This window comes from Glaciimonas sp. GNP009 (assembly GCF_054343755.1).
In genome coordinates this window covers 3,286,802-3,517,487 of the sequence record NZ_JBTGUV010000004.1, presented here as the reverse complement: position 1 = coordinate 3,517,487, position 230,686 = coordinate 3,286,802, and the positions used below count along the sequence as shown (strand labels likewise).

179 protein-coding genes and 1 pseudogene (2 of these 180 cut by a window edge) are annotated in these 230,686 nt (G+C 49.0%); 76 read left to right on the top strand and 104 right to left on the bottom strand.

The features are described from left to right. From ACXX82_RS16295 to cobA, 6 genes are all read left to right on the top strand, one after another. Positions 1-13, top strand: the 3' end of a protein-coding gene (locus tag ACXX82_RS16295) for a nitrite/sulfite reductase (protein WP_322236596.1). 1,682 nt of this gene lie to the left of the window's left edge; 13 of the gene's 1,695 nt are visible here — the last part of the coding sequence; its start codon lies off the left edge, out of view; the stop codon is at positions 11-13. Further along, positions 6-542, top strand: coding sequence for a DUF934 domain-containing protein (locus ACXX82_RS16290; RefSeq protein ID WP_322236594.1), 537 nt, complete (start codon positions 6-8; stop codon positions 540-542). Before ACXX82_RS16295 ends, ACXX82_RS16290 begins: the two co-directional genes overlap by 8 nt. A gap of 5 nt (positions 543-547) precedes the next feature. Further along, the gene (locus tag ACXX82_RS16285; RefSeq protein WP_323506977.1) at positions 548-1,279 is read left to right on the top strand and encodes a phosphoadenylyl-sulfate reductase; all 732 of its coding nucleotides are present in this window, start codon (positions 548-550) and stop codon (positions 1,277-1,279) included. Between the two features lie 85 nt (positions 1,280-1,364). Further along, the gene (gene cysD, locus ACXX82_RS16280) at positions 1,365-2,300 is read left to right on the top strand and encodes a sulfate adenylyltransferase subunit CysD (RefSeq protein WP_322236590.1); all 936 of its coding nucleotides are present in this window, start codon (positions 1,365-1,367) and stop codon (positions 2,298-2,300) included. Continuing rightward, entirely contained in the window at positions 2,300-3,631 is a 1,332-nt protein-coding gene (locus tag ACXX82_RS16275; RefSeq protein ID WP_458563268.1) for a sulfate adenylyltransferase subunit 1, read from the top strand. The genes cysD and ACXX82_RS16275 overlap by 1 nt, the downstream gene beginning before the upstream one ends. A gap of 26 nt (positions 3,632-3,657) precedes the next feature. Then, complete coding sequence (cobA, locus tag ACXX82_RS16270; RefSeq protein ID WP_322236586.1) at positions 3,658-4,464, top strand: uroporphyrinogen-III C-methyltransferase; 807 nt, start codon at positions 3,658-3,660, stop codon at positions 4,462-4,464. A gap of 132 nt (positions 4,465-4,596) precedes the next feature. Here the strand turns inward: cobA and ACXX82_RS16265 are convergent, their stop codons facing one another. From ACXX82_RS16265 to lptF, 3 genes are all read right to left on the bottom strand, one after another. After that, the gene (locus tag ACXX82_RS16265; RefSeq protein ID WP_322236584.1) at positions 4,597-4,965 is read right to left on the bottom strand and encodes a sirohydrochlorin chelatase; all 369 of its coding nucleotides are present in this window, start codon (positions 4,963-4,965) and stop codon (positions 4,597-4,599) included. A 141-nt stretch (positions 4,966-5,106) separates the two neighbouring features. Then, positions 5,107-6,246: an LPS export ABC transporter permease LptG gene (lptG, locus tag ACXX82_RS16260; RefSeq protein ID WP_322236582.1), complete on the bottom strand. Its 1,140-nt coding sequence runs from the start codon at positions 6,244-6,246 to the stop codon at positions 5,107-5,109. Then, complete coding sequence (gene lptF / locus ACXX82_RS16255; RefSeq protein WP_458564008.1) at positions 6,243-7,376, bottom strand: LPS export ABC transporter permease LptF; 1,134 nt, start codon at positions 7,374-7,376, stop codon at positions 6,243-6,245. Before lptF ends, lptG begins: the two co-directional genes overlap by 4 nt. Positions 7,377-7,413: 37 nt before the next feature. On the opposite strand from lptF, the gene ACXX82_RS16250 reads away from it, so the two are divergent. Together ACXX82_RS16250 and ACXX82_RS16245 are read left to right on the top strand one after the other, a co-directional pair. Further along, positions 7,414-8,925, top strand: coding sequence for a leucyl aminopeptidase (locus ACXX82_RS16250; protein ID WP_322236580.1), 1,512 nt, complete (start codon positions 7,414-7,416; stop codon positions 8,923-8,925). Between the two features lie 835 nt (positions 8,926-9,760). After that, a complete protein-coding gene (locus ACXX82_RS16245) occupies positions 9,761-18,607 on the top strand; it encodes a glycoside hydrolase family 94 protein (RefSeq protein WP_458564007.1) in 8,847 nt (2,948 codons plus the stop codon). Between the two features lie 117 nt (positions 18,608-18,724). Here ACXX82_RS16245 and ACXX82_RS16240 read toward each other — a convergent pair whose 3' ends face one another. Together ACXX82_RS16240 and ACXX82_RS16235 are read right to left on the bottom strand one after the other, a co-directional pair. Next, positions 18,725-19,507: an SDR family oxidoreductase gene (locus ACXX82_RS16240; protein WP_458563267.1), complete on the bottom strand. Its 783-nt coding sequence runs from the start codon at positions 19,505-19,507 to the stop codon at positions 18,725-18,727. Between the two features lie 221 nt (positions 19,508-19,728). Continuing rightward, positions 19,729-20,166, bottom strand: a complete 438-nt coding sequence (locus tag ACXX82_RS16235) for a carboxymuconolactone decarboxylase family protein (protein WP_458563266.1) — start codon at positions 20,164-20,166, stop codon at positions 19,729-19,731. 241 nt (positions 20,167-20,407) lie between these two features. Here ACXX82_RS16235 and pdxR point away from each other — a divergent pair, with 241 nt between their 5' ends. Next, the gene (pdxR, locus tag ACXX82_RS16230) at positions 20,408-21,847 is read left to right on the top strand and encodes a MocR-like pyridoxine biosynthesis transcription factor PdxR (protein ID WP_458563265.1); all 1,440 of its coding nucleotides are present in this window, start codon (positions 20,408-20,410) and stop codon (positions 21,845-21,847) included. Positions 21,848-21,954: 107 nt separating this feature from the next. Here the strand turns inward: pdxR and ACXX82_RS16225 are convergent, their stop codons facing one another. The 3 genes from ACXX82_RS16225 to ACXX82_RS16215 form a co-directional block, all read right to left on the bottom strand. Further along, on the bottom strand, positions 21,955-22,584 hold the full coding sequence (locus ACXX82_RS16225) for an FMN-dependent NADH-azoreductase (protein WP_458564006.1): 630 nt from the start codon (positions 22,582-22,584) through the stop codon (positions 21,955-21,957). Further along, positions 22,584-23,036 (bottom strand): GNAT family N-acetyltransferase, encoded by a 453-nt coding sequence (locus tag ACXX82_RS16220; protein ID WP_458563264.1) that lies wholly within the window; start codon positions 23,034-23,036, stop codon positions 22,584-22,586. The genes ACXX82_RS16225 and ACXX82_RS16220 overlap by 1 nt, the downstream gene beginning before the upstream one ends. Positions 23,037-23,165: 129 nt before the next feature. Further along, positions 23,166-24,401 (bottom strand): MFS transporter, encoded by a 1,236-nt coding sequence (locus ACXX82_RS16215; RefSeq protein WP_458563263.1) that lies wholly within the window; start codon positions 24,399-24,401, stop codon positions 23,166-23,168. 123 nt (positions 24,402-24,524) lie between these two features. Between ACXX82_RS16215 and ACXX82_RS16210 the strand changes: the two genes are divergently transcribed. The 13 genes from ACXX82_RS16210 to ACXX82_RS16150 all read left to right on the top strand — a co-directional run bounded on the left by ACXX82_RS16210 (position 24,525) and on the right by ACXX82_RS16150 (position 37,326). Then, a complete protein-coding gene (locus tag ACXX82_RS16210) occupies positions 24,525-25,433 on the top strand; it encodes a LysR family transcriptional regulator (RefSeq protein WP_322236567.1) in 909 nt (302 codons plus the stop codon). 259 nt (positions 25,434-25,692) lie between these two features. Next, on the top strand, positions 25,693-26,025 hold the full coding sequence (locus ACXX82_RS16205) for an ArsR/SmtB family transcription factor (protein WP_458563262.1): 333 nt from the start codon (positions 25,693-25,695) through the stop codon (positions 26,023-26,025). A 120-nt stretch (positions 26,026-26,145) separates the two neighbouring features. Then, positions 26,146-27,213 (top strand): ACR3 family arsenite efflux transporter, encoded by a 1,068-nt coding sequence (arsB, locus tag ACXX82_RS16200; RefSeq protein WP_458563261.1) that lies wholly within the window; start codon positions 26,146-26,148, stop codon positions 27,211-27,213. A gap of 79 nt (positions 27,214-27,292) precedes the next feature. Beyond that, a complete protein-coding gene (gene arsC / locus ACXX82_RS16195) occupies positions 27,293-27,718 on the top strand; it encodes an arsenate reductase (glutaredoxin) (protein ID WP_458563260.1) in 426 nt (141 codons plus the stop codon). A 13-nt stretch (positions 27,719-27,731) separates the two neighbouring features. After that, on the top strand, positions 27,732-28,463 hold the full coding sequence (arsH, locus tag ACXX82_RS16190; protein WP_416348551.1) for an arsenical resistance protein ArsH: 732 nt from the start codon (positions 27,732-27,734) through the stop codon (positions 28,461-28,463). Positions 28,464-28,713: 250 nt separating this feature from the next. After that, positions 28,714-30,114 (top strand): MATE family efflux transporter, encoded by a 1,401-nt coding sequence (locus ACXX82_RS16185; RefSeq protein ID WP_458563259.1) that lies wholly within the window; start codon positions 28,714-28,716, stop codon positions 30,112-30,114. 64 nt (positions 30,115-30,178) lie between these two features. Then, positions 30,179-30,334, top strand: coding sequence for a hypothetical protein (locus ACXX82_RS16180; RefSeq protein ID WP_322236557.1), 156 nt, complete (start codon positions 30,179-30,181; stop codon positions 30,332-30,334). A 263-nt stretch (positions 30,335-30,597) separates the two neighbouring features. Beyond that, positions 30,598-31,125, top strand: a complete 528-nt coding sequence (locus ACXX82_RS16175; RefSeq protein WP_322236555.1) for a GspH/FimT family pseudopilin — start codon at positions 30,598-30,600, stop codon at positions 31,123-31,125. Between the two features lie 16 nt (positions 31,126-31,141). Beyond that, positions 31,142-31,723, top strand: coding sequence for a type IV pilus modification protein PilV (gene pilV, locus ACXX82_RS16170; protein WP_322236553.1), 582 nt, complete (start codon positions 31,142-31,144; stop codon positions 31,721-31,723). Beyond that, positions 31,720-32,619, top strand: a complete 900-nt coding sequence (locus ACXX82_RS16165; protein WP_323506965.1) for a PilW family protein — start codon at positions 31,720-31,722, stop codon at positions 32,617-32,619. Before pilV ends, ACXX82_RS16165 begins: the two co-directional genes overlap by 4 nt. After that, positions 32,620-33,258: a pilus assembly PilX family protein gene (locus ACXX82_RS16160; RefSeq protein WP_458563258.1), complete on the top strand. Its 639-nt coding sequence runs from the start codon at positions 32,620-32,622 to the stop codon at positions 33,256-33,258. After that, positions 33,255-36,761 (top strand): pilus assembly protein, encoded by a 3,507-nt coding sequence (locus ACXX82_RS16155; protein ID WP_458563257.1) that lies wholly within the window; start codon positions 33,255-33,257, stop codon positions 36,759-36,761. Before ACXX82_RS16160 ends, ACXX82_RS16155 begins: the two co-directional genes overlap by 4 nt. A 43-nt stretch (positions 36,762-36,804) precedes the next feature. Next, positions 36,805-37,326 (top strand): type IV pilin protein, encoded by a 522-nt coding sequence (locus tag ACXX82_RS16150; RefSeq protein WP_322236545.1) that lies wholly within the window; start codon positions 36,805-36,807, stop codon positions 37,324-37,326. Positions 37,327-37,614: 288 nt separating this feature from the next. Here the strand turns inward: ACXX82_RS16150 and ACXX82_RS16145 are convergent, their stop codons facing one another. Further along, complete coding sequence (locus ACXX82_RS16145) at positions 37,615-38,913, bottom strand: solute carrier family 23 protein (protein ID WP_323506963.1); 1,299 nt, start codon at positions 38,911-38,913, stop codon at positions 37,615-37,617. A gap of 534 nt (positions 38,914-39,447) precedes the next feature. On the opposite strand from ACXX82_RS16145, the gene ACXX82_RS16140 reads away from it, so the two are divergent. After that, positions 39,448-39,669, top strand: coding sequence for a catalase (locus tag ACXX82_RS16140; RefSeq protein ID WP_323506992.1), 222 nt, complete (start codon positions 39,448-39,450; stop codon positions 39,667-39,669). Between the two features lie 121 nt (positions 39,670-39,790). On the opposite strand, the gene ACXX82_RS16135 is transcribed toward ACXX82_RS16140, so the two are convergent. The 16 genes from ACXX82_RS16135 to epsL all read right to left on the bottom strand — a co-directional run bounded on the left by ACXX82_RS16135 (position 39,791) and on the right by epsL (position 58,662). After that, the gene (locus ACXX82_RS16135; RefSeq protein WP_416348550.1) at positions 39,791-40,912 is read right to left on the bottom strand and encodes a GumK N-terminal domain-containing glycosyltransferase; all 1,122 of its coding nucleotides are present in this window, start codon (positions 40,910-40,912) and stop codon (positions 39,791-39,793) included. Positions 40,913-41,040: 128 nt separating this feature from the next. Next, positions 41,041-42,009, bottom strand: a complete 969-nt coding sequence (locus ACXX82_RS16130) for a DUF535 family protein (RefSeq protein ID WP_322236539.1) — start codon at positions 42,007-42,009, stop codon at positions 41,041-41,043. Positions 42,010-42,133: 124 nt separating this feature from the next. Then, on the bottom strand, positions 42,134-43,552 hold the full coding sequence (locus ACXX82_RS16125) for a mannose-1-phosphate guanylyltransferase/mannose-6-phosphate isomerase (protein WP_458563256.1): 1,419 nt from the start codon (positions 43,550-43,552) through the stop codon (positions 42,134-42,136). Next, entirely contained in the window at positions 43,549-44,763 is a 1,215-nt protein-coding gene (locus ACXX82_RS16120) for a nucleotidyltransferase family protein (RefSeq protein ID WP_323507560.1), read from the bottom strand. The genes ACXX82_RS16125 and ACXX82_RS16120 overlap by 4 nt, the downstream gene beginning before the upstream one ends. A 76-nt stretch (positions 44,764-44,839) precedes the next feature. After that, positions 44,840-45,577 carry a WecB/TagA/CpsF family glycosyltransferase gene (locus ACXX82_RS16115; RefSeq protein ID WP_322236533.1) on the bottom strand — a complete coding sequence of 246 codons (738 nt, stop codon included), beginning with the start codon at positions 45,575-45,577 and terminating at the stop codon, positions 44,840-44,842. A gap of 106 nt (positions 45,578-45,683) precedes the next feature. Continuing rightward, entirely contained in the window at positions 45,684-47,165 is a 1,482-nt protein-coding gene (locus tag ACXX82_RS16110) for a lipopolysaccharide biosynthesis protein (RefSeq protein WP_458563255.1), read from the bottom strand. A 113-nt stretch (positions 47,166-47,278) separates the two neighbouring features. Beyond that, the gene (locus ACXX82_RS16105; RefSeq protein WP_458563254.1) at positions 47,279-48,370 is read right to left on the bottom strand and encodes a glycoside hydrolase family 5 protein; all 1,092 of its coding nucleotides are present in this window, start codon (positions 48,368-48,370) and stop codon (positions 47,279-47,281) included. Between the two features lie 50 nt (positions 48,371-48,420). Continuing rightward, positions 48,421-49,578, bottom strand: a complete 1,158-nt coding sequence (locus ACXX82_RS16100) for a glycosyltransferase family 4 protein (RefSeq protein ID WP_458563253.1) — start codon at positions 49,576-49,578, stop codon at positions 48,421-48,423. Then, positions 49,568-50,902: a polysaccharide polymerase gene (locus ACXX82_RS16095; protein ID WP_323507556.1), complete on the bottom strand. Its 1,335-nt coding sequence runs from the start codon at positions 50,900-50,902 to the stop codon at positions 49,568-49,570. The genes ACXX82_RS16100 and ACXX82_RS16095 overlap by 11 nt, the downstream gene beginning before the upstream one ends. Positions 50,903-51,067: 165 nt before the next feature. Beyond that, entirely contained in the window at positions 51,068-51,943 is an 876-nt protein-coding gene (epsG, locus tag ACXX82_RS16090; protein WP_322236523.1) for a chain length determinant protein tyrosine kinase EpsG, read from the bottom strand. Positions 51,944-51,948: 5 nt separating this feature from the next. Beyond that, positions 51,949-53,364, bottom strand: coding sequence for a chain length determinant protein EpsF (gene epsF, locus ACXX82_RS16085; RefSeq protein ID WP_458563252.1), 1,416 nt, complete (start codon positions 53,362-53,364; stop codon positions 51,949-51,951). Positions 53,365-53,488: 124 nt separating this feature from the next. Further along, positions 53,489-54,277, bottom strand: a complete 789-nt coding sequence (epsE, locus tag ACXX82_RS16080; protein ID WP_322236519.1) for a polysaccharide export protein EpsE — start codon at positions 54,275-54,277, stop codon at positions 53,489-53,491. 72 nt (positions 54,278-54,349) lie between these two features. Further along, positions 54,350-55,258, bottom strand: coding sequence for an EpsD family peptidyl-prolyl cis-trans isomerase (locus tag ACXX82_RS16075; protein ID WP_458563251.1), 909 nt, complete (start codon positions 55,256-55,258; stop codon positions 54,350-54,352). Between the two features lie 41 nt (positions 55,259-55,299). Beyond that, positions 55,300-55,845, bottom strand: coding sequence for a hypothetical protein (locus tag ACXX82_RS16070; protein ID WP_458563250.1), 546 nt, complete (start codon positions 55,843-55,845; stop codon positions 55,300-55,302). A 135-nt stretch (positions 55,846-55,980) separates the two neighbouring features. Beyond that, entirely contained in the window at positions 55,981-57,363 is a 1,383-nt protein-coding gene (locus ACXX82_RS16065; protein ID WP_458563249.1) for an undecaprenyl-phosphate glucose phosphotransferase, read from the bottom strand. A 12-nt stretch (positions 57,364-57,375) separates the two neighbouring features. Then, on the bottom strand, positions 57,376-58,662 hold the full coding sequence (gene epsL, locus ACXX82_RS16060; protein WP_458563248.1) for an XrtB/PEP-CTERM-associated polysaccharide biosynthesis outer membrane protein EpsL: 1,287 nt from the start codon (positions 58,660-58,662) through the stop codon (positions 57,376-57,378). 1,282 nt (positions 58,663-59,944) lie between these two features. Between epsL and ACXX82_RS16055 the strand changes: the two genes are divergently transcribed. Continuing rightward, positions 59,945-60,655: a phosphatase PAP2 family protein gene (locus ACXX82_RS16055; protein ID WP_323506117.1), complete on the top strand. Its 711-nt coding sequence runs from the start codon at positions 59,945-59,947 to the stop codon at positions 60,653-60,655. Between the two features lie 270 nt (positions 60,656-60,925). Here the strand turns inward: ACXX82_RS16055 and ACXX82_RS16050 are convergent, their stop codons facing one another. Together ACXX82_RS16050 and ACXX82_RS16045 are read right to left on the bottom strand one after the other, a co-directional pair. Beyond that, positions 60,926-61,444: a DUF1269 domain-containing protein gene (locus tag ACXX82_RS16050; protein ID WP_458563247.1), complete on the bottom strand. Its 519-nt coding sequence runs from the start codon at positions 61,442-61,444 to the stop codon at positions 60,926-60,928. 154 nt (positions 61,445-61,598) lie between these two features. After that, positions 61,599-62,240, bottom strand: a complete 642-nt coding sequence (locus ACXX82_RS16045; RefSeq protein ID WP_458563246.1) for an FMN-binding negative transcriptional regulator — start codon at positions 62,238-62,240, stop codon at positions 61,599-61,601. A 177-nt stretch (positions 62,241-62,417) separates the two neighbouring features. On the opposite strand from ACXX82_RS16045, the gene ACXX82_RS16040 reads away from it, so the two are divergent. After that, the gene (locus tag ACXX82_RS16040) at positions 62,418-63,122 is read left to right on the top strand and encodes a glutathione S-transferase N-terminal domain-containing protein (RefSeq protein ID WP_322236504.1); all 705 of its coding nucleotides are present in this window, start codon (positions 62,418-62,420) and stop codon (positions 63,120-63,122) included. 196 nt (positions 63,123-63,318) lie between these two features. Here ACXX82_RS16040 and ACXX82_RS16035 read toward each other — a convergent pair whose 3' ends face one another. Then, on the bottom strand, positions 63,319-64,116 hold the full coding sequence (locus tag ACXX82_RS16035; RefSeq protein ID WP_322236501.1) for a transporter substrate-binding domain-containing protein: 798 nt from the start codon (positions 64,114-64,116) through the stop codon (positions 63,319-63,321). A gap of 317 nt (positions 64,117-64,433) precedes the next feature. On the opposite strand from ACXX82_RS16035, the gene ACXX82_RS16030 reads away from it, so the two are divergent. Next, entirely contained in the window at positions 64,434-64,736 is a 303-nt protein-coding gene (locus ACXX82_RS16030; RefSeq protein WP_322236500.1) for an antibiotic biosynthesis monooxygenase family protein, read from the top strand. Between the two features lie 246 nt (positions 64,737-64,982). Here ACXX82_RS16030 and ACXX82_RS16025 read toward each other — a convergent pair whose 3' ends face one another. Then, positions 64,983-65,207, bottom strand: coding sequence for a DUF3563 family protein (locus ACXX82_RS16025; protein ID WP_322236498.1), 225 nt, complete (start codon positions 65,205-65,207; stop codon positions 64,983-64,985). A gap of 270 nt (positions 65,208-65,477) precedes the next feature. Between ACXX82_RS16025 and sbcB the strand changes: the two genes are divergently transcribed. Further along, positions 65,478-66,911, top strand: coding sequence for an exodeoxyribonuclease I (gene sbcB, locus ACXX82_RS16020; protein WP_458563245.1), 1,434 nt, complete (start codon positions 65,478-65,480; stop codon positions 66,909-66,911). 173 nt (positions 66,912-67,084) lie between these two features. On the opposite strand, the gene speG is transcribed toward sbcB, so the two are convergent. After that, positions 67,085-67,621, bottom strand: a complete 537-nt coding sequence (gene speG / locus ACXX82_RS16015) for a spermidine N1-acetyltransferase (RefSeq protein WP_322236495.1) — start codon at positions 67,619-67,621, stop codon at positions 67,085-67,087. A gap of 191 nt (positions 67,622-67,812) precedes the next feature. After that, on the bottom strand, positions 67,813-70,332 hold the full coding sequence (locus tag ACXX82_RS16010) for an acyl-CoA dehydrogenase (protein ID WP_458563244.1): 2,520 nt from the start codon (positions 70,330-70,332) through the stop codon (positions 67,813-67,815). A gap of 1,048 nt (positions 70,333-71,380) precedes the next feature. Between ACXX82_RS16010 and ACXX82_RS16005 the strand changes: the two genes are divergently transcribed. From ACXX82_RS16005 to ACXX82_RS15990, 4 genes are all read left to right on the top strand, one after another. After that, positions 71,381-72,091: a hypothetical protein gene (locus tag ACXX82_RS16005; RefSeq protein WP_322236491.1), complete on the top strand. Its 711-nt coding sequence runs from the start codon at positions 71,381-71,383 to the stop codon at positions 72,089-72,091. Between the two features lie 113 nt (positions 72,092-72,204). Continuing rightward, positions 72,205-73,077, top strand: coding sequence for a KPN_02809 family neutral zinc metallopeptidase (gene ypfJ, locus ACXX82_RS16000; RefSeq protein ID WP_322236488.1), 873 nt, complete (start codon positions 72,205-72,207; stop codon positions 73,075-73,077). 85 nt (positions 73,078-73,162) lie between these two features. After that, a complete protein-coding gene (locus ACXX82_RS15995; protein WP_322236487.1) occupies positions 73,163-73,555 on the top strand; it encodes an MAPEG family protein in 393 nt (130 codons plus the stop codon). Between the two features lie 118 nt (positions 73,556-73,673). After that, complete coding sequence (locus ACXX82_RS15990) at positions 73,674-73,907, top strand: RNA-binding S4 domain-containing protein (RefSeq protein ID WP_322236485.1); 234 nt, start codon at positions 73,674-73,676, stop codon at positions 73,905-73,907. 108 nt (positions 73,908-74,015) lie between these two features. Here the strand turns inward: ACXX82_RS15990 and ACXX82_RS15985 are convergent, their stop codons facing one another. Next, positions 74,016-76,367 (bottom strand): heavy metal translocating P-type ATPase, encoded by a 2,352-nt coding sequence (locus ACXX82_RS15985; protein ID WP_458563243.1) that lies wholly within the window; start codon positions 76,365-76,367, stop codon positions 74,016-74,018. 149 nt (positions 76,368-76,516) lie between these two features. Between ACXX82_RS15985 and cadR the strand changes: the two genes are divergently transcribed. Next, positions 76,517-76,972 (top strand): Cd(II)/Pb(II)-responsive transcriptional regulator, encoded by a 456-nt coding sequence (cadR, locus tag ACXX82_RS15980; RefSeq protein ID WP_322236482.1) that lies wholly within the window; start codon positions 76,517-76,519, stop codon positions 76,970-76,972. Between the two features lie 226 nt (positions 76,973-77,198). Here cadR and pmbA read toward each other — a convergent pair whose 3' ends face one another. Beyond that, positions 77,199-78,563 carry a metalloprotease PmbA gene (gene pmbA / locus ACXX82_RS15975; protein ID WP_322236480.1) on the bottom strand — a complete coding sequence of 455 codons (1,365 nt, stop codon included), beginning with the start codon at positions 78,561-78,563 and terminating at the stop codon, positions 77,199-77,201. Between the two features lie 373 nt (positions 78,564-78,936). On the opposite strand from pmbA, the gene ACXX82_RS15970 reads away from it, so the two are divergent. The 4 genes from ACXX82_RS15970 to ACXX82_RS15955 all read left to right on the top strand — a co-directional run bounded on the left by ACXX82_RS15970 (position 78,937) and on the right by ACXX82_RS15955 (position 84,397). Beyond that, the gene (locus ACXX82_RS15970; protein WP_323506110.1) at positions 78,937-79,905 is read left to right on the top strand and encodes a Bug family tripartite tricarboxylate transporter substrate binding protein; all 969 of its coding nucleotides are present in this window, start codon (positions 78,937-78,939) and stop codon (positions 79,903-79,905) included. A gap of 59 nt (positions 79,906-79,964) precedes the next feature. After that, on the top strand, positions 79,965-81,167 hold the full coding sequence (locus ACXX82_RS15965; RefSeq protein ID WP_322236476.1) for a CaiB/BaiF CoA transferase family protein: 1,203 nt from the start codon (positions 79,965-79,967) through the stop codon (positions 81,165-81,167). 95 nt (positions 81,168-81,262) lie between these two features. Then, positions 81,263-83,092 carry an acyl-CoA dehydrogenase family protein gene (locus tag ACXX82_RS15960; protein ID WP_458563242.1) on the top strand — a complete coding sequence of 610 codons (1,830 nt, stop codon included), beginning with the start codon at positions 81,263-81,265 and terminating at the stop codon, positions 83,090-83,092. A gap of 360 nt (positions 83,093-83,452) precedes the next feature. Then, on the top strand, positions 83,453-84,397 hold the full coding sequence (locus ACXX82_RS15955; RefSeq protein WP_322236471.1) for a LysR family transcriptional regulator: 945 nt from the start codon (positions 83,453-83,455) through the stop codon (positions 84,395-84,397). A gap of 90 nt (positions 84,398-84,487) precedes the next feature. On the opposite strand, the gene ACXX82_RS15950 is transcribed toward ACXX82_RS15955, so the two are convergent. The 6 genes from ACXX82_RS15950 to ACXX82_RS15925 all read right to left on the bottom strand — a co-directional run bounded on the left by ACXX82_RS15950 (position 84,488) and on the right by ACXX82_RS15925 (position 90,603). After that, a complete protein-coding gene (locus tag ACXX82_RS15950; RefSeq protein ID WP_322236469.1) occupies positions 84,488-85,411 on the bottom strand; it encodes an enoyl-CoA hydratase/isomerase family protein in 924 nt (307 codons plus the stop codon). Then, positions 85,303-86,457, bottom strand: a complete 1,155-nt coding sequence (locus tag ACXX82_RS15945) for a thiolase family protein (RefSeq protein ID WP_458563241.1) — start codon at positions 86,455-86,457, stop codon at positions 85,303-85,305. The genes ACXX82_RS15950 and ACXX82_RS15945 overlap by 109 nt, the downstream gene beginning before the upstream one ends. Beyond that, entirely contained in the window at positions 86,454-86,846 is a 393-nt protein-coding gene (locus tag ACXX82_RS15940) for a Zn-ribbon domain-containing OB-fold protein (protein WP_458563240.1), read from the bottom strand. The genes ACXX82_RS15945 and ACXX82_RS15940 overlap by 4 nt, the downstream gene beginning before the upstream one ends. Before the next feature lie 32 nt (positions 86,847-86,878). After that, positions 86,879-88,015, bottom strand: coding sequence for an acyl-CoA dehydrogenase family protein (locus ACXX82_RS15935; RefSeq protein WP_323506109.1), 1,137 nt, complete (start codon positions 88,013-88,015; stop codon positions 86,879-86,881). After that, positions 88,012-89,211, bottom strand: a complete 1,200-nt coding sequence (locus ACXX82_RS15930; protein ID WP_323506108.1) for an acyl-CoA dehydrogenase family protein — start codon at positions 89,209-89,211, stop codon at positions 88,012-88,014. The genes ACXX82_RS15935 and ACXX82_RS15930 overlap by 4 nt, the downstream gene beginning before the upstream one ends. A gap of 201 nt (positions 89,212-89,412) precedes the next feature. Next, positions 89,413-90,603: a CaiB/BaiF CoA transferase family protein gene (locus tag ACXX82_RS15925; RefSeq protein WP_322236459.1), complete on the bottom strand. Its 1,191-nt coding sequence runs from the start codon at positions 90,601-90,603 to the stop codon at positions 89,413-89,415. A gap of 614 nt (positions 90,604-91,217) precedes the next feature. Between ACXX82_RS15925 and yjgA the strand changes: the two genes are divergently transcribed. The 3 genes from yjgA (at position 91,218) to ACXX82_RS15910 (ending at position 93,231) form a co-directional block, all read left to right on the top strand. Continuing rightward, complete coding sequence (gene yjgA / locus ACXX82_RS15920; RefSeq protein ID WP_322236456.1) at positions 91,218-91,817, top strand: ribosome biogenesis factor YjgA; 600 nt, start codon at positions 91,218-91,220, stop codon at positions 91,815-91,817. Further along, entirely contained in the window at positions 91,759-92,496 is a 738-nt protein-coding gene (gene mog, locus ACXX82_RS15915; protein ID WP_322236454.1) for a molybdopterin adenylyltransferase, read from the top strand. The genes yjgA and mog overlap by 59 nt, the downstream gene beginning before the upstream one ends. A 66-nt stretch (positions 92,497-92,562) precedes the next feature. Next, a complete protein-coding gene (locus ACXX82_RS15910; protein ID WP_322236452.1) occupies positions 92,563-93,231 on the top strand; it encodes an alpha/beta hydrolase in 669 nt (222 codons plus the stop codon). Positions 93,232-93,313: 82 nt separating this feature from the next. Here ACXX82_RS15910 and ACXX82_RS15905 read toward each other — a convergent pair whose 3' ends face one another. Next, positions 93,314-93,517, bottom strand: a complete 204-nt coding sequence (locus ACXX82_RS15905; protein ID WP_322236450.1) for a heavy-metal-associated domain-containing protein — start codon at positions 93,515-93,517, stop codon at positions 93,314-93,316. Between the two features lie 155 nt (positions 93,518-93,672). Between ACXX82_RS15905 and ACXX82_RS15900 the strand changes: the two genes are divergently transcribed. From ACXX82_RS15900 to ACXX82_RS15880, 5 genes are all read left to right on the top strand, one after another. Then, positions 93,673-96,192, top strand: coding sequence for a heavy metal translocating P-type ATPase (locus tag ACXX82_RS15900; protein ID WP_458563239.1), 2,520 nt, complete (start codon positions 93,673-93,675; stop codon positions 96,190-96,192). 4 nt (positions 96,193-96,196) lie between these two features. Next, positions 96,197-96,604 carry a Cu(I)-responsive transcriptional regulator gene (gene cueR / locus ACXX82_RS15895; protein WP_322240498.1) on the top strand — a complete coding sequence of 136 codons (408 nt, stop codon included), beginning with the start codon at positions 96,197-96,199 and terminating at the stop codon, positions 96,602-96,604. Positions 96,605-96,650: 46 nt separating this feature from the next. Continuing rightward, complete coding sequence (locus tag ACXX82_RS15890; RefSeq protein WP_323506106.1) at positions 96,651-97,142, top strand: cupredoxin domain-containing protein; 492 nt, start codon at positions 96,651-96,653, stop codon at positions 97,140-97,142. Positions 97,143-97,186: 44 nt separating this feature from the next. Continuing rightward, positions 97,187-97,642 carry a DUF411 domain-containing protein gene (locus ACXX82_RS15885; RefSeq protein ID WP_323506105.1) on the top strand — a complete coding sequence of 152 codons (456 nt, stop codon included), beginning with the start codon at positions 97,187-97,189 and terminating at the stop codon, positions 97,640-97,642. A 202-nt stretch (positions 97,643-97,844) separates the two neighbouring features. Next, positions 97,845-98,291: a copper-binding protein gene (locus tag ACXX82_RS15880; RefSeq protein ID WP_323506104.1), complete on the top strand. Its 447-nt coding sequence runs from the start codon at positions 97,845-97,847 to the stop codon at positions 98,289-98,291. A 174-nt stretch (positions 98,292-98,465) separates the two neighbouring features. Here the strand turns inward: ACXX82_RS15880 and purU are convergent, their stop codons facing one another. Further along, positions 98,466-99,335 carry a formyltetrahydrofolate deformylase gene (gene purU / locus ACXX82_RS15875; protein WP_322240496.1) on the bottom strand — a complete coding sequence of 290 codons (870 nt, stop codon included), beginning with the start codon at positions 99,333-99,335 and terminating at the stop codon, positions 98,466-98,468. A gap of 266 nt (positions 99,336-99,601) precedes the next feature. Beyond that, a complete protein-coding gene (locus ACXX82_RS15870) occupies positions 99,602-100,150 on the bottom strand; it encodes a bactofilin family protein (RefSeq protein WP_323506103.1) in 549 nt (182 codons plus the stop codon). 588 nt (positions 100,151-100,738) lie between these two features. Between ACXX82_RS15870 and ACXX82_RS15865 the strand changes: the two genes are divergently transcribed. After that, the gene (locus ACXX82_RS15865; RefSeq protein WP_322236436.1) at positions 100,739-101,713 is read left to right on the top strand and encodes a thymidylate synthase; all 975 of its coding nucleotides are present in this window, start codon (positions 100,739-100,741) and stop codon (positions 101,711-101,713) included. 239 nt (positions 101,714-101,952) lie between these two features. On the opposite strand, the gene ACXX82_RS15860 is transcribed toward ACXX82_RS15865, so the two are convergent. The 4 genes from ACXX82_RS15860 to ACXX82_RS15845 all read right to left on the bottom strand — a co-directional run bounded on the left by ACXX82_RS15860 (position 101,953) and on the right by ACXX82_RS15845 (position 109,608). Further along, entirely contained in the window at positions 101,953-103,419 is a 1,467-nt protein-coding gene (locus ACXX82_RS15860; protein WP_322236434.1) for an efflux transporter outer membrane subunit, read from the bottom strand. Positions 103,420-103,430: 11 nt separating this feature from the next. Continuing rightward, entirely contained in the window at positions 103,431-104,849 is a 1,419-nt protein-coding gene (locus ACXX82_RS15855; RefSeq protein WP_322236432.1) for an efflux RND transporter periplasmic adaptor subunit, read from the bottom strand. Between the two features lie 521 nt (positions 104,850-105,370). Beyond that, on the bottom strand, positions 105,371-108,076 hold the full coding sequence (gene mdoH / locus ACXX82_RS15850; RefSeq protein ID WP_322236430.1) for a glucans biosynthesis glucosyltransferase MdoH: 2,706 nt from the start codon (positions 108,074-108,076) through the stop codon (positions 105,371-105,373). Further along, positions 108,049-109,608: a glucan biosynthesis protein G gene (locus tag ACXX82_RS15845; RefSeq protein ID WP_416186814.1), complete on the bottom strand. Its 1,560-nt coding sequence runs from the start codon at positions 109,606-109,608 to the stop codon at positions 108,049-108,051. Before ACXX82_RS15845 ends, mdoH begins: the two co-directional genes overlap by 28 nt. Positions 109,609-110,149: 541 nt before the next feature. Between ACXX82_RS15845 and ACXX82_RS15840 the strand changes: the two genes are divergently transcribed. Continuing rightward, on the top strand, positions 110,150-110,674 hold the full coding sequence (locus tag ACXX82_RS15840; RefSeq protein WP_458563238.1) for a dihydrofolate reductase: 525 nt from the start codon (positions 110,150-110,152) through the stop codon (positions 110,672-110,674). 338 nt (positions 110,675-111,012) lie between these two features. Continuing rightward, entirely contained in the window at positions 111,013-113,292 is a 2,280-nt protein-coding gene (locus ACXX82_RS15835) for an Orn/Lys/Arg family decarboxylase (RefSeq protein ID WP_322236426.1), read from the top strand. A 142-nt stretch (positions 113,293-113,434) separates the two neighbouring features. Here the strand turns inward: ACXX82_RS15835 and dcd are convergent, their stop codons facing one another. The 4 genes from dcd to ACXX82_RS15815 form a co-directional block, all read right to left on the bottom strand. Next, the gene (dcd, locus tag ACXX82_RS15830) at positions 113,435-114,001 is read right to left on the bottom strand and encodes a dCTP deaminase (RefSeq protein WP_322236424.1); all 567 of its coding nucleotides are present in this window, start codon (positions 113,999-114,001) and stop codon (positions 113,435-113,437) included. A gap of 222 nt (positions 114,002-114,223) precedes the next feature. Then, positions 114,224-114,373, bottom strand: coding sequence for a hypothetical protein (locus ACXX82_RS15825; protein WP_458563237.1), 150 nt, complete (start codon positions 114,371-114,373; stop codon positions 114,224-114,226). Continuing rightward, the gene (gene hrpA, locus ACXX82_RS15820) at positions 114,352-118,524 is read right to left on the bottom strand and encodes an ATP-dependent RNA helicase HrpA (RefSeq protein ID WP_458563236.1); all 4,173 of its coding nucleotides are present in this window, start codon (positions 118,522-118,524) and stop codon (positions 114,352-114,354) included. The genes ACXX82_RS15825 and hrpA overlap by 22 nt, the downstream gene beginning before the upstream one ends. A 101-nt stretch (positions 118,525-118,625) precedes the next feature. Further along, the gene (locus ACXX82_RS15815; RefSeq protein ID WP_322236418.1) at positions 118,626-119,669 is read right to left on the bottom strand and encodes an XdhC family protein; all 1,044 of its coding nucleotides are present in this window, start codon (positions 119,667-119,669) and stop codon (positions 118,626-118,628) included. Positions 119,670-120,055: 386 nt separating this feature from the next. On the opposite strand from ACXX82_RS15815, the gene argA reads away from it, so the two are divergent. The 3 genes from argA (at position 120,056) to ACXX82_RS15800 (ending at position 124,862) form a co-directional block, all read left to right on the top strand. After that, positions 120,056-121,366 carry an amino-acid N-acetyltransferase gene (gene argA, locus ACXX82_RS15810; RefSeq protein ID WP_322236416.1) on the top strand — a complete coding sequence of 437 codons (1,311 nt, stop codon included), beginning with the start codon at positions 120,056-120,058 and terminating at the stop codon, positions 121,364-121,366. A gap of 98 nt (positions 121,367-121,464) precedes the next feature. Next, on the top strand, positions 121,465-121,737 hold the full coding sequence (locus ACXX82_RS15805) for an oxidative damage protection protein (protein ID WP_322236415.1): 273 nt from the start codon (positions 121,465-121,467) through the stop codon (positions 121,735-121,737). A gap of 407 nt (positions 121,738-122,144) precedes the next feature. After that, on the top strand, positions 122,145-124,862 hold the full coding sequence (locus tag ACXX82_RS15800; protein ID WP_458564005.1) for a M16 family metallopeptidase: 2,718 nt from the start codon (positions 122,145-122,147) through the stop codon (positions 124,860-124,862). Between the two features lie 155 nt (positions 124,863-125,017). Here the strand turns inward: ACXX82_RS15800 and rpiA are convergent, their stop codons facing one another. The 8 genes from rpiA to kdpF all read right to left on the bottom strand — a co-directional run bounded on the left by rpiA (position 125,018) and on the right by kdpF (position 135,292). After that, positions 125,018-125,689: a ribose-5-phosphate isomerase RpiA gene (rpiA, locus tag ACXX82_RS15795; protein WP_322240492.1), complete on the bottom strand. Its 672-nt coding sequence runs from the start codon at positions 125,687-125,689 to the stop codon at positions 125,018-125,020. A 203-nt stretch (positions 125,690-125,892) separates the two neighbouring features. Beyond that, positions 125,893-126,591 (bottom strand): two-component system response regulator KdpE, encoded by a 699-nt coding sequence (gene kdpE / locus ACXX82_RS15790; protein WP_322236411.1) that lies wholly within the window; start codon positions 126,589-126,591, stop codon positions 125,893-125,895. A gap of 10 nt (positions 126,592-126,601) precedes the next feature. Next, entirely contained in the window at positions 126,602-129,418 is a 2,817-nt protein-coding gene (locus tag ACXX82_RS15785; RefSeq protein ID WP_323506100.1) for a DUF4118 domain-containing protein, read from the bottom strand. Positions 129,419-129,570: 152 nt separating this feature from the next. After that, on the bottom strand, positions 129,571-130,305 hold the full coding sequence (locus ACXX82_RS15780; RefSeq protein ID WP_322236407.1) for a TorF family putative porin: 735 nt from the start codon (positions 130,303-130,305) through the stop codon (positions 129,571-129,573). Positions 130,306-130,649: 344 nt separating this feature from the next. After that, positions 130,650-131,255: a potassium-transporting ATPase subunit KdpC gene (gene kdpC / locus ACXX82_RS15775; protein WP_322236405.1), complete on the bottom strand. Its 606-nt coding sequence runs from the start codon at positions 131,253-131,255 to the stop codon at positions 130,650-130,652. A gap of 10 nt (positions 131,256-131,265) precedes the next feature. Continuing rightward, positions 131,266-133,356, bottom strand: a complete 2,091-nt coding sequence (kdpB, locus tag ACXX82_RS15770) for a potassium-transporting ATPase subunit KdpB (RefSeq protein WP_322236403.1) — start codon at positions 133,354-133,356, stop codon at positions 131,266-131,268. Positions 133,357-133,382: 26 nt separating this feature from the next. Beyond that, positions 133,383-135,203: a potassium-transporting ATPase subunit KdpA gene (kdpA, locus tag ACXX82_RS15765; RefSeq protein WP_458563235.1), complete on the bottom strand. Its 1,821-nt coding sequence runs from the start codon at positions 135,201-135,203 to the stop codon at positions 133,383-133,385. Next, entirely contained in the window at positions 135,203-135,292 is a 90-nt protein-coding gene (gene kdpF / locus ACXX82_RS15760; RefSeq protein WP_322236400.1) for a K(+)-transporting ATPase subunit F, read from the bottom strand. The genes kdpA and kdpF overlap by 1 nt, the downstream gene beginning before the upstream one ends. 493 nt (positions 135,293-135,785) lie before the next feature. Here kdpF and ACXX82_RS15755 point away from each other — a divergent pair, with 493 nt between their 5' ends. After that, complete coding sequence (locus tag ACXX82_RS15755) at positions 135,786-137,951, top strand: FUSC family membrane protein (protein ID WP_458563234.1); 2,166 nt, start codon at positions 135,786-135,788, stop codon at positions 137,949-137,951. Between the two features lie 185 nt (positions 137,952-138,136). Here the strand turns inward: ACXX82_RS15755 and ACXX82_RS15750 are convergent, their stop codons facing one another. The 3 genes from ACXX82_RS15750 to ACXX82_RS15740 all read right to left on the bottom strand — a co-directional run bounded on the left by ACXX82_RS15750 (position 138,137) and on the right by ACXX82_RS15740 (position 141,650). After that, positions 138,137-139,222 (bottom strand): hypothetical protein, encoded by a 1,086-nt coding sequence (locus tag ACXX82_RS15750; protein ID WP_458563233.1) that lies wholly within the window; start codon positions 139,220-139,222, stop codon positions 138,137-138,139. Between the two features lie 683 nt (positions 139,223-139,905). Continuing rightward, positions 139,906-140,823 (bottom strand): SMP-30/gluconolactonase/LRE family protein, encoded by a 918-nt coding sequence (locus ACXX82_RS15745; protein ID WP_458563232.1) that lies wholly within the window; start codon positions 140,821-140,823, stop codon positions 139,906-139,908. A 41-nt stretch (positions 140,824-140,864) separates the two neighbouring features. After that, entirely contained in the window at positions 140,865-141,650 is a 786-nt protein-coding gene (locus tag ACXX82_RS15740; protein WP_458563231.1) for an SDR family NAD(P)-dependent oxidoreductase, read from the bottom strand. A 424-nt stretch (positions 141,651-142,074) separates the two neighbouring features. On the opposite strand from ACXX82_RS15740, the gene ACXX82_RS15735 reads away from it, so the two are divergent. Both ACXX82_RS15735 and ACXX82_RS15730 read left to right on the top strand, forming a co-directional pair. Then, complete coding sequence (locus ACXX82_RS15735) at positions 142,075-143,016, top strand: LysR family transcriptional regulator (protein ID WP_322236392.1); 942 nt, start codon at positions 142,075-142,077, stop codon at positions 143,014-143,016. Between the two features lie 437 nt (positions 143,017-143,453). Continuing rightward, positions 143,454-144,818: an MgtC/SapB family protein gene (locus tag ACXX82_RS15730; protein ID WP_323506094.1), complete on the top strand. Its 1,365-nt coding sequence runs from the start codon at positions 143,454-143,456 to the stop codon at positions 144,816-144,818. A 111-nt stretch (positions 144,819-144,929) separates the two neighbouring features. Here the strand turns inward: ACXX82_RS15730 and pabB are convergent, their stop codons facing one another. Then, positions 144,930-146,891: an aminodeoxychorismate synthase component I gene (pabB, locus tag ACXX82_RS15725; protein ID WP_458563230.1), complete on the bottom strand. Its 1,962-nt coding sequence runs from the start codon at positions 146,889-146,891 to the stop codon at positions 144,930-144,932. Between the two features lie 328 nt (positions 146,892-147,219). Here pabB and ACXX82_RS15720 point away from each other — a divergent pair, with 328 nt between their 5' ends. After that, positions 147,220-148,617, top strand: a complete 1,398-nt coding sequence (locus ACXX82_RS15720; protein WP_322236387.1) for an MFS transporter — start codon at positions 147,220-147,222, stop codon at positions 148,615-148,617. 38 nt (positions 148,618-148,655) lie between these two features. Here the strand turns inward: ACXX82_RS15720 and ACXX82_RS15715 are convergent, their stop codons facing one another. From ACXX82_RS15715 to rpsP, 13 genes are all read right to left on the bottom strand, one after another. Continuing rightward, the gene (locus ACXX82_RS15715; RefSeq protein ID WP_322236386.1) at positions 148,656-149,258 is read right to left on the bottom strand and encodes a DUF938 domain-containing protein; all 603 of its coding nucleotides are present in this window, start codon (positions 149,256-149,258) and stop codon (positions 148,656-148,658) included. Between the two features lie 190 nt (positions 149,259-149,448). Further along, positions 149,449-150,009, bottom strand: a complete 561-nt coding sequence (locus ACXX82_RS15710; RefSeq protein WP_322236384.1) for a TVP38/TMEM64 family protein — start codon at positions 150,007-150,009, stop codon at positions 149,449-149,451. 154 nt (positions 150,010-150,163) lie between these two features. After that, on the bottom strand, positions 150,164-150,688 hold the full coding sequence (locus ACXX82_RS15705) for a YgjP-like metallopeptidase domain-containing protein (RefSeq protein ID WP_322236382.1): 525 nt from the start codon (positions 150,686-150,688) through the stop codon (positions 150,164-150,166). Positions 150,689-150,773: 85 nt separating this feature from the next. Beyond that, on the bottom strand, positions 150,774-154,913 hold the full coding sequence (locus ACXX82_RS15700) for a translocation/assembly module TamB domain-containing protein (RefSeq protein WP_458563229.1): 4,140 nt from the start codon (positions 154,911-154,913) through the stop codon (positions 150,774-150,776). A gap of 197 nt (positions 154,914-155,110) precedes the next feature. Further along, positions 155,111-156,901 carry an autotransporter assembly complex protein TamA gene (locus ACXX82_RS15695; protein ID WP_323506091.1) on the bottom strand — a complete coding sequence of 597 codons (1,791 nt, stop codon included), beginning with the start codon at positions 156,899-156,901 and terminating at the stop codon, positions 155,111-155,113. A gap of 366 nt (positions 156,902-157,267) precedes the next feature. After that, a complete protein-coding gene (gene fumC, locus ACXX82_RS15690) occupies positions 157,268-158,659 on the bottom strand; it encodes a class II fumarate hydratase (RefSeq protein WP_458563228.1) in 1,392 nt (463 codons plus the stop codon). Positions 158,660-159,395: 736 nt separating this feature from the next. Beyond that, entirely contained in the window at positions 159,396-159,758 is a 363-nt protein-coding gene (locus ACXX82_RS15685; protein WP_322236373.1) for a DUF3579 domain-containing protein, read from the bottom strand. Between the two features lie 244 nt (positions 159,759-160,002). Then, positions 160,003-160,959 (bottom strand): CobD/CbiB family protein, encoded by a 957-nt coding sequence (locus tag ACXX82_RS15680; protein WP_323506088.1) that lies wholly within the window; start codon positions 160,957-160,959, stop codon positions 160,003-160,005. Between the two features lie 431 nt (positions 160,960-161,390). Continuing rightward, entirely contained in the window at positions 161,391-162,062 is a 672-nt protein-coding gene (locus ACXX82_RS15675; RefSeq protein ID WP_416186813.1) for a CoA pyrophosphatase, read from the bottom strand. 233 nt (positions 162,063-162,295) lie between these two features. Next, a complete protein-coding gene (gene rplS / locus ACXX82_RS15670) occupies positions 162,296-162,679 on the bottom strand; it encodes a 50S ribosomal protein L19 (RefSeq protein WP_108439945.1) in 384 nt (127 codons plus the stop codon). A 195-nt stretch (positions 162,680-162,874) separates the two neighbouring features. After that, complete coding sequence (trmD, locus tag ACXX82_RS15665; protein WP_322236367.1) at positions 162,875-163,630, bottom strand: tRNA (guanosine(37)-N1)-methyltransferase TrmD; 756 nt, start codon at positions 163,628-163,630, stop codon at positions 162,875-162,877. 125 nt (positions 163,631-163,755) lie between these two features. Continuing rightward, positions 163,756-164,304, bottom strand: a complete 549-nt coding sequence (rimM, locus tag ACXX82_RS15660; protein WP_322240490.1) for a ribosome maturation factor RimM — start codon at positions 164,302-164,304, stop codon at positions 163,756-163,758. 101 nt (positions 164,305-164,405) lie between these two features. Further along, positions 164,406-164,660 (bottom strand): 30S ribosomal protein S16, encoded by a 255-nt coding sequence (gene rpsP / locus ACXX82_RS15655; RefSeq protein WP_108439946.1) that lies wholly within the window; start codon positions 164,658-164,660, stop codon positions 164,406-164,408. A gap of 440 nt (positions 164,661-165,100) precedes the next feature. On the opposite strand from rpsP, the gene ACXX82_RS15650 reads away from it, so the two are divergent. Next, entirely contained in the window at positions 165,101-165,517 is a 417-nt protein-coding gene (locus ACXX82_RS15650; RefSeq protein ID WP_322236364.1) for a hypothetical protein, read from the top strand. A 107-nt stretch (positions 165,518-165,624) separates the two neighbouring features. Here the strand turns inward: ACXX82_RS15650 and ACXX82_RS15645 are convergent, their stop codons facing one another. The 9 genes from ACXX82_RS15645 to ACXX82_RS15605 all read right to left on the bottom strand — a co-directional run bounded on the left by ACXX82_RS15645 (position 165,625) and on the right by ACXX82_RS15605 (position 176,510). Beyond that, the gene (locus ACXX82_RS15645; RefSeq protein ID WP_458563227.1) at positions 165,625-167,415 is read right to left on the bottom strand and encodes an acyl-CoA dehydrogenase; all 1,791 of its coding nucleotides are present in this window, start codon (positions 167,413-167,415) and stop codon (positions 165,625-165,627) included. A 210-nt stretch (positions 167,416-167,625) separates the two neighbouring features. Further along, positions 167,626-168,555, bottom strand: coding sequence for an electron transfer flavoprotein subunit alpha/FixB family protein (locus ACXX82_RS15640; RefSeq protein ID WP_322236362.1), 930 nt, complete (start codon positions 168,553-168,555; stop codon positions 167,626-167,628). Positions 168,556-168,774: 219 nt separating this feature from the next. Next, positions 168,775-169,524, bottom strand: a complete 750-nt coding sequence (locus ACXX82_RS15635) for an electron transfer flavoprotein subunit beta/FixA family protein (protein ID WP_322236360.1) — start codon at positions 169,522-169,524, stop codon at positions 168,775-168,777. Positions 169,525-169,838: 314 nt separating this feature from the next. After that, entirely contained in the window at positions 169,839-170,072 is a 234-nt protein-coding gene (locus tag ACXX82_RS15630; protein ID WP_108439951.1) for a sulfurtransferase TusA family protein, read from the bottom strand. A 373-nt stretch (positions 170,073-170,445) separates the two neighbouring features. Continuing rightward, positions 170,446-170,973: an NUDIX domain-containing protein gene (locus tag ACXX82_RS15625; protein ID WP_322236358.1), complete on the bottom strand. Its 528-nt coding sequence runs from the start codon at positions 170,971-170,973 to the stop codon at positions 170,446-170,448. Between the two features lie 159 nt (positions 170,974-171,132). Next, the gene (alaS, locus tag ACXX82_RS15620) at positions 171,133-173,757 is read right to left on the bottom strand and encodes an alanine--tRNA ligase (RefSeq protein ID WP_322236356.1); all 2,625 of its coding nucleotides are present in this window, start codon (positions 173,755-173,757) and stop codon (positions 171,133-171,135) included. 310 nt (positions 173,758-174,067) lie between these two features. Next, positions 174,068-174,292, bottom strand: coding sequence for a hypothetical protein (locus ACXX82_RS15615; RefSeq protein ID WP_322240485.1), 225 nt, complete (start codon positions 174,290-174,292; stop codon positions 174,068-174,070). Positions 174,293-174,573: 281 nt separating this feature from the next. Further along, entirely contained in the window at positions 174,574-175,374 is an 801-nt protein-coding gene (gene ugpQ / locus ACXX82_RS15610; RefSeq protein ID WP_322236354.1) for a glycerophosphodiester phosphodiesterase, read from the bottom strand. A gap of 74 nt (positions 175,375-175,448) precedes the next feature. Next, positions 175,449-176,510 carry an alpha/beta hydrolase family protein gene (locus tag ACXX82_RS15605; RefSeq protein WP_458563226.1) on the bottom strand — a complete coding sequence of 354 codons (1,062 nt, stop codon included), beginning with the start codon at positions 176,508-176,510 and terminating at the stop codon, positions 175,449-175,451. 195 nt (positions 176,511-176,705) lie between these two features. Here ACXX82_RS15605 and ACXX82_RS15600 point away from each other — a divergent pair, with 195 nt between their 5' ends. The 3 genes from ACXX82_RS15600 (at position 176,706) to ACXX82_RS15590 (ending at position 183,229) form a co-directional block, all read left to right on the top strand. Next, positions 176,706-178,493 carry a glutamine--tRNA ligase/YqeY domain fusion protein gene (locus tag ACXX82_RS15600; protein WP_322236350.1) on the top strand — a complete coding sequence of 596 codons (1,788 nt, stop codon included), beginning with the start codon at positions 176,706-176,708 and terminating at the stop codon, positions 178,491-178,493. 441 nt (positions 178,494-178,934) lie between these two features. Beyond that, entirely contained in the window at positions 178,935-179,444 is a 510-nt protein-coding gene (locus tag ACXX82_RS15595) for a DUF1993 domain-containing protein (RefSeq protein WP_322236348.1), read from the top strand. A 413-nt stretch (positions 179,445-179,857) separates the two neighbouring features. Then, entirely contained in the window at positions 179,858-183,229 is a 3,372-nt protein-coding gene (locus ACXX82_RS15590) for a sensor domain-containing protein (RefSeq protein ID WP_458563225.1), read from the top strand. 52 nt (positions 183,230-183,281) lie between these two features. Here the strand turns inward: ACXX82_RS15590 and ACXX82_RS15585 are convergent, their stop codons facing one another. Then, positions 183,282-183,971, bottom strand: a complete 690-nt coding sequence (locus ACXX82_RS15585) for a haloacid dehalogenase type II (protein ID WP_323506086.1) — start codon at positions 183,969-183,971, stop codon at positions 183,282-183,284. 380 nt (positions 183,972-184,351) lie between these two features. Here ACXX82_RS15585 and ACXX82_RS15580 point away from each other — a divergent pair, with 380 nt between their 5' ends. The 5 genes from ACXX82_RS15580 (at position 184,352) to ahpF (ending at position 188,891) form a co-directional block, all read left to right on the top strand. Further along, positions 184,352-184,975, top strand: a complete 624-nt coding sequence (locus ACXX82_RS15580; RefSeq protein WP_322236342.1) for a flavin reductase family protein — start codon at positions 184,352-184,354, stop codon at positions 184,973-184,975. 164 nt (positions 184,976-185,139) lie between these two features. Next, positions 185,140-185,826, top strand: a complete 687-nt coding sequence (locus ACXX82_RS15575; RefSeq protein ID WP_322236340.1) for a glutathione S-transferase family protein — start codon at positions 185,140-185,142, stop codon at positions 185,824-185,826. A gap of 66 nt (positions 185,827-185,892) precedes the next feature. Continuing rightward, positions 185,893-186,369, top strand: coding sequence for a nuclear transport factor 2 family protein (locus tag ACXX82_RS15570; RefSeq protein ID WP_458563224.1), 477 nt, complete (start codon positions 185,893-185,895; stop codon positions 186,367-186,369). A gap of 270 nt (positions 186,370-186,639) precedes the next feature. Then, positions 186,640-187,203, top strand: coding sequence for an alkyl hydroperoxide reductase subunit C (gene ahpC / locus ACXX82_RS15565; protein ID WP_322236336.1), 564 nt, complete (start codon positions 186,640-186,642; stop codon positions 187,201-187,203). An 89-nt stretch (positions 187,204-187,292) separates the two neighbouring features. Beyond that, a complete protein-coding gene (gene ahpF / locus ACXX82_RS15560) occupies positions 187,293-188,891 on the top strand; it encodes an alkyl hydroperoxide reductase subunit F (protein ID WP_322236334.1) in 1,599 nt (532 codons plus the stop codon). 216 nt (positions 188,892-189,107) lie between these two features. Here ahpF and acuI read toward each other — a convergent pair whose 3' ends face one another. Further along, positions 189,108-190,097, bottom strand: a complete 990-nt coding sequence (gene acuI / locus ACXX82_RS15555; protein ID WP_322236332.1) for an acrylyl-CoA reductase (NADPH) — start codon at positions 190,095-190,097, stop codon at positions 189,108-189,110. A gap of 376 nt (positions 190,098-190,473) precedes the next feature. Between acuI and ACXX82_RS15550 the strand changes: the two genes are divergently transcribed. After that, positions 190,474-191,148, top strand: a complete 675-nt coding sequence (locus ACXX82_RS15550; protein ID WP_458563223.1) for a DUF2076 domain-containing protein — start codon at positions 190,474-190,476, stop codon at positions 191,146-191,148. Positions 191,149-191,283: 135 nt separating this feature from the next. Here the strand turns inward: ACXX82_RS15550 and ACXX82_RS15545 are convergent, their stop codons facing one another. From ACXX82_RS15545 to prpR, 9 genes are all read right to left on the bottom strand, one after another. Then, positions 191,284-193,425, bottom strand: coding sequence for a diguanylate cyclase domain-containing protein (locus ACXX82_RS15545; protein ID WP_458563222.1), 2,142 nt, complete (start codon positions 193,423-193,425; stop codon positions 191,284-191,286). Between the two features lie 65 nt (positions 193,426-193,490). Next, on the bottom strand, positions 193,491-194,363 hold the full coding sequence (locus tag ACXX82_RS15540; RefSeq protein WP_322236326.1) for a phosphate ABC transporter substrate-binding protein: 873 nt from the start codon (positions 194,361-194,363) through the stop codon (positions 193,491-193,493). Between the two features lie 12 nt (positions 194,364-194,375). After that, positions 194,376-196,883, bottom strand: a complete 2,508-nt coding sequence (locus ACXX82_RS15535; RefSeq protein WP_458563221.1) for an EAL domain-containing protein — start codon at positions 196,881-196,883, stop codon at positions 194,376-194,378. A 290-nt stretch (positions 196,884-197,173) separates the two neighbouring features. Then, on the bottom strand, positions 197,174-197,656 hold the full coding sequence (locus ACXX82_RS15530) for a hypothetical protein (RefSeq protein ID WP_323506081.1): 483 nt from the start codon (positions 197,654-197,656) through the stop codon (positions 197,174-197,176). A 1-nt stretch (position 197,657) separates the two neighbouring features. Further along, positions 197,658-198,398 carry an acetoacetyl-CoA reductase gene (phbB, locus tag ACXX82_RS15525; protein WP_322236318.1) on the bottom strand — a complete coding sequence of 247 codons (741 nt, stop codon included), beginning with the start codon at positions 198,396-198,398 and terminating at the stop codon, positions 197,658-197,660. A 117-nt stretch (positions 198,399-198,515) separates the two neighbouring features. Beyond that, positions 198,516-199,244 (bottom strand): phasin family protein, encoded by a 729-nt coding sequence (locus ACXX82_RS15520; RefSeq protein ID WP_458563220.1) that lies wholly within the window; start codon positions 199,242-199,244, stop codon positions 198,516-198,518. Between the two features lie 22 nt (positions 199,245-199,266). Next, positions 199,267-199,908, bottom strand: coding sequence for a response regulator (locus ACXX82_RS15515; RefSeq protein WP_458563219.1), 642 nt, complete (start codon positions 199,906-199,908; stop codon positions 199,267-199,269). Next, entirely contained in the window at positions 199,898-201,667 is a 1,770-nt protein-coding gene (locus tag ACXX82_RS15510) for a sensor histidine kinase (RefSeq protein ID WP_458563218.1), read from the bottom strand. Before ACXX82_RS15510 ends, ACXX82_RS15515 begins: the two co-directional genes overlap by 11 nt. Before the next feature lie 400 nt (positions 201,668-202,067). After that, positions 202,068-204,215, bottom strand: coding sequence for a propionate catabolism operon regulatory protein PrpR (gene prpR / locus ACXX82_RS15505; protein ID WP_458563217.1), 2,148 nt, complete (start codon positions 204,213-204,215; stop codon positions 202,068-202,070). A gap of 400 nt (positions 204,216-204,615) precedes the next feature. Here prpR and ACXX82_RS15500 point away from each other — a divergent pair, with 400 nt between their 5' ends. The 6 genes from ACXX82_RS15500 to ACXX82_RS15475 all read left to right on the top strand — a co-directional run bounded on the left by ACXX82_RS15500 (position 204,616) and on the right by ACXX82_RS15475 (position 210,433). Then, positions 204,616-205,680, top strand: a complete 1,065-nt coding sequence (locus ACXX82_RS15500; RefSeq protein WP_458563216.1) for a phosphotransferase family protein — start codon at positions 204,616-204,618, stop codon at positions 205,678-205,680. Next, positions 205,673-206,074: a DUF6285 domain-containing protein gene (locus ACXX82_RS15495; protein WP_458563215.1), complete on the top strand. Its 402-nt coding sequence runs from the start codon at positions 205,673-205,675 to the stop codon at positions 206,072-206,074. The genes ACXX82_RS15500 and ACXX82_RS15495 overlap by 8 nt, the downstream gene beginning before the upstream one ends. A gap of 49 nt (positions 206,075-206,123) precedes the next feature. Then, positions 206,124-206,819, top strand: coding sequence for a histidine phosphatase family protein (locus tag ACXX82_RS15490; protein WP_323506075.1), 696 nt, complete (start codon positions 206,124-206,126; stop codon positions 206,817-206,819). Positions 206,820-206,894: 75 nt separating this feature from the next. Then, entirely contained in the window at positions 206,895-208,061 is a 1,167-nt protein-coding gene (locus ACXX82_RS15485) for an acyl-CoA dehydrogenase family protein (RefSeq protein ID WP_322236304.1), read from the top strand. Next, complete coding sequence (locus ACXX82_RS15480) at positions 208,062-208,850, top strand: SDR family NAD(P)-dependent oxidoreductase (RefSeq protein ID WP_458563214.1); 789 nt, start codon at positions 208,062-208,064, stop codon at positions 208,848-208,850. Between the two features lie 380 nt (positions 208,851-209,230). Next, entirely contained in the window at positions 209,231-210,433 is a 1,203-nt protein-coding gene (locus tag ACXX82_RS15475; protein WP_322240482.1) for an ABC transporter substrate-binding protein, read from the top strand. A gap of 211 nt (positions 210,434-210,644) precedes the next feature. Here ACXX82_RS15475 and ACXX82_RS15470 read toward each other — a convergent pair whose 3' ends face one another. Both ACXX82_RS15470 and ACXX82_RS15465 read right to left on the bottom strand, forming a co-directional pair. Next, complete coding sequence (locus ACXX82_RS15470) at positions 210,645-211,820, bottom strand: iron-containing alcohol dehydrogenase (protein ID WP_322236300.1); 1,176 nt, start codon at positions 211,818-211,820, stop codon at positions 210,645-210,647. 194 nt (positions 211,821-212,014) lie between these two features. Further along, positions 212,015-213,319, bottom strand: coding sequence for an MFS transporter (locus tag ACXX82_RS15465; protein ID WP_322236297.1), 1,305 nt, complete (start codon positions 213,317-213,319; stop codon positions 212,015-212,017). Between the two features lie 1,025 nt (positions 213,320-214,344). Here ACXX82_RS15465 and pdeR point away from each other — a divergent pair. Then, a complete protein-coding gene (pdeR, locus tag ACXX82_RS15460) occupies positions 214,345-216,369 on the top strand; it encodes a cyclic di-GMP phosphodiesterase (RefSeq protein WP_458563213.1) in 2,025 nt (674 codons plus the stop codon). A gap of 315 nt (positions 216,370-216,684) precedes the next feature. Here pdeR and ACXX82_RS15455 read toward each other — a convergent pair. After that, positions 216,685-217,524: pseudogene (locus tag ACXX82_RS15455) on the bottom strand (crotonase/enoyl-CoA hydratase family protein); the annotation flags it as partial. Positions 217,525-218,299: 775 nt separating this feature from the next. Here ACXX82_RS15455 and ACXX82_RS15450 point away from each other — a divergent pair. Then, positions 218,300-219,205 carry a LysR family transcriptional regulator gene (locus ACXX82_RS15450; RefSeq protein ID WP_322236293.1) on the top strand — a complete coding sequence of 302 codons (906 nt, stop codon included), beginning with the start codon at positions 218,300-218,302 and terminating at the stop codon, positions 219,203-219,205. A 694-nt stretch (positions 219,206-219,899) separates the two neighbouring features. Here the strand turns inward: ACXX82_RS15450 and betA are convergent. From betA to xth, 4 genes are all read right to left on the bottom strand, one after another. Then, complete coding sequence (gene betA, locus ACXX82_RS15445; protein WP_458563212.1) at positions 219,900-221,576, bottom strand: choline dehydrogenase; 1,677 nt, start codon at positions 221,574-221,576, stop codon at positions 219,900-219,902. Positions 221,577-221,737: 161 nt separating this feature from the next. After that, positions 221,738-223,207 carry a betaine-aldehyde dehydrogenase gene (betB, locus tag ACXX82_RS15440; RefSeq protein WP_458563211.1) on the bottom strand — a complete coding sequence of 490 codons (1,470 nt, stop codon included), beginning with the start codon at positions 223,205-223,207 and terminating at the stop codon, positions 221,738-221,740. Positions 223,208-223,233: 26 nt separating this feature from the next. Beyond that, entirely contained in the window at positions 223,234-223,815 is a 582-nt protein-coding gene (gene betI, locus ACXX82_RS15435; RefSeq protein WP_322236286.1) for a transcriptional regulator BetI, read from the bottom strand. Positions 223,816-224,153: 338 nt separating this feature from the next. Further along, a complete protein-coding gene (gene xth, locus ACXX82_RS15430) occupies positions 224,154-224,921 on the bottom strand; it encodes an exodeoxyribonuclease III (RefSeq protein ID WP_458564004.1) in 768 nt (255 codons plus the stop codon). A gap of 679 nt (positions 224,922-225,600) precedes the next feature. On the opposite strand from xth, the gene ACXX82_RS15425 reads away from it, so the two are divergent. From ACXX82_RS15425 to ACXX82_RS15410, 4 genes are all read left to right on the top strand, one after another. After that, positions 225,601-226,407 (top strand): quinoprotein dehydrogenase-associated SoxYZ-like carrier, encoded by an 807-nt coding sequence (locus ACXX82_RS15425; RefSeq protein WP_458563210.1) that lies wholly within the window; start codon positions 225,601-225,603, stop codon positions 226,405-226,407. 4 nt (positions 226,408-226,411) lie between these two features. Continuing rightward, a complete protein-coding gene (locus ACXX82_RS15420) occupies positions 226,412-227,353 on the top strand; it encodes a quinoprotein relay system zinc metallohydrolase 2 (RefSeq protein WP_322236283.1) in 942 nt (313 codons plus the stop codon). A 141-nt stretch (positions 227,354-227,494) separates the two neighbouring features. After that, the gene (locus tag ACXX82_RS15415; RefSeq protein ID WP_322236281.1) at positions 227,495-227,878 is read left to right on the top strand and encodes a c-type cytochrome; all 384 of its coding nucleotides are present in this window, start codon (positions 227,495-227,497) and stop codon (positions 227,876-227,878) included. Position 227,879: 1 nt separating this feature from the next. After that, the gene (locus ACXX82_RS15410) at positions 227,880-229,139 is read left to right on the top strand and encodes an FAD-dependent oxidoreductase (protein ID WP_322236279.1); all 1,260 of its coding nucleotides are present in this window, start codon (positions 227,880-227,882) and stop codon (positions 229,137-229,139) included. 159 nt (positions 229,140-229,298) lie between these two features. Here the strand turns inward: ACXX82_RS15410 and ACXX82_RS15405 are convergent, their stop codons facing one another. Beyond that, the gene (locus tag ACXX82_RS15405) at positions 229,299-229,766 is read right to left on the bottom strand and encodes a group I truncated hemoglobin (protein ID WP_322236277.1); all 468 of its coding nucleotides are present in this window, start codon (positions 229,764-229,766) and stop codon (positions 229,299-229,301) included. 16 nt (positions 229,767-229,782) lie between these two features. Then, a protein-coding gene (locus tag ACXX82_RS15400; protein ID WP_322236275.1) for a DUF3034 family protein crosses the window boundary here: on the bottom strand, positions 229,783-230,686 show its 3' portion. It continues 23 nt past the right edge of the window; the window shows 904 of its 927 coding nt (coding positions 24-927); its start codon lies off the right edge, out of view; the stop codon is at positions 229,783-229,785.

The window sequence follows — 230,686 nt, the reverse complement described above, 5'->3', positions numbered from 1 at the left end:
CGCTTGTGTCTGAGTCTGCTATCAACATTATTAAGAACCGTAGCGTCGTCGCCGATGACTGGACCGTCCTCCGTTTAGCGGTCGACGATACTGCAGAGACGGTTGAAATACCATCTGGCAAAGTCATCGTTCCTTTGACTGTATGGCAAGCACAACGTGCAACGCTGGAAGGCCGCTCGCAATTAGGCGTCTGGCTTAGCAGCAATGCGCGTCCTGAAGCATTGAAAGACGACCTCGCACATTTTGAATTGATCGCCGTTGACTTCCCAATCTTTACAGATGGTCGCGGTTACTCAATCGCCTTCAATCTGCGTACCCGTTATGGTTACGAAGGTGAGCTACGCGCTATCGGTGACGTCTTGCGTGACCAACTATTTTATATGTCACGCGTTGGCTTCGATGCATATGCAGTGCGGCCCGACAAGAACATCAATGATGCGCTAAAAGGCCTGACCGATTTTTCGGAAAAATATCAAGCCTCGTGGGACGAAAAAACCCCTTTGTTCCGTCGTGTAAAACGCCAGCCAGTGGTGCAAGGATAACCATCATGCCGACTACCGCACCAACTATCTCTTTGCCTGATCTGATTGCCGCTACTAAAGCGACGTTGGAAAAAATCGCCAGCGAATATACGCCGGCAGTATTTGCCTCGAGCCTCGCAGCGGAAGACATGGTGCTGACCGATCTGATCTTGCGCAGCAAACTGGACATCGGCATTTTTACGCTTGAAACAGGACGACTACATGCCGAAACTTTAGGCATGCTGGACCGGATCAAGGAAACCTACGACTACACAGTCACGCCGTTTCGTCCACAAACTGAAGTGGTTGCCGCCTACGTTGAACAAAACGGTTTGAATGCGTTTTATGATAGCGTAGACATGCGTAAGGAATGCTGCCGCATACGCAAGATTGAACCGTTGAATCGGGCACTGTCGGGCAATAAATCCTGGGTGACCGGACAACGTCGCGCACAGTCACAAACCCGCGCCGAACTGCACGTCCAAGAGCAGGACGACGCCCATGCGATGACCAAGTTCAATCCGTTGGCAGACTGGTCCGAGGAAGATGTCTGGGAATATATTCGCAGCAACAATGTGCCGTATAACCCGCTGCACGACAAGGGTTACCCGTCGATTGGCTGTGAGCCATGTACACGCGCCATCCAGCCCGGTGAAGATGTTCGCGCCGGTCGTTGGTGGTGGGAAAATCCAGACTCCAAAGAATGTGGTTTGCATGTAGTCGATGGAAAGCTGATCCGGATTAAATCCATAGCTTAAGTCCAAAGAACTTGCAAAGACCTTATTTAAGCCTCAGTTAATACCCAAGCTAATACCTAAGTTAATACCTAAGAGATAACACACCATGAACACTGCAGTAGAAAAACTTTTTCTCGATAACGCCAGTGACCGCCATCTCGACTGGCTGGAATCTGAAGCGATTCACATCATGCGCGAAGTGGCGGCGGAGTGCAGTAATCCGGCGCTGCTTTTTTCTGGTGGCAAAGACTCAGTAGTCATGTTGCGGATCGCCGAGAAAGCCTTCCGTCCAGGCAAATTTCCGTTCCCTTTGGTGCATATCGACACCGGCCATAACTTTGCAGAAGTTATCACTTTCCGCGATAAAAAAGTTGCGGAACTGGGTGAGCGCCTGATCGTTGGTTCGGTCGAAGATTCGATTCAACGTGGCACCGTACGTCTGCGTAATCCACTCACTGACTCACGTAATGCTGCCCAAGCAGTGACTTTGCTCGAAACGATTGCCAAATATAAGTTCGATGCTTGTATCGGTGGTGCGCGCCGCGATGAAGAAAAAGCGCGCGCCAAGGAACGTATCTTTTCGTTCCGTGATGAATTCGGTCAATGGAATCCAAAAGCGCAGCGTCCTGAACTGTGGGATCTGTATAACACCCGCGTGCATCCAGGTGAAAACATGCGCGTGTTCCCTATTTCCAACTGGACCGAACTCGATGTCTGGCAATACATTGCGCGCGAAAAGCTTGAATTGCCGCCGATTTATTTCGCGCATCAACGTCAGGTCATTCCACGCAACGGCCTGTTAGTGCCGTTGACCGATCTGACACCGGCTAAAGAAGGCGAAGTAGTCGAAATGCGCGAAGTGCGATTCCGCACGGTGGGTGACATTTCATGCACCTGCCCGGTTGCCTCCGACGCGACCACGGTTGAGGCCATCATTGCCGAAACCGCGATCACACAAATTACTGAACGTGGCGCTACGCGCATGGACGATCAGACATCGGAAGCATCGATGGAAAAACGCAAAAAAGAAGGATATTTCTAATGAACGCCGCAGTGTCTGAAAAAAATCTAGTGACTACACAACGTCCACAGCAAGAACGCGGTCTGCTGCGCTTTATTACCGCAGGATCTGTCGATGATGGCAAAAGCACGTTAATTGGCCGACTATTGTTCGACAGCAAAGGCATTTTTGCCGATCAGCTGGATGCCATGTCACGCGCCAAACACAAGCGCACAGTTGGCGACACCATTGATCTGTCCTTATTGACGGACGGACTGGAAGCCGAACGGGAACAAGGGATCACAATTGATGTTGCGTACCGCTACTTCGCCACACCAAAACGCAAGTTCATCATTGCCGACACACCTGGACACGAGCAATACACTCGCAACATGGTTACCGGCGCATCGACGGCTGACGCAGTGATCATTCTGGTAGACGTCTCAAAAGTAAAACTTGGCGATGATGGCAGCGTTGAATTGCTGACGCAAACCAAACGCCACTCGACCATTGCGCATCTGCTACAGATCGAACACGTGATTGTCGCCGTGAATAAAATGGATTTGGTCAACTACGATCAAGCCGTGTATGACCGCATCGTTGCTGCGTATATGGACTTTGCCAAACAGCTTGGCTTGAAAGATATCCATGCAATCCCACTGTCGGCACTGGCTGGCGATAACGTGGTGGTGGCTGGCGACAAGATGCCGTGGAACAAAGGGCCGACTTTGATTACCTTGTTGGAGTCGCTGAGCGTCTACGACGAATGTCACGATGAGCCGTTTCGTTTCCCTGTGCAACTGGTGGCACGTCACAACGGCCACGAAGCCAATGACTTCCGCGGTTACATGGGTCGAATCGAAGCTGGTAAAGTCAGCAAGGGCGACAAACTGACCATCCAGCCAAGCGGACAAAGCGCGACGGTTAAAGATATTCTGGTATTTGAAGGATCGCTGGAGTCAGCTGCAGTCGGTCAGTCAGTGACGCTATTACTAGAAGAACATCTGGACATATCACGTGGTGACATGCTGGCCTCCGTTGACCGCGCACCGGCATTGCTGAAAACACTCAGCGCCGATCTGTGCTGGTTGTCAGAGGACGCACTCGACCTGCGCCGTAAATACTGGATTAAGCATACGACCAAGCAAACTGGTGCACGCATCACTAAAATTGATACGCTGCTGGATATCAATACGCAAGAACGTCGTACAGCCGACACACTGAAGCTGAACGATATTGCGCGGGTTTCTTTGACAGTACAGCAACCGATTGCAGCGGACTCATACGATGCAGTAAGAGCGACTGGTGCGTTTATTTTGATTGACGAAGTGACGCATCAAACCGTCGCGGCTGGCATGATTCGTTTCGACTGACGTAGACCACAGACGCAAACTTGATCATGCAATTCACTTCTACCTCCACTACGAATGCCTCCAATGTTGAATCTGCCGCAAGCAGCTTCGGCAAGGTGGTGTTAATCGGTGCCGGACCCGGCGCTGCTGACCTCATCACCGTGCGTGGCGCCCGTGTTCTGGCGCAAGCAGACGTGGTATTGCATGATGCTTTGGTCACGCATGACATGCTGGCGTTATGTCCACAAGCAATCAAAATTCTGGTCGGTAAACGTTGCGGCCAGCTATCAACGGCGCAGCAGTTCATCAACAAGCAATTGGTTGATAACGCTAAAAAATATTCACTGGTTGTACGCTTAAAGGGTGGCGACCCGATGTTATTTGGTCGCGCAGACGAAGAGTTGCGGGCATTGGAAGCGCATGGAATTGAAGTGGAAGTCGTGCCGGGAATTACCGCAGCTTTGGCTGCTGCGGCGTCTGCACAACAGCCATTAACCAAGCGTGGCGTATCTCGTAGCGTTGCCTTTTTTACATCGAGCACGGCACCAGATGAGGCTGATCAAACCACCATTCCGAATTGCGATACGTTAGTGCAATACATGGGTGGCCGTGAAGCCACCGCTACCGCGCAACGTTTGCTGGCGCAGGGACGCCCTCCATCAACACCTGTCGTTGTCGTTGAAAATTGTAGCAGGGATAACGAGCGTATTTTTAGGTTGGAACTGAGCCAGTTAGAAGTTGGATTGACGCAGTGTGAAGGACCTGTTTTGGTAATGATTGGCGAGGCTTTGGCGGAGCGGGTTGGAAAGGTAATCCCGACTGACGATGCGCTCTGCAATCAAAACGTGGCTTAGTTTTTTGAATCCTCTTTGGTGCGGCATCCGGTCAAAATAAAATAAAATCTCACACCAGATGATTCTGTACAAAGTTATTTGGACTTTTACTTAGCACCGTAAAGTAGCTTCCAACAAACTCATCCTAAAAATCTACAAGCTCCCCACACAATAGCGCGCAATCGCATCCAACACTTCTGGCTGCTCACCAACGGCTTCCGCCACCGTGATCATCGTCCCCGGATATTGGGCCTGAGCCTCAACAACCAACAACGGCAAGTCACGCTTTACATGGCCGCCCTGCCCCAAAAACACCGGCACAATACTAATTTCAGTTATGCCATCCGCAGCACATTCTGCCAATACCTCGGGCAAGCGTGGTGTCATCAACTCCAGAAAAGCCAACACGACTCTTACATCCGGTAATTGTTGCTGCGTGATTTTTTGCAGACGTTCAAACGGCTCCACCCAACTTGCCGCGCGCGCGCCGTGCGCGAACAAAATTAATGCTTGTTTTTTCATATATATGTCGCCTCCCGGCCAATATTTGTGTGACTAGTGTTGCGAAAGAATGTTATGAATACTTGCCAATAAGGCAAATATTTAAGTTCAAAAAACAGCCAAATAACTAAAATAATTGATTAAGGCAATCAATTCATAAAGCTAATGTCGCTCAACCCGCGACAAGGCCCCTATCGCCGCCATCAAGAACAATATGCTTGGCACGGCCGCGGTAATCAACGGCGGCCAGGTATTGAGCAAACCCAGATGCGAGAACAGACTGTTCACCAGCTGGAAGCTGAGACCAATCATAATACCGGTAAAAATCTTCAGACTAACGCCACCCGCACGGAAATGCAGATAAGCAAACGGCAACGCGAGCGCCATCATGACAAATATCGATAACGGATAGATGACCTTCTTCCAGAATGCAATTTCATAGCGCTCAGTATGCTGATTGTTTTCAGCCAGATGCTTGATATAGGCATGCAAATCAAAAGCAGACATCCGGTCCGGGTCGGCAAAGAGCACCGCCAGAATTTCGGGAGTGATTTCGGATATCATTTCTTTCGATGCGACTTTCTTCGTCGCAATCGCTGTGTTGATCGTATCGGCCAATGTCCCTGCACCGTTCGCAAAATCGGTCTGCACAACATCACTCAACCGCCATAGGTGCGAACCGGCGTACACGCTATGATCCGCCAGGATAATCGAAGTGAGGTGGAAATTATGGTCAAATTCATAGACTTTAACGCCTCGTAGCTCACCATTTGGCAGGATGTCGTGAATATTAATAAAACGCGATCCGATAATCTCACCGGTGAGTCCGCCTGACTTAATCACGTCCTTACTCCACAACCCCGACTTAAACTCTTGCGAAACCGATGCGCCTTTGGCGCCTAGCTTCAGCTTTTCGGCAAATTCAGCACTTTTCGGCGCAACGAACTCACCAATCAATACCGTTGCGACCACAAACAGAATGCCAATTTTAAATAACATCCACGCGGTCATCTTGGTCGACATGCTGGAAACCCGCATGATCGTGAATTCAGAATGAGCGGCGAATTGCGAAAGTGTATAAATCGTGCCGATCAAAACAGCAATCGGCATTAATTCGTAGGCGTAGCTCGGCAATCCCAGCAAAACAAAACCGAACGCGTGTTGTAACTTATATCCACCGCGACCGACAGATTGCAGTTCACCCATCAAATCGAAAAAGGCAAACAGCGCCAGAAACGCGGCCAGTGCAAACAATACCGAGCGCACAATCTCTGTGGTGAAATAGCGTTGTAAGACTTTCATGACGCCGCCGATTTCTTAAGGATACGAGCGTGCTTGATCGCCGACCAGACAACTAAAGGATGGTAGCGACTATTCACCTTGAGGCGCCACGAGAACAGGAACAAAATCAGCCCTAAAACCACCACATGCACCGGCCATAAGGCCGTCAGGAACGATAATCGCCCTTGTACTACGGTGGCCTGGAAAAAACTTACCATATTGCTGTACGTTACAAATAGTAAGAGTGCGATGATCAGGCTGGCAGAACGGCCGACGCGGGGATTCACAAAACTCAATGGAATCGCTAGTAACATCAAGCACAAAGCCATCATCGGCAACGACATCCGCCAAAGCAATTCACCCATATTAAAATTATTCGGGGTTTTCAGTAGCGCTATGGTCGGCAAAGCGCGTGACGACTTATCACCACTTAATGCCTGCGATTCACTGGCGACCAGCGTCCCGTAGCGCTCAAACTCCATAATACGGAAATCGCTCTGCGTACTGATGCTGTCATACCGACGACCCTGAGACAAAATCAGAAATTTATCGCCCTTTTTATCTTGCTCAATCGTGCCCTCTTTAGCAATGACGATACTGTTCTTGCCCTCAGTCTGGGTGTTAATAAAAACGTTTTTAACTTTATTACTATCTCCGGAAAATCCCTCAACGAAGAAAATACGATTGCCGGTCGATGACTCCTGAAACTTGCCGGGAGAGACTTTCGATAAGTCCTCGCGTTTCTCGAAGCGCTCCCGATACTCTGCGCTTTGCGTGTTAGCCCACGGTGTCGCGACGAAACTGAGAAGAGCCGTCAAGACGACAATCGGCAAGCCAAACAGCAATACCGGCTTAATCCAGCGCGTTAAACTGAGGCCAGATGCAAACCAGACCACCATTTCTGAGTCCTGATAACTGCGGGTAACCACGAGAAGCACAGAAATATAGCCAGTTAAAATCAATATGATCGGCAAATAATTTAGCGCCTGAAAGCCGATCAGAGCAATGACATCTGCGGATGCGATTTGGCCACCAGCCGCTTGTCCAAGAATCTTGATCAACATGACGGTGATGGTTATTGTGAAGAGCGTGGTGAACACGGCGCCTGCCGTACTCAACAATTCGCGTCGAAGAGCGCGCTGAAAAATCATGGGGGGACTATAATTGAGGATCGATAAGGAGTAACTGATGGACTTTAGCATAAAAACACACGACGCAAAAACCTCAATTGCCACACTCAAATCCGGCTGTATCGTAGTCGGGGTCTTCGAAAACAAAAAACTAACACCACAAGCACAAGCACTTGACAAAAGTGGAGAAATTACTGCTGCGCTAAAGTCTGGCGATATTTCCGGCAAACCCGGCTCAACGTTACTTTTACGTAAAATCAATGGCACCGCTACCGAGCGCGTTTTACTCATCGGATTAGGACCTGAAGGCGATATCTCCGACAAAGTTATTTCCATGGCTGCGCTATGCGTTGCACGGGTAGCATCAACTCTCGGTGCGAACGATGCGGTCATTGCGTTGCCTTACACAAGTATTAAAGAGCGTAATCAAGCGTGGGGTATTCGCACCACGGTTCAAGCGCTACGCGACAACGACTATCGTTGTGACGGATTGAAAAGTAAGAAAGAGTCCACCCCAACGGGCGTGAAGAAATTCGCGTTTCTTGCGACCGCTGTCCAACTAACAGCCGCTAAAGAGGCGCTAGCCCAAGCTGTCGCGCTTGCTAACGGCACTGATCTGACCAAAGACCTGGGCAACCTGCCCGGCAACTTTTGCACACCGACCTATCTCGCTAACACTGCCAAGAAATTGGCAAAAGAGTTCAAGCTTGAAGTCGAAGTACTCGACCGTAAACAGCTGGAAGCCCTCAAAATGGGTAGTTTTCTGTCAGTCGCACGCGGGAGTGATCAGCCACCCAAGTTCATTGTGCTGAAACATCTCGGCGGCAAGGTTAAAGATGCACCAGTCGTTTTGGTTGGTAAAGGCGTGACATTTGACTCTGGCGGGATTTCACTCAAAGCTGGTTTGAGCATGGATGAAATGAAATACGACATGTGCGGTGCAGCCACGGTATTGGGCACATTGCGCGCCATTTCTGAGATGAAGCTCAAATTAAACGTGATCGGGGTCATTGCCGCGACCGAAAACATGCCTTCTGGCAGTGCGACCAAACCGGGCGACGTCGTCACGTCAATGTCCGGCCAAACCATCGAAGTACTCAATACCGATGCTGAAGGCCGTCTGGTCTTATGCGATGCGTTGACCTACGTCGAACGTTTCAAACCAGCCGCGGTAGTCGATATTGCCACCTTGACAGGCGCTTGCGTGACTGCACTTGGTCATCATAACTCCGGCTTGTTCACGCGCCACGACGATGCACATGACATATTGGCAAATGAATTGTTAAGCGCAGGTAAAGCGACCGGCGACACGGCGTGGCGTATGCCGATTGAAGACAGTTACCAAGAGCAATTAAAGTCGAACTTTGCCGATATGGCAAATATCGGCGGCTCAGCTGGTGGCAGTATCACGGCGGCTTGCTTTTTGGAGCGCTATACCAAAAAGTACACTTGGGCGCATTTGGATATCGCTGGAACTGCATGGAAAGGTGGCGCTGCTAAGGGCGCAACCGGCCGTCCGGTGCCTCTGCTGACCAACTTCCTGATAAATCGGGCAGCGTTAGCCAAATAAAGTTAATTACCGAAAGGAATTAATTCAGGCAACATTGAAAAATGTTGCCAAGAAAAAATAGGCGCTCAACATCAGGTTGAGCGCCTATTTTCATATTACACTGCCACTAAAGCCTCATCGGGCATTGGTCGTGGATCGTCGGTAATTCAGGCAATCCTTCAAAACATTTCCGCACGAGGCAACTAGCGTATCAGCGTTGACCAGTCACTCAACGTGTTATATCCCGAACTTCTCGCGTCAAGTCTAGCCATTCTTCATCCTGTTGAGCAAAATTGTCATCTTGCTTTACTTTTTAATACCTGTAGGATTATGGTCATTAAGACCACTTTTAAAGGTCTTTTTGTAACCACAATAAGCCGACAATTTTGATCGTGCATCTCATCATGTCCCGAGTTCTTGGGATTGTTTGCTATATACGCAATATATTATTCGCCATAGTTATTAGTGCAATTTAAGCAATTACTTTCATTAACTGCTAAAAAAATCACATTACTGGCATCTACTACTTCAGACAACAAAATCCGTTAAACCACGTACAAGATCAGGCAACAGCGATGATAAAATTCCTTCATTTTAGTTGCTTTTAAAATAACAAAGTACCATAACTACTCTGCACAATCTAGCGCTGTGGCCGCAACAGCAGAGGCAAAAGAGTCCCTTGTAGCATCCAGAATATTCAGAAAGGATCACTGAATTGAAAGCATATTTCAACAACTTGCTAGATAGACTGGAGCAGCATGTCCGTCATTTTACGGATCGCTTCGGCACCAACGCCACCCTATCCAAAACCGCCGACGAACGACCTTTACGTGCGGAATTATTCAGTGCGTTACAAATGGAACAGCATGGCAAACTACTCGCCACTGATCATCAGATCAATCTTCAGATGACTCCCGATCAACTGCTGCCGCGTCTGGCCGACAACGAGCGCGTTTTAATGTACGCCTGCAATCTGCTGATTGAATCCGTTAAGAGCAAACGCCAGATCACGCCAGCAGCAGAATGGCTACTGGATAATTTTTATTTAATCGAAGAACAAATACGCACCGCCAAACGCCATCTCCCCAAAAACTACAGTATGGAATTGCCGCGCCTGTTAAAAGGATCATCGGCAGGATTTCCGCGCGTCTATGATATTGCCTTAGAAACAATTTCTCACGGTGATGCCCGCGTCGATCCTGAAAATTTAAGTCGCTTTGTCGCCGCCTATCAAAAAATCATGCCGCTTAAAATGGGCGAATTGTGGGCGATTCCCATCATGCTTCGATTGGCGCTCATTGATAATCTGCGGCGCGTCGCGGCGCGCCTCGCCATCGGAAGCCAGCACCGTAATCTGGCTGATTCGTGGGCCGACCAAATGACAGAAGTAGTCGAGACCGATCCTAGTAGCCTGATTCTGGTGATCGCCGACATGGCCCGCTCAGATCCCCCGATGGTGGGATCGTTCGTGGCGGAACTAGCGCGCCGCCTGCAAGGTCAGGGACCGGCGCTGGCATTGCCGCTAACGTGGATAGAACAACGTCTTTTGCAATCCGGCGATACCGTCGAACAACTGGTGCTAACCGAAATACAGCAACAAGCCGCCGATCAGGTATCGATTAGTAACAGCATCGGCAGCCTACGCTTTCTGGCTACGATGAACTGGCGTGAATTTTTCGAGACCATGAGTATCGTGGAACAGACCCTGCAAACTGATCCACTAGAAGTGTATGGAAAAATGGATTTCGGCACCCGGGATCAATACCGCCATAGCGTTGAACATATTGCCAAACACTCACATCTGACCGAGTTCGAAGTGGCGCAACAAGCGGTGGCACTGGCTCAGGAAGCGGCCGCCCGCTTGTCCAGTAGCGAAGATAGTCCAGAAAGCTCAAATCGAACAGAGAATAACAATTACGTTGGTAATATCGACCCACGTAAAGCGCACATCGGCTATTACCTGATTGATGAAGGTCTGCTGCAAATCGAAAAAATCGCTGCCGTCCGCCGCCATGGCCTTGATCGCTTTCGTAAATCGGCCAGTCGCATGCCGTTGCGCATGTATCTTGGCGGAATTGCCATCCTCACGACGCTCCTGACCGCCGGTTTGTTGTACCACGTCTATATTTATGCTTACCCGCTTCACGCCAGAAAGTGGGAGCTGCCAATCATCGCCGTACTGGCGCTCATCGCCACCAGCCATCTTGCGTTGGCTTTAGTGAACTGGCTGGCGACCTTACTCGCCAAGCCACAAAGGCTTCCTCGCATGGATTTTTCGGAGGGAATTCCGGGAGAAGCCAGAACCTTAGTCGCCGTGCCCAGCATGTTAATGCATGCTGAGGGTGTCGACGATTTATGTGAAGCATTAGAAGTACGTTTTTTGGCAAATCGTGATCCACATTTGCATTTTTGCCTGCTGACTGATTTCCGTGATGCATCTACTGAAAGCCAGCCAGAAGATACGTTACTGCTGCAAATTGCCGAACAACGCATCAATGAACTCAACGAGAAATATAACCCGCAAACCCACAATACTTTCTTCCTCTTTCATCGTCCAAGGCGTTGGAATCCACAAGAAAATATCTGGATGGGCTACGAACGCAAGCGCGGCAAGCTGGCGCAGTTAAACGCTTATCTGCGCGGCGCTGAACGCTCTTCCTTTATGCGCATTGTCGGCAAGCCCGAAGTACTATCCAACATCAAATACGTCATCACGCTGGATACCGATACACTGTTACCGCGTGATGTTGCATGGCAACTTTCCGGCGCAATGGCGCATCCGCTCAACACGCCGTTTTATGATCCGGCGCTGCATCGGGTTACCGCGGGATATGCTATTTTACAACCGCGTATCGCCAATAGTTTACCTGGCAGCAATACCTCTTATTACGCGCGTTTGTACGGAGGCGAATCCGGCATCGATCCTTATACCCGCGCCGTCTCCGATGTGTACCAGGATTTATTTAAAGAAGGATCGTTCATCGGCAAAGGCATTTACGATGTCGATGCGTTTGAACATGCGCTGACTGACCGCCTTCCCGAGAATCAGATTCTTAGTCATGACTTGCTGGAAGGCTGTTATGCGCGCTCGGGCTTACTGTCGGATATTCAACTATATGAGGAATATCCCAACCGCTATGGCACCGACGTTAGCCGTCGCCATCGATGGATCCGTGGCGATTGGCAAATTGCTGGCTGGTTACGGCCACGCGTGCCAGCGTCGGACAAGTCGACACCACGCCAACCCAACTTTTTATCGACTTTGTCGCACTGGAAAATATTCGATAATCTGCGCCGCAGCCTAATTCCGAGTGCACTATTTCTGTTGCTTATTTTAGGTTGGACGATCTTCAATGCGCCACTTTTCTGGACTGTCACGGTCATCGGGATTATCGTTTTACCGTACATCATTGGTTCGATTCTCGATCTCTTGCGCAAACCCAAAGACGTATTATTACGGCAACACTTAAAAGCTGTCTTTGATAGCGTGGTGAATTACCTGATTCAGGCCTTACTGACACTTGCATTTCTTCCCTATGAAGCGTGCTATAGCATTGATGCCATTCTCCGCACTATTTGGCGCATGCTGATATCGCACCGCCGCATGCTGGAATGGAATCCTTCCAGCGAAATCAGCCGCCACAGCGCCAACGACATCTTCAGTAGTTTCAGGGCTATGTGGATGGCACCGCTGCTGGCCGTGGCGATTGCGGTCATCGTGATCGTGACCTATCCGCGCGCATTATTTACCGCAGCGCCTTTGCTGGTGCTGTGGATCATCGGACCGGCAATCGCGTGGCGCATCAGCCTGCCGCAACAACCTACAAAATCACAACTGACGAGAGAGCAATACCGGTTTTTGCGTAACCTGACGCGCAAAACATGGGCTTTTTTTGAAACCTATGTCGGCCCTGAGGACAACTGGCTTCCGCCCGACAACGTTCAGGAGCAGCCGGTGGCAGTGGTTGCGCACAGAACCTCGCCGACCAATATCGGGATGGCATTACTGGCTAATCTTGCGGCCCATGATTTTGGCTACATTCTGATCGCGCAATTGCTGGAACGCACCGATAACACCGTGCGCACACTTCTCACATTAGAACGCTATCGGGGCCATTTCTATAACTGGTATGACACACAATATCTCAAACCACTTCAACCGATGTATGTCTCCACGGTCGATAGCGGCAATCTGGCTGGCCATCTACTGACATTGCAAGCCGGGCTGAATGCATTGAACGATCAACCGATCATCGGCCATCAATGGCTGCTGGGACTGTGGGATACGCTCTCTATTTTGGGCGAAGCAATCGATGCTGCGGAAGATTCAAAAGACAAAGCAGCGAACGAACGCATTGCGTTTCATCTGGAGTTAGCGAGCGCATGCGCATCGCCACCGATCAGCCTCAATTCATTACAGCGCATGCTTGAACGATTAACTGATGGGGCATTGGCAATCGAGAGTGCACTCCACGCTGGCCAAAGTTCCGAAATCAGTTGGTGGTCACGGACGCTGGTGCATCATTGCCGCGAAGCCAGCGCAACGCTGGCATGGCTAACGCCGTGGATGATGTTGCCGCAACATGCACACAGGATGACTGAGTTGCCGCACCTCAATCACATTCCAACTCTGCGCGATCTGCTATCCCTTGAAACCCGATTACAGGAAGCCGAGCATAAAGTATCTGCTGCACTGACTGAAAACGACGATGTTTTAATGACCTTAACCAACGCATCAGGGATACGTACTGCAGAGAAAAATGCGCAGTTAACGGATATTTATGCCAGCGTAGCGGTCGCTGCACAACGTGCCTCCAAGTACATTAAAACGATTGAACGGCTGACGCTCGAACTGCGGGAAATGGCCCAGATGGAATACGAGTTTCTATACGATCGCGCCAGTCACTTACTCGCAATTGGTTACAACGTCAGTGAACGTCGCCGCGATGCAAGCTATTATGATTTGCTGGCGTCGGAGGCGCGTCTTTGCAGTTTTGTCGCTATTGCGCAGGGTCAGCTTCCACAGGAAAACTGGTTCTCGCTAGGGCGCCAACTCACGACCGCTGGCGGCGCACCGATCCTGCTGTCATGGAGCGGCTCAATGTTCGAATATTTGATGCCACTGTTAGTAATGCCGACGTTTGCCAACACGCTACTCGACCAAACTTATCGCTCTGCCGTTAAACGCCAGATCGACTATGGCGCACAGATTGGCATGCCTTGGGGAATTTCGGAATCCGGTTACAACGCTTTCGACGCCAACCTGAACTACCAATACCGTGCGTTTGGTGTGCCCGGATTAGGCCTTAAACGTGGATTAGCGGACGATCAGGTTATTGCCCCTTACGCATCCGTATTGGCATTGATGGTCGCACCTGAACAGGCTTGCGTGAACCTGCAACGACTGACAGCGGACGGCTTCCAGGGAAAATATGGCATGTACGAAGCCGTCGACTATACACGCTCACGACTTCCCCGCGGTCAGTCGCATGCACTGATTCGGTCGTTCATGGCGCATCACCAAGGGATGAGTTTACTGGCCCTAACCTATCTGTTGCTGGATCAGCCCATGCAGCAGCGCTTTGGTTCAGACCCGTTATTTCAAGCCACCATGTTATTGCTGCACGAGCGCGTACCAAAGGCCAGTGCGTTCTACTCAAACAGTCATGAATTAGCGGAAATTCGCACTGTTGCGGCTAGCACGCAAGAGATGCCGGTTCGTATACTCGGCAGTGCGAATACACTGATTCCAGAAGTCCAGTTGCTATCAAATGGTCGATATCACGTGATGGTCAGTAATGCCGGTGGCGGCGCCAGCCGTTGGCGCGATCTAGCCGTTTCACGCTGGCATGAAGATACTACCTGCGACAATTGGGGAACCTTCTGTTATGTCCGTGACCTGATAAGTGGTACTTATTGGTCTAGCACTTTCCAACCAACCCGCAAACTGGCACAGGATTATGAAGTCATCTTCTCCGAAGGTCGTGCTGAATTCCGTCGTCGCGATTCGGGCGAGGGCTATGATATCGAGATGCATACCGAAATCGTGGTTTCTCCGGAAGACGATATAGAACTCCGGCGCACCCGCATCACCAATCGCTCGCGTAATCGCCGCTCAATCGATATCACCAGCTATTCTGAAGTCGTATTAGCACCAGCCGCCGCCGACAGCGCCCATCCGGCCTTTAGCAATCTGTTCGTCCAGACCGAAATTCTGCCTGATCAGCGTGCCATTCTATGCACCCGGCGGCCCCGTTCCATTGATGAAAAAATGCCATGGATGTTTCATCTAATGGCAGCGCACGGTGCCAAAATCGATATCATTTCCTACGAAACAGATCGTATGCAATTTATCGGTCGCGGCCGTTCCATTAATGCCCCTCAAGCCATGCTCAACCAGGATCCGCTGTCAGGCAGTCAAGGTTCAGTACTCGATCCTGTGGTGGCGATCCGCTATCGGATTACGCTGGCGGCAGAACAAACCGTCACCATCGATATGGTCACCGGTGCCAGTGAAACAAGAGACGTTTGTCTCACGCTGATCGATAAATATCAGGACCGACATCTGGCCGACCGGGTGTTTGATTTGTCATGGACCCACAGCCAAGTCATATTACGCCAGATTAATGCAACAGAAACAGATGCCCAGCTTTATGGCCGATTGGCAAACTCAATTATCTATGCCAATAGCGCGCTGCGCGCTGATGCCAGCATATTGATCAAAAATACGCGTGGTCAGTCAGGACTGTGGAGTTATGCCATTTCCGGGGATTTACCGATCGTCCTGCTACAAATTAAAGATGTCGCCAACATCGAACTGGTAAGACAACTGGTACAAGCCCACTCTTACTGGCGACTGAAAGGGCTAGCGGTCGATCTGGTGATCTGGAATGAAGACCACGCTGGTTATCGACAATTGCTACAAGACCAAATTATGGGCTTGATTGCCGCCGGTATCGAAGGCCATGTGATAGATCGGCCTGGCGGTATTTTTGTCCGGCCCGGCGATCAAATTGCTAATGAAGATCGCATCTTGCTGCATTCAGTGGCGCGTATTGTGCTGACCGATAGCGGCGGTACGCTAGCCGAACAGATCAACCGTCGCAGCGTTATAGAAAGCCGGGTTCCGCGCTTGACTGCGAGCAGAAGTCCAGCTGCACAATCAGTTAGTCGAAGCGACAACACCAATCAATCAGTCAGTCCGCTGATTCAACGTAGCGATCTTATTTTGACCAATCCGTATGGTGGCTTCACGCCGGATGGCCGGGAATATATGATCACCACCGGCGAAAAACAACAAACCCCAGCGCCATGGGTTAACGTGCTGGCGAATGCTGAATTCGGTACCATCGTTTCCGAAAATGGGGTCGCTTATACATGGGGCGAGAACGCCCACGAATTCCGCCTGACGCCGTGGCATAACGATCCCGTCAGCGCATCAAGCGGTGAAGCATTTTTTCTTCGGGATGAGGAGACAACCGAATATTGGTCGCCGACGCCGCTCCTATCAACTAATTCATCCTCGCATGGTGCAGCCAACCAACTTTCTACACCTTACGTGACCCGCCACGGTTTTGGATATAGCGTATTTGAGCACATAGAAAACGGCATCGCATCCGCGCTCTGGGTGTACGTTGCAACAGACGATTCGGTCAAATTTTCGGTCCTCAAATTACGTAACGATTCCGGTCGCACGCGTAAATTATCGGCAACCGGTTACGTTGAATGGGTGTTAGGTGATTTGCGTGAAAAGTCGATGATGCATGTCGTCACCGAAGTAGACCCTAACAGTGGCGCTATTTTTGCACAGAATGCCTACAACACTGAGTTCAACCAGCGTGTCGCCTTCTTCGATGTCGATGATCCTAATCGCACACTCACTGGTGATCGGACTGAGTTCTTAGGACGCAACGGTTCTCTACAACAACCACAGGCGCTGGAACGGACGCATTTATCGGGAAAAGTAGGCGCGGGACTGGATCCGTGTGCTGCCTTACAAGTGCCCTTTACGCTCGCCGATGGCGAGAACCGGCAACTGGTCTTCATGCTTGGATTATCCAAAAACGGCAGCGCCGACGCCAGCGCTCTGGTGCGCAAACTGCGCGGAACAGCGGCGGCCCAAAGCGTTCTGGATGCCGTGCATCGTTATTGGGATCAAACGTTGGGTGCGGTACAAATTGACACACCAGATCCTGCACTCAATGTACTGACTAACGGCTGGCTCATATATCAAACCATCGCCTGCCGACTCTGGGCACGCAGCGGCTACTATCAGTCCGGTGGCGCTTTTGGGTTCCGCGACCAATTACAGGACGTTATGGCATTGGTCCATACGCAGCCACATTTATTACGTGCCCATCTATTACTTTGCGCAGCCCATCAATTTGTCGAAGGCGACGTTTTACACTGGTGGCATCCACCGTCTGATCGCGGCGTACGCACCAAATGCTCCGATGACTTTTTATGGCTGCCGCTCGCAACGTGTCGCTACATCATTGCGACCGGCGATACCAATATTCTGGACGAAGTAGTACCTTTTATCGAAGGCCGTCTGGTCGGCGACAACGAGGATTCGTATTACGATCTTCCTACGCGCTCTTCCAAGTCAGCCAGTTTGTACCAGCATTGCACGCGCGCGATCACCCACGGTTTGCGCTTTGGTAGCCACGGACTGCCTTTGATCGGATCATGCGACTGGAACGATGGAATGGACAAAGTGGGCGAACATGGGCGCGGCGAAAGCGTTTGGCTAGGATGGTTTCTATACGACGTATTAACTGTTTTTTCCGGCATCGCCATGCAACATGGTGACACAGCTTTTTCTGATCTCTGTACATCGGAAGCCCAAAAACTGCAAACCAATATTGAAACCAACGCCTGGGATGGCAACTGGTATCGCCGCGCTTATTTCGATGATGGCACGCCGCTCGGCTCCGTCAGCAATCCCGAATGTCAAATCGATGCCATCTCCCAAAGCTGGGCCGTGATATCCGCCGCGGGCAATCCTGAACGTTCCCAAAAAGCCATGGACGCGGTCGATCAGCGTTTGGTGCGGCGCGATGCCGGCCTCATTCAGTTGCTTGATCCTCCATTCGACAAATCACCACTCAATCCAGGCTACATTCGCGGATATGCTCCTGGCGTACGTGAAAACGGCGGCCAATACACACACGCTGCGATCTGGACCGTCATGGCCTTTGCTACGCTCGGCGACCACCGCCGTGCATGGGAACTGCTCGCCCTGATCAATCCAATTAACCACGGACAGAGTGCAGAAAAAATCGCGATTTATAAAGTCGAACCGTATGTTATTTCCGCCGATGTATATGGCGTGGCACCGCATATCGGGCGCGGTGGATGGAGTTGGTACACAGGTTCGTCAGGCTGGATGTATCGCCTCATCACGGAGTCGCTACTCGGCCTGAAATTAGAAAAGAATCAACTCTCATTCAATCCATGCATGCCCGCAGAATGGTCAACCTTTTCGATGCGTTATCGTTACGGCAGCACGCCTTACCAAATCAGTATTACCCAACACCAAGATGGAGAAGCCGCTGTCAGCATTGACGGCATGCTGCATCAGGGCTCCGCGTTTACGTTAGCCGACGATCAGAAAGAGCATGTGGTCGACATCAGGATTGTCAGAGCTGCTGCGGCTCTCAGCAACAACGATGGCAATACTACGGATGATGTCGCCACCTAGTAACGTAGACATAACGCTACGTTGCGCATCTCAAAGATGGCAAGGAAAAGCTGTCGCTTTAAAATAAGATTAAGCGACAAGCTTCCTGAAGATTGAGGTTTGAGGACTATTGCTCTTTTAATAGACACCCGACGTGCCGCCACCATCTACCGCGATAGCCGTTCCCTGAATGTGGCGCGCACGCTCGGAACATAAAAACAACGCAAGTCCTGCGACGTCTTCAGGCTGCCCGATTCTGACGATGCCGTCCTTGGCGATCTGTGCTGCGCGCACTTCTTCTACCGATAAGCCGCTTGCTGCTGCCCGCTGACTAAACAGTTGTTCGACACGAGGGGTTTCTATCAAACCCGGCAGGATTGCGTTGACGTTAACGCCGTCAATTTTACCCAAGCCAGAAAGTCCCTTGGTAAAGTTGTGCATGGCGGCATTGACTGAACCACCGACCAAAAATCCGAAATCTGGCGTACGCGCAGCACCGCCGATAATATTGACCACGTGTCCATTCGCTGCTTTTAGCAAAGGCCAGAATAAGCGGCAAAGGTTGACGCAACCAAAGAACTTGAGCGCGAACCCATCCTGCCAGTCTTCCGAGGACTGCGAAAGAAAAGCACCAGCGCGCGTGGCGCCAGCTGCATTGACCAAAATATCGCAACGCCCATAACGCTGGGAGACAAAATCAAACACCGACTTGCATCCCTCCTCTTGGCGCAGGTCAGCAACATAAACGTCGGGACGCAACGCAACGTCGCCCACGCCAAGGTCTGACGCCGCCGCCTGATTTGCGTGCGCGGTGAGAACCGTTTGCGCGCCCTCGGCTGCGAACGCGGCGGCAATTGCGCGCCCAATCCCACCACTGCCACCGGCGACAACGACAATTTTTCCTGAAAATTCGTTTTCCATAATGCGTGTATTCCTCGCTGCGTTGCGTTAATTTACATTGAGTTCAGTTCGGGGTTGATTTCCCTTCATCGCTCTTTCTCGCTTACAGGTTAATAATACAATCATTACACAGTGTGCCACAGCCGCCGTCGAATGTTCGGTAGCGGGCTATGGGCAACTATTAGCTAAAAATGGCCGATCATCTGCTTTCGACTGCCCCGATCCTTATGCCAGAATTACGCTCAAACCGGCATTTTTCGGAACGCGACCGCAAAGCGGTTCCAACTATTAATAGATGTCACCAACAAGGTTAAATCCATCAACTCGGCATCATCAAAGAACGGCCTGACTGCATGCCACACCGCATCCGGCACGTGATCGTGTGATACCAGTGTCAGCGCCTCCGTCCATTCCAGTGCCGCGCGTTCGCGGGCGGTAAAAAATAGCGACTCGCGCCATGCCACAACAGTCGCCATCCGGCGCTCGGTTTCGCCTGCCTTACGCGCTTCCGTGACGTGCATATCGACGCAAAAAGCGCAGCCGTTGATTTGCGAAGCGCGCAGACGCACTAACTCTTTTAGGGTGATATCCAGCGTTCCTTTGCTGACCTGATTTTCAACCGCCATTAAGGCTTTGATGACGTCGGGATTGGTTTTGTAAAAGTCGAGGCGGGATTCCATTTTGATGTCTTTGCTAAGTTGAGTGATAAGGGATAAAAAATATTTTAGGTAATTCAATACATTTAGTATTAGGACTCACGCAAAACCGTCCCAACAGGGCTTGCCGAAGACAGTGCCTGAGTATCGGGCCTCGTAGCCGACTAGGAGAGCACAACGCAGTTGGGGCGATTTGCGTCAGTCCTCAGTATGCGAATATCATGGCAGTATCGAAAGAGCCAAGAAACATCAAAATGACTAGTCCATGAAAAAACTTCATCCTGTCCCGCTCACACTTGAACTGCAAGTTGATCGCACGCTGCAACTGCCTATCTATTTGCAAATTTGCCAACGCTTCAAGACAGCCATTGCACAAGCCCACTTACGCGCAGGTGATCGTGTACCCGCCGTGCGGGCGCTCGCGACCGCGCTCAATTTAGCCAGAGGGACGGTGGAAATGGCCTACCGGATTTTGACGGATGAGGGGTATTTACAAGTCCGGGGCGCAGCCGGCACTGTGGTATCACCCTCACTGCCCGTTCCAGTGGCACACAAGCCACTGAGCCTTGCGGCTGGACCATTGGCACCGGCAATGACCGATTACGATGGACTGGTACCTAAGCCGATGCAACTTGGTCTGCCTGCACTTGACGCTTTTCCTCGCAAGGTCTGGAATCGTCTTGCCGCGCATCGCCTGCGAGATTCTGAATCGATTGGATTAGCGTATCCTGATCCCTTAGGCTATCGCCCGTTGCGCGAACGCATTGCGACTTATCTGGGGCTGTCGCGCGGTGTTAGTTGCATGCCTGAGCAGATCTTCGTCACCGCGGGTTACCGCGCTACGTTAGAACTCGTTTTGCGCAGTCTCGCCGCACCTGGTGATGCCTTCTGGTTTGAGGATCCCGGCTATATATTGGCGCAACTGTTTCTGCGCAACGCTGCCGCCACGTTGGTTCCTATCCCTGTAGATGAGCATGGCTTAATGGTTGAGGAAGGATTGCGCCTGCGTCCGGACGCGCGGTTTGCCGTGGTGACGCCTTCGCATCAAAGTCCGCTGGGCGTCACGCTGTCGCTGGAACGCCGAATGGCCTTGCTCGAATGGGCCAGTTCGGCGCATAGCTGGATCATCGAAGACGATTACGATAGTGAGTTCCGCTATCAGGGACGCCCTCTACCCGCACTAAAAAGCCTTGATCGCGACGACCGGGTCATTTACAGCGGCACCTTCAGTAAAGTAATGTTTCCCGGTCTGCGCCTATCTTATGTGGTGGCACCACTTAGCGCCACCGCACGATTTCAGACTGTGTGCGCCGATCTGAATGCAGGCTGTCCGTCTCTATTTCAGGCCAGTGTGGCCGACTTCATCGCTGATGGTCATTTCTCACGTCATCTCAAAAAGATGCGCCTGTTGTATGCCGAACGGCGCATGATCACCGCACAAGCGTTCCAGCAAGTGTTCGGAAACTGGTTACGTATTGATCTCCAACCGGGCGGTCTACACATCGTGGCAAAGTTGCCAGAAGGTACGGATGACGTCGTGTTAGTCGAACGCGCCCGCACCGCTGGCTTTGGATTGCACGCGCTGTCGCGTTGGTACATTGACGCCCGGCCACAACCCGGGCTGGTCATCGGTTTTGCAAATATCCCCGATTCAGATACCGCCATCAGTCTTGCTTTAAGACTAAAACAAGCACTGAATGCCTAACAAAATGCCACTACAAATATAACGATTTTTTTAAATGTATTCCAAATGACGTAAGCGGCAAGCATGCTGTCACCCATTGTCGTTTATAACCTGAATTTTCTACGGCACTATGTGACTACTTGCAACGCACAGAACGGCATGTCGACCATCATCTCGCGCCGCGCCGCAGCAACCGCCTCTTCCACCGCCGCATCACCAAATACCAAACCTTCCAGAAGGATGAACTTGACGTTTTTAATCCCAATAGAGCCCAGCGCATAGCGCATATAAGGCGTCAAAAAATCTGGTTGACGCGCCCGCTCACCCGCATGGAAGCCGCCTGAACCAACGATCACGAACGTTGGACGATCTTGCATCAATCCAATCTTTCCTTCTGGCGTGGGACTAAAAGTACGGTGAATCCGCAGCACATGATCAATCCACAGCTTGAGTGAAGCCGGGACAGTAAAATTATGCATCGGCGTAGTGATCACTAGCATATCGGTTTGCTCAATCTCGCCGATCAAGCGCTCTGACCAATCGAATGCATCTGCTATTGGCGTTTTTGATGTGATTGCGGCAGCATATTTCTGATCGATTATCGGCAAAGGTTCTGCTACCAAATCGCGCTCAATGAGCTTTACATCTTGCATGTTCGCTTCGGGTGATTGCTTGAGGGCGGCGAACATCTCTTTGGCTAAACGATAGCCGTGACTCGCTGTGCCATGGGGGCTACAGTTCAACAGGAGTGCACGCATCATGCTACCCCTCTTGGCATCAAAGCTTCGACAAAATGCATTCCTCTTGCCAACAGACCATGGCGGAAATAAAACCGCTGAGCCAGTGCCATATGCAGCGCGGTATCCAATACAAAATGCGCGCACCCTGATCCTATCGCCTCTTGCCGAACCGCCTCTAACAACTCGCCACCCACGCCAGAGCGTTGCAAGCGAGCGGTCACTACCAAGTCATCAATATAGATAAACTCGCCATAAATCAGATTTTCTTGAAGGCGATATCCCGCTAAGCCGAGTATTTCATTGTGCTTGTATGCGGCAAGCAGACGATAGCCTTGCGTACGCTGTCGTTCTATCTGCGCCGTGAATAACTGCGCATCCTGCAAATGCGGGCGCAGCTCTTGCATGATTGGGAAGGCAGTCAGGATAGTTGCCGGATCGTCCAACTGCCTGAATTCGGTGGGTCTGTTCATGAGATTCCTCTTCGCTTGAGCCTCTACTATAGCGTCGCAATGGCACATCTTATAGTGCCAAGAAATAGTAAGCCGACTAGGACATCAAGCAAAACATATCAAGATTCTAACGCTGCAATCCATCCTTATTTATGCAATTTGTTGCGCGTTTCCCCCCTTTTTTTGCATCATTAGTCCCATCACAATCGCCACAACCGCGATGCCGCTTGCGACATAACCGATACTTCCGATCCCAAAGCGTTCAATACCAAAGCCGCCAATCATTGCACCAACGCCGATGCCCGCATTTGCTGCCGACACGTTGATCGTACCGGCCAGGGCTTGTGCGTTGGATGCCGCTTTCATGACACGTACCTGACATATCGGAAATAAAGCCGTATAAGCAATCCCCCATATCAACAGGTCCAATCCCAGCCAGCCATACGACCCTGCCAATGGCACGCTACCCGCCATCCCAATCGCCAGCAAAAGTGTAAATACAAGCGTCGCGCCGAGGGGACTGCGATCAACAACATAACCACCGATCCAATTACCCATCATGCCCATTGCACCAAACCCCATTAACCACCATCCGACTTGCGAAGTTGGGACGCCCGCGACACGTTCGAGCGTATCGGCCAGATAAGTATAGGAAGTGAACATCGCTGTAAACACCACAATGGATAAAGCAACGTTAGCAAGAAAGTGGGGATCCTTCAGAATCTGCGTCTGCTCGGCAATTTTGACGCGCTGCGGACGCGCGACGGTCGGCATAAACATGACCAACAACCCCGCCATCAACAAACACAATACCGCCAAACCCCAAAACGTCCCACGCCAGCCAACGGCATCCGCCGCCAGCGTTCCCAAGGGAATACCGAACAGCAGCGCCGCAGATATCCCAAAGTAGACTTGCGACACGGCGCGGCCCGCGCGTTCAGGCCCGACAATTTGTCCGGCAGTTTCACTCGCCGTGCCCCAGAAAACCGGCAATGCCAATGCAGCAATAAAGCGTGCCAATGCAAGTATCCATATATTCGTCCCCAAAGCGGCTAATGCATTTGATACGGCAAAAACCAGCATGATGACGATGAACAGGCGCTTGCGTTCAAAATGCGACAAAAAAACGGTCAGCACGGGGCCGAATAGCATGACAGTGAACGCAAAAAGTGTGACCAACAGACCGGCATTAGAAATCGATATACCGAGGTCACGCGCCAAAGCGGGCAACAAACCGACGATCAGGAATTCGGTGGTAACGATGACAAATGCCGCAAACGCGAGAATCGCAATGGACAGACCTTGTTGACCTGGGTGCGAGGCGATGTCAATGGCTGGAGATAAAATTGGCGGCGAGGCTGGTGATGCGGGGACAGCGGACGACATAATAAGAAAACTTTCTTAATTGAAATGTATGGCAAGGATATGCGAGAATGGAAGTCTCATATAAGGTGATTTTTCTCAACTTCGAAGAATTAAATTCCTTAATGACCTATTCAATGGCTAAATATGCATCCGACCGAACAGTTTAAGGGTATCGAAACCTTTGTTTATACGGCAGACGCAGGAAGCTTTGCCGCGGCGGCCATTCGCTTGAATCTGACCAGTTCCGCCGTCAGCAAAAGCGTGGCAAGACTTGAGTCCCGGCTTGGCGTGCGCCTGTTCGAACGTACTACGCGGCGCTTGAGGTTAACCGATGCTGGTCAGACCTATTACCGCACTTGCACTGCCGTACTGGAAGAACTCAAGGCGGCAGAAACTATTCTGGCCGCCCAAACCATCGCACCATCTGGGCGACTGCGGGTCGATTTACCTTCATCGTATGGTCGCTCCCAAGTCATGCCGGTGCTGCTGGCGTTTGCCCAGCTCCATACCAAAGTACGTCTGCACGTCTCTTTTACCGACCGCTTCGTCGACCTTATCGAAGAAGGAATTGATGTCGGTGTGCGTATTGGCGGCCCCGATAGTTGGCCGGCATCATTGGGCCACCGCTACCTCGGCAGCGAACGGTTGATTTTCTGTGCAGCGCCTTCCTATATCAAGCGACGCGGAATGCCAAAGACTGAAGCAGATATGGACGCCCACGATGCCGTCCTCTACCACAAGGCAGATGGCACCAGCAGTCCCTGGAGGATCAGTCACGGCAACGGACATATCGAGCACCGGGCGATAGAAGGTGGAATCGTGCTCGGCTTGGGTGAAGCCCAAGTCAGCGCGGTATGCGCGGGGGCCGGGATCGCACAATTAGCAACCTGGCTTATCAAAGACGAATTGGCGAGCACAAAGCTGGTTGAAATACTGCCGCAGTTAGCAACAGAAGGACTTCCGCTGTCGCTGGTATGGCCACGCAGTCGACAGTTACTACCAAAGGTCAGTGCCCTCCTTGATCAGTTGACAGTATCTTTATCCGTTAGCTAAATTGCACGGAACCTAGCTGACGAGGACAATGTAAGTGCGCGTCGCGCACGCCGTTCTCATTGATGAGAAACAATCAGGCATTTACATTGCCCAAGATAAACCACAACCGATGAAGACCCATTTCACCTAGACGAACAATCAGGCTTGCCAATCATATTGGCATAAATAAGGCCATCTAAGAATGGCAATGTACGTTATCCTTGCAACTATTCTACAATTCCAATATTATAGAAATATAGAATTAACTCGGACTACAATAATGAATACTCAAACTGCTATCGCCGCCCTAGCCGCACTGGCACAAGATTCACGCCTTGCCGTGTATCGCTTATTAGTGCAAACCGGACCATCCGGCATGCCGCCCAGCAAAATTGGTGAGCAGCTTGGCATTCCACCATCGTCGCTATCATTCCACCTAAAAGAACTGACCCATGCGAATCTGGTCACCTCAAAACAAGAGGGACGCTTCGTTATTTATGCAGCCAATTTCACCACGATGAATGGCCTGATCGGATTCCTTACTGAAAATTGTTGCGGCGGCAATCCATGCATATCCAACACTACCTGTAACGCAGAAACCATCCAAACTTAAACCCGACAATGCATCGACACAAAAATAAATACAACTAAAACCCAACCAACCATCATCCGGATTACGCAACGACAAGTAAGACCGCCTACTTGAATTACCTCCGTCTTATCGAGAAATACTATGACGATCCAATGCGAAACTCGCGCAGAATCAAGCACTGCTGCGCCCATGAATTTATTTGAACGTTACCTCACGGTTTGGGTGGGGTTATGTATCATTATCGGGATTGTTCTGGGCAAGGGATTTCCCCATGCAGTACAGACTATCGGCGCACTGGAAGTCGCTAACGTTAACCTGCCGGTTGGCTTGTTGATCTGGGTGATGATTATTCCCATGCTGCTGAAGATCGACTTTTCTGCGTGGAATCAGGTTAAAGGACATGTACGCGGTATCGGCGTTACCTTATTTATTAACTGGGCAGTCAAACCTTTCTCGATGGCCTTACTCGCCTGGATATTTATCCGCCATTGGTTTGCACCGTATTTGCCGGCTGACCAGTTGGATTCTTACGTGGCAGGATTGATCCTGCTGGCCGCCGCCCCTTGCACCGCGATGGTATTTGTCTGGAGCCGTCTGACCGGCGGCGATCCGTACTTTACGCTGTCACAAGTTGCCATGAACGACTTGATCATGGTGTTTGCGTTTGCGCCCTTGGTCGCCCTGCTTCTTGGCGTATCGAGTATCACCGTCCCTTGGGCGACATTACTGACCTCAGTGGGTTTGTACATCGTTGTGCCGGTGATCATCGCCCAGCTATGGCGCAAATTGTTGCTGCGACGCGGGCAATCCAGCTTCGATAAAGTAATGGATCGGATCCAACCTTGGTCGATTTCGGCGTTATTACTCACGCTGGTATTGCTCTTCGCATTTCAAGGCAATGCGATCATTGAACAACCGTTGGTCATAGCATTGCTGGCTATTCCGATCCTGATACAAGTCTTTTTTAATTCCGCAATGGCTTATTGGCTTAACAAAATTATTGGCGAAAAGCATTCGATTGCCTGTCCATCCGCATTAATCGGGGCGTCCAACTTCTTTGAATTGGCGGTTGCAGCCGCGATCAGCCTGTTTGGCTTTAAATCCGGCGCGGCGCTTGCAACGGTGGTCGGTGTGCTCATTGAAGTACCGGCCATGTTAGTCGTTGTCAGCGTCGTTAATCGGACGCAAGGCTGGTACGAAAGACGTTGAGTTGGGCTGGGCAATGGGCCAGATTACCAGTCCCCTTTCTATAAACAGAAAATTTACACGCTTTTAAGAAAGTTATTCCATGAGTATCACAATTTATCATAATCCTGCTTGCGGAACATCCCGCAACACATTGGCTTTAATACGCAATGCCGGAATTGAACCCGAAGTGATCGAATACCTGAAGCAGCCGCCGTCACTTGCAACACTGACAAAGATGATCTCCGATGCTGGCCTGACGGTACGGGAGGCTATCCGACAGAAAGAAAAGTTGTATTCGGAGCTCAGCCTGGACAATAACAAGTTAACAAATACACAATTACTTGAAGCCATGATAACGCATCCGATTCTGATCAACCGGCCATTTGTGATCACGCCAAATGGCACGCGCTTGTGCCGTCCGTCCGAGTTGCTACTCGACATTCTACCTATCCCACAACGGGCATCGTTCAGTAAAGAGGACGGTGAAGTTGTCATCAATGCGGAGGGGCAACGTGTCTCAAAATAAAACTGAGCGCATGATGGAAAGCCTTCTACCATGCGATCCTGCAATGCCGAACATTCAAGCCGACCTGTTTCACACGCCATTGATATCGGATTTTACTGGCATCGCACGTTCGTCCCACGCGCCCCGTTTCCTGTTGTTGTATGGATCATTACGTGAGAAATCTTATAGCCGCCTTCTTACCGAAGAAGCTGCCAGACTTCTCAATGCAATGGGTGGTGAAGTCAAAATATTTGATCCGCGTGACTTACCGTTGCCTGATGGCGAGCCCGATAGTCATCCAAAAGTGCAAGAGCTGCGCGCACTTGCCCAGTGGGCCGAAGGTATGGTCTGGTGTTCACCGGAGCGCCACGGCGCGATGACAGGCATCATGAAGGCGCAGATCGACTGGATTCCGTTATCGATCGGTGCGGTGCGTCCAACACAAGGGAAAACCTTGGCGGTGATGGAGGTATCCGGTGGATCACAGTCATTCAACGCGCTCAATCAGATGCGTATTCTGGGGCGCTGGATGCGGATGATCACCATTCCGAATCAATCTTCCGTTGCAAAAGCCTTTATGGAGTTCGACGACGCAGGCCGCATGAAACCTTCCGCCTACTACGACCGCGTTGTCGACGTTATGGAAGAGCTGTTTAAATTCACCTTGCTCACCCGTGATGTTTCCGACTTTCTGGTGGACCGTTATAGCGAACGCAAAGAAAGTGCCGAAGAATTAAGCAAGCGGGTGAATCAAGCCACGATCTGATGGTTATTTTTATTAAAAAAAAATTCTGCGATCCGATCCCTGTGCATTTTTTTGCTCCGGGATCATCAAGGGCAACGTCGGCGGAGAAAGCGAAAGATACTTTTGAGCAAAGATAATCCCTAACGTTACCGCTATCAAAAAATACCGCAACACCTTCAGCTTAAAGCCAATTCAAACCATGCTTTAATCTACACAAATCAACGGAATACTTGGTAAGCTAGTGCGATATTTTACGCATAATCGACCTCCAATGAAGCCAGCCTCCTCTCACTCGCACGCCGCCCTAATTGAAGGCCCGATAGCAAAAACCTTGTTCTTTTTTACATTACCGATTTTATTCGGCAACGTATTGCAATCGTTAAACGGATCGGTCAATGCGGTATGGGTGGGCCATTATCTGGGCGAATCTGCATTGACCGCGACCGCCAATTCAAACGCTATTCTATTTTTTCTCATCACCAGCGTTTTAGGACTTGGGATGGCGGCCACGATACTGGTCGGGCAAAGCCTTGGTGCAAGAAATACCGATCAGGCCAAACGCGTAGTCGGCACCAGCATCACCTTTTTTCTCTGCTTGTCTTTGCTAGTTGCCATGTGCGGATTTCTATTCTCCCGACGGTTGATGGAGTGGATGCATACGCCGCATGATGCCCTGCCCTTGGCTGTTGCTTATTTGCGCATCATCTTCCTGGCGTTGCCGTTTCAGTTTTCAACCATCTTCATCACGATGATTTTGCGCGGCGCTGGCGATACCAAGACGCCGTTAAAATTTCAGATGCTATCGGTCGGACTCGATATTGCGTTAAATCCATTATTTATTTTCGGTTGGGGTCTCATTCCACCACTTGGTATCGCGGGCTCGGCGGTCGCCACGCTAGTCGCACAAAGTATCAGCCTGACCGCCCTCGTTAGCTTCTTATATTATAAAAAACACTTCCTTTGCCTGCATGCTGGCGAAGGACATTATCTGCGCCCCGACCGCGCGATTTTGAAAGCCATGATCCTTAAAGGCATTCCAATGGGATTGCAAATGGTGGTGATCTCTCTATCCATGATCATGATGATTTCGCTAGTTAATCATTTTGGAACTCAAACCTCCGCTGCCTATGGCGCCTGCCTGCAACTTTGGAATTATGTACAAATGCCAGCGCTCGCCGTCGGCATGGCCGTATCTTCCATGGCAGCGCAAAATATTGGTGCACGCCGACTGGACCGGGTCCAGCGCATTGCGATGGTCGGGATTATGTTTAACTTTCTCATGACGGGTGGTCTGGTCACCCTGATTTACCTTTTTAACCAGACGGCGCTTTCGCTCTTTTTGCCGGCGCATGTAGATGCCCTACCTATCGCACAACACATCAACGCCATGGTCGCATGGTCTTTCGTGGCCTTAGGCGTGACCTTTGTATTATCGAGTGTGATGCGTGCTTCGGGTGCCGTAGTGGCACCGCTGGTGATTCTATTCCTGGCGTTATGGTGCATACGTCTACCATTTGCCAGCGTGCTGATGGAAAGTTGGGGAGCAGACGCACTCTGGTGGAGTTTTGGCGTTGGCTCGTTATCGGCGATGCTGATGTCTATCGGCTATTACCGTTTTGGTCCATGGCGCAATGCGCATATGCTTCCTGTTTCTCCTGCAAGCGCTACTTAAAAAAAATCAGGACAGAATAAAATTCTCCACGCATCACCTCCATCTATCAAAGTGGAGGCGATGCATGTCTATTTTTCGCACGGATAATACAACCCCAAACCACAAAGCACCTGGTGCACGGTCAAGTCCGACCAACAATTCTCCTCCTCCCGCCACCGCCTCCGCCGCCATGCCGACCTTACGCTACAAACGAGACTTCAGCTCCATCTTCTTCATATAGTGGCGAATAGAAAAATCCGTTCATTCACACAGATTACTCTGCCATCAAAGACTTTTATTTATAGACCAATCTCGTAAATTTTCAGATTTTTCTCGACGCTATTTAGTTGAAAATGGTCCTTCGCTTTTTAAATAATAGTCCAATGTTTATTTGGGAAAAACGTTAGCGCGTCTTTCGCTGCATTTCGCATTGCGCCCTTTTATGGCTCTCGTACGGATTTGCCTTCATCTTTGTCTTCTTACACTTGTAAAGAACCCGACATCATGGCTGCTGCAAACAAAGGTTTTACGTTGGTTGAGCTAATGATGACCATCGTTGTATTCGGCATTCTGGTGGCAATTGCTTTGCCATCAATGCGTGACTTTGTAGATGAACAACGCGTCTCTACCAGCGTAAAAGAGTTTATTGCCGCCAATCGCCTAGCCAGATCCGAAGCGGTCAAGCGCGGTAAGCGTGTCACCGTTTGCAGTAGCGTCAACGGAGATATCGGATCGAATGTCTGCGCTTTGAAGACCAATTGGTCCAGTGGCTGGTTGACGATGACCAATGACAGCGGTGGAAGCGGCGGAGAAATAACCGCCCGGCGCGGCGCGTACCCTAAACAATTGCTGGTTGAGGCGACCGTGACTGCATTGCACTATCAGGATACTGGAAGAATCGAAACAAAAACCGGGGTAAGTCCATTTTTCTTATTTAGTGTCGATCATAAATTTGTTCACAAAGTATGTATCTCAATCAACGGACATGTGCAAATACATCGACAAAATGGCGAGTTTATTCCGGCTTGTTGAACATAAGAGATATCCTATGATGAGCTTCATCAACAATCAGAAATGGCAAAAAAAGAAACGCCTGAAAATTGCGGCCCAGCGGTCCCGACAAAGCGGAGTCGGCATGATTGAGGTTTTGGTCGCACTCCTGATTTCGGCGTTCGCTTTACTCGGTCTGGCAGGATTACAGGTCATCTCATTAAAATATCAAAAGGTGGCACAATTTCGTTCATTGGCTAGCCAGACCAGTGCAGATATGGCCGACCGCATACGAGCCAATGCCAGGTCCTCCGCAGCGGGCGACTACGTGACGCACGACGACTATCTCACCAACAGAACTCCCTCAAGCCATTGTAAATTCACTTCGTGCACACCCCGACAAATCGCGGCAGTGGATCTTTTCAACTGGCGCACCGATTTGAGGCGATCAATCGCCGGCGGCTGGGGAAACGTTACTGGCGACGCGACCAACGGCCTTACTCTGACTGTATATTTTTCTGAACCCAATAGAGCCAAAGCTGCTAATGGCGACAAGCCCGATCCGAATTGTGCCGCCAACTTTCCTAGCGGTACGGATATCAACACAATCCGGTGTTTTAAAACGGTATTTGTGCCATGACGACCATCCTGCTAGCGATTCCTAAAAAGAAGCATCGTGGATTCTCCCTGATTGAATTGATGATCTCATTAGCGATTGGTTTAGTGCTGATGGTATTCGTTACCAGTCTTTTTTTTAGTAGCCACTTTAGCGCTCGCTTAAACGACGACAACGCGCGCATTCAGGAAGATGGCTACATTGCCATGAACATGATAGGCCGCAATTTGATGCAAGCCGGATACGGCAATATGCGCACAACCACCGCCACAGACTTTAGCGGGATCGGATTCAAAGCCTGTCAGCGAGGTTTTAAGTTACCGTTGACCGATGACTTTCAATGTAATACGACGGCCAAACAGCCCGAATTCATTGTGAGTTATATGGTAAATACGGAGATAGGCCGTTGGAATTCCTCAAACTATTGGGATCAAACTAGCGCTGATTGTAACGGCGCACTACCGGGCTATACCGATCTTCCTGAGCCTACGTCAGTCGCGGTGATCAATCGCTATTTTACAAAAACGGTACATGGCGAGACTTCGTTATTTTGCGAGGGTAACGGAAAAATTGTTAACGCTCAAGAACCGGCTCAGTCAATGTTAAGTAATGTCGACAAAATGATATTGACCTATGGCGTGGATACCAAAGGTGTCTATTCTCCCTCGACTTTTTTCAGCAATGCCGATGACGTAGAAGCCCTTCCTATTTCAGGGTCCAACAAGACTAATTGGGATCAGGTCATCAGTGTAAAGGTGTGCATTGCGCTGCATAGCGACAACGAGGTGACTTCGACCCCGCAATCTTATCGCGATTGCGATAACACGACCAGAATTGCACCTAATAAAAAATTGCATACTACGTTAACACGCACTTTTGCCTTACGTAATCACGTACAACCTACGTTGCTGGATCAATAAATGCACGCAAAATATTCTATATATTCAGATAGTCGTCATGACCCAGCGAACGTTTCCCACCACGCACCACGAAGCAGTGATCGGTGTGTCCAATCGGATCATCACTTTTTCCACCATTCATTAGATGAAAACGCAAGTTTTTCCAAGATTAAGCCGGCTAGAAAACTAAAAATAAATCTGCGGAATAAGACGATATCAAAGACGATAACAAGGCAAGCCGGGATTGCCTTGCCTTTGGTACTCATTTTTTTTGTCGTCATGACGCTACTGGGAGTGACCGAAATTCGCAATGCTACCTCGGGCGAAAGCTTGGCGGGCAATGCGCGTAATCAGCAAATGGCGTTTCAAGCCGCGGAGCAGGCACTCCGTCATTGTGAAATCGATCTGCAAAAAAGTATAAGAAACGGCGCAAGAAGCGACTACGAGGGTCTCACATTAAAATCGATTTATCCCAAGCCTTACGGCGTAAAAAGCCCACCAAAATGTCGGGCCACCGACATTTCAGACACTTTGCAATTAGGTCCAACGGAAGTCAGCAGAGATGAAAGCATCTTCGTCTACCAGATCACAGCGCGCGGCACTGGTCCCTCCGACAATGCGGTTGTAATGCTGCAGAGCTCTTTAAGGTTTAAAAAATGAGAGATACGCAAATCATGTTACCAACAACACTATTCGTCAGATTAGCCTCATCCCGATTATTCGTGCGCAGAATACATGGTCGCGGACTCAAGTTAATACGCGATACAGCAGTCAGCATCACTGGCTTAACCATGATGGGATTATGCAGCAGCGCGTTGGCTGAAATTGCGCAGTCTCCCTTATTTTTGGCGGAGCCACCACCGCCCAATCTCATGTTTATCTACGATAATTCGGGCAGCATGAACTTCGAGACTCTAACGGGGGACGATGTAACCAATGCGTATACATCCCCCCAATATAATCATGACAAATACGGATGGATTTGCAAGAATTTTTGCTTTCAGCAACCAGACAAAAATCAGGCCGCTTTTTTCTCAAGCGATTGGAATCCAATTTATTACAACCCAGCACTCACCTATACCCCGGGACTGTTGGCTAGCGGTCGATCTATGGCGAACGCAAATGCCACCTCGACATTATTGGATGGGTACGCTAAGACCGGTCAAAAAATTCCCCTCACGGCAATTTGCCACGTCACTAAAACATTTAAACTTCCCCTCTTCCACCCACAGACATTTGCTACAAATAAAACTTGTACGAAGTCCGGCCCCATTATCAAGGCGCAATATGCGTACTATTACACATGGCACGGTCAAGGAAAAACAAATGGATCGCAGTACCAAGATCAATTCTACGTACGAACAGACATTCTGCCCTCCACCGCTTTTTATCCACGCGCATCGACGCGTAGCGATTGCACAAAAAATGCCACCAAATGTACATATAACGAAGAAATTCAAAATTTTGCCAACTGGTTTTCCTATCATCGCTCCCGCCATCTGGCGATGAAAACTATGCTTGGTATCGCCTTCTCGGGGTTGAGCGATCGCTTCCGCATTGGCTTTTCAACGATTAATCAAAATAAGACACGGTTTGTTCCAATTGCCAGTTTTACTAGCGCACAAAAATCACTATGGTACGAAAAGTTATACACCAGCGAGTCGAATGGAGGCACGCCGCTTGCGATAGCACTTGATAATGTCGGAAAGTACTACCAAGGACTTGGCATGCCTGGCATCTCACCCGCACCGCCTGATCCGATTCAATTAAAATGTCAGTCAAACTACGCCATTTTATCGACCGATGGCTTTTGGAATCTGTCGAATTCAAAAGTTGATAATTTCGATAAAAGCGTGCCGTACGATTTACCTGCTCCGGTGCCGCTTGACCCGGTGTCCGGAAAGCCTTTCATCCCAGGCCAACCTTTTCCTCCACCTTTCTATGAAGGTGCTACCCCGACATCCGGCACCCTGGCCGATACGGCGATGAAGTATTGGTTGACGGATATAGGATCCCGACCAGGACAAGGTGGAACAGTCGGACATATCACTGCCAATAACAAAGATCCGGCAACCTGGCAACATATGGTGACGTATACCGTCAGCCTCGGTGCAAGTGGCGTATTAAAATATCAGCCGGATTACCAAACCTCACTATCAGGTGATTACGCCGGAATTAAAGGCGGCTATCGAAGCTGGCCAGTGCCCGTAAGTGATAAATCAAATACCATCGACGACCTTTGGCATGCTGCGGTAAACGGTCGTGGTAGTTATCTCAATGCACAAAATCCCACGATCTTAAAAAATGGTTTGATTGAGATGCTGAAATCCCTCAGCGACATACAGGGTGCGGGGTCGAGTATTGCCTATGCCGGCGCTACGGTCGGTGCGGCTGGATTCTCTTATGCTCCAAGCTTTCAATCCACAAAATGGACTGGACATTTAAAGGCTTACAGCATAAAAAATGGGGTACAAAAAGAGCTGCAATGGGACGCCGCAACACTATTTCCGCCCTGGGACTCGCGAAATATTGTGACCTGGAATACAGGCACAGGCGGAATAAAATTTTCATGGAGTAACTTAGACCCCTTTCAAAAAATTGATCTGGGATCGGAATCGATATCGGAATATTTGCGCGGTAATAAAGCATCCGAGCAGACGGTAAACAGTAGCGGTGGCACTTTTCGATATCGTGAAAACTTGCTCGGCGACATCATCAACTCATCACCGTTACATGTCGGAAAGGCCAATTTCGGTTATGCAACATCAGCCTCTGATGGAAACGGCGGCGAAACGTATGCCGCGTTTCTCAAGAAAAAAGAAAGCAATCGCGCCGCGATGGTTTATGTCGGTGCGAACGATGGAATGCTACATGGTTTCGACGCTCAAACCGGGATTGAAAAATTCGCATTTATACCGAATTCCGTTTATCCCCATTTGAAATCATTGAGCGATCCGGCTTATAAACATCATTATTTCGTCGATGGACAATTGGCACAAGGAGATGCCTATCTTGGTGGGCAATGGAAAAATATTTTATTAGGCAGTACTGGTGCGGGTTCACACGGCGTATTTGCGATTGATGTTACTAGTCCCGCGAGCCTCGGCGCACGCAGTATTTTATGGGAACTTGGCGCCAGCGGTGACTTTAAAGATCTGGGCAATGTATTAGGAACGCTGGCGGCCGTACGTTTGACAAATGGAAGGTGGGCGGCGATCTTCGGAAACGGATATAACAGTGCGAGCGGTAGAGCGATTTTATATGTAGTCGATCTTGCCAGCGGTAAGCTGATTCATCAAATAGACACAAGGATTGGCGATACATTGACGCCAAACGGATTATCCACACCGGGCTTGCTGTTCAATCATAAGCGTGAATTGATCGCTGCGTACGCGGGTGATTTAAAAGGAAATTTGTGGAAATTCGATATGTCATCCACCTCTCCTTATAATTGGGTATCAAAAAAAATGTTCACGGCCACCACCGCCAATGGAAGCATTGCGCCGATTGTTCAACAACCGCTATTGACACCGCACCCAACGGCCGGCTTTATGGTGACCTTTGGCACCGGAAAATATTATGAAACGGCCGACAAAACCAATACGGATAAGCAAGCCTTATATGGCGTATGGGATAAACCTGGGCTATTCACAACAAAAGACCGCGGAGATTTACAACAACAAGGACTCACGCCAATGGTGCAAAACGGCGTGACGGTAGGACGTATATTAACCAATAGAGCTGTCGACTGGTCCTCTAAGCGAGGGTGGTATATCGATATGCTAGATCCCGGCGAACGATTTGTTGGGCGCCTACAAGTCATAGAAAATGTTGTGCTGCTGTCGACAACGCTTGGCCCCACCGTAAATCCCTGTGACGGGGGCGGTACATCGTACACGATGGCAACCGATATCCTGAACGGGAGCGTCGCTAAAGATTTTGTTTTTGTCGATAAGGATGGCAAACCAATACAGGATGCCCAAGGTAACAACGCTAGCGCAATTGGAACTGGCGGCACTTCTTCCGAAGGCGTAAGTATTCCCGGTACATCAAACGACTGCATTACCATCAATCAACTGGATGGCAAAACTACATGCATACCTTATGTCACGTCGTCGGAGGTCATACGGCGATGGCGCCAGATAGTTGTGTCAGACCAATAAAGAAATCTAAGCGGCGCTGATTGGGATACGCCATGAAGCGTTAATGCCTATTATTTGTACGCTGCGTGAAGAGAAACACATGTTGAAGAGTGACTCAATAAACAGCGATGACACCATTCAGGAAGCCACAGTGAGCAGAAAAAAAATACAAAAACAAGTCGGATTTACTTTGATGGAGCTGATGATCGTGGTCGCGATCGTTGGGATTTTAGCTGCTATTTCCGTACCTAGTTATGCCGAATATATAAGGCGCAGTGACAGGACACAAGCGATGACGGCATTGCTACGAGCCAGCAACTGGCTTGAGCAACAATTTACGGTGAATAACACCTACCTGGTCAATGGAACACGTCCGATTTTGCCGCCGGAATTGGCCCGCTCACCAGAATCAGGAAATATCAGATACAGTTTAAAGGTTACTGCGAGTTCTGACAGTGCGTTTACGCTTCAGGCTGCTCCTAGATTAGGGGATAGATGCGGTACGTATGTTCTGGATCAATCGGGGCAGCGAGGTCTGATTGGTGCCAACGTCAATCTGGTGGCGACATGTTGGGGCGGTGGCTAATTCGCTCTTCGCTCTGTATTACATTCGCTAGTTAGTTATTTGCATCGTTAGTTTTTACGTTGGCTGGTTATTGCATCGGCCGACCAATGTTAGTTCGGCCAGCTACTTTATCGCCCATCTGACTTTTAATAAATCGGTCATACGCAACGTTTACACACATTGTTTTTTCAGGACGTTTACTGTCGCAGAGACTGAAGCGACATCATGGGGCCTCAAGAAAGAAACTATTCCTAAGGCCCATTGAAAGTATCTGCGCAATCAACACATTGCCGCTTTAATGTCTTTACTTTACGTCTTCTTCAAACCCAGCAACGCGTATAAAATAATTGCACCAAAAGTCGCGGTACCAATTCCACCGAGCGAAAATTGACCCAACTTCAACGTAAAATCACCAGCGCCCAATACCAGCGTCACTGCAGCGACGATAAGGTTACGGTTATTAGAAAAATCGACTTTATTCTCAACCCAGATACGCGCACCAGAAACCGCAATCAATCCAAAGACGACGATTGATACACCACCCAATACCGCCGCCGGAATAGTCTGAATCACGGCCCCGAACTTCGGTGAAAAACCTAATACCAGCGCAATTAGCGCGGCAACCACAAATACCAACGTAGAGTAAATTTTTGTCACGGCCATCACGCCGATATTTTCAGCGTAGGTTGTAACGCCCGTTCCCCCAACACTACCGGAGAGTATGGTTGCCAAACCATCACCTACGAATGCACGTCCCATATATTTATCGAGATTTTGTCCGGTCATGGCACTTACTGCCTTAATGTGACCGAGATTTTCAGCGACCAGAATCACCGCAATCGGAGCGAGCAACGCCATCGCATTGAGCTGGAATACGGGCGCGGAAAAATGGGGAATACCAAACCAGGCCGCATGAGCGACGATTGAGAAATCGATTGCTTTTCCCATTCCTGCACCGTTGGTCAGCACCGCATAAATCACATAAGCGAGCATCAATCCGACCAAAATCAGCAAACGCTGCAACATACCGCGTGCGAACACCGCAACCCCGCCGACGCAAAGTACCGTGCCAAGCGCCATCCAGGCATCGAAATTGTTACCGATCACCCCTTTAACGGCAATGGGTGCCAAATTCAAACCGATCACAGCGACCACCGCGCCGGTCACTACGGGCGGCATCAGCTTTTCGATCCAGCGCGTGCCGACCAGCATCACCACGAAACCGATCACCGTATAGACCACGCCGCAAGCGATAATGCCACCGAGCGCGACCCCAAGATTGGCATTGACACCGCTGCCGCTATAACCGCTGACGGCAATCACTAGCCCGATGAACGAAAAGCTGGAACCCAAATAACTTGGAATACGCCCACCTACCAAGACGAAAAACAATAGCGTTCCTATGCCGGACATAAAAATCGCCAAATTTGGATCGAATCCCATCAGCAATGGCGCTAAAACCGTCGAACCAAACATCGCGACCACGTGCTGCACACCCATTGCAAAAGTCTGTGGCCAAGGCAGGCGCTCATCGGTTGAGATGATTTGTGCCTGCCCGCCTGCCACAGCGGCGCGCAAGCGCCACTTCGGAAAATAAGAACTCGCCATAGTTTTCTTCCTGAAAGCCCGACTGGCGATTGCTGTTTTTAGTCTATCGACGCAAAACAACCACCGCCAGTCGGATGATTTATTTGAATTTTGATTGGGGAGTAGTGTACGAAGACCAAGCCAAAATGACAATCGACATTCAGCAATTGCACGGAGAAATACCTGTTTAAGGTGTTTGTGTGACGATGACGGCGAAGTTATATATTTGATACTTTTTCAGTGCATGGTTAAAGCGCTAAAGGTCATGATGGAACTCAAGGGACTACATAAATATTATCAATTTCATCATTATCGGACTTAACTTGGCATCATTTCGTACTCGAAACCACAATAAATAAGCACGCAGACCAGTTAATCAAACAATGACAATTCATTGCCTTAATTACCACTAACACGCATCATTTCCGGAGATTTTTTGAAACAATTCACTGTCCGTCCTCTCGCAATCTCATTCGTTCTGCATAATCTGTTCAGCGCAATTGTTTTGACACTCGCTTCGCAAGCCATGGCCGCGGACCAAGCGCCCCACCCCGTATCAACGATGGCACGGTGGTCTGGCCGAATGATCGGCCTCAAATCGCGTTAGGTATTTTGTCGCTGACCACGATGGCCCCTGATAGCGCCGCAATCGAAAAAACGCTGACGTTCAATTCATTACTGTTGGTAGATGGCATTGCGCCTTCGGCAGATCTAATCCTGTTGGCGCGCCAGATCGCTTATAGTTTTAGCGTGAGACGGCGCTTTTCGGGACAATAAAACGATAGACTTCACCCTGCTCTGCTAAGTAGAACGATAATCCCGTGTGCGAGACGTTAAAATCTCGCACCCTTTCGACCCACATTACGGGCTTCCCGCTTTCCATTCTCCAACGCAGGGATCACACGGTGAAGTCGGTCAATTTCGTGTCTGCAAACGTATCGGGCGCCAGTAACCGCTCCATCACTTCAGACCAACGCAAAGGCGTTCTTTTCGGCGCTATACGCGGTGCCACCAGTGCTGCACGAATAGCCTGCCCGATCGAGTCGGCATCGCTCGGAATATACCCAAAGCGCGATGGATAGTCACCAGCAATCCCCACCGGGCATACCGCTGGCAACCGAAAAAAATCATATTGCATTAGCTTCATGGACGTATCGGAAAGATAGCGTGGCACCTCGCTCGAACGATAAGGTGCGATGCCCATCGTCGCGTGCTTGATATAGGGTAACGTAGCCTGATGTGGCATTTCTTCATGGACCACTACATTCTTTCCGTACCCCGGCTCGGCTCCCGTGCCCGACCCAATAATATGAAATGTGACTTCCGGGAACATTGCCGATGCGATGACAAAAAAACTGGGATCGAATAGCATAGACCCAACCGATACCGCATGCAGACCCGGCCCATACGGCGAGGGATCGGCATGATCTTCCACCGAATAATCGAAACCGTGCGGGATCACATAACAGTTTTCCAGACTTGGCATCCGATCAGCCAGCATGCGCGACGTTAGGCAAAGCGCATCCATTTTCGGCCCGACTCGGGCGAACGTATCTTTTACATAAGATGCGACGTTAATGGTATCGAGATCATCCGAGGCGAGATAAATAGTTTTTGCCTGCGGATTGAGGCGTCGCACTAAATCAAAGAAAATTGGTGCTATGCCACTTTCAAATACCACTACATCGGCATTTTGTATCCACTCCACCAGCACCGGACTGGGATGGTCGATGTAACGTTTAAATAGAAATTTTTCGATAGGATAAAAAGCACCCTTGCGCAAGTTGATTGGATGGATAATTGTTTTCCAAAGGTAGCAATTAACACCTTCGTACATCTCCACTTTATTGGCGAGACTATCCAAAGAACTCCGAGGATCCGATTTTAATTGGGAAAGAAAACTGTATTGGCATGAAAAAAAACTGGTCGGGCCATATTTCGCCAATTCTGCAGCGATGAAATGCATGTTCACCTTCCGCCGCGATCTGTAATCATGTGCGGTAATCACTAATGATCTCATCGTGTTAGCTCCTGTTGAGGCACACCTGCAAAACAGAGATTCGATTTACTATTGAAAACGTACGTCTGATCGTAGGGTCGTAAAAAAATGTAAGACACAAAATTGTTATATTGAACGAAAGCGATGTTTTACGACGTCACGACATCTTTTCTGGAGTCAATACTCCTCCTGACTTCTTGTGCTTCTTTCACAAAAAAATGTTCCATTGCGCGTGCCACGTGATCGCTAATTTCATTTTTGAAAGCGCGCTTTTTTTGCGTCCGTTTCCGATGTTTCATTTCAATCAGTTCAAGGGGTTTTTCGACGAATGGAACAGGAATTTCATAAAAATTTGTGTCTGACACCAGAGCACCATATTTTTCAAAAAAATTGTTATATGAAAAATAAAATTTCTTACCTTGCGATATCTGATTTTTATTGCCAATCCCTACCAACGTCTTAAAACCAAGTGCAGTCGTTACGCCGCTCATCGCCGCCATCAATAATTGCGCGGGTTGAATATCATGACAAAGTTTAGTCGCCAACTTCACATTTTCAAAATCATGCATTCCCTGAACACTAGAAATAAATAACACATTTTTGTCTCCAAGTCCAAAGGGAGCTCCATCGGAGATGACAAAAATTATGCGATAAATACTTACTTTATCTATTTTGAAAATTAAACATAGATCGCCCTCATAATCGATCGTGTGAGGAAATCCAATCACGATCTCACATACAATATCATCGATCTGTTTTGCCCATAGCCGTGCTGGCACATTATAAATAACCTCCAAAAAATTGGTTTTAAAATGTTTTTGCAAGTATAAATAATGTCCTGTCAATATCGCAAGGCTATTCTTCTTTGAGATATCAAAAGAGATGTAGTTCCGCAAGTACTTATATGATATTTCAGGTATATCAAGAATTAATTTGGCCGCCTGAGGATGGCTAAGCGTATTGACAAGCTTTATATGACGCCTGATATTAAGTAACAGGAATAACCCCCTTTGCCAAGTTTGCAAGGTTAAAATAGATCTCCTTTTTACGATATTCCGTGTAATGACGGAAGTAGTAAAAAATAGATATTTAAACGATATTTTTGAATTGATTGACATGATTTTATCTCCCAATAAAACATTAACAATTAACTTCAACTACCAACTTCTCTACAATTTAAATCGAAAAAATCGTATAAGAAATACGCATATGAAGAATGCGAATGATCAATTATCAATTTTCTCAACTCCGTTTATACATATCCTCAAACCGCACAATGTCATCCTCGCCTAGATATCCGCCTGACTGGACTTCGATCAAATGCAGCGGCATTTTTCCTGGATTTTCTAAACGGTGCTTGACGCCGATTGGAATATAAGTGGATTCATTTTCTGATAGAAGTTTTTCCTCGCTGCCGCAGGTAATCAGCGCGGTACCGCTAACGACCACCCAGTGTTCAGCACGGTGATGGTGCATTTGAAGCGATAGTTTTCCGCCTGGTTTGACGGTAATCCGCTTTACCTGATAACGCTCACCGATATCAATGCCTTCATAGCTTCCCCAAGGCCTGTATACATGGGCATGGCTCATATGCTCGGTTCGACCTTTTTTCTTAAGCGATTCCACGATATGTTTGACCCCTTGCACCTGATCTTTGTGGACTACCAGGACGGCGTCCTTGGTTTCGACGACGACCAGATTTTCCACACCGATGACAGCAACGAAACGGCTCTCTGCGCGCACCATCGCATTGCGAACGTTGTCGGCATAGACATCACCGCGCAGTACGTTGCCGTCGATATCGGACTCCAGAACGTCGCACAGCGCGGCCCAAGAGCCAACGTCGTTCCAACCAAATTGCGCTGGTACCACCACCGCATGCCGGGTATGTTCCATAACGGCATAGTCGATTGACTCCGAAGGACAGGCCGCAAAGGCGGCTTCGCCAAGGCGGCAAAAATCCAGATCGTGGTACGCATCATGAAATGCCAACTCACAGCTATCAGCAATCGCTGGCCGATAGGTGCTTAATTCGGCGAGATAGCGTGCGGCCTGAAATAGAAACATTCCGCTATTCCAACTGTAGGCAGGATCGGCAACAAATATCTCAGCGGTCTCGCGAACCGGTTTTTCGACAAAGCGCTCAACCGCAAAACAACCGTCGGCAGCCTCAACAGGCTTGCCCTGACGGATATAACCATAGCCCGTCTCTGGCCCAGACGGCACAATTCCGAAGGTCGCTAATGCGCCACGCACAACTGGTTCTAACGCCCGCTGCACAGCGGCATGGAACTCCGCCACATCAGTAATCACATGGTCGGCAGGTAGCACCAGCATGATGGCTTGCGCATCCCGTTTCAACAGAAAATGCGCTGCCGCCGCGACCGACGGGGCAGTATTCCTTCCTACTGGTTCCAACAATATTCCGCAAGGAGTAATGCCAATGGCACGTAATTGTTCTGCCACCAAAAACCGATGATCGTTGCCGCAAGCCACCAGTGGCGGCATCAATTCGGGCCACTCCGCTATACGCATTAACGTCTCTTGCAGCATCGTGAGGTCAGAACACAACGGCAACAGCTGTTTGGGTAACGCTTCGCGCGACAATGGCCACAAGCGCGTACCGGCACCGCCGGCTAAGATCACAGGATAGATTTTCATACCCTGCTCACCGAGTCGTCTATCAAATTCGCGTCAGAAATCGTATCGTCACCATTCTGTGAATTTGTTGATGCAGCCTTATTTTTAGGCAAGAATATTGTTTTATGTAGCTGATGGCGTGCATCACACCATGAGCGCTTGCCGGTCGTTGACGATAACGACATTTCCCCACCACGGGTAACGCCATATTCCTTTACGATCACCATTTCTTCCAACGAAGCCTCGGGGAATATCCGCGTGTACTCAAACAAGACGCTGCGCACCAGTGTGGAACCAGAACATATGTGGCAGCCATGTCCAATCCAGGTCGGGCCAATGATAGTGCAACCAGATTCAATCAGACAACCGGCACCAATATAAACCGGACCTTGAATCGTCGTTCCATTCCAGTCAATGCTGGTGTTAAGACCAATCCACACGCCGTCGGCAATCAGTGTTCCGGGAACTTCCATTTGCGCGACCTCACCTAATAAAACACTTTGCAGCACGCTCCAATAGTCGGTCACAGTGCCTATGTCGATCCAGTTGAAGAATCGCTGTTGCGCATAAAATGGCAAGCCTTTTTCAACTAACAAGGGGAACAGGTCGGAACCGATGTCAAACGATGTCCCAACCGGTATGAGATCAATGACTTCGGGCTCAAAGATATAAATCCCCGTGCTAGCAAAGTTGGATAATGCATTTTCCTGTTTTGGCTTCTCCTGAAACGACTTGATCCGTCCATCGAGATCGGTTACTACCACACCGTAACTATCGACCTTCTCCCACGGTACTTTCTTAGTGACAACACTCACCATTGCACCTTTCTGTTTGTGCTCAAACAGCGCGGAAGTCAGATCCAGATCGATTAACGCGTCGCCACAAATCACAATGGTCGTGTCATCAAAAAAGTGAGCAAATTCCTGAATCTTCTTAATGCCGCCCGCCGAACCCAACGGTTCTGGGATTAACTCGCCGTTATCGTTTATATAGCCTTCAAACGAATAACCAATCTGTACCCCGAACTGGCTTCCGTTACCGAAATACTCTTCAATTTTGTGGTGTAAATAGCTAACATTTACCATAATGTCGCGTACGCCATAACTGGCAAGAAACTCGATCAGATAAGCCATCACTGGTTTGCCCAAAATTGGTATCATCGGTTTGGGAAGGTCATAAGTCAGAGGACGAACTCGCGTGCCGCTACCTGCAGCTAATATCATCGCTTTCATTTTTATACTCCCTACAAAAGGTAATCGAAAATGATACAGATGCTTTAACAGTGAATCGCACTTGCCTCTAATCCCTTCAAATATCCCAGCGATGCTTACGACACAACAACAAAAATCGCAAGATGTCGACCGTGTAGCGAAACAACAATCGTCGTGGTTCCAGACAGAGCCGATAAAGCCATTCGAGCCTGGTCCGTTGCACAAAAAGAGGTGCACGCTGTTTGTCACCACTCCAGAAATCGAATAAAGCACCGACGCCAATCACCAGGTTTGCATTTAGCATGTCGCGATTCGCGAGGATCCACTCCTCCTGAATCGGATTGCCTAGCGCCACCAAAAGTACCTCGGCCTCGGTAAAGTTAATGGCTTCGATCAAACTGCCAGAATTCTCCTTAAACCCACCATATCCGTCGCAGGCACCCACCACGGTCTGACCCAACACGTCGCGCAGATGATGAGCTGCTTTAGTCAGCGTTTCAGGTTTGCTACCGAGCATAAAAACGCGCATTGACTGCGCCGATTCGGAAAAAAAATAAGGAATAAAATCAGTGCCATTAAGATTTTCATCAAACTTTTGACTGGAAAATAAGAATGCTGCAATATCCATTCCTACGCCGTCGTTCACAATCAGCACTGAATCGGATCTCATCCTGTCCAGCAGATAACGACACTGAACGATAAAATTCGTATTAGCAAAAAATAGCGTCGTTTTTTTATTTCTTCTGAGGGTGCGACGCAACGCACCTGCCAATACCCGGGAAGTTGTTTTACGCACCGGATAACCAGCGATTGGATTCATTTTCTCTAAGCTCATGGATAACTCCCACAAAACCGCAAAATACTGCGACCGCAAAAGAAGGAAGAAAAAAAAATTCTCTAGCAATCTTTTGCCTCTGAAAGATAAAACAAAATTTCCACCATCAACGCGTAAAAAATCGGCGTATCCGGAGTGTTAGTAACAGCACTTCTTGCCACGAACCATTCACGTCTCTGACACGCCACCCAGTAATAGCAACCATACCTGGATACAACAAACTCGCAAGCAGAGTGCCCCCCACGATTAACGTCACATCGTTAAAGCGATTGGACATTGCTAGTACATAGCAGGCTAATCCGACCCATAAAATAATACTTCCCACTACCGGCGGCGCCAGCGCATATAAAGTTATGCGTGTATTTAGGCCAATTGCTCGGCTAATCAACGTTTGCGATAGCGGAAACAAAATAAGATGAGCGGCGCAAAACGACAGGCTCATACCAAGCAAACCAAATCGATAAAAAAAAGCTGAAAGGCCGCCGGCGAGAGTCAATTTTGCGATTCCGAGAACTACCGGAACACGATTTTTTCCAATCGCAAAAAACAAGTAATCATTTAAATCGAGAATCGATGCGATCAAATAGAGAATTGCCAAAGCACCGACGGTGGGTGCTGCTGGCAACCACTTCTGCCCGAATACAACCGCGATCAAAGGCCGCGCCAACTCAGCTTGGAAGCACAGTAACGGTGCCGCACAAAACAAGGTAATGCCGAGAATCTTTAAGTAACCGAGTTGTAAGGCCACTGCATTCGACTGTGAATTTGAAAATACAGGCAAAGCTACTTTGTGCATTGAACTGGATATCAACAGATAGACCGAGGAAGTCATCCGTTTTGCCATATTGTAAAGACCAGTCGCATAGGGCCCCAAACAAACGCTGACCAATAATGCGTCGCCGTTGGTACTGACAAAGTCTAAAAATCCCGCAATCGATACCTGCCGCGAATCTATCCAAAATCGCTGAGTTAATGCACGATCAAAAACGATGCGTGGTAACCAACGGCTCTGTAACATCACAAGCAACAACGCCAAACCCGAAGCCGTTACCTGCTGCCCCACTAACGACATCCCACCGACACCACTAACCGCTAGCGATATCCCAACGATACCGCCTAGCGTGACTGAAAAAATCGATCTGATCGCCAGCTGACGAAACATCATGTTACGCACTAGCCGGGCCTCAAACGCACGCACCACACCAAAAAATAGAATCGAGATACTCATACCCTGCCAAACCGACTTAAGCTCGGGTGCGCCAAATAATATTGAAACGACGCCAGCAGAACAAAACATTAAACAAGCCAACAAAAAACCAATAACCGTGCAATAGGTAAATACCCAAGAATAAAGTTTGTCGTCGGGATCCGCGGCTCGCACCACGGGCATGGCAATCGCGTCAAATACCACTAATCGAGTGAACAAAATAAAGAGATGTGCCACCGTTAATAAGCCGAATGCATCAGGTTCCAGAAAGCGCGCCAGGACCGCGAAAATAGCGAACGAGAGTACCTGTTGTGCAAGGTTGTCCATGATCGACCAGGTTGATCCGGATATGACGTTGCCGTGGCTATTAATCTGGTCCATAGTTTTATTTTCCTAGTTCAATTGCGCGTAAAGGACGGTAAAGATCAACAAATTTCGTCGTGCGCATACACCCCTAGCCCCTTTAAATCTCACTGGCATTGCACGTTACTAACTCACATACCGTTTTTTAAAATTGCGATTTGCGGTTTGTCTCCATTACTGTCGGGATGGATGCTCAATGGATATGACCCAAGCCATTTACCAGCCGACCAGTAAGTCCATCCGCCCCACACCAGACTACCTTTCATTTTTTCTACCATCGCCGTCAATGCATCGAGACATTGCGCGTTGGCCGATACGCCGAACTCACCCAGAAACAAACGCTGCCCGGTCAAAACACCCCATTGGGTCAAATCGACCATGATCTTTGTCAGACGCTCTGGTTCAATACAATTTGTATGTGTGCCGGAGAAATTTGAATCTGCATATTGATGCGCCTCGATCATGTAATTATTGGCAGGATCATGAAAGGTTTTAAAACCTTCGGCGTTTGAAATGCCGCCCTCTTTCGAGAACCACGAGTGCGCGCCGCTCCACCCTCCGCCTGCAACTAGAATCATATTTTTTGCACCACTTCGACGCAGGGCATTAATTGTTTCCTGTGCCGTGATTACCCAACTGCCAATCGAAATTTTGCTGGGTTCGTTCATCAGGTCAAACGCGACATTCGTTGGATCTTTGAACGACGGTAACAAGCGCACCCATAAATCGCTCAATGCGGCCCGCGGCACCTGAACCGAACCGATAGGCTGCCCACGATATTCGCCATAATTATGCACGTCGAGTATTACGCACGCGCCAATTGACCGACCTGCCGAAACGGTATCCACTATTCTTTGTAACTCTGCTTGATCCAGTGCTCCGAATAACTGGGGTTGTATCCGCTCCCACAGAAATGGCAGGCGAAAGGTGTTCATCCCCAACGTTTTAAAATAGCGCATATCTGCGAGATCAGGATAGACATAGTCCTTAAAAAGGGTGCCCGGTAATTTTTCTGAAGCAAATTCGGCACCGCTTAAATTGACTCCTGCCATCTGCTTTCCATCAATGCAATTAGCGGACGTGATGGGCGAAACCAGCACACATCCGGCCACCACGGCTATCGTTAGCACGATTTTTAAAATACGCCACCACCGATCTTTAATCGATATGGGGATGGTTGATCGCGCCAATGCTGCCGTCGCATTCACTCTTGTTGTTCTCATGGTTTGCACCGTAAATTTAATGTAGTTAGAAAATTTTCCGTTGTTCCAAACTACTTATTCATTCCAATGTGGACCTTAGGAGAAGTCCTTGCTGCCAACTGCGTATATATATCTGCATATCGATCTGCAATATGTCGCCAGTTGTAGCGCTCGGCGAAATACTGAGCCTGCATGCGTCTTCGAGCATGATCGGGGTGACCTGTTGAATGTAATTTCAACAGCGCTTCGACACTATCGTAAATGTTTTCTGCAGACAAAATAATGCCCATTTTTGACTGCATGACCAGATGGCGAAACGGGGGAATATCGCTTAACAACGGCGTCAATCCGGCGCTCATTGCTTCAATCGGAGCAATGCCAAAACCTTCATGTCGCGACAAACAAATGAAATAACTTGCTTGTCCAATTAAATCCGCTAACTCAGACTCAGATGGGTTCGGTACTATTTGCACCAAATCGGTTAGATTGTGTTGCATCACCCAATGCTGCAACTCCGCGGCGGTGTGATCATATTCTCGTCCTGCAATGATGAGCTTCCATCCGGCCTGGCCATCCGACAACTCCTTAAATAATGCAAGTGTTTCAAGCAAGCCTTTATTGGCCGACCACCTTCCAAAATAGATCATCGTCTGGGTTGGTGTGGCAGAAGACAGGTTGCTGTATTTTTCAACATTGACCCCATTTTCGATGACCGTCAAAGTGGACGGCTTTACGATTTTTTTGAAAATTTGACCATCATTCTCGCTCGTAGCAATGATCTGGTCATAATTCAAAGACGACGCGCGCGTGACTGAGTTGAAGTAAATTTTTTTTAGTGTTGATGCAAACGTCGTGTGAAAAAATCCGCCATGGGTCGACGCAACAAGTGGTCGGTGGTGAAATGGCTTCGTGAGCGCCATATAGTCGAAAAAGAAATCGATACCGTGCACATGAATCACGTCGGCATCGGTCACCTGCCGCAACACTTGCGGACAAAATGGATATCTACTTGTACCGTGAAACGGCAACCGGACCACGTCCACGCCATTCACTTCTGCTTCGCGGGCCAGCAGTTCCGTAGAATTTTTGAACAAGCGATTCAACGTAACAATTTTAGGTCGCTGGTCGTGGTGTTCACGCTGCTGTCTTGCAATGTTTTGCACTACGTCTTCCATCCCGCCGACAGAAGGGGAATACTGACGCACGATGTGCACAACGTTAATAGGCATTTTGCGTCCCCTTACGTGCTTCAGCGAGTGCCGATGGCGCAGCGTGCAAGTTTGTATGTAACGCGGATGGCGCGTACTCTACAGGCCGCATCGAGGTTTCTTTTTTGCGTCCCACGCAACAGCCAACCAAAAACCATAAAATACCAGCGGTTTTCAGAGCAAACAATGAAGTACCGCTTACACATAAAATGAGTGACATGTAAAGCGTGATGTAGGCCCTGAAACGGTTTCCCCTCTCATTCTCCATCTTCAGCATCCAGAACGTGATCCATAAAAAGAGACATAGGACCACACCTAACCGCGTCAATAATGCGGAATAACCCATGTCGCCAAAACCGATATTGAATCCTTCGATTCCGAATATCATTCCCACATCAAACGTCAACAACATCTGTCCACTGACATACAGCCGTCCGAGAATATTATCGCCATAATGTCCATCAAAAAATAATCCGATAACCACTAACAGGACGACACTCAGCAATGGCAAAGACATCATCCACGCATTAGTCCGACCAAACGGTAAACAGCGCATCAGTATTAACGCCCCTACAGTAATCATGCCGTAGCGCGAGTCACTTAACGCAATCATCACGGCCGACGCTACAAGGAAAAAAACCATATCTTTAGCCTCCTCACGTCGTTTGGATAAACCCCACGCAGCAATGATGACGGCGAAATTTCCTAGCGATACCGGCTCTAAAAATAATGATGAAACACGGTGATTACCCAACAAAGACGGCAAGATAGTCCGACCGATTCCCTCCGGGCGCATACCGTTCAAACCTAATACGCTGTCTTTAGCCCAGTTGGTCCCCGCCGTCAATCCACCCTGACTAACGTAATAGGAGAAGATATTGAACACGCGAGAAAAGGCTTCCAAAAACCACAATTCAAAAAATCCAAATACCAACACCAGAACGGCCATCACTTTCAGGACACGATCAGCATAATGAACGTCCCCAATATGTCTGCCCAATCCGTAAAAAAGGATAGGAATCATGACATCACGAAATCCCTTTGGATCTAACTGATTTCGAAAAATGGCGATCAGAAACAGGTATGCTGCCACGAGCAATGCCACAGCAAAAAATTCCAATCGGATGTGTTTTATCAAGACTACCAGGCAGGCAAAGTAGACGACTGCTTCGGTCAAAGCAACACCCAGCATCGAAATGGGATGCACACTGGTATGCATCGCACATAGCAACGCCTGATACGTCAGGGCAACGATCAAAATCCAGAAGACCAGACTCTGCCCTGCCGGTGAATCGATAACACGCGGAGGAAAAAAATAGTTTCTGATTCGGAGAAGAGAGCGCATACAGTAACTAGCCTATAGTCTTTAATCAGGTAATAAAACGGTGCTATATCCGCTCAGATGATGCAGGTATTCCCGCGAGTCAAGATAAAAGCCGCGTAGCTGCAACATTTTTTTGCGGAATACAAAACCTATATCGGCGCCATGCCGATGACGTCGTTCAATCCATCAAAAACTCACCATCACGGACCCCACGATTTCAGTACCGCTGCGCCGTAATTGATCGCTGAAAGCAGTGATATCGGCCACTCGTGTATGGTTTTTTCGGACCACCAACAGCACGCCGCCAGCACGTGATGCGATGGTTAGACAGTCTGCTGCGCTCGTAAATGCTGGTGTGTCATATAAAATGATGTCGTAAAGATCGCATAATTTTTCATTCATTACACCAAAAGCTGAACGATTAATCAGCTCTTGCGGATTAGGCACACTTGAGCCAGCAGGCAGAATAGAGAGATCCAAAAATGTCTCTGCTCTGACCAGCATTTCGAGGCCCATTTTCCCCGCTAAAAGATCAGATAAACCATGGCCACGATTGAGACTAAATATTTCGTGCTGACGCGGACGCCGCAGATTGGCATCGACCAACAGCGTGGGATTGCCCAATTGCGAGAACACCACGCTCAGATTGGCTGCAAACAAACTGTTACCATCGCCCGGATTGACACTGGCAATTGCCAGCTTCTTATTGCCGGCAGCGAACCATTGCAACATCAATTGGCTACGTACATTTCGAAGCATTTCGACTTCTGCACTAAACGGTTGATACGCAGCCGTTAGCGATTCTGAAAAAATACCCGTACCGACCGTTTGATAGGGATAAACAATTTGGTGTTCGCGAATTTTCTGTATGTCTGACTCGCAGACTAGTCCAAGGCGTATTGCCGCATCGCCGAAGCGCAGACCTTCCTCTTCTTGCAAACGGTTCACGCATTCAGCTTGCTCAAGGGTGATTTTTCCTTGCTCCACAAGCATGCGCCCGATACTTGCATCCTTGGTAATCGCCATTGAGGGATTGACGATCGAAGTAACCGGATTGTTCATTGTGATTAACCCTTCCAACTGAGAAGTAAGCGCTGAGAGAAGCCGATGCTTTTAACGTCATAGCTACGCCTAGGTTTCTCCGCAATTATCGTTCCGAGCATTGGTGCATTAAGCAAGTTGGATAACTCATCCGCAGTTCTAATACGGCGATTGGACATTTCTGCCAACACCGCCAGCGCCAACCCCAGCATGGTGCCCATTAGTACCGACAGCACCGTGTTAAGTACTATATTTGGACTGACAGGCAGCACCGGGACTGCCGCTGGATTAAGGACGGTGACGTCAGACTGGTTCGATTTGCCTTCAAGTTCAGTTTGTGTCAATCGTAGATTAGCTGCGTCGTAGGCGCGCTGTGCATTGTCGGAATCCTTCACCAGGACCATCATCTCGTCGCGAGTACGGTTAAGTTGCAGCACTTTAGCAGTTTGTGCTTTCATCGCAGCACGGACTTCCGCTTCTCGCTGACGTAAAATCCGACCGTTATTGGCAGTCCCATTGTTCGTTGCGCTGATATTACTATTGAGCTCAGCCCGAAGTCGGTCTACCTCCGCTTTGGCTGCCTGATATTGAGGATGATTGCGATCAAGATTTTGCGATAACAGCGCAAATTTTCCTTCCGCCTGGGCCACCGACGCTTTCAGATTTTGAATCAGTGAATTGCCGATCACATCAGGAGAATCTCTTCCAGCGCTACCCATTGCCTGATTGCCGCGCGACGAGGCCTCAATCGCTTGCGCCTGCGCCAACACTAATTGGGTAGACAGTTCATTCAAGCGGTTCGATTCCACATCAAGATGGTTGTCGGTACTTACCAGGCCATGCTGTTGTTGGTATTGAGAAAGTTTATTACGTGACACTTCCAGTCCGGTTCGCAAGTTTTTTACCTGTATCTCGAAATATTTCGATGCCTGTTGCAAAGGTGTAATTTTTATCTGAAGATTGAGTTGCTGATAGGCAGCGGCAAAGCCATTGGCGACGGACGCCGCCAAAATCGGATCGCTGCCTTTACCAATAATTTCCAGCATGCTGCTTTCTCGTGTTGGCGCTACCTCGACCATTTTCAGGAGATAATCCGCCAGATATTCGCGGATCGAGCCTTCGCCTTTATTGACTTTTTTGAAGCGCTGCAAGACAACTGGATTGTTGGCCAGCCTCATGTTGTCGGCAACTTTCAGTGCCACGCTTCTGCTAGTGATCAGATCGACCTGCGTTGCCATATAACCGGACGCCAACTGTGTTGGCAGCACCTGGCCTGACACCGGATCGGTTCCTTTGAAATTCAGCAGCAAAGTGGTCGACGTTTTATACGTCTTAGGTAACACCAAGCTGACCGCAACGGTCAGCGCCACCGTAATGAACAAGGTCAATAAAATGATCTTGTAACGGGCGCGCAGAATAATTAAAAGCTGAGGAAAAGTCATAAAAATCTCTCTCGCATCCAAACATGAGACTTCACGGCAACCTAGCGTATGTCGTTGCGACGATCGCCAGCGTTGCCACCTACAAATTAAGCACCAAACGCCGTAGAAGCATTAAAGGCGGCAATCAAAACAGGCTCTCTTTCACATATACGACGTCATCTGGAAGGAGTTCCACGCCACCTTTAACGTCAATCATCTGTACAGAACCGCTTGTATCGCGCCGTTTGATCCGCAAGCCACGCTCAGTTCCGCGAGGAGTTAGACCGCCACCAATGGACAAAGCCTGTGTAATGGTCATATTGCGTTCCAGCCGATAGCCTCCGGGATGCTGTACTTCACCATAAATATAAAATTTGGGAGCGCGGTCGACGTACACCATGTCGCCATTGATCAGTTCCAGATTGCTATGCATGTCGGATGACTGGATCATTTCAACCAGATTGATGACTTGCTTATTTGTTTTCCCATCGCGGGTGCGCACCACGGTGGCGGTATCCCCGCCTTCCGGCCCGACACCACCTGCCACTGCCAACATGTCCGTGACGCTACGCGTTCCATTAATCGGATATCGTCCGGGACGGAGCACTTGCCCAAGTATCGAGACCTGCTGGCTCTGTAATTCCGTGACCATAATATTTACTTCTGCCTTGCGCAGAAACCCACCGCTTGTCAACAACCCAGAGATTTTTTTCTCAGCTTCTGCTGTCGACAGACCGCTTATACTGACATCGCCGATCAACGGAAATGTAATGTTACCGGCTTCGCTGACTTTGGTATCCAGGCTTAAGTCAGGGTTGCCAAACACGGAGATCTTCAGCGCATCACCCGCGCCCAAAGGGACATCGGCCGCCATGGCTGATAAGGTGAAAATTGCTAACAATAGTGCCAGCATGCTTGCGTAGAATCGGTTCATTATTATCCTCATCCAGTTAGTTTTTTCTTGATAAAAAATCTTCCCAAAAACTGTTACTCTAAATATGGTGTCTTATTGTGCTGAATCGGAGGCGTAATCAATTTTTGATGACGACCGTAATTTTGCAATTTGAATCGCCGCTACCTTCCGCATCTTTTCAATAAATAAATGGTATTCAATCTGTGGTGCGGCATCTTGAATCGTCAACGGACTGTCCCGTATGGCACTCAACGCGCAAAGCAATGCCTGAGTTCCATTTTCCAAGATAAATAAATGGTTACTACCCATCTCGATGAGATTCTTGATAGTCTCCGTGGGCATGTCGCCACTGGTGTACGAATGGGTAGATTTTATGTACGCAATTTTTTGCGTATCCAGCAAAAGCGCTATCTTACTTAGCGAACTCTCGTTGTCCATCATCTGCTTGATCGACACAGAATAATCTTGCGCAGCGATACTTAATTGCTGAATCTCAAGGATCTTCCTGTGCGCAAATAATTCCGGATGCAACTTAAAATAAGTATCGATTTCTGAGTTAGAAGGTTTGGCCGCTTTGACTCCTATAAAATCTAGATAAGTCTGCACAATTACTTGTGTTTTCAAGCGTTCAATAAAATCAATGACCTCCGGATTGCGATCAGTTTTTTGCCGCAACGCCTCTGTTAGTAATAACTTACGATTGATTAATATTTCCAAAGCCTGATTACGCACAATCGGATTTTGGAACCGCACCTCGGCGTCTAGTTGTCGCGCCGTAATCGCATCGCCATTAACTGTTACCAATGTCTTGCTCATCATCTCTTTACGGTCATTACAAGCGGCCAGGTTCATTACAGACATAGTAACCAACAGCGCCAGCCATCTCGCGGTTCGCAATGAAAGCGGCGCTATCACGAGCTGAAAATAGTTGCCGCGTAAAAAGTTGACCAGGTTAGCGAAGTTCACGTCCTGCTCCCGCAAGGTGTCACTATTGTTTCTCATGTTTGCAGTTTTTCGCTACGCGAAAATTAGCTGCAATGTCTTTAAATACTGTGCGCTTGTCCGCCTTTAGATTCTGAATGTAGACGGAGGTATGTGCGCGCTGGCCTGCGACGGCCCCAATATAGAACGAAAAACAGCATAATCAAAAGCACGGACCAGCTCTTCGATTTTTGATCTGATCGCATCCTCAAATCTTTCAGGAATATATAGAGCGATCCACTCCAGTATCTTTTGTTGGTGAAAATATTTTTTAGGGCATGCTCGCCATTGGAACTGCGCATAAAATTCACGTTGTGAAAACTTTCAGTGCGATCAGATAAAACGGCCTCTTCCATCACGGCGAAATCAACTAATTTTTCAGGCGGCCCAAAAACGCGAGCAGCGGCAGTGTCGGCCAACACATCACCATCTATCTGAATCGCGTTATCGACGTCTTCAGCGACATTAATCATCACATCGCTATCCAACTCCATAAGCCGCGGCAGCCTGACTGGGATAGGCGTCAGTTGAAAAGTAGGTGTCGCTGCAAGCAAGCAACCGCTATATGCTAAGAGCGCTAGAATCACCACCAATAACAGTTTTTGCATGATCTTGCTCCTAAGAAGATCCACATCACACCGCCACTTTGAGGCTACAACGAAAGAGACATAACTATTTCAAAAAAAATTTAAACCTTTTTCTGCAAATATTATGCAAATTTCACTAACGTAAATTTTTCCCACCTAATAGGCGCTATCTTTTTTCAATACTTCCTTTACGGTCCGCAGGATGATCATCAGATCGAGTGCAAAAGACCAGTTCTGCAAATACTCCAGATCAAACTTAATGCGCGAACGCATTTTTTCGACTGTATCGGTCTCCCCGCGAAATCCATTGACCTGAGCCCATCCTGTGATGCCAGGCTTTACCTTGTGTCGCAACATGTAGCCTTTAATCAACTTGCGATACATTTCATTGTGTGCGACTGCATGTGGACGCGGGCCTACGATACTCATTCGCCCTTGCAATACATTAATGAACTGCGGCAATTCATCTAGCGAAGTTCGACGTAAAAACGCACCAAATCGCGTGATCCGGACATCATTTTTTTTAGCCTGCGCGACCACGGGGCCATCTTCGCAAACTGTCATAGAACGAAATTTATAAACGATAATCTCTTCACCGTTCAACCCATAGCGGCGCTGGGAAAAAATGACCGGTCCGGGTGATGATAATTTGATGCCTATGGCAATCATTAGCATCAGCGGCAGCAAAATAATCTGGATAATTAGCGCGAGAATAATATCGCTACCGCGTTTGACCACACTACTGAAACCCATAAATGGCGTCTCGCAAACACCGATGACCGGTATTCCACCGACATGATCCAAACGCGCCTGCATCAAATCAAAAGTATAAATATCAGGAATAAAGTACACCGATGCCGTGCTATCGCGAATCACATCGAGTAACGTCAAAGTGCGAGGGGTCGCCGACATCGGCAAACAAATAAAGATTGTCTTGATCTTGTGCGAGCTGAGATATGGACCCACCTCTCCAAACGCTCCCAAATAGGCGCAATCGAGTCCAGCGGGGCGAACTGATTGATCACGGTCGTCAAAAAATCCAAGCATCTCCACAGCGGGATTTCGATGAGATTGTATTCGTTGGAGCAAAGCACCACCCGGGTCATTCGAACCGATGATGACAGCTGACCGTATTACATCAGCTTTTCGGGTATTGAATACCAAGCCATAAGCGGTAATGCGACTGAGTAACAGCGCGAGCGGCGCAAGAGTAGCCCAAAGTAATATGACACGATCAGAAAATTCATACCGCAGTCCGCTAGCCTGCCCAATCAACATCAAAATAACGACGATAATTGCCCAACCAAACAAAATATCTCCGACATAAGCAAGGCGATTTCCTGCGTACTGCGTGCGGTAAAGTTCAATCTGGTCATAGACGTAAGAGGAGATAAAGAAAGTGAGAATCATCAGGAGCAGATAACTCCCGGTGAATAACTCACCTTCATACACAATGATCAAATACAACAAACCAAGAATAATCATCGGATCAAGCATCCGCTTGAAGAATGTGACTAGTGGGATGTCGTTCTCAGTCATTTTGTCGCCCCTCTAAAAGATATAACGCGTATTGAGTACTACTGCATTGCTTGAATAACCGCCGTTAAAATTTGATACAGTCTGCGTACTGCGGGTGGCTGATAACTGAATCTCCCAACGTAGCGTCGGCTTATACACCAAAGTCAGCGCCAGATTGCGCAATGCGTCATTGGGGTCCACACCGAGTGCACCCGAGTTAGTCGATTGGCTGAAGTCTCTTTTTTCGTATTTGTACTGCGCTACGAGTCGGATTTTTTGGGAATAATGCCAACTGGCAGCGGCGCTTGCGCCACGATTCAGAGAGTAGACAGAGGTAAGATCATCTACGGCCCCGATCTCTCGCCAGGCAGAAACAGTAACATCGACTTTTGAGGTCGGCGACCAGTCGACAGAAAGCCGGGAATTAATTCCGCTGAAATTCCGGACCGAAAATGCGTCCTGCTTACGGCTCACCCATCCCCCTAAAAAATGCACGCGGGTGATGCCCGTAGCCAGCCAATCGATCTTCGCTTTGACCTCATTTTGATCGTAGCTGTTGTTAATGAAAAAATTTCCATCCTGCTGCGGATTCGGAAAATTGGCGCGCGTATGACGCAATTGAAGTCCGAAGGTGCTGCCGCTGGCGGCCAGATAATCAAGCCCGATAAGCTCTTGATTCTGCTTGTTGTTCAGCGCGTTCTGCGATGCAAGGTCATAGGATAAGTCGGTATGCACGAGACCGGCGTTGACCCGCCAACTTGGGTGGAATAGCCAAGCTGCATCCGCATACTCATTTACCTGCGTCCGGATATTCTGTGCCAGTTGATGAAAATCGACAAAAGGGGTAAGTCCCTGTGAGTAGCTTGCCCCAACATTTCCTTCAACGTGATTACCTACATGCCAGTTCAAGTTGCCGGATGCATTCTTGTCGAGGTGATCAAGTTCGGTAAAGCGGTTGTAATTGACTTTTGCGATATCTGCATTTGCAGTTACATGTTGCTGCCCGATTTTTTCATCAAGACCAACGCCAACTTCAGCCCGGCGCGTCACGTCCGACAGACCGCTTCCGATCCCGAGCGCCTGTCCCGCTGCCGCATTTGGCAAGCGCAATACATTGTTATCGTAAGTCACCCCAACCCCGGCATATGGAGTAATAGTGTCAGGCGGCAATATCATAATTTCGGGCAGTGGTATGACGTCGGTTGGAACCAGATCGTTAGTGGCGGCAGAAGCCGTCATGCAGGAATATACCGGCATCAGGAAAATGACTTTCCATGACAAGCGTTTAGCACGTGGGAGTTGCTTAAAACATCTGTTCATTTTCTTACCCTTGTAAACCGACCGGTTGCATCAAGAAAAACGAAAATAAATACAAAATTAGCGCTTTGGAATTGTTAAATAAGCACCTCTCCTACCTAAAATAGGTGGCAAAAGAAACCATTGAGATTTATGCGTAATTGTTGGAACGTTGAGGCGGTGCGAACTACTCGAAATTAAGAAAATTGCAAATTGAAGCGAATTACTTTAAATGAAGAATGCTGGATATGTTCAATTGCCCAGTGAGGGATGATAGCAATTAGTTACCCTGCCATCGCTTAAATTTTTATACAAAATACATGACTACACTGCCATGATTGCAGCATAAAAATTGTTGTTTGCTAAACCATCAAATTCTTTTGTCATTTTTGCTACTATTTTTTAAAAGCGCATGATCGAAAGGTCAGCATCATAAAATTCTGCTATGGTGCGAGGCCGCAAAATAATCCTTCTTGAGGCATTTCTTCTACTAAAAACAAGATTGAATATTAATTTTTAATTATCAATTAAGCATCTAATGAATGTAGGATATATTCAAAATAGTAAAAAAACAAGAATTTTTATTTTTATGTAAAAACAATCAAAATAATATTCGCGAATAAGTGGAGTAATAGAGCCTGGATCCTTAGGTGCAATCAATTAGCCCTTGTATTATTAATTTTAGGCAATTATGTCGCAGTCAAAAAAACAAAAAAGTAGATTTTGATGAAATAAAATAGTTGCTGGTTCGATTTCTTTGGCGTTCAATTGGGCTTGAAAACTCGTTATATTAAATACTACGACAATGAAATTCTCGTGGGCTGGTCCGATGCGCCGGTCATAACTCCAGCTCTCATTTTATTAAATGTTTCTTTGTTGCAATGCAATATTTTTTTGAAAATTTCCCGCTATCGGCGTATCCTTATTTTCAGCAATTGAAGTAAAGAAAACGCATTGGCGCTAGCCTCTGCAAGGGCCTGCATTGCAAATGAGTAATAAAATATTCTGTATAGAAACCTTTCTGCGAGGCTATCGAAATAATTTCGTTACCTTATTTTTATTTGCATAAGAGGGCGCGCACCATGGCTTAACAAAATAGGTCTGCCGCTTGATGCTTTACGAATAATTGTTACCGTTATAGCAAGCTAGAATGCTGTAAAAACCACAATGTACAAAAGCGCTGTTCACCGTTTAAGAAAAAATACGGGCTGCAGGGAGCTTGCATCCAGTATCTTGCCCAAAAAAATAAAAATTGGTAAATTTAACCTGATCGTTTAACTAAATTGTTAAGGGAAGGAAGGGGAAAATGTGGAACAATTCTTTAAATCTGGCGGTGTTCAACTGGCTAGGACAATACACAACCGCTTCAGCAGCCTTCAACCAAATCCTTCACTACATGGCTGGTTCGGACCTGGTGAAAGGCTTTCCTTTTATGGGAGTGATTTGGTTTTTTTGGTTAAGAGAAAATGACTCAAAATTAAATACTCGCAGAATTATTATTGCAACGCTTATAGGCTGCATCATCGCTGCTGGCATTGCTCGAGGCGTCAACAATCTCGGCCAATTTCAACCGCGTCCGATCGCAAACCTGCTACTCACTCATTACGATTATGTTGGGTTGCCACCGCCGGAAAGTCAGGATTTGTATATTTGGAACTCTTTCCCTAGCGATCATGCGGCGCTATTTTTTGGCTTCGCCACAGGCATATTTTTGATTTCAAGAATATTTGGAATCTACACTTACATTTATGTTCTGCTTTTTATAGCCCTACCCCGGATTTATCTGGGTTTGCACTACACGACCGACATTATTGCTGGCGCAATTCTGGGAACGGGTCTTGTATTATTGTGCAACCGAGCGCGCTTCATTCGTCTTTACGACAATCAATTTAACGCATTGTCGCGGCGCTATCCGGCAGCCATTCAAGCAATTATTTTTGTAAGTTGCACCGAAATTTGTTTGCTGTTTTATGACGTACGGCTGCTTTTTCATGGACTATCGAAGTACCTCCATTGAATTGCAAGCGCCGTGCATCACGGCGCTGATTCGACATGTCCACAAAAGTAAGCAACATTGCTTGCGTTTTGTCATTGACGAGGTTAAGTCGCCGCCAGCGAACCAAATGCGTAGATTCACCCTTGCTAGTCTCTTGAATAAAAAATTTTCAGGCTCTCATTGCGTAAGTCTTGAGAGAAACAAAGATTGATCGCTTAAGACAAAAAAATTGGAAAAAAAACCCCGAACAAACCATTCGAGGTTTTTAGTTCCCTCTGCCACTTCTATGCTTTAAGGAAATACTGGAATATGCGATTCGACACCACCAAATTTTGCTTCCGGATGCCTTTTTTGGATTAAATCCTCGATAGCGTGTACTTTTTTGAACGGAACATCCACTAGCAACAATACCTTACCGCTAGCGATATCACTCTGAAAATTTTCTAACCGCGAATTGGGTAACGCCGCTGCCGCCATTCCTGACATCCAACCGCCGAGTATGATACCGGCAATTGTTGAGACGACTATCGCGAGCATGTTGAGATGAACCCAGTCTGGAGGAAAATAGACCAGCCATATCCCGCCTAAAAACCCCATCACGCCGCCCATAATCATGCCGCTTTGCGCACCATGTGTCAGATCCGTTTTATGCCAGATATTTGCGTCGGGCATGTCATCCGGCAGGGTTCCCTCGGCTGCCCAGAAATGCATGTGCCGAATTTCGATACGCGCTAACAGCAGTTCATCCAACATGCCACGCGCACTCAACACGTCAGGCAACATGAAATAGAGTCTTTGTCGGGCTAACATAACAATCTCCTTCACCTATAAGTGATATTTACAGCATAGGCAATCAAAGACGAATAGACAAAGTTTATATGTTGTCGAACATTAATATCAATGATTCGTAACGGGGCAAGTCACACAATGCCCATTATAAATAACGGCGACGCGATAACTGGCATCAATCTTTTTTAGCGGCATCACGGATAAGCATCGCCATAGAAACTGCTTGCGCCCCGCCGCTGGTATTCAGCGCCTCAATGACAGTTGCACGATTTTGTGTGGACTGATTCTGGCTTACTTTCCACTTGCCAATTAAACGCGTAATAGTAATTTCAATGCCAACAACGGCTGAAATCATCTTTTCAGTGTAATCATAAGGCGCATCTTCAACCGCCCACGGCGTAGGCAAATTGGCCTCGTTATTAGCGGTAAGTGCCGTAAGATGACTGCGCAGCCACACGGCATCATCAATTACACGCAATGTGCCATAAGCATGGGTAACCGCATAATTCCAGGTTGGGACAACTTTACCGTGCTCTTTTTTGGTCGCGTACCACGTTGGCGAAATATACGCATTCGGGCCACTGAAAACTGCCAGTATTTCACATTCTTTTTGATATATCTGCCAAAGCGGATTCGCCCGTGCCACATGTCCATACAATGTACCGAAAGGACCCGGCTGCGCCGATAGCAACAATGGAATATGGTTTGCCTCAATCCCATCTGCGGTCATCGTAATCAGCGTGGATAAAGGATGAGCGCGAATGAGATCGTGCATCACTTCCACGCTAGGTTCTGCAAAATGTTTGGGGAGATACATAAAGAATCACTTAAAAGGATTGGTATCGTTATTGTGCCTGAATCGTTCAATTCAGCCCAAATTTCTCAGATGAAAGCTATTTCCGATATTCTATAGGGCTGTCGTTAAGTCGATGGTCTTTCTGACTTCGATTTTCAGCATATACAAACCTCCCAATAACACTCTAAAGGACCCATCATGGCTGATCTTTCACCTTACCCGATAACGCAAAAATGGCCAGCCAGGCATCCTAATCGAATTCAACTCTATTCTCTGCCAACGCCAAACGGCGTCAAGGCCTCGATCATGCTGGAAGAGACTGGTCTGGCTTACGAGCCACACCTCGTCAATTTCGAGACCAATGATCAACTGTCACCTGAGTTTTTATCGCTCAATCCGAATAACAAAATTCCAGCGATACTTGATCCCAACGGTCCAGATGGCAAACCACTCGCGCTATTTGAATCTGGCGCCATTCTGATCTATCTCGCGGAAAAGAGTGGGCAGTTTATGCCGCAGGATACTGCTGGACGCTATGAAACCATTCAATGGTTAATGTTCCAGATTGGTGGAATTGGGCCGATGTTTGGGCAACTCGGCTTCTTTAATAAATTCGCTGGCAAAGAGTATGAAGACAAGCGTCCACGTGACCGCTATGTTGCAGAATCCAAACGTCTGCTGGATGTATTAAATCGGCGACTCGCCGACCGCACCTGGATTATGGGTGAGTCTTATACCATCGCTGACATCGCGATCTTTCCGTGGATACGCAATTTGATTGGTTTTTATGAGGCCGCTGATCTGGTCGGCATCACTGACTTCCCCCACGTGACACGCGCGCTTAATACTTTCGTTACGCGTCCGGCGGTTATTAAAGGTCTTGCGATCCCCAAGCGAACGTGATTTTAAAAAATCTGGTTCAGCTCAATATCCGCACAACCTAAGTACCCGTATGACTTACCATAGTGTCTCAGCAACCAGCTTGTCCACTGTACCGGCTAAGACAGGTCGCCGGTACACAGAGGAACATTAAACGCAAAATACCGATCAGATGGCTGGATATCGAACTGGCTGCATGGGACTTAAGCAGCCTGTCTGCTTACTCGTAAGCGTTCGCCAATTTATCAGGCAAAGGAACGTTCAGCCATTTTTTAACAATGGCATTCAATTCACCTGATTTTTTAGACTTGGTCAAAACGTCGTTAACCTTGGCCATAAGAGCTGGTTCGTCCTTATTCATACCGACCAAGCACTTGGATTCCTGAATAATATATTTCATGACCGGTTTGTGCTTGGGATCTTTTTCGCCGATTGTGATAGCTACAAAGTCACCGGTACCGATCAACCGCACTTGTCCCGAGATATAGGCCGAAATCAGCGTATTGTTGTCTTCGTAGCGCTTCATCACAGTGCTTTTTGGAACGCTGTCCGATAACAATGTATCCTCAAAAGTACCGCGTGCAACGCCCACAGTCTGATTGGCTAATTCGGCCGCATTCGTCACTTTAATGTCCGCTGCACCATAAAGGCTATTGTTGAATGGTGCGTAGGGTTGCGAAAAACTGATGACCTTCTCGCGCTCTGCATTTTTACCCAGAGAAGAAACAACTAAATCCGCTTTACGCGTTTGCAAATAAGCCATGCGATTAGCACTGCCCACCGGAATAAGCTCGGCCTTCACACCGAGACCTTTAGCTAGTAGTTTTGCGACATCAATATCTAATCCTTGCAACTGCATATCCGAGGTAACCGAGCCATAAGGCGGAAAATCCTGCGGTACAGCGATACGGAGAACACCTGACTTCTGAATATCTGCCAGCGCATCCGCATGCGCGCTTTGAGCGGCCAGCGCCATGACATAAACAGATGACAGCAACAATATTTTTTTGAATTTCATTGTGGATCCCGGTGAATGATGTGAAGGAAAAGAATGTAATACAGATGTCATTGTGTGAACTATTTTAAGCACTATCCTGACCAACTACCTTTAGCAATATCTATGCCTAATCTATGCCTATTCACGCCATCTGGTTTAATTTCCTGGTAGCAATACAACCATATCGCTTAGTTCCCGGCAACTATAACCGCTGACTATTATAGATAGGTCAACCTTCAGTACTATCAAATACAAAATTTAAAGCCATTCCTCGGCCGCCCTCCAAAAATGCGACAATTAGGCCTTGTATTCAATCACACAAAATAAACGGAGCCAACATGATTCTTGAACTCGCAGACATCCGCATTCAACCTGGCAAACAAGCCGAATTTGACATAGCGATTCAACGTGGCGTAGCAGAAGCCATCAGCAAAGCCAAGGGCTTTTCAGGCTTTAAAATACACAAAGGGATAGAGTCACCAGAACGTTATGTATTGATGATTTATTGGGAGACATTAGAAAACCACACAGTGGATTTTCGGGAGTCTGCCGCATTTGCCGAATGGCGGGGGATTGTGGGACCGTTATTTGCCGTACCGCCAACAGTCGAGCATTTCTCGCTGTTGGCAAAGTCAAACTAACGACGTAACGGTAGCGTCACGCGCATTACGATATTACAGGTTCGCAGCGATGATCAACGTTGGGCGTGCCCTAATGTGACAATAGGTGCGCGCTACACGCAATGCGTGTCGCAATCATGGGTGGAGGAACCAACTGATGCATTCGCCATTGCGGCGCGTCAAATCAGCTTTTCAACATGGACAACTATTTACTGACGCACTACTTTCAGGAAAGACTTCCCGGATACGTCTTAAAATGACGAAGAGTTAGTAACCCTTCATCCATGCTGCTGACTGTACTGTCTCGCGATCCAATTGACGAATGCGATATTCCAAATCGTACAAATCGGCTGCTTCTGACAAATACGCTTCTTTACGTGCGGCTTCCGACAGTTCGTACGCGTTACCGATGCGCTTGAAGAAAGATGCAATGCTGCCGAAAAAACTGCTTGATTGTGCTGCGCGGGTGGTGCTAATGGTCATCGTAGACATGATATTTTCCTATTTCAATAATTACCGCAAACGGCTTACAATTGTTGCGGCGCACCATCACAATAGCGTTTACAGGGAAAAGTACCAATTTCGAATCCCGATAGCAGTTATCAGCTTTGTGAATTCCAAGGGCTAACACCTCGAATTTCGGCTTTTTAGTAGAACGCTTCAATTGTTGTAAAAAGAGGCTAGTTGTTATAAAAGAACTGTGCAGCATGCAACATTTACTAACCATTCCCGCTCAATCTTTCCCTACAAAATCCAATATTGATGTCCAATCACACCTTTCTCTGGCACGACTACGAAACTTTTGGCGCGCAGCCGCGACGAGACCGCCCGGCCCAGTTTGCGGCAATTCGCACTGATGCCGAGTTGAATGAAATCGGCGATCCGATCATGCTTTATTGCAAACCCGCCCCAGATTTTCTGCCCGATCCGCAGTCGTGCCTGATTACGCATATCACGCCGCAGCAATGTCTGGAACGTGGCGTCCCTGAGTTCCAGTTTGCAGCTGAGATTGAACGCGCCTTTTCACAAGAAGGCACGATTGGTGTGGGTTACAACACGATTCGCTTCGATGATGAAATTACGCGGTTCATGTTTTGGCGCAATCTGATTGATCCTTATGCACGTGAGTGGCAAAATAATTGCGGGCGATGGGACATTCTGGACGTCGTGCGTACCGCGTATGCGCTGCGCCCGGAAGGCATACAGTGGCCCATCAATGACGAAGGCCGGCCGAGTTTTCGTCTGGAGCATTTAACCGCCGCCAACGGGCTAAGTCACGAGGCCGCACATGATGCGCTTTCAGACGTGCGCGCCACCATCGCTTTGGCCCGATTAATTCGTCAACATCAGCCTAAGTTATTCGACTTTTGTCTGGGATTACATAAAAAAGATCGGGTTGCAGCGGAGCTAGGTTTGACGACAAAAAAACCGTTCTTGCATATTTCTGGCATGTTCCCGGCAGAGCAAGGTTGTATTGCCGTGATGTGGCCGCTTGGCGTGCATCCGACGAATAAAAACGAGATATTGGCATGGAATCTGGCCTTTGATCCAAGCGAGTTATTCGATCTTGATCCGGAAATCGTTCGCACGCGTCTGTTTAGTAAAACTGCCGATTTGCCGGAGGGAATGACACGCTTACCATTAAAGTCGATCCATATCAACAAGTCGCCGATGGTCATCAGCAACCTAAAGACTTTATCACCGGAAATGACCGCCAAATGGGGCATAGATCGTGACTTGGTGCTCACACACGCTGATATAGCAGTAAGAGCACCGGATCTAACGACATTGTGGAGGCAAGTATTCCAGCGCCCGGCCGACGCTCCTGTCGATGTAGATGAAGATTTGTATGGCGGTTTTATCGGCAACAACGATCGCCGCACGCTAAACGACTTGCGTGCGATGTCTCCACAAAAGCTGAGTGCCACAGTGCCCCATTTTGACGATCAGCGACTGGAAGAACTGGTGTTCCGCTATCGTGCCCGCAACTTTCCACAAACCTTGTCGGAACAGGAAAGTCAGCGATGGCAGGATCACCGCGCCGCACGCCTGTTTGACGGCAAAAGCGGCGCACGCAACATCGATGACTTTTTTGCGTCTATCGATGCCCTGTCAGAAACCGCCGACGAGCGCGGCGAGGAGATTTTGGGTGAGCTTTACGATTATGTGGAGATGATTGCGCCGGAGCGGGACTGAGGATTTACTGCCGATCAAGCTAAAATTAAATTCTAATTAAGTAAAGTACACATCTGTTTAGTTTTGGTCATCGTTAACCCACGATGACCACATCATATTTGATTTAAAACCTCAAAGATAATTGGCGATTGGGTTGCTCATTTAATCGCTAATCGCTACCCACAGCAAATAGCTCAACGCTGTCGCTTCTCCAAATACTCCACCTGAAACATACACATTCTGATCGCATCGCGGTATTCGCCATTGACGAAAAATTCGCTCCGCAATTCGCTCTCTAACGTAAAATCACATTTGTCGTAGATGTGGATAGCCTTAAGGTTTTCTTTGTCGACGTATAGATAAAGTTTGTATAAATTGAGTACGCAAAACGCGTACTCAATCGCCAACCGACAAGCGAGTTCTGCATACCCCTTTCCCTGCGCTGCGGGAGCGACGATAATCTGAAACTCTGCGCGTCGGTGAATATAATTGATTTCAACCAGCTCCACTAAACCGACCATCTCTCCCGCATCGCTCTCTAAGATAAACCGCCGTTCACCCTGATCATGAACGTGTTGGTCGTAAAGTTGAACCAGTTCGACATAGGCTTCATAAGGCTCCTCGAACCAGTACCGCATGATGTGACTGTTATTATCGAGTTGATGGACGAAATGTAGATCATTCCGTTCGAGAGGACGCAATCTAACGCCCGGTTTGGTCAATGTGGTCATGATGAGTTTCTATTCAATAATACTGTGGGTATTTCTACTGCTTGAACTTAATACTCTAATTTGTTGCACTAATGTGTTGGTTTAATTTGATTTTGCAGGGACATCACTTTTGAATATATCCTCCTCGTCACAATCCTTTAATATTAATCGCCTATTCAATCCAACTCTATTGATTAGGACTTATGTAAATCCTACTGGTGATATTGCTGAAGCTGGTTCAGTTGCTGTCTTTTTTGGAGTGCTTCCAACCGGTTCAAATCCTGCGGAAAATCATCTACCTGAACACTGATGTCGCCGCAATGTGCAAAATCACTCAACACAACATTTTCCTCCTCAGTGATAAATCCACCAGCCATGGCCTCCGCAATCCAGTGCTGCATTTCAATCAAACTTTGCGGAATCGGTGCTAGATTACCGTCCTTAATCGCTGGCTTCAGACGCGCCTCAATCGCATTGACTGCAGGAATTAACTTGAATGCCAGTTCACCATAAGCAGTCGGAGCTTGCGCATGATCAGGTAAAAATATATCGGCAATCAGGCGATCACGACTAGCACCATCGGTTTGCATTGCCCGCGCCAGCGTGCTATCAAGCGCATCAGATGGTTTTTGGTACGATAATCCAAAGGGAAAAGCCACAAGCCGCAAGATAAACGCCAAAGGTCGGTTCGGATAATTCGCCAACACGCCGATATAAGCCTCTTGCGCTTGATACAAAGCATCTTGCGCAGCCCAATGCACGTAGGGCAAATCATCTTGTTGGCGACCGTCATCTTCATAGCGCTTGAGTACGCTGGAGATCAAATACAGTTGCGATAATACGTCGCCCAGTCTTGCCGAAATCCGCTCACGGAATTTGAGGGAACCGCCAAGCGCAAACATCGATGCATCGCTAAGTAAAGCAAACGCAGCCGACAGTCGATTCACCGCACGATAAAAATGTCGCAGTTCCACCGGCGCTGCCTTTGGTGCAGCCAGCCACGTTCCGGCAGAAAGTCCGCCCAACAAGGTTCTGGCGAAATTAGCAAAAATAAAACTGATATGTCCGAAAAAAGCCTGATCGAAATCTTGCAAAGCTTTGCCATCGTCCTGATCCGTGGCAGCGGCCATTTCCTTCAGCACATAAGGATGGCAACGGATTGCACCCTGACCGAAAATAATCAGACATCGCGTCAGAATATTTGCGCCCTCAACAGTGATCGCAATCGGTATTTGTTGATAGGTCCGCGCCAGAAAATTATTCGGCCCCATGCAGATTCCCTTGCCACCGAGAATGTCCATACCTGCATTAACAATCACACGACCTCGTTCGGTCACGTGATATTTGGAAATCGCCGAAATCACCGATGGCTTCTCGCCGCTATCCACGGCCAGCGCCGACAACCTGCGCGTGGCGTCAATCAGATATAGATTGCCACCCATGCGCGCCAGCATTTCGTGAATGCCCTCAAACTTGCCTATTGGAATTTTGAATTGATTGCGCATCGCCGCATAGGCGCTGGTTCCACGCACCGCCATCTTTGAAAATCCTACCGTCGAAGAAGGGAGCGAAATGGCCCGACCAGCGGCCAGACATTCCATCAACATGTGCCAACCTTTGCCAATCTGTGCGCTTCCGCCGATGACCCAATCCAGTGGGATAAAGACATCCTTGCCGGAAGTCGGTCCATTTTGAAATACAGCATCTAAAGGCCAGTGACGACGTCCCCTCACGACGCCCGGATGGTTGGTCGGAATTAATGCGCAGGTTATCCCCAGATCGCCTTCTCCGTGCACCTCAAAGGTGCCATCGGAAGATAGCAATCCGTCAGGATCATGCACCCGAAATGCCAGGCCCAGCACCGTCGCTACCGGGCCTAACGTGATATATCGTTTGTCCCAAGTGACGCGAAATCCCAAAGTTTGCTGACCTTGATGTAATCCTTGGCAAACCACCCCGATATCGGGAATTGCCGCAGCATCGGAACCGGCGTAAGGACTCGTTAAGGCAAAACAGGGGATTTCGTCCCCCGCCGCCAAGCGCGGCAGATAATGGTCTTTTTGAGCATCAGTGCCATATTCCAGCAATAACTCAGCAGGACCGAGCGAATTAGGTACCATCACCGAAATCGCCGCCGCCGAGCAATGCGAGGATAACTTCATGATCACTTGCGAATGCATATACGCCGAGAAAGCCTTGCCGCCGTATTGCTTCGGAATGATCATTCCAAGAAACCCCTTGTCCTTGATAAATTGCCAGGCATGAGGCGGCAGATCTTGCCACACTTCGGTGGTTTCCCAATCTGTAATCAACCCACACAACTGCTCCACTTCATTGTCGAGAAATGCCTGCTCTTCTTCGCTTAAGGCAGGCGGTGCCAACGTCAGCAATTTCTTCCAATCCGGCTTACCGGAAAACAATTCGGCATCCCACCACGTCGTTCCCGCTTCAATGGCATCCCGTTCGGTTTGCGACATGCGCGGGAGAATTCTTTTAAAAATCTTCAGAATCGGGACGGTTAACAAGCGCATCCGTAGCGGCTTAATAGCGACGATCAAAGCAGGTGCCACTAATAACAACGACAGCAGAATAGTCGCGACGAGGCCAATCCGCGCTAACTCAAAGCCTGCAGCGATCCAGAGTGCTATCGCCACCAGCCATATCAAGGCATTGACCCGCAAGGTCATCAGGCCGATACCAATAATGATCAGCGCTGCGATCCAATAAAACATGCTTTCTCCTCTATGAATGTTGCAGGAATTTGCCTTGTCGATCTAACGCCCATGCGATCAATATTCGTCCCTATGACAAAATTTAAATGACACGCAGATACAGCACTAAACTTCAAACTGACGACAAATAGCTAACTTGTATTGAATAAACCGCAATTTCAACTGCAATCAATTGATTTTCTACGATATCTGTTGGTCACTTGCCACTAGGCAAAAGTTCAACTATTTCACAGTATGTTTCAGTGCTGAGGTACGGAGGCCTTCTCAAAATGCGTGTAATTGCACCGTCAATTGAGTGTATGAAAAGATAATTAACCTATCAATTTATTATTTGCAAAGGTTGCGTGCCGCTGATTTAAAAAGGCCAATGACGACTCAGTGCACCCTCGTAAGATTCGTTTCACCATCGTTATGAGAACTTTTACACCAATGCCATTAATCATGATGATGTTCATCGATGGCGTGGCCTTAGAGAAACTAAGTCTTTTCCCTATTAATGGTCCAAAAAGAGGAAAACCTTTGGTGCGCGGTTTTCGTCCGGATTATTATTCCGATGTAGTTTTCCACAATATCTACATCACCAGACGGTACGACCAAACTGATTCTAGATCACCCTATCAACGCACGAGTTTTATGACAAAACGTTTGTGCTTTACAGTACGCTTTCTGCCCCCATGCGAAGCACAAAGATGCGAGGTGAAAGACAAGTAATGTAAATCCTGAACACTATTATTTTTTTATCAGGAGAAATAAGACACCTATGCCTATTACAAGCGTATCTTCACCTTGTTATATCGGACAAGCACTGTCAGTTAATGCGGCAACGCAAAGTTGTTATCCTGCTAGCGCAGGTTCAACCGGTGCGTATGCGTCCGGCCTCAGCAGGAACGATCCCACGTCTTATTCACTTCAAACGATTAATGGGCCACCACCGTGTCCTATTAATGTCAAAGAACGAGAGTGGGACGCACTTCTGGAGGAATTACCCGCCAATCTGACTTTACCGATATGGTGCGCTGCGGTATCCAGCGGTTTCTCAAAAACACCAATGGGACAAAACACCGGATGGATGTGGCACGACATTTTGATCGAAAAGAGTGATCTATCTAATTTATCTGAAGATGACCATGCGAGGCTATGCCAGATGTTGGAGGCGCTTTGGGGTGAAAGTATCAACAGTATCGGTTTTCCAACGTTTCAGGAGCAGGCGGTTGAAACGACCGAATATATATTACAGGAGGCTGCAGATAACCATGCGTTATTAAGACGGCTACCCAGAAACAATCCACTCACAATTCTTATTGCCAAACGATTCGACGCTGACGACGGACACCGCTGGGCCGCTCAGCAGCGCACAACCATGCTTGTCAATCAACTTGTCGAAGCACTTCCCTTTCTTTCAGTTCCGGCAAAATATTACGAGAGTTCTACACTTCAAGGTAATCCAATCTCTATCCTGGAAACGACTGGTATATATAAAAAAATTGAACACTTCCTATGGAATTTTGATCAAAAAACGCGTGAAAATCACCCTGAATATTGGTCTACCCGCATAACTGAACCTGTATTTGAACAGATAAAGGAGCATTGGTTTGAGCACATGAAAACCGTCAATCAACGCAATCCTGATGCAGACGCGGCGGAAATGATCAAAAGCTGGGATGAAATTAGCGCAAGTTTAACGATACAACCTTGTCCTACTGTCGATGATATGTTGTCTGGTTTTTGCGTATGTTCGGAACATGCGGACTACGGATAATATTAAAAAATAGCGTAGTGGCCATGTCACTTTAAATTTCTTGACGGTTTGAACACCTTGCCTGATCAGTATTCCGCTAAAATCATCCAGACAGTCAAAAGGGAGATCGCGCCATGAAATGGGATGGAAACCGGGAAAGTGATAATGTCGAAGACCGTCGCGGCGCAGGTGGCGGTGGTGGCTTTGGCGGTGGTCGGTCGATTGGACTAGGGACCATTGTGATCGCGCTGGTAGCGTCTTATTTCTTCGGCGTCAGTCCAATGACAGTCATCAATCTGCTCAGCGGTGGCGGCGCACCCCTCCAGTCCCAGCAGCAAGGTGCTCCGCTTGCGCCTCCTGCAAATGACCAAACTACACGATTTGTATCAACCGTTCTGGCTGACACCGAAGATGTATGGACTGAAATTTTTCGCGCCGGAGGCAAAACTTACATCGCTCCTAAACTGGTATTATTTTCTGGCGCGACCGCAACATCCTGCGGGACTGGCCAAACCGCATCGGGCCCCTTCTACTGTCCTGGCGATCAAAAAGTGTACATTGATTTGACGTTTTTCCAGACGATGAAACAACGCTTTAACGTGTCAGGCGATTTTGCCCAAGCGTACGTCATCGCGCATGAAGTCGGCCATCACGTCCAGAATCTTCTGGGGATTATGGAAAAAGTTGACAAAGCCCGGCGATCAGCAACAGAAAAGCAAGCCAACGCCCTGTCCGTCAAAGTCGAACTGCAGGCCGACTGCCTCGCGGGCGTATGGGCTTTTCATGCCAATAAAGAGCGAAACATTTTGGAGCAAGGCGACGTAGAGGCCGCATTGAACGCAGCCAATGCCATTGGTGATGACGCGCTACAACAGAAAGCCCAAGGGCAAATAGTCCCCGACTCTTTCACCCATGGCACTTCAGCGCAGCGGGTACGCTGGTTCAAACAAGGTATTGCAAATGGTCAAGTTGCAGCATGCAATACTTTTGATGCCCAAATGCTGTAACCTGCCAAAACTTTCTCATGGTCGTCATTGCAAAATGATGACCATCTCCCCTTACAAACTATCTGATTTTTATTGTGGAGTATTCATGACCATCGCTTACTGGTGCGTACTTGTTGCTGGACTAATGGCCCCTTTCACTGTTGCCATTGCCAAATGGGGTCGCCGTGATTTTGACAATAGCGAACCACGTGCGTGGCTTGACAAGCAATCGGGATTACGACGTCGGGCAGATTTTGCCCATCGCAATCACTTTGAGGCATTTCCTTTTTTTGCCGCTGGTGTCATCATCGCGCATCAGGTACATGCAGCACAAAACACCTTAAACACACTGGCACTAGTCTTCATCGCAGCGCGTCTGGTCTATACCGCGTGCTATTTAATGGATAAATCATCACAACGCTCGCTTGCATGGATTGTCGGTTATGCAGCGGTGATCGCCCTGTTCGTTCTCTCCGCGATCTCGCCAGTTGTTCATTGAATACCATAAAAAGTGCCACTTAACCTCCCCACTGACAGAAGTGACTTACCATTGAAGTAACGCTACGAATGCGAGTAAATCTGCCCGTAGCGTCTTTTTATCATTATTGGAATCCTGAATGCAACAGCTTACATTTAATATCGATGGCGAATACGTCGAGCTTAACCAACTATTAAAATTAACCGGCGTGTGTGACAGCGGTGGCGCTGGCAAAGCGATCGTCGCTAGTGGTGACGTAGCGGTGGATGGCAAGGTTGAGCTACGTAAGACATGTAAAATCCGCGCTGGTCAAATCGTCACGTTAGGGGATATAAAAATTCGCGTACTAGCTGCGGATCAAGCGGCTGAATAAACGATTGCCCCGCTCCGTCCTAAAACGGGGCAATCGATATTGCGGCAGCGGTCTTTTGAGCTGCCCATTTTTTATAAATCGTTCGTCTGATTGTTAATTTTCACCGCCCTAACGGAACGCCCGCAATAAACGTAAGCCGTTAAACACCACCAGCAAACTTGCTCCCATATCGGCAAATACGGCCATCCATAACGTCGCTTCCCCCGTCAGGGCGAGCACCAAAAATACGGCTTTGATGCCGAGCGCCAGAGTGATGTTTTGCATCAGCACGTTATGCGTTTTTTTGCTGAGACGAATGAAGTCGGGAATCTTGCGCAGGTCATCATCCATGAGTGCCACATCCGCCGTTTCAAGTGCGGTATCGGTACCGGCGGCACCCATCGCAAAGCCAATGTTTGCTTTTGCCAAAGCAGGCGCATCGTTAATGCCATCGCCAACCATTCCAACCATGCCATAACGCTTAATCAAATCGCTGATAGCGTTTAATTTATCGTCCGGCAACAAATTGCCGCGTGCGTCTGCAATGCCAACCTTCTCGCCGATAGCTTGTGCGGTGTGCGGATTATCCCCGGTCAATATGACCGCCGCTATTCCTATCGCTTTCAACTGTGTAATCGCCTCCACACTCGTATCGCGGACCGTATCGGCGACCGCCAGGACCAATAATGGTGTGGTGGCCGAACACAAGACGATGGTCGTTTTCCCCTGCATCTCCAAGGCTTCTAACTGCGCCTCTAGTATCAGGCTACAAATACCCATATCGTGGACCATGCGGTGATTGCCCAAATAGAAAAGCTGCCCTTCTACACGACCCTTTACACCAAGACCGGTCAATGCCTCAAACTCGCTAACATCGATCAAATCGGTGACATCATTGGTCAACTGCCAATGCGCTGCCACGGCGGTTGAAACCGGATGATCTGAGCGATGGGAAAGGCTAGCGGCCAAACGCTGGTATGCAATCAGGTTCGCTGTCGGGTCTTGAGGCTGGGCTAATTGGGTATCGGTCACCACAGGTTTACCCACAGTCAAAGTGCCGGTTTTATCCAGCGCCAAGGCTTTGATCTTGCGTCCCATTTCCAAATACACGCCACCTTTTATGAGCAAACCATGCTTGGCCGCCGCAGCTAGTCCACTCACCACCGTCACCGGTGTCGAGATCACCAATGCGCAAGGACAGGCAATCACGAGCAATACCAAAGCCTTATAAATCCATGGATAAAATGCGGTCCCCAACACTAGCGGCGGTAACACCGCCACCAGCAATGCCATCAACACCACGGCGGGAATGTAATACTGCGCAAACTGATCCACGAAGCGCTGCGTTGGCGCGCGCTGGCCTTGTGCCTGTTGCACATTTTTGATGATGCGCGATAAGGTCGAATTGGCTTGTAGCGCCGTGACTTTATAGTCAAATGCGCCACGCTCGTTGATTGTGCCCGCAAATACCTGATCACCGGATTGTTTGACCACCGGCATACTCTCACCGGTTATCGGAGCCTGATTAATCGTGGTCTGACCAGCCATGACGATACCGTCAAGCGGTACGCGTTCGCCTGGCCTGACGCGGACCAATGCTGCCATGACGACCTGAGCGGTAGGAATTTCCTGCCAGCTGCCAGCTGCATCTTGTACCGTCGCCTTATCCGGGGCCATTGCCATCAACCCCTTGATCGCATTACGGGCGCGATCCAACGACAGCGCTTCGATCATTTCAGCCAAGGCGAACAAGAAAATCACCACCGCCGCTTCTGGCCATTGGCCGATGACCGCGGCACCAATGACGGCCAGCGACATGAGGAAGTTCATATTCAGCGAAAAATTCCGGAGCGCAATCCAGCCCTTTTTTAACGTATCCAGGCCACCAGTAAAAATTGCCAACAGCGCCAATCCAATGACGAACCAGGAAGTTTCATTGCCACTAGTCCACGCTACGACTTCCGAACCGACGGCTGCGATCCCCGACACGCCGATCAATAGCCATTTACTACGCGCAATTTTAAAAGCGCCGTCGCCGAGTTCAGCGCTCAATCCGGTTATTCCCGTCAGCGTGTCGGACTTCAGGGCCGGGTCAAGATCAAGGGCCTTCAAAGAACTGATAATGCTCGCTACTGAATCCAGGTGATGCTGCACCGTTAGTTCGCGCTGGATCAGATTGAACTGCATCCCGACGATACCGGCCATGTTTTTAAACCGGTCACGAATTAATTTTTCTTCCGTCGGGCAATCCATCTTTTGAATTAAAAACACCGCTTCCGCGCTTCCAACTGCCGCTCCGGCACTCAAAAATGGTGCATTGACAGATTGACCATTAGTGGATGTGGCAACCGGACCATGGTCGTGATGGGCGTGGGCACACTCGTGGGCGAGCTCGGCATGATCCTGCACATGTTCTTGCGAATGTGCGCGCTCGGGGTCATGCTGGTGCGCGTGCTTATGGTCGTGTTGACAACTTCCCATGCATCTCTCCTCAATTCAATATTTGATCGTCTTGCGTATTTAAAACCCTGAAGCTACTATAGAGTCAAGCGTTAGCTTTGAAAATCGCAAAAAATGTTATTTAAGCAAATTATCGTTGCCGAACGTAACCTAAGAGAGGTAAGGAAAATATGACTACCACCACACTCAAAATCGGTGAGCTATCTACGCACGCGGGGTGTCCCATTGAAACTATTCGGTATTATGAAAAAGAAGGATTACTGCCGCTAGCGGCTCGGTCGCTTGGCAACTACCGTTTGTATGGACCTAGCCACGTAGAGCGTCTGCAATTTATCCGCCATTGCCGATCATTGGATATGACACTTGAGGAAGTTCGCAGTTTGTTGCAGTTCAGGGATTTGCCGGAAGAAAATTGCGAGAAAATTAACAGCCTTTTAGATCACCACATCGACCACGTTGCTAACCGTATTGCGGAGCTTAAGGCGCTGCAATTGCAGTTAAAACAGTTGCGCAAACAATGTCATAGCGTGCAGGCAGCTAAGGATTGTGGAATTTTGCAAGGGTTGGCGAATATGGAGGATGAGCGAGTCGTTAATTTGGGCAGCCACGGTGGCGGCTGTCATTAAGACGTGGGATATTGAGAGTCCCTTCGGATTTGTAGGCGAACGATGCGATCTTGGTGACTAATACTTATGGGCAATGAGAAATCAGGAATGAGGGCATAAATAAGATGGTGTAAATAATTATCTCGATCACGCCCGCCTTCCAGTGAAGGCAATATAAATGCATGCCAATAGACATCTATATTGTTCCACCCTGATTAAACTACGACAACCGACACTAGCGCTCGTTTTAATTTCCCGCCACAGTCATGCTCTCAATTAAAATCGAGCCGGTCAAACTACTTCCCCGCGTCAATGTGTCGGCACCAATCGCCACAATCTGCGCCAACATATCCTTCATATTTCCGGCAATCGTGATTTCCTCAACCGGATACTGAATCACGCCGTTCTCAACCCAATAACCTGATGCGCCGCGGGAGTAATCACCAGTGACATAATTCACTCCCGACCCCATCAACTCCGTCACCAATAAGCCAGTATGCAACTTCTTCAACATTGCCTTAAAGTTATCACTCGCTACCGTCAGTGAGGAAGTAAGCGCCAAATTATGTGATCCACCCGCATTGCCCGTAGTCGTCATGCCTAGCTTGCGCGCTGAATACGTCGACAGAAAATAGCCTTGTACCACGCCGTCTTTCACCACGTCGCGGCGGTGCGTTTTAACACCCTCATCATCAAATGGCGCAGAACTGACGGCACCAATAATATGCGGATCTTCGACGATCTGAATGTGTGATGCAAAGACCGATTTGCCGAGGGTATCAAGCAAGAAAGTCGACTTGCGATACAACGCACCACCGGATACGGCTTGCACGAAAGCACCCAACAAACCCGACGCCAGCGGCGCTTCAAACAGCACTGGACACTTACGTGTATCAAGCTGACGCGCGTTCAAACGCGCCAATGCACGCTCTGCCGCGTAACGTCCAATTGCTTCCGGTTTGGCTAACTTCTTAGGATCACGCACCGATGAATACCAACTATCACGCTGCATTTTTCCACCTTTTCCAGCGATCGGTGAGACCGACAAAGTATGCCGCGAGAATGGGTAACCGCCCATAAAACCGCGTGAGTTGGCACTGACAAAATGCGATTGTTGTGCATAGACGCCGGCGCCTTCGCTATTGGTAATCCGCTTGTCAACGGCAAACGCCGCTGCCTCGCAACGCTTCGCCAACTCCACCGCTTCTTCGGTCGTTATCGACCAAGGCGTGCACAATTTCAGGTCACGCGGTTGCGTTTCCAACATCTCTGCATCGGGCAAACCGGCGCAATCGTCCTCTGCAGTAAAACGCGCAATATTGTATGCCGCATCGACAGTATCTTTTAACGACTGCGCCGAAAAGTCCGACGTGCTGGCGTTGCCGCGTCGCGTGTGCCGTTCCTCACCCAGATACACGGTCACGCCTATGCCTTTGTCTTTATTCTGCTCGATAGTCTCAATACCGCCCTTGCGTACACCAACCGAAAGCCCGCTGCCTTCACTGATATCGACGGCAGCATTGGAAGCGCCTTTTTCCCTTGCATAGCGCAAAACATCTTGTGCAAGTTGTTTTAATTGGTCTTGAGAATGGAGAAATACGGATTCGCTCATATGCTGGTTTTCTTTAGTGTTAGTTGGGGGACAGAAGTCATTCGTAAGGATGCAAAAACTTTCGCCGCGATCACTGCACAGTTTAACCCACTCCTTCCTATAACTAATCGATGACCTGCAAAGCACATGTTTAACAGTCCCCGTCCGCGCTATCGCGAGCGATTTGTCAGGCGACAGGGATGTGCCGCTTCCAGCCAGCAAGGGTTAGGAAAGAAGTCTCCAATCCTGATCCGAGGCAATCATTTTCCGCAGGGAAACTAGCAAGATATCAACCTTTTGCTAATAACAGAAGTCAAATAATTAATTTTACTCCACCAATATTTCCACGCTAGTATCGGCCGATCGCCACCATTCGTGAAAATGTGAGGAATTAATGAGACGTAGTGCCGTTACTGGATTTATTTTAGCCGTTCTGACGATGACATTATCACTTACAACGGCGGCAGAAGATTTCCCATCAAGAATGATTACCATTGTCGTACCTTTTCCAGCCGGAAGTGCCACGGACAGCATTGCACGTCGATTGGCTGGAGATTTAGGTAAAGATTTCAAAGTTCCCGTCGTCGTAGAAAACAAGCCTGGCGCCGATGGTAATCTTGCAGCGCTATTTACTCTTCGCGCAAAACCGGACGGTTATACAATTTTTGTAACCACAAACTCTACACAAGCCGCCAATGTAAGTCTTTATAAATCAATGCCATTCGACCCCAAGGCTGATTTTACGGCGGTCGCGGGACTTGTAACCATTCCTATGCTGCTCACGGTAAGGGCTGACTTCCCAGCCAAAAATATCGCTGAATTCATTGCTTTGGCAAGGAAGAGCACGCCCCCTCTGACATTTGGTAGCGGCAATCAGACGGGTCGGGGGGCTGGCGAATTGTTGAAAGCAAGACAAGGAATCGACATGCTGAACGTGCCTTATACCGGCGCGCCTCAGGCCTTGACCGACTTGATCGGCGGGCGCATTGACTGCTTCATCGCCGACCCGGTTAGCGCGACAGGTTTAGCGCAAAAGGGCTTAATACGTGTATTGGCGGTCACCAGCTCGAAGCGAATCGCGACAATGCCGGACGTCCCGACCTTAGCCGAGAGTGGTCTGCCCGGCTTCGAATTAATCGCCTGGGTTGGAGCCTTCGTTAATGCAAAAACTCCGCGTTCGGTTGTCACCAGACTTAATGCATCCATGAACACCGTTCTCACTGATCCTCCGACAGTTGGTTTTCTGGCGACAATTGGCGCAACGCCATTCACGACTACCCCCGAGCAACTTGCTAGCTTTGCGGAAGCAGATACAAAGCGATGGGCCCAGATAGTGGAAGTAGCGCACATTGAAAAAAAATAGGCATCGTCACAGTCTTGCGGTAACCACGCGCCTCATTTCTCGGCAGAAAGGCAATCTTCATGACTAACGTAGGCGGACCGCTCGCGGGAATACGTATTATTGATATGACTTCGGTATTAATGGGGCCATTCGCAACCCAAATCCTCGCCGATTACGGTGCGGACGTCATCAAAATTGAGAGCGAAGATGGTGATCTGTTCCGCCTGGCTGGCGCGATGCGAAACCCCAAGATGGGCGCGCTATTTCTCCAAACCAATCGTAACAAAAGAAGTGTGGTTCTTGACGCGAAGACCGAAGAGGGACGTTCTGCGCTTTTAGCGCTGTGTGAAGACGCGGATGTTTTTGTCAGCAATATTCGTCCATCCGCGTTAAAACGCTTGGGAATGGGGTACGAAGATGTCAAGGCCCGCAATCCCGCTATTATTTACGCTTCGTTAGTCGGTTATGGACAGCAAGGTCCATACAAGGACCGTCCGGCATATGACGATCTGATCCAGGGAATATCGGCGATACCATCCTTAATTAGCCGCACGCAGGATAGCAAACCACAATATGTCCCAATAACGATGGCTGACAAGGTGGCCGGACTTTCAGCGGCCCACGCGATATTGGCGGCACTGGTGTACAAAGAACGCACTGGCTTAGGACAAAGTATAGAAGTGCCCATGTTCGAGATCATGACGCAATTTGTATTGACCGATCATATAGGCGGACATTGTTTTGAGCCTACCACCGGACCGGCTGGCTACAACAGGCTTTTAGCGCCCGACCGCAGACCATATGAAACCAAGGATGGGTTCATATCACTGCTCGTTTATACGGATGAACACTGGAGGAAGTTTTTCCAGATACTCGGTAGGCCTGAAGAGTACGCAAGCTCACCCATATTTAACGATCACGCGACCCGCACGCGCAGCTATGACGAGGTGTATCGCTATCTGGCAGCTGTTGTCAAAACCAAGACGACCGATGAATGGCAGACCGCGCTGGAAAAGTACGATATTCCATGGGCGCCCATGCATAGCATTGAGGGCCTGATTAATGATCCTCACCTCAAATCGGTAGACCTGATCAAGACCATGGAACATCCAACAGAAGGCAAGATCAGGATGATTGCGCCTCCGATCACGTTCAGTCTGACGCCTTGTTCCGTTTATCGTCTTCCACCGCAATTGGGAGAGCACACGGATGAGGTGTTCAAAGAATTTGGTATCACGCCGAAGGAAAAAACAGAGACATTTTCGGATGTTGAACGCAGTTAGACCAGATTCCATCCGTTGCGCGTAGATCTGTTGACGATGGATGCGACTGCGTCGACGACACATCGCGATAGTACAAACATATTGGAGGACATGACATGGCAAACGATGTACCCAGCAATGATGTAACTGGCAGTAATGTAACCAGCAATCGCATCGATCCGTTTACGCCCAGTGAAAGTGAACCCGGATTCGACCCAAATGACTTCGGTCATATTGCTCCCGATTGTCAAGGTCTGAACTTCTACGAAATCGATCAAAGTCTCCAGGCCTCCGTACGCGTCCATGCGGGTCCGAAAGCATCTCAGCACTTCGCGCCCTGGTTTACGCGCTTGGGCGAGGCGGTTGGCGGCGATCTGGACCGACTGGCAAGAATTGTGGACCGTAATCCGCCGGTGTTGGAGCAGCGGGATCGATACGGCCGTGATCGCGACAGCATTACCTATCATCCCGCCTATCGCCAAATGGAGAAGATAGGCTTTGAAGATTTTCAGCTTCATTCCATGTCGCATCAATCCAATTTCTTTGGTTGGGAAGGCACAGTGCCGTCCGTCGTCAAGTACGCGGCCCGCTATCTTTTTGCGCAATCCGAGATAGGGATGATGTGTCCGTTAAATATGTCCGATGCGACCATTCATGTGTTGAAGACGTTCGCGAGCGAAGAACTCAAGCAGCACTTGCTTCCCAAGCTGCTTGCGCCCAAGCTCTCTGAGTTGTGGAAAGCGACGCAATGGATGACCGAGAAAGCGGGTGGGTCGGATGTTGGCGCACTAGAAACGGTTGCACGTTTTGAGAATGGCGTTTGGCGTCTTTACGGCGAGAAGTGGTTTGCCTCTCACACTGACGCGGAACTGGCCCTTGTACTGGCGCGGCCAGAAGGCGCACCAGCAGGCATAAAAGGGGTCGCCATGTTTGCTGTGCCCCGGTTTCTGACCAACGGTGCGCGCAATAAGTACCGCATTATCCGAATGAAGGAAAAGATGGGAACCAGATCATTGGCGACCTGCGAAGTGATGTTTGAAGGTGCTGAGGCCTACGTGGTCGGTAAACTCGATCAGGGAATCAAGCAGATGATGGACGAGGTCAACATGTCGCGTTTGTCACATGGCGTGCGGGCTGCCGGACAGATGCGTCGCTGCTTCAATGAAGCGATTCATGTTGCCCGCAACCGCAGCGCCTTTGGCAAGACTTTGATCGATCTGCCTCTTATGCGGCGCCAGATCGTAAAGATCCTGGTGCCAGCGGAACAGGCTCTCTCCTTATCCATGTTCACGGCAGCGCAGTTCGACCTCGCACGCTCCGGCTCTAAAGAAGCCCAGGATATTGTGCGGATTTTGACACCCCTTTTAAAAATCCGAGCATGCCGGGACACGATTATTGCTGCACGCGCCTCGCTTGAATCGCGTGCAGGAAACGGTATTGTCGAAGAGTGGGTCAACTCAAAGCTGGTCCGCGACGCGCACATCAGCCTGGTGTGGGAAGGTACAAGTAACATCAATGCCATTGATGTCGTGAGACGAGCGATAGGACAGGTGGGTGCCCATAAAGCGCTGAAGGCGCTGCTCCTGGAGCGGGTCCAGCAGGTGCAGGAATTGCCAGACAGCTTCAGATCGCGTCTTCTCAGCGCGCTAAACAAGAGCTTCGACTTTGCCGTCAGAGTGGCATCTTCACCGGCCAATGAACATTTGGCCCGCCAGGCCTCTAGCGGTCTATACAACGCGGCAAGTGCGGCGATCCTGGCATGGGAGAGTGCGCAAGAAAATGGTGATCCGCGCAAGTTGCTGGTTAGTCGCTTTGTCCTCGAACACCGGTTGGAGCCGATCGATCCCTTGTCACCTCCAGATGGCGAATGGGAACGTGCAGCATACGCGATCCTTTTGCAGAACGAATGCACGGTATCGCTCCCCGATATCGTCGCTCTGGTATAAGACGAACGCCTTGAGAAAGAGTCGACGACGAACAAACAAGTCGCCAACACCAAGGAAGTTCTGGTCTAGTTGCGGCCCGTCACCTGCCTGGCGAAGCCTTCGGGCATCGCCCAATAGAGCCAAGTGATTACCTGATCGGAAACACTCAAATCTCCTAGAAGTTGAGTCTGCAAAAATGCGTGTTTTATTGCAGTTTTTCAGACTCATACCATAGCAAAACTGAAGTAAGACAAACCCCACGTATGGAGTAATATTAATAATTCGACTTCTGTCAGTAGAACGCAAGTGTAGACTTACGGTTTCCTCGTTAGTCTCTGCCAAGGCAGGAACGCGATACTAACTTACTTGAGTCATTAGAAAATGATTGATATCTCCTCTCGCGTCTTGCGCGCAATGATTGCGCTCGCCGAGTTACGCAATTTTTCCTTAGCCGCGGAGCGGTGCCACGTCACCCAATCGGCGCTCAGTCAGATGGTGCAAAAGCTTGAGGGAGACGTCGGTTTGCAACTCGTCGACCGCAACCGCAGGAACGTAGGTTTCACGGCAGAAGGCTTGCGGTTTATCGCCACCGCTCAGCGGGTAATGCACGAACTCGATGAGATTGACCATGATTTAAAAGAACATGCTTCGGGTCGAAGAGGGCGAGTCAGCATTGCTGCTCTGCCATCGCTGGCAGCCCATTGGCTACCTCAAATGATGGCTAAATACTCACACGAATTTCCCGGAATCGAGCTCAATCTTTTTGACGTAGCAACTCAGCGCGCATTGGAACTGGTGCGTACGCGACAAGCCGATTTTGCCGTAACGGCAGACGGCCCCGGACGGCCTGGTCTGGAATCGCGTTTGCTGTTCAAAGAAAAATTTTTCGTTGTATGTCACAAGACACATGCCCTTGCGCAAAAAAAATACTTAGCGCTTTCCGACTTGAGTGGCTATCCCTACATCAGACTCGTCCGAACCGGCAGCATTGCGCAATACCTGGAAAGTGCGCTACGAACCGTCAATTTGATTGATACCGGTCTTGAGGTCGACCAGGTCTCGACAGTTGCTGGTCTGGTAGCTAGCAATCTCGGCGTGAGCGTGGTTCCCGAACTAACGATTCCCTACTTCGACGGTAAGCATGTTGTGGCGATTCCTATCACCTCTTCCGACCTTAATCGTCCCATATATCTGGTCTGGCCCGTGGATCGTAAGCAGTCGAAGGCAGCCCAGCAATTCATCGATCTTCTGGATCAAAATGAACTACCGATGCAACTAAAAGTGCGTCCCCATAGTAGTGCTCTTGCCGCAGTGCAAACGCGGTGATCGCGTCAGAACGCACAAAGATAATCACAGTTGACTAGAGCGAGGCTGGAAAAGTCGGCTTCTTTATTTAAAAGTGGTGGGCTGGCGCTGTTAATACCCCTTGAACACGGGGTCTCGACGCGCCGCCATCGCAGCCACGCCCTCCTTGAAATCCTGCGTGAGCCAATGCTTGTCCTGCTCCTCGGCCTCGCGGCCCATCGCAGCCTCGACCAACGCTGCAAGGCCCTGATGCAACGTTTCTCGGGTCGACACCAGTGCAATGGGAGCACTGATGGCGATCTCCCGCGCCAGTGCCTGTGCACCCTCGAGCACCCGCCCATCTTCGACCAGCACATCGGCCAAGCCCATATCCAGCGCCTCGACTCCCCCGATGCGGCGGCCTGTATAAAATAACATTGCGGCATTTTGAGGGCCGACCAGACGTGGTAAGGTGGCCGTCAAGCCAAAGCCGGGGTGGATCCCTAGTCGCAAAAAGTTGGCCACCATGCGCGTACCTGGACTTACCACCCGGAAGTCGCCCACCAAAGCAAGGCCCAGACCGCCTCCCACCGCCGCGCCCTGTACGGCGCACACAATGGGTTTTTTGGTTCGAAACATCTCCAGCGCACGGCTGTACAAACGTTTGCCAATTCCTTGAGAGCTAATGCTGTCATTGGAAAAATCGGCGCCCGCGCAGAAAGTCTTGCCACGCGAAGCCAGCACTACCACCCGACATTCATCCGATGTGTCCAGATAGCGCAGCGCATCGACCAGCCCCACTATCAGGGATTCGTCAAAGAAGTTATACGGTGGACGGCACATCTCCAACGTGGCCACACCCGCATCAATCGAGAGTGCCAGTTCAGGATGCAACGCAAAGTCCTTGAAAGACGAGTCAACACCCGCAGTAGTGCTTAAATTCTGACTCATACGGTCTCCGCAGTACCAAGAATGACGGTGGCCTGACTGGACAGCACGCCGCCATTGCCGTGCGCAAGCGCCAGCTTGGCGTTGGGCACCTGGCGCGCGCCACATTGGCCGCTTAATTGCTGAAACGCCTCTACCACAGTTAACAGGCCGTACATGCCAGGATGTACACAGGAAAGGCCCCCGCCGTTGGTATTAACCGGAAGTTTGCCACCCGGCCCAATGCGTCCACCTTGAACAAATGCGCCACCCTCACCTTTCTTGCAGAATCCCAGGTCTTCGAGGAACAGGATGGTGTTAATGGTAAAGGCGTCATAAAGCTCGACCACATTGATGTCCGAGGGTGTGTAGCCAGCTTGCGCAAAGGCGCGTTCGCCCGACAGTTTGGCGCCTGTCACGGTCAGATCAGGCATGCTCGCGATATCGCGATGGGTGGTCTCCGCCGCTGCGCCCAGCAAGTAGGCCGGTGTGGCAGACAAGTCGCTGGCGCGATCCGAGCGGGTCATGATGATGGCAGCTGCGCCGTCAGTGATGAGGCAACAATCCAGCACGCTCAACGGTTCGGATACCATGCGCGAGCTCATGTACATGGACATATCCAGTGGTGTGCGAACAAAGGCTTCGGGATTAAGCTGCGCCCATCCACGGGCGGCCAGGGCCACCGCGCCAAGTTGCTCGCGGGTCGTGCCGTACTGGTGCATGTGCCTGGCTGTGGCCAGCGCGTAAGACGACGATGGGAGTAGCGGTTTGTAAGGTTTTTCGTATACCGACGATTGAAACGGCGTCATCAGCTTGCCGGAAGCACTGCGCTGGTTGCTGCCGTAGGCTACCAGCGCCACGTTGCACTGTCCGGTCGTGAGGGCCAGCGCCGCCCACATCATATGGGTCAGAAAAGCGGAGCCACCCGTGCGATTGTTGTCTGTCACTTTGGGATGGATACCGAGGTAATCGGACAGGGTCAGGCCGGATAACATGTCGTCCGGCGTAGCCACAAAAACACCATCGATGTCACTGGGTTTCAGATTTGCCTGCTGCAACGCCTTGGAAGCGGCCAGCACGGCCAGGTCCATGGAGGAGAAACCAGGCGCCTCACCGATTCCGTAGGTAGCTGCACCAACGACGGCCGTTTGACCGCGGGGAAATGCGTCTTTCATGTGGATGCTCCAGCTGGCTGCGCCTTGTTTTCAGTTGAAACGAAGACAACCACAGCTTGGTCGTTCTCCTGCACGATGCGGGCCTTCACCCGCATCCCGATCTTGATTTGCTCGAATGGCATTCCGTCGACGCGGCTCATCATGCGCGGTCCTTCATCGAGGTCAATGAGCACAACGTTATAACTCTCTTCGAGCGTGCGTTTGCGGATGACTGTCACAGAATACACAGTTCCAGTCCCGATGGCAGGCACCCACTCCAGATCGGTGACCCCTGTCCTGGGTTCAATGACGCGCGGATAAAACACATAGCCACCGGTTGACCTGCTGTGCAGGATCATGAAGTGGCCTTCCTGCAAAAACCGCAAATAATCTTTTTCTGGTTGAATCATCGAATCCTCTTGGTATCTCAGTATCTATGCAGTCAGCCCTGAAGCGCGGGCGCCATGCTGCGCTCAGTCAAGGAAGGCCAGAATGCGGCTGCGCCCTGAGTAATTGCAGCACGCCCCAATGCCCGTGCCCATGTTGCGTCACTGCCAAATTCTTGTCGCCACGACCACAGGCGCAAAGTAGTGTGATGCAGGGAATGCTCTTGCGTGAAGCCAATCGCGCCATGAAACTGGTGTGCGACATCAGCCAATCGACTGGCTGCCTGGCCGACACGCACCTTGGCTACGGCAACATCGAAAGTAGTGGTGCGTGCTTGCTGCGCCGTGTTCAGAGAGGCAAAGGCCACTCGGGTCGCCACCTTGGCCGCAACCATCTCGCTGGCCGTTACCGCCAAGCCATGCTGGATCACCTGGTTCTTGCTCAGCGGCTTGCCGAACTGCACACGGTCATTGGTATACTGCACCGTTAGTTCCAACGCACGTTCAAGCGCTCCCACCAGCATCGCGCTGCGCGCCATGGCACCAAGGACAAACAGAGGTTGCTCAAGAGCTGGCAGTGGATTATCAAACAGGGTCTCAACCGTTACAGCGTCCAGTTGCAACACATCACGTGGCTCACCGGCCATGTTAGTGCCCTGGACGACAAGTACGCCCGCACCACCCAAGTTGATCAGCGCCAATTGATGCGCGCCACTAGCATCCGCTATCGGAACCAGCGCATAGGCACAAGACCTCGCCCAAGCAACGCCATGCAAGACACCGGACACCTTCAGTTCTGCCTCCGCTGCAAGCACCACCCGCCCAGTTTCGGCGATCGTGATTGGGCCCTGTGGCACCGACTTGCCAGCGCGGCTGAGCAAAGAGGTGGCGATCATGGTTTCGGCCAGCGGCAGCGGCATGCTCCAGCGGCCGATGGCAGCCAACACCGCATAGACGTCCGACCACTGCGCCTCGCTGCCACCCGCCTGTGCCGAACACAGTGACAGGGGCAAGCCAGTGTCTTCAAGTAGTTGCCACAGTTCGGCTGGCCATTGACCATTCTCAGTGCTGCGTAGCAGCGCGGCATCGATATGGTCTGAGAATAGGCGCTGCACGGTTTCGCCAATCATGCGCTCGAACTCGGACGGCTCCAGACTGATGCCCGCCCCCGACATGCTTGATATTGTGTTCATCGCAAACCCATTCCCCGGGCAATGATCCCGCGCAAAATTTCTGGTGTGCCGCCACGTAAAGTAAAGGACGGTGACGAGCGCAAGGTGTACGACAGCACCTCACGCAATGAAGAATTGAGTGCCAGCTTGTCGCCAAATAAATCCTGGGCCAGCTCAGGAATCAGCTTTTCCAGCCTGGCACCCTGATCCTTGACCACCGAGGCAGCAACAGCCGGATTGTCTCCACGTGCCAGCATGCCCGCAATACCAATGGACATCTGGCGCAAAGCGCCATAGTCGGCCACTAGCCTGCCCAACGCAACAGCATGACGATCATCTTCTACATCGGCAGCCTGCAGCATTTCCAGCATCAACTCGGTGCTGCTCATATACCGCTCAGGACCACTACGTTCAATGGCCAGTTCTGCCGTCACCTGCTTCCATCCATCCCCCTGTTGGCCGATCAGGTTTTCCTCTGGCACCCAGACATCTTCCAGAAAGACTTCATTGAACTCATGCTCGCCGAGCATGTTGCGTATAGGTTGCACCGTGATGCCTGGCGAGGACATATCAATAAGAAATTGCGAGAAGCCGGCATGACGGTCTCGACCGTCCGGCACAGCGGCGGTCGACACAGCGGTGGCCGACACATCGGTGGCCGACACATCGGTACGCACGAAAGCGATCATGTATCGCGCTCGTTGCGCACCTGTCGTCCAAATCTTGCTTCCTCGAATGATCCATCCACCGTCACCTTGCACTGCTTTAGTACGAATCGAAGCCAGGTCTGAACCAGAATCGGGTTCGCTCATGCCGATGCAAAAATAAGTATCCCCTCGGGCAATTTCAGACAGCACTCTGCGTGCCAAGGTATCAGGCGCAAAGCGCAGCAACAGCGGACCGCTCTGGCGATCAGCCACCCAGTGCGCCTGTACCGGCGCACCTGCAGCAAGCATCTCCTCCAACACTACGTAACGTTCCAGCGCGGAAAATTCACCCCCGCCGACGCTGCGCGGCCAAACCATGCCGATCCAACCTCGCTCACCCAGCTTGCGGCTGAAGTCCTCGTCGACTCCCATCCAGCTTTCAGCGCGCTGGAGCGCTGTGCGTTCGCCCAACTCTTCCCGCAAGAAGGATCGTACTTCCTTGCGTAAGGTCTCGCATCTCTCACCCAAGGTACAGGGAGTGATGTCCAAAGCCTGTATTCCACTACTCATTGCATAGCCCTTTCCTGTACCAATGACCCGAAAATAATTCTACTCTTGTCGGTAAGTGACGAGATATTGATGATGCAGCTAGATTCAGCATCGCCCCTCTCGCTGCGCCCGATCATGTGTTGACACACCTGCGGCATGAACAGAAAAGCGCCGGTAAGGCGTACCTCATTTATTGCCCGGTCAATTTCAAACTTCATCAATTCATTCATGGTCGGCATGCGGCAAAAGCTGTCGCAAATCATGCGGCGACAATCCAAGGGTACTCAGAATTCGCTCGCTGTCTTCGCCCAGACGAGGTGCATGCTTACGTAATTTATAGGGCGACGCGCCGAAAGTTACCGGAGGTCGAATGGAGCGATATGCACCTTCTGTGGGATGAATTGAAGATTCGATCAGGCCAACAGCACGCACATGCAGGTCTTCGTCAATTTTCTGAAGTGAAATAACAGGCATGCACGGAATCCCTGCACTGTCACACATGGACACCCAATCATCCGTGCTGCGCTTGGGCGCTTCCACATCGATCAGGGCATATAGAGCATCAACATTCTTCCCGCGCGAATCGATATCTGCGAATCTTGGGTCTTCGAAAAGCGCGGGCATTTCCATCAGGCGAAAAAAATCGGCCCAGTTACGGTCAGAATAAGGAAGTATGCAAATCCATCCGTCAGCGGTTTTATAAGGCTTGCGATGCACGGAGAGTTGCCGATTGAATCCGACTGGCCCCAAAGGCGGTTCGAATGCGGATGGCCCCAGATGTTCAGCCATCATGAAATCAATAGACGTCTCGAACATCGGGACTTCTATCTCCTGGCCATCACCACCACGTTCTATATGTAGGAGCGCCGCCAACACAGCATAGGCAATCGTTTGGCCTGCAATCTTGTCGCAAATCGCGGTGGGAACATACTTTGGCACGCCGTGCACCTGCCCGTACAATGCCGCTATGCCCGATCCCGCCTGAATGATATCGTCGTATGCCGCCTTATCGGCATAGGGCCCTTCAGCGCCAAATCCGCGTGCGGCGCACAGCACGATCTTCGGGTTGACCTTTTCAACTGACTTCCAATCAAGTCGAAGGCGTACCGCAGGGCCGGGTCTCAAATTGTGCACTATTACGTCGCTACGTTCGATTAACCGGTCCAGAGCCAAACGCCCAACCACGCTTTTCAAATCCAGAACCACACTATGCTTGTTTCGATGAAGTTGCAGTATCGAACCACCCATTCCTTCGCTCCGGCTTGGTCCATAACGTCGGAAAGCATCGCCCTCAGGAGCCTCTATTTTTATAACATCAGCTCCCATATCTGCCAGAATATGCGTTGCGTAAGGGCCCATTATTACGGTGGTAAGGTCAAGAATTTGAATGCCGTTAAGCGGGTCAGTGGTCATCGATTAAATTCCATGCCTTTTAGGAGATGCGCAAATATTAGCGTCCACCCTTCAAGGAGTAAAATTAATTATTCGACTTCTGTTATTAGAAATAATTGATATTTTCTGACGCGTCTTGCGCACAATGATTGTCCTCGCCGGGTTACGCAAATGTTCTCTTGCTTCGAAGTGGAGCGGTGCCACGTCGGCCAATTGTTGCTAAGTCAGATAGTGCAAAACCCTCATTTCTAACATCCGAAACTCTGTTGTTAATGATTACCGGCAATTACCCACCAGATTGCCCTCCCCCTGAGTCACTTTCTTGTTATTAATTTACAACATCAATGTAGATTTACAAAAATCATACATGACAGATCAGCGCACGTAAGAAAGGGATCAAAAGATCGCGGTAATCATGCTAAAAAGTTGCTGTCCATTATGGCCAAGACATATGATTATCGGATTTGTAGACTTGACTAATCGATACAATTTTAGCTAAATTCCCTAGAATTCAATGGCTTAGCAGATATTTATGGTATGACCATAGCGTCAAAAACGGCGAATGAGCGACAAGCCTCGGACTAAAACGGTTATCATAGCAATCGTTTAAAGAGAATAGTTTCACCCCTACAATCATGCCAAATCCAAATCGCGGCTCTTGTGGCTTCCAGTCCACCGAGTTCGAACAAGAATACGACCGTCCATCAAAGTCCCAACTTAAGCGTGAAATGACTGCGCTGCAAAAGTTGGGTGAAGAGTTAATCGCTGAATCGCGCGACCGCGTCAAGCGCGTGCCGATGCCGGAAGATGTGCGTGAAGCCATCCTTATTTGCCAGCAAATCAAGGACCACGAAGGCCGCCGCCGTCAAACCCAATATGTCGGCAAGAAGATGCGCACGCTGGAAGAACACGAGATTGCCGATATCCAGAAAACACTGGATAGCTGGAGAGGTTTGTCGAAATCTGACACGGCGGCAATGCATGCGCTGGAACGCCATCGTGACCGTTTGCTAAAAGACGACGGCGCGTTGACCACGTTACTCGCTCAGCATCCTGATCTTGACGTGCAGCATACGCGCACACTGATTCGCAATGCACGCAAAGAACAAGCTGAAAACAAACCGCCGAAGGCTTATCGCGAGATATTCCAACTGCTAAAACAGTTGCAGAAGCCAAATGCCGATGATGGCGATGCAGAAACTGGCGACGATGACGATGAGCGCGACGACTATTAATAAAACAATCACTGATACGTCCACGACGACCGTCACCGCTTCAGAAACAGCATCAGTTATTTTTGATATTGCTCCTGAACGCCGTCGTCTGAAAATCGGACTGATTTCAATTTCAGATCGCGCCAGCGCAGGCGTGTATCAGGATCAGGGAATTCCTGCGCTAGAAGATTGGTTTAGCGCAGCGCTAACAAGTCCGTGGGAAACCGAAACCCGTCTGATCGCAGACGAGCAGAAAGTCATCGAACAAACCCTCATTGAGCTAATAGATCACCAACGTTGCGACCTGGTCTTGACCACTGGCGGGACTGGCCCGTCGCGACGCGACGTCACACCGGAAGCAACGCTGGCGGTAGGAACCAAGGAAATGCCGGGCTTTGGCGAACAGATGCGTCAAATCAGCCTGCAGTTTGTACCGACTGCAATTTTGTCGCGTCAGGTGGCCGTGATTCGTGAAATTGACGATCATGCCGCCCTAATCCTTAATTTACCGGGTCAGCCTAAATCGATCAAAGAAACACTGGAAGGCTTGAAAGATGCCAACGGAGAACAAAAAGTTTCTGGCATCTTCTCGGCGATTCCATACTGTATCGACTTAATCGGTGGTCCTTATATCGAGACTAACGCAGCCATTTGTAAGGTATTCCGACCAAAATCGGCGCTCCGTCCGATTGGTGCATGAATCAACAACGCTAATGGATTAACATTCATTAACATCCAATAATCAGTACAACACTTTCTCGGCACTATGACCAACTTCCTCCCGACCCAAGAAATTACGACCTCTGCCACTCCTACGGCTAGCGTTATATGGATGCATGGCCTTGGAGCTGACGGTTCTGACTTTGTGCCGATCGTTAAAGAGCTTGATCTACGCGACTGCCCGGGTATTCGCTTCATTTTCCCCGATGCACCAACCATCCCGGTGACCATTAACAACGGTCATGTGATGCCAGCGTGGTATGACATTTTTACGGCTGATTTAGTGAAGCGAGAAGACGAAGCCGGATTACGCAAATCGCAGTTACAGATAGACGCGCTGATTGCGCAAGAAATTGCACGTGGTATTCCAGCGAACAAAATCGTCGTCGCCGGATTTTCACAAGGTTGCGCCATGGCATTACAAACCGGTTTGCGGTATCCGGAAAAATTGGCCGGCTTGATGTGCTTGTCAGGCTACTTACCGCTGCGCGACACAATCGAGAAAGAACGGTCCAGCGCCAATCAAGATACACCTATTTTTATGGCGCACGGAACTGCTGATCCCGTGGTTATTCTCAGCCGGGCAGAACAGTCGCGTGACAGTTTGACCCAACTTGGCTATCAAATAGAGTGGCACGACTATCGCATGCAACATTCAGTCTGTGCGGAAGAAGTCACAGATATTGGTAGCTGGCTGCGCAAAGTATTGTCGTAACATTTTTTGTAAAGATTTCTAACTTCTACAATACAGTGGCCAAGGATTCCTGCCTTGGCCACACGTTGATAAAAACGACAGATCAAATCTGCACCGGCGTGTAACCGGCACCCTCAATTGCTTGCGCCAACTGCCCTGCATCCGCATCACTTTCAATCGCTATTTTCTTTTCCGCTACTTGCGCCTCGACTTTAGCGCGGCTATCTACCGCATTAATCGCCTTGGTGATCCGGTCCACGCAATGGCCGCATGTCATATCCTGAACATTAAATACAATCATCATCATCCCCTCTTAGTTGTAACAGACCTTACTATGCACCATCCCATAGTGGGAAGGTCAAGCGCAGGATCAAAACCAAACTTTGATAAAATTAAGCTTGACCTTACTATGATAGGAAGGTGCATTATCTAGGTATGACCACTGTTTAAGCAGGACTTATCATGAGCACCATTACCAACACCAGCACGTTGATCGAATTTACATTACCTATTGGCGGGATGAGTTGCGCCTCATGTGTTGGACATGTTGAAAAAGCATTAAACAAGGTCGACGGCGTTAAGCATGTCAGCGTCAATCTCGCCACAGAACTTGCTACCGTCACGTCTGATATGGCGACCACCGTTAGCGCGTTAGTTACCGCTGTCGAAAAAGCCGGATACGACGTTAAGCACCAGGAATTTACTCTGGCGATTACTGGCATGAGTTGCGCCACATGCGTCGGCAGAGTGGAGAAAGCGCTGCTCAAAGTGCGTGGCGTCCAGTCGGTATCTGTCAACCTTGCCACCGAACTTGCCACCGTTGATACCGTTGGGGAAATACCAGCCGAACTGTTGATAAAGGCCATTGAAGCGGCTGGCTACACAGCAACTTTGCCTGCATCGCAATCAGAGACGAGCGGCTCGAACGTAGTTTCAAGCAACCGATGGCCAAGTTGGTGGCCGGTTGCCTTATCAGCTTTACTGACCACACCTTTGATCATTCCTATGCTGTTGATGGTAGTTGGTCAACATTGGCAATTGTCAGGTTGGTGGCAGTTGGCATTGGCAACGCCTGTACAGTTTTGGCTGGGTGCGCGCTTCTATCGCGCTGCCTGGCGCGCATTGAAGGCCAAAACAGGAAATATGGACTTGCTGGTGGTGCTTGGTACCAGTGCCGCTTACGGCCTGTCGCTCTACCAACTTCTGACATCCAATGCAGACGGAATGGGACACCTATATTTCGAGGCATCCGCGGCTGTAATGACCTTGGTATTGCTCGGCAAATGGCTTGAAACACGCGCCAAACATCAGACCGCCGACGCCATTCGCTCGTTGCAAGCATTGCGTCCTGACCACGCCACGGTGAGGCGTGATGGCATGGATCACCAAGTCGCGGTTAGCGCCTTACGTGTTCAGGATGTCGTCGTCGTGCGTGCCGGCGAACGCATCGCAGTCGATGGTAAGGTCCTGGAAGGAAGTAGCCACGTGGACGAATCGCTGCTGACTGGCGAAAGTCTGCCAGTCTCAAAGCAGAAAGATGATCACGTTATCGCTGGTGCCATCAATGGTGAGGGCGTGCTGCTGCTCTACACCACGGCGACCGGCGCAGAAACATCGTTGTCCCGGATCATACGGTTAGTCGAACAAGCGCAGGTGGCAAAAGCGCCGATTCAACGTTTGGTTGATCAGGTCAGTGCGGTATTCGTGCCGGTGGTGTTGCTCATCGCCTGTATCACCCTGCTTGGTTGGGGCCTGCTCAATGGAAACTGGGAAGAGGCGATCTTGAATGCTGTGGCGGTGTTGGTCATCGCCTGTCCTTGCGCGTTGGGGCTCGCCACACCCACAGCCATCATGGTTGGAACGGGCGTAGCTGCGCGCTATGGAATTCTCATCAAGGATGCGGAGGCACTCGAAATTGCCCATCGCATCAACGTCGTTGCTTTTGATAAAACGGGTACGCTGACCATCGGCCATCCGACTCTCATCGCTTGCCTTGCGGATGTCAGAACCGCAGTTAGCAATGAATTGCCAACTGATGAGGGCTTGAGGGATACTGGCTTAATAAATACCGAATTACTTACTTTAGCCGCTGCAGTACAGCGTGATAGTGAGCATCCATTGGCGCGGGCTGTCATCAATGCGGCCAACGCAATCACTCTCTCATTTCCATTCGCAAGCGAAATTCGTACTGTCCCCGGTCAAGGAATCGAAGCCAGGATTGAGGACCGAATCTACTCTCTCGGCAGCGCACGCTGGATGCAAAAACTGGGCGTTGAATGTGGCACTCTCTCGGAAAATGCGGCTGCACTCGAAGCGGAGGGACGCACAATTTCATGGCTGGCAAGCAAGCCTGCCAATACCAATGACATACCAATGATGCGCGGACTACTCGCATTCGGTGATAGCGTCAAACCATCAGCAAAACTGGCAATCGAACATTTACAGCGACTCTCTATCCGGGTCGCCATGTTAAGCGGCGATAATTGGGGGAGTACAAACGCAGTCGGTAAACAGCTCGGCATTTCTGAAATAGTTGCGGAAATTCTGCCCGCTGATAAAGCCAAAGCGATAGCCGACCTTAAAAAAAATGGCGCTGTGGTGGCAATGGTTGGGGACGGCATCAACGATGCGCCAGCGTTAGCCGCAGCCGATGTAGGGATTGCCATGTCTACCGGTACGGATGTCGCAATGCAGGCTGCCGGGATTACGCTGATGCGAGGCGATCCGGCACTCGTAGCAGACGCCATTGCGATTTCACGTCGCACTTATCATAAAATCCGACAAAACCTCTTCTGGGCGTTTTTCTATAATGTTGTTGGAATTCCGTTGGCGGCACTGGGATTTTTAAATCCAGTGCTAGCCGGTGCAGCGATGGCGTTCAGCAGTGTCAGCGTGGTAAGCAACGCGTTGCTGTTACGACGCTGGAAACCGGAACAAAACGTGTCAACTTATTCTGAAGACAGGACAACAAATGGACATTGATCGCATGAATATTGGCGGCGCAGCGCTGGCTTCGGGCGTCTCTGCAAAGATGATTCGCCACTACGAAGAAATTGGCCTGATCCAACCTCCAATGCGCACCGAGGCCGGTTATCGTACCTACGGTGAACGCGATGTGCATTTGCTCCGATTTATTCGACAAAGTCGGGTACTGGGATTTTCAATGAAACAGATCACCGCACTCATCGGACTGTGGCTTGACCAATCGCGTCCTAGTAGCAAAGTCAAGCAATTGGCGCAGCAACACATTCGAGATCTGGATGAAAAAATCAATGAATTACAAATCATGAAAATAACGTTAGAACGTTTAGCGAATAATTGTCAGGGCGACGCCCGTCCCGAGTGTCCGATTCTCGATGAGTTAGCGCAACAATATTCACCTCCCCCGAACTAACGCTGGCTGCTTTGTCGTCCCCATTTTTTGATTGGTCAGGAACACTATGAAAACAACTCTCTCTTTTTTACCTTCTATTTTTTTTGCACTTATCATTAGCGCGATAGCCACCACCAGTATCGCTAACGCAGACACTGGCCACGCTTCAAGTGAAAATCCGGCATCAGGCGCACCAGGAACGATCACGAAAGTCAACAGGACAATCCATATCGCCATGGCCGACGACATGCGCTTTACACCCGCCAATGTCACCGTCAAACAGGGCGAGACCGTCAAATTCGTGGTCGCTAACAACGGTAAATTGCAGCATGAAATGGTCATCGGCAGCACGGCTGAACTCTCCAAACATGCTGAAATGATGCGTCAAATGCCGGAGATGAAGCATCACGAATCAAACCAAATAACCGTAGAGCCAGGCAAAACTGCCGATCTCATATGGACGTTTGGCAAGACAACGAAGGTCGACTTTGCCTGCCTGGAACCGGGCCATTTTGAGGCCGGAATGAAGGGGAAAGTAAACGTCGTGGTCAGTGAATAAATATGAAAATGTTGAAGACTAATATCTTCGCTCTTAGGACAACCATGTTTCGTCGCCGCACCGTAGCATCACTCGTCACCATATTTTTAGTATTCGGCATCAACAGTACCGTCTTTGCGGCAAAACCCGTCATCGCCGTCTTTAAGGATGCAAATTGCGGATGCTGCACCGGTTGGATTAAACATTTAGAGGATAGCGGATTCGCGGTCAATGCCACAAATGTTGCCGATACTTCAGCGTATCGTAAAAAATTTCAAATCCCCGCCACCTTGGCATCATGTCACAGCGCCGTGGTCGGCGGCTACGCAATCGAAGGCCATGTTCCGGCCAAAGATATTCAACGATTATTGAAAGAACACCCAAAGGCAATCGGACTTGCCGTACCAGGCATGCCTTCCGGCTCGCCGGGCATGGATGGCCCGAACAAAATGGCTTATGACGTGATACTCGTAAAAAATGATGGTACGCAATCGGTCTTCCATCATTACGCGGGTGATTGATATGGCTGATTGTTACGGCTGATTAATACGAGAATTTCAGCAATACCAGACTACAATTATTATGCGTTATTTCGTAACGAGCTGTAAAACCGTTATGTAAATTTCTTCGAATAACGCACCATACAATATGTCACGCCGCGCCTTCCTGAGAATAGCCAACTGCGTATTATCGTGACGATATCAGCCGATATGAATGCATTCGATGCGTATATCGCTGCGCATCTGGCCAACGTTTGCACTGGCACCGGCCACACCTCTCTTTCAGAAAAGGGTTTCATCGATGACACATTTGTACTTATTAAGCAATTTTGTGGTGATCGCGATCACCTTATTAATCGGTGTCCCATTGACGAGCATGGCCAACACCCATGTGGATAGAGCCGATAGCAAGACAGAATTAAGTGAGCCAAACGACAATGTTGCGCTACCGCTAGTCAATGGTGAAATCATCAAAGTTGATCCGCTTATTAGCGCTATCACCATGAAGCATGATCAAATTCCTAATTTTGGGATGCCAGCGATGACAATGACGTTCAACGTGAGCGATAGTGAAATGCTGCATCAGTTCAAGGCCGGAGATGCGGTTAAATTTTCGATTGGCAAACGTAATGGCGCGTTGACTATCGTGAGTCTGGAAATGAACTCATAAATCAATAAAAACGGGAGCCCATCGGCTCCCGTTTTCTATACTCCATAAAAGTACGATTAATTGTGTCGTACAAGCGCGTGCATGCCTAAGTCCAATTGTCGATAAATGTCTATCAACCATACGAACCGCGATAGACAGGCCTAGCCGACCGGCGATGTTGCAATCGCACACTGCTTATTTAAATACAACAGTCTTGTGACCATTGAGCAATATTCTATGCTCGACAAACCACTTGACGGCCCGCGCCAGGACGACAGACTCAACATCGCGACCAATCGCAGTCAATGTATCAGGTGCCATCGCATGATCAACCCGCGCCACATCCTGCTCAATAATCGGGCCTTCATCCAGATCACCGGTCACAAAGTGCGCCGTGGCACCGATCAACTTAACACCCCGGTCATGCGCCTGATAATAAGGTTTTGCACCTTTGAAACTAGGCAGAAAAGAGTGGTGAATATTGATTGCTCGTCCTTTCAAGGCCGTGCACAACGCGGGTGACAATATCTGCATGTAACGGGCCAACACTACCAAATCAACGTTGTTCGTTTCGACCAATTCTAAAATACGTGCTTCTTGCGCCAATTTAGCCGCCGCAGATGCACCATTCGCCAGCGGCAAATGGTGAAAAGGAATGTTGTAACTTGCCGCTAATTGGTAAAAATCGGTGTGATTGGAGACAATCGCGGGAATTTCGACTTCTAGCAAACCACTCTTGTAGCGAAACAACAAATCGTTCAAACAATGACCGATTTTGGACACCATTAACAACATGCGTGGCTTTTTAGCTGCGTCGTTGAGTTGCCACGTCATTTGCATGGACGCCGCAAGTGCGGCAAATGAAGCACGCAACGCCTCATCAGCCAAGGTCGGATTTTCCGAGGAAAAATGCACACGCATGAAAAATAAGTTCGATTGCGCATCCCCGTATTGGGCTGAGTCGAGAATATTGCAGCCATATTCGGCCAGAAACCCCGATACACGATGGACAATACCGCGCTGATCGAGGCAAGACAAAGTAAGAATATATTCTGGATAGCTCATCATTATTTTTGTTGGGTTGCAAACCAGCCCGTACCAGTAAGACTTTAGCTTTGGGCGAAGGCTGCCATTGTCGCATGCCTTCAGCAGACAAACAAAACCCGGGCAAACTATAAAGAATGCCCGGGCTTGTAAGGTGAAAAGTACGGTGAAAATTTAAATGCTTCGGCTCTTAAATATATTGCCTAAAAACAAATAAAAATCTCAAAACACACCAGAAACATGTGCTCATTCACGCCATAACATGGTCACACCGCTAAATCTATACGTCAAACGCTGCTAGAAGCAATCGCAACAGGTGGTGCGACCTTGGCAGAGGCTGTGCCAACCTGAACTTCACCGATCAGTTGACCACCTTCTTCGATCACAACTTTGCCGTACCGAATTTTTCCTGAAACTTTACCTGTCGCATAAATCACCAATTTTTCGCGTACAGTCAGGTCGCCATTAAATTCACCATGAATTTCAGCCAAATCGATTTCAGCAGAGCCAATGAAAGCACCCTTTTCAGCAATGTGAATGACACGGGAATTCATAGTGGCTTCAACGCGGCCTTCAACGACCAGCGTATCGCAATCGGTAATCTCTACGCCTTTGAGCTTTATATTTGGGCCCACAATCAATTTACTGCCGCCTTCACTCGTGCTGGAAGCGTTCGAATGTTGTGAGGACAGCATGGAATTGCCTGGTGAGCCAACTTGGTTACCCGCTTTTGGAAAACTAGACGGGCTATTCGGCGACAAATTGTTAGTTGCGCTGAGAGGGGAAGTTGGTGTCGGTGTTTCGCGCTTACCAAAAAGCGTTTCTGAACGAAGCATGAAATCTCCTGATGATGATAGTACGCACTGTGTGCCTGGAACATGCAGTGACATACGGATAAAAATAATTAAACTTGGCTGCCCCGTTACCCGGCGCTGAACAAGCCGAAGCCGAGCGAGTGTTTTTCGTCGTAAGTTTCGCCGTAATGCGTATTACGTTATTTGGATTGCATTAGATTGACACATTACCAAGAGTCAACTTTAAAGCGTACCGCAAAAATGTATTGGGACAAAAGACACTTGCTTGAGATACAGATAAATCCTAAAAAGTTCACGTTTAGATTTAATCATTTGTAACAGTCTCAAAATTTTGTGCAGTTGCTTTCAATTTTTATTCTCACAACCTGCTCGGATTAAAACCCATCACAACATGTTAAGCGTTCTACGTGCACATGCAAGCTGTTATGTTAAAGCAGCAGCAAATTTTTGCTCTGAAAGATTAAAGTTTCGTATCGACAGAATCGCCCGTAAATCAAAACAACGCATGGAAAACGCGCCGAATACTGCATGAGTCGCTATACTTAGAGGCCTCAACAATATAGGCTGCATGGCACTTCTCGCCGCGCAGCAAGCCGGAGAAAAAATTCAATGAAGCAATACCTCGACCTTGTACGAATGGTTCTGGACAATGGAAGCTGGCAAGAAAATCGTACAGGAATAAGAACCATCAGCATGCCGGGTGCGATGATGCGCTTCGACCTTCAAAAAGAGGGATTTCCGGCTGTCACTACCAAAAGGTTGGCTTTTAAGTCCGTCGTTGGTGAACTAGTCGGATTTTTAAGAGCATCTCGTAATGCCGCCGAATTTCGCGCATTGGGATGCAAGGTATGGGATCAAAACGCAAACGAAAATGCTGCGTGGCGTGCAAATCCGTATCGACTAGGGGAAGACGACCTAGGCCCTGTATACGGTGTCCAATGGCGCGCCTGGCCCGCCTATAAACTATTGGAAAAAACCGAGGTTAGCCAGATCGCAGATGCCCAGCAAAGAGGATTTCGGCTGATTTCCTCTTTACAAGAGGACGGGAAAGAAAAAGTTCTTTTATACAAAGCGATTGACCAGCTTCGCGATTGTCTGGACACAATTATGGAAAATCCAGGTAGTCGGCGTATTTTATTTCACGGTTGGAATTGTGCCGATCTGGATGCCATTGCACTTCCGGCGTGTCATCTTTTATACCAATTTTTGCCCAATGCCGCGACTAAAGAAATATCGCTTTGCCTCTACATACGAAGTAATGACATCGGTTTAGGTACGCCATTTAATCTCGCTGAAGGTGCTGCATTATTGCATCTAGTCGCACGGCTCACTGGCTATACGCCGAAGTGGTTCACCTACTTCATAGGCGATGCGCATATTTATGAGAACCATTTGAGCATGCTGAATGAGCAACTCCAACGTGCGCCCCATCCAGCCCCGAATCTGGTGATATCGGATCGCATTCCTGATTTTGCAAAAACAGGAAAATACGAACCGGAATGGCTAGAAAAAATCGAACCTGGTGACTTTTCGCTTGATAGCTATCAACATCATGCACCACTGACTGCCCCGATGGCCGTCTAAAATCGCTGCCGACCATGCCGTGCGAGTGTGACGGCTTGCGGTGGCAGACTGATTTTGTCGCATCGCTCATCCGCAAACAATCAGGCAGCAGGAATTACCTATGCTTAATTTTTAAAGCCTGGGAAAAGACAAAAAAAATCTCGCTGCGGCGTTGATCAAAATTTGCTATCACTAGCCATCAAAATCGTCGGCTTATGTTTATTTTCCACCGACAAAATATTAACCACGTTCCAATTATTTTAAGCGCCAGCACCGGCGGTAGTCGGCGTTTTCTTGTGACTTGCATCGTCCTGCCAGCCGCCACCAAGCGCCTTATACAGCGAGACGGTGGCTTGTAATCGCTTCAATTTCAATGCGCCTAATTCGTTCTGCACGTCTGATAAAGCCCGTTGCGTATCCAGCACGGTCATCAAATCTTCAGCACCAACCCGATAGCGAATCTCCGACAAATTAAACGCAAAACGGGCTTGTTCCATTTCGGTCGTTTTCAATGAACGTTGCTCGTCCAGACTTCTGATCTGACCCAGCACGGTATCTACTTCCGACAGCGCCGCAATAACTGTTGACCGATAAACCTGCACCAACTCCTGCTTTTGTGCGATTGCCAAATCCCGTTGATTTTTCAATAGGCCAGCATCAAAAATCGGTGCTACCAAGGATGTTCCCACGTTGGCGAGCAAGTTGGGGCCATTAAATAATGATAACAACGCACTACTCTGTGCGCCCGTCGATCCGGTCAGGCGAATACTCGGAAACAAAGCAGCACGTGCCACCGCGACGTTCGCATTGGCCGCCGCAAGTTGTGCCTCGGCGCGCCGAATATCCGGTCGCCTTGAGAGCAACTCCGAAGGCAGTCCAGGCGTCACATCGGGCAGCCCTATGGTGTCAAGTCCGTGATCTGCCACTTTGAAGGTTTGGGATGACCGACCTAACAAAATCGCCAGCGCAGACTGCGCCTCACGTTCTTGCTGCATTAAATCTGGAAGCGAAGCCTTTTGTCCGGCGACTGCCGAGCGCTGACGGGCGAGATCCAGTGGTGATGCGGCTCCGGCGCTACTTTGCGCCTCGACAAGCACGAGCACTCTTTGAGCGTTCGCCACATTCTCACGCGCGATATTGATTCGGTCATGCAATGACAGTACCTGCAAATACGTGGAAACGATGCCACTTGTGACGGTCAAAGCGACAGTTTGACGATCATAACGATTCGCTTTTAACGAGGCTTCCGCAGACGCCAGACTGGCCTTATTCTTTCCCCAAAAATCAATTTCGTAACTGACCTGCAACAGTCCGCTTGCCGAAGTATTCGCGCTTCCGTTATTTCCTAGGGGCAGATCGCGATTACCACCGGCAGAAAATTCAGCAGTGGGTAATAACGGTGCACCCGCAATGCGTGCTTGTGCTTCCGCCTGTCGCACGCGCGCAAGGGCCGCTGCAATCTCGAGATTGCTATGCTGGCCCTCATCGACTAATTGCGTTAGCTCAGCGCTGCCAAAACGCTTCCACCAGTCATTATCGGGCCACTCCTGGTTGCTCGCCTTTCCACTTAATGTCCAACCTGCCGGCATCTCTACTGCCGGAGGCGGCTCCGATATAGGGATATTGTGCGCACAGCCAGCTAAAACGGCGCACAGCAAACCTAACATTAATGTGGACAGGGACGGAGGGGATAAAAATGTCAAGTGAAACAATCGAGAAAGGCGCATGTCCGGCTCCATTAACGCGTTACCGATGTAACGCTTGCACCATTTGACGGATTACTTGGCGAAATAACATTTTTAGGCTGTGGAATCAGTGTCGAAAATGATGCTGCCGCGGGAGTCACCGACTTGTTTGCATTCGACGAATTGGTCGCATCGCTTGTAGTTGCGGGAGTTGCAGCCGCGGCGGGCGTAACTGGCGGACTCACCGGTTTAGGCTTAAGCAGTACAGCAGGAACAGGTCCAACTAGCAACTGTTCGCCGGCTGCTAAACCGGATAAAACTTGTACTTGTTGCTGATTTCGTATGCCAATTTTTAGCTTCCGCACACTGAGTTGTTGATTGCTATCCAAGACATTAGCGCTATAAATGCCATCGCTATCAGGTTTAGCCAATAGCTTTATTGGCAGTAAGACAGCATCCTTAGCTTGTGCCACGATGAACTCAACCTCCGTACTCATACCGCTCATTAATTCCTGATCAGGGTTATCGACTTCAAATAACACGTTATAAAAAGTCTGCTTACCTTGCTCGCCCGATCCATCTGCGGGTACAGGAATTACCTGACGTAACTTGCCTGACCATTGTTTTCCCGGATAACCCGGCGTCGTAAAGTTCGCCGTCATGCCGCGCCGCAAACGCGTAACATCAATTTCGGCAACACGCGCCTGAACAGTCATTTTTGACAAATCGGCAATACGCATCAGTGGAACAACCGGCAGCGGTGCACCAACCGATTGTCCTGCGCGGGCATTCAGAGCAACTACCGTTCCCGAAATAGGCGCCAATACCTGCGTGTGCTGACGACTCTCCTCGTCGAATTTAAGTGTGGCCTCAACCTGGCGAATCTGTGCATTAATAGCATCCACGCGGGCGCTCGCAGAGGACATACTCATGCGGCTGGACTCAAAAGATTCTTCACGCGTGGCGTTTTGCGCTTTGAGTTGCGTTTGGCGTTTAAACTGCAATTCAGCAAAATCCATCTGCGCGCGCTGGTCTGCCAGTTCAGCCTGTAACCGCGCCATTTGAGCACGATTGGTTTCGACTTTGGCGGGCTGTAAAGTTGGTGTAATTTCAACAACCATCTTGCCGATCTGCACCGTATCGCCGACGGCAACCAGCACATCCTTGATTTGTCCGGTTACCTGCGCGTTGGCATCAGCGTATTTGTAAAGTTGGAGCTTTCCGCCCGCCTCAACCGTCTGTTGAATATCCCCGCGCTGAATAGTCACCGTATCGAACTTGATTGGCGCTGGCGGTCCCATCTCAGGATTGATGGCCGATACCGGCTTCGGCTGTTGCAACACTTGCGCAATTACAACCCCTGCGCTAAGCACGACTACGAGCGACAATCCGACAGCAAGACTGCTGCGACGAAATAGCCGAGAAGAAAAACGAGAGGCAATAGGTAAAGCTTTGGTCTGATCAACAGTCATTGGTAGCGCGTCAAAATAAACAAAAAAATAGCTGGCTAGAATCACAAATAGCCCAAGCGTTGACCAAAGGTCTGCGTCGGGCGAATAATAAATACATAACTAAGGGTGTGACGTAGATTAATTTTTTGACAAACATGACGAAAAAACACAATCCGCGTATTTGAAATACAACCCGTATTTTAGACGGAATAACCAAAATACTCCGTCGTGCGCCAAAACAGAATGGTAACAGTTGTTACGAAACGCACTAACATTTAGGGGAGTCAGGCCCATTCGCTATTAATACCGAAGTCACTTTAGTGACTGAATTTTATTGTCCTGAGCGCTTAATCAGGCGCTTCATAAAACGCTTAATCAGACGTTAATTTAAAGACTCCGTCACCCGAACCGGCACTGTACCTCTGCATTTTGAATGCCTATCAGGGCATCTTAAAAGGATGCATATTCTTTTAAGATGCCATGCTCAAACACAAATAATCAGGTTGAGTAATCTGATTGCAATAGAAACGCAAAGACGCTCACTAGGAAGAGGCAACGTTTCTTTCGGTCAATCCCATCCACAAGCGATTCGCCTCTGGTGCACTCCATACGTCCAAATGCAATTGCGACAACATCAATGGATTATCCAGTACAGCACTTTTTTGGCCAGAGGATAAACTATCGGGTCCATGGATCAATGCTGCTTTGATTAACGCGGCATGCGCTGCGACACTAGCGGCAGGAATATTTGGCCGCGCCGTGACCGAAGCACAGACCAATGCGTTAATAATTGGATCAACCACTGCTTCAGTAAAACCAGCCAAGCGTCTGCTTGCCTCGTTATATGCCGTAGTCGCGGCAAGTTCGGGTGGTAAATCGACCTCTTCCGGAATCACAAATAACCCAGCGTGGCGGAAACTGCGCCCCAATGAAACTCGGCTTGAAAATACTGATAATGGAATCGAAAGCACCAGAGAGCCGACAATCGGCAATAACCACCACAAAAATGATGGTTCCAAAAAGAATACACCTGCGCCCCACGCTATCCCCAGCGCCGTGTGCCAGCCGTGTCGCCGAACTGCCTCGCCCCAAGTGGTTTCCGTATCTTCGCGAGGCGGTGACTTCCAGCTAATCGCCCATCCAAGAAAAGCACCGACCACAAAGCGCGTGTGGAATAACATCCTGACCGGGGCCAGCATCATAGAAAACAACAATTCAATGATCATGCCCATCGTTAGCCGGACAACACCGCCAAACTCACGTGCGCCTTTAGCCCAAATCAAAATGACGCTCAAGATTTTAGGAAGAAATAACAGCGTCGCTGTTGCGCTAAATAAAGTTAACGCCTTCTCAGGATGCCATTCCGGCCACACGGGAAATAGTTGACCCGGGGTCACAAAATATTCAGGTGCAATCAACGTATGCATGGCAAGCAACGCCGTCGACAATACTAAAAATCCGAACCAAAGTGGTGCCGAAATGTACGCCATCACACCGGTAACAAATACTGCACGATGAACACCATGCATGCCGCGCGCCAGAAATAATCGGAAATTCATCAGATTTCCCTGACACCAACGGCGATCGCGCTTAAGTTCATCCAATAGATTTGGCGGCATTTCCTCAAAACTACCAGCCAGATCATAAGCAATCCAGACGCCCCAACCAGCGCGTCGCATCAATGCCGCTTCGACAAAGTCATGTGACAGAATTTCACCGGCCAACGATCCTTCGCCAGGCAGCGGTGCGAGAGCGCAATACTTCATGAAAGGCGTCAACCGGATAATCGCGTTGTGGCCCCAATAGTGCGACTCGCCCAATTGCCAGTAATGCAAACCTGCGGTGAACAACGGCCCATATACGCGTGTAGAAAACTGTTGAATCCGCGCATACAAAGTATCGCGGCCAGCGGCACGCGGCGCGGTCTGAATAATACCAGCGCTTGAATTTGCTTCCATCAAACGCACGAGTGTCGTCAGACAGGTGCCGCTCATGACACTATCGGCGTCCAGCACAATCATGTAATCATAATTCGCACCCCAACGGCGGCAGAAATCGTCGATATTGCCACTCTTGCGCTTAACCCGACGGCGACGGTGTCGATAAAAAATACGACCAAATCCCCCGAGCGTGCGACATAAAGTTACCCATGCATCCAGTTCTGCAGTGCAGATATCGGGATCACCGCTATCGCTTAGTACAAAGAAATCGAAACGATCCAACTCACCACTTTGCAATACCGACTCATACGTCGCACGCAACCCAGCAAATACGCGATTGACGTCCTCATTACAGATCGGCATGACAATCGCCGTTCTCACATTGCCAGCAATCGGCCCAGGCGCCGCATCTTCCCGCGAAATAACGTAGCGATCGGTCCCGCGCATCAAAACCAGAAAACCTGCCATCGCAGTCCAGAATCCCGCCGAAACCCAGCAAAACAGAATCGCAAACAGGACGAGAGTCAGCATCTCCAATGGTTTAGTGCCATGGTACGGCAGCACCGTACTCATGAAATAGGTGGCAACCACCGTCTGTGCCAACATCAACATGACTAACACGAGGCGGCGCAGATTTCCATTGTGTCGCCAGATCCCACGTGGATCGTGCGTTTTCTCTTTCAGGACGGGGTGTTCAACACTAGTTTGTTGCGCGGTTTCCTGCGCCGTCGCACGCCTTCTGGATTTCAAGCTCGGGCGGCGATCAAAGGCGCGATTAGCGTTTTCGATCCAGCGCACGATAGGATTCAACGTCCCCCAAGGACGAGCAACGATCGGCGTCCGCTTCAATGGCAGCGCAATTGTTATCCGTGTTCTGCCACTTGCATCAGTAACGATCTCCGGTGTCAAGCCCGTAGAATCACGATTGTCTTCCCCGGACGAGCCGTTATAGTTTGATACATTGTCAGATGGATTGTTTAAAACCGTACCCGATACGCTGTCAGACAGGCTATCAACGTCCTGCGGAACTCCATACGCCAACTGCAAACGATTGGCGATTGATGCATATGCCGGATTAGTTGCATTAGAAACACTGCTGGCATCGTCAATCTCGGCCAGCGCCAGGTGCAACGCGGCCATTTCTTCGGTCGATGTCGCTGACGGACTAAAATGCATTCGCTCGGACAACAGCTTACGCTGCCGCGGCGACAGAGGAAGGCGCTGGAGATAGGAATCGCTAGGCGAATGTTCGTCAATCACCTGCGATACTGGCTTGAGCGCTAGTTGGGCGGTAATATGTAACTCCACGTTTCAGATAAGGTTGTATTGGCGTTACGCAAGAAAGCACGTATCTCGACCGGTTTATTTTCTTCGTTCCGGCGCAACTTGATATTGATGCGCCACCCGCCGGTAGCTTCATTTTTGACCGCTTCGCTGCTCAATAGTTTGCCGTTATCATCAACACTGACAACCGCATCCAATTTTGTGTTTTCAGGCAGCTTCTTAAAGGCCGGACCCTCAAAATCTACTAACAAACCGATACTGTCATCAGGCTTAGCCTGAAACCCATTGCCGCGTCGCGTTTGCGTTACCCATGATAAAGGTGAACTCTTCTCAGCGTCTTTTTGCCATAAAAGTGTGTACTCAATGTTGAAAGGTTGGCCCACTTTTGGCGGGGTATCAGGTACCCAATAAGCAACAATATTGTCATTTGTTTCATCCGGTGTCGGGATCTGCACTAACTCGACTCTCCCAGAGCCCCACTTTCCTTTGGGCTGAACCCAGGCACTCGGCCCTTTTTCGTAGCGCGAGCTAAGATCTTGATACGCGGCAAAGTTACGCTCGCGCTGCATCAACCCAAAACCAATCGGATTACTCAAGGTGTAAGACGTGACCAGCAAACGTTTAGGATTAACCAATGGTCGCCAAATCCACTCGCCAGTGCCAGACGCTACCAATAATCCATCTGAATCATGCACTTCTGGCCGATAATCTTCAACAGGTGACCGTTGATTTTTGCCATATAAAAACATACTTGTAAGCGGTGCAATGCCTAATTTGCTCACGTTTTCGCGCAAATAAAGTTGCGCTTTGACCTCAATCGCCGTATCAACTCCGGGCTTCAGAATAAAGCTATATGCGCCAGTCACCCGACGCGAATTAAGCAATGCGTAGATCGTCAGTTGTTTATCACCGGCTTTTGGCCGTTCAATCCAAAATTCTACAAACTGCGGAAATTCTTCGCCCGAGTTCAACGCAGTGTCAACCGCCAATCCGCGCGCCGATAATCCATAGCGCTGATCCTTGCCGATAGCACGGAAATAGCTTGCGCCCAAGAACGACAACACTTCATCTTTATAACTGGTGTTATTAAGCGGGTAATGAACACGGAAGCCAGCAAACCCAAGCCCGCGCAATTTACTTGGATCTATTTTATTTGCGCCATAGGTAAAATTGTTGGGATCAAAGCGAATCTCACGTACGTTTTTACCGAGGATCTCATTCATTTTGACCGGCTGGTTAAACAGGTGGCCCTCATGAAAAAAAGCTAAATCAAATGGCAACTTAGCACTAGCCCACGGTGATTTTTCAGACTTGAACCGAATGTCTCGATACTGCTCCAGGGTTAAATCATCAACCTCTTTTGGTATATCCGGGACAGGCTTAACATAAGCCTTAGCTGATAACGCTTTAGCCCGTTGCGCAACGTCGTTAAAATTAAACGCTGAAGCATACTGAATAGGAAGTAGGCATCCCATAATGATTAGTGCTGGCGCCAACATGACGCGCGTTGGTGTCGAAATAAATGACTTCACCGAAGAAAAATATTTTAAAAACATTGGATTCCCATTTGGCACTGCTTTGATTTGCGAAATCACCGCTCGTTAGCTGATTGCCACTATCAATAGATATTAGCTTACAGCGTTGGATTGTTTATTTATTTTCGCAAAGAAGCATCTTTGGATGCTTTAATACAGAATTATTTGCCAAATTTACATTAAATCAAACAAAAATACCTGCTAATTGACACGAATTAACATTACATAAAAGCGATCAATGCTAAGGGACAATACGCATTAACCCAGCTTCTTTCTTGTTAATAAGCAAATTTACATACCGAGTTATGATCAGCGTAAGCCACCAAAGTTCCTCTGGATGTTTATAGTAAAATCGCAGCAATTCACGCGTATGTCATCATACTGTCCCACTATAGCGAAGTGTTGAGAGCTAAATTTATATGCTTGAAGCGATCAAATGTAATCATTGACGCCAATGACGCCAACGTATCAAACCTCCGTCACCACCTGATCAGTTCGATAAAGCAACAAAATTTACCGCACATTTTAAAAAGTCCCTCCATTGACCAAACCTGCGCCCGCCATGCCTTTTATTCTCACTATCATTGTCGCCACTGATGCCAAAAATGGCATCGGCATTCGCAATACCCTTCCATGGCATTTACCGGAGGATTTGGCGCACTTCAAACGCACCACGTCGGGTCACACGATTATTATGGGTCGTAAAACATTTGAATCCATTGGGCGGCCTCTGCCAAATAGGCGCAATATCGTCATTACCCGTAATCCAGAATGGCAACACGAAGGCGTGGAAACCGTGAGCTCTCTCGAAGCCGCCGCCGCGCTAGCGAATTCAAGTGTTAATGATGCCGATGCTGCTGGGGAAGCCTTCGTCATCGGCGGTGCCGAAATCTACGCTGCTGCGCAACGCCTTTGTGACCGTTTAATCGTGACTGAAATCAGCAAACGCTTTGACTGCGACGCCTTCTTTCCGGCATTAGATCCGCAACAATGGCAAGAAACGTCACGTCTCTCACATCACTCCGCAGCCAACAATTTCGACTACGCCTTTGTAGAATATCAAAGACGACAATCGTTTAACGCTTAAGAACAGCTGTAATGGGTCGAATTTTTTGATCATACTTTTAATGCCATATTATTAAATCATTATATTAAGTCATTGTATTAAGTCATTGTGTTAAGTCATCTTATGCACCCTATTTTTGGGACAACGTTGCGGGCTGATTTTTTTGCTAGTGTTTTGGTACATTTCACCCCAATTTTGCACATATCTGCGAAAATTCGACTTTCACCTTTTTAGTGCCGCAAAGTTGCCCTCTACCTTAAGAGCAGCGAGCGACGCAAGTCATTGATCAGCGAACCAGCGGCCCAACCGGGAACCGCGTTCGCTGTTCCTGTTATCCACACCCGTCTCTTGGAGACCGCATGAAATTCCGCTTCCCTATCGTCATCATCGATGAAGATTTCCGCTCAGAAAATACCTCCGGTCTCGGTATCCGGGCCCTCGCCGACGCGATGGAAAAAGAAGGCATGGAAGTTTTGGGTGTCACCAGTTATGGCGACCTGTCGCAATTCGCCCAGCAACAATCGCGAGCGTCCGCCTTTATTCTCTCGATCGACGATGAGGAGTTCGGGGCAGGTTCATTCGAAGAGACCGATCACGCGCTGAAATCGTTACGCGCCTTTGTCGAAGAAATCCGCTACAAGAATGCCGACATCCCGATCTATTTATACGGCGAAACCCGCACTTCACGTCATATACCAAATGACATTCTGCGTGAACTGCACGGCTTTATTCATATGTTTGAAGACACGCCTGAGTTTGTCGCCCGGCATATTATTCGCGAAGCCAAATCCTATCTGGACGGCCTCTCGCCGCCCTTCTTTCGTGCGTTGGTACACTACGCCCAAGATGGCTCTTACTCTTGGCACTGTCCCGGCCATTCTGGCGGCGTCGCCTTTTTAAAATCACCGATTGGCCAGATGTTTCATCAATTTTTTGGTGAAAACATGTTGCGTGCCGACGTTTGTAACGCCGTCGAAGAACTCGGTCAGTTGCTTGATCATACGGGCCCAATCGCTGAATCCGAGCGCAACGCAGCACGCATTTACAACGCCGATCATTGTTACTTCGTTACCAACGGAACGTCCACCTCAAACAAGATGGTGTGGCATTCAACCGTTGCGCCCGGCGATATCGTCGTCGTGGATCGCAATTGTCACAAGTCGATTTTGCACTCGATCATTATGACCGGCGCAATCCCGGTCTTCCTGATGCCGACCCGTAATCACCTGGGTATTATCGGTCCGATTCCGCTAGAAGAATTTACGATGGAAAGCATTCGGAAAAAGATCGAAGCCAATCCGTTTGCCCGGGAAGCATTGAATAAAAAGCCACGTATCCTCACGATTACGCAATCGACTTACGATGGTGTTATTTATAACGTTGAGACGCTGCAAAACATGCTCGATGGCGAGATCGATACTTTGCATTTTGATGAAGCATGGTTACCGCACGCCACTTTCCATGATTTCTACAAAGACATGCACGCGATCGGCAAAGATCGCCCGCGTGCAAAGAAATCAATGATTTTTTCAACGCAATCAACCCACAAATTGCTAGCGGGTCTATCGCAGGCATCGCAAGTGCTGGTGCGTGAATCGGAAACCGTGCAACTCGATCAGGACGCTTTTAATGAGGCGTATCTGATGCACACGTCCACCTCGCCACAATATTCCATCATTGCGTCCTGCGACGTCGCAGCGGCGATGATGGAAGCGCCGGGCGGTACTGCGCTGGTCGAAGAAAGTATTCTTGAGGCGCTCGATTTCCGCCGCGCCATGAAAAAAATCGATCTCGAATGGGGCGCGGATTGGTGGTTTCAGGTGTGGGGACCAAACTCGTTCTCAGAGGATGGTATCGGCTCACGAGAAGACTGGGTAATCAAGGCTGAAGACGATTGGCATGGCTTCGGCAATCTGGCACCCAACTTCAATATGCTCGATCCGATTAAGGCAACCATCGTTACGCCAGGGTTGTCACTTGACGGTCAATTTGGTGATAGCGGAATACCGGCTTCGATTGTGACCAAGTATTTGGCCGAGCATGGGGTTATCGTTGAAAAATGTGGTTTGTATTCATTCTTTATCATGTTCACTATCGGCATTACCAAAGGCCGCTGGAACACGTTGCTGACAGCATTGCAGCAATTTAAAGACGATTACGATAAGAACCAGCCCATCTGGCGCATTCTGCCGGAATTCGCTCGCGCTAATAACGGCAAAAATTCTCGCTACGAACGCCTTGGTCTGCGCGATTTGTGCCAGCAAATTCATGAGACCTACAAAGCCTATGATATCGCGCGTCTAACCACTGAAATGTATCTTTCAGCCATGCAACCGGCCATGAAACCATCCGACGCTTTTGCCAAGATGGCGCATCGTGAAATAGATCGCGTACCAATTGACCAGCTCGAAGGCCGCGTGACATCGATCCTATTGACGCCCTATCCGCCCGGCATTCCGTTGCTGATTCCTGGCGAACGTTTCAATAAGACTATTGTTGACTACTTAAAATTTGCACGGAATTTCAATGAAAAATTTCCGGGATTTGAAACAGACGTGCATGGCCTGGTGAAGCGTGAAGTGAATGGCAAGCGGGATTACTTTGTCGACTGCGTTCGCATCGAAGCTACAAACCAATAGCAAATAAAAAATAGCCAAAAAAATGGCCATATCAAATGTGATATGGCCATCAATGGCTTATTCCATTCTGACTGCGCCAACCTATCGCACAGTCATCAACTTAGTCAGCAGCGCGGTAATCAACGCAAACAACCTATGCAGGTTAAGCTTTAGGTAATGTGACGCCTTGCTGGCCCTGATATTTGCCGCCGCGATCCTTGTAAGACGTTTCGCACACTTCATCGCTCTCAAAGAACAAGACCTGTGCACAACCTTCGCCTGCATAAATTTTTGCTGGCAATGGCGTCGTATTGGAAAATTCCAGTGTCACGTAACCTTCCCACTCTGGCTCGAATGGCGTCACATTGACAATGATGCCGCAACGGGCGTAAGTCGACTTGCCTAAACAGATCGTCAGGACGCTCCGTGGAATACGAAAATATTCGATGGTACGCGCCAACGCAAACGAATTTGGTGGAATGATACAAACGTCACCGACGAAATCGACAAATGATTTTTCATCGAAATTCTTCGGGTCTACAATGGTCGAATTGATATTGGTAAAAATCTTGAATTCATTGGCGCAACGAATATCGTAGCCGTAGGACGAAGTGCCGTATGAGACGATTTTATTACCATTTTCTTCACGCACCTGCGTGGGCGAGAACGGCTCGATCATGCCGGTTTCCTGCGCCATGCGACGGATCCATTTATCGGATTTGATAGCCATAGTGTTCTCTTCTTTGTAAAGGTGGTGCAACTTCAAACCAGAAATGGTGGAGCAATTATTAATCTTTTTCAGTCGTAGGGCAGCAATGCCGCCACAAAATTACCACAATGTACGGAGATGCCAGACGTTAGCCCAACGTACCAAGATTAAACTGATTAATCGACAATTTCAGTAATGAAAATAGCGAAATAGATAAAATATGTTTGCGCAATTTTACGCGAATCAACGGCGCTCTTCGACCACAAAGTGTTGAGGCACCAAACGTACCACCGTCACGCAGGCAACTTCCCTGTCATTACAATGACGTTGATCCCGTCCATCAGCGCCTTGCAGCTTAGTTAGCAATGCGCTTACCGCTGCATTGTCTCCCATACTTTTTGCAGCCGTTTGACTGAAACCGGCATCGGTGTTTTTAGTTCCTGCGCAAATAGCGAGACGCGCAGCTCCTCCAGCATCCAGCGAAATTCCTGCATTTTTGGATCGACGCCCTTCCCTTGCCGCTCTTTTTGCGCCCGTTGCCAAGGTGTTGCGACCTGCGACCATTCAGTTAGCGAACGCGCATCGCGACTAGGCTCAGCGCGCAACTTCTCCAAACGCACACTAATTGCCTTCAGATAGCGCGGAAAATGCGTTAAATTCGCATAATCGTTTTCAGCAATAAAACGCTTGTTCACCAAACCCATTATTTGCGCCTGAATATCTGCAACTGCCGCCGTTTGCGCTTTAACGCCTTGTAACTTTTTCGGCAATCCGTGATATTCAACCAGTATCAATGCTGTTAATCGTGCAATTTCGTTGCATAGCAAACCAAGACGAGATTTGCCTTCGTCCTTACGTTGCATGAATTGTGCAGCATTCATAGGCAGTGGCGCTTGGAGACAGGCGCGCTCGAGTCCGGCCGAAATAATCTGGTCACGCAATTCTTCCTGCGATCCAAGAGCCATAAACTGCATTCCCATTTGCTGTAAACCGGGAATATTTTTTTCAAGAAATTTAAGTTGTTCCTTCAGCTGAAGCGCAAATAAACGACGCAAACCCAGTCGATGGATGCGCACCGCTTCATTCGGATCATCAAAGACTTCCAGGTCACAATAAGTGATCTTATCGACAAGCGCCGGAAAACCAATCAACGTCTGTTTGCCTTGCTGGATTTCCAGTAGTTCTGGCAACTCTCCAAAACTCCAACTGGTCAAATTGCTATAAGCAGCGACGCTGGTGCCATTCTGTGCACCCGTGTTTGCCGACACCACTTTAGTCGCACCTTGCGAAGCCGCAGCGTGGCTTGATGACGCTGGAGGGGTGACAAGCCCGGCATGTGTGGCAGCTATTTCGCTTGAAACAACCCCGGTCTTTTCAGCCAGCTTCTGAAAACTCTCACGCGCCTGTCCGCCCAATTCAGCTTGAAGCGCAGCAAGATTACGGCCCATATCAAGTTGCCTGCCATGCTCGTCGATGACTTTGAAATTCATCGTATGGTGCGCTGGCAAAGTCTCCACCTTAAAGTCGGAGATTCGCACCGCGACGGTCGTTTCAGCGCGTATGTCAGCAATCAATGCGTCCAGCAAATTGCCGTGGCCGAAGGCACTACGCGCCTGAATCCGCTCACAAAATCCGGCAGCATAGTCAGGCAGCGGCACGCAGTTACGACGTATTTTTTGGGGCAACGATTTCAACAGCAGATGCACTTTCTCTTTCAGCATCCCGGTTACCAGCCAATCGCACCGATCAACGTACACCTGATTTAATGCATAGAGCGGGACGGTCAGCGTAACGCCATCCCGCGGTGTGCCGGGCTCAAAGTGATACGACAATCCCATCTCAATACCGGCAACCCGCATCACCTTGGGAAACAAATCCGTCGTGATACCCGCCGCTTCATGACGCATCAAATCGTCGCGATTCAAATAGAGCAAGGTCGGATTTTTATGCGTCGTATCCTTGAGCCATTTCTCAAAAGTAATACCATTACAAATATCGACCGGAATCAGCTTGTCGTAAAACGCCGCAATCAGCTCTTCGTCGACCAGCACATCCAGACGTCGCGACTTATGTTCCAGATTTTCGATCTCACGGATCAGTTTTTGGTTGTGGGCAAAAAAGGGTGCACGCGTGTCATATTCGCCGCCGACCAGCGCATCACGAATAAAAATCTCCCGCGCCTCTTTAGGATTGATCAGGCCGAAATTAATCCGCCGCTGGCTATACACCACCAACCCATAAAGTGTTGCGCGCTCTGAGGCAGAAACCTGCGCCATACGCTTTTCCCAGCGCGGTTCGCCGTAGGATTTTTTCAGTAAATGCGCGCCGACTTTTTCCAGCCATTCCGGCTGAATCTGAGAAACGCAACGCGCATACAAGCGCGTGGTATCGACCAGTTCCGACGCCATCACCCACTTTCCGGCTTTTTTCGTTAATGAAGATCCCGGCCAGATATGAAACTTGATGCCGCGTGCGCCCAGATAATGCGGATCGTCGTCAGCCTTAAAGCCAACGTTACCCAACAACCCGGTCAACAACGCCGTGTGCAAATTATCGTAAGTTGCTGGCGCTTCGTTTAGTCGCCAGCCTTGTTCCCTCACGATGGTCAACAGTTGCGAGTGAACATCGCGCCATTCCCGCAATCGTAATTGCGACAGGAAGTTAGCACGACAATTATCCTGCAACTGGCGATTGGTTTTCTTGTGCTCGATGGCTTCTTCAAACCATTTCCAGATTTTTAAATAGCTTTGGAATTCGGATTTTTCATCGGCGAATTTCTTATGTGCCTGATCAGCGGCAGCTTGCGCATCCATCGGTCGATCACGCGGATCCTGGACCGATACTGCCGATGCAATGATCAGCATTTCGGATAGACAAACGTTATCCAGCGATGCCAATATCATGCGGCCAACGCGTGGATCGAGCGGTAATTTTGCCAATTCGCGCCCAGTTTTGGTCAACTGATTATTGTCATCAACCGCGCCAAGTTCCTGCAACAATTGATAACCGTCGGCAATGGCACGTCCCGGCGGCGGCTCAATGAAGGGAAACGTTTCAACATCGGTCAAATGCAACGATTTCATCCGCAAAATCACCGAAGCCAGCGACGATCGCATGATTTCCGGTTCGGTAAATTTTGGACGTTGAAGATAGTCGCGTTCTTCGTATAGACGAATACACACACCCGCAGCCACCCGACCACAACGCCCTGCGCGCTGATTCGCCGCCGATTGGGCAATCGGTTCAATCTGTAATTGCTCAACCTTATTGCGATAACTATAACGTTTAACACGTGCCAAACCGGCATCGACCACGTAACGAATACCGGGAACAGTGAGCGAGGTTTCAGCTACGTTGGTCGCGAGGACAATGCGGCGGGCATTCGATACCTTAAATACCCGCTCTTGTTCCTGCGCCGATAAACGCGCAAACAACGGCAAAATCTCTACATGCGGCGGATGATGTTTGCGTAATGCTTCGGCAGCGTCGCGAATCTCCCGCTCGCCGGGTAAAAATACCAACACATCACCAGAACCAACCCGCGCCAGTTCATCAACGGCATCAACCACCGCATCCATCAAATCGCGTTGATCACGGTCGCGCTGTGCTGCGTTCGGAGCTGCGTTGTGTGCTGCATTGGGCGCACTTGACGCACCACCCGGCCTTGCCGCTGTAGTCGACGGATTAACGCCGCTACGATCCGCGTTATCGACCGGCCGGTAACGCACCTCCACTTCGTACAAGCGTCCAGATACTTCTATCACGGGTGCCAATTTATCACCGTGACCAAAATGACGCGCAAAACGATCAGCATCAATCGTCGCTGAAGTAATGATCAACTTCAGATCAGGCCGTTTGGGTAGTAATTGCTTCAGGTATCCGAGCAGAAAATCGATGTTAAGACTGCGCTCGTGCGCCTCATCAATGATGATGGTGTCATATTGCCGCAACATCGGATCGGTCTGCGTTTCGGCCAGCAATATCCCGTCAGTCATCAGCTTGACCCACGCACCTTTGGTCAACGTATCGTTAAAACGCACTTTAAAACCAACGTGCTCGCCCAACGGCGATCCCAGTTCCTGCGCAATCCGCTTAGCTGTCGACGACGCAGCAATCCGGCGCGGCTGCGTATGCCCAATCAAACCATTGAGACCACGACCTAATTCAAGACATATCTTCGGTAACTGCGTGGTTTTCCCTGATCCGGTTTCACCGCAGACAATAATGACCTGGTTAGCCAGCAAAGCTTCAGCAATTTCAGCGCGTCTGCCCGATACCGGCAATTCCTCTGGAAATATGATCGGCGGCAGTGGATTGCGTTCCGGTGCGGTTCGCGGTCTTGCTTCCCGCGGCAAACGACCTTCAGAACGTCGGGGTCGATTTGAATCAGCGCTGATAGTGACGGGAACAGGTCCGGATATCGAACTTGGTGCAGGTGATTGCGCCGGACGTGATGAATTTTCCTGACGCGGAGGGGCTTCAGAGCGTGGCGGCCGGCGTGAATCTGCGGGCCGCATTGGTTTATTGGATTCTGATACTGGCATGGGATAAGAATTATACAGAGCGCAGCACGCCTACGCAGCAACCGCTTCGCGAAAAGCGGTCACAAACGAGAGAATCCACGGCGCAGGTAATCGTGCCTTCGTTACGAAGAAACAACCTTTTCTTCGAGCGGCGCACCAATCGCACAACTTGACACAGACCTCGCCACAACATCGCAATTGCGCAAGGCGACCAGCTCCGCTAGTACCGAGACCGCGATTTCCGCTGGAGAACGACTAAAAATCGGCAGACCGATTGGGGCGTGTAAGCGATCCACTTCTTCCTGTGTCACATCCAGCGTCAGCAAACGCGCCTTGCGCGCAATGGTGCTGGCCATAGAACCGATTGCTCCGACGTAAAACGCATCGGTTTTCAACGCTTCCATCAATGCCATATCATCTACCTTTGGATCATGACTGAGCGCTACGATCACGGTCCGTTTATCTGGTGCAAATGCATGCACCGCGTCATCCGGCATGCCTTCAAGCCATTCAACGGCAGAAGCCGCTGAGATTATGTGTGTGTTTCCATTAGCCTGCTCATTGGTTTGCCAGTTGCGCCGTTGCTCTTCACGCGGATCATTTAAATAGACCGAAAAATCTAGCGCTGGCGCCATTTGCGCCAGATATTCTGATACCTGACCGGCGCCAATAATCAGTAAACGCCAATGCGGACCGAACACATGAACCAATTCATTATCGCCAAAACGCACCGTAAAGTCGGCAGTTGCTGGCTCGATGACCGCCACGCCACTAATAAGATTAAGCCGCCTTTGCACCAACCGTCGGGATGCAACCGCCTCCAGCAACGGTTCCAGTGCGGCTGCATTAACAAGCGGTTCGACCACCAGTTCGAGTGTGCCACCACATGGCAAACCGAACCGGCGCACCTGTTCGGCAGTAATGCCGTAGCGCACGACTTCAATTTTTTCTGGAAAGGATGCGGCAAAACGCGCCATTAAATCATCCTCGACACAGCCACCCGATACCGATCCGGTAAAATCACCTTCGGAAGTGATGGCGAACAGCGATCCAAGTGGACGCGGTGCCGATCCCCAATTGCGCACTACCGTCACCAATGTGACGCGCTTGCCCTGTCGCAACCAACTCACCGCGCTATTTAATACCTGATAATCGACCGCGTTCATTTTTTACTTTCAATTTATACAACTTATTCCTGGACAACTCTATGATATAGAAGAGATCACATCTTCACTTGCCGACAGGATTTTAACGGTCACAGAAACTATCATCGCAAATTCTTAAGAACAGTCGAATTACACCATTAATTGCTAAAATTACCAGAAACATAAGAGTTACTTCTATTGCAATCAAGGTCACAGGACGGGTTTATGCCAATGCAAAATTATAGTATTGACGTAATCTTGTCCCAGCAAGGCGGGCCGACGAAGACAGTACGATAGTACGGGGCCGCCGAGGTGGCAAGGAAAGCCCAACGCCGATGGCGTACTTTCACATCAATCCTGCTGGGACAAAGTGTGCTCAGTGCCACTGTATGTATATAATGCACACCATGGAAAACACCTCCGAATTCGTCCAGTGGCTGCGCTCTGTCGCGCCCTACATTCATGCCTTTCGCGGCAAGACCTTTGTGATCGCCTTTCCGGGCGAGTTAGTCATGGCTGGGGCCTTACCCGTGCTTGCACAAGATCTGTCGTTACTGCACGCGTTAGGTATCAAAATTGTGATTGTGCATGGCTCACGACCGCAGGTTGAAGAACAATTGACACTACGCAATGTTGAAACGCGCTTTTCTAACGGCTTGCGGATCACCGACATCGCGGCATTGGAATGCGCAAAAGAAGCCGCGGGCGAATTACGGCTCGATATCGAAGCGGCATTTAGTCAGGGCTTGCCAAATACCCCCATGGCGCACGCCGCCATCAGGATTATTTCAGGCAACTTTGTGACAGCGCGACCACTAGGCGTGATTGATGGTGCAGACCTTCAATTGACTGGCGTGGTGCGTAAGATCGCCTACGAAACCATCCACCCTATTTTGAGCGCGGGTAATCTGGTTCTGCTCTCGCCATTGGGTTTTTCGCCGACTGGTGAAGCATTTAATCTGACCATGGAAGATGTTGCGGTCGCCGCTGCCATTTCACTGCGCGCCGAGAAATTGATCTTCATCAGCGAAACGCCCTTACTGAAAGACGCCGCAGGAACTGAAATCCGAGAACTATCGTCTCATCAGGCGCAGGCAGTGCTCGAAAGCGGTTGTCTGCCGTCCGATTCAGCCTTCTACTTGCAGCACGCCATCAAATCCTGCAACGCTGGCGTGCCACGTGCGCACATCGTACCGTTTGCGACTGATGGTTCGGCGTTGCTTGAATTATTTACGCATGATGGTATTGGCACCATGATTACTTACGAGAATCTGGAAAGCTTGCGTGAAGCAACGATTGAGGACGTCGGCGGTATCCTGAAATTGATCGAACCACTGGAAGCCGATGGCACGCTGGTCAAGCGCGGCCGCGAACTGATTGAGCGCGAAATCCATTATTTCTCTGTCATCGACCATGATGGCGTGCTGTTTGGCTGCGCAGCGTTGTACCCTTTCCCAGATGAAAAAATGGGAGAGATGGCTTGTCTGACGGTTAATCCGGAAGTGCAAGCGCAGGGCGACGGTGAGAAAATTCTGAAACATATGGAAAGCCGAGCGCGCGCCGCTGGCCTGACCAAACTATTCGTATTGACTACACGAACTTCACATTGGTTTTTGCGGCGCGGCTTTGTCAGCGCGACAGTCGACGACTTACCGAAAAATCGTCAACATATGTATAACTGGCAACGTAAATCATTGGTACTGATTAAACAACTTTAATGTAAGCAACTTTAACCGCTGACTCTCATTTATCGCCTCACTCAGGCATTCAGGCCGGAGTGGGCGCTGATACTCACAGGTAACAAACAAGGAAAATCATGGCACGTACTATTCATTGCATCAAACTCGATAAAGAAGCTGAAGGATTGGATTTCCCACCGTATCCGGGTGAACTGGGCAAGCGTATTTTTGAAAGCGTTTCAAAAGAAGCATGGGCTGGATGGCTGAAGCATCAAACGATGCTGGTGAATGAAAATCGCCTGAACCTGGCTGACATTCGTGCACGTAAATATCTTGCGACACAAATGGAAAATCATTTCTTCGGCAACGGCGCAGATGCCGCCGTCGGTTACGTTCCACCGACAGAATAAACTCGTTTCGTAACGACGCTCCCTTCCCCGCTACCATTTGGCCGATCAGTTTTTTGATCCCGGAAAGTGGTAGCATTAACATCACCCGATGTGAATACAGTCATCAATCCATGTATTGATAGCGGCTTATTGATGTTGAATTTCGTTGTAATAGCTGGGCATTGACGTTGCTTAGTTTTTTTGTCTCAGCGCTACCGCCAGCACGCATCAGCTCACCGAACAACATGCACCAATCGTGTCGTCCCGTCTCCCGTCCATCACGCCTCTAACTGATCGAAAACGTCATGCATTTATTCCCTCAAATTCATCATTCGACATTATTCGCTGATACTGCAACCGCGAACATCTTCAGACGTATTCCTGGATTGCTGACGCGTGCATCGTCTGGCGCGCTAACACTCACCGTGATGTTGCTTGTAACGCCCTATTTTGCAGAAGCACAGACATTGCCGACCAGTGATGCAAAGATCACCCAATTCGCCAACATCACCAAAGGCCCCTCAGCCGAAGGCATCACCGAATACCGTTTCAGTAATGGCTTCAAATTGTTGTTGCTACCAGATGCCACCAAGCCAACGGTGACCGTCAATATGACGTATCTGGTCGGTTCGCGTCAGGAAAATTATGGTGAAACCGGGATGGCGCATTTGCTGGAACACATGATGTTCAAAGGCACGCCAACGCATCCGACCATTCCAAAAGATTTCGGCCAACGCGGTATGTCTTTCAACGGCACTACTTCGCTTGACCGCACCAATTACTACGAATTTTCGCAAGCGAGCGATGACAATCTGAAATGGGCCATCGACCTTGAAGCGGATCGGATGCTGCATTCTTTTGTCGCTCGAAAAGATCTCGATAGTGAAATGACCGTTGTTCGTAATGAATTTGAGAAAGGGGAAAACTCTCCAGTCAGCGTCTTGTTTAAACGCATGCAAGGCGTCGCTTTTGACTGGCATAGTTATGGCAAACCCACTATCGGCAACCGCAGTGATGTGGAGAACGTCAAGATCGAAAATCTGCAAGCGTTCTATCGCACCTATTACCAGCCAGATAATGCGGTACTACTCATTTCGGGAAAATTCGACACTGAAAAGGCGCTGACCTGGGTAAACGAGGCCTTTGGAAAACTGCCGAAACCAAGCCGTAAATTACCTGAGTTCTGGACCGTGGAACCAACGCAGGATGGTGAGCGCAGCTTTGTCATCCGGCGTGAAGGTGACATACAAATCGTCGCCGTGGCGTACAAAGTACCGAGCGAATTGCACCCGGACAGCAACGCGATATCTTTCGCAGCGAGCATTCTGGCCGACACCCCAAACGGGCGGCTTTACAAAGCCTTGGTCGAAACAGGCAAGGCGACATCGGTATTCAATTATGAAATGACCGGTTATGCACCGGGATTATTGGTCATCGCTGCGGTCGTGAAAAAAAATGAGCCAATTGAACCGGTTCGCGCAGCCTTGGTAGACGCCATCGAAAGTTTTTCAACTACGCCCCCAACCGCTGAAGAAATGGACCGTATAAAACGAAACACAGCCAACGGTTATGAAAACTTGATGAACGATCCACAGCAAATTGGGGTTGCCATGTCGAGCGCCATTGCGCTGGGTGACTGGCGCTTGCTTTTTTTAGGGCGCGACCAACTTAAGCAAGTCACATCAGCACAGGTTGCAGAAGTTGCGGCCATATATTTTAAACGCGACAATCGTACTGTCGGCATCTTTCAACCAAACGATCCACCGCAGCGCGCCGAGGTACCGGCTGCACCTGCGCTGGCCGAGATACTAAAAGATTACAAGCCGCAGCAAGGGCTGGCAAGCGGAGAAATTTTCGATCCTTCGCAGGCGAATATTGATGCACGTACGCAGCATCAAACTTTCGGCGATATGAAATTGGCGATGCTACCGAAGAAAACCCGTGGCGAGACCGTTTCAGTCCACATAAAATTAAATTGGGGTGATGAAAAAACGCTATTCGATAAGAATGCTGTCTCGGATATGACCGGTGCAATGCTGCGCCGCGGCAGCACAACACTTAACCGTCAGCAATTAGCAGATGCTTTTTCCAAGCTTAAGGTGAGCGGCAGCCTCTATCAATTTGAGACAACGCGTAGTGATCTTCCCGGCGCGCTGGCGCTGGTTGCCGATGTATTTCAGCACCCGCGTTTTGATCCCCTTGAATTTGAGCGTTTGCGCAAGGAAGTGCTCGTTGGCCTTGAGGCTTCGCGCAACAATCCCGATAGCCGCGCAGCAGAAGCAATGGCGCAACATTTCAATTTATATCCAAAAGGTGACTGGTTGTCTGCACCCACCGTTGACGAGAAGATCGCAAACATCAAAGCGGTCACTCTGGAACAGGTGATTGCTTTTCACAAGGCATTTTATGGCGCGTCACACAGTGAAATCGCCATCGTCGGGGATTTCGACCCAACACCCATCTCCAAGACGGTTCAGGCCGAATTCGGCAACTGGAAAAGTGCCTCGCCATACCAGCGCGTGATAAGGAAAAACTTTGATGTCGCGCCAATTGCAGAGGTCATCAATACGCCAGATAAAGAAAACGGCGTCTATATTGCCCGCATGAATCTGGATATGCGCGACAGTGATCCTGACTATCCTGCTCTGTTGGTGGCGAATTACTTGTTTGGAGGCGGCAGCCTGAAGTCTCGTCTAGCTGACCGGATACGCCAAAAAGATGGTTTGTCCTATAGCGTCGGCTCTTCACTCGGCATCAGCGCCATCAGCCGCGCTGCAAGCTTCAGCATTCAGGCGATCGCCGCTCCACAAAATCTCTCCAAAGTCGATCTAGGGGTGAAGGAAGAGTTGGCGCGCGTTCGTAAAGATGGCTTCACTGCCGACGAACTGACCCGCGCAAAATCCGGCATATTGCAAGAAAACGTTCAGGCCCGGGCGCAAGATGGTGCAGTCGGTGCCGGCTGGGTGCGCTTATTGGATCTAGACCGAACGTACGCATGGAGTAAGCAACTTGAAGACAAAATCAGCGCATTGACACTCGACCAGATCAATAAGGCGTTCCATAGTCGGATTGATCCTACCCAATTAAGTGTCGTGATTGCACGCGATGAAACGAAGATTAATAATCCGAATGTGGCGAGGCCTTAAATAAGTATGCCAAGGACCTAACGTAGAGACGCTAGAGATTTGACCTTCTTATCGATAAAAAAGCCTGCAACTTGTGAAGTTGCAGGCTTTTTTCATAGCGGCTGAAATTAAACTAATGTAAATGCATTCAGCGGCTGACCCAACTTATCGACACATTAAAACGTCAACGTTTTAACGCCCTCCGGGGTTCCCAGCAAACACACGTTTGCGCCTTGTTTAGCAAACAGGCCAACCGATACGACGCCAGTGATCTGGTTGATCTGGGCTTCCATTGCAATCGGGTCCACGATCTTCAGGCCGTGCATATCGATGATGACGCAGCCGTTGTCGGTGATGAGAGGAATACCATCCTTGAAGCGCAAGCGCGGTTCTCCGCCGAGTTTTGCCAGCTTGCGTGCTACCACCGCCTGCGCCATCGGAATCACTTCCACCGGCAGCGGAAATTTACCCAATACGTTGACGAGTTTAGAGCCGTCAGCGATACAAATAAATTTTTCTGCAACCGATGCTACGATTTTCTCACGCGTCAGCGCCGCGCCACCGCCCTTGATCATCGCGCCCTGCGCGTTAACTTCGTCCGCACCGTCGATATACACCGGCATTGACAACACCTGATTGAGATCAAATACTTCAATATCATGACTACGCAGGCGGGCAGCTGTCGCTTCAGAGGATGCGACCGCACCTTTGATCAAATGCTTGATCTTGGCCAGTTCATCAATGAAAAAATTCGCAGTGGAGCCAGTACCGACACCAACAATGTCGCGTTCCACGACATATTTAATTGCTTCGCGAGCAACAGCTTGCTTCATTTCGTCCTGCGTCATAGCGGCCATGGCAATCTTCTTAGAAAAGAATTAAAAACGCTATTCTAACCAATCAGGCCTTCCATCGGTCAAACCGCCATTTAACGTTGCCAGTTGGCGGTGACAATTACTAAATGCAAAAAAAATTGAGAGACTTATAGACATCAATAACACAAGAGAATTGCCTAGCTGAAAATCCGGTTTGCAGAGCGACCAAACCACACTTACACGGATAACATGATCCGGTAGCCAACTGCCGTCTCCGTCAGCAAATATTTTGGCTGGGCCGGATCGTCTTCCAGCTTTTGGCGCAAATGGCCCATGTAAATCCGCAAATAGTGGCCGCTCTCGGAATGCGACGGTCCCCATACTTCGCGTAATAACTGCGGATTGGTCACCACCCGACCAGCGTTCGCCACTAGTACCGTCAATAAACGATATTCAGTTGGCGTGAGATGCACTTGTTGTTGTGCTTTAGTAACCAGTCGTGCCTGTTGATCCAGCGTTACATCACCAAACCGGATCAATCCGTCGGCATCCCCTAAAGGCTGATGCTGACGACGTAACGTGGCCCGCACCCGGGCCAGCAACTCGCCGACTCCAAAAGGTTTGCTCAAGTAGTCATCCGCTCCAGCATCCAACGCCTTAATCTTGTCGTTTTCACTGACGCGAGCGGATAACACGATGATCGGCACTTTAGACCATTTTCTGACATCCAGAATGAATTCAATACCATCACCGTCTGGCAAACCCAAATCGAGAATAATCAAATTCGGCTTACGCGTGCCGGTGTCGATCAATCCTCGGTGCAAAGTGTCGGCCTCATGGATTTGCCAACCCTCGTCCTCCAGCGCCGCACGCACGAAGCGTCGGATTTGTGGTTCGTCTTCGACCAGAATCGCTACGGGTTGTGGCTGGCTCATGATGGCCCTTTTATATAGATGGTTCGACCGGATTGAAATCACCTTCTTCAACATCCGGCATGCTAGGTGGCACGCCGAGCGGCAGAGTAAAGGTAAATTCGGCACCGCGTTCTGCACTGGATTTTGCACCAATAGTGCCGCCATGCGCCTCGACGATCGCACGGCAAATTGCGAGTCCTAATCCAACGCCGGGCTTCGCCGACTCGCGCTCACCACGCGTGAACTTGTCGAAGATGGCCTCTTCCATACCGGTCGGAAGCCCTGGACCGTCATCCGAAACGGTGACCGACATGAAGCGCCCTGCCACCTTTGCGGACAACACAATAACAGATTCAAGCGGCGAGTATTTGGCAGAATTTTCTAATAAATTACACAATACGCGTTCAATCAGTACCGCATCGAAACGAACCAACGGCAGGCTGTGAGCGACGCGGATCTCCACCCGATGCGCGGCCAACGGTGAAGTACTGGCGCGCAACGCACTACCAACAACTTCTTCGAAAGGCTGCCATTGCAAGTTGAGTTTCACTTCACCACTTTGTATGCGGGCCATATCCAGCAAATTGGTCACCAGTGCGCTCATGCGCAAGGTCTCGTCATGCAACGCGGTCGCCAAACCTTGCTGCGCACTTTGCAAAGGCGGCCTGGAAAGAACTAAGGACTCCGACAAACCGATCAATGCGGTCAACGGCGTTCGCAGATCGTGCGACAACGCCGACAATAATGAATTGCGCAAACGTTCCGACTCCATCTTGATCAATGCGTCCTGGGCTACTTCAATATAATGCACGCGCTCTAAAGCAATCGCAGCCAACGCCCCAAAAGTGTAGAGTTGTTGCTGCTGCTCCGGGATGAGTAACCAACGGCGGCTGTGCGGAAGAATTGCCAATACGCCACGGGTACGCATTGGTGCAACTAGAGGCAAATAGAGACAATTACTGGCTGGCAAGGTATCCGTGCCGATACCTGCATTCCTGGCATTATCGAAGGCCCATTGGGCGATTCCGATATCCAGGGACTTATGAACTGAGTCGTGAAGACTTTGATCCGTATTTGTTCCATCTTCCGCCACGGTGACTTGTAATCGTCCGTGCAAATCGGGCACTAGCAAAAGTGTCTGAGCGTTAAATGTACGTTGTAAAAATTTTCGGCTGGTTTCGAATATCTGCTCAGTTTGCAACGCGCCAGATAGTTCGCGGGAAAATTCAAACAAAGCCCGGGAACGCGCTTCACGATAAGACGCAACCCGTGCTTGATATCGTAGACCGGTAGTCAGGTGCGTAATGATCAGACCGACTGCCAGCATGACCGCAAACGTCATCAAATATTGAAAGTCGCTGACAGCAAACGAAAACCGTGGCGGCACAAAAAAGAAATCGAATGCGCCAATACTCAACAGCGCCACCGTTATAGCTGGACCACGCCCAAAACGCACCGCGATCAATACCTCTGCCAGTAAATAAAGCATGACGATATTTGCCAAATCAAAATACGGCAAAATCGGAGTCGCCAGGAGGGTAACCAATATCGTGACCGCAACCGCCCAGTAGTATCCCAAAGAGCGCGATTTTTCAAGCATCCGCTTCGGCTTCAGGAGCGATGGAGAGATTGCCGAAGTAGCAGAAGATGATTGTTTAGTGACCGCCCGGATCGATGGCTGACCGATCTCAATAAGATCAATGTCCTTGGCCTGAGCGGCAATTCGCATCGCAAAATTACTCTGCAAAGGCCAAAGTGAACGCCAACGCCATTGACCGTAATACTGACTCCGTCCAACGATGATTTTTGAAATATTGTGATTCCGCGCAAAATCTGCAATCACCTGAGTGACATCGTTTCCTGCTAAAACGGCGGTGGTCGCGCCCAGACTTTGTGCCAGCTTGAGCGTCTCCAGAATCGCCTCTCGGCGCGCTGACGACATTCGCTGCAGGCGTGGTGTCTCAACATACACTGCTCGCCACTCGGTGTTCAATTGTGTCGCAAGTCGTGCCGTGCTGCGAATCACGTGTTCGGCGTTAATAGTTGGACCGACGCAGGCTAGCAAAGCTGCATCAGTCTGCCACACCGCGCCTATCGACTTCTCCACCCGATATGCCTGTACGTCACCTTGAAGACGATCGGCAGTGCGACGCAATGCCAACTCCCGCAAGGCAATTAAATTTCCCTTGCGAAAGAAATTGCGTGATGCACGCTCGGCTTGCGGCAATTTATAGACTTTCCCACTGCGTAATCGGGCCAGCAACTCATCGGCCGGGACGTCCACTTGTACCACTTCATCAGCGGCATCAAATACGGTGTCCGGCAACGTCTCCGCCACCCGAATGCCTGTGATACCGCCAACTACGTCATTCAGACTTTCAAGATGCTGGACATTGAGTGTGGTGAAGACATCGATACCCGCACTCAATAACTCTTCCACATCCTGCCAGCGCTTGGGATGTCGGGAGCCGGGTGCGTTGGAATGCGCCAGTTCGTCGACTAATATCAGCGATGGCTTGCGCTCTAGCGCAGCATCCAGATCGAATTCCGGTAATTGCTTATCGCGATAGGTGAGCTGTTTTAGTGGAAGTACTTCTAAACCGGTTAACTGAGTTGCCGTGTCGATTCGTCCGTGGGTTTCGATGACTCCGGCCAACACTTCGCGCCCGTCAGCGCGGAGTTTGTGGGCGGCGGAAAGCATTGCATAGGTTTTTCCTACGCCAGCCGAAGCACCAAAGTAGATACGTAGCTTGCCTCGTGCTGCGTGGATTTGTTCGGATTGCATACGGGCCAGCAACGCGTCTGGATCAGGCCGTTGATCATTATTATTCGGATAATTGGATGACATAAGTAGTGAGAGTAAATCAACAAAAAATCAGCAACAAATCAACCAATGAACCAATAGCACACACCTCCAATGACGCATTGAGGGGCCGCCGACGCAATTAAATGAAATCAATCCCCTGATTGTAGAGGCATTTTGTCATCAATTGCATAACATCAAAAGGTTTTGGTCACAGACAACAATAACGCGGTCTTTCCCAGATCCTTATAATCTGGACCCGGTCCGGCATAGCTTTTGGAATCGGTCCCGACCAGCGCTACACTACCCGCCAATATACCGAAGTCTTTTGTAAGGCCAATCCTCCAGTCGTTATAGCTTGAAGCGGAATTATTTTTGACGGTTTGATGACCAACGTGAAGATTGACCACATAGCCGTTAGTCACATCAATGTTGGCACCTACATCCACGTAATCACTGTTCTTGCTGTTAGCAAAACCGAAAAGATTAGTAACCGCTTGGGAATATTTGAGATACATAGGACCATAACCCACCTGACCATAGACTTCGGTGGTGTTCGCGTTCGGGTGCAAGTCATTGGATGGATAAACGTAGGTTAATACACCCAAATCATAGGTCCAGTTCTGGGAAAAATTTCCTTTTTTACCCGCATAAACGTCCCACTCAACATTGCCGCTTCCACCCGCATCTTTGATCCATTTCAGCGTCGACAACCATGTCCCGACATATAAGCCGGTTGGATTGTTCGCATAATCGGCACCACCTTGTACTGCTGGCTTAAGCCTGGTTTGTGAAATGCCACGAAACCGATAGTCAGACACCACACTGGCGTTATAGCTAACAACATTATCCGGCACAGGTGCATCTTCTGCGTACGAAAACGAAGCACTACAGGTAATGATGATTGCCACTGCAAGAGTAATTTTTTTCATGAATTATTTCATTCGCATTAAAGGTAAAAGTGAAATAGCGCATTGGCGCTGGTGGCGGTGAATATTGCGTACTAATTACTGATCACTGATCGCGATGACAAAGAAACCTTAGGCGCCGCAATCGTTCATACAAGACCATTGCATAAACAGCGTCGCGACATTCAGATTACGTCAAGCAAGATTGGTGAAAAATCCTATTGGGATTAAGTTGCCTGACTTGCCAATCAAAGTAACGTCAGCGCAAGCGATGCTGCCCTAAAAATAGGAATGTTGATCTTGCCTGCTGAAGTGTCATCCACATTAGCCACTGCGCGCAATTAGTACGCAATGGCGATTTTTTCTCATTAATGCTTTTGATCCAGCGCGAGATTGAGATCCAGCACATTAATGCGTGGCTCGCCGAGAAATCCCACACTGCGGGTCAGTTGCTTGGCGTCGATGATGCCGCGTACTACTTCGATGCTCAGTTTTCTCTCGCGCGCAACGCGAGCGGCTTGATAATACGCGGCGGCAGTACTCATTTCTGGATCAAGCCCGCTGCCAGATGCCGTGACCAGATCGACCGGGATAGAGAGCGTATTAGTAGGATCCACAGCCTTGAGTGCAGCGACGCGGCCTTTGACCGCCTCAATCAGCGCTGGATTACTGGGACCAAAATTAGAACCCCCAGATGAGGTCGCGTTGTAGGGCATAGGGCTGGTAGCGGACAAGCGTCCCCAGAAATACTCGGGAGCAGAAAACTCCTGTCCAATCAGTCGTGATCCGACTGTTTTACCATTCTGAATAATCAGACTACCTGCCGCCTTATCGGCAAAAGCGACCTTGCCAATACCGGTGACGACAACAGGGTAAATAATGCCGCAAATGAGACTCAAAGCCGTGAACAAAACAAGCGCCGGGCGCAACATCGGGCCAGGGGCGCTAGCAATAACGAGAGGGGAGGTTTTCATTTGAAATTTCCTAAACTAAATTAAGAGCGGACAGCAGCATATCGATCAACTTGATACCGATAAATGGCGCAATGATTCCGCCTAATCCATAGATCAACAGATTGCGGCGTAACAAAGCGGCCGCGCCAACAGCGCGATATTTAACCCCCTTGAGCGCCAGTGGAATCAACGCAACGATGATCAATGCGTTAAAAATGACAGCCGACATGATGGCTGAGGATGGGCTCGCCAGATGCATGATGTTTAGCGCCGCAAGTTGCGGATAAGTGGTGACGAAAGCGGCTGGAATAATCGCAAAATACTTAGCGATATCGTTCGCAATCGAGAACGTTGACAACGCCCCGCGTGTCATCAGCATTTGTTTGCCGATCTCTACGATCTCCAATAACTTGGTGGGATTGGAATCCAGATCAACCATGTTGCCTGCTTCTTTAGCGGCCTGCGTGCCACTATTCATCGCCACTGCGACATCCGCTTGCGCCAACGCTGGCGCATCGTTGGTACCGTCGCCGGTCATCGCCACCATACGACCTTCGGACTGATAGGATCGAATCAGTTTGAGTTTATCCTCCGGGGTTGCTTCGGCCAGAAAATCGTCGACCCCGGCTTCAGCAGCAATCGCAGCTGCCGTCAAGCGATTGTCACCGGTAATCATGACCGTTTTAATCCCCATCTGCCGCAATTCCGCAAAACGCTCTTTGATACCGCCTTTGACGATATCCTTCAGTTCAACCACGCCCATTACCACGCCGTTATCAACCACAACCAACGGTGTACTACCGCGCCGCGCAACGTCATCGACAGATCGTGCGACTTCGGCAGGGAACGGCTGTCCTAAAGAAGCGACGTAACTCTTTAACGCTTCTGAAGAGCCTTTGCGAATCAGACGATCGCCAATGTCGACCCCACTCATACGCGTTTGGGCCGTGAACGGAACAAACACGGCATGGAGCGAACTCATAGCGCGTTCACGAATATTAAACCGCTGTTTAGCCAACACGACGATGCTGCGACCTTCTGGCGTTTCATCCGCCAGCGAGGCCAACTGGGCAACATCTGCCAATTGCTGTTCGCTAATGCCGGGTGCCGGAATAAAAGTAGCGGCTTGACGATTACCGAGCGTGATGGTGCCGGTTTTGTCGAGCAACAGCACGTCTACGTCACCAGCAGCTTCGACCGCACGGCCTGACGTGGCGATCACATTAGCTTGCATCATGCGGCTCATACCAGCAACCCCGATCGCAGACAGCAAACCGCCAATGGTGGTCGGAATCAGGCAAACCAGCAAAGCAATCAACACCGTAATGGTGATTGGCGTACCGAATTTGGCGGCAGATACGCTGAACAATGAGAATGGCAACAATGTGACGGTGACCAACAGGAACACGATGGTCAACGCTACCAGCAAAATCGTCAACGCAATTTCGTTTGGCGTCTTTTGCCGCTTTGCGCCTTCAACCATGGCGATCATACGATCCAGAAACGCTTCACCAGGATTAACCGAAACACGGACGACCAGCCAATCGGACAATACCCGCGTTCCCCCGGTAACGGCTGAAAAGTCGCCACCGGATTCACGAATCACCGGTGCTGATTCGCCTGTGATTGCGCTTTCATCGACCGATGCGACGCCTTCGATCACTTCACCATCGACTGGCACCACATCGCCAGCCTCAATCAGAACGACATCGCCTTTGCGGAGTTCACTGGCAGAAATGGGTGACCACTTACTTTCAGCGCCGCTTTTTCCTTCAACACCAAGGAGTTTTTTTGCGGTCACGGTTTGCTTAAGCGCCCGTAACGATTCGGCCTGCGCTTTACTGCGCCCTTCCGCTAATGCCTCCGCAAAGTTGGCGAACAAAACCGTGAACCAGAGCCAGACCGAAATAGCCAGAATGAATGCCGGACTGGCTTCGCCTTTTCCAAACCATGCTTGAAAAAATAGCAGCGTGGTGAGAATACTACCGACATACACCACAAACATTACTGGATTGCGCAGCTGTGTGCGTGGCGTCAATTTTTTAAACGATGCGACGATTGCAGGACCAAGTAGCTTGGAATCAAACAACGTCAATTTACTGCGAGAACTGTTGGAGGACATGATGTTCCTTATTATTTATGTGGCGACTAATGTGCTAGCGCTGGCGCGACGGACATTTGCAGATGCTCAACGATCGGACCTAAGGCCAATGACGGCACATAATTCAGCACACCCACTAACACAACAATCCCGATCAACAGCACGACGAACAAAGGACCATGTGTCGGCATCGTTCCCGCATTCACTTCCAACCGTTTCTTTGCTGCGAGCGAGCCAGCGATCGCCAGAATCGCAATAATGATCACAAAGCGTCCAAACCACATGGCAATTGCCAGCGTGATGTTGTAGAACGGTGTGTTGGCTGACAAGCCACCAAAGGCGCTACCGTTATTGTTAGCAGCAGAACTGAAGGCGTACAGGATCTCGGTGAAGCCATGCGCGCCGGGGTTGAGAATGCCGGCCGTACCAGCTGTCACCATCACCGCAATGGCCGTGCCACCAAGAACCAACAAAGGCACCGCAAGAATCGCAATCGCGGTCATCTTCATTTCGAATGACTGAATTTTTTTACCAAGATATTCAGGCGTGCGACCGATCATTAATCCGGCAATAAACACCGCCATAATGGCAAACACCAACATGCCGTACAGACCCGAACCAACACCACCAAATACCACTTCACCCATTTGCATCAAAGCCAATGGCACCATGCCACCGAGTGCGGTAAAGGAGTCGTGCATTGCATTCACCGCACCGCACGAAGCAGCGGTAGTGATAGCGGCAAACAAAGCCGAAGCGCTAATGCCAAAACGTGTTTCTTTCCCTTCCATATTGCCGCCAGACTGCAACAAGCTATTGGCCTGATCAATACCAAGCGCGCTTAAACCCGGATGTGATTGCTGCTCAGCGATCAACACGACCCCCGTCATAATCACAAAGATGATGGTCATCGCCGCCAGCACTGCCCAACCCTGACGAATATCTCCGACCATGCGGCCAAATACAAAGCACAGCGCCGCAGGAATCAGGAAAATAGTCAACATCTGCATGAAGTTCGACATCGGGGTCGGATTTTCATAAGGATGCGCTGAATTGGCATTGAAAAAGCCGCCGCCATTGGTGCCGATCATCTTGATCGCCTCTTGCGATGCGACGGGACCCATCGCTAGGGTTTGAGTCGACGTGTTCAGCGTTTCCAGAACCGGATTGCCGCTCGCGTCTTTTATCGGCTGGCCATCAGCGCCCACTTTTGGTTGTTGGTAAGTTAGCGCTTGCACCAGCGAAACATCTTTATAGGCATCAAAATTCTGGATTACGCCTTGACCCATCAACAACACGGCAAATATCAGCGATAACGGCAATAATAAATACATCGTTGAACGGGTAATATCGCGCCAAAAATTACCCACCGAATGCGACGAGTGGCGCGCAAATCCGCGAATCAATGCAAATGCCACGGCAATTCCGGTAGCGGCTGAAAAGAAATTCTGCACAGCCAGAACGAGCATCTGAGTGAGATAACTCATGGTGCTTTCACCGCTATAGGCTTGCCAATTGGTATTGCTAATAAAACTCACAGCCGTATTAAAGGCAGAATCTGGTGAAACGTTAGGAAAGTGCTGCGGATTGAGCGGAAGCCAAACCTGAACGCGCTGTAACGCATACGTCACAAGCGCGCCGAGTGTATTGAAAATAAGCAACGCTAACGCATAGCTCTTCCAACCCATTTCGTCTTTCGACGTAATACCAGCAAGTCGATATAAGCCATGCTCAAAGCGCGCCAACCAACCCATGCCCGGCATTGGTTCATCACCCGCAATCCGGACGATCAATTTAGCAAGCGGATAGCTCAGCACCAGCAAGACGATTAAGAACGCTGCCAGCAGCAATATTGATTGGGAAGTCATCAGAAATCCTCCGCGTTCAACAACGCCAATATCAAATACACCAGCAGCGCCACCGTTACGACCGCGCCGAGCACATAAAAGGGATTCATTTCCGATCCTCCAGCTTTTTACATCCAACTGCCAATGCCCAGGTCAGGCCGAAAAACACCACGATCCCTGCGACAAATAGTCCATCCATTAGAAAATCCATCATTGCCCTCATTACATTGTTTCAACAACTACAGGCTATCGGGAAGCTTCTAAAAACGGTGTAAAGACTATGATGATGGGTGTAAACAAAGTGTAAAAATGCGGGTATAAATGCTATATCGCGATCAAATTGATCGGGCACATGCCAAAGCTGTTAACCCAAGCAGGCGGAGCAACGTGATAAAAACCGCCGCTACGCCAGTTAAAGCTAATCGTTTGCATAACGGGCGCTCGACGGAGGGGAATGTAGCGATAGACGTTCGCAGTATTTATTTTGCGTAATTGAACCTGTTAGGATCGTTAGCGCAGCATTTTTTTGCCTTGATGCTAACAATAACGACGGGCAAACGCGGTACACTTCCCGCGTTGCCGTCATTGCTATAGAGACTACTTATGCATTACGCCCTGGATTTACGGACGTTTATTTTCAGTCACTATTTTTATACCGGCCTTCGGATAGGCACCGGCATCGTCGGCTTTACCTTGCTGGTATTGCCGTTCACCGATCTGCCGACCGCCATGACGGTCTGCATCGGTGCGCTATCAACCAGCTTGATGGACTTGCCCAGCACCTTGCGGCACAAGTTTAACGAGATGCTTTCAAGCGTGTTGCTGTGTTCGATCGTGACGTTGATTATTAGTCTCTGCGCACCGTTTCAATGGCTGTTAAGCATCATGCTGGTACTCGTCACATTTTTGGCTTGCATGATGGTGGTCTACGGCAAGAAGGCAATGCCCTTGCAATTCGCTGCACTGTTCGCGATGACGCTATCCATGAGCAATACCGTCTCCATCGCAGGCGCATTTCTGCATACCGGCGTATTTTTTGGCGGCGGCATGGCTTATTTGGGATATTCGATGGTGGTGTCGTGGTTTTTGCGCCGTCGTATTAAACAACAAATTCTGGCCGAAGCATTATTTGAGTTGGCGCGCTACCTTGATATCAAAGCCGACTTTTACGACATGCATGTCGAACTAAACAATCAGTTTAATCGATTGGTACGCCAACAAATTGTACTGGCAGACAAACAGCAAGCGTCGCGCGATCTGATTTTACGTGGTCCAAAAAGCCAACAAAATGCGATTCTCGTACAGGTACATTTCGGCATGTTCGATTTGTATGAATATATATTGTCGACCCACACCGACTATATGGAGTTGCGCCAGAATTTTGCCGATGCCGACATCCTGACCTATTTTCGCGACCTGATCAACAAGGCGGCCAAGGATATCGAGACTATCGCTTACGCCATCACGCGCAAGCGTGCTTCCTTCCGAACGATCAGTTATAAAGCTGAATTTCGTGCCATTGAAGTCGAATTGCAACAGCTTCAACAAGATAGCCTGGCCGGAAAAATACCGGAAGCGGCAATGGATTTGATCCGCGTCACCTATAACAAAATACGCGACACAGTCGACATGATCGACGAATTACATCGCGCTACGCAAGGCGCGCACGGCGAATTACCGGATATGCTGGGCGCGGACATGACGCCGTTTCTGACGCAGCAAAAATATCAACTGGGCGTATTGCTAGCCAATTTGCGTTGGCAATCACCAGCGTTTCGTTTTGCTTTGCGCGGAGCAATGGCGATTACAGTCGGCCTGCTGGTCGCAGAGCATCTGCCCTATACCTCGCATGGATACTGGATCGTGCTGACGATTGCCATCATTTTAAAACCCAGTTTCAGTCAGACTAAACAACGGCGAAGCGACCGTCTGCTCGGCACCCTGATTGGCTGCGTAGCGACCGCCTTGATCCTGCGTTTCGTACACGAACCAGTCGCCCTCCTGGGCTTTTTATTCCTCGCGACGGTAGCTGCACCCGCATTCATTTACGTTAAATACCGCTACACGGCGATTGCCGCCAGTATGCAGATTCTGCTACAAATTAATTTAGTGATTCCAAGTAGCGGCCATGTCATTGGCGAGCGCCTGCTGGATACGATTATCGGCGCCGCAATTGCCACTGCGTTCAGCTTTGTGCTGCCAAGCTGGGAATATCGGACCTTGCCGCAGCTTGTGCGTCGCGTACTCACCAGCAATATGGGGTATCTGGAAGCGGCGAATAATATGCTGCAAGCAAAAACCCCGGATGACTTTATTTATCGGCTATCTCGCAAACGCTTTCTCGACAGCATCGCGGATTTGGTTTCCACACTTGTCCGCATGCTGGACGAGCCCGCCAGCAAACATCGGGCGGTGGAAGAACTGAATCAATTTATCGTACAAAATTATCTGGTAATGGCGCATGTGGCGGCAATGCGTTTGCTACTTAGGCGAAATCAGGAGAGCTTGCCACGGCCAGCGGTGAATGCGCTGTTGCAACAGGCAACAACGCATGTTTGCCTTTCTTTGACGCTTGCTGAGCAGGTTCTTAATCCTAAAAGCGATCCGTTGACCGAGACGAATGAGTCGTCGGTCGAGCCGGTTGATATAACGGCTGAGACTACTTTGTGGAAGGGTTGGTGGCCGTTGCAGCGTCGGGTTGAGTTGCTGTATCAGGATGCGGATAAGATTTCTTTGAGAAGTGCGGATATTGGACGGATATTGGGTTGAGTGTAATTTGACTGTTATTCGGAGTTCCCTGAAATGTAGTATGCCATCGGTGAGTTTGTTTTTATCATCTATGGAGAGCTAAATTTCAGAGGCTCAAAGTGCTAGCGCAGTTGCAAATAAAAGTAAATATTTAAGTCGGCTGGAATTCTCGAATTAAATTGATTTGTAGTGTTTTATGTTGAGATTTAGTTTAATTTTTGTATAAATGCAGTTTTTTCCCATCCTCCGTGAGGTGCAGACCCAGCCAATATGCTGCCATCGGACGATACTCCAGCAATATTGCGCTCTGAAATATTCCCGGTTGTTTTTCCTAAATCCACCATTCCTGTGTCGGCAGTCCATCGAAATAAGTGATTTTCTTCTTCACTGTTGGCGGATGAAATTCCATACACAATCTTGCCGTCCCCGCTGACAGCGAAGGCTTTTGAATACACATCATATGTACCTTTGGTCTTAATTAGCGTGCCTAAATTTTTTATGCCCTCTTTTTCTGTCCACCGATATGCGCGCTCTGCGCCATCTATGAACACTGAACCGACGACGACCGAACCATCATCGCTTACGCCATTTGCATAGCTTGATAGGCGTCGACCTTTAACTATAGATATATCTTTTAATCCATCTCCTTTTTTCCACCTAAATACATGGTTATTAATTTCTCCAACCACAACTTCACCATTGGGTGTCATAGCTTTTACACGAGAAGCTTCATTTTTTTGTTTCGATCCAAGAAAGGTGATGACATCGTTTGAAACCAAGACGGCGCGTGTTTCTGCACTGTTCTTCGGATTAAGAATCCTTCCGCCCATTGTTGCTCCATCAGCACTCAGCACAGCAGGACAAAAAGTTTCTAATTGAGCGTTGATTTGTGTCAAATCAACGATACCTGTTTCTGCCGTCCACTTAAATGGACGTGGATCTTCTCGTCCTGGGCGTTGCAGCATTCCGGCAATAACAGTTCCATCCATATTGACGGCAGTAGCCCATGACCAAGGTGCCGCATCTTTATTGATGTCTATCATGCCTGTTTTTTCTGACCATACGAAGGCATGGGGATTACAATTGCCATCGCTCTTAACGTCGCTGCCTCCAACGACGAACTTGCCATTCGCGCTAATTGCACGCGCTTCTGTGACACAGGACGGAACAACTGCGGTTGTTAAATAGTGTGGTTCAGAAGATTTTAAAACGAATACCTCACTGCCCAAGACCGGTTGAGTCGTAAAAATTACGGCTGTTGTCAGGAATAGAAAGCAATAGGATTTTTTCATAGAGAGCATGGGATTTTAGTGTTTGTCAGTTGTAGTGCTGGTTCGAATAAAATTCTGTTTTAACGCCGCTTCTCACTTAATAGCGATCAGAAAGCGTCACCGCTTTTATCGCTAGCACATACTGTGCTTGCACTTGCCAGCAGTGAAAGAGAATAGAAAGCACTCCCCCGTATTCTGGGGATGAGTGATGCCGAAAAAAATCATAGCTGTTCCCTCGCCTGCCTTCGACAATGCGCATCGCCTGACTGAAAAAATTGCACCATATAGCGCGCCTGCCGAATGTAGTTTGTGAAGTAACGTGCGAAATAATAGGCGTAATTTTGGGCAATAACATAGGCGGAACCTAGTTAATAAGTAAATTACTTAATTATGGATGGGGAAATCCACTACGATTGTCGTACGACGATGACACATTTTGGAATGTGGCAGCTTACATAGATAAACTATCCAAGATAGACGAGCTGCGCACTACCTGAATTGTCGTTTAAAGGTGAACATCGGCAAATTAAAACGTCAGGTTCAACATTTTTTATTATGTTTTAAAAAATCTTTCAACCGCAAATTACGACGATGATTTCGTCCAGTTTTTCAGGCGTTGAAAGATTGATTTATTCATTTGTCACTGCGCATAATTTGCTAAGTCACGTAATTATGTTGGCTTATAAAGGTCCAACTCTAACCCGCTAAGCACCGTTCATCCCCCCCCCCTTAAACCGCCCTTCCGGCAAACCCCGCACATCTTCGAGCGATATATTAAAAACACCGCCAGCTCGTGGCTCTGATTGTAACGTTTGTTCGGATAAGTCTTCGCGGGCTGTTGTGACAAACAGCGTGGACAATCCGGGTCCGCCGAAGGCGACGCAGCTTGGTTGGGATACTGGTATGGCGATGATACGGTCGATTTGACCGTCGGGGGTGAAACGCACAACACGGTAACCGCCCCATTGGGCGTTCCATAGACAGCCCTGGCTATCGATGGTGGAACCGTCCGGTGAGCCGGGTTGATCATGCAGGTCGGCGAACAGGCGGTCATTGTTGAAGGCTTGTACCGGTACGGTTTTGTCTAACGATTCGTAGTCGCAGCAGCGAATCGTGTTGCTGATCGTGTCGCAGTAATACATCGTTGCGCTATCTGGACTGAAGCAGATACTGTTGCTGATCACGACGGGAGAAAGCGGTAAGCGTTCAAGTGTCAAATCTGTATTGAGGCGATAGAAGCTGCAATTCGGCGCGCGATCTGAGGCGTCGGATTTTGTGCCGAATACGAACCGCCCCTGACGATCACAACGGCCGTCGTTAATACGGGTTGTGAGCAGGTCGGATTCGACCGCGACAATCGGCGTGACTTTGCCGCTGGAAAAGTGAAACCACGCCAATTGTGATGCAAGACCCAGCAACAATCTGTCATCGTCCAGCGTCAGCGCAAAGGTTGCCAGCATCTCAGGCATCGCCCAACTTTGAGTTTCGCCATTAGCAAGCGTGTGGCACCACAGCCGCGATGCCAGAATATCGGTCCACAACAAGCGTCCGGAGCGTTCGCACCATAAGACACCCTCGCCTAGCAAATGCTTGCCATCTACCAGCAATTTAACTGTCGTCATCTTGGTTTCCGTTTGTATTGCTTGTGCTAATGGCGCTTGCATTAAACCCAGCCGCCATCGACGATAAAATCCTGCGCAGTACACATCTTGCTGTCATCGGCTGCCAGAAACAATGCCATGCGCGAAATATCGGCTGAATCAAGACGGGCCTTCAGGCACTGCATCTGATCAATTTCACGATCACCGGCTTCATCGAGCCACATTGTGACTTGCTTCTCGGTCATTACCCAGCCAGGGACCAAGGTATTGACGCGAATATTATGTGGCCCTAAATCACGCGCTAAAGAACGGGTTAAGCCTTGAATCGCTGCTTTTGATGTGGTGTACGCTGGCATGCCGCCGGTTTTGTTTTTCCAGCTAATTGAGCCTAAATTAATAATGGAACCGCCTCCCAATTTTTGCATGTCAGTCATCACTGCTTGCGCCGCAAAAAACTGATGGCGTAAGTTAACTGCCATGCCGTTATCCCAACTGGCGACGGTGGTTTCTTCAATGCTATGACGCTGATCATTGGCGGCATTATTTACCAATACCGAAATCGGTCCGAAGTGATCGCGCGCTGCGTTAATCGCAGTTTGCAGTGCCGGAATATCGCAGACATCACATTGCAAAAAAAGTGGCACGTGACGGCCAGAACCTTCGGCCGCGACTGCTGCGATCAATTTTTCTGCAGCATCGCGATTACGTCCAAGGAAGCTTACCTTTGCGCCCTGTTCCACAAATTGCGCGACGATATCGGCGCCAATGCCGGTTGTTCCTCCGCTGATCAAGACCGTGCGGTCCATCAAACTAGGATAGCTGGCGTAAGTTTTGTTCAAGCTGGTCATGTTCTTGTGTCCTGTTGAGAGATTATTAATCGCGTTGGCTGACGCTCAAATTTGACGGAGGACAGTAAAACTATTGCCTCAACGCCAGGCATTGACCGACGCATCTAGTACTGCTTTGAGAAAATAGCGCTCACTAGACATTAGTGTCCGATTATTACTCGATCATTGTAAAGAAGTATGCGATATCTTTCTAATGAATTATTACGCCCAATCAATACTGAATTTGGTATCATTTAAAAAGACCTTATTCAACAAGGTTTACGTAATACGATCCGAGCAACCGCCTGCCCACACTGCAACGGAAGACAGTCTGTGGATTCCGGGCTGCATAAGTCGGGCCGTACAAGTCGCTAGGAGAACGCATTCCGGTAACTGAGATTTTGCGTAAGTCCTATTGATAATAATTAGTTAATTGGGACAACATATGTCACACAGCGACAGCAACTGGTTTCTCCGCGCACGGCTTAAAACGCGCCAGCTTTTACTTTTGATTGCACTCGACGAAGAACGCAATATCCATCGGGCCGCTGAAGCACTGAACATGACGCAACCAGCCGCATCCAAGCAATTAAAGGATCTGGAAGACATGCTGGATGTACAACTTTTTGAGCGCTTGCCACGCGGCATGAAACCGACGATTTACGGAGATGCGATGATCCGCCATTCACGAATGGCGTTGACGAGTTTATCCCAGGCGCACGATGACATCACGGCGCTCAAATCAGGCTTGTCCGGACAGGTGGATGTCGGTGCGATTCTTACGCCGGGGATGAATCTGGTACCCGCTGCGATTGCGCGTGTGAAGCAGCACTCGCCGATGTTACGGATTGGTATTGAAATCGAAAGCAGTAATATCCTGCTGGAACGCATGCAACGTGGTTCGCTAGATTTTATGGTGGCGCGTATCCTTGATCAGGAAGATAACGGCAATCTCGAATATGAAGAACTGGCAGATGAACCGGTATGTGCGGTCGCTCGCATTGATCACCCGTTACGGAACGTGTCAAATTTGCAGCTAAAAGATATTGCTGACGCGGGCTGGATACTCTCGCCACGCGGCAGTATTTTGCGTCATCGTAGCGATATGATGTTTCACAAAAATGGTTTGCCACCGCCTTCAAATGTGATCGACACCACTGCGGCGCTGGCCATCATTAGCCTGCTTCAGCAAACCGACTTTTTGCATGTTATGCCGGTCGAGGTATCGCGCTTCTACGCTCAACTAAACGTCCTGGCAATTTTGCCGATTGAGTTACCTTGCAAAATGGATGGCTTCGGCATCATCACACGGCGCAATCAACTACTTTCACCGGGCGCCAAGATTTTGCAGCAAGCTATTCGAGAGGCTGCGAAAACGATTTATTGAGCGTAGTCTGATTGAGCAAATAGCGCTCGATTGGCGAATAAATGATTTATATAATAAATTGGCGCATAATACATCGTTGTTCGTAGTTGGATTCTCGCTGAAATTTTAGCAGAATCTATAAGTTGATCGACAGTTGGGTCGATTGTGCTTCGGTCTCAGTTTGACTTACTCGGTTAACCCGACTGACATGCCAGAAGCGGACGCATGCTCGCATGCTTAGTTAAGATGTAATGGGCGCGCTTCCTTAGTCACCTCTCATTAAGTGTCCTCCATCGATCTGCAACAATCCGATGGGAGGTTGCTTTAGTAAAGAACGATTTTTTTATTCTATTTCTTTATTCTATTTCTTTTGTCTTATCGTCAGACTTTGATCTCAGTTCAGCAAAGTGCGCGCGTTCCGTTTATAGTTTCCTCTAACAACAATAAGCTTGCCCTACATGACAGTTATCGATCCTCATACCATCAATATCGCCGCACAACCACTGATCCAGATCGGCATGTCGCTGCCCGAAGTGAAATGGCCGTATTTGATCAGCCTGACACGACTCGGATTGGCACTAGCGCTGGGACTCTTGATAGGGTTAGAGCGGGAGCGGCGCGGCAAAGAAGCGGGCTTACGGACATTCGGCCTGATTGCTCTGTTGGGTGGAATGGGCGGTATTCTCGGCGATAACTACGCCTATCTTATTTTATTTCTGACGGGTGGTTTGACCATCTTTTTAAACCTGCAACGACTGCGAACGCACGTCAGCACCGAGTTGACGACCTCGGCTGCCATGTTGGTTACCTGCGTGATTGGTATCTTGTGTGGCAAGGGCCACACCGCAACACCGGCCTCCGTGATGGTGATCGTCACGGCGTTATTGGCATGGAAAGATCGCCTTGCAGGATTCAGCGTCGGCCTGACTGAGGCCGAAATGCGCTCGGCGTTGATGTTGGCGATTTTGGCTATCGTAATTTATCCGGCATTGCCAATGGGGCCGATTGGGCCATGGAATTTGATCGAACCGCGTGCAGCGTGGATTACAGTCATTTTGATTGCGGGCATTGGCTTCGTCAACTACGTACTCTGGAAAATCTACGGAACACGGGGAATCGCTCTAGCGGGATTTTTGGGTGGATTAGTGAATAGCAGCGTCACCGTCAACGAGATGGCATCACGCGCAAAAGACAATCATCCGGAAACAGTCAGTGCCGCCTATCGCGGTATTTTGCTGGCAACTTCTGCAATGACGATACGTAACGCTTGCCTCTTATTTATTCTGGCACCGGCGGCGGCATTGACGGCGGCGGTGCCGTTCTTCCTGATGCTATTAGTCAATGCGGCCTGGTTCTTCATGGACCGCAATGCAAATCGCACAACCGATGATCATCAAGCTGAACCGGTCGATTTGCCGCTGCCATTCTCGGTGCCTGCGGCGCTAAAGTATGGACTGCTGTTTTTGATATTGCACATCGCTGGCGTCCTGACCCAAAATTACTTCGGCGAGTTCGGCTTTTATGCCGTCAGCCTGATCGGTGGGATTGTATCTAGTGCCAGCGCTGTCGCGGCCGCGGCTAGCTTACTGACCAACAACGCAATATCTGCGCATGTCGTATCGACCGGCGCGGTGATCGCATCGTTGGCGAGCGTCCTGATTAATCTTCCTTTGGTATTACGGGCGCGCAATCGTGGTTTGACAGTGCGGCTATCGTTGGCGATGGTGTCGATATCTATCGTCGGTATTGTTGGCGCGTTAGCTTCCGCGCACGTAATACCGTTGCTGGTGAAACAGTTTCCAATCCTGGCGCAGTTTTATTAAGACAATCTGATCTCATGCATCAGCAGGTATTCATCAACATGTATCTAGCAACAGGTATCTATCAACAAGTATCCATACACCAGTATCCATCCACACTTATGACGACAGAAATTACCAGATAATTTCGGCGGCGATCGCACCGCGCAGTGCATTGCATACCATCACCTGTTCGGCAGATTGAAGATCCTCACGCGTCAAGGCGCGTTCCGTTGCATTCCAGGTCGAATCATTCAGAATCAAGCTGCGCATCACACCGGGTAACAAACCGCTCACTAACGGCGGCGTGTACCAACGTCCGGCTAGCTTAATAAATACGTTGCTGCGTCCACCTTCCGTCAATTCACCGGCCTGATTAAAAAACAACATATCAAATGCACCTTGCTGTTCAGCGGATTTCCACGCATGGTCATAGAGAGTTCGTTGGGTCGTTTTGTGACGTAAAAACAGATCGTTTTTTTCCGTCGGTGCATCAGAAATAATCACCTTAACCGGTTGAGACAGCGAATTCATGGGTGCGCTGGTAACAGACGAGGTGCCATCCGCCGATAAACTTAATCGCAGGCGATGTGCACCATTAGCGGTCAAACTTGCTACGACTTTATCCAAGCGGCTACGCAACTGCGCTTCGTTAAATTCAAAACCAAAATACACCGCAGACGACCGCAAACGATTTAGGTGTAAATCCAGCGCTCGGCAACCGTCTTTGCTAGTTGCATAGATCGTTTCAAAAAGGGAAAAATCAGCACGAAGTCCCGTTAAAAACCGTGCTTTCAGCACACATTCGGCGTACTCATCTTGGGCTACGCTGTCGTACACGATACCCGCACCGATACCCATCTCGCCATGACGAATGCCTTCATCGTTTTCGGCTTCCAGCAACAACGTGCGAATCGGTACCGACAAGCAAAAATCTCCTATTTGATCCTCTCCCAACGGCGCATCAAACCACCCAATTGCACCGGTATATAAACGCCGCGGTGCCTTTTCCAGTTCGGCAATAATCTGCATGGACCGTAGTTTTGGTGCGCCAGTAATCGAACCGCACGGATACAACGCAGTCATTAAGTCGGTCAGGCCGAGATCACCACGTAACTGCGCAGTGACAGTAGAAGTCATTTGCAATACCGTATTAAATCGGCTGACTTCAAATAATTTTGGTACGTATACAGATCCACAATGCGCCACCCGGCCCAAATCATTGCGCAATAAATCCACAATCATCAGATTTTCTGCGCGATTTTTTGGATCTGCGGCCAATGCCAGGGCTGTCCGCTGATTCTGATCGCTGTCATCACTGGCGGCGGCTGTGCCTTTCATCGGTCGTGCGGTCAGCACGCCTTGGTCATGACGCACAAATAACTCAGGCGAAAGCGATAGTACCGCACGACCATCCGGTAATGCGATCAGCGCACCATAAGGGACCGGTTGCCGTTCGCGCAATTGGCGATACAGCGACAACGGACTTCCGTAGACGTCAAAATGCAGGCGAAACGTGTAATTCACCTGATACGTGTCACCGGCTTCGATGTAAGCGTGGATACGCGCAATTGCCTGATCAAATTCGTTCGGGTCAACATTAGGGCGAACGTTAGCTATGCCAGATAGGCTGTTTGCATCCGACCATGCCGTTTTTTGATCTGGTAGCAGACCGTTCAACTGGGGATTACTCATTACCAGCGCGCGCTGCCTCAACCAATCGTCAACTTCTAGCGCGGTTAATTTTTGGCAGGTTCCGAATAGCAATACTTCAGCGAGCGGCTCAATTGTTTGGGACAATTTAGAAATAACTAACGGCACACGGTGGATTGCCGCACCCAGTTCGTAGTGGAATAGCGTCACCACTTGCAGGCCATCTTGCAATGCCTTCTGCATTTGAGCAAGCAATCGCGGCAACGAGTCTGCGTCGTGGCATTGCAATGTGCACCGATAATCAGTGTACAAACGAGAAACCTTCGCCGCGTCGTCAGCACATCGATCATCGAATAAAGCAAAACAATCAGAATCGGCCAGTGTGATGCTATCAACGCTGCGCGCCTCAATGTGCGGTGGCGAAAATGTGAAACCTGAAGTCATAGTTAATGCGAGTCGGGAATAAAGATCATTTTTTGAATTTTACAGAAAGCGAAAAGCATCCTGCACGCCGTCAAAAGAACATTGCAACGAAGCACATATGCTACCTGATCGGCGAAGGATACGCCAAAGCGCTATACTAAGTGCCTTTCGGACTTAGGGGTAATCGGCTTTAAAATAAACTGGATGATCCATATTTCGCCAGTTTCTTGTCCAATAACGGGCTATTTTTGCTTTTATCCCATAAGTCCGCCAGCTCCTGACGTACTTAACACTTCAGTCCAACGGCAGCTTTGACGGTGCCATAGAACGGCACTATCCATCATCGCTCATGGCAATTTCTCGTGTTTTTCTCACTCCCCTCATTGTTGCCTGCGCGCTGTTCATGGAAAACATGGATGCGACGGTCATTGCCACCTCCTTACCCGCCATGGCGCTCGACATGGGCGAAAGTCCGATTGCGCTGAAACTGGCCATGACGTCTTATCTTGTCAGTCTGGCGGTATTCATTCCGATCAGCGGCTGGATGGCCGATCGTTTCGGCGCGCGCACTGTGTTTCGGACAGCTATCGGCGTATTCATGCTCGGCTCCATCCTGTGTGGAATGTCGCATACCTTGGCAGAATTTGTCGCCGCGCGCTTCTTTCAGGGTATTGGCGGTGCCATGATGGTTCCGGTCGGGCGGCTTGTAATATTGCGCACGGTCTCGAAAGCCGACCTGGTCAAGGCGCTAAGTTATCTGACCATTCCGGCGCTACTTGGCCCTGTCATCGGCCCTCCGCTTGGTGGATTTATTACTACCTACTTTCATTGGCGCTGGATATTTTTTATTAATATTCCGATCAGTATCGTCGGCATCTATCTCGCCAATCGCTATATTCAAAATCTGCGAGAAGAACAAACCGTGCCGTTAGACTGGATCGGCTTTATTCTTTCGGCGGTTGGTTGCTCTTGCTTGATGTTTGGCCTTGCCAGCGCCGGACGGCATTTGGTGAATAGTGACGTCTCGTTCATTTGTATGGCAATCGGTGCAACTTCGCTGGTGGCGTATGTGTGGCATGCGTTTCACTGCGAACATCCGCTGCTGAATCTGCGTCTGTTGTCAATTCCGACACTACGCATGAATATCTATGGCGGTTCATTATTTCGCATCGGCATCGGTGCTTTGCCGTTCTTGCTGCCGTTATTATTTCAGCTGGGATTCGGCCTGTCGCCGTTTCAATCCGGCTTGCTAACCTGCGCATCGTCAATCGGTGCCATGTTTGTCAAGACGATCACCACTTTCGTGCTGAAACGCTTTGGCTTTCGAACGGTGCTGATCTATAACACGCTATTGGGGGCGGCATCGATGGCGGCATTTGGCGCTCTGACTGCGGACACGCCACATATCATTGTGGGCGCTTTACTGCTGTTGGGTGGTTGCATCCGTTCCATGCAGTTCACCAGCATCAACGCGATCGCTTACGCCGACATAAAGCCACAACAAATGAGCCAGGCAACCAGCTTGACCAGCGTGGCGCAACAATTGGCCATCGGCATGGGTGTGACTGTGGGCGGGTACTCACTTCAACTGTCTAATCAGATTCAGGGCCACACCACCATTGTCAGCGCCGACTTTTGGCCAACGTTCCTCACTATCGCGATCATTGCAGCCACCGCACTGCCCTTCGCGATAAAATTAAAATCGGATGCCGGCGATGAAATGTCTGGACGTCGCACCATCTCATGATTCCTCAGAAGCGACCGGGCAGAAAATGATTAATCGCGTTACACCCGCTCCCATTCCAATAGCCGGTTATTGGCAGGCATAAGCTGATCCGCCGCCAGAAGGAGCTTATTTTCTGCGGCCAACAGAACCAAATCTGCCATATCCCGAAGTCCCATATGCGCAGCATAATTTTTCAAGCTGACATCAAACGCAGCATTACTATCGCTAGTAAATTGGCCGTCGACATTAAAAGGTCCGTACGTCCAAAAGCGGCCGCCCGTCTTCAGTAAACGACCGACACCTGAAAACATATTCTGTACTTGGGGCCACGACATGATGTGGCAAGTATTGGCCGTGAACACCGCATCGTACTGGCCAGTCAGTGACTGCGACCAATCAACGTCGGACATGTCTAGCGTTAACGGCGACAATACATTTGGTAACTGCGCCTCTTCTTGCCACGCCAGAATACTAGCGTGATTTGCCGTTAGATCGCTGGTTTGCCATATCAGATGGGGAAGCTGCTCTGCAAAATAAACCGCGTGCTGTCCCGTGCCACTGCCGATCTCTAACACGCGCTGCGATGCCACCAATTTACTTGCCAAAACTGCTGCAATAGGAAGACGGTTACGCTCGCAAGCGATTGAAAACTGTTTGGTCATTGTGGCTTTCCGGTTCAATTGAACGCCTATACTATCGGAAATAGCAAAAATAGCGAACTTCGACGGCATGGTGAGGGCTTACCGCGCTATCTGCTCATTGAAGTTTCATGTTTCAACAGCAATACAGAATCATGATATCGAGAATGATTGCCTTACTAGATTGCATCATTTTCAGCACCATCTGCACGCTTCAAATCACATGCAACACCTTGCCAATATAATCAAAAAATAAGCAATACAACATAATCGGCAATGGCAAACCGAGCATCGTTCCAATCACATATTTGTGAAATTTGACGCCAGAAAGTGCAAGTGCATAATTGAGGGCTGGAACGGTCTGAAATAATACGCGAAGCAACGCAATACTTTTAATCGGATGGGCATCAAGACCATGCAGTATCTTTAGCGCATACCGATTTTTCACTGCTCGTATTGCATCGCCACCGACGAAGCGAATCGTCAGGAAAGTAAACAAGCACGAAATGGTGGCCGCAATGTAAGTCGCCACGCCACCCCAGGTTTTGCCAAGGGCGAGCACCGCCGCTGCCAGAAATATCCAGCCTGGTATTTGAACCAGATTCCCGACGCAGAACAACACGACAAAAACCAGCAACCCGGTCAGTTTGTTATCGACCAACTGTTGACGGACAAAAGCCAGGTTGAAATGCTCTCTCAATCCAGAAAATTGAAATAGCGCGAGCAGCGCCAACAAAAACAGAATGACTATACACAATCGTTTGTAGCGGTGCATGGTGCGCCTTTCCGTCTGGAGGTCAAATGTTGCTGATCAAATTCAACGTCAGTAGCATATCGTTGTTAACCATCTTTTATCGTTTAGCCATGGATTCAATTTACCACTACACTATGCTGATTCTTGGGTCTGCTGTACCGCAAAAGTAACCATATCAAACCGCTTGACTGTCCATATCAAGCCCCGCTTTACGTAGTTCACGAAAGGTTAGGAAAACCCGCAGGTCAAACTCCAACTGGTGATATTCGGGCAGCATATACTCACATAGTTTGTAAAATGCCTTGTTATGATCTTGCTCTTTCAGATGCGCCAGTTCGTGTACGACGATCATTTGCAAAAATTCTGGCGCTGCCTCTTTGAACAGTGCCGCTACGCGGATTTCTTTCTTAGCCTTCAGTTTTCCTCCTTGCACCCGCGAGATGGCGGTGTGCAGTCCTAGCGCTTTGTGCGTCAAATCGAGCCGACTGTCGAAGAGCACCTTATCAATATTCGGTGCATTTTTTAAATGTGCCTGTTTTAATGACAAAGTATAAGCATACAAAGCCTTATCATTTTGGACCGCGTGTTTGCCCGGATACCGCTTAAGTAGATATTCCCCCAAACGCTTTTGTTCAATGAGTTGGCGTATCTGATCCTGCAATGCGGACGGATAGGCCTGAAGGTATTTAAGCGGAGTCATAAAGCGGCGATATCTAAAAAATAACTACATGTATAAAAGAAGAATTGTTGTCCAAGACGGCAATACTGCACATCCCTACTACTTACTAGAAATCTACGTCCGGTTTCTCGGCGGGGGGTTTCCCCTTCTTTTCTGCCCAAAACGAATCAAAGCGCTTAGTGAACAAAACGTCCAGACCGTTGATGGTGCCACCACGCAAAACCATCGACCATCGACGCGAAAATTGCCAGGTGAGTTTTAACACGCTAGCTGCGCTGGTCAGGCCCTGCTCGTAACCGAGATTAATTTTTTCGGTAATTGCTTTGCCTATATTGACAACCTGTTCATCGACTAAACCTGACTCACTGGAACCAATCGAGAATTCATCGAGCCCGACGCCTTGGGCTATTTTTTTGCCGCCATAATTACCCAAAAACGCCAAGGCCTGACCGGCGGCCTGACGCTGGCCGAGCGCACTACTGTCGCTGCCATGACCGAACATTAACCACGACAGTTTTTCTTCGTCGGAGACATTTGGCTCAGATACCAGCTTGACCCGCGGCGAGGATGCATAACCACTAATTTCTGCGCCGGCTTCGACATCTTGATTACGCCGCATCGCCAAGATGTTAATGTTAGGATTATTCAGCGGTCCGGTAAAATTAATTAACCCGCGTTCAATTGCCAATTTTCGACCAAATACTTCATAAGTTCCGTCGGTGACACGGATCGTGCCACTGGCACGCAATGGCGCAAACGGTTCACTATGCACCGACATCTTGCCGCCTAATTTGAGATCGGCACCGCTTCCACGAAAACGAAAATCATTGCCGAAATTGACATCGATATTCATAATCGGGGTCAAGCTTCCAGCTGGCTTTTCCGCCGTTTTTGCTATTTTCTGTTTGTCGGTCAACGGCGCAGAACGGGTTTTCCCATCATTGCGAACGATCACGACGTCGTCTCCGAGCGCCGGAGCACTAGTCTTAGGCAAATCGAACAATGCCTTATCGATGGTGAACTTGCCATCCACGTGCAACTGCTCGTTGACATTGGCTACCTTGGCTTGCCCTGATAACATCAACTGACGATCTGGACTGGCAAATAGTTGCAACCGATCCGCGACGATCGTAGCCGTCACATCAGGATTCGATTTTCCAAGCTGAAGTTGACCATTGGCGCGTAGTGTTCCATCGCCACCATGAAACTCCAACTGCTGTAATGCGATGACATTTTTTTCCACATTAAACCGTGCGATACCATCACGTAATTTTATTCCCTGATCATAGAGGGTGACCGCCAGATTATCGCCTGCAACCGTACCGGACAGGGTCGGTTGTCCTAAAACCCCATCAAGCTTTAGCTCCATCTTCAGATTACCGTCTAAACCGACTTGCGGCCCGATCAGACTGCCGAACGTTTTTAGTTGCGGAACGCTGGCTTTTACTGCACCCGATAAGGACGCGTTGTCGGTGATCATTAACCCGTTCCCGATACGGTTCAAACCTAATTTCACTTGCGCATTCACTGAACCGATTTTGGCGGCAGAGAGAGCCGTATTCACATTAACCTGTGTTCCCTGAAGATCCGCACGCAGGCGCAGTTCTGTCAATCCCAGCGGAATGTCTCCGCGCCCTGATGTCACCCGGATATCACCGCTACGTCGGTTAATCTCAACAAACCCGGTGGCGCTGTCTGACAATCCAAAATCCCAGCGACTGTCGAGGACCAGGTCTGTTTTTAACGGTGGCGCAGTGCCGGTAAATTCATGTACAAGATCGACTACCGTTTTCACATTCAGCGCATTCACGGCACCAGCCGACTGTATGCGCCCATGATCGATACTTAGATTTTTTAAATCAATGACCGCATCGGCAATCGTCAGCCGAGTCGCGCCTAAAATAATCTTATCTCCTGCCACGCTAATGGACAAAGGCGTGTCTAGTGACACACGAGGAATACCTTGATTTTTCAATTCGCCTAGCGTGCCCTGCCAACCATAGCCGGTGGCATTTTGAATCACTTTTCCTTGCGCGGCCAAAGTCAGTGCCAATGGCTTATCGCGCACGGTACCAACAGTATCAAGCTTTAAACTGTGATCGCCAAAAGTACCGGATAGGCTTGCGTTCATTTTGCTCAACGCAATATCTGGGCCACGGTAACCATGCGCTTCGATGCTGACTTGGAGGCGGTTGGTGGCGGCGGATACCTTGGCACTCAAGTCGGCTTGAATATCGGCCTGCCCGGACAAACTGTCGATTTGCTGCGCCCCGAATACTAACTTTTCCGCGCGATAGGTCGCCTTGACGACGGGCTTTTGAATGCTTCCGCTGACCTGCCCTTCCGTATTGAGCGCACCTGACAAACCAAATCCCAATCGCTGTAATTCCGGCGCATCTACCTTGAAGTTAAAATGATCTCCCGGCACACCAAAATTGCCCTTTAATTGGGCGTTATTACCTGCCACGGAGATTTGCGCCTCACTTGGCAATAAGCGCTTATCAAGCAGATTGATAACGCCTTTCCCCGTCATTGGCAGGTGGTCATAAACGCTATCGAGAATATTGAATGCCAACTTTAGTTGCAACGTCGGCGCTAACTTCCCGGCAGCATTAATATCCATGTTGATGCTTGCAGAAACAGGTTTTGCTGTCTTTACGTAGCTGCTCTTTATGTGCGGTTGCTTTTCAAATTTCTTGTCCGACTTTTTGGCCGCTGGAGAACTACTCTTTATCCATAAAGCAGGATCGAAATCACGTAGTTTCCCCTTCATCGTATAAGCCATACCGTTGGTACGATCCACGGTTCCGCTCAGATTAAGATGTGCAGGCCCGGCTACCAATTCTGCGAGACGCAAATCTATTTTTTTGGGATCAATCACCGCATCCATTTTTGCCGAAAAATTTTTGTCGGCCAAGGTTAATCCGATTACTTGTGTATCCGGCGTCAGAGTGACACTAATTGGACCTTGCAATTGCGACGTCTGTAATTTTCCATGCAATGCATGTAGATCGAGATCGGCAACATCAAAGGTAAAATTACCGGTATTTTTCTCCTTACCATCGGCGTGATATTCACCCGCACCGCTGATCAAACCTTTATCCAGTAATTTAATTTTCAAGCCTGATAGTTGCTGGGTTTTCGCGTCCAGACGTAATTGCGCGTCTACGGAGATCAACGGCAAGCGATCTTTATCGAGAGCACCGGGAATCGCGTTCGAGATATGCAAAGGGCCGCTCACCGCCAGCAACGCTAAATCAACTTTGCTGCCTGATATGTTCGTCTTTGCTGGCACACCGTCAACCGCTTCCGGAGGAGAAATCGGCGTCAGATCGGCCTGAATATTCAAGTCCGCCAACGGTGCACCGGCGCTGAATAATTTTGGGTTGATGTGCGTAGCGCTGATACGCACGCGCTCAAACGGGATCGGTGCAAACGGTGTCGCAGCAATCTCGGCAGTGGCGCGTAGTTTGTCGCCGTTGCCTTGTAAAGCAAGATTCAAATCAGATAATGTGCCCGACACTTTGGCAACGATCTGATATTTTTCCTGTTCGTAAGCACCTTTTAGTTCTGCACCACCGCTAATCGAAAACGGTTTCGTGCCCTGTAAATGCACCGTTCCATTTGCGCTACCGAATGCTGTGTCCAAACGTTCTAATACCAGCGTATGTTGCGTCCCGTCAGATTGTCCGTGCAACGATAGATTACGATATTCCGTTGTACTTAATCCTTCCGTCAGGGCAAGCTTATCCAGCGTAATACTATCGAGCGATAATGCCAGCGGCAACGTTAATCGCGTTGGCAATACCATTGGCTCGGACGGCGTTGGCTGCATCCGTGCTGCCACGGTGCCAATGTGCAAATAGTTGATACTGAATTTCAATGGAGAAAATGTCAGGCGCCAACTTCCATCAATTTTATTGATAGTAAATTCTTGCGTTGCATCACGATAAACCACGTTCTTCAGCCGCACGCCTTCCGCCACCGTACCGCCAGCTAATTCGCCACTTAGATGTTTTTGCGATAGCCAAGTCGCCGTATTCCATATTGCTTTAGTCCCGGATTCCGTGCGGAGTCCAATGAACAGGGCGCAGATCATCAACACCAGAATGAGTAGTAGCGTCAACATTAGCGCGGCTATTCTGCGGACGAAACCTGAACGGCCACCGCCGTTTTTTCCCGACGCTGGCGGCGCTGGGTTTGGCGTGGCTGATTGATCGGTGTTTGATGCTATTGCTTTGGTCATGCAAATATCTTGTCGTAGTAAATGGATGGATCCGGCACCTGCCCGAATGATTGAGTACCGTTATACGGCCACTGCAATCCAGCTGTTTTTCTATCGGTTTAATAACAAAATTTTACGGGCATGACAGATCAGAAATCTGTCCTATGTCTATAAAAAATCACCGCACCGAAAAATATTTTTACAATCATAAAAAGTCATCAGAATGCAATACCGAGCGAAATGTGAGGCCGAATACGCCTGTCCTGGACGCCATAGGCCAGATCAACGTTGACCGGACCCACGGGACTGCGCCAGCGCGCACCAACTCCCGTACCAACCTTAATTTCCCTATCGACGAAGCTATTGGTCGCAGCGCCGATATCGTAGAATATTGCGGCGCCCCAACTGTGATTAAACCAATGCTGATATTCGGCGCTGGCAGTCACTAGATATTTTGTGGGATAGACCGTGCCGTTTTGGGTATTGCCGATACCCTGATAGCTATAACCGCGCACAGACTCATTCCCGCCAGCCCGGAACAGTAACGATGCAGGGACTTCCGCGCTGGCCCCTTTTGTAAATACCGCGCCGCCTTCGACGCGGAAAATCATGATGTCGCGTTTAGCGATCGGAATATATTTTTTATAGCGAAGATAAGCGCGAAAAAAACTTTGGTCGGTGAGTAATCCCTTCAAAGCGATCCCCGTTTGTACGGAAAAAATATGGCCTTCAGTCGGAAAAATCTGATCGTCGACATCACGCCGGGTCCAGCTAAATCCTGGCACTACTGCTTGATGTTTACCTGGCAAAACGACAGTGTCCGGCGGTAAAACGGCGCCATCGGTCTGTTGCAGCGAATCGCGATAGTAATCAAGCGTCAATGCTGTGTCATAGTTTTCCAGAGAACGTGCGCGCTTTAACCCAATCCTCTGGCTGCGCAGGTCCACTCCTTGAAGAGTAGTGCGATCATATGAAGTATTAATGCCATTCACAAAACTACGTTGGTCCGGCGGCATGTTTAAGCTGAGCGATCCATACTGACGTCGCTGTTCAATTTTGGCCGTACTGTCAAAGATCCAGGCATCGCCAAACACATTGTAATTCGAGTAGCCACCCTGGACCTGAGCACCCGTATCTGTCGCATAACCGACTCCAGCTCTAAGACGCTGTGCTGGAAACTCAGTAACCTGCACCTTTACCGGCGTCAACGCCGGGTTGGTCGCATCGTCGTCAATTCCCACGATGACGTTACCAAAATAGCCGGTGTTTTGTATTTGCCGCTGCAGATACAGCAAACGGTCCAGATCGTAATTCTCGCCAACACTTAATGGATTAACATTTTGGATGATCGTATTCGGATAGCGTTTAGTTCCGGTAATTTGCAACGCCCCTAGCGTAAATGACGGCCCACTTTCATACTCAACCGATAACTGCGCTTCACTGTTGTCGGCCTCAATCCTTGCCTCCGAATGGGCAATCTTCGCAGACGGAAATCCCTTATATTGCAACAGCTGTAAACTATGCTCCTTAGCCGCATCCCAATCACTCTGACGAAATGGCTGGCCAACGGGCAAGCGCCAGTTGCGTTGAATACGCGGAATCCGCTCTGGCACCTCGGTCGCTACCTTCCCTGTCACATCGATAGTTGCGCTGGAAACGATCGTCCGTTTATGTGCATCAACTTTGAGATGGATGACTTTGACTTTTCCATCGTCGACCGTCACTTCGGTGGTGGGCAAAAAATAACCCTCAGTAGACGTGAGTTGGGTGACTTGGTCGTTGACCGTATCGAGCATAAATTTTAGCTGATCGTCACTCAAGTCGTCGCGATCCTTATAGCGCACTAGGTCCAGATGCTGCTTCAATAGGGCACTAATTTCTTTAGGAGCCTCAATCTCAACCTTATAGACGGCAAAGGCGTCGGTAGCACTAAAGGAAAGAACGCCGAAAACAACCCCGCAGAGTCGGTTTGTGAACCATCTAACGGACTTGCCGTGGCACTTCCTCATGCGCAATAGTCCTCGTAGCAAAAGCGGCTCGACATAACAGCGCCCCAACAACATTGATAAGAGAAAAGAAATTGAAGCATAGCGTTCGGGATTTAACAAAAAAGTCAGGCTACGCTAATAGAATACGTACGTATTAATATCTCAGTAACATAACAGGGTAGCGAAGTGCGGCGATAGCAATTGAGGCAAACAGATTGATGACAATCTTCGAAGCAGCCATCGACATTAATTGTGCATTATAAATAAAGCAGGCCGCAAGAACCTCGCAAACCTGCATATTTAGGGAAACTTAACCTGATTTAACATTTTTTCGGCATCAATTATTCAACCGGCACGTCAACCAATGACAGGCTGAACTGCTGTAGATTACTCTGGATAAGTCATCCTGGACGGTTGCACCCAAGCCACAAACTGATCTTCGGTAACGTAACCCAGATCCAGCGCCGCTTGCTTCAAAGTACTGCCATCGTGATGCGCATGCTTGGCAATTTGAGCCGCTTTGTCGTAACCGATATGCGGTGCCAACGCAGTAACCAACATCAGCGAGCGTGCCATCAGTTCTGCGATACGATCCTCGTTGGCGGCAATGCCAGATGCGCAATGATGGTCAAAACTATGCATACCGTCCGTAAGCAGACGGACGCTTTGCAAAAAATTATGCGCGATCAATGGCTTGAAAACATTTAATTCAAAATTACCCGATGCACCACCGAAGTTAATGGCGACGTCATTGCCAAAGACCTGACAGCAAATCATCGTCAATGCTTCACATTGAGTCGGATTGACCTTGCCGGGCATAATTGAACTACCAGGTTCATTTTCTGGAATACTTATTTCTCCCAAGCCAGAACGCGGACCCGACGCCATCCAGCGAACATCGTTGGCGATCTTCATCAGGGCTGCGGCCAACGTCTTTAATGCGCCATGTGCCGCGACCAACGCATCATGTGCGGCGAGCGCAGCGAACTTATTTTCTGCCGTACGAAATGGTGCATTCAGCGCTTTGCTTAACTCGGCAGCGACACGCGCACCAAATTCAAGATGTGCATTCATGCCGGTACCGACTGCCGTGCCGCCCGCAGCAAGCGCGCACAAACCGTCTAATGAAGCGGCAATATTACGTTCGGCGAAATCGAGTTGCGCCACATAGCCAGAAAATTCCTGACCGAGCGTGAGCGGTGTTGCGTCCTGCAAATGGGTACGCCCGATCTTGACGATGTCGACAAATGCGACAGATTTTTTCTGCAATGTGTCGCGTAAAGCACTTAACGCGGGCAGCAACAATTCGCTCATGCCCAACACTGCGGCGACATGCATCGCTGTCGGAAAAATATCGTTGGATGACTGACTTAGATTAACCGCATCATTAGGATGGATCAAACGTGTTTCGCCACGTTCTCCACCAAGCAACTCGGAAGCACGATTGGCTAGCACTTCATTCATGTTCATATTGCTCTGCGTACCAGAACCGGTCTGCCAGACTGCCAATGGAAATTCGTCTGGATGCTTGCCGCTACTGACCTCGGTCGCCGCTTGCATAATCGCATTGGCTTTTTGTGCCGGCAACTTGCCGAGATCCAAATTTACTTGGGCGCAGGCGTGTTTGACATATGCCAGCGCAGTAATCAATTCGACTGGCATACGCTCAGTGGAAATATGAAAATGCGCTAATGAGCGTTGCGTCTGCGCTCCCCAAAGTCGCGCATTCAGTACATCAATATTGCCAAACGTATCCCGTTCAATTCTGGTACTTTCCATCTTTAGCTCCAAAAGAAAAATACAACTTCAGAATGTCGCTTGCGCCATCAAGAGCAACCTAAATCGAGGTCTCGCAGACCGCCGTAAATCAATGAAAAATGCAGGAAGCCTGATCTATTGACTAATTTTATAGCAGATTACGCTACAGTCTAGCATTCACCGATAGTTGGCGGCCTCTTCGACCCCAAATTGGTGCAGGCGTTCCCAATAGCGATCGGAAACTTTTTGCTGATAAATAGATGAAAACTTCGGCTCATCAGGAGATTCGTCCAAGCTATAAAAATAGCGGAATCAAAGTGAACAAATGGTAATTTGATGTGAGATTTTAAAAAATGGTCTGGAGGTTATTGCGAGAGAAAAACCCAAGTTAAAGCAGCTCAAGGATGGGATGGGATGGGATGGGATGTAACAACATTCGTATCGAGTAGCATCAAAAAAGCGCTACAACCATTACAACATTTCAATCAGTACCGGCTATATGGGCAAAATGTTGGACTCACTACTTACTACTCACTACTCACCATTTACTAGTAACTCCTAACTACGCTGCGCCACTTGAAAGATACCTTAACGCGTGCCTTGGAAGATGTGTCGAAGCGCTTTTTTGCTAGATTTAAAGGGGAATTGGTGGTGTGGCAAATATTGGAGGAATAAAGTTTCCGTCAGAAGTCACATTACAGGCGCAATCAGGCAGGTAGCGACAGAATAGCCGACCTGCTTTCAGCCGATTTCAATATCAGGAGGATTTTGGTGACTCGCTGCCAGATTGATCTGCATCGGGCAGCAAACACGCATGCACAATCTGCAAATCATTGTCTTTGGCAAAGTTCACAACGAAATGATATGCGAGTGGCTCGATTTCTCTTAAATCTTCATTCACTACGACCGAACGGATACCGTTAAGCAACGTTGGCAAAACATAAGGAGAATATTGTAAATGTGAATTACGGCCACCAACGCCTTCAGGTCGAAAACAGGACATCGCGCCACACAAGCGTTCCGCCCAGTCGCTCGGGCGAAACTGTCTTCCATCGGAGGTTATTCCCTGAATAAAAAATTCACGGGCGGGCGCATTAGGGGGTTTAATAATATCGGCCATGCGGACAGCTCATTTCTTTTTGATACTTACAATAAACGTATTCTCAGCATCCTCATGAGATGAGAGCAAGGGTTTTATGTAATTGAGGATGATTAGACCAGACGTGCAGCGTATGCACGTCGATAAACCAATCATTCGATCGAAGCCGGTCGGTTGATCCAATCTACAATTACGCGATCAATTCTTACGTATTATATCTTATAGAAGACTATGTAAAAATTAGATGGCTCCGTTCAAAAAGCACTTAGCCCAACCACACGCCAACTGAAAAAAGTAACAACAAAAACATCCATAGCAGCAGGGCACGCCAGACCAAGCCCACTGTGCTTTGCAATGCACGCGGAGTCGGCAATTCACCAGGCGGACTGTCCGTTTCAATCCCGGTAGAGTCTACCGTAGCGGCGTCAATCGGAAGAAAATCGCTGGCATTCTCGTTGGGGGTTCCAAGCAAAACACCCATTGCCCCACCACCAGATGACAAAATAATGCCATCAGTCTCATTTTTCCAGCGATCAGCAAAATTGCGCCACGCGAAAATAGCATCCTCAAAATTGCCAACGACGGCAAAGGCAGACGCTGTCAGTCGCGCAGGAATCCAATCTATCCAATAAAACGCTTGGGTTGCAAACCGACCAAACTGTTCGTTTTTCATGTGGTCAGGTTCATTCCAGGCCCGTGCCAAGTATTCAGCAACCCGATACATCACTGCGCAGGCCGGGCCGAGCGGCATCAAAAACCAAAAAAATACGCCAAATACGTTTCGATGCGTGGTGATTAAAGCCTTTTCCACCGCAATACGCGAAATCTCGCCCACTTCCATATCGGTTGTATCTTGCTTGGTCCATTCGGCCAGGAGAGTCCGGGCAGTGGCATCATCACCGGTATTTAAAGCCAGCTGGATCGACGTGAAGTAATGACTATAATGCCGAAATCCCAGTGTTAAATAGACAATAATAACGTTCCATGCAAACGCGGCCCAAGCACCAATATGAACGCACACCCAATAAATCAACGCCGTCGGAACCATCAATGCCAACATGATACAAAACCAACCTAAGCGACCGTGGCGTGCCTGACCGGCGTTTAGCCAGCCTTCCACCATAAGTGCAAAATGCTTAACCCACGTGTACACCGGATTGTCCGCACGGAGCGGTTTTAATTGCTCGATTAATAACGCAAACAGAATAGAGAGAAAAGTCATCAACCAGCCTTAAAAGTCAGCAAATCCTGTTTTATATTTATAGAATCTATGCAAAATTGTCGCAGAGAGTTACATTTTTTATGTACAAATCATGCGTACATAAAAAATATAACGTCTTAATGATCGCGACGATTCGTGTGGCTTCCAGCCAAGCTCGCAATAAAGCGTGTTACTTCCAACAATTTTGCATGAATTGTCATTTAAACGAAACGATAAACCATACGATAACGCAGCCTAGTGACAGAATCAAATTTGTCCGTCATTTAACAGAGTTTATTTCTTAGAGGCGCTGGAAAAAGATAGTTTTGTGCGTATTAGAAGCAAAAAGAAGCAATACCAGGCATCGAAAGAAAGCTGACTAGTATTCGCCGGACCAGAGCAATTACACGAGACACCGGTTCGTGGCCCTAAGATAAGCCAAAACGTGATAATTACGCGCGCAGAAAGTGGAATAAATTACGCAGCATGGCCGCGGTCGCGCCCCATATGAAAAAACGCTCGTAAGGCATCGCGTAAAACGTACGTCGATAACCATCTGGCAAATCAAACGTACGCAGTTGATGATTCAGACCATCCATCAAAAAAGCGAGTGGGACTTCAAAAATTTCCGCCACTTCATCGGGATTTGCGCGCAACGATGCTGGGGGTTGAATCAGTCCAGCTACAGGCGTTACCCGATATCCTGTACCTGTAAAGTATTCTGGCAGCGTGCCAATCACTTCTACTTCACCGCGCGGTAATCCAATCTCTTCTTCGGCCTCGCGCAATGCCGTCTCAGTGGGTGAACTGTCGGTAAGCTCTGTTCTGCCACCGGGAAAACTGACCTGACCTGCGTGATCCGTAAGATGTGCCGTACGCTGGGTGAATAGTAACGTCGGCCCTTCAGGATGCATAATGATCGGAATCAGGACTGCAGCGGCAGTAGGCGTTCCTTCTCCAGCCAGGCCTCGTAATTGTTGCCCGACGCTTTCAGGAAACCATAGGGGCGGCTGTGCGAAACGCTGACGTAACCAGTCGGCGTTCATCCTATCAGGCGCGAGCGCCAACTCACCTGCGACGGCATCAATTGGCATCATCAGAGGATCGAGAGTAAGTTTGACCAAAACAATTCCTATTCCGCGGCGCATTACGATCTAGTGCAATCCCTTTGCTGTGGTATCTCTACATGTATTTCAAGAGAGGTATTCGCAAAACCAAGGTCTGCCCATACGTGGCAGCGTGTTGAGGCAGCACTCATACCCCAACAACATCACTATAAACACTTAAATCAAACAACAAAAAAGGGCACCTACCGGCGCCCTTCTTCATGCAAACTACATGCCAGATCTGTAACTGCTTACGCTGCTGTTTTAGCGACAGTACGACGTTGTGGCAATTTTTCTTTGATACGCGCCGATTTACCCGAACGCTCACGCAAATAGTATAGCTTAGCGCGACGTACATCACCGCGACGCTTCACTTCGATCGAAGCAATCAGTGGCGAGTACAACTGGAATGTACGCTCAACGCCTTCGCCGGAAGAAATTTTACGGACGATGAAGTTAGAGTTCAAACCACGGTTACGACGTGAAATCACAACGCCTTCGTAAGCCTGAGCACGTTTGCGCGTACCTTCGACTACATTGACGCTAACGATAACAGTATCGCCAGGTGCGAATTCAGGAATAACTTTACCTAGGCGAGCAATTTCTTCTTGCTCAAGTTGCTGGATCAGATCCATTTTTAGCTCCAAATACCATCTTGCTGACACTATGTGCAATGCACTGCTCAGTAGAGGATGGGGTTACACATGCGACCGGTTGGTCGCTCTTCTTACAACATTATAAGAATTACAAAATCTACTTATTGGGCGCCACTTATTATTACCTCTGTCAAAACAAGCTAGCAACATTTCAAACAGCGTAAAAATGCTGAATTAAACGCTGGCAATAGTTCGTATAAACTTTTCGTCACTGGCCGTCAGCAAACCATCCTGACGTGCCTTCACGATCAAATCTGGTCGTTTATTAACAGTTGCCAGTAACATCTGTTGGCGTCGCCATTTTTCGATCTCGGCGTGATGCCCACCCATTAAAACAGGCGGCACGACCACACCTTCATATGCTTCTGGCCTGGTGTAATGCGGACAATCCAGCAAGCCATTGACAAAGCTGTCTTCGACTGCCGAAGCACCGTCATTTAGTACGCCAGGCAATTGTCTGATAACGGCATCCATCAATGCCATTGCCGGTAACTCACCGCCGGATAAAACAAAATCGCCAAGGCTGATTTCTTCATCCACACAGCGGTCCAGCAACCGTTGGTCGATAGCCTCATAACGTCCACACAACAACACCAGACCAGACTCGGTGCTCAGTTGCATGACACGCTGATGTGTAAGTGGCTGGCCTTGCGGCGACAGATACACAACACGTGGCAAACATAAATTCTGTTGCTGCTGACGTTTTTTTGCAGCATCAATCGCCGCTTCCAGTGGTTTCGCCAGCATTACCATGCCAGGACCACCACCGTAAGGCCGATCGTCAACCGTGCGATGATTGTCGATGGTGAAATCACGCGGATTCCACAACGCCAACTCACACTTTTTTTGCTCGAATGCACGCCGGGTAACACCCGACTGCGTTAACGCAGCAAACATTTCTGGAAACAGTGTGACGACATCAAATTGCATAACGCCCACCTATTTCACCGTCCACCAGAACTGTCGGCCGCTTAAGCTGGAAGATCGCATCAAGATGGAAGGCCGGGCTAAATCCGACACCAACCATCAGGTTTGCAGAGCCTACAATTAAGAATCTAATAATCCAGACCCCAGTCCACCGTGATTTTTTTTGCCTTCTGATCAACGGTCTTGACGAATTGATCCACAAAAGGAACCAGCAATTCAGGTGAAGCCTTATCCTGACCGACAATAGCCGGAAGCGCGATCCTTAAAATAGGATGCGCCCCGTTATCCATCAGGTCTGATACAACACCTAATTGCTCGCCTTGCAGATTTTCAACCGCCAGACCGATTAAATCGATCCAGTAAAATTCTCCATCTTCCAATGCAGGAAAATGGCTACGGCGAACATGTACTGCAGTGCCTTTAAGGCCCTCCGCAGCTTCACGTCCAACAACGCCAACCAAACGCGCCACAATGTCACCACTGTGGTTTTTGGCCTGCATCATCTCAATATCTTGCAGATCTGCCACATTTGGCCTACCCAGCCACCATTTTTTGGCATTCAGTAACGCATCAGCGTCAGGTGAATACGGTTTGATCCGCACCCAGCCCTGAAGTCCATAGGCGCCGGTTATATAACCGACCATGATCAAATCTGCTGGAGTCACAACGCAAGTCATGACTCCTGATTGCGCCGCTTCCGCTGATTTTGCGACTGTTGCGACCGGAGCCACGATAGTTGCTGAAGTAAGCGTAGACAAATCAGTTACCAGCTACAGAATTAAACTGCAGCTTTTTTACCAGCCTGGCTGACCAGACGAGCAACAGTTGGCGACATTTGCGCGCCAACGCCTTCCCAATGGGTCAGACGATCTTGCGCAATACGGAAGCTTTCCGAAGCACCAGATGCAACTGGATTGTAGAAACCCAGACGCTCGATAAAGCGACCATCGCGACGATTGCGCGAATCAGTTACTACGATGTTGTAAAACGGGCGCTTCTTAGCGCCACCACGAGATAAACGAATAACGACCATAATGATTCCAAAAAGTGTTGTCGAACACGGAAAAAGCCGCAAATTATAACGCAAGTTAGGCCAACCCTGCAACCTCGGACTATCCTACAGTGTCGCGGCGCTGCATCAATCGCGCTATAAAGGTGAGTTGCCAGCTCTAAAAGGGCTTCATTATAGGCTTACTGTGATTTTTTTTTAACGCTTTCCCTGCTCCGAGAGCTCGGTCGCGCCATTATGTCGCGCTAGTTTTTATAGGGCGCTTCCATACTTGTTTTAGATATACTGACGCCGCGATTTCCACCATACAACTTCGCAACGGTTACGTTACACTACGGAGATAGTTAGCGCACCAACATCAATAACAGTTTGCGAAGCGCTGCTGACTTTTCATCTTTTCCCGATATCCGTTTCACTCACGGCCCCGTTACCGACAACGCAACACCCTATTGCCTCTCATTTCAATGACGACAAACCATAAAAACAAGACCTTCACCACCTTTATAACCACCGTATTTGGCAGCATTGGGTTACACAGATTTTATTTACACGGAGCAAAAGACGTTTGGGGCTGGCTGCATCTTGCCACATTGCCATTATCTTTATTAGCTCTCACACTGTGGCCTGAACAGCAAAAACTGTTTGTATTTGCACCTCTTATCGCCTCGGCATTAATTGCGATTCTGGAGGCATTGGTCACTGGCTTAATGCCTGATGAAAAATGGGATGCACAACAAAATACCAACTCAGGCAAAAAATCGGAATCGACATGGCTGATAGCATTAATTATCGTACTAAGTGTCGGCGTGGGCGCAATTGGCTTGATAGGAACCATCGCTCGCACTTTTGACCTGCTATTTACTGGTGGTTCGTACGGATAAAGAATGTTTAGTCAGGTATTGACTGTGCAAGTCTTGCATCCAGAGAAATGAGTAATAAAAAAGCAGCCTATGGCTGCTTTTTTATTACTCAAACAAATTAACCCTGATTAAAATTGATCTTCAGTTAAGGCCATCACGCCTGCACTTCCGCTTATCACCGACGTTTGCAGTCCCGTCGATTGCGCCAATATATGATCGGCAAAAAACCGTGCAGTGCCTATTTTGGCGCGATAGAAGCTAGCGTCGCCCTCACCCGCCACTAATCTTTCTGAAGCAATCAAAGCCGACCGCCCCAATTGCCAACCGCCGAGGACAATGCCGGCTAACTTCAGGTACGGCACACTGCCGGCAAATACTGCTTTAATATCGCTTTTTAGATTTGCGACGACATAGTCAATTACCTGCTCCAATGCATCTGCTCCAATTGCCAATTGTTTGCCAATGGCAAGTAAATCAGCATCGCTACTAGAAGCCAATTGAACTTGAGTTGCTCTGACTTGCGCAACAATACCTTTCGCAACAGCACCGCCGTCGCGAGCAGTCTTACGGCCGATCAGATCATTCGCCTGAATCGCTGTTGTACCCTCATAGATTGTCAAAATACGTGCATCGCGGTAAAACTGCGCAGCACCGGTCTCTTCAATAAAACCCATGCCACCATGTATCTGCACACCGGTCGAGGCGACTTCAATCGACATCTCAGTAGACCAACCCTTGACGATAGGTACAAGGTATTCGTAAAACGCATGATTGGCTTTGCGCGTAGCCTCGTCAACGTGGTGATGCGCTATATCAGATGCCGCGGCTGTGACATAAGCCAAGGCGCGTGCCGCCTCAATTTGCGAGCGCATAGACATCAACATACGGCGCACGTCAGGGTGATTGATAATGGCAACTGGCCCCGCTGATCCACTTAAATCGCGTGATTGCATACGGTCTTTGGCAAAACTCACCGCCTTTTGGTAAGCCCGCTCAGCGATGCCAACACCTTGCATGCCAACAGCAAAACGTGCGGCGTTCATCATGATGAACATATATTCCAGACCACGGTTTTCTAACCCAACCAATGTCCCGATTGCACCACCGTGATCGCCAAACTGGAGGACAGCAGTTGGACTTGCCTTTATGCCAAGCTTGTGTTCGATGGAGACGCAATGAACATCATTGCGATTACCAAGTGAACCATCCGCGTTCACCAGAAATTTCGGGACAACAAATAACGAAATCCCCTTTACGCCTTCAGGCGCATCAGGAGTGCGTGCCAACACCAGATGGACGATATTCTCGGCCATGTCGTGATCGCCAAAGGTAATGAAAATCTTTGTACCCGAAACTTTGAACGTGCCATCGCCTTGCGGCACAGCGCGCGTGCGCACTTGTGCCAAGTCGGAACCAGCCTGCGGTTCAGTCAGATTCATAGTACCTGTCCATTTTCCGGATACCAGATTTTCTAAATACATGCTTTTTTGCGCATCTGTGCCAGCCGTCATCAACGCTTCAATCGCGCCATCGCTTAGTAACGGACATAGCGCAAAGGACAGATTAGCGGCATTCAGCATTTCGATGCACGGTGTGGCCACGAGTTTTGGCAAACCCTGGCCGCCATATTCTTCTGGATGCTGAACTCCTTGCCATCCCGCCTCTGCAAATGACTTGAACGCCTCCTTAAAACCCTTGCTGGTAATGACATCGCCATCGCGCCAAAAGCTTGGCTCCTGATCTCCCGAGCGGTTCAGAGGTGCCACCACTTCGCTACAAAATCGGGCATTTTCCTGGAGTACTGCTTCGACAGTTTCCGGTGTCGCGTCTGCGCAACCCGGCAGTTGACTGACTTGCTCAAGCCCAGCGAGGGCGTTCAGGGCGAACAACATATCTTTTAACGGCGCGACATAACTCATCAAGTACTCCAAAAAAATGGGCAGTACCACTTCCGTAATACTGCCTTGGCGTTTTTGCAAACGTTCTCATTAATAGGTCTAACCGCCAGGTACCATAAAGTTGCAATTGAGCAGCAGCTAAGCAGCAATCAAGCTGCAGCTACCCAATGAGTTACCTGAATCCCAGACCAGTCTCTTTACACTTTGCTCAATATATTGTCGCGGTGACAATTAACCAAGTTCGGCCACAAATTGCGGAACGATCTCAAACAGATCACCCACGATGCCGTAATCAGCGACCGAGAAAATCGGAGCCTCTTCATCCTTATTGATTGCAACGATCGTTTTAGAGTCTTTCATCCCGGCGAGATGCTGAATCGCACCCGAAATACCGACCGCAATATAGAGCTGCGGTGCCACGATTTTCCCGGTCTGGCCGACTTGCCAGTCATTCGGCACAAAACCCGCATCGACCGCAGCCCGTGAAGCGCCCATCGCCGCGCCCAGTTTGTCAGCCAGAGGCTCCAATATCTTAAAGTTTTCTGCCGAACCCATACCGCGACCGCCGGAGACGATCACTTTGGCGGCCGTCAGTTCTGGACGATCCGATTTAGCTAGCTCACGCGATACAAACGACGACTTAGCAAAATCTGCAGCCGCAGTGATATTTTCGACCGTGGCCGCGCCACCGTCAGCAGCTGCGTCAAAACCAGTGGTACGTACCGTAATCACTTTGATCGGATCAATAGATTGGACGGTAGCAATGGCGTTGCCCGCATAAATAGGACGCTCGAACGTATCTGGACTATCAACCTTAACGATTTCTGAAATCTGACCGACATCCAGACAGGCCGCGACACGTGGCAGGATATTTTTGCCGTACGCGGTTGCCGGTGCCAGGATGTGGCTGTAGTTAGCTGCCAGCGCAAGCACTTGCTCAGCGATATTCTCTGCCAAACCATCGGCGAAATAAGCAGTATCGGCGACTAACACCTTAGTGACGCCAACAGCCTTTGCCGCAGCTTGCGCCGCCGCGCCGCAGTCTTTTCCTGCCACTAGTACGTGGACTTCACCACCGCATTGCACTGCCGCAGTGATGGTGTTAAGGGTGCTACCTTTTAAGGTTGCATTATCGTGTTCAGCAATGACGAGAGCAGTCATGGTATCTCCTGATGATGGGTATTACGGTCGCCACCCATTAGAGGGCATCAAATGTTGTGCGGCGGCCGGCTGGTTTTCTTCGGGTGACAATGTTCGCGATTTATCGCGTTCGATCCTCACTTGTTTAAACGCATAAAGGTATTTTGCACAATGGGGCGCTTGCACACCACATCACTTTAATAGCAACAAATATGCGCCTTCAATACGCTCTATTAAGTCTTAAATTACTTTTGCTTCATTGCGTAACTTCGCAATCAACGTAGCAACATCCGGCACTTTGATACCGGCACTCCGTTTGGCTGGCTCTACCACTTTCAAGGTTTTCAATCGCGGCGTGACATCAACACCCAGATCAGCTGGTTTAAACACATCCAGCGTTTTTTTCTTGGCTTTCATGATGTTCGGCAACGTCACGTAACGTGGCTCGTTGAGACGCAAATCCGTTGTGATAATCGCTGGCAACGTCAGTGCAAGCGTCTCCAGGCCACCGTCTACTTCACGCGTCACTAACACTTTGCCTTCTTCCAGTACGACTTTGGAGGCAAATGTTGCCTGTGGCCAACCTAGCAAAGCAGCCAACATCTGACCGGTTTGATTGCAATCATCATCAATTGCTTGCTTACCAAGGATGATCAATTGTGGTTGCTCTTTATCCGCAATCGCTTTCAATAACTTAGCAACGGCCAGTGGTTGCAAATCAACATCCGACTCCACCAAAATCGCACGATCTGCACCAATTGCCATTGCTGTGCGCAGGGTTTCCTGGCATTGGGTAACGCCGCAAGAGATCGCGATCACTTCAGTGACCTTGCCGCCCTCTTTCAGACGCATCGCCTCCTCTACAGCGATCTCATCGAACGGATTCATCGACATTTTGACGTTTGCAATATCAACACCTGTGCCATCGGATTTAACGCGCACTTTGACGTTGTAGTCGACTACACGTTTGACTGGAACTAATACTTTCATCGGTCTGCCTTTTAATTAAAAATTGAGAATCGAGTTGACGTTAACGTTAATTGATTATGCGATTATAAGAGAGAAATAGCTCCGCAACCAAAATTTAGCACGAACGTACTATTAATTTGTAGATGAAATTACCTAGAGGCGTGAACTAAAATAGGGAATCGAAATGGAGGCTAGAAAAGAAATAGCGAATTTGGTACGGCATACCAAAGCCTTGAATAGCGGTACAAGTGCAAGTCGCTTAATTACCATATTGACAATACAACTAACATGTTTCACCTGCGCCTTGAAATGCGTCTGATTCACAATAAGCGTGATTACTTACGTTTCATAAAGAAAACGTATTCTCTATTTTCTTCGCTTTGAGATAACAAGTCATTGCCGGTTTGTTTGGCAAACGCCTGAAAATCACGCACCGATCCAGAGTCGGTAGCTAACACGCGTAAAACTTGCCCGCTCAACATATCGGCCAGCGCTTTTTTTGTTTTCAAAATCGGCAGCGGACAGTGTAGACCGCGAGCATCAAGTTCTCTATTAAATTCCATAACCAGTTTGTATCAAAATTATTTTAACGTTGCTGCTTTTTGGCGATTCTACTCCAAACACTTGCCGCATGATGCATTGCAACAAAAATCCACCAGTTTTACAACAAATTCCGCACACCATGAATAAAAATCATAATTCTGATAATTTTTATTGCAAATCCCCTTATCAAATGCGTTCAACTGCTCGTTTCTGCTGCTTAATTATGCGCCCATTCAAAGCAGTTTGTTGAATAGGTTACATAAGAGAATGTACGACCGCATATTGAAAATTAGCTCTGAAATAACGCTACTCAACTCGCCCATATTGCTAGTTAAATAAAAAACCTCGCGCTAATGAATACGTCCTTGCACGCTACGTTTTTCCGACGAATAGTCGTGCTTAATCTACCAAAATAGGCCTATCCACAAACTCGACATTCAGCCCTTGTTGGCGCATCCATTCTGCCACGGCGTAACCAGTGCCGGCACGCCACGGCTTTAACTTGGCCGGCGATAACAGCCGATATTCCAGTAACTCTTCTGACAACTGAATCGTTCCCGAAGCTTTTACGTGATAAGCAATGATCAGTTCGTTCTTACGCATAAACTCATACACCCCGATCAATGTAATTTGATCAGCATCGAGATTCGTTTCTTCTTTTAATTCGCGGGCGATTCCCTGTTCTGGCGTCTCGTCACGCTCCATGAAACCAGTGATCAGCGCGAACATATTTTCCTGCCATGCTGCATTCCGAGCCAACAGAATTTTCCCATCGATCTCAACCACGGCGGCCAATACGGGCAGCGGGTTATCCCAATGCGTCCAGTGACCTTCCGGGCAGGATAACCGGGGTTTTCCTGCCTCGCCCTCATCTGCACGCAACGTCAAAGAAGCAGCACAGATCGGGCAAAATTTAAATTCACTCATCAGCAACCATTCGGCGAAATCAATCGCTCACCATTCATCTACAAGACAAAATGCCAACCGGCAGCATGCATTATTTCAGCCGCAAGCAAACACCAGGCAAGATTTAAGAGCGCCTCAAACCCGCTTCAAGTACTAGCCGCCGCTTGGCAAGGGGCATTTTTAGCCGCGTTCGCCAACCCACTTAACGACTCCTTGCAGCGCTGCCGCCAATCCGCTTGGATCAGTACCGCCAGCTTGCGCCATGTCAGGCCGCCCGCCGCCTTTACCGCCAACTTGCTGGGCCACAAAATTGACCAGATCACCGGCTTTTACTTTGGCAATCGCATCGGCTGTGACACCTGCGATCAAGCTGACTTTTCCGTCCTTGACGGTCGCCAACACGATCGCTGCGGTTTTCAGTTTATCTTTTAACTTATCCATCGTTTCACGTAAAGTCGCGCTATCCGCGCCTTCGAGCATTGCAGCCAATACCTTGATGCCGTTGACATCCACCGCCTGATTAACCAGTTCATTACCCTGATTTGCAGCCAGTTTAGACTTCAACGCAGCCATCTCTTTTTCTAGCGCCTTAACGTGATCTTGCACCTGACCGATACGTTGCGTTAATTCTTCCGGCGGTGATTTCAACGCTGTCGCCGCTTCGGTGACACGGCTACTCAAGCTTTGAACGAGTGCCAATGCGCCAAGTCCTGTTACCGCTTCAATACGACGAATACCGGCCGCGACACCACTTTCTGCAACGATTTTGAACAAGCCAATATCACCAGTACGATTGACGTGGACACCGCCGCATAATTCGGTCGAAGAACCGATCGATAACACGCGTACTTCATCACCATATTTTTCACCGAACAAGGCCATAGCACCGCTTGCAACGGCGTCGTCGAATGACATCAAGGTGGCGCTGGTGGCGATGTTTTCCAACACTTCGCCATTGACTATGTCTTCGATCAGACGAATTTGATCGGCACTGACAGGCGCGTTATGACTAAAGTCAAATCGGGTTTTATCAGCATCAACCAACGAACCCTTTTGCGCCACATGCACGCCCAGCACCTCGCGCAATGCTTTGTGCATTAAATGCGTCGCTGAATGATTCCGGATAGTGCGTGCGCGTTGCGCAGTATCGACATTGGCACCAAGTTGATCGCCGACGTTCAGTGTGCCTTGCTCCAATCGACCATGATGGCCAAACACCTCGGCCTGAATCTTGAGGGTATCGGTCACCACAAATGTTGCCGTCGCTGTTTCAAGTACGCCGGAGTCGCCAGCCTGACCGCCTGACTCGGCATAAAATGGTGTGGTATCGAGCACGACAATCGCATTTTGACCAGCTTCGATTTTTTGTACCGCACTGCCATCAACGTATAAAGCTAACACTTTGGCATCGTGCGCCAGCGCGGTATAACCGACAAAATTTGTCTTCTCACCGCTATACTCAACGCCCGACGCCATTTTGAATTTACCACCAGCACGGCTAGCTTCTTGTTGACGTTTCATTGCGACGTCAAAACCAGCCTCGTCGAGCGCAACTTCACGCTCACGACAAATATCTGCAGTCAAATCAAGCGGGAACCCGAAAGTGTCATATAGCGTGAAAGCTGTATCACCATCTAATTTTTTAGGATTTTTTGCCAAGGCGGCTTCCAGAATTTTCATTCCGTGTTCTAGCGTTTCCCCAAAACGCTCTTCTTCCTGCTTCAAAGTTTGCTCAACGCGCTCGGCAGCTTCCGGCAATTCAGGATAGGCTGCGCCCATCTCTAAGACCAGATCTTTGACGAGTTTGTAGAAAAACGGTTTGGTTTGCTCCAGCTTATGTCCGTGACGTAATGCGCGACGGATAATGCGACGCAAGACGTAACCACGACCTTCATTACCGGGAATAACGCCGTCCACAATTAGGAACGCACAAGCACGAATGTGGTCGGCGATCACTTTCAACGAGTTATTTGTCAAATCGGCAACATTGGTTTCGCGCGCTGCTGCCTTGATCAAATTTTGGAACAGATCAATCTCATAATTACTATGCACGTGCTGCAATATAGCGGCCAATCGCTCCAAACCCATGCCGGTATCAACACATTGGCGCGGCAATGGCGTCAATGTCGCTTCACCGGTTTTGGCGTCGACCTGACGGTCAAACTGCATGAAAACGTTATTCCAGATTTCGATGTAACGGTCACCGTCTTGATCCGGACTGCCCGGAGGACCGCCCCAAATATCCGGGCCATGATCGAAAAAAATCTCAGAACAGGGACCGCAAGGGCCGGTATCTGCCATTTGCCAGAAATTGTCTGATGCAAATGGTGCACCTTTATTGTCGCCAATCCGGACAACGCGCTCTGGCGGTAGGCCGATCTCATTCACCCAGATATCGTAGGCCTCATCATCGGTCTCATATACGGTGGCCCAAAGCTTTTCAGCTGGCAAACCATAGACCTCAGTCAATAGTTCAAACGCCCACTTTAAAGAGTCGCGTTTAAAATAATCCCCGAAAGACCAATTTCCCAGCATTTCGAAAAAAGTGTGGTGGCGAGCGGTATATCCAACATTTTCCAGATCGTTGTGTTTGCCGCCTGCACGCAAACACCGCTGTACGGATGTCGCACGAACGTAGTTACGTTTCTCGGTACCGAGAAAGACGTCCTTAAATTGGACCATCCCAGAGTTGGTAAATAGCAGCGTCGGATCATTACCCGGCACAAGGCTGGAGGAACGAACCACGGTATGGTCTTTGGATTCAAAGAAAGTGAGAAACTTATCGCGTATATCGGCTGAGTTCATGTTCTTGGGCGAAAAAAAAGCGTGCAAGGGAAGTGTCATTTTGCAAAGCACTGATTATACGTGATACCAGCCACGCGCTTCAAAAAGCCGGGCGGCTGTCGGACAGTCAGACAAAGGGAGAAAAACGGGTTAGATGAGGACAAATTGTGGCCCCCGTTGCAATGCACGCAACGACCACACCATTTTGCGACCGCTTCCTGTCAGTCGGACAGCCCGACCTCCTATTGCAAAAGCCCATCAAAATCACTTTTGACGGGCTTTTTAAGAGAATATGGCGCAACCTCGCCAAACCCGAACTGCCAAAGGTTAATTAATGACCTGTATTAATCTTTCCAGTGGCTGATGCTTTGGCATGGTGACGACGATGGTGATGTTTTTTGCCGTGATGTTTAGGCGCCGGTTTAGCAGCCGGAGCGGCAGGCGCTGCCATTGTTGCTGCCGGCGCTGGTGCTGGTGGAACAGGTGCATTTTGCGCCATCACAGGCAGAGCGAAAGCAGCGACGATTACGGCGGCTAACAGTTTATTGATTTTCATTTTGAGTTCCTTTTCATCATCGTTGATTAAAAAAATACTATCTACTGCTGCGAAAAACTGGCGCTTACTCAACTTACTCAATTTATTGCTACCGTAATAAATCCTAATTAAGACGTTAACCAACAAAGGTTAAATTGAATAAGGTCAACCAGTGTGACCTGCCCCTTCTTAACGCGAGGTTAATCGCTGAGGTTGACATGAAACTCACAATAAGTTTTTTCCAGGCACTATTTAGTGTAATCCTTTATGCGTTTTCTAGCGCAGGTGCAACTTAAACGCTACTAAAGCGCCTCTTGATCAAACCTAACACTAGAGAAATCTGCCGAAATAAGGTCAATCCGGTCAGTGCAAAAACCATCAACGCCCCAAGCCAGTATTTCTCTGGCTCGCTTTACTGAATTGACGGTGTAGCAGAACAGACCAGCGCCTGATGCCTTAACAGCGCTCGCCTGCATTGGTGATAGATACTTGTGATTAGTATGGAGAGAAACCGCCTCCAACTCTTTTAGGCGCTCAAGCCAGTCATCTTTAACCGTGGTTGTCAAATAAGCCCTGGGAATCACTTCAGCAGCAATCTGTGCGGCGCGTAAGGCCTCTAACGAAAACGAAGATAACAACGGTAAATTAGCCGCGGTAGCAAGACTCGGTGAAACCCTGTGAGCCGCTGCCTCCACCTCAAAAACCGCGCGCGTCATTTGTGCCACGATGCGTCCGGTTTCGACCTCAAACCCTTCCACCGGTTTAATTTCTACATTCATCCAAATTCCGTGCTGCCGACAAAAGGCCATTGCCTGTTGATAGGTACAAACCGGTTCGCCGATGTACTCTGAGCCAAACCAACCACCAGCGTCCATGGCTGTCAATTGCGCCGTCGTAAATGCATTGACCTTGCCTACTCCCCTGACAGTGCGACCAAAAACCGGATCGTGCATCAAAATCGGCTCGCCATCTCCGGACAACATCACGTCGAACTCGACAGCGCGAAACCCGTGTAGAAGTCCGCAGCGCATCCCCGCCAGAGTGTTTTCGGGTGCTAACGTCCCACCGCCTCGATGGGCGACGATTTTAGGATACGGCCACATGATTATTTTCTCCCAATTAATTAACAACAGTCGAATGGTCAATCATTTGAATCATCGCCAACAGGAGCGCCCTATTACCTGTCGCTTACTCGAGCCTTTTCGATTTTAAGCAATACGCTATCAAAGAACCGCACGACTTGCTGTTCGAGCCTTAACAGGTAATTTGCTCTATCAAAGCCCGGGGGATCCTCTCCTGGGTCACCGGCATCTGAGTTCAACTGTATTAAAGGCGGTGCCATAAACGCGAAATGGCCAGCATTAGCGACCTCCTCAAAGACAGCCTGTGGCAGCCGTGCACGAAGCCAGTTTCCATGATATTTGGGTGTCAGTACCGTATCTTTTTGCGCAGTGACGATGTGAAGCGGCACGTCTAATCGCTTCAGGGAAGCCGGTGCGAACGCCAAACCAATTGGAGCCATCGCAAATACCGCATGAATGCGCGGATCACGTACGTCAAAATCAATTGCATCAGCATCAGCGTCAGTTAGCGTGGCATTTATGACCGAAGCTCCCGCTGAAGCCGATCCGGCAACCCTCTCTGCTTCGTTCGCCTCAAAACCAGTAACCTTGGCCAAGCCATGAGGATCACCGCCCAACTGACAAAACAATTGATCATCAATGGTGGTGGCGCAATGGTGCAGCATTTGCTGACGATCGGCCATCCCTCCGGCCAACGCCAAGACACTAAAACCACCGGCAGAATGCCCTAACGCACCGATTTTCAGTCCTACAATATGCGCGCTCCAATAGGAATCGATCAGCAAAGCATCCAACAAACGCGATAATTGCCGGGGCCGCTCGGAAAAATAATCGTCAGAAAGCACCAAAGAGCGATCATCCCAGTTATCTCCAGGATGTTGTGGTGCGGCCACGAGATAACCGTTTTTTGCTAATTGTATGGCAAGATTATAGTGAGCCAGCTGACTGCCGCCAGAGCCGTGCGACAATAAAATTACCCCTTTTAGGGGAAGTTCAGGTACCCCATTAAATGCCAAAACAGGCGCATACAGACCTAGCCGCATCATTTTGGCCGGGGATTTACTGGGATAAAACAGTGCAACCGGCATGGATGGATGATCGGCGCGACGCACTGTCATGGCGCGCATACCAGCGTTTTGGGTTGCGTCTGGAGGCATTGCTAAGTCCTTACGATGAGATGACTAAATTGTCTGTCATTTATCTTATTCACGCGCGGATTATTGACTGCGCCTGACAGGTTAACAAAAAACACCCTCTCAGAACTGACAAACCGAACGACAAACCACCTCGCTACGGTAAAATGCTCTTCATCTTTATACTTATTCCGCAAAGCGCTTGCGCAAAAAACATTCATGAGCAACGATCCCAAGAATATCCCCGCTAACGGTAATCAAGCACCCGCACCGACACCGTCCAACTTCCTGCGCACGATTATCGAAGCCGATATGACTGCGGGTGTCTACGCTGGTCGCAAGGATGGTCAGGGTCAAGCCATACCGTCCATCGTCACCCGCTTTCCGCCTGAGCCTAACGGTTACTTGCATATTGGTCATGCAAAAGCCATTTGCGTGAACTTTGGTTTGGCACGTGATTATGCTGGCCGCTGTCACTTACGTTTTGATGACACAAATCCGGAAAAAGAAGAGCAGGAATACGTCGACACCATCATTGATAGTGTCAGATGGCTAGGTTTTGACTGGAAAGATGCGACCGGCGATCACTTATTCTTCGCCAGCGATTATTTCGACCAGTTGTATCAAATGGCCGAATATCTGATCACCGCGGGTCTGGCCTATGTTGACAGCCAAAGCGCCGAAGATATGGCTGCCAATCGCGGCAACTTTGGCGAAGTAGGCAAAGACTCGCCATTCCGTCAACGCTCGCCAGAAGAATCGCTGGACCTGTTTCGGCGCATGAAAGCGGGCGAATTCAAGGATGGTGCGCACATCGTTCGCGCCAAAATTGACATGACGTCGCCCAACATGAATTTGCGTGATCCTGCGATTTATCGTATCCGCCATGCACATCATCATCGCACCGGCGACGCGTGGTGCATCTATCCGATGTATGACTACACACATCCGATCTCGGACGCGCTCGAAAACATCACCCATTCGATTTGCACATTGGAATTTCAGGATCACAGACCTTTTTATGACTGGGTTCTCGAAAAATTGAGCGATGGTGGCTTCCTCCAAAAGCCGGTTCCGCATCAGTATGAATTTTCGCGCCTGAATATTACTTACGTTGTCACCAGCAAGCGCAAGTTGCGTCAACTGGTGGACGAGAAGATTGTTGATGGATGGGATGATCCACGTATGTCCACGCTGGTCGGCATCCGTCGACGCGGTTATACGCCAGAATCGCTGCAACTATTTTGCGAACGCACTGGCGTCACCAAGTCGGACGGTTGGATTGATATGAGTTCGCTGGAAGGTGCATTGCGTGAGGATCTCGACCCAAAAGCCCCACGCGCAACCGCTGTGTTGCGCCCGCTCAAACTCATCATCGACAACTTCCCGGAAGATGAAATCGTCGAATGCCATGCACCTGTATATCCGCCAGCCCATCCGGATCACGCCACCGCGTTGCGTCACTTTCCCATGACAAAAAATGTGTGGATCGAACGGGAAGATTTCATGGAAACGCCAGTAAAAGGGTATTTCCGTCTGACGCCCCCGACTGAAGATAAAGCCGGTAGCCGCGTTCGTCTGCGCCACGGTTACGTGGTTGAATGTACCGGTTTCGACAAAGACGCCGAGGGCAATGTGACCGCCGTGCACTGCACCCGTTTCGAAGATAGCAAGAGCGGAACCGAAGGCAGCGCCAACTATAAGGTCAAGGGCAACATCCACTGGGTAAGCGTAGCCCACGCGTTAGAAGCGGAAGTCCGATTGTACGACCGATTATTTAGCGATCCGCATCCTGATGCGGGCGGCAAAGATTTCAAACTAGCCTTGAACCCTCACTCCAAAGAAGTAGTCACCGCGTATCTTGAGCCAGGCATGTCGGCTGCAATGCCCGACGAACGTTATCAATTTGAACGTCATGGCTATTTCGTCGCTGATCGGGTCGATAGCAGCGTTGGTAAACCTGTGTTTAACAGAACAGTGACACTGAAAGATAGTTGGGGTAAATAATTAATTGTCTTATTTCCTTATTGTAATTAATTATTTCAATTGACTATTATTTAATCGCTCATAGGTTTCCGCTACCATACTAATTAATGAATTAGTAAGGTAGTTGGTCACCCATTATCCGTACATAGCGCGTTGTCCGAGCTATTGGCTGGGCGTTGCTCCAGACGCAGATCCTTACTAAAAAACGTCAATAAAGCGTTTCTAGCTAAGCACACAATAGTACGTCGAAGTTACATCTATTTGTGCTTTTGCCTAATTCAAAACGGTTATCGGATCGATATATAGCGCTATCTGGATCAACAGCAGAGTCGGCCTGGTGAAGCGATCAAAGTGGAAGAGATGCGCAGGCTTTGATAGTCGGTGGCAATTTATTCACGAATTCGGGTAACCGGCTATACTTTCGTCACTTTCAAGTCGACTTCACCCACCAAGAGCTAAAAAATGACGATCTCAATGTACACCTCATCTATCCCCGTTTTCAAACAATTACTAAACGGTTTAAGCGACGTACTAAACAAAGCCGAAGCCCACGCTACCGAAAAGAAAATTGACGCTAACGCATTTCTTCAAGCACGTTTGTTTCCAGATATGTTTGCGTTGACGCGCCAAGTCCAAATCGCTGCCGATTTCGCTAAAAGCGTTTCCTCACGATTGGCGGGTATTGAAGTACCCGCTTACGACGATAACGAGCAAAGCTTTGCTGAACTGCAAGCGCGTATCCAAAAGACGCTTGCGTTTATCGAAGGTCTGACACCAGCGCAAATTGACGGCAGCGAAACGTTAGAAATCGTATTGCGTCCTGGCACACCGAAAGAAAAGAAACTGACAGGTCAGGTTTATTTGCTCCAATACGGTTTGCCGCAATTTTTCTTCCACGTCACCACCGCTTACGACATTCTGCGTCACAACGGCGTTGAAATTGGCAAGCGTGACTTCATGGGCGCCTATTAAACCCGAACGACGACATAAAATGCGAGAAATGATTTTGCTGTAGTCAGATAAATCATAAAGCGCGGCCTTAGGGTCGCGCTTTTTTGTTTACCAAGGTGATAAAAGTAGAAAAAGTGTTATTTTAATCATAAAAAATTCAAGGTATTAACCCGAATCCTCTATAAAAGGTTTAACAAAAATGTAATTGTTAATAGTGCCTTTTTCCAGATGACGATATATTCATAAGACTGTACTATCATAAAATACACAATATAAAAAAAACCGACCGACTCAGGTCTATACAGACAATTAAGTTGCATTGCGACCGACTGGAACAGATGCAGCGTTAAACAATCATTCGCCACACACGGACTCCTTAGCTTAAGTGATTAGAAGCAGGTAGCAGTAACACAAGCAGCACATTCTCTCCTCACATGCCACAGAATAAGTTGAAGAAGACCATACTTTCGAGCGAGCAGACGTTAAAAGACCACAACCTCCTGGATGCACAATCACATCAGGAGTCGGGGAAATCACTACATCCGCAGACATTCCCCAACGTTTTATTCGTACGCCAGTACGACCCTAAACAGGCACTTCGCATGCGTCGCTATTTTATGGCTGCCGGGACATCCTTGTTGGCGATTTGCCTGATGTTTGTTTGCTACTTCCAGGGCCTTCTGTCACTTAATTCTTTCTATCAAAGCAGCACGATGGTGTTGCTCGGAGTAGTCATTTTTTACGTATTATTCCGGAGCGGACTCAATCTCAAATGTCGAGATCCGAATCTGGCCCTTCCTCAAATGGGAGCGGCAACGCTGATCACGCTATACACCATGTACGCGGCGAACGGAGGACGGTCGGTATTTATCATACTTTTGCTGATGGCTTTTCTGTTCAGCGTTCTACAGTTCTCGAGCCGTGCCTTACTGATTTACGCTGCGAGTATTTTGGTCGCTTATGGCCTGATAATTGGACTATTGATACGATTTAAACCTCAATCCCTAGACTTGCGTCTTGAAGTATTGCAGTGGCTGACTCTCGCACTCACCTTGCCCTGGTTCGCTACCATGGGTAGTTTTATTAGTGGATTACGCAACCAGTTACGTAAAACCAACGCCGAACTTGCCAGTGTGTTGCAACAGGTTTTGGCCAGCGAATCAAGCCTGGCTGTGGCTCAGCGCACGGCTGGACTTGGAAGCTGGACGTTTGATCTCGTTCATCGCTCCGCTATTTGGTCGCTGGAAACCTACCGCTTGTTCGGCATTGACCCCACCCTTCCAGCACCGACGGACGCGCAGTTCCTGCAAATAGTACATCCCGAAGATCATACCCATTACTACACGTTGATGGACGCCACGCGCTCCGAGAGCGGCACCATAGACTCTCAATTTCGTATCATTTTGCCGACCGGTGAAATTCGCTGGGTCCACTTGCTAGGACAGTTAGTATTCGATGTCGCAGGGCCGACAACCTTCTTGCGCGGCACCGTCATGGATACCACCGAACATAATGCTCAGGAAGAAGCACTCACCCTTGCGCGCGATCAGGCGGCGGCGGCGCGCGCGTCGTTGGTAGATGCTATCGAAAGCCTGACCGAAGTCTTCGGGTTATTTGACGCCGATGACCGCTTGGTCTTATGTAATCGAAAGTTCGCCCGGAGTTATACAGATTTCGAACGATTCGAAGAAATCGCCGGGATGCGCTTTGAAGATATTGTGCGATCATCGCTTGCCAAAGGAGAAGTAATCGAGCCAGCATTTCACGGCAATGTGGAAGCGTGGGTCGCAGAACAAGTCCGGCGCCATCGCGACCCAAGTCACCCCACACACACATTACGGCTAAGCGATGGACGCTGGCTGGAGGTGACAGAGCAACATACGCGCAGTGGCGGCATTGTCGGCGTGGGTAGAGATATCAGCGAGCAGAAACAAAACCAGCAGCAACAGGCGATGGAATATACCGTCACCTTGTTACTGGCAAAATCCGAGACCCTTGAGGACGTTGTTCCAAAAATAATTCAGACCGTTTGCGAAACACTCGGATGGGACTGCGGTGCTTGCTGGCATTGGGATAGATCAGCACAAATCCTGACACGCGGTGAGTCATGGAGCGCGGCATCAAGCGATTTAAGCGCATTTGTCAGCATGGGCAAGCAACGTCCACCGGCCTCGATCATGCCCGAATTGATCCAACGTGTTTGGTCAACAGGCGAACCGCTATGGATCCCCCACGTTGCCGAACACGCCGGTTTCAAGCTTACACAGATGACATCCACAGCCGGACCGTTGGGCGCGTTCGCATTTCCAATCAAAATCGGTACTGAACTGTATGGCGTAATGGAATTTTACGCCCGTGATGTGCGCCACTCCGACCCCGCGCTGCTTGCAGTAACGCGATCTATAGGCTTGCAAATTGGTCAGTTCATCGGACGCAGAGCAGCAAAAGAAGAAATTTGGCAGTTGGCATTCTACGATCCTCTTACACGTCTGCCAAACCGCCGCCTTCTTATTGATCGGTTAGAACACGTCCAGGCTATCAGCACGCGTAATAAATTACACAACGCGTTATTATTTATAGATCTTGATAACTTCAAGACCATCAACGACACGCTCGGTCATGACAAGGGCGATCTTCTATTGCAAGAAGTCGCCAGGCGCCTTGTGAGTTGCGTACGCACTGCCGACACTGTCGCCCGACTAGGCGGGGATGAGTTTGTCATCATGATCAGTGAACTAAGCGAAAACCTTGAAGCGGCAGCAGTTCAGGTTGAACAAGTCGGCGAAAAAATCCTGATGCACCTGAATCAGCCGTATCAACTAGCTGATCACTTGTACCGCAGCACATCAAGTATCGGCGTCACGCTGTTCAGCGGACGGGACGAATCGACAGATGATCTGCTGAAACGCGCCGATCTTGCCATGTATCAGGCAAAGTCAGCGGGCCGTAACACTTTACGATTCTTCGAGCCCGATATGCAAGCAGCCGTTTCTGCCCGCGCAGAGCTTGAGATTGATTTGCGTCACGGGCAACAAGACGCACAATTTATTCTCTATTATCAGGCGCAGGTAGATCATAGCGGACGTTGGACCGGGGCCGAAGCACTGATACGCTGGCAGCATCCGAAACGGGGATTGGTGAGTCCTGCCGAGTTTATCCCGGCAGCTGAAGAGAACGGGTTAATCCTTACGTTGGGACGTTGGGTTCTGGAAACAGCCTGTTCCCAACTTGTCGTGTGGTCATTGCGACCGGAAACCTCGCACCTGACGCTGGCGGTCAACGTCAGTATGCGTCAGTTCAGACAACCAGACTTCGTCAAAGACGTAACGGAATTGCTAGAGCTGACGGGGGCTGATCCTCGCATGCTGAAGCTTGAGCTGACCGAAAGTATGCTGCTCGTGAACGTGGAAGATATTATCATCAAGATGAGCGCCTTGATCGCATTGGGCATCCGCTTCTCTTTAGATGATTTCGGGACGGGTTATTCGTCACTTTCCCATCTTAAGCGCCTACCACTCGATCAACTCAAAATCGATCAAACTTTCGTCAGAGATGTCCTTACGGACCCGAACGATGCCGCCATTGTTCGGACTATCGTGGCACTTGCGCAAAGTCTCGGTTTATCGGTTATCGCAGAGGGGGTAGAAACGGCATCGCAGATGACGTTCCTTTCCAATAACGGCTGCAGTGCTTATCAAGGATATTTATTTAGCCGACCGCTTCCGCTAGAACAGTTTGAAGCCTTGCATCTAAAAGAGAATCACGCCAACGCTATCACTGATCTCAGCACTCCTTTGATACGATAAAACCATGGTACATTTACCAACACTTACCGAACGGGAGAACATCAAAAGAAGGTCACCGGGCGCCAACGATCCCCAGCAACTCTGACAAATTGATAATTTCACCGTCGGGCGTATCGGGAATTCTCTCCGCAGGTTGCGCAAAACGATTACACCAGATGACGCGAAAGCCAAATGCTTTGGCAGAATAAGCATCCCAGCCGTTGGAAGACACAAAACATATCTCACTCGGCATTAAGCCGAATTGGTCGACCGCCATTTGATACACAGACGGATGCGGCTTAAATATCCCTGCTTCATCCACTGACAGCACAGCGTCAAGTAAATGACCAATACCGGCATTGTTGACCGCGCTCGACAACATACCTGCCGAACCATTTGAAAGAATCCCACATCGTAAGCCGCTAGCTTTCAAGGCAACTAACGTACTCTCGACTTCAGGATAAGGGCGGAGTTGCAAATAAAGATCGAGTAACCGCTGACGCAAACCCGCATCGGTTACCTTTAAACTCTCTAGTGCAAAGTCGAGCGCATCACCGGTAACATCCCAAAAATCCGCGTGTCGTCCGGTCAGGCTGCGCAGCCACGTATATTGAAGCTGCTTGGTGCGCCACATGTCGGCCAGCGGACGCCATTTATCTCCCAGCATGTCTTGCACCTGTTCGGCTGCACTATTGACGTCAAACAAGGTTCCATAGGCATCGAAAACACACGCTCGAATATTAGCGAGTTTGGTATCTGGCATAGCTTAATCCTTAAAAATATTGGGAAAATAAAGGGTGCATAGAGCAATCTTGCGATTTATAACCAAGCTTGCGGAACCTCACAGACCGCTTTTAGTGATCTCCACGAAGTACTCTCCATGATTACCCCGCGAATCAGATCGGTCATAGTGTTTTTCTTCACGCGCTAATACTATGCATGAAAACCGTTAACTTGGCATGACACTCGCCGTTTCGATATTACTGGTACGCTGGCGTCCGCGCTATTCTAATAACCCCATCCACTACAATCCATTCTGCATATTAACGTTATCTTCCTAAAGCATATAAAAATGGTTGTGCACGGGTGACCACATTTCAGCGACACACCAGACCTAGACTGTAACAAGAAGCCATAAACACCATGACAGATTCAATCCACTTCTACCAGCCATCGCAGGGCCATCGTCTGCCACATGATCCTTTCAATGCCATTGTCGGCCCACGCCCCATCGGCTGGATTTCATCGCAGGATGCCGACGGGAAACTTAATCTGGCACCGTATAGTTTTTTCAATGCATTCAATTACACGCCACCCATCGTTGGATTTTCCAGTATCGGACGCAAAGACACGCTTAACAACATCGAAGCCACTGGCGAATTCGTCTGGAATTTAGCCACCATGCCATTAGCAGAAGCCATGAACCAATGCTCGGCGCCAGTCGCTCCCACCGTCAGCGAATTTGAGCTAGCCGGACTTACGCCGGTCCGCTCAAACATAGTTGGCCCTCCACGCGTAGGCGAAAGCCCGGTCTCGTTCGAATGTAAATTGACCCAAGTTATCCAGTTACGCGGCGTGTCAGGAGCGGCGGTAGAGAGTTGGCTCGTGTTAGGCGAAGTCGTTGGCGTGCACATTAATACGGCACTACTGGTCGACGGCGTCTACGATACCGCCGCCGCTGAACCAATTCTGCGCGGCGGTGGGCCTGGCGACTACTTTCAAACCCTACCTCAAAGCTTGTTCCGCATGTATCGCCCGGGTCGTTAGAAGCATTGTTAATACCCGCATCCCAAAATTGACGGTAAGAATTTGGCTATCAGAAGGTGCGCTGAAGCGTTTCGGGGATGCGTGTATTATCAGCAGACACGGATTCGGCAGCACATATTTCCCATTGAGCAAGTTCTCAACATTAACCAGAAAAGGACATCATCATGATTCAGTTATATTTCCATCCTTCACCAAATCCACTCAAGGTGGCGCTTTTTCTCGAGGAGTCCGGCCTTCCCTATGAAGCGATTCCGATCGATACCCGCAAAGGCGAACAACACTTGCCGGCATTCCTTAAAATCAACCCAAATGCAAAGACACCTGCAATTGTTGATGGCGATGCGACGGTGTTTGACAGCAACGCAATCCTGCTATACCTGGCTGAAAAATCGGGTCAATTTCTGCCTGCAGATACACCGGCTGCGCGCGGTCAGATGTTGTCATGGTTGATGTTTGTCGCCAGCGGGATCGGTCCGTATTCTGGTCAGGCAGTCCACTTTAAACATTTCGCGCCTGAGCCGAAGGAATACGCGGTCAATCGTTACATCTTTGAAGCGGAACGCCATTACGCCATCCTTGAGGCGCAACTGGCAAAGCACCGCTATATGCTAGGCGACACCTATACCCTAGTCGATATGGCGGTCTGGGGTTGGGCTCGCGCCGTTCCATTCATCCTTGGACCAGATGCATGGGATCAGCTCCCGAACTTGAAGCGCCACTTAGACGAAATCAACGCCAGACCGGCAGCGCAGCGCGCAGAGGCATTAAAAACAAAGTTCACCTTTAAGGCAGAGATGGATGACGATGCGCGCAAACAAATGTTTCCGCAAAATGCTCGCCTTAACGCTTGATTGGTATCCTGTTCTCAACACTGTTAGTTCGACCAATTCGCTTGGCTTCTTATATTGGAGTTTTGTATGACAGAGAACACGTCCAGGCCGCCGCTACCTCCGTTTACGCCCGAGACTGCACGCCAAAAAGTACGCGCAGCCGAAGACGGATGGAACTCACGCGACCCCGAGCGGGTCTCAATGGCCTACACCGAAGAAAGCAAATGGCGTAATCGGGCGGAATTTATTACTGGCAGAAAAGAGATTGCTGCGCTGCTCACACGCAAGTGGAATCGGGAGCTGGACTATCGTCTGATCAAAGAACTATGGGCGTGTGCGGACAACCGTATTGCAGTACGTTTTGCGTATGAATGGCACGACGATGCGGGCAATTGGTTTCGTTCTTATGGCAATGAAAACTGGGAATTCGATGCCCAAGGCCTGATGGCTGTACGTCATGCCAGTATCAACGATCTCCCTATCAAAGAGACTGATCGTCAGTTTCACTGGCCATTGGGACGTCGTCCAGACGATCACCCGAGTCTCAGTGAACTGGGCCTTTAACAAAATTAATTAATTATTAATTAGCAATAGTAATAGCAACATCAGCGCAACATTCTACAAAAAGGCCGTGTCCCTCATGAGGAAAACGGCTTTTTTCATAGGGCGTATGGGATTTCGAAAAAGCGCTCGAAGATCGCATCATACGATCTTTAATCCCACCAGTCGATAGCTAAAATTTATTGAATATAATTTAATAATTAATTTTACATATGGATCTGGATTCTTTACACTTCAGTCTTAATGATTCACAACCCCTTAGAGGAAAACACAATGTCTCTCATCAATACCCAAGTAAAACCATTCAAAGCAACCGCTTACCAGAACGGCAAGTTCATTGACTTGACTGAAGAATCCTTCAAAGGCAAGTGGTCTATCGTTATGTTTTACCCAGCAGATTTCACTTTTGTTTGCCCGACAGAATTAGAAGATCTGGCCGATAACTATGCTGAATTCCAAAAATTGGGCGTTGAAGTCTACGGCGTATCAACTGATAGCCATTTCGCTCACAAAGCATGGCACGACACATCAGAAGCCATCAAAAAAGTGCAATACGCACTGATCGGTGACCCAACTGCTGTGTTGTCACGCAACTTCGAAGTGTTGATCGAAGAAGAAGGCATGGCACTGCGCGGTACTTTTGTGATCAATCCAGAAGGTCAGATCAAGGTCATGGAAGTGCATGACAACGGTATTGGCCGCGACGCTTCAGAATTGATGCGTAAAGTAAAAGCAGCACAATACGTCGCATCACATCCAGGCGAAGTTTGCCCTGCGAAATGGACTGAAGGCGCTGCAACATTAACACCATCGCTTGATTTGGTTGGCAAGATCTAAGATCCCACTCAGGGTCTACTAGCAACACCGACGCCGGTCGGGAATTGTCCAGACCGGCTTCAAAAATTATTTAAATAGAAAGCAACATCATGTTAGATGCAAATCTCAAAACCCAGTTGAAAACCTATTTGGAAAAGGTCGTGCAGCCGATTGAGATCATCGCGTCTCTCGATGATAGCGACAAATCCCGCGAATTGCAGGCCATGCTCCAGGAAATCCTCCTGTTGAGCGACCGCATTACGTTGGTTGAACGCACTGACGACGAAGAGCGCAAGCCGTCGTTTAGTATTAACCGCCCTGGAACAGATATCAGCGTACGTTTTGCCGGTATTCCGTTGGGCCATGAATTTACCTCGTTGGTTTTAGCGCTGCTACAAGTTGGTGGCCATCCAGTCAAGCTGGACGATGCTGTGATTGAACAAATCCGCAATCTGGACGGCGACTATCAGTTTGAAACCTATATTTCTTTGTCATGCCAAAGCTGCCCTGAAGTTGTTCAGGCGCTCAACGTCATGTCGATCATCAACCCGCGTATTCGCACTGTCACGATCGACGGCGCCCTGTTTCAAAAAGAAGTCGAGAGTCGCCAGATCATGGCTGTACCGACTATGTATATGAACGGTGAAGTGTTCGGCCAAGGTCGTTCCGGCGTCGAAGAAATCCTCGCAAAACTGGATAGTGGTGCAAGTACACGTAAGGCCGAACAACTTAGCAGTAAAGAAGTGTTTGACGTATTGATCGTCGGCGGCGGACCTGCTGGCGCGGCTGCCGCAATTTATGCAGCACGTAAAGGCATCCGCACAGGTGTCCTGGCGGAGCGTTTTGGTGGTCAGGTTCTCGATACGTTGGCGATTGAAAATTTTGTCTCGGTGAAAGAAACCGATGGTCCGCATTTTGCGGTCGCGCTGGAGCAGCACGTTAAGTCGTACGAAGTCGACATCATGAACTTGCAACGGGCCACAAGTATGGTTCCTGGCAAGCTGATCGAAATCAAAACTGCAAGCGGCGCCATCTTGAAAAGCAAAACCGTTATTCTCGCCACCGGTGCACGCTGGAGAGAGATCAATGTTCCTGGCGAACAGCAATACCGTAACCACGGCGTTGCCTATTGCCCGCATTGTGATGGTCCGTTATTCAAGGGCAAACGCGTGGCGGTTATCGGCGGCGGCAATTCTGGTGTCGAGGCAGCAATTGATCTGGCTGGTATCGTCGGCCACGTCACCCTGATCGAATTCGGTGCAGAGTTGCGCGCTGACGCGGTCCTGCAACGGAAACTGAAAAGTCTTGGCAACGTAACGATTCATACTTCAGCACAAACCACAGAAATCCATGGCGACGGCAAAAAAGTTAATGGCTTAAGCTACACCGATCGCGTGTCAGGCAACAGCAAAAAGGTTGAACTGGAAGGCGTATTCGTCCAAATCGGCTTGGTGCCAAACACTGAATGGTTAAAAGGCACGGTTGCTTTATCGCGTCATGGTGAGATCGAAATAGACGCAAAAGGTCAAACTTCTATTCCTGGTGTGTTTGCAGCGGGTGACGTCACAACGGTCCCATTCAAGCAGATCGTGATTGCCGTGGGCGAAGGTGCTAAAGCATCGTTGAGTGCATTCGATCACCTGATCCGGAATTCGTTTGATGACGAAGAAGTAGTTGCCCCTGCGGAGCAAGTAGCAGTTACCGCGTAACACTGTTACTGAGGATGTAAATAATCCTGGGACATTGTGCTTCTTATAGGTAGCAGATTATGTGGTTAAAGATCGTTTACTACGATTTAACTCAACGCAATTCCTACCAGAATGCCGGGCACGCCCGGCATTTTGACGTCTTGCTATCTTTTACATAGCTATCTATGACCTTGCTGATTATATCTAGCTTAAAAAGGTAAGCAGTCGCTGACCATCTCAGGCATTAACGTTCACCACCAGACGACCCCGTACTTTTCCTGCCAGAATTTCAGGTGCCTTAACCAGCGCCTCAGCAAGTGAAATCTCCTGCGTGATCGTGGCCAGTTTATCCAGGTCCAACTCATCGGCCAGACATTGCCACGCAGCGATGCGCTTATTCAACGGTGCCATCACACTATCGATCCCGATCAATTTGACACCGCGTAAAATGAACGGAGCAACCGACGCTGGAAAATCTAGCCCTTGCGCTAAACCGCATGCCGTGACCGTTCCACCGTAACAAGTTTGCGCGACGGCATTCATCAGCGTATGCGAGCCAACTGAATCGATGACTCCCGCCCAGCGCTCTCTTTGCAATGGTTTTCCCGGGGCTGATAAGGTTGCACGATCAATGATCTCCGTCGCCCCCAAAGATTTCAGATAATCGGACTCGTCCAACTTACCGGTTGACGCAACTACCCGATAACCCCAACCCGACAAAATGGCAATAGCAATACTTCCGACGCCGCCCGAAGCGCCGGTGACCAAAATCTCACCGTCGCCCTTATCGACACCTTGCTCTTGCAACGCAATTGCGCTCAACATCGCCGTGTAACCTGCTGTGCCGATCGCCATCGCCGTCCGTGCCGACATGCCTGCGGGTCGTTTAATCAGCCAATCGCCTTTCAGTTTGGCACGTTGCCCGAGGCAACCCATATGCGTTTCTCCAACACCCCAACCGTTGAGGATAAATGCGTCCCCCACTTTCCAATCCGGGTGGGAAGATGCAATCACTTCTCCCGCGCCATCAATGCCCGGCACCATTGGCCAGTTGCGCACTACCGGCGCTTTACCGGTAATCGCCAAGCCGTCTTTGTAATTAACGGTGGAATAATCAATACGGACCGTTACATCCCCATCTGCTGGTAATTGTTCATCGCTAATCTGAGTCAATTTGGCGCTAGTTGACCCATCATCATTCTTGTTAAGCAATATTGCATTAAACATGCTGCGGTCTCCGGTATTTGTGCGATGAAAGAACATCACATTGTCATTTTTTGTATGGTCAAAATAGGATAAATAAGTAGTTCAAAAAAGAATCAACTTTCCTTTTCCATAGGAGTCATCAGATTTAACAAAGACTCTGTTCGTAACGTTACCTCTGAATTATGTGGATCCATTGCGTGTTCGTCAAAGTGTTTTCGCCTCTAATTGAGTACTTAACAACGGCAGTTTCAATGGTCACGTTTTTTGGCTGGTACACGGAAGATAATTTCACCATAGCTAGCCAGAATCAAAGCAGCCCCCACCGACTCCCGGTTGCAAATAAAGCGCATAATATTGGTCGAAACTACTTCCCTTCGCTGCCAAAGGAGCAACAAACATGTCACCACAAGAAACCCAGTCGCTGCAGGACTTTTTGAATCAGCTTATTCAGGTACGCGGCATTGCGAAAGATCCGCAAGCCGATGCGGTGATCAATAATGCTGTCGCACAACAACCGGACGCGGCCTACCTTCTCGTCCAGCGCACGCTATTGATGGAGCAAGCATTAAATACCGCAAAAACGCAAATCGCCACATTACAGCGCCAAATACAATCGCAAGCGCTGCAGGCTGCGCCAGCAGGCAATTTCTTCGATGCAAATGCCTGGGGTAATTCAGCGCCTGCGCCGACGACCCGCCCGGCGGCACCTATGATGGCTGCGCCAGCGCCGGTATATCAGCCAGCATCGACTATGCAAAGTGCCGCGCCAACCGCATCACCGGGATTTTTTGGCGGTGGTGCTGGCAATATACTTGGGACCGTTGCTGCTACTGCAGCTGGCGTCGCGGGCGGTGCATTTTTATTTCAGGGAATTGAACATCTAATGCACCCGAACAGCGGTTCAGGACTAATGAATCAAAATGGCATGGTCCCATCAGCTGGAACTGTAGAAAATACCACCGTCAATAATTATTACGGCGACGATTCAAGCTCGGATAATTCGGACAGTAGCGCAGATGACATTGCTTCCAATGATAACGATACTGGCAACGATGATTCATCTGTCATTTAAGTCGTGTCTCTGAGTCCAGGTTTGACGGCAAGATACAGACCAATTCAAGAGATCTAAAGGGAATGAGGGCCGTAAGAAGAATCAAAAAAGTGCGATTCTTCCACATCGTCCTCTCAACTATATAATTTTGTGGGCCTAAGAGACGTAACGAAAATCGTTTTTAGTTCTTAGCCTCTCTTTCGCTTTGTATTCATAAAACTGAATGTTATTACGACCGCGTTGCTTGGCACGGTACATTGCCACGTCCGCACAATCGACTAGCGCATCAGCATCGGTCGCATCGCGGGGATACGAAGAAATACCGATACTGCATCCCAGAGTAATCTCTTTCTCGTCAATGATTAATGGCGGACTCAATTTTTTCATAATACGCTCTATCGCACTCGAAATTTCCTCACCATGCGTGTGTTCTGCCAACACCAAAACAAATTCATCTCCTCCCAAACGCGCTACGGTATCGCTTTCACGGACAGCCGATTGAAGCCGTTTTGCAACCAAATTCAACACCTTGTCACCAGCTTTGTGTCCAAATGTGTCATTGACGCACTTAAAGTCATCAAGGTCGATAAACAAGACCCAGACAGCGTGTGTATAACGTGCCGCATAGGTCAATGCTTGCGCCAGACGATCATGCAGCAAGGTCCGATTAGGTAGCCCGGTCAACACGTCATGGAGTGAAAGATGTTTGATGCTTTCTTCGATTTTCCTACGTTCTGTAATATCCTTTCCCATTCCGTGATAACCGGTAAACGTGCCATGAACATCGAACTGCGGTTCACCCGAGACGCTTAACCATTGAGGATTAGCAGGATCAAATAAAATCTGGAATTCAAAATCGGAAAACGTTTGATGAGCATTCAATATTAGCCGATGGGCTGCCCATTGGTCTGGAGTCAAGTTAGTCGGCATATCCCACCGTGGACGTCCAACGTATTGCTGAATATGTTGGCCACAAAGCGTCGTCAATGCATTCGAAATAACGACAAAACAAAAACTCTCATCTTGCTCCCAATGCCAATCTGATGACAAGTCCACCAACTGGCGGAAACGTTTTTCGCTTTTTACCAACTCTGCGGTCCGGTCTAAGACGCGTTGCTCCAGCGCTGCATTAGCTTCTCTTATCTCCAGTTCTGCTTGTTTTCGACCAATAATTTCATTTTTCAATGTCGCGTTAATACTTTCTAGTTCCGATGCACGATCTTCCCGTGCCTGTATCGCCTCTTGCAGCGCATTTGCCATGTGATTTAATGAGCGGCCAAGTACGCCGAACTCATCTTTACCAGTGTAAGTACGAGTACGCAGATCACCGGCGGTGATACGCTTGGCGAAGATTATCATTAGGCCGATCGCCGTCGTAATCCGTTGCGACACCTTCCATGCCATCAAGATGCCAAGAAAGATAGCAATCACACCAACTGCCTCGATCAATCTCTCGGTCCGCATTGCCTTTCTGAGAATCATATTTTGGGTCACGTTGCTTTTAGTCAAAGCGTGAGCTAACAAGTTTTCCAAATAGGGTTCGATAGTCTGGGCTGCAGCCAGATAGCGACGTTTTTCACGCTCGATTTGCAGATTTGTTTCTACGTAATTTGAAAAATGTATTTCGTAAAGGTCCGCTAACTCAAATAATTTTTTCTCGCGATCACCCTTTACTGCCAAAGAAACATCTTTTCTAAATTTGGTTAGCGCCAATTGAACAACTTGATTGTCAATACTGCGACCACGCCACAAATAATCCTTTTCATGTCGACGTATCGTCAAAATGTCGATTATAAGTAAGGGTTCCTTGTCTCGATTTAGCAGCGCCTCCATCTGCCGGCCCATATCCCTGAATTCACCCTCTAGACCGGTATCGATATACCCTAATCGCCCGTGCAGATTTACGACAGTGACAAAAGATTTTTCGTAATTATCGATACCGTCCACTGCCAACCTAAGTTGTTCTAGCGAACGTGGAGCGGTTACTAAATGGCGAATATCCTCAAGCGACTGCCGAGCATCAGCCAGATTGGCTTGCATCAGCATCACGTAACGCGACTTAGCTTCCTCAAAGCCGAACTCATGATATGTCATTAAAAATGCTTTTTCGTAACGCCGCGCGTTCATCATCGATACGACGCTCTTTTGACTCAAACCAGCAGTTTTGATATCGACGGCCAAAAGTTTGTTGAAATCTCCAACCGTCGTACGCTCTGCCGAAATAGCAAACGCAAGAACAATCGCAAAAAGTCCCAGAACCACACCAAAACCAGCCGCTAGAGAGCCGCTTAAACTCATGGAAGGTACTGTGCAAAACGTCCAAAATTTCCGAAGTAGCGCTACTATAAGCCGCAGAAGCGCCATCATTCCTGGTAGGGCACAAAGCCCATTTTATCAATGATATCGGCCACCTGAGGGGAAAGAGAATACTCAATTAATTTTTTGGCTAAACCTTGTGGAAGACCGCGTGTTACGAGCATCAGCGGCCGCGTCAGCGGATAATCACCGCTGAAAATATTCGCTTGGGTTGCTGCAATCCCATCAACCGATAGAATCTTGATCGGAACACTTCCCCGTATTTGATCTTCGGCTACGATAACTGACATCAACGAAATTGCATTCGAGCTTGCTGCAACTGCATCAATGACATCGGCATTTTCACCCAAGACTTGTTCTGCCTTCATCTCGCTATAGTTCATCTTAAAATGATGCATAAACAGTACCACGGTACCACGCCCTTCCTCTCGGTTTATGACCATGATCGGAGCATCTACCCCCCCCACCTTTTTCCAGTTTTTGATACGCCCTCTAAAAATATCCGCAATCTGGGATGAAGTCAGCGACGTTACCGGATTACTTTTATGGATAATCAATCCGGCACCATCGCGTGCAACCGGAAAACCCTTCAAGTAGACATCTTCATCTGTCACCAGTCGCGATACCATTCCTATGTCCGCGATACCATTCCGCGTATCGGTAATACCACGCTCGGCACCACCCATTTCGATCCTAATGTTAACGTTTGGATGCAGCAACTGATAACGTTTGACAATTTGTGCCATCAACGGTGCTGTCGTACTTGATCCAGTTATCAGCAAATGTCCTTTCAGGACTGAACCGGCTGGCGCAGTACCGTTAGCACCGCTATCGTCCGTTGCATTTTGCCGATTGCATGCGGTGAGAAATACGGTAATAAAAAAAATCATCAACAGGGTGGGGATAAAAAGTCGGGTCATGGAAGTGGATTACTAACATCGAATCAATTGGAGGGCTGGACCGGATAGCGCAACGCTGTCGAGGCTTAGGCGTTTCCCTGAACGCAATAATGCGAGGACTTCGCTACTGGGTAATGGTCGACTAAAATAATAACCTTGGATTGCATCACACGCGTTCGCATGTAAAAAATCCAATTGTTCAACCGTCTCAACCCCTTCGGCGACGGTACGAAGTGCAAGCGATTTTGCGAGTGCAATGACAGTCAGAATAATGGATCCGGCTTCCGGTTTTTTATCTAAATTTGCAATGAATGATTGATCAATTTTAATAATGTCGACAGGAAACCGCGTGAGGTAACTCAGACTAGAGAAACCGGTTCCAAAATCATCAATTGACATCTTGATGCCGATTTCTTTCAACTGATTCAATATTAAAATCGTGCCTTCGGAATCATTCATCAACATACTTTCTGTCAACTCGAGCTCAAGACATGACGGATCCAGCCCGCTACTAGCCAATATGGACTGCACCATTAAAGGCATATTTTTTTGCTCAAGCTGCCGCCCCGATACGTTGACGGCAACATTCAACTGGAACCCTTCATCGCGCCATGCACTCAATTGAGCGCACGCTGTTTTTAACACCCATTCGCCAATCGGAATGATCAACCCGGTTTCTTCTGCCAACTGAATAAAGCGTCCTGGGGGAATCGCACCCATTTCTGGATGATTCCAGCGTATCAATGCTTCAATGCTGACGATGTGGCCGCTTTGTAAATCTATCTGCGGTTGATAATGCAAAACGAACTCTTTATTATCGAGTGCCTGATGTAAGGCATGTTCGAGCTTTGCTTTTTCCAGAGCTTTACACCCCATTTCCAGCGTATAGCACTGAAAACAATTACCGCCCTGCTCCTTTTTTGCACGGAGCATCGCGACGTCCGCATGCTTCAGCAACAAATCCGCTTCGTCGCCATCTTCAGGATAAACACTGACGCCGATACTGGTCGTAACATGCAGTTCGCGACCGCCCGAAAAGACTGATTGTGAGAATGTTTTTAAAACCCGCATCGCTAAATGCGCTGCATTCCCAGATTCGCGTATATCGCTCAGGATGATCACAAACTCGTCACCTCCTAGACGGGCGACTGTATCGCCCTCTCGTAATGTTAATTTCAAACGGTGCGCGAACTCCTTGAGCAAGCTGTCGCCGAAAGGGTGTCCGAAGGAGTCATTGATATTTTTAAACCGATCAATGTTCAGAAATAAAATTCCCAGTTTTCCATGTGATCGGCGTGCCCGGATTAATCCCTGATGCAATCTGTTCATCAACAAATTGCGGTTAGGGAGGTTCGTTAAAGCGTCGTAATTCGCCAGATATTCAATCCGTTCGTCACTCGCCTTGCGTTCAGAAATATCTGTCGCAACGCCATCCAGACGCAACGGGTGTCCTTCCGCATCACGTACTGTCCTCGCGCGGTCCTCTAACCAGCGAATTTCACCGTCTGGACGTACGATCCGATATTTGAGCGTTAGAGGCTTAGCGGCTAACACTTGCACCAGCCATTGCATCACGCGCAACCGGTCATCCGGATGAACAATACTTCTCCACAACGCTGGATCAGCTTTAAAATCGGCCACCGCACGACCATAAATAACATCGGCAGCCTGGTTTATATAAAGTAGCTCGTGCGTGGTAGAGACAGACCAGAGCACCATCGGAATGGACTCTAAAATTCCAGACAGTTTATCTTCTACCTCCGAGAGCTCATGACTGTGCAACATTAACCGCGAATGGGCCATACGCAGTTTTTCCAGCACGGCGCTGCGCCTGAAAGTGCTAATAATAAAACTTCCCATGAACAAAATCAGCACCAGAGCCGTCACAATCAAAGCAAGTGAAGTGGTGTCAATACCGAAACCCTTAGCCATACAAAAACTATGGGCAGAAAAGCTCGCTCCAGCCATCGCCGTGTAATGCATGGCAGCAACAGCAAACCCCATCACCATAGCACCCATCATTTGCTGTTTAAGTGCCATCGGTGCTTTTTTTTCCCCACTGAAAACGATCAGAAGAGCTCCAATAGACGCAGCAATCGCGATAAAAATCGACAGGGAGAACAACAATGGATCATAGCTAATGGCGGGCTGCATTTTCAATGCCGCCATACCGGTGTAGTGCATCGCAGCGATGCCAAGGCCCATTACAGTTCCACCGATTAAAATCCGATCCAACGTTAACTTTTGATTTTGAACTAACAAAAACGCGGCAAGTGTGCCCGCTATGGCAGGTACGATTGACAAGGCGATGAGCGAAATATCGTATGCCATACGAATTGGCATATTGAATGCTAACATTCCAATAAAATGCATCGACCATATAGCTACTCCCAACGTACCGGCGCCACAGCACATCAATAAAAATGCCACTCTGCCGTTACTTTCGCGCATATTTTCAACATGGGAAAGCGCTGCAAATACGCCGAACATAGGAACCAATAAAGAGAGAGCTATCAAGTAGCCATTCCAGAAAATCGGCATTGCTGAGCCTCAATTAATGTTTAAGCATGATCTGACATTGGACGCGCACGCACGAGGGTAGGACAGGCGATATTTTGAATGAACAATCTTGAGCAGGATCGCCTTTGATCCCACAGAAAATTCAAATAAGCGTATGAAGACCGTCTAATGCGTCCCCGATTAATCAGTACAACGACATCCATCCTGAAAATTCGGATGAAAGTAAAACCAATGTCTGGTTAAAAAACGCTTAAAAGTCGTCTTTCTCATTCATGACCGGACACACGAATGAAAGAATTACGCTTATGCCATCAAACAAAACAATGGCGAAGGTACCAATGCGGAAGCATATCTACAATTTTTCGACCAAGATTGAGGTCTTTTAACATCGCACGTGCTTCCGCATGTTGCAGCAGCATCAATAACTCCGCATGCGTTTTTTTATAGGCTTTGACTTGACGAACATTCTTGGACTCCATTAATTTTTCTTTAATAAAAAAATCCTCTTTAAGGTTCACAATAAACGTGCTGAAACCGTCCTCAAATTCACTGTCGTCACAGGAGCGAAGCGCTGTAAGCTCTGCGAATAAGGCCGGTTGAAGATGTCCAATTTCCCGCATCTCCGGATTACTTTTTTGTTGGCGTTCCATATTGTCCTTATTCGCTTTTTCCGAGACGCCCCAGACGTTGCACAAATTTTTAAAAATAAATTCTCTGCGAATGCGCTGGTCAGCGCGCTCCACTGCTTCTACATCAACGATAAGTAACTCCTTACTTCGACGAATCCAGTCCACTTCAGGACATATGTTGTCCACCGTTGATCGCAATATTCGCGCCTGTCAAAAATGCCGCCTCATCCGATGCAAGGTATGCGACCAACCCTGCTATCTCTTCTGGCTTCCCCAAGCGTCCCATTGGAATTTGCGGAATGATTTTGGCCTCTAATACCTCTTTATCAATCGCCATGACCATCTTGGTGCCGATATACCCTGGCGAAATCGTGTTAACAGTTACGCCTTTTCGCGCTACTTCCAGCGCTAAAGCCTTGGTGAAGCCATGCATACCCGCTTTTGCCGCGGCATAATTGGTTTGACCGAATGCGCCTTTTTGACCGTTGACCGACGAAATATTCACAATACGCCCCCAACCACGCTCGACCATGCCATCGCAGACCGGTTTGGTCATGTTGAACACTGAGTCCAAATTGGTACTCATCACTGCATCCCAGTTGGTTTTATCCATTTTCTTGAATGTCATATCTCTCGTTATACCGGCGTTGTTAACCAGCACATCAACGGCGCCAATTTCGGTCTGAATCATTTTGATACACTCTCTGGCGGACTCGTAATCCGCGACGTCACACGGGTAAGCACGAAATTCAAAATCCATCTTACGCATTGCCGTCAACCATTGATCCACTGTTTTATTACCAGGTGAATAAGTCGTCACTACCTGATAACCCAAGGCAGCCAACTTTATGCACACCGCTTCACCCAAGCCACCCATACCACCAGTCACTAACGCAATACGTTTCATCTGTACGTCTCCATCTTATTTTTGTCGCTACTCATGAGCGGTTCGCCGGTGAAGGACGCCGACGGTTCGTCGTAACGATTTTGGTTATTTAGGGTAAATCAACTACATAAATTTCAGTCAAATCTTGTCGATCTGCAATTTATTTTTCTCTAACCTAATTAAATTGTCAGGCTCTTGTTGCGCGTTGATTACTACTGGCTCCGTAACTTCGGCAGGAATTTCCAGACCATCAATCGCCGCGATCACAACATTATTTTCTATGCCATCAACATTGGGTTTTACGACTTCTATCTGTCGCTGAACTGCATCGCTCATCTGTGATCGTGCATTGAAGCAAATGTCGCTAATCCGTTGCGTGAGAGAAAGAGAACTTTCTATCCGCGCTTGCATCCGAGCGGAGATCAATTCAAACCGATCACTAGCATTGACCGCGGTCATTAATTGACGGGTAAAAACTATGCTCTCTGCGAGCCCGGTTTTAACAGCAAACATACTAACGCGCATTAATTCCTCAGAGCAGCCACTAGAGGCTTCTCCAAGTGTCCTCGATAATGCGCGCTGTGAATTAATAAAATCGGCAACCATGGTGCCGTACGATTCGTTGGAAATCGACATATATATCTCCCCATAAATAGCCTTACAGCAATAAAAATGATAAACCACCGCAACTGCAAAGAAGGTGCATAAAATCGCGATTCCACAACCAGTATCCCCAATCAAGGGGATAGTTACCATCGGGGAATACAGTTTTATGTATAAGGGATTGCCTGATACCACACAGAAACAATGTTCCATATGGAATGAGAATATTTTGCTATAACCAGACTTATTGCTGACGGAAACCAACTGACACGCCTTGCGCGTGCCATCAAATCAGGAGGCCATTTTCCAAGGCGTAGCGCACCAAAGCAGTATTACTACTCATACCCATTTTTTCCAAAATGTGGGTTCGGTGAGTCGTGACGGTTTTCGGACTTAGATGTAGTTTTTTGGCGATGTTAACCAAGCTTTCACCCAGTGCAAGCAGTTTTAGCACCTCCAGTTCGCGATCAGAAAGTGCCTCATGCGGGATCACGCGGTCATTCCCAATCATGTTTGCTAACCGTTCTACCAAGGCTGGACTGAGATATTTCCCCCCTGTGGCGGCTTTTCGTACTGCTTCAATCATCGTTGTAGCTGAATTGCTCTTGGTCAGATAACCGGCCGCACCTAACTTAAGCGCCCTGACCGCATACACTTCTTCGGAATACATCGAAAGAATCAACACAGCCAATGTCGGCTTTTCGACACGCAGACGCTTCAACAGATCCAGACCACTTTGTCCCGCGAGTGCGATATCTACCAACGCAACATCGAACTCCTGTTTTCTCACCATCCTTGCTGCTTGCTCGGCTGTTTCTGCCTCGCCCATTACCAAGATATCCTGTGCCACACTCAGCATCAGTCGCACCCCGTTTCTTACGACAGCATGATCGTCCACAAGTAATACTTTTATTTTTTTATTCAACATAATCCTGTTCCAATGGCAGGCGCAACAGCACCGCCGTACCAACACCTGACACGCCACTGACTTTTAACTCTCCTCCGAAATGCCGCGTACGCTCATGCATACCCAAGATACCCCAAGCCTCGCCATTGAGTAATTGCTGCGCATCAATGCCTTTACCGTTATCTCTAATATCTGCAATGATGGTGTTTTTTTCGTGCAATATTACGATCAATACCTGAGTTGCGCCAGCATGTCGCACCACGTTCGTGAGCGCTTCCTGCACTACCCGAAACAACATCGTGCTACGCTCGGGATCAAGATCAATCTTGCCAGCGCTTTCGCTAATACTGCAGATGCAAAGGAGTCCGGTCCGCTCTTGAATTTGCTCCGCGTACCACTCCAACGCCGCCCATACGCCAAGCTGATCGAGCACGCTTGGTCGCAAGTCAGAAATCACGCGGCGAACAGTTTCGATGGCCGTATCTGCCTGATCGGCTGCTTCAAGGAGTAATGGGTCTGCAGCGTATCCTGCGCGGATAGCCCGTTCGATAGACACCGAGACGTTTGCTTTAATGCCGGTTAATACGCCGCCCAGGTCATCGTGTATTTCTCGCGCAATCCGTTTGCGCTCCTCTTCTTTGATACTCTCTTGGTGATCAACCATTTTGCGCAGCTTTGCGCGAGAAATCTGGAGCGCCTCTTCGGCCCGTTTCCGCGCTTTGATATCTGCAATCAACAGATGGTTTACCTGTTTAAGTTCGGCGGTACGCTGAGTCACTAATTTTTTTACGCCCTGAGCGGCCAATGCGTTCGACTGTAAGTAAGCAGTAGCGGCGAGCGTGGCCATGAGCCCCATTATCAGGACATACACTGCGCTGGCATGGCTTGCCATGAACGGATTAGGAAGTGCAGAAACGATCATGTGCCATGTCGTACCTGCGATATCAATGCTATAGCCAAGAGGTTGCGGTGAAGCGCCAAGCATCCATTCCGACCACCTACCGTCAAGCTGACCGTCCATGCTAGTTGATGCACCATATACACGCTTGCTTTCATCCGCCGCCGCTGAAGCGTACACACGAACATCCAGACCAGCATTCGCAAAGCCATCCGAAGGTGCAAATATTTTCTCAAACAGATCGCCGGCCCTTAACATCGCCACGGTATAGCCAACGACAGCGAGTCGCCGTGAAGCAACACTATCATGGGCCGCACCATCCCGGTACACCGCCATCATAATGTGGAAACCGCGCTGCTCACCCGTCACCCTGAAGAATCGAAACAACCCGGTTGCCGAAGGCAGACCGGTATCTTCGGCACGTTGAATCGCTTCATTTTGATAGGGTAAAGAAGAGGCATCTACAATAAAAACTTCTTCATTACCTTTCATCGGTTCAATATATTCAACCACCCGATAAATTTTCTTTACGCCTGCAACTACACGCTTTCCGTTGACCATGTCATCGATGGTAAAACCGGGAGAGTGCGCACGAATACGCGCCTCAAAGGCAGATCTCTGCGCTGCAGAAACCAATCGATGAAAGCCAAATGCTTCAATATAGGGATAGCGTTCTTGCAGCGGCTGCGTGAAAGAATGGAATTGCTCCCGAGTGACATTGCCGTCTGTCGCAAATAACTGATTGACCACGCGTAGCGCTTCCACGGCATCCCGCATGCCCTGTTTCACCATTGCCGCCCGGAACTGCGCACGCCGTTCAAAATTAATCTGTTCGCTGTGCTGCTCTTGATGACAGACCCAGAAAAACAACGCAACGGACACAAGTAATCCGAACATCAAAATGCAAGTCGCCGATAACTTTAGGGAAACAGGAAGGCGACGGCGAAGCATTTCATACCATTTAGAAGGTCATAAAATCCGATCATAAACGATATAAAACATTATGTATTAATTAAATATTATGCAACATCCGCCATGAAAATATCACCTGGGAAATAAAGTTATTCAATGCCTTCACATCTACCCGACAACTCGATCGGATAATATTCCCGAGTGCAATTTGCCGGACATATCTTTCGCGCACTATAATTTTTTGCGCATTCCCGCAGCGCATTTTTGTGTGTTTTTCCGGTCACAATTTTAGACAATCAACCGAACACAATCGCGCGCGATAATCTCAAAACAAAAATGACACGTTGGACGCAATTGAAAAACCCTATTTCTATTCCACTATCCGACCGGAACGCAAGCGCCGCCACAAGGTTGATCGACTTACGCCTAATTGGCGAGCTGCACTTTCCAGATTGCCATCGCAATCGTCGAGTACCTGTTTGATATGCGAAATTTCTGCGGCTTTGCTTAGAGAGCGCAAATCAGACACTGCGGGGACAGATCCTACTGTTGATATCCCCTCTATACCATCTGTAAAATCTATCCTGGCTGACTTTTCAAAAAACTCCGGGACCAGACTACGCAGCCAGTGTTGGTCAATACCGCGACCTTGGGCCAAATCACCGACCGATAATGCCGCACGTTCAATAATATTCTCAAGCTCCCGAATATTGCCTGGCCAGTGATATTCTTGCAGATAAGGTGTGAGTGCTTCAAGCAACAGATCAATCTGTATCGGCTTATCCGAACGCGCAATCATATGCTGCAATACGCTACGTGCAATAACTGGAATATCGGCTTTTCTCTCACGCAAGGAGGGTACCTCCAGACGTAAAATATTCAATCGATAAAATAGATCTTCACGGAATCGCCCCTCGCGTATCCGCTGACGAAGATCACAATGCGTAGCCGCCACAATCCGAATATCAATCGGGATCGGCTCTGTGGCCCCCAGACGTAACACTTCACGTTCTTGCAAAACGCGGAGTAGCCGCGTTTGTAAAAAAACCGGCATATCGCCTATTTCATCCAAAAATACCGTGCCGGTATGCGCTGCTTCAAACAAACCAGGCTTCCCACCTTTGCGTGAGCCAGTAAAAGCGCCCTCTTCATAACCAAACAATTCGCTTTCAATTAACGTCTCAGGAAAGCCCGCACAGTTGATCGGGACAAATGGACCACGATGACGGCGGCTCGCATTATGAATACCTTGCGCGAGGAGTTCCTTTCCGGTTCCACTTTCTCCCGTCACCAGAATGGTTGAATCGGTACTGGCATAGCGCTGAGCGAGACGCACTACTTCACGAATTTCGGGGCAATGCCCATTTATCTGATCCAACTGGTATTTGGCCGTAAACTGGCTAGGTCGTGTAGCAGAACGAATACGTCGGTCTGCGCGCTGCACTGCCGTCATCTCCTGACAGGTCAGCACCGCTCCAGTCAGTATTCCGTCCTCATGAATCGGCATGATGTTAGCGATCACCGTACGATTACTAAGCGTATTGCCCGATTTATTGCTTACTTTGTCGTCTCCGAAAGTACCGATCTTTTCATTTGGCTTTTCACCGAGCTTATTCTCTGGCCTGACGCCTGACTTATGACTGATCAAAATTACCCGATTCTCTTCGCTAATTCCTGTGCGTAGAACGTCGGTTACATCCAATCCCGGAGCAACGGAACTAATCGGTCGTCCTTGCGCCCATTCCAGACTCACATCGAGAAGCCGTAACATTGACGGGTTAATCGACTGTACATCGCCTTTGCTATCAACCGCGATGACGCCGTCAGTCAAATGTTGTAGAACGGCGTTAAGTCGCTGACTTTTAACCACCTCAATTCTCTGGCTACGACATATCGCCAATGCGTCGTCCAGCGCTTTTCGCACGGCATCTGTTGTCAACGATAAGATACCTTCGATACCCGCTTCTTTTGCCAGATCCGTAGTCGACGAAGAACCGATCAGCACCTTATAGCCATCTACCGCCAGGCGTTGAACAATGCGCCTCGCCTCTTCCAATGTGGTGTAACTTTCTTGCCGAATTTGTACAGTGAACAGCGGCCCCATTTTGTCGAGATCCGCATTAATCCTTCGATAGCTGAGAATCGCCACTTTTGGCGAGACAATACGGGCCTGGTCCAGTGTGCGCAATAAATCCGGTCCGCCCACGCGCATCGAGATTACGGCGCTGGAGAGACGTTTTCGCAGATAGGCTGCAGTCGCACTGGCACACACAAAAACATCTACAGCGTTGTTCTTCTCAAGTTCACGCGCAATCTGCAAAGCATCCGAAAGGGCCGTATCGACAACTTGAATACGGGCATTGGCTTCATAAGCAGGCATGACCTCTTGTACCACTTGTGCCAGCCGACTAGGAAAATCAGGGCGTCGCAAGTGACTGATCAGCACCACGACTTGCGGACGATAAGAGGAAGTGATGGCTGAAGCGGGGGAGATGGCGGCGACAGAAGAGTTAAACATAGTATTTCGCATAGTTGCTGACATGGCATTTGACTAAATAGCCTTTTAATCAATTCACGCTAATTGATTCTAGCATTTCAGTGTATCGCAAATTTGAAACATTATTTTTCAAATATGACACATATTCAGGCGATACAAAAAATCACTATATGTTAATCAATAGTTTGAAACTCACACTTAAAAGACGCCTTACATTCACAGCGAATAGGTGTATTGTAGAAAAAATAAGAACGTGCTTCCTCAGAGGAAATCCTATCTTTCTTTACGTGGATAATTTCCCTTATGCAATCATTTTACTTCCCAATTAATCTGGCACGCCCTTTGCATTATTCGCGTATTAGCCTTCATGAAACTCTGATGTCGCAGACATCGACTATTTGAACAAGCGAGCACGTAAAACATGACAACTAGTAACAATAAGGCAGCCCTCGTTTCTTCAGGCGAAATAACAGAATCACAGGATCAACTAACAAATTACCTTTGCGCGATGACTGCCGCGAGGGAAGTACGCATCACGCAACTCGAACGACTTTCAGGTGGAGCAATACAAGAGAACTGGCTTCTCGTTGCCCATGTCAGCGGTGGTGCCTACGAAGGTTGTCAGCGTTGGGTATTACGCACAGACGCACTGTCCAGCGTTCCTGTCAGTCTCAGTCGGGCGCAAGAGTTTGCCGTATTGCGTGTGGCATACCAGGCGGGCGTGAAGGCTCCGAAGGTTTTGTGGTGTTGTCAGGATCGGAGCATCATCGGACGCGATTTCTTCCTCATGGAATGTGTGCCGGGCGTGGCGGCCGGACACCGCATCACCGGCAATGACGCTCTCGTCCCTGATCGCGCTGCATTGGTCGAACAACTTGGTGCCAACATGGCACGCTTGCATACGATCAAACCACCGAATGACGATCTCGCATTTTTACCACCGCCAGCCCTCAATCCGGCACTCGCCACCATTGCCGCCTACCGAAGTTATCTGGATGCACTTAATGCATCTGCACCTGTGTTGGAATGGGGCTTGCGCTGGTGCGAACTCAACAGTCCGTCAGTTGCCCCTATTTGTTTGCTTCATCGGGATTACCGCACCGGAAACTACATGATTCACGACGGCGCATTGAGCGGCTTACTCGATTGGGAATTCACAGGCTGGGGTGATCCACGGGAAGACATCGGCTGGTTTACCGCCAGGTGCTGGCGTTTTATCGCCCCGCAACGTGAAGCCGGCGGTGTCGGTGACATTGATGACTTTTTACGCGGATATGCCACGGTATCCGACATGGTCGTAACACGCCGCGATCTGACGTATTGGCAAGTCATGGCGCATTTACGATGGGCCATTATTGCGCTACAACAAGCAGACCGTCATTTATCCGGTCAACAGACATCTTTAGAACTCGCTCTGACCGGTCGCATGCTGCCAGACCTGGAACGTGAAATCCTGGCTCTGACAAAAGGGGCACACGATGAATAAGCAAGTAGATGCACGCGAACTGTTGACAACCGCACGCGACGCGTTGCTGCAAAATATTTTGCCGAACCTGCCGGAAGGACTGCACTACGAAGTCAGAATGATTGCCAATGCAATGCGCATTGCCAGTCGTGAGCTAGCGCTAGGTGCCAGCACCAACCATCTGGAGTTGGACATATTAAGTCAGCAAGTCGGCAGCACGCAGACCGATAGCAGCATCTCTCCATCCACTATTGCAGAGAAAATCGCAAAAGACCAGCGTACATTGTGTCTCGCTATCCGCGCTGGAGAGTTTGATACCACCGATACTAAACAAGACGCGTTAATAACAGCGCTGACAGAGATTACCCTGGCCAAGCTGGCGATCTCCAATCCGCGAGCAATTCACCGTGGATAAACTGTCTATGGAGATATCAAATACATTAACACCGTCGTCGGAGACGTCAGTGCACGCAATTCGCCGGCGTCGCTGTTATCTGGTACGTCATGGTGACGTGCGCTATTTTAGCGATGATGGAAAACCGCTTGATCCACGCACAGTAGCGCTATCCACACTAGGCGTGCAGCAAGTTGAAAAACTGGCCGAAATGTTGCAGCCGTTACCATTGGATCGCGCAGTTTGTTCAGACTACCCGCGCGCGCGGCAAACGCTGGATCTATTAGTCGCAGGGCGCGGCCTCGACATCCAGGAAACAGCATCATTACGCGAGATCAGGGCTGGCCGGTTATCAGACATTCCAACATCAGAACAGTCGGCGGAAATGGGCTATGCCTACGAACTGGCAAACCGCACAAATGGGCAGTTTATCGGCGGCGAAGCATGGATCGCATTTGAGCGCCGCGTTGTGGAGCAATTTCTCCTTTTTCTGGCCGAGCCGGATTGGAACAGTTTGCTCATTGCCAGTCACGATGGCGTCAATCGCGTTCTTCTTGGGTGGGCCATCGGCTGCGGTCTGAGCGGATTGTCTGCGTTGGAGCAAGATACCGCCTGCGTCAATATTATCGATATCGATATGCTTGGTGATCAGGTAATACGTCGTCTGGTCAGGACCGTTAATCTGACGCCATATGATTTATCAAAATCCGATAGCAATCTCACAGTCATGGAAAAAATATACCAGGCCTATACGCAAGCCCACTAAGGCGATCCCAACTGCGCTTACATTCAGGCGCATTGAGCAGGTATTGACACAATTTTTTACGATAGGAATAACAAGATGAACTTTAGTATTCCCGAAGATCTGCTGGCTTTGCAGAAGAAAACCCGGCGCTTTATTGCCGAAGAAATTATTCCGATGGAGAACGATCCACGTCAGTCGCCGCATGGCCCAAGTGCAGAACTGCGGCAAGTGCTGATCGAGAAAGCTCGGGCGCATGGTTTGCTCACGCCCCATGCGTCGAAAAAAATGGGCGGCCTGGGTCTTTCGCATATCGAAAAAGCGATCGTGTTTGAAGAGGCAGGTTATTCGCCACTTGGCCCGGTTGCATTAAACATCCATGCACCTGATGAAGGTAATGTCCATCTGATGGAAGTGGTGGCTACCGAAGCACAAAAAGAACGCTGGCTAGTACCAATGGTTCAAGGTTTAACCCGTTCCTGCTTTGCGATGAGTGAACCGGATGGTGCTGGTTCCGATCCTCAAATGCTCGCCACCACAGCGGTGCGAGATGGTGACGACTATGTGATCAATGGTCACAAATGGCTTATCACTGGCGCTGAAGGTGCGAGTGTATCCATCATCATGGCGAAAATGGAAGACGGTTCAGCCACCATGTTTCTGACCGACACCGACCGTCCGGGATTTATCATCGAGCGCGCCATGGATTCTCTCGACAGCTGCTTTGCTGGCGGTCATCAAGTACTCCGTTTCGAAAATCTGCGGATACCGGCGACCGACATTTTGGGCGAAATCGGCAAAGGATTTCGCTATGCACAAATCCGCCTGGCACCGGCGCGCCTGACGCATTGCATGCGTTGGCTAGGTGCCGCGCAACGCTCCCACGATATCGCCTGCGACTACGCGCGCACCCGGCAATCCTTCGGAAAACCGCTAGGCGATCATCAAGGCGTCGGTTTTATGTTGGCAGATAACGAGATGGATATGCATACAACCAGACTGGCGATCTGGCATTGCGCTGATGTACTTGACGGCGGCGGTCGCGGTAACGTCGAATCCAGCATGACCAAGGTCATCAGCTCCGAAGCCATCTGGCGCGTGGTTGATCGCTGCGTCCAAATCCTCGGTGGGCGAGGCGTCACTGGTGAAACCATCGTCGAACGCATCTTCCGCGATGTGCGCGCTTTCCGTATTTACGATGGTCCGAGCGAAATACATCGGATGAGTCTGGCTAAAAAAATTATGCTGCGGTCACCGGAGAATTAAATGACTGGTTCGGTTAAATCGATTATGAGCATTTTTGACCTCAGTGGCCGCGTCGCGTTGGTTACCGGCGCTTCCAGCGGCATCGGTCGACATCTATCGGTGACGCTTGCTGCCGCTGGTGCTGAGGTTATGGTCACCGCCCGACGCATTGATCTGCTGCATACACTGGTCGCGGAAATCGAAGCCAACGGCGGTAAAGCCCATGCAATTGCACTTGACGTCACCCGTCGTCACTCAATACAGGCGTGTCTTGATGCCACCGTTGAGACGTGCGGTCGACTCGATATTGTCGTCAACAATGCGGGCGTCAGCAACACTAAAAATGTCTTAAAGTACGACGATGACGATTGGGACGCCATCATCGACACCAACCTCAAAGGTGCATGGATTTTGGCACAGGAAGCAGCCCAGCGCATGGTCGGTTTCAACCGTGGCGGCAGCATAATAAACGTGACCTCTATCCTCGCAGAGCGCGTTTCAGGTGGCGTCGGCCCTTACTGTGCAGCGAAAGCGGGATTAAGTCATCTCACCCGCTCCATGGCGCTGGAACTGGCCCGCTACGCAATACGGGTTAATGCGATTGCTCCGGGCTATATTGTGACCGAGTTGAATGAAGAATTTTTACGCAGTCCGGCTGGCGATCAGCTCAAGTCACGAATACCCTCACGCAGCTTTGGAGAATGTTCAAGTTTGGATGGCGCATTGCTGTTGCTGGCTTCCGATGCAGGTCGTTATATGACAGGTTCGGAAATAGTGGTCGACGGTGGCCATTTATGCAGCAGTTTGTAATAGGACTTACGCAAAATCGCCCCAACTGCGTTGTGCTCTCCTAGCCGCCAGCGTGGCCCGGCCAGCGTGGCCCGGTACTAGCACACTGTCGTCGTCGGCAGGGTTAGCAAGCCCGTTGTTGGGATGGTTTTGTGTAAATTCTATAATTTATTAGATCAACATGAAAAATACAGTAATAAATTTTTTACTAAGTTGGCGAATCAGTTTTAAGTGATCGACACGGATAATTTATTGGCAGCTCTATAAGACGGGGTTGACGGCCAAGCTATCAGTGTTGCACACTATTCCGGCGTATAAAAAACAAGAACCATCAACGCATTTTTTAACCTCAAGACCCTGTTCAGACACTCAACGGAGAAGACATGAAAATCAAACCAAAAATGAAGATATTAGCTGCCACATTCGTCACCCTGGCTACGGCCGGGTTGATCAGTCCGGCTTCAGCGCAAATTTCAGGCGACGTGGTTAAAATCGGTTTCATTACCGACTTATCCGGCGTGTATGCAGATATCGATGGCCCCGGTGGCGCCAATGCCATCCGAATGGCAATTGCCGATTTCGGCGGAACGCTGAACGGTAAAAAAATTGAATTTATAGTCGCTGATCATCAAAATAAAGCTGATATTGCGGCTAGCAAAGCACGCGAGTGGTTCGATCAGCAAGGCGTCGACATGTTGATTGGTGGCACCAATTCAGCAACCAGTCTGGCCATGGCCAAGGTCGCGGCAGAAAAGAAAAAACCTTTCCTCTCCATCGGTGGTGGCACTGCCCGTTTGACCAATGAAGATTGCACTCCTTACACTATTCATTATGCGTATGACACCGTGGCGCTGGCAAAAGGCACAGGTTCGGCAATCGTTAAGCAAGGTGGTAAATCATGGTACTTTTTGACCGCCGATTATGCGTTTGGCGCGTCACTGGAAAAAGATACATCTGCGGTGGTGAAAGCCAACGGTGGTACGGTGTTAGGTGAAGTCAAGCATCCGCTTTCGGCGGCTGATTTCTCTTCATTCATGTTGCAGGCCCAAGCATCCAAAGCACAAATTCTGGGGCTGGCAAATGCCGGTGGCGATACGATTAACTCGATCAAGGCTGCCAACGAATTTGGTTTGACTAAAAACATGAAGCTGGCCGGTCTTCTGATGTTTATCAACGATGTGCATTCTCTCGGTCTGAAGCTGACCCAAGGCATGTACCTGACCGACGGTTGGTACTGGGATCAAAATGAAGAAAGCCGCGCTTGGGCGAAAAAATATTTTGCCAAGGAAAAGAAAGAACCATCGATGCTACATGCCGCCGATTATTCAGCAACCATGTTTTATCTGAATGCGGTTAAAGCCGCCGGTACTGACGATGGTGAGAAAGTCATGGCGCAAATGCGCAAAACCAAAGTTAATGACTTCTTCGCCAAAAATGGTGAGATCCGTCCAGACGGCAGCATGGTCCATGAGATGTACCTGATGCAAGTCAAGACGCCAGCAGAATCCAAATATCCTTGGGATTACTACAAAGTCATTCAAACGATTCCAGGCGATCAGGCATTCACCACCAAAGCAGAATCAAAATGCTCACTCTGGAAATAAGCAAACTCTAAAAACTTGAAAAAAAAACGGCGACGACGTGCATTTAAGGTCGTCGCCGTGGTATTTCAGATCAGCTTATAAGCCTACATAAATATCGCCTCAACCGCTGCGAAACAAACGTTGACAAAGTTCTGTGCGCAGCATAAAACGTGATGCGCGACCGGCTCAGTATTCAAGATGCACAATAAGCCGCCCAGCTTTTAGCTGCTTCTTATAATGCAGCGCTATAAATGGCATGCGCATCAGCCCGGGTAACTTCGCGTGGGTTGTTGCCTAGCAGTCGTGTTTGCAGCATTGCATCGTCCGCCAGACGATCAAGATCAGTCGCCTTAATCCCAACTTGCTGCAACCGCGTTTCAATCCCTAGTTCTTGGGCCAGCCTCGTCATTGCCATAATCATGGTCTCGGCACGTGCTTCAGCGCTGCCGCTTGCAGATGGCGCGATGATGTCGGCCAGCTCTGCGTATTGCGGCGCTGCAATCGGCGCGTTAAAACGCAAAACATGCGACAACACTAAAGAGTTCGATAGTCCATGCGGAACATGAAAAATGCCGCCAATCGGATAGGCCAGCGCGTGCACCGCACCTACTGGCGCATTCGCGAAGGCTTGCCCAGCTAAAAGCGCCCCCAGCAGCATGGCTTGTCGGGCGGCCAAATTGCGGCCATCTCTGCACGCTGGAAGAATGTTATTCCATAACAACGTCAGGGCTTGTCGCGCCAGCATATCTGATAGTGGATTTTTCTTCACCTTGCTGGTGTAAGCTTCAATCGCATGCACCATGGCGTCGATGCCGGTAGCAGCAGTAATGTGCGATGGTAAGCCGAGCGTCAATTCGGCATCCAGTAACGCCAGATCGGCATAAAGTTGCGGCGCAACGACGCCCATTTTGGTCGTCTCGCCGGTCGTCACAATCGCAATCGGGGTTGCCTCTGATCCCGTCCCGGCGGTCGTCGGAATCTGCACCAGCGGCAGGCGATGACCGTTGATATTACCGATGCCATACATCGTATCAAGTGCTTGCGCTCCTCCGGCTAACACAGCGATCAGTTTGGCGACGTCCATAGAACTACCACCGCCCAATCCGATCACCACATCAATCTGATGCTGTCGCGCGAAAGCAGCCGCCTGTAACACTACGGCTTCAGGTGGATCGGCCACTACTTCGGAAAAAATCTGTACCGTTAGACCGGCGCTGCGTACGTTGGCCACAATTGGATCAACCAGACCGGTAGATAAAAAGCCACTATCGGTGACGATCAGCACACATTTCGCCGCGGGAAAGCGTTGCGTCAAGAGTGCGCCGAGACGCTTGGTCGCACCAGGCTCAGAATGAATGTGCGCCACGGTGTCGAAACTAAATGGATTGAGAACGGCTGCTTGCATCATGACCTCCTGTTTAAAGCACTTCCAGCATTATGGACCGAACCGCTGTCTAGCGACTTATTGACGCGCTTATTGGCATACTTATGGGCACGCTTAATGGCACGCTTATTGCACTTTTAAATGCAAAAGCTGCGACTGCCGAATATTTCCGCAGCCGCAGCAATCTTATCTAAAAAATCTGACTCAATCGCTAGAATTTATCGATTTACAATAGCTTTTGGCATCCTTAACATTATCACTGCAGCGATCACCAATGAAACGGCGATAAGGTACAGACCAATATCTGTACTATGCGTCTTGTCCTTAATCCATCCGACAAGGTAAGGACTGACGAAACCGGCAAGGTTACCGACCGAATTAATCAGCGCAATACCCGCTGCCGCTGCCGCACCACCCAAAAATGCGGTTGGCACTGACCAGAACTGGCAGAGTGCTGCCAGGATACCGACTGTTGCGACGGTCAAGGTTAGAATGGCTAATACTGTGTTGTCCGCATAAAAGGTACTGAACACCAAACCGATGGCGCCCAACACCGCAGGTGCCGCAACGTGCCAGCGGCGCTCATTCATGCGATCAGCACTACGACCTACCAATACCATCACGATCGCGGCAGCGCCATATGGAATCATCGTCAGCAAACCAATATCGAGCGCATCAGTAACGCCGGATGCCTTGATCAAGGTTGGCAACCAAAAACCGACTCCGTAAAGTCCCATCACGATACCGAAGTAGCCTGCACACAACACCCAGACGCGTTTGGTTTTAAATGCGCCCATGGCACTATGCACTTCCAGATTGCCTTGATCGCCCGCGATATTTTTTTCCAATAACGATTTCTCCGCTGGCGTCAGCCATTTGGACACGTTGATCTTATCGTCAAGATAAAAGAACACAGCAATACCGGTCAAGACCGATGGAATCGCTTCCAGCAAAAACAACCATTGCCAGCCAGGAAGGCCATTGACGCCATGAAACCTGTTTAAAATCCAGCCCGAGAGCGGTCCACCGACGACTCCGGCAATAGGGATACCAGTCATGAACAGCGCGGTGATTTTTGCGCGACGTGCGGCAGGATACCAGTAGGTCAGATACAGAATGATGCCAGGGAAAAAGCCAGCTTCAGCAACCCCCAGAAGAAAACGCAGCAAATAAAACATGGTTGGCGTCTTTACAAACACCATCGCTGCCGCAACAACGCCCCAAGTGACCATTATTCGCGCAATCCATTTACGCGCACCATAACGATGTAAGGCGATGTTACTTGGCACTTCAAACAGAAAATAGCCGATGAAAAAGATCCCTGCACCTAGTCCATAAACGGTTTCGCTGAACTTTAAATCTGACAGCATTTGTAGTTTGGCGAAACCGACGTTCACCCGATCCAGGTAAGCGAATACGTAGCATATGAATAGAAACGGAATCAGACGCCAGGTCACCTTGGCATACGTTTCCTCCTCAAAGCTCTTTTCTTGCGTGGTATTGCCAGTTGCTGTTTTTAACATCGTTATCTCCATGTAATTATTGTATTGGGTGGTTCTTGGTCACACACTGTCTAGTCGACTATTCGCCACTTCAGAATCAATTTAGTAGCGCACGTTTTATATTCCTTAATCGAAGATGTACGGCGGGATCACCGCGGGTCGTCATTCCATCAGTTACAAACAACCGGCTAACATGTCCACGACTACAGACTAGCCTCGCTGGTGATGCTGGCAATATTGCGCCCAGTTATATAAGCAACAACACCATCCTCAGAATGGTGCAACGCAAAAGCGCAATAAGCAGTAACTAATCTTTCTCTTTCCGTTACATGCTTACGTTCCTCAGCATGATTGGAACGGCACGCTCAAGATGCAACCCCTGTCTGACCCCTGTCTGGCTGGGTTCGTATTTGGGCTTATATCTCTGCTCATATATACCGACTCATCACACAATTTGAAATTGCCTCGATCTGGTTTGTTATGCATTTTCTTTTCCCACTAGAGGCTTGCATGATTATGCAGTTCTTAACATTATTCACTAGATGTTTATGATTATTATATTGCCAAACTTCTCGTAGAATACAACGTTGCAGCCATGTTTTCCAGATCACCAACATAAATAAGAATAGCGACTTTAGGTCAGCCTTCGTTAAGGTCAATAAAAGGGCGAAAATATATTATCTGTTAGTCAGCTTACGGTCGCTGAGGGAAGAACTAACCGTGAGTTTTTGGACATTCAGGAACACACGGGAGCGAGACGCAATTGGGGTACCTTGATTATGTACAGCCATCGTGCATCCTTCGATTGGGCAAATTAGTTCAAATTGGTTGATGAAATTAATTAAACATTACGTCATAGTGGTGCTAATTAATTAATGTCATACTTTCTTCACTTGCTAAGACTATTCCTTTGCTATTCTGTCGAAAGAACGTTCTTATGATAAAACAAATTATTATTTCTGGCGTAAAAAACACTATTAGCGTAATGTTACTTATAAGAACATATTCCACAACATATCTTTAGACGCTGACATGAAAGAGTCGCAATGCTTAACTTCGAAGAAGACATTGATAACCCACAGCTTTTTACCCATTTCGGCACCTCTAGTCCCTGCTGGAGATTAACAACCGATAGCGATGCACTCGATTTATCTGGCGACGTTAATTCAGTCACCGTTTCAGTTGAACTCTCTCCGGCACAAGCTCGGGACGTTCGATCAATGACCGGGGTCACTTCAAGCATAGCGATTTCAGTAACTATTTTTGGCAACCCCATTCGCCTTCATCTCGTGGGTAGAAAAACTGATACCTGGTTATGGGGCGGGACTGCAGCGCAATACGGGGATACAGATACTGTCGCAAAGGACTTAGAAAGCGGTCTCTCATTTGCTGAACAAGTTGTCTCCGAGGTTAACTCATTAGTCGTCATCATCGACAGCGCAGGAAAAATTCAACGATTCAATCGGCTGTGCGAAGAAGTGACAGGCGTCATGGAATCCGATGTTGTGGGTAAAAATGCTTTGGATTTGTTTGTCCACGAGAAACAACGCGAAGACACGCGGTCAAATGTCAATAGTTTTTTTCACCGCGAAAAGACTTACGAAACATTGCGCCCCATCAATACAAAGAAAGGGGTGCGAATCATAAAGTGGCGCAACACCATCATCGAATCTGGAAGCGGCGTACAAGAAAAATTTCTGGTCTGCTCTGGTACCGATGTGACCGACGAACTTCGTACGCAAGAGCGAATGGTCGAGATGGCTACAACGGACATGTTGACCGGTTTGCCGAACCGCAATGCTATTCAAGATAAAATCACAACCGCCATTGCGCCACCGAATGCTGAAGCCTTTGCGCTAATATTCCTTGATTTGGATAACTTTAAGAAAGTGAATGACCATTATGGCCATATCACCGGTGACGAGCTTATTAAAGAAGTGTCCGTTGCTCTTTCATCATGCCTTACAGAAAAGGATGTGCTAGCGCGAATCGGTGGAGATGAATTCCTGATCATGATAGCTAGTCCTTCGCAGGACGTTATTGAGGCTACCGCGCAACGTATTTTGGAACGGATGAAGTTGCCGTTCCACCTTAAACGCACAGAAGTCTATTCCGGCTGTTCAATTGGTATTGCCATGTTCCCGGAACATGGGGCAAACCTCGAAGAGTTGATTCGATGCGCCGACACCGCAATGTATGTCGCTAAGGACAACGGTAAACGCACATTTTGTATATTTTCAAGGGAGATGAATAAAAAAGCCAGCGAATACGTGTGGCTTGACACTAACATGCGCAACGCACTGGCTGATAATCAGTTCGAGTTGTACTACCAACCGAAAGTATCGCTTTTGACTGGCAAGGTGGATAGCGTTGAAGCCTTAATTCGCTGGAATCATCCAGAGCGAGGCCTAATCATGCCGGGTGAGTTTATACCTTATGCTGAAGAGACCGGATTGATCGTTCCACTCGGGCGCTGGGTGATGGAGACAGCTGCCAAGCAAGCTGGAGCATGGAAGAAGCAAGGCCTTAACGTGCGCGTAGCCATTAATATATCGGCCCGCCAATTACGTATTCCAACCATCATAGAAGACTTTACAAAAGCCATTCTGTCTAACGATTTATGTCCATCCATGGTCGACATTGAGTTAACCGAGAGCTGCCTGATAGAGGACGAAAAACTAGCGCATCGTCTTATTCGGATGTTCCGCGAACTGGGCGCAGAAGTACATCTGGATGACTTCGGTACTGGCTACTCGTCGCTATCGCAATTATCCCGTTTACCATTAGACGTCATTAAACTCGACGGCAGCTTCATCCATTCGATTCACACCGATGCCAAAGCCCAGGCCTTAGTCCGTTCTATGGTTGCAGTAGGTCATGAGTTGAGTCTAAAAATTGTGGCTGAGTGCGTCGAAACACCCGAGCAAGCAGAATTTCTGCGTAATATAGGAATTGACTACGCGCAGGGTTATCTGTTTGCAAAACCGATGAAACTGTCAGATTTTAACGCTTGGATGCCAGCATCCTCTAACAAGGTCGTGCGCCTCGTGACAAAGGCACGCTCTATTTAATGCAAAATCAATACCTATTTACTAGTGCGCATTCGCACCGGAATCTGAATTAAAGCAGACTTGAGAATAGCTTTCCCTCGGGAATTTATGCTACTTCGGCGTGCTCAGGAATAGTTATTCTTGAACACGCCGAGTCAATGACAAGCGTTAGCAGCTCACCGATAAATAAAATGTGCCAACACGCATCCGCCTTTGCAACGCGATTTAACCGTTGGACAACGATACGCTCGACGACGCTTGTTTGTCTGGTCCGGCATTTACTACAGTAGATGTGGCCAGACCTTCATTTGAAGAAATCGCAGCGGGTTTAATACCGCGCTTATTTTGAAGCAGTACCAAACGCTCCATATAAGCGAGATCTTTCTCTTGCAGACGAAACGCCGACTCCGCCCAATCTTCAGTGATATCAAGCAGTTCCGTCTTCGTAATCGGCAATACGCGCCGACGGGTTCGCAGCATGGCGCGAATCCCGTTGAGCTTTGGCCTGACGTTATCAATGAAAGTGCGCGTTGCCTTATAAGCCTCGCCCGGCTCGAATAAGCGATCAACTAATCCTTTTTCGTGGTGCCAGGTTGCACTATGCGCTTCACCCGTGCTGATAAGCTGTTCGGCAAGGCGCATATGCGCCTTCCGGGCGACCAACGAATAAGCTCCCATGCCAGGGTATAGGTTAAACGCAATTTCTGGAAAGCCTAGCTTCGCGTCCTTTTGCGCCAATACATATTCGTGCGCCAAAGCAGCTTCAAAACCACCTCCTAAAGCGGTTCCTTCTATCATTGCAATCGTAATGGCACCAACCCCAAAGCCATTCATCGCCTCATAGACGGCGTCGACACAAGCGCGGGCATATGCCATTAATGGTGCGCGCTCACCCGACCTGATATGCTGCGCAAAGTAAGATAGATCGCCACCCACATTGTAAAGGCCGGGCACCGTTGAACCAGTGACCCAAAAATCGATCGGTAGATGACACTCACGCGCCGCACGCGTGAGATTTGAAATGTCCTTCAGAAGTTCGGGGTTGAAACAGGGCCGAGGATGCGCGTGTAGCATCATCCACATTACATTTCGCTCAGCCTCGTACCACGCGGACATTTGAGATAGGTTACCGGCTTCGATAAAACGCCGGGTTTTAGGGTGATTGAATAATGGCATTCAGAAACTAGTCTAAGAGAGTAGATGCGGATCGTAAAAAAGTTATAGCTAAACGATCCCGTTGAATAGCATAAGAAATCAGTTTTATCTATCCATCCTGAGCCCAAAAAAATTCATCTTTTGGGCAATACATTTTCTTGCCACCTTAATCTCGGAAAGAGCTTGTATTGCCAACCATGCCATGCAATAAGTCCGCATCAACGCAGGTTTCAGAAAAAACCGAACGCTTATCAACAGCGCCGCAACAATTAAAAAAGGATGGACAACAAAAAGGTTTAAGAAATTAAACACATAGCCATTTTTTTCTATATTGCAGTAAGCGTAAGCTAAAAAAATGCAGAACATAAAATCCGGCAAACCAAACATAATCCGACAAAGTTTAAAGGATTTTTTACACAGAAATTTATAACCCAGAAAATAGTGTACAACTGCGCTACCTCGTAATTCAAACCACGAGAAGTTAGCTACATCCACATATTTATAGGGAATTTTCACATTCAAACTATCAGAAAGATGTTTTATTACAACAACCGTGAAGCTAAGAATTTTTTATTTTACAACATTTCCAAGAATAAATTGTGGTCTAAAAACACATGAAAATAAAAGAATTTTCCCACTGGATATAGAAAAAAAAGCCAAATTAAAGTTTAATAACTTACAAACTAATCTATAACACGCAACCCATTCATAATCGCGGTAATACCAAAGCAGACAGCATATTCATTACCGTTCGACAATATTCCGACATTTGCTATTTTTCGAAGGAAATTACTCTATGTTGTTTGACCTGACTGATTTACGCTTATTTATATATATCGCTGAGTTGAAAAGTCTTACCCGCAGTGCCGAGCGAATTCACATGTCTCTTGCCGCTGCCAGCAGCCGGGTCAAGGCGTTGGAAGGACGCTTCGGTATGCGGCTGATTTATCGAGAAAATAAAGGCATTTGCCTTTCGCCCGCAGGCGAAACTTTTTTACATCACGCACAGCAATTCATGCAACAGGTTGAACGACTGACAAGCGATTTGCAGCAATACAACAATGGCATCAAAGGTCATATTCGGATTTTCGCCAACACTACTGCCGTAACAGAATTCATGCCAGAAGTTCTCGGTGCTTTTCTCACCAAGTATCCGCATGTCAACATTTCACTCGAAGAGCGACTCAATCAGGGTATTTTGCAAGGCATACTGGAAGGTACTGCAGACATCGGTATTGTCGCGGGACCAGTTCACAATCAAGGCCTTGAGATTATTAATTTTTCGACCGACCGATTGGTTTTGGTGACGGCGGTCAATCATCCGCTTGCGGTAACCGGCAATATCACCTTTGCCGACACAATTCCTTACGAGCAAATCGGCTTGTATGAAGGAAGTTCGCTACAGCATTTTTTGCATCAAATCGTCTCTGAGAGCGGAAAAACCCTACGATTACGGATTAAGGTACGGAGTTTTGAAGCCATGTGTCGGATGGTTGAAACTAATGTCGGTATCGCCGTCATGCCCCAATCAGCTGCGCAGCGCCACAGTCACACCATGCAACTTTCTATCATTGAACTGGATGAACCATGGGCACTACGTGAAAGAAGTATCGTGGTACAGAAATTAGATATTTTGCCGGTATATGCGCGCGAACTGGTCAATTTTATCCGCGCTTCCACACTCTCTAAGGCGATGTCTTAAATCGACAATAAACCGCAGCAATCAACAGGACGCGCTCGGATGAGCGCACTAGAATAGCGCCTCATAAAATCATGGTCTGGCTTATAGACTGATTCCATCAAAATCGCACTGATCTGCTTATATCTGACAGTCGGTTTATGAATTAAAATTGCATTCAAAACCTGACACACCAAAAGAAATTTCAGTGTAAAAATACGCATGGATCAACGCGATAGTTGCTCAGACCAATAACTATTGAAGATAAATAGTGTTTTTTCTATGCAATACCTACGGTTATTGCATGTAACCCGTCACAGACTGTGACTAAAGGATTATCATCACGCAACGATACCGATTACGGCGATTATTTGATCAACGATGGCGTATCGAAATTTACCAATGGAGTTAAATCATGAGCAAGGGTCAAGATACAAAAAAAGCGGTAAAGAAAGAACCAGCCAAGACAATGAAAGAAAAAAAGGCTGATAAAAAAGTTAAAAAAGAAGAAAAGAAACGTCAATAAGTCATTAACCAATGCTCCTTGGGCATTAGTCATTGGGTATTTATGCTCTGTAACGGTAATGTGTGCCACCTAGAAAATGTTGCCTGGCAACTAGTATCTAACTATAAGCACTCAAAGTTCGGAATGGGCACAGATAGCATAGCCAAAAAAAAGCGACCATCTGGTCGCATTTTTTTCAACTAAGATAAATCGCTATTTCAGACGTTTTGCAGGTGCATCGCCTGCCTTGTAGTACGGCACTTCCAGTCGTGGTAAAGGTGTACGCCCACGAATTAAATCAGCAATTTTTTCCGCGATCATAATCGTTGGAGCATTCAAATTACCAGTGGTGATAATCGGCATAATCGATGCATCAACTACGCGTAATCCTTCAATTCCATGTACGCGCCCCTGCGCATCAACCACCGCCATTTCGTCCACTCCCATTTTGTTTGAACAAGATGGATGGAACGCTGTTTCTGCATGGTCACGGACAAACTGATCAAGCTCGGCATCCGTCTGCACATTTTTGCCTGGAGAAATTTCGTTGCCAGCATAAGCGGCCAATGCTTGCTGGCCAATGATCTCGCGAGTAATGCGAATACCAGCGCGGAACTCTTGCCAATCCTGATCATCAGACATGTAGTTAAACAGAATGCTCGGATGATCACGTGGATCTTTCGAAAGCAACTGAATACGCCCCCGACTTAACGAGCGCATCGACCCCATATGCGCTTGAAAGCTATGCACTTTAATCGGATTACTACCGTTGTAATTGATCGCCACCGGCAAAAAATGATACTGAATATTTGGCCATTCAAAGCGTTCATCAGAACGAATAAACCCACCAGCTTCAAACTGGTTGCTAGCCCCGGTTCCGGTTCCCATAAACAACCATTGCGCCCCAATCACTGGCTGATTGTATAGCTTCAATGCGGGTGCAAGTGAGACCTGTTGCTTGCATTCATACTGCTGATAAACTTCCAGATGATCCTGTAAGTTCGCTCCTACACCAAGCAGATCTTGTACCACAGGGATGCCATGTTGGCGTAGTAATGTTGCCGGTCCGACACCTGATCGCTGTAAAATTTGGGGCGACGCAATTGCGCCCGAACACAACAACACCTCCTGTTTAGCGCGAGATACAACTGACTTATCGCGATGTAGATAGGCGACGCCGATAGCGCGCTTTCCGGAGAATAGAATGCGATCCGTCAATGCATGTGTCTGGATATGCAAGTTGGGACGACCACGCGCCTGATCCAGATAACCGCGCGCGGTACTGGCACGACGACCATTAGGCGTGGTGGTGCGATCCATCGGACCGAAACCCTCCTGCTGAAATCCATTGAGATCATCGGTTCTGGGATATCCCGCCTGAACCCCGGCCTCAACCATAGCGTGAAACAATACATTATTCCCCGCCTTTGGCGTGGTCACGCTAACCGGCCCTTCTCCGCCGTGATAATCATTGCCGCCGACGTCGCGGGTTTCCGCTTTTTTGAAGTAGGGAAGACAATCCAGATAAGACCAGCTCTCCAGTCCATCAAGTTGCGCCCAACCGTCATAGTCCATCGCGTTGCCGCGGATGTAGCACATGCCGTTAATAAGCGATGATCCACCGAGCCCCTTACCGCGCCCACATTCCATCTGGCGATTATTCATAAACGGCTCGGGATCGGTTTCGTAGGCCCAGTTGTAGCGACGTCCTTGGAGCGGGAAAGCCAATGCGGCTGGCATCTGCGTACGGAAATCGAGCCGGTAATCCGGGCCGCCAGCCTCTAGCAATAGCACGGTAACGTCCGGGTCTTCGGTCAGGCGGGCCGCTAGAACGTTGCCAGCGGAACCAGCTCCGATGATGATGTAGTCGTATTCTTTTGATTGGTGCAAGAGATCACTCCTTCGGTTTTTTTGAGGTAATTTCAGCTACGTTGAAGATGAGTTATAACGTTCACGCGTTTTAGGTTCATGTATTTTATGGTCATCTCTAATTAACGCAGCTCTTACTCTGTGGATGCTTGGCAAATAAAGTAAGACCGTCACCAGACGCCCTAAAATACCGACGAAAAACCACCTAACTCCACCTGAATCGACTTAACACGCGTGTAATGCTGCAACGTAGCCAAGCCATTCTCCCGCCCGACTCCCGACTGTTTATACCCGCCAACTGGCATCTCAGCCGCTGATTCACCCCACGTATTAATCCAGCAAATCCCCGCTTCCAACTGATGAATTACCCGATGCGCAAGGCTTATATTCTCCGTGATCAAACCAGCCGCTAATCCATACTGCGTATCATTGGCGCGGCGAATCACCTCGTCCTCGTCATCAAACACCAAAATACTCATCACCGGGCCAAAAATCTCTTCCCTGACAATCTTCATCTCGTCATGGCAATCAGTGAACACGGTTGGCTGCACAAACGCGCCCTTCGTAAAATCACCGTGCATTTCACGCTCACCACCGATGAGTAATCGCGCACCTTCCGCAATCCCGGAAGCGATATAACCCAGCACGTTATTCATGTGCGCAAAACTGACCAGAGGCCCAAAATTTGTATTCATGTCTTGCGGATCACCAAGACGGACGCGTGCAACTCGTTCCAACACCATGGCCTCGAACGACTCTTTCAACGAGCGATGTACAAACACTCTCGTGCCGTTGGTGCAGACCTGACCAGAACTGTAGAAATTAGCCATCACTGCAACATCAGCGGCGCGCTCCAGATCAGCGTCGGCAAACACGATCAATGGCGACTTACCGCCCAACTCCATCGTTACTTCTTTTAGTGTTGAACCTGAAGCACTGGCCATCACTTTTTTGCCAGTAGTGGTACCACCAGTGAACGATACTTTTGCCACGCCAGGGTGTTCTGTCAACCACGCTCCAACTTCACTACCACCTGTTAGCACGTTAAAAACACCATCCGGCAAACCTGCCTCCGTATAAATTTCTGCTAATTTTAAGGTCGTCAGCGACGTCACCTCGCTTGGCTTAAAAACCATCGCATTTCCCGCAGCCAGCGCAGGTGCTGATTTCCACAATGCAATTTGAATCGGATAATTCCATGCGCCGATGCCGACCACGACGCCAAGCGGTTCACGCCGAGTATAGACAAATGCACTTTCACGCAAAGGGATTTGCTGGCCTTCTATCGATGGCACTAAACCGGCGTAGTACTCCAACACGTCCGCACCGGTGACGATATCGACGTAGCGTGTTTCCGACAGAGCTTTTCCGGTATCCAGGGTTTCGATGGCTGCCAATTCATCATTACGCTCACGCAAAATTTCCACGGCGCCGCGCAGTATGCGTGAACGTTGCATGGCAGTCATCGCCGCCCAAACACGTTGGCCTTTTTTTGCGCTATCAACCGCTAAATCAACGTCGGCTTTTGAGGCGCATTGCAGTTCCGCCAGCACTTCGCCATTAGCGGGATTGATGCTTTCAAAGGTTTTTCCACCAGTTGCGTCGACTCGACGACCGTCAATATAAAGCTGTTGCAATGGAAAGACTGACATAGGAGTTCCTTCGTTCTTCGATAGTTTCAGTTGGCTTGACGCAACTGCATATTCAGGTATTCATAGGCAATTTGACGGGCAGCGCTGACATCAAACTTTTCAGCCGACAGCGATCCACGCAACCATAATCCATCGACAATTGCCGCCAAACCGCGTGCCGCCTGACGCGCCTGCGCCAATGCTAACGTGCGTCCAAATTGACTGCATAAGTTGGAATAAAGACGGCGATCATTCACTCGTTGGAGGCGCCTTAACGCTGGTTGATGCATGCTTGACGACCAAAAAGCAAACCATGTTTTCATCACCGGGCCGCTAATCTGATTGTCGCTAAAATTAGTATCGACTAATGCCATTAACTGATTTCGGGCAGTATCTTCTGGCCCCGACAATGTATGTCGACGACGCGATGAATCGTCGCTTAGATCGCGCAATATCTGACGCATGGTCGCTTCCAACAAACCGCTTTTATCACCGAAATAGTGGCTGATAATCCCTGTAGACAGTCCCGCCTCACGCGCAATCAATACAATCGTCGCATCCGCGAGACCGACACGGTCAATCACGGCAAGTGTTGCCTGAATTAATTGCTGCCGTCGTAAAGGCAGCATTTCGTTTCTTTTTCTCACTATTTCTCCGCTAAAGCCGCCGAGAATGGCAAATAGCCAATCCGTTTCATCACTTGAGTGTACTTTAAATTGATTGTACGTTCAATCAATTTTATATTCAAGCACATTATGCATCAAGCAAAAAAAAACCACTCTTCAATTGAGTGGTTTTCAAAAAATTTCACAGTGATTTCGCTAGCAAATTTAAATGCTAAAAATGCAATTTATAAAACGCCACAACTCCCGTGGGTAATTCGTAAACCGTCGACCAGCAATACCAGGCAATCACTACACATAAATTGCTATTCATCCGGCAACATTACCTAGCGCAATTTAGCCAATTAATCACTCAGAGTCGCAATGACGGGGGCGTGATCTGATGGCTGCTCCCATTTACGCGGCACTTTGTCGATCACGCAAGCCGTACATTTCGCAGCTAGTGGCGGCGACAATAAAATATGATCAATACGCATGCCGCGGTTCAGGCGAAATCCCATGCGTCGATAATCCCACCAGCTAAATAGCTTATCTGCTTGATCGAACATCCGAAATGCGTCGGTCAGATCCAAATGCTGCAAGCGCACGAACGCGGCACGTTCCGGTGGTGACACCAGATTTTCACCGACCCACGCGGCGGGATCGTAGACATCACGATCTTCTGGTGCGATATTGTAATCGCCCAGCAACGCAAGATTCGAATGTAACTTTCGCTCGGCATCCAGATAGTCGTGCAAGGCATCTAGCCACTCCAGCTTGTATTGATATTTATCTGATTCCAACGATTGTCCGTTCGGAATATAGGCGCAGACGATGCGAATTCCGGCGATCGTGGCGGTCAGCAAACGTTGTTGCTCATCTTCGAATAGCGGATTATTTTTTACGACATCCTCGATAGGATGGCGTGCAATGATTGCCACCCCGTTATACGTTTTCTGCCCGCTAAACACGACGTGAAAACCAGCCGCTTCTATTTCAGCCTGAGGAAATTTATCGTCAGTCATTTTGGTTTCTTGCACCGCCAACACATCAACCGGATTATCGGCTAACCATTGCAGAACTTGCGGTAAGCGTACTTTGATAGAGTTAACATTCCAGGTTGCGATTTTCAACATTATTTCGAATCCTTGATTAAAACGAGTTTTTCAGCAGTTTATCGTAGATTTTTAGCATTTCACGTTTCGTCTCAATACCGGCGATGACTATCACCTGACCTGCCCTGCTTTTCTGTGAACGCGCCCGAAGCTTTATCAAAAAACAATCGGAAGAGGATCGTCGTTTACATCACCCATAAGCCTCGCTTATGCTCAAACCAACATATGGTTTTCACTCTATGTCATCTGCATTTATTTACATTTAGGCTTGTCGCTTTAGAAAAATAAGAACATACTCAAAAATAATTGGGCCGAAGAATTTAATAAAAACTCGCCAATGAGACATGAATCTGTTCACCCTGTATGAATGAAACGAGCACTGCCCTGACCTTTCAATAAAAGATGAAGGCGATGGTCCGTCGATCTATTTTAGGAATTACGCAAAACTGTCCTAGCAACGGACATATCAACACAGCCAACGAATACAGCATGCTGTTTCGAGTAGGTCGGGCCTCGTAGGTCGGGCCTCGTAGGTCAAGCCGCTTAGGTGGCTAGGAAAGCGCAGCGCAGTTGAGACGATTTTGGGTAAGTTCTATATTTACTGGAGAAGTGCAATGCCATTGCCCCTTCGCTCAATGCCCGACCACGGCAAAAAATGCCATTTATATCGCCGCCTAAAGTCATGCAGGCCACGCTCATGAACACTCAACTAAAAGTGATTGTGCGTCTGCTAGTTATGGCCGCGTACGTGTTGCTCTCGGCTAACGTCCGAGCGGAGATAGTTGATAAATACTGGACACCGCTGCAAGACATGTATTACCACGGAAAAAAAATAGAACCCGGTCCCTTTATTCACTTGACTGCTCCGCGCCGCGCCGATAGCGGTGCACAAGTACCGTTTGTCTTTAGCGTCGATTATCCGATGCTGGCTGAAAAATACATCAAATCAGTGGCGATATATGTCGACCAAAATCCGGTTCCCCTGGCTGCTACTTTTTACTTTAATCCACTCAGCGGTAAAGCAGAAATTTCCACAAGAATCCGCCTTCAAAGTGATTCTCTTGTCCATGTAGTAGCTCAAGCAAATGATGGTCGACTCTACATAAACGCGGTCCCCATTCGCGCTGAAGGCGGTTGTGGTGGTACCGTAGATGGCGACGAAGCGGCAGCCAAAGCCTCGGCAGGAAAGATGCGGTTAGCCATAGAGAAACCACTGAAGATAGGCAGTCTCAATCGGGTGAAGCTATTAATCAAACATCCAATGTTCACTGGACTACAAAAAGATCTTGCGACGCAGTCCTTTCGCCCAGCCTTTTTTATCAATAAAATCGAGGCAAAATATAACGGCAAAATCGTCATGCATGCCGATACCTTCATAGGAATTAGCGAGGACCCAAATGTACAATTTGGATTTATACCCGACAAACCTGGCAAGCTTGAGCTGACGATTAAAGATAATGAAGGTGAGACATTCAGTGCATCAATTGATGTCGAGGAAAGCTAACCTGATGCAGAGATTTCGTTCACACTATTTCACCGCCTTGCTAACGACCGCGTTATTGACAGCACTCAGCGGTTTTCACCAAACGCAAGCCAAGCCACTGTCAGTAACCGAGGTAGCTGCCGGTGTGTATGTTCATCAGGGCGTGCATGAAGATTTTGATGAGAACTATCACGGTGATATAGCAAATATAGGTTTTGTCATCGGCGCTGATGCCGTTGCTGTCATTGATACCGGTGGCTCGTACAAAACCGGGGTGTCTTTGAAAGAAGCGCTTCGGCTCATCAGCAAACTCCCCATACGCTATGTAATCAATACCCATGTTCATCCTGATCATATCTTTGGCAACGCGGCATTTACCGATGATCATCCGGTTTTTCTCGGACATGAAAATTTGCCGCATGCGATGGCGTTACGCAAGGACGCCTATTTACGCAATCTTAAAACCGAGTTAGGTACGGATGCTGATCGTAGCAAAATTATTGCCCCCACTGAGACTGTCAGCAAACCTCGGCAAATCGATTTAGGCAATCGCGTTCTTGAACTAAAAGCATGGCCAACCGCACATACCAATACCGACTTGACCGTATTCGATACGAACACCAAGACCCTCTGGACCGGCGACTTGCTGTTCGTTGAAAGAACACCCTCGATCGATGGCGATATTAAAGGCTGGCTCAGTGTGATTGCGCCCCTAGAAGAAATGCAGGCTAATCTGACGATACCGGGCCACGGTCCGGCAACCAAAAATAAGAATGCCGCATTTGAAGATGAGCGTAGGTATTTGGAAATACTGTTAAAAGATGTCAGGACCAGCATCAAAAATGGCGAAGACATGACCCGCGCCATGGGTTCGGCCGCTCAAACAGAAAAATCACGATGGATGCTTTTTGACAGGGTGAATCGCCGCAACGTCAATTTAATTTATCCGGTATTGGAATGGGAATAAACATGACGACAAACTGGTCAGTCCATATTAGGGACCGTTTCCTCGACCTCAACCAACGTGCCAACGCAGGAACCTGCGCGATGAGATAAATATAAACTAACTACGCGGCCCGAAACGTCACTAGAACCATAAAAAAAATCCATGCTAAAAAATTCGTTGTTCACATTACTGGTTTTGCTTTCATTTACAACGCCTGCAATGTCTATAACGCCCGCGCTCCCAAGCGTGGGTAATCCTCATATTCTGGTGCTGGCAGGTTCCTGTGCAGCATGCCATGGAACCAACGGATTAAGCCTGGGCGGAACGCCAGTCCTCGCCGGATTAGATAAAGGCTATTTCGTCAAGCGAATGCTAGAGTATCAAAAGCAAACTGAATCAACCGAGGTCATGCCGCAACAAGCGCGGGCACTGACATCTGAAGAACTCATCCTGCTTGGAGAATACTTTTCGATGCAACCAAGATCATTTACTCGCTTTCAAAGTCACTCCTTGAAATCTCATTCTCAAACAAGGTTCGGTGAATAAAATGGATCGTCGGGAAATTTTAAAATATAGCGTTGGCGGTGCATTATGGGCATCCATGTCGTCACCGGTATATGCAAACCAAAAAAAATTAGGACGCGTGGTGATCATCGGTGCAGGCTATGGCGGTGCCACTGCAGCGAAATATTTAAGAATGTGGAGCGGCGGGAAAATAGAAGTGTTTGTGATTGAACCGAATCCCCATTTTGTATCATGCCCGGTCAGCAATCTTGTTCTTGGTGGAGAGAAAACACTGGACGATATAACCCTTCCCTATGACCTCCTGAAACATAATCACGGGATACATTGGATACAGGATAAAGTAGTCGCCATTGATCCCGATAAAGCGGAAGTACGCTTTACCAAAGGAAAGCTTTCTTACGATAAGTTGATCGTCGCGACAGGCATCGATTTTATGTATGAAAGTATGCCGACGCTGAACAATAAAGAAGCGCAAGAAAAGATTCCTCATGCGTGGAAAGCCGGACCACAAACACAAAATCTGCGAAATCAATTGCTGGCGATGCCGGACGGCGGCGTGTTTGCTATCACGATTCCAGCGCTGCCTTATCGCTGCCCACCAGGGCCATATGAACGCGCATGCCAGGTAGCCTTCTATTTAAAAAATCACAAGCCCAAATCGAAAGTGCTGGTGCTGGATGCCAATCCCGCCATCACTTCAAAGAGACCGTTGTTCGAGCGCGCATGGTTAGATTTATATCCCGGCATGGTTGAGTATATTCCCAGCAGCAGCATACAAGACATTGACGTGGCTACCCGCACCGTAAAAACGGATTTTGACAAAGTAAAATCCGATGTATTAAACGTGATTCCCCCCCAAAGAGCTAGCGTACTAACTATCGATACCGGCCTTGCAAACGTTAGTCGACGTTGGTGCGAAGTTGATTTTCTGACTTACGAGTCAACAGTATTTCCCAACATTCACGTCATCGGCGATGCAGTAGATTCAGGACTACCCAAATCTGCTCACATCGCCACCTCGCAAGCGAAAGTGTGCGCTAATGCGCTAGCGTTTATGATGGGAAACGAAAAGCCCGACCCGGCTCCGGTATTTGCGAACACTTGTTATAGCTACGCCGACGACAAAACGGCAATGCATGTAACGACAGTGTATCGCTATGATGCAGCGGAAAAATTAATGAAATCGTCACCGGGCGGTGGCATTTCGGCCCATGCATCTTCTCAAGAATTTGCAGATGCGCAATATTGGGCACTCAATATTTGGGCAGATGTGTTGACCTAAATCACAGATCCAAACGAGACTGCATTACGTTACCTGCGTTGCTCATTAAAAAATGTCCCTCCGAACTTCAAAGGGACATTTTTGATAGAGTCGATTGTCGATTGTCGATTAAATAGATCACCATTTTTTATAGCAATCTATCAACCAAATCTTGATACATTACTTAACGGTTATCACATCCCGATACATCGGAGCGAGTTGTGCCAGAAGTTGATTTTGGTCCCGAAACGGAATGTTCATCGCATCCATCGATTTCTGCAACTCTTCCACCAATGCATTAAATTGCGGCTTATTGATGTGAAGGCTGGCATGTGCCGCTTTCATACTAAGGCCTTGATAGGTACACGGACCACTTAAGAGCTGACAAAATTGCTCGACGAGTTCTGCCTTGATTCGGACCTGATTGGCCGGACCAAATACAGGACCGGTCAGAGGGTTCGCCACCAGTCGCACCATAAAATCATCCATCAATTTAACGAGGCCCGGCTTCTCGCCAAACGCCTCATACACAGCAACCGGGGCTGGCTTCATTAATGGCGTATTTTGAAGCGGCGGACTTTGAGCCAGCAGATTTGTTGACATCATGCCGGCAGCGGAGAATAGCAGAGTATAAAGAATTTTTTTCATGTTAATGCCCCGAAATTTAAAATGCTATCTGTGAAGAAAGAAAGACACCGGTCTGCTTCCGATTGTTGACCAGCACCGGCGCAATGTGACCTAAATCAATATATGCCAGCGTGAACGAAACATTTTTGGTCGGGGCGTAAGCAATAAAAATATCCTTCCAGTCTTCTTCGCGCAGGCCGTTCGCCGGCAAAGGCAAGGTGTTGCCCACTCTCCGCAGATTGTCTGGTTTGAAGCGATATTCGGCACCTATAACGATTTTTCTCGTAACCAAATAAGCGACTGATAGTTCCGGTTCGAATTTGTAATTATTTTCACCGACGGCACCACCAAAACCTAACAAGCCATTTTGATTAGCTCTTGTAGCCCGCAACGTGGCGTTGACCAAAATTCCCTGGGCTAAAAATAATTTAGTCGCATTCACGTAGAAATCTGTGTCGCTGTTCTTCGCGCCCAACGCAGAAATGACCGGGGCGAACGATCCTGCATCCGTGTGTTTATACTCCATCCCGACTGAAATTTGCGGCATGAATGAATCGCTGTCCAGGATCGCATCACCGGCAACTTTTACCTTCACACCTAAAATATCCATCCTTATGTGTTGGTTGTTACTCACATTAAAACCCAAGCCGTTGACGCCAACTACCGGCGACGCATTAAAGTCTTGACGTGCCAGACTGACTTCCACGCGGTCCATAATTCCCACAGCCGCGCCATAGGTCGTCAACGAATAGTCATTTACTACCGCGCGCGATATATGTGCCGTTCCGCCAATTTGATCTGCTGTAGCATTGCTGCCAATCACAGCCCACGGCGTCAATCCCCCGCCTGCCGCACCGTCAATTGAACTCACACCGCCGGTCAGTAGCAGTTTTCCCGTATCTGCATGCACACTCACGGAAATCAACAAACCAACCATCGCC

Coding starts and splice junctions, on each gene's coding strand:
- ACXX82_RS16165 (WP_323506965.1), top strand. CDS start 31,720: ATGACGACCATCCTGCTAGCGATTCCTAAAAAGAAGCATCGTGGATTC.
- ACXX82_RS15990 (WP_322236485.1), top strand. CDS start 73,674: ATGCAACAGCTTACATTTAATATCGATGGCGAATACGTCGAGCTTAAC.
- ACXX82_RS16045 (WP_458563246.1), bottom strand. CDS start 62,240: ATGTATCTCCCCAAACATTTTGCAGAACCTAGCGTGGAAGTGATGCAC.
- ACXX82_RS16225 (WP_458564006.1), bottom strand. CDS start 22,584: ATGCGTGCACTCCTGTTGAACTGTAGCCCCCATGGCACAGCGAGTCAC.
- ACXX82_RS16050 (WP_458563247.1), bottom strand. CDS start 61,444: ATGTTAGCCCGACAAAGACTCTATTTCATGTTGCCTGACGTGTTGAGT.
- ACXX82_RS15695 (WP_323506091.1), bottom strand. CDS start 156,901: ATGAGGAAGTGCCACGGCAAGTCCGTTAGATGGTTCACAAACCGACTC.
- prpR (WP_458563217.1), bottom strand. CDS start 204,215: ATGTTTAACTCTTCTGTCGCCGCCATCTCCCCCGCTTCAGCCATCACT.
- speG (WP_322236495.1), bottom strand. CDS start 67,621: ATGACCACATTGACCAAACCGGGCGTTAGATTGCGTCCTCTCGAACGG.
- ACXX82_RS15950 (WP_322236469.1), bottom strand. CDS start 85,411: ATGTGGCGCGCGCCAGGTGCCCAACGCCAAGCTGGCGCTTGCGCACGG.
- ACXX82_RS15985 (WP_458563243.1), bottom strand. CDS start 76,367: ATGGGAAGTTGTCAACACGACCATAAGCACGCGCACCAGCATGACCCC.
- ACXX82_RS15720 (WP_322236387.1), top strand. CDS start 147,220: ATGGCAATTTCTCGTGTTTTTCTCACTCCCCTCATTGTTGCCTGCGCG.
- ugpQ (WP_322236354.1), bottom strand. CDS start 175,374: ATGTGGCCGTATCCTAAAATCGTCGCCCATCGAGGCGGTGGGACGTTA.
- kdpF (WP_322236400.1), bottom strand. CDS start 135,292: ATGAATCCCTTTTATGTGCTCGGCGCGGTCGTAACGGTGGCGCTGCTG.
- ACXX82_RS15745 (WP_458563232.1), bottom strand. CDS start 140,823: ATGACGACAGTTAAATTGCTGGTAGATGGCAAGCATTTGCTAGGCGAG.
- cysD (WP_322236590.1), top strand. CDS start 1,365: ATGAACACTGCAGTAGAAAAACTTTTTCTCGATAACGCCAGTGACCGC.
- lptG (WP_322236582.1), bottom strand. CDS start 6,246: ATGAAAGTCTTACAACGCTATTTCACCACAGAGATTGTGCGCTCGGTA.
- sbcB (WP_458563245.1), top strand. CDS start 65,478: ATGTCCAATCACACCTTTCTCTGGCACGACTACGAAACTTTTGGCGCG.
- ACXX82_RS16175 (WP_322236555.1), top strand. CDS start 30,598: ATGGCTGCTGCAAACAAAGGTTTTACGTTGGTTGAGCTAATGATGACC.
- ACXX82_RS15410 (WP_322236279.1), top strand. CDS start 227,880: ATGGATCGTCGGGAAATTTTAAAATATAGCGTTGGCGGTGCATTATGG.
- ACXX82_RS16180 (WP_322236557.1), top strand. CDS start 30,179: ATGTCTATTTTTCGCACGGATAATACAACCCCAAACCACAAAGCACCT.
- ACXX82_RS16240 (WP_458563267.1), bottom strand. CDS start 19,507: ATGGAAAACGAATTTTCAGGAAAAATTGTCGTTGTCGCCGGTGGCAGT.
- ACXX82_RS16005 (WP_322236491.1), top strand. CDS start 71,381: ATGGGACAAAACACCGGATGGATGTGGCACGACATTTTGATCGAAAAG.
- ACXX82_RS15890 (WP_323506106.1), top strand. CDS start 96,651: ATGAAAACAACTCTCTCTTTTTTACCTTCTATTTTTTTTGCACTTATC.
- ACXX82_RS15605 (WP_458563226.1), bottom strand. CDS start 176,510: ATGCCTCCAGACGCAACCCAAAACGCTGGTATGCGCGCCATGACAGTG.
- yjgA (WP_322236456.1), top strand. CDS start 91,218: ATGCCAAATCCAAATCGCGGCTCTTGTGGCTTCCAGTCCACCGAGTTC.
- ACXX82_RS16150 (WP_322236545.1), top strand. CDS start 36,805: ATGCCTATTATTTGTACGCTGCGTGAAGAGAAACACATGTTGAAGAGT.
- epsG (WP_322236523.1), bottom strand. CDS start 51,943: ATGAACAATCCGGTTACTTCGATCGTCAATCCCTCAATGGCGATTACC.
- ACXX82_RS15965 (WP_322236476.1), top strand. CDS start 79,965: ATGACTAACGTAGGCGGACCGCTCGCGGGAATACGTATTATTGATATG.
- ahpC (WP_322236336.1), top strand. CDS start 186,640: ATGTCTCTCATCAATACCCAAGTAAAACCATTCAAAGCAACCGCTTAC.
- rplS (WP_108439945.1), bottom strand. CDS start 162,679: ATGGATCTGATCCAGCAACTTGAGCAAGAAGAAATTGCTCGCCTAGGT.
- ACXX82_RS16210 (WP_322236567.1), top strand. CDS start 24,525: ATGCATCCGACCGAACAGTTTAAGGGTATCGAAACCTTTGTTTATACG.
- ACXX82_RS15415 (WP_322236281.1), top strand. CDS start 227,495: ATGCTAAAAAATTCGTTGTTCACATTACTGGTTTTGCTTTCATTTACA.
- arsC (WP_458563260.1), top strand. CDS start 27,293: ATGAGTATCACAATTTATCATAATCCTGCTTGCGGAACATCCCGCAAC.
- pilV (WP_322236553.1), top strand. CDS start 31,142: ATGATGAGCTTCATCAACAATCAGAAATGGCAAAAAAAGAAACGCCTG.
- arsH (WP_416348551.1), top strand. CDS start 27,732: ATGGAAAGCCTTCTACCATGCGATCCTGCAATGCCGAACATTCAAGCC.
- epsL (WP_458563248.1), bottom strand. CDS start 58,662: ATGAACAGATGTTTTAAGCAACTCCCACGTGCTAAACGCTTGTCATGG.
- epsE (WP_322236519.1), bottom strand. CDS start 54,277: ATGAACCGATTCTACGCAAGCATGCTGGCACTATTGTTAGCAATTTTC.
- ACXX82_RS15420 (WP_322236283.1), top strand. CDS start 226,412: ATGCAGAGATTTCGTTCACACTATTTCACCGCCTTGCTAACGACCGCG.
- ACXX82_RS15615 (WP_322240485.1), bottom strand. CDS start 174,292: ATGAAAATCAATAAACTGTTAGCCGCCGTAATCGTCGCTGCTTTCGCT.
- ACXX82_RS15700 (WP_458563229.1), bottom strand. CDS start 154,913: ATGACCAAAGCAATAGCATCAAACACCGATCAATCAGCCACGCCAAAC.
- ACXX82_RS15570 (WP_458563224.1), top strand. CDS start 185,893: ATGACAGAGAACACGTCCAGGCCGCCGCTACCTCCGTTTACGCCCGAG.
- ACXX82_RS15710 (WP_322236384.1), bottom strand. CDS start 150,009: ATGCACCGCTACAAACGATTGTGTATAGTCATTCTGTTTTTGTTGGCG.
- ACXX82_RS16030 (WP_322236500.1), top strand. CDS start 64,434: ATGATTCTTGAACTCGCAGACATCCGCATTCAACCTGGCAAACAAGCC.
- ACXX82_RS15405 (WP_322236277.1), bottom strand. CDS start 229,766: ATGAAAAAAATTCTTTATACTCTGCTATTCTCCGCTGCCGGCATGATG.
- ACXX82_RS15935 (WP_323506109.1), bottom strand. CDS start 88,015: ATGAACACAATATCAAGCATGTCGGGGGCGGGCATCAGTCTGGAGCCG.
- ACXX82_RS15500 (WP_458563216.1), top strand. CDS start 204,616: ATGACAACTAGTAACAATAAGGCAGCCCTCGTTTCTTCAGGCGAAATA.
- ACXX82_RS15885 (WP_323506105.1), top strand. CDS start 97,187: ATGTTTCGTCGCCGCACCGTAGCATCACTCGTCACCATATTTTTAGTA.
- ACXX82_RS16025 (WP_322236498.1), bottom strand. CDS start 65,207: ATGTCTACGATGACCATTAGCACCACCCGCGCAGCACAATCAAGCAGT.
- ACXX82_RS16130 (WP_322236539.1), bottom strand. CDS start 42,009: ATGTCAATCAATTCAAAAATATCGTTTAAATATCTATTTTTTACTACT.
- ACXX82_RS15600 (WP_322236350.1), top strand. CDS start 176,706: ATGAGCAACGATCCCAAGAATATCCCCGCTAACGGTAATCAAGCACCC.
- ACXX82_RS16265 (WP_322236584.1), bottom strand. CDS start 4,965: ATGAAAAAACAAGCATTAATTTTGTTCGCGCACGGCGCGCGCGCGGCA.
- ACXX82_RS16105 (WP_458563254.1), bottom strand. CDS start 48,370: ATGAGAACAACAAGAGTGAATGCGACGGCAGCATTGGCGCGATCAACC.
- ACXX82_RS15970 (WP_323506110.1), top strand. CDS start 78,937: ATGAGACGTAGTGCCGTTACTGGATTTATTTTAGCCGTTCTGACGATG.
- ACXX82_RS15825 (WP_458563237.1), bottom strand. CDS start 114,373: ATGGGAGACAATGCAGCGGTAAGCGCATTGCTAACTAAGCTGCAAGGC.
- ACXX82_RS15860 (WP_322236434.1), bottom strand. CDS start 103,419: ATGCGCCTTTCTCGATTGTTTCACTTGACATTTTTATCCCCTCCGTCC.
- rpiA (WP_322240492.1), bottom strand. CDS start 125,689: ATGACGCAGGACGAAATGAAGCAAGCTGTTGCTCGCGAAGCAATTAAA.
- ACXX82_RS15705 (WP_322236382.1), bottom strand. CDS start 150,688: ATGACTCCGCTTAAATACCTTCAGGCCTATCCGTCCGCATTGCAGGAT.
- ACXX82_RS15450 (WP_322236293.1), top strand. CDS start 218,300: ATGTTGTTTGACCTGACTGATTTACGCTTATTTATATATATCGCTGAG.
- cobA (WP_322236586.1), top strand. CDS start 3,658: ATGCAATTCACTTCTACCTCCACTACGAATGCCTCCAATGTTGAATCT.
- ACXX82_RS15815 (WP_322236418.1), bottom strand. CDS start 119,669: ATGAACGCGGTCGATTATCAGGTATTAAATAGCGCGGTGAGTTGGTTG.
- phbB (WP_322236318.1), bottom strand. CDS start 198,398: ATGAAACGTATTGCGTTAGTGACTGGTGGTATGGGTGGCTTGGGTGAA.
- purU (WP_322240496.1), bottom strand. CDS start 99,335: ATGAGCTATCCAGAATATATTCTTACTTTGTCTTGCCTCGATCAGCGC.
- pmbA (WP_322236480.1), bottom strand. CDS start 78,563: ATGAGCGAATCCGTATTTCTCCATTCTCAAGACCAATTAAAACAACTT.
- epsF (WP_458563252.1), bottom strand. CDS start 53,364: ATGACTTTTCCTCAGCTTTTAATTATTCTGCGCGCCCGTTACAAGATC.
- ACXX82_RS15585 (WP_323506086.1), bottom strand. CDS start 183,971: ATGCCAGATACCAAACTCGCTAATATTCGAGCGTGTGTTTTCGATGCC.
- ACXX82_RS15910 (WP_322236452.1), top strand. CDS start 92,563: ATGACCAACTTCCTCCCGACCCAAGAAATTACGACCTCTGCCACTCCT.
- ACXX82_RS15480 (WP_458563214.1), top strand. CDS start 208,062: ATGACTGGTTCGGTTAAATCGATTATGAGCATTTTTGACCTCAGTGGC.
- ACXX82_RS15590 (WP_458563225.1), top strand. CDS start 179,858: ATGCCACAGAATAAGTTGAAGAAGACCATACTTTCGAGCGAGCAGACG.
- ACXX82_RS15740 (WP_458563231.1), bottom strand. CDS start 141,650: ATGACCAGCTTGAACAAAACTTACGCCAGCTATCCTAGTTTGATGGAC.
- ACXX82_RS16155 (WP_458563257.1), top strand. CDS start 33,255: ATGAGAGATACGCAAATCATGTTACCAACAACACTATTCGTCAGATTA.
- pdeR (WP_458563213.1), top strand. CDS start 214,345: ATGCTTAACTTCGAAGAAGACATTGATAACCCACAGCTTTTTACCCAT.
- ACXX82_RS16285 (WP_323506977.1), top strand. CDS start 548: ATGCCGACTACCGCACCAACTATCTCTTTGCCTGATCTGATTGCCGCT.
- lptF (WP_458564008.1), bottom strand. CDS start 7,376: ATGATTTTTCAGCGCGCTCTTCGACGCGAATTGTTGAGTACGGCAGGC.
- ACXX82_RS15425 (WP_458563210.1), top strand. CDS start 225,601: ATGAACACTCAACTAAAAGTGATTGTGCGTCTGCTAGTTATGGCCGCG.
- ACXX82_RS15960 (WP_458563242.1), top strand. CDS start 81,263: ATGGCAAACGATGTACCCAGCAATGATGTAACTGGCAGTAATGTAACC.
- ACXX82_RS16065 (WP_458563249.1), bottom strand. CDS start 57,363: ATGACTGAGAACGACATCCCACTAGTCACATTCTTCAAGCGGATGCTT.
- ACXX82_RS15870 (WP_323506103.1), bottom strand. CDS start 100,150: ATGCTTCGTTCAGAAACGCTTTTTGGTAAGCGCGAAACACCGACACCA.
- ahpF (WP_322236334.1), top strand. CDS start 187,293: ATGTTAGATGCAAATCTCAAAACCCAGTTGAAAACCTATTTGGAAAAG.
- acuI (WP_322236332.1), bottom strand. CDS start 190,097: ATGTTTAATGCAATATTGCTTAACAAGAATGATGATGGGTCAACTAGC.
- ACXX82_RS15685 (WP_322236373.1), bottom strand. CDS start 159,758: ATGGCCGATATTATTAAACCCCCTAATGCGCCCGCCCGTGAATTTTTT.
- fumC (WP_458563228.1), bottom strand. CDS start 158,659: ATGGAAAGTACCAGAATTGAACGGGATACGTTTGGCAATATTGATGTA.
- ypfJ (WP_322236488.1), top strand. CDS start 72,205: ATGAAATGGGATGGAAACCGGGAAAGTGATAATGTCGAAGACCGTCGC.
- betB (WP_458563211.1), bottom strand. CDS start 223,207: ATGTCAGTCTTTCCATTGCAACAGCTTTATATTGACGGTCGTCGAGTC.
- ACXX82_RS15780 (WP_322236407.1), bottom strand. CDS start 130,305: ATGAAAAAAATTACTCTTGCAGTGGCAATCATCATTACCTGTAGTGCT.
- kdpE (WP_322236411.1), bottom strand. CDS start 126,591: ATGAGCCAGCCACAACCCGTAGCGATTCTGGTCGAAGACGAACCACAA.
- ACXX82_RS16125 (WP_458563256.1), bottom strand. CDS start 43,552: ATGAAAATCTATCCTGTGATCTTAGCCGGCGGTGCCGGTACGCGCTTG.
- ACXX82_RS15735 (WP_322236392.1), top strand. CDS start 142,075: ATGTCACACAGCGACAGCAACTGGTTTCTCCGCGCACGGCTTAAAACG.
- ACXX82_RS15625 (WP_322236358.1), bottom strand. CDS start 170,973: ATGAGTGAATTTAAATTTTGCCCGATCTGTGCTGCTTCTTTGACGTTG.
- ACXX82_RS15930 (WP_323506108.1), bottom strand. CDS start 89,211: ATGAGTAGTGGAATACAGGCTTTGGACATCACTCCCTGTACCTTGGGT.
- ACXX82_RS15750 (WP_458563233.1), bottom strand. CDS start 139,222: ATGAAAAAATCCTATTGCTTTCTATTCCTGACAACAGCCGTAATTTTT.
- dcd (WP_322236424.1), bottom strand. CDS start 114,001: ATGGCTATCAAATCCGATAAATGGATCCGTCGCATGGCGCAGGAAACC.
- ACXX82_RS16160 (WP_458563258.1), top strand. CDS start 32,620: ATGCACGCAAAATATTCTATATATTCAGATAGTCGTCATGACCCAGCG.
- ACXX82_RS16275 (WP_458563268.1), top strand. CDS start 2,300: ATGAACGCCGCAGTGTCTGAAAAAAATCTAGTGACTACACAACGTCCA.
- ACXX82_RS16145 (WP_323506963.1), bottom strand. CDS start 38,913: ATGGCGAGTTCTTATTTTCCGAAGTGGCGCTTGCGCGCCGCTGTGGCA.
- ACXX82_RS15840 (WP_458563238.1), top strand. CDS start 110,150: ATGCCTTTTATTCTCACTATCATTGTCGCCACTGATGCCAAAAATGGC.
- ACXX82_RS15495 (WP_458563215.1), top strand. CDS start 205,673: ATGAATAAGCAAGTAGATGCACGCGAACTGTTGACAACCGCACGCGAC.
- kdpB (WP_322236403.1), bottom strand. CDS start 133,356: ATGTCCTCCAACAGTTCTCGCAGTAAATTGACGTTGTTTGATTCCAAG.
- rpsP (WP_108439946.1), bottom strand. CDS start 164,660: ATGGTCGTTATTCGTTTATCTCGTGGTGGCGCTAAGAAGCGCCCGTTT.
- ACXX82_RS16040 (WP_322236504.1), top strand. CDS start 62,418: ATGGCTGATCTTTCACCTTACCCGATAACGCAAAAATGGCCAGCCAGG.
- ACXX82_RS15925 (WP_322236459.1), bottom strand. CDS start 90,603: ATGACCACTGACCCGCTTAACGGCATTCAAATTCTTGACCTTACCACC.
- kdpC (WP_322236405.1), bottom strand. CDS start 131,255: ATGAAAACCTCCCCTCTCGTTATTGCTAGCGCCCCTGGCCCGATGTTG.
- ACXX82_RS16010 (WP_458563244.1), bottom strand. CDS start 70,332: ATGTTTTATTGGATCGCAGCGCTGATCATTATTGGTATCGGCCTGATG.
- ACXX82_RS15785 (WP_323506100.1), bottom strand. CDS start 129,418: ATGTCATCCAATTATCCGAATAATAATGATCAACGGCCTGATCCAGAC.
- mog (WP_322236454.1), top strand. CDS start 91,759: ATGCCGATGATGGCGATGCAGAAACTGGCGACGATGACGATGAGCGCG.
- ACXX82_RS15900 (WP_458563239.1), top strand. CDS start 93,673: ATGAGCACCATTACCAACACCAGCACGTTGATCGAATTTACATTACCT.
- argA (WP_322236416.1), top strand. CDS start 120,056: ATGGAAAACACCTCCGAATTCGTCCAGTGGCTGCGCTCTGTCGCGCCC.
- ACXX82_RS15635 (WP_322236360.1), bottom strand. CDS start 169,524: ATGAAAGTATTAGTTCCAGTCAAACGTGTAGTCGACTACAACGTCAAA.
- ACXX82_RS16220 (WP_458563264.1), bottom strand. CDS start 23,036: ATGAACAGACCCACCGAATTCAGGCAGTTGGACGATCCGGCAACTATC.
- ACXX82_RS15465 (WP_322236297.1), bottom strand. CDS start 213,319: ATGTTAAAAACAGCAACTGGCAATACCACGCAAGAAAAGAGCTTTGAG.
- pabB (WP_458563230.1), bottom strand. CDS start 146,891: ATGACTTCAGGTTTCACATTTTCGCCACCGCACATTGAGGCGCGCAGC.
- ACXX82_RS15640 (WP_322236362.1), bottom strand. CDS start 168,555: ATGACTGCTCTCGTCATTGCTGAACACGATAATGCAACCTTAAAAGGT.
- ACXX82_RS15680 (WP_323506088.1), bottom strand. CDS start 160,959: ATGACTTTTCTCTCTATTCTGTTTGCGTTATTAATCGAGCAATTAAAA.
- ACXX82_RS15485 (WP_322236304.1), top strand. CDS start 206,895: ATGAACTTTAGTATTCCCGAAGATCTGCTGGCTTTGCAGAAGAAAACC.
- ACXX82_RS15865 (WP_322236436.1), top strand. CDS start 100,739: ATGAAGCAATACCTCGACCTTGTACGAATGGTTCTGGACAATGGAAGC.
- ACXX82_RS16185 (WP_458563259.1), top strand. CDS start 28,714: ATGAAGCCAGCCTCCTCTCACTCGCACGCCGCCCTAATTGAAGGCCCG.
- ACXX82_RS15880 (WP_323506104.1), top strand. CDS start 97,845: ATGCGTATATCGCTGCGCATCTGGCCAACGTTTGCACTGGCACCGGCC.
- ACXX82_RS16095 (WP_323507556.1), bottom strand. CDS start 50,902: ATGCGCTCTCTTCTCCGAATCAGAAACTATTTTTTTCCTCCGCGTGTT.
- ACXX82_RS16205 (WP_458563262.1), top strand. CDS start 25,693: ATGAATACTCAAACTGCTATCGCCGCCCTAGCCGCACTGGCACAAGAT.
- betI (WP_322236286.1), bottom strand. CDS start 223,815: ATGCTGCCTTTACGACGGCAGCAATTAATTCAGGCAACACTTGCCGTG.
- ACXX82_RS16245 (WP_458564007.1), top strand. CDS start 9,761: ATGGAACAGCATGGCAAACTACTCGCCACTGATCATCAGATCAATCTT.
- ACXX82_RS15645 (WP_458563227.1), bottom strand. CDS start 167,415: ATGAGTTATGTCGCGCCGTTAAAAGATATGTTGTTCGCCCTGAACGCC.
- ACXX82_RS15650 (WP_322236364.1), top strand. CDS start 165,101: ATGACGACAAACCATAAAAACAAGACCTTCACCACCTTTATAACCACC.
- ACXX82_RS15470 (WP_322236300.1), bottom strand. CDS start 211,820: ATGATGCAAGCAGCCGTTCTCAATCCATTTAGTTTCGACACCGTGGCG.
- ACXX82_RS15540 (WP_322236326.1), bottom strand. CDS start 194,363: ATGACCCGACTTTTTATCCCCACCCTGTTGATGATTTTTTTTATTACC.
- ACXX82_RS15715 (WP_322236386.1), bottom strand. CDS start 149,258: ATGACCAAACAGTTTTCAATCGCTTGCGAGCGTAACCGTCTTCCTATT.
- ACXX82_RS16055 (WP_323506117.1), top strand. CDS start 59,945: ATGTGGAACAATTCTTTAAATCTGGCGGTGTTCAACTGGCTAGGACAA.
- ACXX82_RS15805 (WP_322236415.1), top strand. CDS start 121,465: ATGGCACGTACTATTCATTGCATCAAACTCGATAAAGAAGCTGAAGGA.
- ACXX82_RS16250 (WP_322236580.1), top strand. CDS start 7,414: ATGGACTTTAGCATAAAAACACACGACGCAAAAACCTCAATTGCCACA.
- ACXX82_RS15835 (WP_322236426.1), top strand. CDS start 111,013: ATGAAATTCCGCTTCCCTATCGTCATCATCGATGAAGATTTCCGCTCA.
- ACXX82_RS16135 (WP_416348550.1), bottom strand. CDS start 40,912: ATGAGATCATTAGTGATTACCGCACATGATTACAGATCGCGGCGGAAG.
- ACXX82_RS15755 (WP_458563234.1), top strand. CDS start 135,786: ATGCATTACGCCCTGGATTTACGGACGTTTATTTTCAGTCACTATTTT.
- pdxR (WP_458563265.1), top strand. CDS start 20,408: ATGAAAAAACTTCATCCTGTCCCGCTCACACTTGAACTGCAAGTTGAT.
- ACXX82_RS16215 (WP_458563263.1), bottom strand. CDS start 24,401: ATGTCGTCCGCTGTCCCCGCATCACCAGCCTCGCCGCCAATTTTATCT.
- ACXX82_RS16110 (WP_458563255.1), bottom strand. CDS start 47,165: ATGGACCAGATTAATAGCCACGGCAACGTCATATCCGGATCAACCTGG.
- ACXX82_RS15550 (WP_458563223.1), top strand. CDS start 190,474: ATGTCACCACAAGAAACCCAGTCGCTGCAGGACTTTTTGAATCAGCTT.
- ACXX82_RS16035 (WP_322236501.1), bottom strand. CDS start 64,116: ATGAAATTCAAAAAAATATTGTTGCTGTCATCTGTTTATGTCATGGCG.
- rimM (WP_322240490.1), bottom strand. CDS start 164,304: ATGACTTGCGTTGTGACTCCAGCAGATTTGATCATGGTCGGTTATATA.
- ACXX82_RS16100 (WP_458563253.1), bottom strand. CDS start 49,578: ATGCCTATTAACGTTGTGCACATCGTGCGTCAGTATTCCCCTTCTGTC.
- ACXX82_RS15475 (WP_322240482.1), top strand. CDS start 209,231: ATGAAGATATTAGCTGCCACATTCGTCACCCTGGCTACGGCCGGGTTG.
- alaS (WP_322236356.1), bottom strand. CDS start 173,757: ATGAACTCAGCCGATATACGCGATAAGTTTCTCACTTTCTTTGAATCC.
- ACXX82_RS15800 (WP_458564005.1), top strand. CDS start 122,145: ATGTTGCTTGTAACGCCCTATTTTGCAGAAGCACAGACATTGCCGACC.
- ACXX82_RS15545 (WP_458563222.1), bottom strand. CDS start 193,425: ATGAGTTTAAGCGGCTCTCTAGCGGCTGGTTTTGGTGTGGTTCTGGGA.
- ACXX82_RS15845 (WP_416186814.1), bottom strand. CDS start 109,608: ATGTTTTTAAAATATTTTTCTTCGGTGAAGTCATTTATTTCGACACCA.
- ACXX82_RS16070 (WP_458563250.1), bottom strand. CDS start 55,845: ATGCAAAAACTGTTATTGGTGGTGATTCTAGCGCTCTTAGCATATAGC.
- hrpA (WP_458563236.1), bottom strand. CDS start 118,524: ATGCCAGTATCAGAATCCAATAAACCAATGCGGCCCGCAGATTCACGC.
- ACXX82_RS15945 (WP_458563241.1), bottom strand. CDS start 86,457: ATGAAAGACGCATTTCCCCGCGGTCAAACGGCCGTCGTTGGTGCAGCT.
- ACXX82_RS15535 (WP_458563221.1), bottom strand. CDS start 196,883: ATGCCGATTTTCTGGAATGGCTACTTGATAGCTCTCTCTTTATTGGTT.
- arsB (WP_458563261.1), top strand. CDS start 26,146: ATGACGATCCAATGCGAAACTCGCGCAGAATCAAGCACTGCTGCGCCC.
- ACXX82_RS16120 (WP_323507560.1), bottom strand. CDS start 44,763: ATGAAAGCGATGATATTAGCTGCAGGTAGCGGCACGCGAGTTCGTCCT.
- ACXX82_RS16235 (WP_458563266.1), bottom strand. CDS start 20,166: ATGGAATCCCGCCTCGACTTTTACAAAACCAATCCCGACGTCATCAAA.
- ACXX82_RS15955 (WP_322236471.1), top strand. CDS start 83,453: ATGATTGATATCTCCTCTCGCGTCTTGCGCGCAATGATTGCGCTCGCC.
- trmD (WP_322236367.1), bottom strand. CDS start 163,630: ATGCAATTTGATGTCGTCACACTGTTTCCAGAAATGTTTGCTGCGTTA.
- ACXX82_RS16075 (WP_458563251.1), bottom strand. CDS start 55,258: ATGAGAAACAATAGTGACACCTTGCGGGAGCAGGACGTGAACTTCGCT.
- ACXX82_RS15730 (WP_323506094.1), top strand. CDS start 143,454: ATGACAGTTATCGATCCTCATACCATCAATATCGCCGCACAACCACTG.
- cadR (WP_322236482.1), top strand. CDS start 76,517: ATGACTACCACCACACTCAAAATCGGTGAGCTATCTACGCACGCGGGG.
- ACXX82_RS15905 (WP_322236450.1), bottom strand. CDS start 93,517: ATGATGATGATTGTATTTAATGTTCAGGATATGACATGCGGCCATTGC.
- cueR (WP_322240498.1), top strand. CDS start 96,197: ATGAATATTGGCGGCGCAGCGCTGGCTTCGGGCGTCTCTGCAAAGATG.
- kdpA (WP_458563235.1), bottom strand. CDS start 135,203: ATGACTTCCCAATCAATATTGCTGCTGGCAGCGTTCTTAATCGTCTTG.
- ACXX82_RS15940 (WP_458563240.1), bottom strand. CDS start 86,846: ATGATTCAACCAGAAAAAGATTATTTGCGGTTTTTGCAGGAAGGCCAC.
- ACXX82_RS15515 (WP_458563219.1), bottom strand. CDS start 199,908: ATGTTGAATAAAAAAATAAAAGTATTACTTGTGGACGATCATGCTGTC.
- ACXX82_RS15995 (WP_322236487.1), top strand. CDS start 73,163: ATGACCATCGCTTACTGGTGCGTACTTGTTGCTGGACTAATGGCCCCT.
- ACXX82_RS15595 (WP_322236348.1), top strand. CDS start 178,935: ATGACGATCTCAATGTACACCTCATCTATCCCCGTTTTCAAACAATTA.
- ACXX82_RS16115 (WP_322236533.1), bottom strand. CDS start 45,577: ATGAGCTTAGAGAAAATGAATCCAATCGCTGGTTATCCGGTGCGTAAA.
- ACXX82_RS15575 (WP_322236340.1), top strand. CDS start 185,140: ATGATTCAGTTATATTTCCATCCTTCACCAAATCCACTCAAGGTGGCG.
- ACXX82_RS15855 (WP_322236432.1), bottom strand. CDS start 104,849: ATGACTGTTGATCAGACCAAAGCTTTACCTATTGCCTCTCGTTTTTCT.
- ACXX82_RS15580 (WP_322236342.1), top strand. CDS start 184,352: ATGACAGATTCAATCCACTTCTACCAGCCATCGCAGGGCCATCGTCTG.